This is a genomic window from Isoptericola sp. 178 (genome assembly GCF_030586525.1).
GTDB classification, from domain to species: domain Bacteria; phylum Actinomycetota; class Actinomycetes; order Actinomycetales; family Cellulomonadaceae; genus Isoptericola; species Isoptericola sediminis.
On record NZ_JAUQYN010000001.1, the window covers coordinates 57672 to 288357 of the forward strand.

The 230686-nt window shown below is 72.7% G+C and carries 211 protein-coding genes, 1 tRNA gene and 2 riboswitches (2 of these 214 only partly in view); of the genes, 58 read left to right on the forward strand and 154 right to left on the reverse strand.

Annotated elements, in window-relative coordinates; all coding sequences use genetic code 11:
- The 6 genes from cobA (Q6349_RS00210) to Q6349_RS00235 form a co-directional block, all read right to left on the reverse strand.
- Positions 1–439, reverse strand: the 5' portion of a protein-coding gene (gene cobA, locus Q6349_RS00210; protein ID WP_304602385.1) for a uroporphyrinogen-III C-methyltransferase. It extends 356 nt beyond the left edge of the window; 439 of the gene's 795 nt are visible here — the first part of the coding sequence; the start codon lies at positions 437–439; its stop codon lies off the left edge, out of view.
- Between the two features lies 1 nt (position 440).
- Positions 441–827 (reverse strand): nitrite reductase small subunit NirD, encoded by a 387-nt coding sequence (gene nirD, locus Q6349_RS00215; protein ID WP_304603066.1) that lies wholly within the window; start codon positions 825–827, stop codon positions 441–443.
- Positions 828–874: 47 nt separating this feature from the next.
- On the reverse strand, positions 875–3565 hold the full coding sequence (gene nirB, locus Q6349_RS00220; protein ID WP_304602386.1) for a nitrite reductase large subunit NirB: 2691 nt from the start codon (positions 3563–3565) through the stop codon (positions 875–877).
- 163 nt (positions 3566–3728) lie between these two features.
- On the reverse strand, positions 3729–5387 hold the full coding sequence (locus tag Q6349_RS00225) for an FAD-dependent oxidoreductase (RefSeq protein ID WP_304602387.1): 1659 nt from the start codon (positions 5385–5387) through the stop codon (positions 3729–3731).
- Positions 5384–7615: a molybdopterin oxidoreductase family protein gene (locus tag Q6349_RS00230; protein WP_304602388.1), complete on the reverse strand. Its 2232-nt coding sequence runs from the start codon at positions 7613–7615 to the stop codon at positions 5384–5386. Before Q6349_RS00230 ends, Q6349_RS00225 begins: the two co-directional genes overlap by 4 nt.
- Complete coding sequence (locus Q6349_RS00235; RefSeq protein ID WP_304602389.1) at positions 7612–8997, reverse strand: MFS transporter; 1386 nt, start codon at positions 8995–8997, stop codon at positions 7612–7614. The genes Q6349_RS00230 and Q6349_RS00235 overlap by 4 nt, the downstream gene beginning before the upstream one ends.
- A 371-nt stretch (positions 8998–9368) precedes the next feature.
- On the opposite strand from Q6349_RS00235, the gene Q6349_RS00240 reads away from it, so the two are divergent.
- The 5 genes from Q6349_RS00240 to Q6349_RS00260 are packed head-to-tail and all read left to right on the forward strand — an operon-like array spanning position 9369 to position 12941.
- Positions 9369–10730 (forward strand): molybdopterin molybdotransferase MoeA, encoded by a 1362-nt coding sequence (locus Q6349_RS00240; RefSeq protein WP_304602390.1) that lies wholly within the window; start codon positions 9369–9371, stop codon positions 10728–10730.
- On the forward strand, positions 10727–11338 hold the full coding sequence (locus tag Q6349_RS00245) for a molybdenum cofactor guanylyltransferase (protein WP_304602391.1): 612 nt from the start codon (positions 10727–10729) through the stop codon (positions 11336–11338). The genes Q6349_RS00240 and Q6349_RS00245 overlap by 4 nt, the downstream gene beginning before the upstream one ends.
- Positions 11335–11607 (forward strand): DUF6457 domain-containing protein, encoded by a 273-nt coding sequence (locus tag Q6349_RS00250; RefSeq protein WP_304602392.1) that lies wholly within the window; start codon positions 11335–11337, stop codon positions 11605–11607. The genes Q6349_RS00245 and Q6349_RS00250 overlap by 4 nt, the downstream gene beginning before the upstream one ends.
- Positions 11608–11611: 4 nt before the next feature.
- Positions 11612–12694 carry a GTP 3',8-cyclase MoaA gene (gene moaA, locus Q6349_RS00255; protein ID WP_304602393.1) on the forward strand — a complete coding sequence of 361 codons (1083 nt, stop codon included), beginning with the start codon at positions 11612–11614 and terminating at the stop codon, positions 12692–12694.
- Positions 12695–12698: 4 nt separating this feature from the next.
- A complete protein-coding gene (locus tag Q6349_RS00260; RefSeq protein WP_304602394.1) occupies positions 12699–12941 on the forward strand; it encodes a MoaD/ThiS family protein in 243 nt (80 codons plus the stop codon).
- Between the two features lie 109 nt (positions 12942–13050).
- On the opposite strand, the gene Q6349_RS00265 is transcribed toward Q6349_RS00260, so the two are convergent.
- Both Q6349_RS00265 and Q6349_RS00270 read right to left on the reverse strand, forming a co-directional pair.
- Positions 13051–14040: an electron transfer flavoprotein subunit alpha/FixB family protein gene (locus tag Q6349_RS00265; protein WP_304602395.1), complete on the reverse strand. Its 990-nt coding sequence runs from the start codon at positions 14038–14040 to the stop codon at positions 13051–13053.
- Between the two features lie 14 nt (positions 14041–14054).
- Positions 14055–14858: an electron transfer flavoprotein subunit beta/FixA family protein gene (locus Q6349_RS00270; protein ID WP_304602396.1), complete on the reverse strand. Its 804-nt coding sequence runs from the start codon at positions 14856–14858 to the stop codon at positions 14055–14057.
- Positions 14859–15011: 153 nt separating this feature from the next.
- On the opposite strand from Q6349_RS00270, the gene glgX reads away from it, so the two are divergent.
- From glgX to glgB, 7 genes are all read left to right on the forward strand, one after another.
- Positions 15012–17252 (forward strand): glycogen debranching protein GlgX, encoded by a 2241-nt coding sequence (glgX, locus tag Q6349_RS00275; RefSeq protein WP_304602397.1) that lies wholly within the window; start codon positions 15012–15014, stop codon positions 17250–17252.
- 46 nt (positions 17253–17298) lie between these two features.
- Entirely contained in the window at positions 17299–18981 is a 1683-nt protein-coding gene (locus tag Q6349_RS00280) for an FAD-binding dehydrogenase (protein WP_304602398.1), read from the forward strand.
- Positions 18982–19132: 151 nt separating this feature from the next.
- The gene (locus Q6349_RS00285) at positions 19133–20698 is read left to right on the forward strand and encodes a hypothetical protein (RefSeq protein ID WP_304602399.1); all 1566 of its coding nucleotides are present in this window, start codon (positions 19133–19135) and stop codon (positions 20696–20698) included.
- Entirely contained in the window at positions 20686–22749 is a 2064-nt protein-coding gene (locus Q6349_RS00290; protein ID WP_304602400.1) for an alpha-1,4-glucan--maltose-1-phosphate maltosyltransferase, read from the forward strand. Before Q6349_RS00285 ends, Q6349_RS00290 begins: the two co-directional genes overlap by 13 nt.
- On the forward strand, positions 22746–24530 hold the full coding sequence (gene treS / locus Q6349_RS00295; RefSeq protein WP_304602401.1) for a maltose alpha-D-glucosyltransferase: 1785 nt from the start codon (positions 22746–22748) through the stop codon (positions 24528–24530). The genes Q6349_RS00290 and treS overlap by 4 nt, the downstream gene beginning before the upstream one ends.
- Positions 24531–24535: 5 nt before the next feature.
- On the forward strand, positions 24536–25891 hold the full coding sequence (locus tag Q6349_RS00300; RefSeq protein WP_304602402.1) for a phosphotransferase: 1356 nt from the start codon (positions 24536–24538) through the stop codon (positions 25889–25891).
- 62 nt (positions 25892–25953) lie between these two features.
- Positions 25954–28173 (forward strand): 1,4-alpha-glucan branching protein GlgB, encoded by a 2220-nt coding sequence (gene glgB / locus Q6349_RS00305; RefSeq protein WP_304602403.1) that lies wholly within the window; start codon positions 25954–25956, stop codon positions 28171–28173.
- Positions 28174–28185: 12 nt separating this feature from the next.
- On the opposite strand, the gene Q6349_RS00310 is transcribed toward glgB, so the two are convergent.
- From Q6349_RS00310 to Q6349_RS00320, 3 genes are read right to left on the reverse strand one after another with little or no spacing between them, the layout of a single operon-like run.
- The gene (locus Q6349_RS00310) at positions 28186–29130 is read right to left on the reverse strand and encodes a tetratricopeptide repeat protein (RefSeq protein ID WP_304602404.1); all 945 of its coding nucleotides are present in this window, start codon (positions 29128–29130) and stop codon (positions 28186–28188) included.
- Between the two features lie 31 nt (positions 29131–29161).
- Positions 29162–30238, reverse strand: a complete 1077-nt coding sequence (locus Q6349_RS00315; protein ID WP_304602405.1) for a hypothetical protein — start codon at positions 30236–30238, stop codon at positions 29162–29164.
- The gene (locus Q6349_RS00320) at positions 30235–31713 is read right to left on the reverse strand and encodes a hypothetical protein (protein ID WP_304602406.1); all 1479 of its coding nucleotides are present in this window, start codon (positions 31711–31713) and stop codon (positions 30235–30237) included. The genes Q6349_RS00315 and Q6349_RS00320 overlap by 4 nt, the downstream gene beginning before the upstream one ends.
- A gap of 306 nt (positions 31714–32019) precedes the next feature.
- Here Q6349_RS00320 and Q6349_RS00325 point away from each other — a divergent pair, with 306 nt between their 5' ends.
- Positions 32020–33549, forward strand: a complete 1530-nt coding sequence (locus tag Q6349_RS00325) for a hypothetical protein (RefSeq protein ID WP_304602407.1) — start codon at positions 32020–32022, stop codon at positions 33547–33549.
- A 57-nt stretch (positions 33550–33606) separates the two neighbouring features.
- Here Q6349_RS00325 and Q6349_RS00330 read toward each other — a convergent pair whose 3' ends face one another.
- Genes Q6349_RS00330 through Q6349_RS00340 form a run of 3 tightly spaced genes read right to left on the reverse strand, consistent with a single transcriptional unit; the run spans position 33607 to position 35546 of the window.
- Complete coding sequence (locus tag Q6349_RS00330) at positions 33607–34401, reverse strand: alpha/beta fold hydrolase (protein ID WP_369810807.1); 795 nt, start codon at positions 34399–34401, stop codon at positions 33607–33609.
- A gap of 5 nt (positions 34402–34406) precedes the next feature.
- On the reverse strand, positions 34407–35186 hold the full coding sequence (locus Q6349_RS00335) for an alpha/beta hydrolase (protein ID WP_171245511.1): 780 nt from the start codon (positions 35184–35186) through the stop codon (positions 34407–34409).
- Between the two features lie 60 nt (positions 35187–35246).
- Entirely contained in the window at positions 35247–35546 is a 300-nt protein-coding gene (locus Q6349_RS00340; RefSeq protein ID WP_171245510.1) for a hypothetical protein, read from the reverse strand.
- A gap of 106 nt (positions 35547–35652) precedes the next feature.
- Between Q6349_RS00340 and Q6349_RS00345 the strand changes: the two genes are divergently transcribed.
- Both Q6349_RS00345 and Q6349_RS00350 read left to right on the forward strand, forming a co-directional pair.
- Positions 35653–36615: an FKBP-type peptidyl-prolyl cis-trans isomerase gene (locus Q6349_RS00345; RefSeq protein ID WP_304602409.1), complete on the forward strand. Its 963-nt coding sequence runs from the start codon at positions 35653–35655 to the stop codon at positions 36613–36615.
- Positions 36616–36696: 81 nt separating this feature from the next.
- Complete coding sequence (locus tag Q6349_RS00350) at positions 36697–37194, forward strand: phosphoribosyltransferase (protein WP_304602410.1); 498 nt, start codon at positions 36697–36699, stop codon at positions 37192–37194.
- 97 nt (positions 37195–37291) lie between these two features.
- Here the strand turns inward: Q6349_RS00350 and nrdF are convergent, their stop codons facing one another.
- From nrdF to Q6349_RS00475, 25 genes are all read right to left on the reverse strand, one after another.
- Entirely contained in the window at positions 37292–38272 is a 981-nt protein-coding gene (nrdF, locus tag Q6349_RS00355) for a class 1b ribonucleoside-diphosphate reductase subunit beta (RefSeq protein WP_304602411.1), read from the reverse strand.
- Positions 38273–38322: 50 nt separating this feature from the next.
- Positions 38323–40518 (reverse strand): class 1b ribonucleoside-diphosphate reductase subunit alpha, encoded by a 2196-nt coding sequence (gene nrdE / locus Q6349_RS00360; RefSeq protein WP_369810806.1) that lies wholly within the window; start codon positions 40516–40518, stop codon positions 38323–38325.
- Positions 40488–40919, reverse strand: coding sequence for a class Ib ribonucleoside-diphosphate reductase assembly flavoprotein NrdI (gene nrdI / locus Q6349_RS00365; protein ID WP_171245505.1), 432 nt, complete (start codon positions 40917–40919; stop codon positions 40488–40490). The genes nrdE and nrdI overlap by 31 nt, the downstream gene beginning before the upstream one ends.
- Before the next feature lie 80 nt (positions 40920–40999).
- Positions 41000–41242, reverse strand: coding sequence for a glutaredoxin-like protein NrdH (gene nrdH / locus Q6349_RS00370; RefSeq protein ID WP_171245504.1), 243 nt, complete (start codon positions 41240–41242; stop codon positions 41000–41002).
- 566 nt (positions 41243–41808) lie between these two features.
- Positions 41809–43071, reverse strand: a complete 1263-nt coding sequence (locus tag Q6349_RS00375) for an N-acetylglucosamine-6-phosphate deacetylase (protein ID WP_304602412.1) — start codon at positions 43069–43071, stop codon at positions 41809–41811.
- A 50-nt stretch (positions 43072–43121) separates the two neighbouring features.
- The gene (gene nucS / locus Q6349_RS00380; protein WP_171245502.1) at positions 43122–43817 is read right to left on the reverse strand and encodes an endonuclease NucS; all 696 of its coding nucleotides are present in this window, start codon (positions 43815–43817) and stop codon (positions 43122–43124) included.
- A gap of 21 nt (positions 43818–43838) precedes the next feature.
- On the reverse strand, positions 43839–44249 hold the full coding sequence (locus Q6349_RS00385) for a DUF2550 domain-containing protein (RefSeq protein ID WP_304602413.1): 411 nt from the start codon (positions 44247–44249) through the stop codon (positions 43839–43841).
- Positions 44250–44271: 22 nt separating this feature from the next.
- Positions 44272–44559, reverse strand: coding sequence for a F0F1 ATP synthase subunit epsilon (locus Q6349_RS00390; protein ID WP_304602414.1), 288 nt, complete (start codon positions 44557–44559; stop codon positions 44272–44274).
- A gap of 100 nt (positions 44560–44659) precedes the next feature.
- Positions 44660–46144, reverse strand: coding sequence for a F0F1 ATP synthase subunit beta (gene atpD / locus Q6349_RS00395; RefSeq protein ID WP_304602415.1), 1485 nt, complete (start codon positions 46142–46144; stop codon positions 44660–44662).
- 64 nt (positions 46145–46208) lie between these two features.
- Positions 46209–47108: a F0F1 ATP synthase subunit gamma gene (locus Q6349_RS00400; protein WP_304602416.1), complete on the reverse strand. Its 900-nt coding sequence runs from the start codon at positions 47106–47108 to the stop codon at positions 46209–46211.
- Between the two features lie 4 nt (positions 47109–47112).
- Positions 47113–48741, reverse strand: a complete 1629-nt coding sequence (gene atpA / locus Q6349_RS00405; RefSeq protein ID WP_304602417.1) for a F0F1 ATP synthase subunit alpha — start codon at positions 48739–48741, stop codon at positions 47113–47115.
- Positions 48742–48820: 79 nt separating this feature from the next.
- A complete protein-coding gene (locus Q6349_RS00410) occupies positions 48821–49636 on the reverse strand; it encodes a F0F1 ATP synthase subunit delta (RefSeq protein ID WP_171245496.1) in 816 nt (271 codons plus the stop codon).
- Complete coding sequence (locus Q6349_RS00415) at positions 49636–50223, reverse strand: F0F1 ATP synthase subunit B (protein ID WP_171245495.1); 588 nt, start codon at positions 50221–50223, stop codon at positions 49636–49638. The genes Q6349_RS00410 and Q6349_RS00415 overlap by 1 nt, the downstream gene beginning before the upstream one ends.
- Positions 50223–50459, reverse strand: coding sequence for an ATP synthase F0 subunit C (locus Q6349_RS00420; RefSeq protein WP_098464265.1), 237 nt, complete (start codon positions 50457–50459; stop codon positions 50223–50225). Before Q6349_RS00420 ends, Q6349_RS00415 begins: the two co-directional genes overlap by 1 nt.
- A 104-nt stretch (positions 50460–50563) precedes the next feature.
- Positions 50564–51358, reverse strand: a complete 795-nt coding sequence (gene atpB, locus Q6349_RS00425) for a F0F1 ATP synthase subunit A (RefSeq protein ID WP_171245494.1) — start codon at positions 51356–51358, stop codon at positions 50564–50566.
- Positions 51359–51580: 222 nt separating this feature from the next.
- Positions 51581–52057: a hypothetical protein gene (locus Q6349_RS00430; protein WP_304602418.1), complete on the reverse strand. Its 477-nt coding sequence runs from the start codon at positions 52055–52057 to the stop codon at positions 51581–51583.
- Positions 52054–53238 (reverse strand): glycosyltransferase family 4 protein, encoded by a 1185-nt coding sequence (locus tag Q6349_RS00435; RefSeq protein ID WP_304602419.1) that lies wholly within the window; start codon positions 53236–53238, stop codon positions 52054–52056. The genes Q6349_RS00430 and Q6349_RS00435 overlap by 4 nt, the downstream gene beginning before the upstream one ends.
- On the reverse strand, positions 53235–53894 hold the full coding sequence (locus Q6349_RS00440; protein WP_304603068.1) for an L-threonylcarbamoyladenylate synthase: 660 nt from the start codon (positions 53892–53894) through the stop codon (positions 53235–53237). Before Q6349_RS00440 ends, Q6349_RS00435 begins: the two co-directional genes overlap by 4 nt.
- A gap of 5 nt (positions 53895–53899) precedes the next feature.
- Complete coding sequence (gene prmC / locus Q6349_RS00445) at positions 53900–54847, reverse strand: peptide chain release factor N(5)-glutamine methyltransferase (protein WP_304602420.1); 948 nt, start codon at positions 54845–54847, stop codon at positions 53900–53902.
- The gene (gene prfA, locus Q6349_RS00450) at positions 54840–55931 is read right to left on the reverse strand and encodes a peptide chain release factor 1 (protein ID WP_304602421.1); all 1092 of its coding nucleotides are present in this window, start codon (positions 55929–55931) and stop codon (positions 54840–54842) included. The genes prmC and prfA overlap by 8 nt, the downstream gene beginning before the upstream one ends.
- A 230-nt stretch (positions 55932–56161) precedes the next feature.
- A complete protein-coding gene (rpmE, locus tag Q6349_RS00455; RefSeq protein ID WP_171245490.1) occupies positions 56162–56374 on the reverse strand; it encodes a 50S ribosomal protein L31 in 213 nt (70 codons plus the stop codon).
- 119 nt (positions 56375–56493) lie between these two features.
- Positions 56494–58374 (reverse strand): transcription termination factor Rho, encoded by a 1881-nt coding sequence (gene rho / locus Q6349_RS00460; protein WP_370375600.1) that lies wholly within the window; start codon positions 58372–58374, stop codon positions 56494–56496.
- Between the two features lie 276 nt (positions 58375–58650).
- Positions 58651–59610, reverse strand: a complete 960-nt coding sequence (gene thrB / locus Q6349_RS00465) for a homoserine kinase (RefSeq protein WP_304602423.1) — start codon at positions 59608–59610, stop codon at positions 58651–58653.
- 1 nt (position 59611) lies between these two features.
- A complete protein-coding gene (gene thrC / locus Q6349_RS00470) occupies positions 59612–60718 on the reverse strand; it encodes a threonine synthase (protein ID WP_304602424.1) in 1107 nt (368 codons plus the stop codon).
- Between the two features lie 2 nt (positions 60719–60720).
- Positions 60721–62091 (reverse strand): homoserine dehydrogenase, encoded by a 1371-nt coding sequence (locus tag Q6349_RS00475; protein ID WP_304603069.1) that lies wholly within the window; start codon positions 62089–62091, stop codon positions 60721–60723.
- Between the two features lie 260 nt (positions 62092–62351).
- Between Q6349_RS00475 and Q6349_RS00480 the strand changes: the two genes are divergently transcribed.
- Positions 62352–65042, forward strand: coding sequence for a S8 family serine peptidase (locus Q6349_RS00480; protein ID WP_304602425.1), 2691 nt, complete (start codon positions 62352–62354; stop codon positions 65040–65042).
- 170 nt (positions 65043–65212) lie between these two features.
- On the opposite strand, the gene lysA is transcribed toward Q6349_RS00480, so the two are convergent.
- Complete coding sequence (gene lysA, locus Q6349_RS00485; RefSeq protein ID WP_370375588.1) at positions 65213–66616, reverse strand: diaminopimelate decarboxylase; 1404 nt, start codon at positions 66614–66616, stop codon at positions 65213–65215.
- Positions 66613–68265 (reverse strand): arginine--tRNA ligase, encoded by a 1653-nt coding sequence (argS, locus tag Q6349_RS00490; protein WP_304602426.1) that lies wholly within the window; start codon positions 68263–68265, stop codon positions 66613–66615. Before argS ends, lysA begins: the two co-directional genes overlap by 4 nt.
- A 123-nt stretch (positions 68266–68388) precedes the next feature.
- On the opposite strand from argS, the gene Q6349_RS00495 reads away from it, so the two are divergent.
- Positions 68389–68464, forward strand: a tRNA-Arg gene (locus Q6349_RS00495).
- 68 nt (positions 68465–68532) lie between these two features.
- Here the strand turns inward: Q6349_RS00495 and Q6349_RS00500 are convergent.
- Complete coding sequence (locus Q6349_RS00500; RefSeq protein WP_304602427.1) at positions 68533–68979, reverse strand: MarR family winged helix-turn-helix transcriptional regulator; 447 nt, start codon at positions 68977–68979, stop codon at positions 68533–68535.
- A 161-nt stretch (positions 68980–69140) separates the two neighbouring features.
- On the opposite strand from Q6349_RS00500, the gene Q6349_RS00505 reads away from it, so the two are divergent.
- From Q6349_RS00505 to Q6349_RS00525, 5 genes are all read left to right on the forward strand, one after another.
- Complete coding sequence (locus Q6349_RS00505; RefSeq protein WP_304602428.1) at positions 69141–70328, forward strand: MFS transporter; 1188 nt, start codon at positions 69141–69143, stop codon at positions 70326–70328.
- Between the two features lie 167 nt (positions 70329–70495).
- Entirely contained in the window at positions 70496–71050 is a 555-nt protein-coding gene (locus tag Q6349_RS00510) for a hypothetical protein (protein ID WP_304602429.1), read from the forward strand.
- Positions 71051–71261: 211 nt separating this feature from the next.
- Positions 71262–72779, forward strand: a complete 1518-nt coding sequence (locus tag Q6349_RS00515; protein ID WP_304602430.1) for an MmgE/PrpD family protein — start codon at positions 71262–71264, stop codon at positions 72777–72779.
- On the forward strand, positions 72779–73690 hold the full coding sequence (prpB, locus tag Q6349_RS00520; RefSeq protein ID WP_304602431.1) for a methylisocitrate lyase: 912 nt from the start codon (positions 72779–72781) through the stop codon (positions 73688–73690). Before Q6349_RS00515 ends, prpB begins: the two co-directional genes overlap by 1 nt.
- Before the next feature lie 63 nt (positions 73691–73753).
- On the forward strand, positions 73754–74902 hold the full coding sequence (locus tag Q6349_RS00525) for a bifunctional 2-methylcitrate synthase/citrate synthase (RefSeq protein ID WP_304602432.1): 1149 nt from the start codon (positions 73754–73756) through the stop codon (positions 74900–74902).
- A 93-nt stretch (positions 74903–74995) separates the two neighbouring features.
- On the opposite strand, the gene Q6349_RS00530 is transcribed toward Q6349_RS00525, so the two are convergent.
- Positions 74996–75808, reverse strand: coding sequence for a general stress protein (locus tag Q6349_RS00530; RefSeq protein ID WP_304602433.1), 813 nt, complete (start codon positions 75806–75808; stop codon positions 74996–74998).
- Positions 75809–75943: 135 nt separating this feature from the next.
- On the opposite strand from Q6349_RS00530, the gene Q6349_RS00535 reads away from it, so the two are divergent.
- Together Q6349_RS00535 and galK are read left to right on the forward strand one after the other, a co-directional pair.
- Positions 75944–77095 (forward strand): Mrp/NBP35 family ATP-binding protein, encoded by a 1152-nt coding sequence (locus tag Q6349_RS00535; protein WP_304602434.1) that lies wholly within the window; start codon positions 75944–75946, stop codon positions 77093–77095.
- Positions 77096–77184: 89 nt separating this feature from the next.
- Entirely contained in the window at positions 77185–78414 is a 1230-nt protein-coding gene (galK, locus tag Q6349_RS00540) for a galactokinase (RefSeq protein ID WP_304602435.1), read from the forward strand.
- Positions 78415–78476: 62 nt separating this feature from the next.
- Here the strand turns inward: galK and Q6349_RS00545 are convergent, their stop codons facing one another.
- From Q6349_RS00545 to Q6349_RS00600, 12 genes are all read right to left on the reverse strand, one after another.
- Entirely contained in the window at positions 78477–78806 is a 330-nt protein-coding gene (locus tag Q6349_RS00545; protein WP_304602436.1) for a hypothetical protein, read from the reverse strand.
- Positions 78803–80035, reverse strand: coding sequence for a Na/Pi symporter (locus Q6349_RS00550; protein WP_304602437.1), 1233 nt, complete (start codon positions 80033–80035; stop codon positions 78803–78805). The genes Q6349_RS00545 and Q6349_RS00550 overlap by 4 nt, the downstream gene beginning before the upstream one ends.
- 136 nt (positions 80036–80171) lie before the next feature.
- On the reverse strand, positions 80172–81005 hold the full coding sequence (locus Q6349_RS00555; protein WP_304602438.1) for an exodeoxyribonuclease III: 834 nt from the start codon (positions 81003–81005) through the stop codon (positions 80172–80174).
- 45 nt (positions 81006–81050) lie between these two features.
- On the reverse strand, positions 81051–81533 hold the full coding sequence (locus tag Q6349_RS00560) for a VOC family protein (protein ID WP_304602439.1): 483 nt from the start codon (positions 81531–81533) through the stop codon (positions 81051–81053).
- 137 nt (positions 81534–81670) lie between these two features.
- Positions 81671–82561, reverse strand: a complete 891-nt coding sequence (locus Q6349_RS00565; RefSeq protein WP_304602440.1) for a bifunctional methylenetetrahydrofolate dehydrogenase/methenyltetrahydrofolate cyclohydrolase — start codon at positions 82559–82561, stop codon at positions 81671–81673.
- Positions 82558–83841, reverse strand: a complete 1284-nt coding sequence (glyA, locus tag Q6349_RS00570; RefSeq protein WP_304602441.1) for a serine hydroxymethyltransferase — start codon at positions 83839–83841, stop codon at positions 82558–82560. Before glyA ends, Q6349_RS00565 begins: the two co-directional genes overlap by 4 nt.
- A gap of 42 nt (positions 83842–83883) precedes the next feature.
- Positions 83884–83972: riboswitch (ZMP/ZTP riboswitch) on the reverse strand.
- 163 nt (positions 83973–84135) lie between these two features.
- Complete coding sequence (locus Q6349_RS00575; RefSeq protein WP_304602442.1) at positions 84136–85638, reverse strand: helix-turn-helix domain-containing protein; 1503 nt, start codon at positions 85636–85638, stop codon at positions 84136–84138.
- Positions 85639–85845: 207 nt separating this feature from the next.
- Positions 85846–87357: an L-arabinose isomerase gene (gene araA, locus Q6349_RS00580; RefSeq protein ID WP_304602443.1), complete on the reverse strand. Its 1512-nt coding sequence runs from the start codon at positions 87355–87357 to the stop codon at positions 85846–85848.
- A gap of 29 nt (positions 87358–87386) precedes the next feature.
- On the reverse strand, positions 87387–88109 hold the full coding sequence (locus Q6349_RS00585) for an L-ribulose-5-phosphate 4-epimerase (RefSeq protein ID WP_304602444.1): 723 nt from the start codon (positions 88107–88109) through the stop codon (positions 87387–87389).
- Between the two features lie 28 nt (positions 88110–88137).
- Positions 88138–89751: a xylulokinase gene (locus Q6349_RS00590; RefSeq protein ID WP_304602445.1), complete on the reverse strand. Its 1614-nt coding sequence runs from the start codon at positions 89749–89751 to the stop codon at positions 88138–88140.
- An 81-nt stretch (positions 89752–89832) separates the two neighbouring features.
- Positions 89833–90855: a LacI family DNA-binding transcriptional regulator gene (locus Q6349_RS00595; RefSeq protein WP_304602446.1), complete on the reverse strand. Its 1023-nt coding sequence runs from the start codon at positions 90853–90855 to the stop codon at positions 89833–89835.
- 38 nt (positions 90856–90893) lie between these two features.
- Positions 90894–91475, reverse strand: coding sequence for a GNAT family N-acetyltransferase (locus Q6349_RS00600; protein WP_171245467.1), 582 nt, complete (start codon positions 91473–91475; stop codon positions 90894–90896).
- Positions 91476–91503: 28 nt separating this feature from the next.
- On the opposite strand from Q6349_RS00600, the gene purU reads away from it, so the two are divergent.
- The gene (purU, locus tag Q6349_RS00605; protein ID WP_304602447.1) at positions 91504–92403 is read left to right on the forward strand and encodes a formyltetrahydrofolate deformylase; all 900 of its coding nucleotides are present in this window, start codon (positions 91504–91506) and stop codon (positions 92401–92403) included.
- Positions 92404–92526: 123 nt separating this feature from the next.
- Here purU and Q6349_RS00610 read toward each other — a convergent pair whose 3' ends face one another.
- Both Q6349_RS00610 and Q6349_RS00615 read right to left on the reverse strand, forming a co-directional pair.
- A complete protein-coding gene (locus Q6349_RS00610; protein WP_304602448.1) occupies positions 92527–93408 on the reverse strand; it encodes a VOC family protein in 882 nt (293 codons plus the stop codon).
- A gap of 38 nt (positions 93409–93446) precedes the next feature.
- Entirely contained in the window at positions 93447–94064 is a 618-nt protein-coding gene (locus tag Q6349_RS00615) for an NADPH-dependent F420 reductase (protein WP_304602449.1), read from the reverse strand.
- A gap of 104 nt (positions 94065–94168) precedes the next feature.
- Between Q6349_RS00615 and Q6349_RS00620 the strand changes: the two genes are divergently transcribed.
- Entirely contained in the window at positions 94169–94669 is a 501-nt protein-coding gene (locus Q6349_RS00620) for a MarR family winged helix-turn-helix transcriptional regulator (protein ID WP_304602450.1), read from the forward strand.
- Between the two features lie 13 nt (positions 94670–94682).
- Here the strand turns inward: Q6349_RS00620 and Q6349_RS00625 are convergent, their stop codons facing one another.
- The 5 genes from Q6349_RS00625 to chvE all read right to left on the reverse strand — a co-directional run bounded on the left by Q6349_RS00625 (position 94683) and on the right by chvE (position 100732).
- The gene (locus Q6349_RS00625; RefSeq protein WP_171245462.1) at positions 94683–95429 is read right to left on the reverse strand and encodes an ATP-binding cassette domain-containing protein; all 747 of its coding nucleotides are present in this window, start codon (positions 95427–95429) and stop codon (positions 94683–94685) included.
- A complete protein-coding gene (locus Q6349_RS00630) occupies positions 95426–96610 on the reverse strand; it encodes an ROK family protein (RefSeq protein ID WP_369810811.1) in 1185 nt (394 codons plus the stop codon). The genes Q6349_RS00625 and Q6349_RS00630 overlap by 4 nt, the downstream gene beginning before the upstream one ends.
- 91 nt (positions 96611–96701) lie before the next feature.
- Positions 96702–97880, reverse strand: a complete 1179-nt coding sequence (gene mmsB / locus Q6349_RS00635; RefSeq protein WP_304602452.1) for a multiple monosaccharide ABC transporter permease — start codon at positions 97878–97880, stop codon at positions 96702–96704.
- Positions 97877–99436 (reverse strand): multiple monosaccharide ABC transporter ATP-binding protein, encoded by a 1560-nt coding sequence (gene mmsA / locus Q6349_RS00640; RefSeq protein WP_304602453.1) that lies wholly within the window; start codon positions 99434–99436, stop codon positions 97877–97879. Before mmsA ends, mmsB begins: the two co-directional genes overlap by 4 nt.
- Before the next feature lie 138 nt (positions 99437–99574).
- Positions 99575–100732, reverse strand: coding sequence for a multiple monosaccharide ABC transporter substrate-binding protein (gene chvE / locus Q6349_RS00645; protein WP_304602454.1), 1158 nt, complete (start codon positions 100730–100732; stop codon positions 99575–99577).
- A 307-nt stretch (positions 100733–101039) separates the two neighbouring features.
- On the opposite strand from chvE, the gene Q6349_RS00650 reads away from it, so the two are divergent.
- Positions 101040–101843, forward strand: a complete 804-nt coding sequence (locus Q6349_RS00650) for an alpha/beta fold hydrolase (protein WP_304602455.1) — start codon at positions 101040–101042, stop codon at positions 101841–101843.
- A 91-nt stretch (positions 101844–101934) separates the two neighbouring features.
- Here the strand turns inward: Q6349_RS00650 and pulA are convergent, their stop codons facing one another.
- From pulA to Q6349_RS00665, 3 genes are all read right to left on the reverse strand, one after another.
- The gene (gene pulA / locus Q6349_RS00655; RefSeq protein WP_304602456.1) at positions 101935–107778 is read right to left on the reverse strand and encodes a pullulanase-type alpha-1,6-glucosidase; all 5844 of its coding nucleotides are present in this window, start codon (positions 107776–107778) and stop codon (positions 101935–101937) included.
- Positions 107779–107864: 86 nt separating this feature from the next.
- On the reverse strand, positions 107865–111431 hold the full coding sequence (locus Q6349_RS00660) for an ABC transporter ATP-binding protein (protein WP_304602457.1): 3567 nt from the start codon (positions 111429–111431) through the stop codon (positions 107865–107867).
- 137 nt (positions 111432–111568) lie between these two features.
- Positions 111569–112555: a malate dehydrogenase gene (locus Q6349_RS00665; RefSeq protein ID WP_171245455.1), complete on the reverse strand. Its 987-nt coding sequence runs from the start codon at positions 112553–112555 to the stop codon at positions 111569–111571.
- A gap of 206 nt (positions 112556–112761) precedes the next feature.
- Here Q6349_RS00665 and Q6349_RS00670 point away from each other — a divergent pair, with 206 nt between their 5' ends.
- Positions 112762–113898, forward strand: a complete 1137-nt coding sequence (locus tag Q6349_RS00670; RefSeq protein ID WP_304602458.1) for an aquaporin — start codon at positions 112762–112764, stop codon at positions 113896–113898.
- Between the two features lie 79 nt (positions 113899–113977).
- Here the strand turns inward: Q6349_RS00670 and Q6349_RS00675 are convergent, their stop codons facing one another.
- Positions 113978–114307 (reverse strand): DUF3017 domain-containing protein, encoded by a 330-nt coding sequence (locus Q6349_RS00675; RefSeq protein WP_304602459.1) that lies wholly within the window; start codon positions 114305–114307, stop codon positions 113978–113980.
- Between the two features lie 82 nt (positions 114308–114389).
- Here Q6349_RS00675 and Q6349_RS00680 point away from each other — a divergent pair, with 82 nt between their 5' ends.
- On the forward strand, positions 114390–115676 hold the full coding sequence (locus tag Q6349_RS00680) for an NAD(P)/FAD-dependent oxidoreductase (protein WP_304602460.1): 1287 nt from the start codon (positions 114390–114392) through the stop codon (positions 115674–115676).
- Between the two features lie 108 nt (positions 115677–115784).
- Here Q6349_RS00680 and purH read toward each other — a convergent pair whose 3' ends face one another.
- The 4 genes from purH to Q6349_RS00700 all read right to left on the reverse strand — a co-directional run bounded on the left by purH (position 115785) and on the right by Q6349_RS00700 (position 120227).
- Positions 115785–117416 carry a bifunctional phosphoribosylaminoimidazolecarboxamide formyltransferase/IMP cyclohydrolase gene (purH, locus tag Q6349_RS00685; RefSeq protein ID WP_304602461.1) on the reverse strand — a complete coding sequence of 544 codons (1632 nt, stop codon included), beginning with the start codon at positions 117414–117416 and terminating at the stop codon, positions 115785–115787.
- 197 nt (positions 117417–117613) lie between these two features.
- On the reverse strand, positions 117614–118201 hold the full coding sequence (locus Q6349_RS00690; RefSeq protein WP_304602462.1) for a TetR/AcrR family transcriptional regulator: 588 nt from the start codon (positions 118199–118201) through the stop codon (positions 117614–117616).
- A 177-nt stretch (positions 118202–118378) separates the two neighbouring features.
- Positions 118379–118843: a hypothetical protein gene (locus Q6349_RS00695; RefSeq protein WP_304602463.1), complete on the reverse strand. Its 465-nt coding sequence runs from the start codon at positions 118841–118843 to the stop codon at positions 118379–118381.
- 115 nt (positions 118844–118958) lie between these two features.
- Entirely contained in the window at positions 118959–120227 is a 1269-nt protein-coding gene (locus tag Q6349_RS00700) for an MFS transporter (RefSeq protein WP_304602464.1), read from the reverse strand.
- Positions 120228–120300: 73 nt separating this feature from the next.
- Between Q6349_RS00700 and Q6349_RS00705 the strand changes: the two genes are divergently transcribed.
- Positions 120301–120858 carry a helix-turn-helix transcriptional regulator gene (locus Q6349_RS00705; RefSeq protein WP_171246329.1) on the forward strand — a complete coding sequence of 186 codons (558 nt, stop codon included), beginning with the start codon at positions 120301–120303 and terminating at the stop codon, positions 120856–120858.
- Here Q6349_RS00705 and purN read toward each other — a convergent pair whose 3' ends face one another.
- From purN to pcrA, 5 genes are all read right to left on the reverse strand, one after another.
- Positions 120859–121500: a phosphoribosylglycinamide formyltransferase gene (gene purN, locus Q6349_RS00710; protein ID WP_304602465.1), complete on the reverse strand. Its 642-nt coding sequence runs from the start codon at positions 121498–121500 to the stop codon at positions 120859–120861. It abuts the gene before it with no gap.
- A 9-nt stretch (positions 121501–121509) separates the two neighbouring features.
- Positions 121510–122796 (reverse strand): DUF6350 family protein, encoded by a 1287-nt coding sequence (locus Q6349_RS00715; RefSeq protein WP_304602466.1) that lies wholly within the window; start codon positions 122794–122796, stop codon positions 121510–121512.
- 112 nt (positions 122797–122908) lie between these two features.
- Positions 122909–123805, reverse strand: coding sequence for a succinate--CoA ligase subunit alpha (gene sucD / locus Q6349_RS00720; protein ID WP_171246331.1), 897 nt, complete (start codon positions 123803–123805; stop codon positions 122909–122911).
- Positions 123806–123832: 27 nt separating this feature from the next.
- Positions 123833–125005, reverse strand: coding sequence for an ADP-forming succinate--CoA ligase subunit beta (sucC, locus tag Q6349_RS00725; protein ID WP_304602467.1), 1173 nt, complete (start codon positions 125003–125005; stop codon positions 123833–123835).
- Positions 125006–125215: 210 nt separating this feature from the next.
- Complete coding sequence (pcrA, locus tag Q6349_RS00730) at positions 125216–127858, reverse strand: DNA helicase PcrA (protein WP_304602468.1); 2643 nt, start codon at positions 127856–127858, stop codon at positions 125216–125218.
- Positions 127859–127933: 75 nt separating this feature from the next.
- Here pcrA and Q6349_RS00735 point away from each other — a divergent pair, with 75 nt between their 5' ends.
- Positions 127934–129637, forward strand: a complete 1704-nt coding sequence (locus Q6349_RS00735) for a DUF389 domain-containing protein (protein WP_304602469.1) — start codon at positions 127934–127936, stop codon at positions 129635–129637.
- A 20-nt stretch (positions 129638–129657) separates the two neighbouring features.
- On the opposite strand, the gene Q6349_RS00740 is transcribed toward Q6349_RS00735, so the two are convergent.
- From Q6349_RS00740 to Q6349_RS00750, 3 genes are read right to left on the reverse strand one after another with little or no spacing between them, the layout of a single operon-like run.
- On the reverse strand, positions 129658–130116 hold the full coding sequence (locus Q6349_RS00740) for a GNAT family N-acetyltransferase (RefSeq protein ID WP_304602470.1): 459 nt from the start codon (positions 130114–130116) through the stop codon (positions 129658–129660).
- Between the two features lie 34 nt (positions 130117–130150).
- Positions 130151–130633, reverse strand: coding sequence for a DUF456 domain-containing protein (locus Q6349_RS00745; RefSeq protein WP_304602471.1), 483 nt, complete (start codon positions 130631–130633; stop codon positions 130151–130153).
- Positions 130634–130670: 37 nt separating this feature from the next.
- A complete protein-coding gene (locus tag Q6349_RS00750; RefSeq protein WP_304602472.1) occupies positions 130671–131042 on the reverse strand; it encodes a hypothetical protein in 372 nt (123 codons plus the stop codon).
- A 362-nt stretch (positions 131043–131404) separates the two neighbouring features.
- Here Q6349_RS00750 and Q6349_RS00755 point away from each other — a divergent pair, with 362 nt between their 5' ends.
- Genes Q6349_RS00755 through Q6349_RS00770 form a run of 4 tightly spaced genes read left to right on the forward strand, consistent with a single transcriptional unit; the run spans position 131405 to position 136086 of the window.
- Positions 131405–133126, forward strand: coding sequence for a nitrite/sulfite reductase (locus Q6349_RS00755; RefSeq protein ID WP_304602473.1), 1722 nt, complete (start codon positions 131405–131407; stop codon positions 133124–133126).
- A complete protein-coding gene (locus tag Q6349_RS00760; RefSeq protein ID WP_304602474.1) occupies positions 133123–134001 on the forward strand; it encodes a phosphoadenylyl-sulfate reductase in 879 nt (292 codons plus the stop codon). Before Q6349_RS00755 ends, Q6349_RS00760 begins: the two co-directional genes overlap by 4 nt.
- A 19-nt stretch (positions 134002–134020) precedes the next feature.
- The gene (gene cobA, locus Q6349_RS00765) at positions 134021–135322 is read left to right on the forward strand and encodes a uroporphyrinogen-III C-methyltransferase (RefSeq protein ID WP_304602475.1); all 1302 of its coding nucleotides are present in this window, start codon (positions 134021–134023) and stop codon (positions 135320–135322) included.
- A gap of 56 nt (positions 135323–135378) precedes the next feature.
- On the forward strand, positions 135379–136086 hold the full coding sequence (locus Q6349_RS00770) for a sirohydrochlorin chelatase (protein ID WP_171246340.1): 708 nt from the start codon (positions 135379–135381) through the stop codon (positions 136084–136086).
- Between the two features lie 17 nt (positions 136087–136103).
- Here Q6349_RS00770 and Q6349_RS00775 read toward each other — a convergent pair whose 3' ends face one another.
- Together Q6349_RS00775 and Q6349_RS00780 are read right to left on the reverse strand one after the other, a co-directional pair.
- Positions 136104–136718, reverse strand: coding sequence for a response regulator transcription factor (locus Q6349_RS00775; RefSeq protein WP_216077385.1), 615 nt, complete (start codon positions 136716–136718; stop codon positions 136104–136106).
- Positions 136719–136759: 41 nt separating this feature from the next.
- Complete coding sequence (locus tag Q6349_RS00780; protein WP_304602476.1) at positions 136760–138058, reverse strand: ATP-binding protein; 1299 nt, start codon at positions 138056–138058, stop codon at positions 136760–136762.
- 124 nt (positions 138059–138182) lie between these two features.
- On the opposite strand from Q6349_RS00780, the gene Q6349_RS00785 reads away from it, so the two are divergent.
- On the forward strand, positions 138183–139571 hold the full coding sequence (locus tag Q6349_RS00785) for a PspC domain-containing protein (protein ID WP_304602477.1): 1389 nt from the start codon (positions 138183–138185) through the stop codon (positions 139569–139571).
- A complete protein-coding gene (locus tag Q6349_RS00790) occupies positions 139568–139996 on the forward strand; it encodes a hypothetical protein (RefSeq protein WP_304602478.1) in 429 nt (142 codons plus the stop codon). The genes Q6349_RS00785 and Q6349_RS00790 overlap by 4 nt, the downstream gene beginning before the upstream one ends.
- A 78-nt stretch (positions 139997–140074) precedes the next feature.
- On the opposite strand, the gene Q6349_RS00795 is transcribed toward Q6349_RS00790, so the two are convergent.
- From Q6349_RS00795 to thiE, 4 genes are all read right to left on the reverse strand, one after another.
- A complete protein-coding gene (locus Q6349_RS00795) occupies positions 140075–140560 on the reverse strand; it encodes an aromatic ring-opening dioxygenase LigA (RefSeq protein WP_171246344.1) in 486 nt (161 codons plus the stop codon).
- 122 nt (positions 140561–140682) lie between these two features.
- Entirely contained in the window at positions 140683–141372 is a 690-nt protein-coding gene (locus Q6349_RS00800) for a trimeric intracellular cation channel family protein (protein ID WP_304602479.1), read from the reverse strand.
- Positions 141369–142973, reverse strand: a complete 1605-nt coding sequence (guaA, locus tag Q6349_RS00805) for a glutamine-hydrolyzing GMP synthase (protein ID WP_304602480.1) — start codon at positions 142971–142973, stop codon at positions 141369–141371. The genes Q6349_RS00800 and guaA overlap by 4 nt, the downstream gene beginning before the upstream one ends.
- Before the next feature lie 49 nt (positions 142974–143022).
- A complete protein-coding gene (thiE, locus tag Q6349_RS00810) occupies positions 143023–143670 on the reverse strand; it encodes a thiamine phosphate synthase (protein WP_304602481.1) in 648 nt (215 codons plus the stop codon).
- Positions 143671–143703: 33 nt separating this feature from the next.
- A riboswitch (TPP riboswitch) is annotated at positions 143704–143806 on the forward strand.
- On the opposite strand from thiE, the gene thiO reads away from it, so the two are divergent.
- The 3 genes from thiO to Q6349_RS00825 all read left to right on the forward strand — a co-directional run bounded on the left by thiO (position 143795) and on the right by Q6349_RS00825 (position 146139).
- Entirely contained in the window at positions 143795–145051 is a 1257-nt protein-coding gene (gene thiO, locus Q6349_RS00815) for a glycine oxidase ThiO (protein ID WP_304602482.1), read from the forward strand. (Overlaps the previous riboswitch by 12 nt.)
- Positions 145048–145308, forward strand: coding sequence for a sulfur carrier protein ThiS (thiS, locus tag Q6349_RS00820; RefSeq protein WP_304602483.1), 261 nt, complete (start codon positions 145048–145050; stop codon positions 145306–145308). Before thiO ends, thiS begins: the two co-directional genes overlap by 4 nt.
- A gap of 9 nt (positions 145309–145317) precedes the next feature.
- Complete coding sequence (locus Q6349_RS00825) at positions 145318–146139, forward strand: thiazole synthase (protein ID WP_304602484.1); 822 nt, start codon at positions 145318–145320, stop codon at positions 146137–146139.
- A 9-nt stretch (positions 146140–146148) separates the two neighbouring features.
- Here Q6349_RS00825 and Q6349_RS00830 read toward each other — a convergent pair whose 3' ends face one another.
- A complete protein-coding gene (locus Q6349_RS00830; RefSeq protein ID WP_304602485.1) occupies positions 146149–147393 on the reverse strand; it encodes a ThiF family adenylyltransferase in 1245 nt (414 codons plus the stop codon).
- Positions 147390–147785, reverse strand: a complete 396-nt coding sequence (locus Q6349_RS00835) for a DUF3817 domain-containing protein (RefSeq protein WP_171246350.1) — start codon at positions 147783–147785, stop codon at positions 147390–147392. Before Q6349_RS00835 ends, Q6349_RS00830 begins: the two co-directional genes overlap by 4 nt.
- Before the next feature lie 64 nt (positions 147786–147849).
- On the opposite strand from Q6349_RS00835, the gene Q6349_RS00840 reads away from it, so the two are divergent.
- Both Q6349_RS00840 and Q6349_RS00845 read left to right on the forward strand, forming a co-directional pair.
- Complete coding sequence (locus Q6349_RS00840) at positions 147850–149664, forward strand: ABC transporter ATP-binding protein (RefSeq protein ID WP_304602486.1); 1815 nt, start codon at positions 147850–147852, stop codon at positions 149662–149664.
- Entirely contained in the window at positions 149661–151442 is a 1782-nt protein-coding gene (locus Q6349_RS00845; protein ID WP_304602487.1) for an ABC transporter ATP-binding protein, read from the forward strand. Before Q6349_RS00840 ends, Q6349_RS00845 begins: the two co-directional genes overlap by 4 nt.
- 42 nt (positions 151443–151484) lie before the next feature.
- On the opposite strand, the gene Q6349_RS00850 is transcribed toward Q6349_RS00845, so the two are convergent.
- Entirely contained in the window at positions 151485–151700 is a 216-nt protein-coding gene (locus tag Q6349_RS00850) for a hypothetical protein (RefSeq protein WP_304602488.1), read from the reverse strand.
- 767 nt (positions 151701–152467) lie between these two features.
- Positions 152468–153391 (reverse strand): SURF1 family protein, encoded by a 924-nt coding sequence (locus Q6349_RS00855; RefSeq protein WP_304602489.1) that lies wholly within the window; start codon positions 153389–153391, stop codon positions 152468–152470.
- Between the two features lie 188 nt (positions 153392–153579).
- Between Q6349_RS00855 and Q6349_RS00860 the strand changes: the two genes are divergently transcribed.
- The 3 genes from Q6349_RS00860 (at position 153580) to Q6349_RS00870 (ending at position 159585) form a co-directional block, all read left to right on the forward strand.
- On the forward strand, positions 153580–156054 hold the full coding sequence (locus tag Q6349_RS00860; protein WP_304602490.1) for a phosphoketolase: 2475 nt from the start codon (positions 153580–153582) through the stop codon (positions 156052–156054).
- A 145-nt stretch (positions 156055–156199) separates the two neighbouring features.
- Positions 156200–158317: a phosphate acetyltransferase gene (gene pta / locus Q6349_RS00865; protein WP_370375589.1), complete on the forward strand. Its 2118-nt coding sequence runs from the start codon at positions 156200–156202 to the stop codon at positions 158315–158317.
- A complete protein-coding gene (locus tag Q6349_RS00870) occupies positions 158314–159585 on the forward strand; it encodes an acetate/propionate family kinase (RefSeq protein ID WP_304602493.1) in 1272 nt (423 codons plus the stop codon). The genes pta and Q6349_RS00870 overlap by 4 nt, the downstream gene beginning before the upstream one ends.
- Positions 159586–159604: 19 nt before the next feature.
- Here Q6349_RS00870 and Q6349_RS00875 read toward each other — a convergent pair whose 3' ends face one another.
- Positions 159605–160156, reverse strand: a complete 552-nt coding sequence (locus tag Q6349_RS00875) for a gluconokinase (RefSeq protein ID WP_304603071.1) — start codon at positions 160154–160156, stop codon at positions 159605–159607.
- A 186-nt stretch (positions 160157–160342) separates the two neighbouring features.
- On the opposite strand from Q6349_RS00875, the gene Q6349_RS00880 reads away from it, so the two are divergent.
- Entirely contained in the window at positions 160343–161308 is a 966-nt protein-coding gene (locus tag Q6349_RS00880) for a DUF4031 domain-containing protein (protein WP_304602494.1), read from the forward strand.
- A gap of 21 nt (positions 161309–161329) precedes the next feature.
- Here the strand turns inward: Q6349_RS00880 and Q6349_RS00885 are convergent, their stop codons facing one another.
- Genes Q6349_RS00885 through Q6349_RS00895 form a run of 3 tightly spaced genes read right to left on the reverse strand, consistent with a single transcriptional unit; the run spans position 161330 to position 164614 of the window.
- The gene (locus Q6349_RS00885) at positions 161330–162952 is read right to left on the reverse strand and encodes a succinic semialdehyde dehydrogenase (protein WP_171246358.1); all 1623 of its coding nucleotides are present in this window, start codon (positions 162950–162952) and stop codon (positions 161330–161332) included.
- A 58-nt stretch (positions 162953–163010) separates the two neighbouring features.
- Positions 163011–163493 carry a GNAT family acetyltransferase gene (locus Q6349_RS00890; protein ID WP_304602495.1) on the reverse strand — a complete coding sequence of 161 codons (483 nt, stop codon included), beginning with the start codon at positions 163491–163493 and terminating at the stop codon, positions 163011–163013.
- Positions 163490–164614, reverse strand: a complete 1125-nt coding sequence (locus Q6349_RS00895) for a GuaB3 family IMP dehydrogenase-related protein (RefSeq protein WP_171246360.1) — start codon at positions 164612–164614, stop codon at positions 163490–163492. The genes Q6349_RS00890 and Q6349_RS00895 overlap by 4 nt, the downstream gene beginning before the upstream one ends.
- A gap of 76 nt (positions 164615–164690) precedes the next feature.
- On the opposite strand from Q6349_RS00895, the gene Q6349_RS00900 reads away from it, so the two are divergent.
- Entirely contained in the window at positions 164691–165413 is a 723-nt protein-coding gene (locus Q6349_RS00900; protein WP_304603072.1) for an exonuclease domain-containing protein, read from the forward strand.
- Positions 165414–165442: 29 nt separating this feature from the next.
- On the opposite strand, the gene guaB is transcribed toward Q6349_RS00900, so the two are convergent.
- The gene (gene guaB / locus Q6349_RS00905; protein WP_304602496.1) at positions 165443–166960 is read right to left on the reverse strand and encodes an IMP dehydrogenase; all 1518 of its coding nucleotides are present in this window, start codon (positions 166958–166960) and stop codon (positions 165443–165445) included.
- A 90-nt stretch (positions 166961–167050) separates the two neighbouring features.
- Positions 167051–168160, reverse strand: a complete 1110-nt coding sequence (locus Q6349_RS00910) for a MerR family transcriptional regulator (protein WP_304602497.1) — start codon at positions 168158–168160, stop codon at positions 167051–167053.
- Between the two features lie 202 nt (positions 168161–168362).
- Between Q6349_RS00910 and Q6349_RS00915 the strand changes: the two genes are divergently transcribed.
- Complete coding sequence (locus Q6349_RS00915; RefSeq protein WP_171246363.1) at positions 168363–168662, forward strand: WhiB family transcriptional regulator; 300 nt, start codon at positions 168363–168365, stop codon at positions 168660–168662.
- A gap of 149 nt (positions 168663–168811) precedes the next feature.
- Here the strand turns inward: Q6349_RS00915 and groES are convergent, their stop codons facing one another.
- Positions 168812–169108, reverse strand: a complete 297-nt coding sequence (groES, locus tag Q6349_RS00920) for a co-chaperone GroES (RefSeq protein ID WP_172152756.1) — start codon at positions 169106–169108, stop codon at positions 168812–168814.
- 175 nt (positions 169109–169283) lie between these two features.
- On the opposite strand from groES, the gene Q6349_RS00925 reads away from it, so the two are divergent.
- The gene (locus tag Q6349_RS00925) at positions 169284–170510 is read left to right on the forward strand and encodes a class I SAM-dependent methyltransferase (RefSeq protein ID WP_304602498.1); all 1227 of its coding nucleotides are present in this window, start codon (positions 169284–169286) and stop codon (positions 170508–170510) included.
- 46 nt (positions 170511–170556) lie between these two features.
- On the forward strand, positions 170557–171714 hold the full coding sequence (locus tag Q6349_RS00930; RefSeq protein WP_304602499.1) for a glutamate--cysteine ligase: 1158 nt from the start codon (positions 170557–170559) through the stop codon (positions 171712–171714).
- 10 nt (positions 171715–171724) lie between these two features.
- Here Q6349_RS00930 and tsaD read toward each other — a convergent pair whose 3' ends face one another.
- Positions 171725–172768 carry a tRNA (adenosine(37)-N6)-threonylcarbamoyltransferase complex transferase subunit TsaD gene (tsaD, locus tag Q6349_RS00935; protein ID WP_304602500.1) on the reverse strand — a complete coding sequence of 348 codons (1044 nt, stop codon included), beginning with the start codon at positions 172766–172768 and terminating at the stop codon, positions 171725–171727.
- 105 nt (positions 172769–172873) lie between these two features.
- Between tsaD and Q6349_RS00940 the strand changes: the two genes are divergently transcribed.
- Entirely contained in the window at positions 172874–173494 is a 621-nt protein-coding gene (locus tag Q6349_RS00940) for a malonic semialdehyde reductase (protein WP_304602501.1), read from the forward strand.
- A gap of 100 nt (positions 173495–173594) precedes the next feature.
- On the opposite strand, the gene Q6349_RS00945 is transcribed toward Q6349_RS00940, so the two are convergent.
- From Q6349_RS00945 to Q6349_RS00970, 6 genes are read right to left on the reverse strand one after another with little or no spacing between them, the layout of a single operon-like run.
- Positions 173595–174461, reverse strand: coding sequence for a sulfurtransferase (locus Q6349_RS00945; protein ID WP_304602502.1), 867 nt, complete (start codon positions 174459–174461; stop codon positions 173595–173597).
- A gap of 8 nt (positions 174462–174469) precedes the next feature.
- Positions 174470–175021, reverse strand: coding sequence for a ribosomal protein S18-alanine N-acetyltransferase (gene rimI / locus Q6349_RS00950; RefSeq protein WP_304602503.1), 552 nt, complete (start codon positions 175019–175021; stop codon positions 174470–174472).
- Positions 175018–175749: a tRNA (adenosine(37)-N6)-threonylcarbamoyltransferase complex dimerization subunit type 1 TsaB gene (tsaB, locus tag Q6349_RS00955; RefSeq protein ID WP_171246370.1), complete on the reverse strand. Its 732-nt coding sequence runs from the start codon at positions 175747–175749 to the stop codon at positions 175018–175020. The genes rimI and tsaB overlap by 4 nt, the downstream gene beginning before the upstream one ends.
- 26 nt (positions 175750–175775) lie before the next feature.
- Entirely contained in the window at positions 175776–176318 is a 543-nt protein-coding gene (gene tsaE, locus Q6349_RS00960) for a tRNA (adenosine(37)-N6)-threonylcarbamoyltransferase complex ATPase subunit type 1 TsaE (protein WP_304602504.1), read from the reverse strand.
- Positions 176311–177585: an alanine racemase gene (gene alr / locus Q6349_RS00965; protein ID WP_304602505.1), complete on the reverse strand. Its 1275-nt coding sequence runs from the start codon at positions 177583–177585 to the stop codon at positions 176311–176313. Before alr ends, tsaE begins: the two co-directional genes overlap by 8 nt.
- A 13-nt stretch (positions 177586–177598) precedes the next feature.
- The gene (locus Q6349_RS00970; RefSeq protein ID WP_304602506.1) at positions 177599–178567 is read right to left on the reverse strand and encodes a pseudouridine synthase; all 969 of its coding nucleotides are present in this window, start codon (positions 178565–178567) and stop codon (positions 177599–177601) included.
- Positions 178568–178649: 82 nt separating this feature from the next.
- Here Q6349_RS00970 and Q6349_RS00975 point away from each other — a divergent pair, with 82 nt between their 5' ends.
- From Q6349_RS00975 to Q6349_RS00985, 3 genes are read left to right on the forward strand one after another with little or no spacing between them, the layout of a single operon-like run.
- The gene (locus Q6349_RS00975; protein ID WP_304602507.1) at positions 178650–179273 is read left to right on the forward strand and encodes a redoxin family protein; all 624 of its coding nucleotides are present in this window, start codon (positions 178650–178652) and stop codon (positions 179271–179273) included.
- Positions 179274–179278: 5 nt separating this feature from the next.
- The gene (locus tag Q6349_RS00980) at positions 179279–180121 is read left to right on the forward strand and encodes a cytochrome c biogenesis CcdA family protein (RefSeq protein ID WP_304603073.1); all 843 of its coding nucleotides are present in this window, start codon (positions 179279–179281) and stop codon (positions 180119–180121) included.
- An 8-nt stretch (positions 180122–180129) separates the two neighbouring features.
- On the forward strand, positions 180130–180612 hold the full coding sequence (locus Q6349_RS00985; RefSeq protein ID WP_304602508.1) for a glutathione peroxidase: 483 nt from the start codon (positions 180130–180132) through the stop codon (positions 180610–180612).
- Here the strand turns inward: Q6349_RS00985 and Q6349_RS00990 are convergent.
- Together Q6349_RS00990 and Q6349_RS00995 are read right to left on the reverse strand one after the other, a co-directional pair.
- Positions 180587–181105 (reverse strand): GNAT family N-acetyltransferase, encoded by a 519-nt coding sequence (locus Q6349_RS00990; RefSeq protein WP_304603074.1) that lies wholly within the window; start codon positions 181103–181105, stop codon positions 180587–180589. The two genes, Q6349_RS00985 and Q6349_RS00990, sit on opposite strands and share 26 nt — an antisense overlap.
- Positions 181106–181110: 5 nt before the next feature.
- Positions 181111–182739 carry an NAD(P)H-hydrate dehydratase gene (locus Q6349_RS00995; protein ID WP_304602509.1) on the reverse strand — a complete coding sequence of 543 codons (1629 nt, stop codon included), beginning with the start codon at positions 182737–182739 and terminating at the stop codon, positions 181111–181113.
- Between the two features lie 96 nt (positions 182740–182835).
- On the opposite strand from Q6349_RS00995, the gene Q6349_RS01000 reads away from it, so the two are divergent.
- Positions 182836–183891: a TIGR03560 family F420-dependent LLM class oxidoreductase gene (locus tag Q6349_RS01000; protein ID WP_304602510.1), complete on the forward strand. Its 1056-nt coding sequence runs from the start codon at positions 182836–182838 to the stop codon at positions 183889–183891.
- A gap of 93 nt (positions 183892–183984) precedes the next feature.
- Here the strand turns inward: Q6349_RS01000 and Q6349_RS01005 are convergent, their stop codons facing one another.
- The 3 genes from Q6349_RS01005 to glmS all read right to left on the reverse strand — a co-directional run bounded on the left by Q6349_RS01005 (position 183985) and on the right by glmS (position 186681).
- Positions 183985–184335, reverse strand: coding sequence for a holo-ACP synthase (locus tag Q6349_RS01005; protein ID WP_171246377.1), 351 nt, complete (start codon positions 184333–184335; stop codon positions 183985–183987).
- Positions 184332–184685 (reverse strand): pyrophosphatase, encoded by a 354-nt coding sequence (locus Q6349_RS01010; protein ID WP_171246378.1) that lies wholly within the window; start codon positions 184683–184685, stop codon positions 184332–184334. The genes Q6349_RS01005 and Q6349_RS01010 overlap by 4 nt, the downstream gene beginning before the upstream one ends.
- Positions 184686–184782: 97 nt before the next feature.
- Positions 184783–186681 (reverse strand): glutamine--fructose-6-phosphate transaminase (isomerizing), encoded by a 1899-nt coding sequence (glmS, locus tag Q6349_RS01015; RefSeq protein ID WP_171246379.1) that lies wholly within the window; start codon positions 186679–186681, stop codon positions 184783–184785.
- Between the two features lie 179 nt (positions 186682–186860).
- On the opposite strand from glmS, the gene coaA reads away from it, so the two are divergent.
- Positions 186861–187820: a type I pantothenate kinase gene (gene coaA / locus Q6349_RS01020; RefSeq protein ID WP_304603075.1), complete on the forward strand. Its 960-nt coding sequence runs from the start codon at positions 186861–186863 to the stop codon at positions 187818–187820.
- On the opposite strand, the gene Q6349_RS01025 is transcribed toward coaA, so the two are convergent.
- The 5 genes from Q6349_RS01025 to rplM form a co-directional block, all read right to left on the reverse strand.
- On the reverse strand, positions 187806–188501 hold the full coding sequence (locus Q6349_RS01025) for a DedA family protein (RefSeq protein WP_304602511.1): 696 nt from the start codon (positions 188499–188501) through the stop codon (positions 187806–187808). The genes coaA and Q6349_RS01025 overlap by 15 nt on opposite strands.
- A gap of 195 nt (positions 188502–188696) precedes the next feature.
- Positions 188697–189392: a peptide deformylase gene (locus tag Q6349_RS01030; protein ID WP_370375590.1), complete on the reverse strand. Its 696-nt coding sequence runs from the start codon at positions 189390–189392 to the stop codon at positions 188697–188699.
- On the reverse strand, positions 189389–190753 hold the full coding sequence (gene glmM / locus Q6349_RS01035; protein ID WP_304602512.1) for a phosphoglucosamine mutase: 1365 nt from the start codon (positions 190751–190753) through the stop codon (positions 189389–189391). Before glmM ends, Q6349_RS01030 begins: the two co-directional genes overlap by 4 nt.
- Before the next feature lie 139 nt (positions 190754–190892).
- Positions 190893–191381 (reverse strand): 30S ribosomal protein S9, encoded by a 489-nt coding sequence (rpsI, locus tag Q6349_RS01040; RefSeq protein ID WP_171246383.1) that lies wholly within the window; start codon positions 191379–191381, stop codon positions 190893–190895.
- 29 nt (positions 191382–191410) lie between these two features.
- Complete coding sequence (gene rplM / locus Q6349_RS01045; protein WP_171246384.1) at positions 191411–191860, reverse strand: 50S ribosomal protein L13; 450 nt, start codon at positions 191858–191860, stop codon at positions 191411–191413.
- A 252-nt stretch (positions 191861–192112) separates the two neighbouring features.
- Here rplM and Q6349_RS01050 point away from each other — a divergent pair, with 252 nt between their 5' ends.
- Positions 192113–192526: a DUF5709 domain-containing protein gene (locus tag Q6349_RS01050; RefSeq protein ID WP_304602513.1), complete on the forward strand. Its 414-nt coding sequence runs from the start codon at positions 192113–192115 to the stop codon at positions 192524–192526.
- Positions 192527–192763: 237 nt separating this feature from the next.
- On the opposite strand, the gene truA is transcribed toward Q6349_RS01050, so the two are convergent.
- Entirely contained in the window at positions 192764–193675 is a 912-nt protein-coding gene (gene truA, locus Q6349_RS01055; RefSeq protein WP_304602514.1) for a tRNA pseudouridine(38-40) synthase TruA, read from the reverse strand.
- Here truA and Q6349_RS01060 point away from each other — a divergent pair.
- Positions 193668–194462 (forward strand): ROK family protein, encoded by a 795-nt coding sequence (locus tag Q6349_RS01060; protein WP_370375350.1) that lies wholly within the window; start codon positions 193668–193670, stop codon positions 194460–194462. The genes truA and Q6349_RS01060 overlap by 8 nt on opposite strands.
- On the opposite strand, the gene Q6349_RS01065 is transcribed toward Q6349_RS01060, so the two are convergent.
- From Q6349_RS01065 to Q6349_RS01265, 41 genes are all read right to left on the reverse strand, one after another.
- A complete protein-coding gene (locus Q6349_RS01065; protein WP_304602515.1) occupies positions 194349–195173 on the reverse strand; it encodes an alpha/beta fold hydrolase in 825 nt (274 codons plus the stop codon). The two genes, Q6349_RS01060 and Q6349_RS01065, sit on opposite strands and share 114 nt — an antisense overlap.
- Positions 195174–195311: 138 nt before the next feature.
- Positions 195312–195833, reverse strand: coding sequence for a 50S ribosomal protein L17 (gene rplQ, locus Q6349_RS01070; protein ID WP_171246388.1), 522 nt, complete (start codon positions 195831–195833; stop codon positions 195312–195314).
- A gap of 76 nt (positions 195834–195909) precedes the next feature.
- Positions 195910–196923, reverse strand: a complete 1014-nt coding sequence (locus Q6349_RS01075) for a DNA-directed RNA polymerase subunit alpha (RefSeq protein ID WP_171246389.1) — start codon at positions 196921–196923, stop codon at positions 195910–195912.
- Between the two features lie 137 nt (positions 196924–197060).
- Positions 197061–197465: a 30S ribosomal protein S11 gene (gene rpsK / locus Q6349_RS01080; protein WP_171246390.1), complete on the reverse strand. Its 405-nt coding sequence runs from the start codon at positions 197463–197465 to the stop codon at positions 197061–197063.
- Between the two features lie 80 nt (positions 197466–197545).
- Positions 197546–197920 carry a 30S ribosomal protein S13 gene (gene rpsM / locus Q6349_RS01085; protein WP_304602516.1) on the reverse strand — a complete coding sequence of 125 codons (375 nt, stop codon included), beginning with the start codon at positions 197918–197920 and terminating at the stop codon, positions 197546–197548.
- Positions 197921–198080: 160 nt separating this feature from the next.
- Positions 198081–198194 carry a 50S ribosomal protein L36 gene (gene rpmJ / locus Q6349_RS01090; RefSeq protein ID WP_171246392.1) on the reverse strand — a complete coding sequence of 38 codons (114 nt, stop codon included), beginning with the start codon at positions 198192–198194 and terminating at the stop codon, positions 198081–198083.
- 82 nt (positions 198195–198276) lie between these two features.
- Entirely contained in the window at positions 198277–198498 is a 222-nt protein-coding gene (infA, locus tag Q6349_RS01095; protein WP_020016137.1) for a translation initiation factor IF-1, read from the reverse strand.
- A gap of 224 nt (positions 198499–198722) precedes the next feature.
- Positions 198723–199613: a type I methionyl aminopeptidase gene (map, locus tag Q6349_RS01100; protein ID WP_304602517.1), complete on the reverse strand. Its 891-nt coding sequence runs from the start codon at positions 199611–199613 to the stop codon at positions 198723–198725.
- A gap of 24 nt (positions 199614–199637) precedes the next feature.
- Positions 199638–200195 carry an adenylate kinase gene (locus Q6349_RS01105; protein WP_304603078.1) on the reverse strand — a complete coding sequence of 186 codons (558 nt, stop codon included), beginning with the start codon at positions 200193–200195 and terminating at the stop codon, positions 199638–199640.
- 80 nt (positions 200196–200275) lie between these two features.
- The gene (gene secY, locus Q6349_RS01110) at positions 200276–201574 is read right to left on the reverse strand and encodes a preprotein translocase subunit SecY (RefSeq protein WP_171246394.1); all 1299 of its coding nucleotides are present in this window, start codon (positions 201572–201574) and stop codon (positions 200276–200278) included.
- Positions 201575–201913: 339 nt separating this feature from the next.
- On the reverse strand, positions 201914–202390 hold the full coding sequence (gene rplO / locus Q6349_RS01115; RefSeq protein WP_171246395.1) for a 50S ribosomal protein L15: 477 nt from the start codon (positions 202388–202390) through the stop codon (positions 201914–201916).
- A gap of 2 nt (positions 202391–202392) precedes the next feature.
- On the reverse strand, positions 202393–202575 hold the full coding sequence (gene rpmD, locus Q6349_RS01120; protein ID WP_171246446.1) for a 50S ribosomal protein L30: 183 nt from the start codon (positions 202573–202575) through the stop codon (positions 202393–202395).
- Positions 202575–203243 carry a 30S ribosomal protein S5 gene (gene rpsE, locus Q6349_RS01125; protein WP_171246396.1) on the reverse strand — a complete coding sequence of 223 codons (669 nt, stop codon included), beginning with the start codon at positions 203241–203243 and terminating at the stop codon, positions 202575–202577. Before rpsE ends, rpmD begins: the two co-directional genes overlap by 1 nt.
- Before the next feature lie 34 nt (positions 203244–203277).
- Positions 203278–203649 (reverse strand): 50S ribosomal protein L18, encoded by a 372-nt coding sequence (gene rplR, locus Q6349_RS01130; protein WP_171246397.1) that lies wholly within the window; start codon positions 203647–203649, stop codon positions 203278–203280.
- Complete coding sequence (gene rplF / locus Q6349_RS01135) at positions 203649–204185, reverse strand: 50S ribosomal protein L6 (protein WP_171246398.1); 537 nt, start codon at positions 204183–204185, stop codon at positions 203649–203651. Before rplF ends, rplR begins: the two co-directional genes overlap by 1 nt.
- Before the next feature lie 20 nt (positions 204186–204205).
- Positions 204206–204604 (reverse strand): 30S ribosomal protein S8, encoded by a 399-nt coding sequence (gene rpsH / locus Q6349_RS01140; RefSeq protein WP_171246399.1) that lies wholly within the window; start codon positions 204602–204604, stop codon positions 204206–204208.
- A gap of 77 nt (positions 204605–204681) precedes the next feature.
- A complete protein-coding gene (locus Q6349_RS01145; protein ID WP_013837851.1) occupies positions 204682–204867 on the reverse strand; it encodes a type Z 30S ribosomal protein S14 in 186 nt (61 codons plus the stop codon).
- A gap of 1 nt (position 204868) precedes the next feature.
- A complete protein-coding gene (rplE, locus tag Q6349_RS01150; protein ID WP_171246400.1) occupies positions 204869–205441 on the reverse strand; it encodes a 50S ribosomal protein L5 in 573 nt (190 codons plus the stop codon).
- Positions 205441–205782: a 50S ribosomal protein L24 gene (rplX, locus tag Q6349_RS01155; protein WP_171246401.1), complete on the reverse strand. Its 342-nt coding sequence runs from the start codon at positions 205780–205782 to the stop codon at positions 205441–205443. Before rplX ends, rplE begins: the two co-directional genes overlap by 1 nt.
- A gap of 2 nt (positions 205783–205784) precedes the next feature.
- A complete protein-coding gene (rplN, locus tag Q6349_RS01160; protein WP_171246402.1) occupies positions 205785–206153 on the reverse strand; it encodes a 50S ribosomal protein L14 in 369 nt (122 codons plus the stop codon).
- A 136-nt stretch (positions 206154–206289) separates the two neighbouring features.
- Positions 206290–206574: a 30S ribosomal protein S17 gene (gene rpsQ / locus Q6349_RS01165; protein WP_171246403.1), complete on the reverse strand. Its 285-nt coding sequence runs from the start codon at positions 206572–206574 to the stop codon at positions 206290–206292.
- Between the two features lie 7 nt (positions 206575–206581).
- On the reverse strand, positions 206582–206821 hold the full coding sequence (gene rpmC, locus Q6349_RS01170) for a 50S ribosomal protein L29 (protein ID WP_246246410.1): 240 nt from the start codon (positions 206819–206821) through the stop codon (positions 206582–206584).
- Entirely contained in the window at positions 206821–207240 is a 420-nt protein-coding gene (gene rplP / locus Q6349_RS01175; protein ID WP_171246404.1) for a 50S ribosomal protein L16, read from the reverse strand. The genes rpmC and rplP overlap by 1 nt, the downstream gene beginning before the upstream one ends.
- Positions 207241–207243: 3 nt before the next feature.
- Positions 207244–208077, reverse strand: coding sequence for a 30S ribosomal protein S3 (gene rpsC / locus Q6349_RS01180; protein ID WP_304602518.1), 834 nt, complete (start codon positions 208075–208077; stop codon positions 207244–207246).
- A complete protein-coding gene (gene rplV, locus Q6349_RS01185; protein WP_171246406.1) occupies positions 208077–208445 on the reverse strand; it encodes a 50S ribosomal protein L22 in 369 nt (122 codons plus the stop codon). Before rplV ends, rpsC begins: the two co-directional genes overlap by 1 nt.
- 54 nt (positions 208446–208499) lie before the next feature.
- Positions 208500–208781 (reverse strand): 30S ribosomal protein S19, encoded by a 282-nt coding sequence (gene rpsS, locus Q6349_RS01190; RefSeq protein ID WP_171246407.1) that lies wholly within the window; start codon positions 208779–208781, stop codon positions 208500–208502.
- 15 nt (positions 208782–208796) lie between these two features.
- Positions 208797–209633 carry a 50S ribosomal protein L2 gene (gene rplB, locus Q6349_RS01195; RefSeq protein ID WP_171246408.1) on the reverse strand — a complete coding sequence of 279 codons (837 nt, stop codon included), beginning with the start codon at positions 209631–209633 and terminating at the stop codon, positions 208797–208799.
- A gap of 31 nt (positions 209634–209664) precedes the next feature.
- The gene (rplW, locus tag Q6349_RS01200; protein WP_171246409.1) at positions 209665–209967 is read right to left on the reverse strand and encodes a 50S ribosomal protein L23; all 303 of its coding nucleotides are present in this window, start codon (positions 209965–209967) and stop codon (positions 209665–209667) included.
- Positions 209964–210662, reverse strand: coding sequence for a 50S ribosomal protein L4 (gene rplD / locus Q6349_RS01205; protein ID WP_304602519.1), 699 nt, complete (start codon positions 210660–210662; stop codon positions 209964–209966). Before rplD ends, rplW begins: the two co-directional genes overlap by 4 nt.
- A gap of 5 nt (positions 210663–210667) precedes the next feature.
- Positions 210668–211321 (reverse strand): 50S ribosomal protein L3, encoded by a 654-nt coding sequence (gene rplC, locus Q6349_RS01210; protein ID WP_171246411.1) that lies wholly within the window; start codon positions 211319–211321, stop codon positions 210668–210670.
- A gap of 14 nt (positions 211322–211335) precedes the next feature.
- Positions 211336–211644 carry a 30S ribosomal protein S10 gene (rpsJ, locus tag Q6349_RS01215; protein WP_013837837.1) on the reverse strand — a complete coding sequence of 103 codons (309 nt, stop codon included), beginning with the start codon at positions 211642–211644 and terminating at the stop codon, positions 211336–211338.
- Between the two features lie 460 nt (positions 211645–212104).
- Entirely contained in the window at positions 212105–213301 is a 1197-nt protein-coding gene (gene tuf, locus Q6349_RS01220) for an elongation factor Tu (protein WP_171246412.1), read from the reverse strand.
- 126 nt (positions 213302–213427) lie between these two features.
- On the reverse strand, positions 213428–215533 hold the full coding sequence (gene fusA, locus Q6349_RS01225) for an elongation factor G (protein ID WP_171246413.1): 2106 nt from the start codon (positions 215531–215533) through the stop codon (positions 213428–213430).
- A 116-nt stretch (positions 215534–215649) separates the two neighbouring features.
- Complete coding sequence (rpsG, locus tag Q6349_RS01230) at positions 215650–216120, reverse strand: 30S ribosomal protein S7 (RefSeq protein ID WP_171246414.1); 471 nt, start codon at positions 216118–216120, stop codon at positions 215650–215652.
- Positions 216120–216494, reverse strand: a complete 375-nt coding sequence (gene rpsL, locus Q6349_RS01235) for a 30S ribosomal protein S12 (protein ID WP_106267324.1) — start codon at positions 216492–216494, stop codon at positions 216120–216122. Before rpsL ends, rpsG begins: the two co-directional genes overlap by 1 nt.
- Before the next feature lie 596 nt (positions 216495–217090).
- Entirely contained in the window at positions 217091–220972 is a 3882-nt protein-coding gene (locus Q6349_RS01240) for a DNA-directed RNA polymerase subunit beta' (protein ID WP_171246415.1), read from the reverse strand.
- Between the two features lie 57 nt (positions 220973–221029).
- On the reverse strand, positions 221030–224542 hold the full coding sequence (gene rpoB, locus Q6349_RS01245) for a DNA-directed RNA polymerase subunit beta (RefSeq protein ID WP_304602520.1): 3513 nt from the start codon (positions 224540–224542) through the stop codon (positions 221030–221032).
- A gap of 470 nt (positions 224543–225012) precedes the next feature.
- On the reverse strand, positions 225013–225402 hold the full coding sequence (rplL, locus tag Q6349_RS01250; RefSeq protein WP_171246417.1) for a 50S ribosomal protein L7/L12: 390 nt from the start codon (positions 225400–225402) through the stop codon (positions 225013–225015).
- Between the two features lie 81 nt (positions 225403–225483).
- Positions 225484–226014: a 50S ribosomal protein L10 gene (gene rplJ / locus Q6349_RS01255; RefSeq protein ID WP_171246418.1), complete on the reverse strand. Its 531-nt coding sequence runs from the start codon at positions 226012–226014 to the stop codon at positions 225484–225486.
- A gap of 325 nt (positions 226015–226339) precedes the next feature.
- Positions 226340–228886 (reverse strand): CHAT domain-containing protein, encoded by a 2547-nt coding sequence (locus Q6349_RS01260; protein WP_304602521.1) that lies wholly within the window; start codon positions 228884–228886, stop codon positions 226340–226342.
- Between the two features lie 31 nt (positions 228887–228917).
- Positions 228918–230686 carry the 3' portion of a S8 family serine peptidase gene (locus tag Q6349_RS01265; protein WP_304602522.1) on the reverse strand. The gene runs 4 nt beyond the window's last position, so the window shows 1769 of its 1773 coding nt (coding positions 5–1773); the start codon falls outside the window, past its right edge — the gene reads right to left on this strand; the stop codon is at positions 228918–228920.

The following is a 230686-nucleotide window of genomic DNA, read 5'->3' on the forward strand; positions in this document are numbered from 1 at the left end:
TGACCACGTGGAACGCCGTCGTCGTCCCCCGGTGGGTCAGCGGGATCCCGGCCAGCGCCGGGACCGCGAGCGCCGCGGACACCCCGGGCACGACCTCGACGGCGACCCCGGCCCGTCGGCAGGCCGCGTACTCCTCTCCCCCGCGGCCGAAGACGAACGGGTCGCCGCCCTTGAGCCGCACCACCCGCCGCCCCCGGAGCGCCCGGTCGACCAGCAGCGCGTCGATCTCGGGCTGCGGGACCTTGTGCTTCCCGGGGGCCTTGCCGACGTCGATCACCTCGACGTCGTCCCCCAGGTCCTCGAGGACCTCGAGCGGCACGAGGCGGTCGTGCAGGACGACGTCGGCCCGCGCGATCGCCCGCCAGGCCCGGTAGGTCAGCAGGTCGGCGGCGCCGGGGCCGGCGCCGACGAGGGAGACGTGCCCGGGCTGCGCGGCCATCTCAGGTCACCCGCACGTGCACGACGCCGTCGCGCACCTCGGCGGGAAAGGACTCCAGGTGCACGCCGAGACCGGCCTGCGGGCTCTTGCCGCCGGATTCGAGGCACTCGCCCGTGCGCAGCGCGAAGACCTGCTTGTAGACCGGTGAGGCCACGGTGGGCTCGCCGCCGCGGGTGCCCACGATGCCGCGGGACATGACGTTCGCGCCGGAGTACGGGTCGAGCTGCTGGACGGCGTGCACGGCGTCGTCGAGCAGCCGGAACACGGCGACCTGCACGGGCGAGCCGTCGGCGCGCTCCAGCAGAGCGGCCGCGCCTCGCTCGGGCACCAGGTCGGTGAGCCCGCACACGGCCGTCCAGGTCGGCGCGGCGGTGTCGGTCGCGGTCATGGTGGCCTCCGGGTCGGTCGGTCGGTCGGTGGACAGCTCGGTCGGGTTCATGCGCGGACCTCCAACGTGGGACCGGTCACCAGGACCGGGCCGGAGAGCTCGGGGTCGACGGGGCCGGCGGGGCCGGCGGCGATCTCCTCGGGGGTGGCCGGGCGCTTCTGGCCGCGCTCGGCGACGTAGGCCAGGTCCGGGTCCGGGGTGGTCGGCGCGTTGACGAACGAGCCGAACCGGGCCAGCTTGTCCGGGTCCTCCAGGACGGCCCTCCACTCGTCCTCGTAGGCGCCGACGTGGGCGGCCATCGCCGCGTCGAGGTCGGCGGCGATGCCGAGGGAGTCCTCCAGGACGACCTCGCGGATCGCCTCCAGGCCACCCTCGTACTCCTCGACCCACGGCGCGGTGCGCTGCAGGCGGTCGGCGGTGCGGACGTAGAGCATGAGGAACCGGTCGATGGTGCGCAGCAGCGTCGCGGAGTCCAGGTCCTCGGCCAGGAGCTGGGCGTGCTTGGGCGTCTGGCCGCCGTTGCCCGCCACGTAGAGGTTCCAGCCCTTGTCGGTGGCGATGACGCCGACGTCCTTGCCGCGGGCCTCGGCGCACTCGCGGGCGCAGCCCGAGACACCGAGCTTGAGCTTGTGCGGGCTGCGCAGGCCGCGGTACCGCAGCTCGAGCTCGACGGCCATGCCGACCGAGTCCTGCACGCCGTAGCGGCACCAGGTCGACCCGACGCAGGACTTCACCGTGCGCAGCGACTTGCCGTAGGCGTGACCGGACTCGAACCCGGCCTCGACCAGCACCTTCCAGATCTCCGGGAGCTGCTCGACGCGGGCGCCGAACATGTCGATGCGCTGCCCGCCGGTGATCTTCGTGTAGAGCCCGAAGTCCTTCGCGACCTGCCCGATGACGATGAGGCCCTCGGGGGTGATCTCGCCGCCCGGCACCCGCGGGACGACGGAGTAGGTGCCGTCCTTCTGCATGTTGGCGAGCATGTGGTCGTTGGTGTCCTGCAGGGCGGACTGCTCGCCGGCCAGGATGTGCCCGTTGCCCTGGCTGGCCAGGATCGAGGCGACGACGGGCTTGCAGATGTCGCAGCCGCGCCCCGGGCTGCTCGCGCCCTGGGGGACGGTGCCGAAGCGCTCGATGATGTCGCTGAAGGAGTGCAGGTCGGCCACCCGGACGGCGTCGAAGAGCTGGGCGCGCGTCATCGCGAAGTGCTCGCACAGCGCGGTCGAGACCTCGATGCCGGCGCGCTCCATCTCGGTCTCGGTGATCTTCTTGACCAGCGGCAGGCAGGCGCCGCAGGTGGTGCCGGCCTGGGTGCAGCTCTTGACGTCCCCGACGGAGGAGCAGTCGTGCTCGGTCACCGCCCGGCGGATCGTGCCGGCCGAGACGTTGTTGCACGAGCAGACGTTGGCGTCGTCGGGCAGCTCGATGTCCGGTGCGGCGCCCGCGCCCTCGGGCAGCAGGAACGCCGCCGGGTCCCCCGGGAGCTCGGCACCGAGCATCGGGCGCAGCGAGGCGTACGGCGTGGCGTCACCGACGAACACGCCGCCGAGCAGGGTCGTGGCGTCGTCCGAGAGCACGAGCTTCTTGTAGACGCCGGCGGTCGGGTCGGCCCAGACCACCTCGACGCAGTCCTCGGTGCGACCGTGGGCGTCACCGAAGGAGGCGACGTCGACGCCGGAGAGCTTGAGCTTGGTGGCGGTGTCCGCGCCGGGGAACTCGGCCTCGCCGCCCAGCAGCCGATCGACCACGACCTCCGCCATGGTGTTGCCCGGAGCCACGAGCCCGAGGCAGCGTCCCTCGATGCAGGCGACCTCGCCGATCGCCCAGACGTGCGGGTCCTCGGTGCGGCAGGTCAGGTCGACGACGGCGCCGCCGCGCTCGCCGACCGGCAGGCCTGCGGCGCGGGCCAGCTCGTCACGGGGGCGCACGCCGGTGGCCACGACGACGACGTCGACGTCGAGGCGGCCGCCGTCGCCGAAGTCCAGCCGTCCGACGTGCCCGGTGCGGCGGTGCGGCGCCATCTTCTTCGTGGCGGTCTCCGGACGGACCGCGATGCCCTTGTCGTTGATGAGGCGCTGGAGCGCCTGGCCGCCGCCGAGGTCGCACTGCACGCCCATGAGGTGGGTGCCGAACTCGATGACGGTGGCCTGCGCGCCGAGCGCCTTGAGCGCGCCGGCGGCCTCGAGCCCGAGCAGGCCGCCGCCGATGACCGCGCCGCGCACCGGCTTCTCGACGACGCCGCCGCGGGTCTCGACCCGACCTGCCTCGCGCTTGGCCTCGACCCAGCCGCGCAGGGCGGCCACGTCGTCGATCGTGCGGTAGACGAAGACGCCGGGCAGGTCGTTGCCGGGGATCGGCGGCATCGCCGCGTTCGACCCGGTCGCCAGCACCAGCTCGTCATAGGGATGCACCCGCCCGAGCCGGTCGGTGACGGTCCGGTGCTCGCGGTCGATCGACTCGACGAGGCAGTCGCGGTGCAGCTCGACGAGCGGGTCGTCCCACAGCGCCGGGTCGCCCAGGGTGAGCTCCTCGGGGTCACGGACCTCGAAGTAGCGGGTCAGGCCGACCCGGTCGTACGGCTTGCGCGGCTCGTCGGCGAAGACGCTGACGCGCCACGCGCCGTCGGTGTCGCGCGAGCGCAGCGCCTCGACGAAACGCTGCGCGACGGGGCCGCCGCCGACGACGACCACGTGCCGGCGCCCGTCGGTCTGCTGGGAGGTGGTGGGCTCGCTGCTCATGTCGTCGACGGTAGGCAGCCACCGTGACCGCGCCGTCAGGGAGGGGTTACCTGATGCGAACATCTTGCTCACGCCGGCGGGCGGCACGGTGAGAGAAGCGGACGGACGTCCGGGGCGCCCGACGGCGAGGGGTCCGTCGGGCGCCCCGGAGCTCGGGGGCGGCTCAGACCGTGGCGAGTCCGGCCGGTGCGGGGTCCGCGTCGGGTTCGACGTCGGCGCCGCGGGTGGCGGCCAGCCAGTCGGCGAGCCCGCACACGGCCTCGGTGCAGCTGCCGCACCCCGTGGTCGCCCGGGTGGCGGCCGCGATGTCGTCCGTGCTGCGGGCCCCGTCGTCCCAGCAGGCGGTGATGTCGTGCTTGCTCACCCCGTTGCACCGGCACACGATCGCGTCGTCGGGCATGTGCTCGGGCGACGTGGCCGGCTCCGCGCTCGGCATCACGGGGGTGAGCAGGAGGAACGCCGGGTCCACCGGGACCGGCGTGCGCCGCGTGTAGGCGGCGGTGAGGTCGGCCGCCACCCGGGCGTGGCCCACGCAGGTGGCCCCGACGAGCAGTCCGCCGGCGACCACGGCCTCGACGAACCGGCCGCCGGCCGGGTCCGCCAGCCGCACGGCCCGCTCCCCCGGACGCGGCTGTCGATCCGTGCCCGCCGCCCCCATGGACACCACGCTCAACGGACCGGCTTTGACCTTGACGACGTCGGTGCCGCGGGTGTCGATGCCGTCTTCCGTCGGGGCGCGGGTCGCGAGCAGCGTGCCGAGACGCACCGCCATCGAGGGCCGCTCCCCCTCGTGCGGGAAGCGCAGGTGCTCGCGGGGCCGGTCCGCCGCCCGCCGGGAAGCGTCCTCGCGGGCCGTGACCAGGGAGGACAGGTGGTCGGCGAGGCGACGTGCGTGGTCCCAGCCCTCGGCGACCAGACCGCGCGAGCCCTGCGGCGGCTGGGCGCAGTCGCCGATCGCGAAGACCCTCCGGTCGGCCGGGCTCGCCAGGTCGTGCCCGACGACGATCCCGCGGTCCGTCGGCAGACCCGCGTCCGCGGCGATCCCGGTCTCCGGGACCGTGCCGGTGGTCAGCACCACGAGCCCGGCGGCGAGCACCTCGCCGTCGCCGTCGGCGCCCGTGTCGATCCGCACCCCGACGGCCCGGCCGCCGGCCACGAGCACCTCGCTGGGCCGCACCCCGGACCGGACCGTCACACCGTGGGCCTCCAGCCCCGCGGCCAGCACCGCGCCGGCGTCCGTGTCGAGCTGGCGGTGCATCGGCGCCTCCCCGGTGTCCACCAGGGTCACCGCCAGCCCGCGAGCGGCCAGCCCGTAGGCGGACTCCACCCCGAGCACGCCCCCGCCGACCACGACGGCGCGCGTGCTGTGGAGGCTGCCCGCCACGATGTCGCGGGCGTCGTCGAGAGTGCGCAGCGCGTGCACACCGCCGGGCAGGTACGGGTCGCCGTCGGCCGAGCGCAGACCCGGCAGCGGCAGGACGCGGGCCCGGGAGCCGGTGGCCAGCACCAGGTGGTCGTAGGGATGCACCGCACCGGCGTCGTCGGTGACCGTGCGCCGGATCCGGTCGATCGACACCGCCGTGACCTCCCGCAGGGTGGTCACGTGCTCGCCGCCGACCTGCGGCATCGAGATCGCGGCCACGTCGGTGCGCCCCGCCACGACGTCGCTGAGCAGCACCCGGTTGTACGGCTCGTACGGCTCCGCGCCGAGCACCGTGATGTCGAAGGCGCCCGTGCTGCGGCGCACCAGCTCGTCGACCAGCCGGGAGCCGACCATGCCGTTCCCGACGACGACGATCTTCGTCGGTACGTGGAGCGTCATACCGGCACCTCCTGGGTGTCGTGGTCGTCCTGCGCGGACGCGGTAGCGGGCCCGGCAGGGGTCACCGCCACCGCGCACACCTTGAACTCGGGCATGGAGCTGATCGGGTCGACGGCGTCGCTGGTGATCCGGTTGACGCCGCCGAGGCCGCCCCAGTGGAACGGCATGAACACGACCTCCGGACGCACCGCGTCGGTCCAGCGGGCGACCGCCTCGACCACGCCGCGGGCCGAGGTCAGCCGGACCCGGTCGCCGTCGGCCACCCCGACGCGCAGGCCGAGCTGCGGGTGCAGCTCGACGTACGGCTCGGGGACCAGCCGGTCCAGGTCGGGCACCCGGCGCGTCTGGGCGCCGGACTGGTAGTGCTGCAGGACGCGGCCCGTGACCAGGTAGGTCGGGGCGTCGCCGCGCACGTCGTCGGCCGGGCCGCCGTGGTCGACCGGGACCATGCGTGCCCGCCCGTCCGGAGTACCGAAGGAGTCCAGGAACATCCGCGGGGTGCCCGGGTGCTCGGCCCCGTCCGCCGGGGCCGGGCAGGGCCAGTACAGCCCCGCGCCGCCGCTGTTCTCGTGGGCATCCAGCCGGGCGTGCGACAGCCCGGAGTAGTCCGCCGGTCCCCCGGCTGAGGCGCGCGCGAGCTCGTCGAAGACCTCGGCCGGGTCCGTGCCGAAGTGCACGTCCGAGCCGAGGCGCCGCGCCAGCTCGGCCAGCAGCCACAGCTCCGAACGCGCCTCGCCCGGCGCGTCCACGGCCTGCCGCCGCCGGATGACGCGCCCCTCCAGGGACGTCATCGTGCCCTCCTCCTCGGCCCACTGCGTCACCGGGAGGACGACGTCGGCGATCCGGGCGGTCTCGGAGGGGACGAAGTCGCACACCACCAGCAGGTCCAGGGCCTCCAGGCGCTCGCGGACGCGGTCGGCGTTCGGCGCCGAGACGAGCACGTTCGAGCCGTGCACGAACAGCGCCTGCGGCCCGCCGGGGGTGGCCAGCGAGCTGAGCAGCGCCACGGCGGGCTTGCCCGGCCCGGGGATCGTCGCGGGGTCCACGCCCCACACGGAGGCGACGTGCTCACGCGCGACCGGGTCGTCGATCTTGCGGTATCCGGGCAGCTGGTCCGACTTCTGCCCGTGCTCACGCCCGCCCTGGCCGTTGCCCTGCCCCGTCAGGCAGCCGTAGCCGGAGCCCTCGCGGCCGATCAGGCCGAGCGCGAGCGACAGGTTGATCGCCGCGGTCACCGTCGCGGTGCCCTGGGTGGACTGCTCCACCCCGCGGCCGGTGAGGACGTAGGCACCGCGCCCACCGCGTGCCGGGGAGGCGGCCGCGAGCCGCCGCGCCAGTCCACGCAGCTCCTCGGCGGGGACGCCGCAGACGGTCTCGGCACGCTCCGGCCACCAGGCGGCCACGGACCGCACGACGTCGTCGTATCCGATGGTCCGCTCGGCGAGGTAAGCGCTGTCGACGAGCTGCTCGGCGACGACGACGTGCAGCAGGGCCAGCAGCACCACCAGGTCGGTACCGGGGACCGGCTGGACGTGCGCTCCCTGGCCGTCCTCGGCGAGCCGGGCGGTGGCCGACCGGCGCGGGTCGACGACGACGAGACCGCCGGCCCCGCGGGCACCGGCCAGGTGCTGGACGAACGGGGGCATCGTCTCGGCCGGGTTGGAGCCGAGCAGCAGGATCGCCTCGGCACCGCCCAGGTCGGTGAGGGGGAACGGCAGGCCCCGGTCCACGCCGAACGCCCGGTTGCCGGCGGCCGCCGCGGACGACATGCAGAACCGCCCGTTGTAGTCGATGTTCGGCGTGCGCAGCACCGTGCGCGCGAACTTGCCGAGCGCGTACGCCTTCTCGTTGGTGAGCCCGCCGCCCCCGAAGATCGCCACGCCCTCGGGGCCGTGCTCGGCCTGGATCGCGCGGACCCGGGCGGTGACGAGCTCGAGCGCCTCGTCCCAGGTGGACGGGGCGAGCTCCCCGTCGGCGCCCCGGACCAGCGGGGTCGTGATGCGGTCCGCGACGTCCAGCACCGTGGCGCTGGTCCAGCCCTTCTGGCACAGCCGTCCCGCGTTGGTGGGGAAGTCGCGCGGGTTCACGGCCACGGGCAGGGGCGCACGCCCGCCGGGGGCCGGCGTCGACGACGCCGTTCCCTCGACGGGCGTGAGCTCCATGCCGCACTGCAGGGCGCAGTAGGGGCAGTGCGTCGCCGCGGACGCTGTCGGAGCGGCGCTGCTCATACCCGAGCAGCCCCCATCGTGCTGCCGCGGCGGCCGTAGACGGTCCAGGTGACCAGCGCCATCACCACGTAGACCCCGATGATCGCCCACAGGGCCGGGACGAGGGAGCCGGTCGCCGTCGTCGACATCGCGAAGCCGCGGGGGATGAGGAACCCGCCGAAGGCGCCGACCGCGCCGGCGATGCCGATGCAGCCCGCTGCGGCCTTCGCCGTCCCGGCCCCGCCGCCCGCGACGTCGGCGATCCGGAACGTGGCCGGGATCATCCGGTAGACCGAGCCGTTGCCGACGCCGGTGGCGACGAACAGCAGCATGAACGAGCCGAAGAAGAGCCCGAAGGAGCCGGAGCCGAGCGCCTGGATGGCACCGAAGGCGCCGACCATCATCACCACGAAGCTGGCCACCGTGATGACCGCACCGCCGGTGCGGTCGGCGATCCAGCCGCCGAGCGGGCGGGTGACGGACCCGACGAGGGCACCCATGAAGGCCAGCGAGAGCGTGACCTCGGGGAACTCCCGGGCCAGCAGGGTGGGGAAGGCACCGGCGAAGCCGACGAAGCTGCCGAAGGTGCCGATGTAGATGAAGGAGATCAGCCAGGTGTGCTTCTCCCGCGCCGCGACGCCGAAGGAGCGGGGGTCGGCCTTGGCGGTGGACAGGTTGTCCATGAACCGCCACGCGAGCAGCACCGCCAGCAGGATGAACGGGATGAAGACCCAGCCGGCCCTCGGCAGGGAGACGCCGGCCGCGGTGACGATCACCAGCGGGACGACGAACTGCACGGCCGCGGTGCCGATGTTGCCGCCGGCCGCGTTCCAGCCGAGCGCCGCACCCTTCTCCTTCTCGGGGAAGAAGAACGAGATGTTCGCCATCGACGAGGCGAAGTTGCCGCCGCCGAAGCCCGCGAGCGCCGCGACGGCCAGCAGGAGCCCGAAGGACGTCTCGGGTCGCTGCACCACCCACACCAGGGACAGGGTCGGGATCAGCAGCAGCGCCGCGGAGATCATGGTCCAGTTGCGTCCGCCGAAGACGGGGACGGCCAGGGTGTACGGGATGCGGAGCGTCGCGCCGACGAGCGCCGGCAGACCGACGAGCCAGAACATCTGGTCGGCGGTGAGGGCGAAGCCTGCCGCGGGAAGCTGCGGGACCACGATCGACCAGATCGCCCAGACGCAGAACCCGAGGAACTCCGCGAAGACCGAGATCCACAGGTTGCGCCGCGCGATGGCGCGTCCTCCGTCGCGCCAGAAGACGGGGTCCTCGGGGTCCCAGTGGTCGATCCACCGCCCGGAGCGGTGGACCGGGCGGGCCGGGGCCTCGCCGGTGTCGATCCCCGGGCCGGCGGTCGCCGGCTCGGACTCGGTGGTGCCACTCGTCGGTGCAACCATCGACGTTCTCCCATCCGTGGTCGTACCCGGCGGCGCCGGGCGTGAGGGTCACGGTCCCCGGCGGGTGCCGGGGTCCGGACCGGCTCGACGTCGGGCCGGTGGGACGACCGTAGGAAGCGGGTGTTTCACGTCACGGTCTCGGGCCGTGAACTTCCCATGAGCCAAAACTCTCAGGGGTTCCCGGGGTGCTGTGAGAAGTCCGCCCACCATGCGGACAGCGGTGCCGCGGTCCCGCGCCGACCGGATCGGCGCTCCCGCAGGTGGCGGGCGTCGGGATGGCCGCCGGAGCACCGAGCGTCTCACAGCGGCCCCGATCGTGCTGTGAGATCGGTGCTGCACCCGCGACACACGGCGTCCCTACAGTGACGGACATGACCACCGGACGCCCGCGCACGATCGCCGAGCACACCCGCGCGGCGCTCGCGCGCGTGCAGCCGCTGCCGGTGACTCCCGTGCGCCTGGACGACCCGACGGTCGTGGGCCTCGTCCTCGCCGACGACGTCGCGGCGGCGGCCCCGGTCCCGGCGTTCGACCACGCGGCCATGGACGGGTACGCCGTCCGGCTCGACGACCTGCCGGCCGACGGGTCGGCCGTCACCCTGCCGGTGCTCGCCGACCGCCGGCCCGGCCGACCCTCCCCCACTCCCACCCCCACCGACGTTGTGGGCATGAAATCTGCAACTCCGGACCCACCCGGAGTTGCAGATTTCCCGCCCACAACGGCCGACGGCGGAGCGGTCCGGATCATGACCGGAGCACCCGTGCCCGACGGGTTCGACGCCGTCGTGCCGGTCGAGCGGACCTCCACCGGGCACTTCGTGGCCGGGGGGCCGACGACGGAGCGCACCGTGACCCTCTCCCGACAGGCCCGCGACCACGTACGTCGCGCGGGCACGGACCTGCGCCGGGGCGACCCGATCGCCCGCGCCGGGGACGTCGTCGGCCCGGGTCTGGTCGCCACCGCGGCCGCCGCCGGGCTCGTCGAGCTACCGGTGCGCCGCCGTCCCCGGGTCGCCGTGCTGTCCACGGGCTCCGAGCTCGCCCCGCTCGGGACCACCGAGACCGGCACGATCGCCGACTCCAACTCCCTCATGCTCGCCGCGCTCGTGCGCGCCGCCGGCGCCGACGTCGTACGCATCGGCGCGGTCCCCGACGACGCGGACGCCCTGCGCGCCGCCCTGGACCACGTTGTGGGCATGAAAAACGCGGGTCCGGACCGGCCCGAGGCTGCAGATTTCATGCCCACAACGGGAGTGGTGGACCTGATCGTCACGTCCGGCGGGGTGTCGGCAGGGGCCAGCGACGTCGTGCGCGAGCTCCTCGACTCCCCTGATGTCGCGGACGTCGACGTCGCCACCGTCGCCGTGCGCCCCGGCAAACCGCAGGCCCTGGCCACCTGGCGCGGCACACCGTGGATCGCCGTGCCCGGCAACCCGGTCAGCGCCTTCGTCTCGACCGTGCTCTACGCGCTGCCCGCGGTCCGGCGCCTGGCCGGGCTCGACGTCCCGCCCGCGGCCACCGCCCGCGCCGCCGTCGGGTGGCCCAGCCCGTCCGGCACGGAGCAGGTGGTCCCCGTCGTGACCGGACCCGACGGCGTCGCCCCGGCCGGGCCGGACGTGCACCGGCTGTCCGCCCTGACCGCCGCGGACGCGCTGGTGGTCGTCCCCGCCGACGTCGAGCACGTCGCCCCGGGCGACCGGCTCCCCCTGGTCCCGATCCCGGGGGCGCGATGAGGTACGACGCCGTGGTGCTCGCCGGCGGCCGCGCCTCCCGGCTGGGCGGTGCCGCCAAGCCCGGGGTCGTGGTGCGGGGACGACCCCTGTTCGACCACGTCCTGGCGGCGACCACGGCCGCCGAGCGCACCGCCGTCGTCGGGCCGGAATCCCTGCGCCACGCCACCGACCGCACGGGCGTCGTCCTGACCCGGGAGGACCCGCCCTTCGGCGGTCCGGTGGCGGGTCTGGCGGCGGGTCTCGCCGCGCTGGACCGGCCGGACGCCCCTGCCTGGCTCCTCGTGCTCGCCGTCGACGTCCCCGGCGCGCCGGACGCCGTCGGTCCGCTCGTCGCGGCGGCCTCCGCCGCCGCCGATGTCGACGGCGTGCACCTGCACCGTGGCGGTCGGGCGCAGTGGCTGACCGGGCTGTACCGGCGTGCGGCCCTGACCCGCACCCTGGCGGGGACGGACCCGCACGGCGCTCCCGTCCGCCGGCTGGTCGCCGACCTCCGGCTGCTCGCGCTGCCCGACGAGACAGGGGTGAGCGACGACGTGGATACCTGGGACGATGTACGCAGGCTCTCCGGGCGCCCGGCGGGGAGCGGCAGCGAGGAGGAGACGCCATGACCGACGAGATCCCCGCCGTGCTCGCGGGCTGGGTGACCGCCGTCGAGCAGGAGCTCGGTCTGCCCGCGGACAGCATCGACGTCGGCGAGGTGCTCGACCTCGCCCGCGACGCCGCCCACCACGTGGCGCGGCCCGCCGCGCCGGTGACGACCTATCTCGTCGGGTACGCCCGGGGGCTCGCCGCCGCGGCCGGCCGGGCCACCCCCGACGACGACACCGCCGAACGCGCCGCCCGCCTGGCCCTGGGCTGGCGGCCCGAGGGGACGTGAGGCCATGACGCTCGTCGACCTGGGCATCCCCCGCCTGCCGACGTCCCGGCGGGACACCTCCCTGCCCGGCGACCGGCCGAGGACCCCGCAGCTCGTGGACTCCTTCGGCCGGGTCGCCACGGACCTGCGGGTCTCGCTCACCGACCGGTGCAACCTGCGCTGCACCTACTGCATGCCCGCCGAGGGGCTGCCGGCCCTGGCGCGGGAGAAGGTGATGACGCGCGCGGAGATCGCCCGGCTGGTCGGCATCGCCGTGCGCGACCTCGGGGTCCGGCAGGTGCGGTTCACCGGCGGCGAGCCGCTGCTGCGCCGAGACCTCACCGAGATCGTGGCCGACGTCGCGGCGCTCGACCCCCGTCCGGAGATCAGCCTGACCACGAACGCCGTCGGCCTCGACTCCCGCGCCGAGGCGCTGCGCGACGCCGGGCTGGACCGCGTCAACGTCTCCCTGGACACGCTCGACCCCGACACCTTCGCCCGCCTGGCCCGGCGCCCGTTCCTGGAGCGCACCCTGGCCGGGATCGAGGCGGCGGCGCGGGTGTTCGACCTGGTCAAGATCAACGCCGTGCTCGTGCGGGGGGTCAACCTCGACCACGCCGCCGACCTGCTGTCCTGGTGCCTGGAGCGCGGTTTCGAGCTGCGGTTCATCGAGCAGATGCCGTTGGACGCCGACCACGCGTGGGACCGCACCGCGATGGTGACCGCGGCCGAGGTGCGCGAGCTGCTCAGGGAGCGGTTCACCCTGGCACCGGACGCCGAGCCCCGCGACGGAGCCCCGGCGGAACGGTTCGTCGTGCGGTCCCGCGACACCGGCGAGCGGCTCGGCCGCGTCGGCATCATCGCCTCGGTGACCGAGCCGTTCTGCGGCGACTGCCGCCGCACCCGGCTCACCGCCGAGGGCGGGATCCGCGACTGCCTGTTCGCGCACACCGAGACCGACCTGCTCGGGCCGCTGCGCGAGGGCGCACCGGACGACGTCGTCGCGGACCTGTGGCGCACGGCCATGTGGGGCAAGCGGGCCGGTCACGGCATGGACGACGCGTCGTTCGTCCAGCCGGAGCGGACCATGAGCGCGATCGGAGGCTGAGGACGTGCTGGAGCTGCGCTACTTCGCGGCGGCCCGGGCCGCGCTGGGACTCTCGGGCGAGTCCCTCACGATGCCCGACGGGGCCACCGTCGGCGACGTCGTCGGGCGCCTCGGCACCCGCACGCCCGGGGCCACGCCGGTGCTGGCCCGCTGCTCGGTGCTGGTCGACGGCCGCCGGGCGGCACCGGACGACGTCGTGCCCGACGGCGCGACGGTCGACCTGCTGCCGCCCTTCGCCGGCGGCTGAGCCCGGGGCGCCGGGCGCTCCGCGCCCGGACAGCGCTGTGGGCATGAATTCTGCGGTCGCGGATCGCTCCGCGGCCGCAGAATTCATGCCCACAGCGGGAGAGACGGGGCTACCGGGCGGCCTTGTGCTCCCGGATGACCTCGGCGGCCTGGGTCAGCACGTCGGACAGCTCCCCGACGACGGCGAAGTCGCAGATCTCGAAGATCGGCGCCTCGGGGTCGTTGTTCACCGCGACGATGACCTGCGAGGCCTGCATGCCGCCGCGGTGGTGCGGCGCACCGGAGATCCCCGCACCGACGTAGAGGCGCGGGGCGACGGTGACGCCCGTCTGGCCGATGTACCGGTCGTACCAGCCCTCGAACACGGCGTCGCGGGTCGCGCCCACGGCCGCGCCGACGGCGTCGGCGAACTCGTGCACGGGCCCGAAGTCGCCGTCGGTGCCCCGCCCGCCGGCGACGACGATCGCCGCCTCCTCGAGCGTGGGACGGTCCGTGTCCCGCACGGTCTCGGTGCGGGAGGTGACCGTCGGCAGGTTTCCGGCGACGTTGACGACGAACCCCTCGACCTCGGTGGCCACGGCGGTCTCCGCCGGCTGCGGGACGACGGCGTTGGCCCGGACGGTCAGCGCGGCGACGTCGGTCGTGACGCGGCTCGCCGTGTCCCAGGACCCGGCGAAGACCCGCTTGGTGCCGACGATGTGCCCCTGGTCGTCCTCGGAGACACCCGCGGCGTCGATGATGACGCCGGCCCCGAGCTCGCGCCCGGCCAGGGCCACCGCCTCCTTCGCGCCGAACGTCGCCGGCGCGAGCACGACGTCGGCGTCGGTCAGACGCACGGCGGCCGCCAGCACGGCGGCGACGACGGCGGACAGGTGACGGGAGTCGCCCCGCAGGTCGGCGGGCAGCTCGGCCTGGTGGACGGTCTCGACCCCGTACGCCCCGAGCTGGGCGAGCGCCTCGACGCTCGGCGCCTCCAGGGTCACGGCCTCGACGCGGCCCAGGGTGCGGCCGATGGTGAGCAGCTCCAGGACGCTCGAGCGGACCTCGCCGGCCGGGTCGAGCAGGACCAGAACGGTGCGGTTGTGGGTGGGTTCAGCCATGTCGTCGACTCCGTTCAGACCAGCTCGTGGCGGATGAGGTACTCGGCCAGGGCCTTGCCGCCCTCGCCCTTGTCCTGGACGAGCTCGACGGCGGGCTTCTCCGGGCGGGGCGCGGCGTGCGTCGTCTCGGTGCGGGCACCGGCCGTGCCCACCTGGCCGGGGTCCAGGCCCAGGTCGGCCGCGGTCCACGCCTCGATCTCCTTGGAGCGGGCGGCCATGATGAGCTTGAAGTTGGGGAAGCGCGGCCGGTTCGCGGTGTCCGCGACCGACAGCACGGCCGGCAGCGGGGCCAGCAGCGACTCGGCGGCCTCGTCGGTCTCGCGGGTGACCTCCACGGACCCGTCGAGCAGGGCGATCTGCTTGGCGAAGGTGACCGCCGGGCGGTCCAGCTCGGCGGCCAGCAGTGCCGGGACCACGGAACCCAGGCCGTCCAGGGCGGCCATGCCGGTGATGACCAGGTCCACCGGTCCCTCGGTCTCCAGGCGGCGGACCGCGGCGGAGAGCGCCGTGGCGGTGCCGAAGTAGTCCGACCCGGCGAGCGCGTCGTCGGAGACCCGCACGCCGCGGTCGACACCCATCTGGAAGGCCTTGCGCAGCGCCATGTCACCCTCGGGCGGGGCCACGGTCACGGCCACGATCTCGCTGGACGCCTGCTCGGCCTCGTCCAGGGACTCGACGAGGCGCAGCGCCGCCTCGAGCGCGTTCTCGTCGAGCTCGTTGAGCGTCCCCACGCCCGGGTCACGATCGACCCGACAGTCCACGAACTTCCGCTCGGCGTTGATGTCCGGCACGTACTTCACGGGAACGGCGATGCGCACGAGGAACCCTTCCGACGGTCTCGAGGATCAGGGTCGGGGTGGCGGACACCACCCTCGGCCCGAGCCTACTCGTCGCCGCGCGACCCTCCGACACGAGTCCACGTCGGGCGACGTCGACGTGACCATCGGCCTCCCACGGTCCACCATGGGTCCATGGAGGCCGCCAGACCGAAGGTCACACCCCTCACCCGTCCCACCCGGACCCGGAGCCACGTCCCCCCGCTCGGGGTCCGTCCCACACCCGACGGCGGCATCGACGTCGCCGTGCTCGCCTCGCACGCCCACGGCGTCGAGCTGTGCCTGGTCGACGTCGTCGACCCGGACAAGGACCAGCACGACCCCGAGCGGTACACCGAACGTCGCATCACCCTCGACGGGCCGACGTACGGCGTCTGGCACGGCCATGTGGCGAACGTCTCACCCGGCCAGCGGTACGGGTTCCGCGTGCACGGTCCCTGGGACCCGGGCGCCGGGATGCGGCACAACCCCGCCAAGCTGCTGCTGGACCCGTACGCGCGGGGCATCGAGGGCGAGGTCGCCTACGTCCCGGCGACGCTGGGCGGCGGCGCGGGCGACGACGGCGGCCCGGACGAGCAGGACTCCCTGCCGTACGTGCCGCACGCGGTGGTCATGCCCGCCGAGCAGGGACCCCGGTCCTCGCAGCGTCCCCGTGTGCCGTGGGCGGACACCGTCGTGTACGAGGCGCACGTACGGGGCCTGACGCTGCTGCACCCGGAGGTCCCCGAGGAGCTGCGCGGCACCTACGCGGGGCTGGCGCACCCGGCCGTGATCGAGCACCTGACCTCGCTGGGCGTGACGACGTTGGAGCTGCTGCCCATCCACGCCTCGACCGCCGAGCCCTGGCTCGCCGGCCGCGGGCTGACGAACTACTGGGGCTACTCCACGATGGGGTTCTTCGCCCCGCACCCCGCCTACGCCACGGCGGCGGCCCGCGAGGCGGGTCCCGCCGCCGTCCTGGACGAGGTCCGGGGCATGGTGCACCTGCTGCACGAGGCCGGGATCGAGGTGATCCTCGACGTCGTCTACAACCACACCTGCGAGGGCGGCGACGACGCCCTGCACCTGTCCTGGCGCGGCCTGGACAACACGCTCTACTACCTGCACGACGGCGGCACGCCGGCCCGGCTCGCCGACGTCACCGGCACGGGCAACACCCTGGACTTCCGGCGCACCCGGGTGGTGCAGATGGCCCTGGACTCCCTGCGGTACTGGGCGGAGGTCGTCGGGGTGGACGGCTACCGGTTCGACCTCGCCGTCACCCTCGGGCGCGACCACGACGGCTACAACCCGGACCACCCGTTCCTGTCCGCGCTGCGCACCGACCCGGTGCTGTCGGGGCTCAAGCTGGTCGCCGAGCCCTGGGACGTCGGACCGGGCGGCTGGCGGACCGGCCGGTTCCCCGCCCCGATGGCGGAGTGGAACGACCGGTTCCGCAACGCCGCCCGGTCGTTCTGGCTGGAGGCCGCCCGGGCCGGGTCGCACGGCGCCCCCATGCACGGGCTGCGCGAGCTCACCACGCGCCTGGCGGGTTCCGCCGACCTGTTCGGGCACTCCGACCCGCCGCTGATGCGGGGGCCCGTGGCGTCGGTCAACTACGTCACGGCGCACGACGGCTTCACCCTCGCCGACCTCGTGGCGTTCGACCACAAGCACAACGAGGCCAACGGCGAGGACAACCGCGACGGCACCGACGACAACCGGTCCTGGAACCACGGTGTCGAGGGGCACACGCCCGAGGGCGACGACGCCACGACCGAGCCGTGGTCCGCGGTCGTCCCGCTGCGCCGGCGCTCGCAGCGCAACCTGCTGGCCACCCTCCTGCTCGCCGCCGGTACCCCGATGATCACCGCCGGTGACGAGATGGGTCGCTCGCAGGGCGGGAACAACAACGCCTACGCCCAGGACACCGCGATCTCCTGGGTGGACTGGGACCTAAACGCCGCCGACCGGGAGCTGCTGGCCACGGCCCGCTACCTGGTCGGCCTGCGCAGCGAGCACGCGGCGCTGCGCGCGGAGTCGTTCTTCCTCGGCACCCCGCGGCCGGGCGAGGACCACCCGGACCTGTTGTGGTTCGGCACCGACGGCATTCTGATGGACGCCGAGGCCTGGGCGGTGGACGGGCGGCGCCTCATCCAGATGCTGCGTCCCGGCCCCGGCGACGACGAGGCCGACGTGCTGTGCGTCCTGCACGGCGGGCTGGAGGACGTCGTGCTGACGCTCCCGGAGCCGCTCGAGGGCGCCGGACCGTGGCAGCGCGTCTGGAGCTCGACCTGGGACACCCCCGACGGACCGGAGCAGGCCGACGAGGAGGAGACCCCGGGCACGGCGCTGGTGGAGTCGCTGAGCGTGGAGGTGTTCGTGGCGCGCCGCTGACGGCACGACCCTGGGCGAGCCGTCCCGGCTCTGCCAGACTGCGCGCATGACAGACGCCGAGGTGATCGTCATCGGGGCCGGGCTGTCCGGCCTGGTCACCGCCACCGAGCTCACCGCCGCCGGGCGGCGCGTGGTGCTGCTCGACCAGGAGCCGGAGGCCTCCCTGGGCGGGCAGGCCTGGTGGTCCTTCGGGGGGCTGTTCCTCGTGGACTCCCCCGAGCAGCGGCGGCTCGGGGTCCGCGACTCGGCCGAGCTCGCCTGGGCGGACTGGCTGGGTTCGGCCCGCTTCGCCCCGGGCGCCGAGGACGGCGAGGGGCCCGACCGGCACGGGTACGCCTGGGCCAAGCACTTCGTCGAGGCCGCCTCGGGGGACCTGCGCTCCTGGCTGCACGCCAAGGGGGTGCGCTGGTTCCCGCTGGTGCAGTGGGCCGAGCGCGGCGGGTATCCCGCCGGCGGGCACGGCAACACGGTGCCGCGGTTCCACGTCACCTGGGGCACCGGGCCGGCGATCGTCGAACCGTTCGTCGCCGCCGCCCGCGAGGCCCGCTCCGCCGGGCTGCTGGACCTGCGCCTCCGCCGTCGGGTCACGGAGCTGGTCGTCACCGACGGCCGGGTCACCGGGGTGCGTGCGGAGATCCTGGCCGACGACGAGGCGGTCCGTGGGGCGCCGTCGTCGCGCGAGGTGGTGGGCACCGAGGAGCTCTCCGCCGCCGCCGTCGTCGTCGCCTCCGGCGGCATCGGTGCGAACCACGACCTGGCGAGGGCCCGCTGGAACCCGCGGCACGGCGAGCTGCCCGCCCGGATGCTGTCCGGCGTCCCCGACTCCACCGACGGGCTCATGCTCGGTCACGCCGCCGACGCCGGGGCTGCCCTCGTGCACGAGGACCGCATGTGGCACTACCCCGAGGGCATCGCCAACCACTCCCCCGTCTGGACGAACCACGGCATCCGCATCCTGCCGGGACCGTCCTCGCTCTGGCTGGACGCCGACGGCGGACGGCTCCCGGCGCCCCTGTTCCCCGGGTTCGACGCGCTCGGCGCGCTGCAGCACGTGACCGCCCGCGGGGACGACCACTCGTGGTTCGTGCTCAACAAGGCGATCATGGAGTCCGAGTTCGCCCTGTCCGGGTCCGAGCAGAACCCCGACCTCACCGGCAAGGACCTGCGGCTGCTCGCCCAGCGGGTGCTGCCCGGCGCCGTCGGGCCGGTCGCGCGGTTCGCCGCCGAGTCGCCGGAGTTCCTCTGGGCCGACACCCCCGAGGAGCTCGCCGGGCGGATGAACGCGCTGACCGCGGCGACTCCCGGGTCGCGCGGGCACGTCGACCCGGCAGCGTTGGCCGCCGTCGTCCGTGCCCGCGACGCCCAGGTCGCCTCCGGGCTCGGCAAGGACCCCCAGGTCGTGGCCACGCGGGCCGCCCGCGACTTCCGGGTGGACCGGATGATCCGCGTCTCGCCGCCGCGGCCCCTGACCACGCCGAAGGACGGCCCGCTGCTCGCGGTGCGGCTGTCGGTGCTGACCCGCAAGACCCTCGGCGGGCTCTGGTGCGACCCGTCGGGCCGGGTCCTGCGCGACGACGGCTCCGTCGTCGACGGGTTGTGGGCCGTCGGCGAGGCCGCGGGCTTCGGCGGCGGCGGCGTCCACGGGCACCGGGCGCTGGAGGGGACGTTCCTGGGCGGGTGCCTGCACACCGGCCGCGTCACCGGCCGGGCGCTGGCCGCCGACGGCTGAGACTCCCTGACCCCCACCTCCACCGGCCGCGGTCACCGCGCCGCCTCGGGCTCTCGCCGGTTCCCGCCCGCGCACGCGTCGAGCACTGCCGGGCGTTGCGGGCGTCGGAGGCCTGCCGGACGATTGACGAGGCGGCGGGAGGTGCAGTCTCATGGGCGACGAGCGCGCCGATACCCACGACCGTGGAAGTGATCACGACGCCTGGTCTCGGGCCGCAAAGGTAGCAGCCGTCGTCGTCCCGGCCCTGAGCGTTCTCATCGCGGCGCTGGGCCTGTCGCTGGACTGGTGGACCTCCCGTTCGCAGTCCGAGCCGTCGGCGTCTTCGGCACCGACGGTCAGCCGCACCGGGGCCGACGTCGTGGTCCGAAATCTGTCGGTCGGGATCGGCACGGTCGACAGCAGCCTGGGCGCGGACGAGTGGACGGACGAAGGCGTCGAGGTCACGGTGACCTTCGAGAATCTCGGCGACCGGTCCGCTCTCGTCACGAGCGTCTCCGGGGACGTCCTGTACAGCGAGGCGCTCTACGTGTGCCTGGGCCAGGGAGGACGCGTCTTCGCATCCGAGTTCCCGGACCTCCCGCTGGACCCCGGCACGTTGAAGGAACCGCCCGACGACGAGGGGCGGGTGATCGGCGTCGCACGCCAGCCGCGAGACTTCGAGATCCCGGCCGGGCAGATCGAGGCGATGGGCCTGACGCTGGGCAACGGCACCAAGACCGTGCCGTACGTCTCCGTGGTCGAGCTGCGGGCGACCATCGCAGGCGACGAGGAGACGGAGGTCGACCTCGGCACTGTCGCACTCGTCTCGCCGCTGTCGCTGCTGGGCGACTACCGAGGCATGCCGTTCTGGTCGAGCTCTGCGCGTCCGTTCTGGACGCTGGACGGACCGTCCGAGATCGACGACGTCGACTGCACCTCGACGCTGCAGCAGCATGTCGACGTGCTGGAGCGCGCGGCGGCGACCCACGCGGCGAGTGTCGCCGATGCAGGCTGGCCCGAGTCGCTGGCGGAGAACTCGGTCGCCGAGGACTTCGCGGAGCTCCTCGAACGATACCGGGCCCGTTCGCAGGCCGGCATGGCGGATGCTGATGCCTCGAAGACATCGACCGCGTTCCCGGTGGCGAGCAGCGAGCGGGACGAGTGCCCGGACCCCACCAGACCGCCCGAGCTCCGGGAACAACACCGCGTGGGTTGGGACGGAGACACGGCGATCGGAATCGTCACCGGCGGATGTCGCCCTGCCTCCGACGGTCCGGGATGGGCAGAAGTCATCGAGTTCGACACCGGGCGGACGCTCCAGCGCCTGGTACCCGATCCGGAACGCCCCCTCACCGAGGCCATCGGGACGGGTCTCGCTGCTCATGGACGAGACCGACCTCTATGTCCGCGGAACGGTCCCCGCCGAGGGTTCGACCACCACCGTGTACTTTCCCTTGACGCGCGAAGAGGGCGGGTACCTGCTCGGCGACGCAGTGTGCTGGGGGTCAGCCGGCACGGTGCCGTGCGGCGAGGTGGCGACGGACTAGGACGCGTGCGAGGTCGCGGTGCAGAACGGTCGGGGGCGGGTGGGCATGCCCGTCACTCCGCCCCTCGTGCCCGATCCCTGGCGAGCGGCGGCCGTCGAGCTGCCTGGTGGTCCTCGGGAGGGCCGACTGACCGGGGTCCGGGCATGTTGGCGCGCACTCCCTTGCGTGCCTGGCTAGCGTGGGGGGCGTGACGTCGCCGAAGCCCGCCCCGCCCCAGCCCATCGGTCGCATCCCCGTGCTCGAGGTCTCCCCCGTCGTCGAGGGTGGGCGCTGGCCCGCCAAGGCGACGCCCGGTGAGGTCGTCCCGGTCGAGGCCACCGTGTTCCGCGAGGGCCACGACGCCGTCAACGCCACGGCCGTGCTGTTCACGCCGGACCGACGGCTGCACTCCTGGGCACCGATGGAGGACATCGCCCCCGGTCTGGACCGGTTCCAAGGGTTCCTGCAGCCCGACGCCACCGGGGACTGGTCCTTCCGCGTCGAGGCCTGGTCCGACCCGTACGCCACCTGGGCGCACGACGCGACCATCAAGATCCACGCCGGCCAGGACGTCGAGCTCATGCTCACCGAGGGCGCCCTGCTGTTCGAGCAGATCATCACCCCACGCCTGCAGCGCCGGCGGACCCCCGAGGAGGCGGAGCTCCTCGAGCGGGCGGCCCGCGAGCTGGCGAACACCGCACGGCCGGCCGAGGCACGGCTGGCGATGGCGACCACCCACGCGGTCCGCGACGCGCTGCGCCGGATCCCGCTGCGGAAGCTGGTGACGCCCAGCGCCACCTACCCCCTGCGGGTGGACCGCCGCCTGGCGCAGACCGGCGCCTGGTACGAGATCTTCCCCCGCTCGGAGGGTGCCACCCGGTCCCATGACGGCACCTGGCGGTCAGGCACGTTCGGCACCGCGGCCCGACGCCTGCCGGCCATCGCGGACATGGGGTTCGACGTCGTGTACCTCACGCCGATCCACCCGATCGGCACGACGTTCCGCAAGGGCCGCAACAACACCCTCGAGGCCGAGGCCGGCGACCCCGGCAGCCCGTACGCCATCGGCTCCCCCGACGGCGGCCACGACGCCATCCACCCGGACCTCGGCGACGAGCAGGACTTCAAGGCGTTCGTCGACGCGGCGCGCGGCAACGGCCTGGAGGTCGCTCTCGACCTGGCGCTGCAGTGCTCGCCGGACCACCCCTGGGTCACCGAGCACCCCGAGTGGTTCACCGTCCGGGCGGACGGCTCCATCGCCTACGCGGAGAACCCGCCGAAGAAGTACCAGGACATCTACCCGCTGAACTTCGACAACGACCCGACGGGCCTGTCCCACGAGGTCCTGCGCATCGTGCGACTGTGGATCGACCGCGGGGTGACGCTGTTCCGGGTGGACAACCCGCACACCAAGCCGCTGGACTTCTGGGAGTGGCTGCTGGCGGAGGTCCGGGCGACCGACCCGGACGTGATCTTCCTGTCGGAGGCGTTCACCAAGCCCGCGATGATGCAGACCCTGGGCCGGATCGGCTTCCACCAGTCGTACACGTACTTCACCTGGCGGAACACGGGCGAGGAGGTCACCGAGTACCTCGCCGAGGTCGCCGGTGAGCAGGGCGCCGTGATGCGCCCGGCGTTCTGGCCCACGACGCACGACATCCTGCCGCCGTACCTGCAGCACGGCGGGGTCGCCGGGTTCGCCGTCCGCGCGCTGCTCGCCGCGACGGGCAGCCCGACCTGGGGCATCTACTCCGGCTACGAGCTGGTGGAGAACGTGCCCCGCCCGGGGGTCGAGGAGCAGATCGACAACGAGAAGTACGAGTACCGGCCCCGGGACTGGTCGCAGGGCGACGACATCGGCATCGCCACCCTGCTGCGGCGGCTCAACGAGATCCGTCGCGACCACCCCGCGCTGCAGCAGCTCCGCAACGTCACGATCCACCCGACCACGAACGACCAGGTGATCGCCTACTCCCGGCGCGTGCGCGCCGAACACCTGCCGGCCGCCGGCCGGCCCGGAGCCACCCAGGACGACATCGTCCTGATGGTGGTCAACCTCGACCCCCACCACACCCAGGAGTCGACCGTGCTGCTCGACCTCGAGGCCCTCGGTCTCCGCAAGCCCGACGACGTGGAGGACCAGCCGTTCTTCACGGCCCACGACGAGCTGTCCGAGACGAGCTATCCCTGGGGCGCGCATCCGTACGTCCGTCTCGATCCCCAGGTCCAGGTCGGTCACGTGCTGAAGGTGGTGCCGGCATGAGCTCCTCGACGAGCACCGGCGGCGTGGACGTCCCTCGCCCCATCACCCGGCAGATCCCCGTCCAGGCGCTCCCGCCGCGCCGCCAGCCCGAGCCGCCGCCGCTGCCGAAGCCCGGCCTCACCGAGGACCCGGAGTGGTACCGCAAGGCGGTCTTCTACGAGGTGATGGTCCGTAGCTTCACCGACTCCGAGGGCGCCGGCTCCGGTGACCTGCGCGGCGTGATGGACCGGCTCGACTACCTGCAGTGGCTGGGCGTCGACTGCCTGTGGCTGCCGCCGTTCTACCCCTCGCCCCAGCGGGACGGCGGCTACGACGTCGCGGACTTCACCGCGATCGCCCCGCAGTACGGCACGCTGCAGGACTTCAGCCGGCTCATCGAGGCGGCCCACGCCCGGGGCATCCGGATCATCATCGACCTGGTCATGAACCACACCAGCGACCAGCACCCGTGGTTCCAGTCCTCCCGCTCGGACCCGGCGGGGCCGTACGGCGACTTCTACGTGTGGTCGGACGACGACACCGCGTACGAGGACGCCCGGATCATCTTCGTCGACACCGAGACGTCGAACTGGACGTTCGACCCGGTACGCCGGCAGTACTTCTGGCACCGGTTCTTCAGCCACCAGCCGGACCTCAACTACGAGAACCCGAAGGTCGCCGAGGCGATGTTCGACGTCGTCCGGTTCTGGCTGCGCTCGGGGGTCGACGGCTTCCGGCTCGACGCCGTGCCCTACCTGTACGAGGAGGAGGGCACCAACTGCGAGAACCTGCCGCGCACGCACGAGTTCCTGCAGCAGGTGCGCCGGATGATCGACGAGGAGTTCCCCGGGCGCATCATGCTGGCCGAGGCGAACCAGTGGCCGCAGGACGTCGTGGACTACTTCGGGACGAGCGAGGACCCCGAGTGCCACATGTGCTTCCACTTCCCGGTGATGCCGCGCATCTTCTACGCGCTGCGCGACCAGCGGGCCACCCAGCTGCTCGACATCCTGGCCGACACCCCGGAGATCCCGGCCGTCGGGGGGCAGTGGAGCACGTTCCTGCGCAACCACGACGAGCTCACCCTGGAGATGGTCTCCACCGAGGAGCGCGCCGCGATGTACGGGTGGTACGCCCAGGACCCGCGCATGCGCGCCAACGTGGGGATCCGCCGTCGGCTCGCGACGCTGCTGGACAACTCCCGCAAGGAGATCGAGCTCGCGCACGCCCTGCTGCTGTCGCTGCCGGGCAGCCCGTGCCTGTACTACGGCGACGAGATCGGCATGGGCGACAACATCTGGCTGCCGGACCGTGACGCCGTGCGCACCCCCATGCAGTGGACGCCGGACCGCAACGCCGGCTTCTCGACGGCCGACCCCGGCAAGCTGTACCTGCCGCTGAACCAGTCGCTCGTGAACCACTACCACCACATCAACGTCGAGGCCCAGCTGCACCAGCCCACGTCGTTGCTGCACTGGGTGCACGGCATGCTCGGCGTGCGCCGCCTGCACCCCACCTTCGGCACGGGGACGTTCACCGCCTGCGAGGTCGACGACGAGGCGATCCTCGCCTTCGTCCGCTCCGACGACGAACAGCTCGTCGTGGCGGCCAACCTGTCCACGACCGCCCGCTCGGCCACGATCTCACTGCCGGGGATGGAGGGCTGGTCGCTGACCGACCTGTTCGGCGGCGGACGCTTCCCCGAGGTGTCGGACGACGGCACGGTGCGGCTCTCCTGGGGCTCGCGCGACTTCTACTGGCTCATCGCCACACCACCGGACCAGCACGACGACGAGGGGTAGACCAGATGATCGACGTCTCCGTCCAGCACGCAGCACCCGACCCGAGCGTCGGCGACCTGCTCGCGGCCTGGCTCCCGACGCAACGCTGGTTCCCCGGCGGGGCGTCGGTCCAGGCCGAGCCCTGGTTGGCGGTGACGTTCGACCAGGAGGAGGTCGACCTCGCACCCCCGGAGGGTGCGCACGGCGACGTCGTGCTGCTGCTCACGCGGCTCCGCGGCCCGGAGCTGCCCGGCGGGGAGGTCGTGGCGCAGGTCCCGCTCGTGCTCAGCGACCCGGAGGACGTCAGTCTCGGCCACATCGGGACCGTGGAGACCGCCACGGGCGAGGTGGCGGTGCACGACGGCGGGGCGAACCCGGCGTGCTGGGTCGCGCTGCTGCGCGCGATGGGCGTGGCGGGCGACCCCACCACCCTCACCGAGCGCGGCCGGGTGCTGGCCGGCGAGCAGTCGAACACCTCGGTGATCCTGCCCGGCGTGCCGTCGCCCTCGGGCGCCGGCGGGATGCTGAAGATCCTGCGCACCATCGCCGACGGCCCGCACCCGGACGTCGTCGTCCCCCAGGCCCTGACGGCCGACGGCTGGGAGGGCGTGCCGCGGTTCCTCGGCGCCCTCGAGATCGACACCGACGACGGCGCCGTGCACCTGGCGATCCTGTCCGAGCTGGTGCCCCACGCCGAGGACGGTTTCGAGATGGCGTGCGACGTCGCCAGCCGCGGTGAGCCGTTCGTCGAGCAGGCCGACGCGCTGGGCCGGCTGGTGGCGGAGCTGCACCAGCGCATGGCGACGCTGCTGCCGACCGGGCCGCCGCTGGACGCCGCACGGTTCGTGGCCGGGCTGCGCCGCCGCGCGGACCGCGCCGTCGCCGAGGCCGAGGTGCTCGCGCCGCGGGCGGCCGAGGTGACGGGTCTGCTGGACGATCTCGAGCGTCGGCTCGCCGCTCTGCCGGAACCCGTGACGACCCAGCGGATCCACGGTGACCTGCACCTCGGCCAGACCCTGTTCAGCGAGGGCTGGAAGGTGCTCGACTTCGAGGGCGAGCCCCAGCGCTCGGTCGACGAGCGCACGGCGCCCGACCTGCCGCTGCGCGACGTGGCGGGGATGCTGCGCTCCTTCGACTACGCCGCCGCGGTGGGCGAGGCCCCCGAACCCGCGAGCTGGCAGGCCGAGGCGGCGGACGCCTTCCTGGCCGGCTACCGCAAGACCGTGGTGGACCACGCGGGCATGGACGAGGACACCGCGGCGGTCGTGCTCGACGCCCTGGTGCTCGACAAGGCCCTGTACGAGGTGGTGTACGAGTCGCACCACCGCCCGACGTGGCTGCCCATCCCCCTCGGCGCCGTCGACCGGCTGCTGCGGGACTGACCGCCGGTGACGCGTGCGTGTTGCGGACGCGGCCCGGAGAAGGACGTGGAAAGGTGGACGACATGACGCCCGTGCCAGCAGCTGTCGACCCGGAACTCCTCACCGCCGTCGCGCGCGGCACGACCCACGACCCGCACTCCGTGCTGGGCGCGCATCTGCTGCCCGCCGAGGCGGGCGGTGCCCCCGCCGCCGTCGTGCGCGTGCTGCGACCCCTCGCCGACGAGGTCGTGGTGCTCACGGTGGGCCCCGACGGGGAGGAGGAGCACCCGGCGACGCACGAGGCGGGCGGCGTGTGGAGCGCCGTGGTGCCGGCACCGACCGACGACGACGGGACCCGGCACGCCCCCGACTACCGGGTGCGCACCCGCTACGCCGACGACGTGCACACGGCCGACGACCCGTACCGGTTCCTGCCCTCCCTCGGCGAGGTCGACCTGCACCTCGTCGGCGAGGGCCGGCACGAGGAGCTGTGGAAGGTCCTCGGGGCGAACCGTCACGTCTACCCGAGCGCGCGCGGTGACGTCGTCGGGACGTCCTTCGCCGTGTGGGCGCCGAACGCCCGGGGTGTCCGCCTCGTCGGGGACCACAACCGCTGGACGGGCATCCACCCGATGCGCTCCCTCGGCTCCAGCGGCGTGTGGGAGATCTTCGTGCCCGACGTCGGGCCGGGGACGCGGTACAAGTACGAGATCTGCGGCCCGGACGGGATCTGGCGGGCCAAGGCCGACCCGCTGGCCAAGGGCACCGAGGTGCCGCCCGCCACCGCCTCGGTCGTCGTGCACAGCGACCACACCTGGCAGGACGACGCCTGGATGGAGCAGCGTGCGTCCCGGGACCAGCACGGCGGACCGATCAGCGTCTACGAGGTCCATCTCGGCTCCTGGCGTCCCGGCCTGGGGTACCGCGAGCTGGCCGAGCAGCTCACCGACTACGTCGTCGAGCAGGGGTTCACGCACGTGGAGCTGATGCCGGTCGCCGAGCACCCCTTCGGCGGGTCGTGGGGCTACCAGGTCACCAGCTACTACGCACCGACGTCCCGGTTCGGCAGCCCCGACGACTTCCGGTATCTGGTCGACCGGCTGCACCAGGCCGGCGTGGGCGTCATCCTCGACTGGGTGCCCGCCCACTTCCCCCGGGACGAGTTCGCCCTGGCGCGGTTCGACGGCACCCCGCTGTACGAGCACGCCGACCCCCGCCGCGGCGAGCAGCCGGACTGGGGCACCTACGTGTTCGACTTCGGCCGCCGGGAGGTGCGCAACTTCCTCGTCGCGAACGCCACCTACTGGTTCGAGGAGTTTCACGCCGACGGCCTGCGCGTCGACGCCGTCGCGTCGATGCTCTACCTCGACTACTCCCGCAACGAGGGCGAGTGGACCCCCAACGTCCACGGCGGACGGGAGAACCTCGAGGCCATCAGCTTCCTGCAGGAGGCCAACGCCACGGCCTACCGGCGCTCCCCCGGCGTGCTGATGATCGCCGAGGAGTCCACCGCCTTCCCGGGGGTCACCCGACCGACGGACGCGGGCGGCCTCGGGTTCGGCCTGAAGTGGAACATGGGCTGGATGAACGACACCCTGCAGTACGTCTCCAAGGACCCGATGTACCGCAGCCACCACCACGGCGAGCTGACCTTCTCGCTGGTCTACGCGTTCTCGGAGCAGTACGTCCTGCCGATCAGCCACGACGAGGTCGTGCACGGCAAGGGCTCGCTGCTGCGCAAGATGCCCGGCGACCGGTGGCAGCAGCTGGCCGGCGTGCGCTCGTTCCTCGCCTACCAGTGGACCCACCCGGGCAAGCAGCTGCTCTTCATGGGCTGCGAGTTCGCCCAGGAGGCCGAGTGGAGCGAGGGAGCCGGTCTGGACTGGTGGAGCCTGGAGGACGCCGGCAACGCGGGCGTGCAGCACCTCGTCCGCGACCTCAACGGGCTGTACCGGGCGACGCCGGCCCTGTGGGAACGTGACTTCGACGGTTCCGGGTTCGAGTGGATCGAGGGCGGGGACGCCGCCCGCAACCTGGTCGCCTACGTCCGCCGTGCGGCGGACGGCTCGCCGGTGGTCGTGGTGGTCAACTTCGCGGGCGTGCCGCACGAGGACTACCGGCTGGGGCTCCCCCACGGTGGTGCCTGGTCCGAGGCCCTCAACACCGACGCTCCCCGCTACGGCGGTTCCGGCGTCGTCAACGAGGGTGACGTCGTGGCCGAGGACGTCCCGTGGCAGGGGCGCGAGCACTCGGCGACGGTGCGGGTCCCCCCGCTCGGCGCCCTGGTGCTCACGCCCCGCTGACCACGGCGGGCGTCAGTACAGGTACATCATCATCTTCTTGCGGGCCTTGACCACGCGGGAGTCGGACGTGCCCACGACCTCGAACAGGTCGACGAGCCGCGCCCGCAGCTTCTCCTTGCCCTCGGCGTCGGCCGTCGGCATGAGCTGCAGGAGGCGGTCGAACGCGTCGTCCACCTTGCCGCCGAGCATGTCCATGTCGGCCACGGCCAGCTGGGCCTCGACGTCCGCCGGGGCGTCCGCCGCCGCGGTGCGCACCTGCTGCAGGTCGGCACCGCGGGTGCGCTGCATCAGACGCACCTGGGCCAGGCCGGCCACGGCCTGGGCGTCGGTGGGGTCCTGCGTGATCGCGCGGGAGTAGGCGGTCTCCGCCGCCTCGAGGTCGTCACGCTCGATGGCGTCGTACGCCTCCTGGTGCAGCGGGGGCAACGGCTCCTCCGGCTCCTCGGCCGGCTCGTCGGACTCCTCGGCCCCGCCCGGGGCGGGAACCCGGCCCGTCACGCCGTTCTGCTCGGCGGCCGCCAGGACCTGGTCCAGCACGCCGCGGATCTGCTCCTCCGAGGCCGTCCCCGCGAACAGCGGGAGCGGCTGACCCTGCAGCACGGCGACGACGGTGGGAACGCCCTGCGGCTGGAACGCCGAGGCGATCTGCGGGTACGCGTTGGCGTCGACGCGACCCAGCAGGAACCGGCCGGCGTACTCGTCGGCGAGCCGGCCCAAGGTGGCGCCGAGGTCCGCGTTGGCCTGGTCCGTGGGCATCCACAGCAGGATCACGACCGGGTACGTCGTCGAGTCCTGCACGACCTGCTGGAAGTTCGCGTCCGTCACGTCGACGACGTACCCGCCGGCCGTCGGGGCGCCTCCCGGCTCCCCCGGAGGCGGGGACTGGGGCCGGTTGAGGGCCGACAGGTCGACGGCGCCGCGCGGGCTGAAGCTCGGCTCGGGCGTGGGAGTGCTCATGGGCACATCCTACGAAGTCTGCGCCGACGTCTCAGCCGTCGTCCTTCTTCCGGTCGGTGTTGCGTTCGCCCGGGATGTCGTTGGCGGCAGCCGTGGACACGTGCGAGTACCCCAGCGGGCGGATCGGCTCCTCGGACCCGGCCGGCGGCACGTAGAGGGCGACCTGGTCGGTGTACTCCACGTAGAGCTGGTCGGTGTTGTCGGCGTCGCCCATCAGCGTCTTCTGGGAGGGCGTCAGCGGACCGATCTCGCCGTCCTCCTCGACCGTGACCCGGATGTTGCCGTCGAGCGCACCCATGACCACCGCACCGCCGTCGGACGTGCGCACCGCGACGACCTGGTCGTCCCGGGAGGCGAACGCGATCTTGTACTCGCCGTCCGCCTCCTTGAAGGCGTCCGCACCGCGCACGCTGCTGGCGTCCTTCTGGACCCGCTTGACGAGGTCCGTGCTCTCGCCCGGCAGCTCGAACGCGCCGGCGTGCTCGGAGTCGTCCGGCCCCTTGGCCACGAGGTCCGCGTACTGCGAGAGCGCCTGTCGCGGGGTGGCCCGCAGCGAGTCGTCGTCCGCCGCCACGGCGTCGGAGCCGATCGCCTCGGGGTCGGCGAAGTTCGGCAGCGTCGTGCCGGGGATGAGCTGCACCCACGACCACAGCTTGTAGTTGTCGCGGGCCGAGTCCTGCTGGTAGGCGACCAGGCGCGGCACCTCGAGGTTCTCGGTCGGCTGCGTGATGGTGAAGCTCACCCGGGGCCACGACTCGGTCGTGGGCAGGATCATCGCCTCGAGCTCGGTCGGGATCCTCGTGACGAGCGAGTCGTCACCGCTCTTCTTCGCGACCTCGATCTGGGTGCGGCGCACCTCCAGCGCCGGGCCCTCCACGCGGGGGCGCAGCTGGTCGGGCTTCTCGTTCTCGCTGGCCTTCGTCAGCGACCCGGCGACCTCCTCGACCACGCGGGTCTGCTGCGCCGCGGTCAGCGCCGGTCCGGCGACGGGCTCGTCCGGCTCCGGGGTCGGCAGCTCCTCGGCGCATCCGGCCAGCAGGACGACGGTGGTCGCCACACCGGCGACGGTCGCGCGCCGGCGCCCCGGCCGGCGGGTGGAGTCCTTCATCGCTTGTCCTCGTCACTCGTGTCGTCGTCGCTCGTCGGCGTGCCGGCGGCGGTCGTCCCGCCGAAACCCCAGGTCTCCCGCCAGGCGGAGGCCCTGCGGTCCGCGGCGGACTGCGCGGCGCCGGGGTCCGCGGCCGACGGCGAGGAGGTTCCTCCGGGGCGCGGCACCACGGGGGTCTGGCCCGTCAGGGCGCGCAGGGCGCGGCCCATGCCGCCCATGCCGGACTGCTCGGCGGCCTTGCGCTCCTCCTCGCGACGGCGCAGCTCACGTCGCGTGAGCGGCCGCGCGGCCGTGTCGTCCGACCCGGCGGTGTCCGCCGACGACGCGGGAGCGGTGGGAAGCGCCGGCGCGGGAGCGGGCACCGGCGCGCCGCCGGCGGACGGCTCCGGTGCCGGGACGGGGGCGTCCCGGGCGTCGGCCGGGTCGGCGTCGCGACGCAGGCGCGTGCGGCGCCGGAAGCGCCCGGCGACCGGCACCTGGTCGGTGCCGCCGGCCGCGTCCCGCGGGTCGGTGCCCTGCGTCGGCGCGTCCTCCGCGGCCGCGGTCGTGCCGTCGTCGTGCGGGGCGTTCGGTGACGCGGCCGCCGCGCCGGGCCAGGTCCCGCCGGAGCGGGCCGTCGCCGCGCCCGCGCCCGCGCCGACGGCCGGCCCGAACGGGGAGGCGCCGGACGGGGAGGTGCCGGACGGCGTGCCGGTCCCGGGGGACGTCGTGCCGCTCGAGGAGACCGTGGTCGACGCCGCGCCGGCGGTGCGGCGCTTGCGGCTCCGGGTCGTGCGCCGCGACATGGCCAGCAGCACCAGGCCGATGATCAGGAGCACACCACCGACACCGACGGCGGGCCACAGCAGCGGTGTCGAGACGTCGCGGTCCCAGGTCAGCTCGAGCGTCGGTGCCTCGGCCGGAGCCGCCTCGTCGGCTTCCGCCGCCTCGGCGTCCTCACCCTCGGACTCCTCGGCGGGGGCGGCACCGGTCGCCGCGGCAAGCAGGACCCAGCGGCCCGGACGGTCGGTCCAGCGCAGGCTCACCTGCTCGGCGTCGACGAGCTCGGTGTCCCACATGTCGGAACCTGCGGGGTTCGGCGGCGGTTCGGCCTCCGCACCCTCCTCGCCGTCCTCCGAGGACTCGGCCTCCTCGTCCGCGGCACCGGCGACCTGCTCGGTGGAGAGGGTCTCCCAGTCGCTCAGCCCGGTGACCCGGGTGTACGCGTCCTCACCGAGCCACCCCGCGACGTCGACCTCGCGGCCCACCACCACGGCGACCTCCTGCCCCTCGGGCACGGAGGCCGTGACGGTGACCTCGGAGTCGACCAACCCGAGCACACCCGGGTCGGTGACGACGAGCGTGCCGTCACCGGCGGGTCGAGCCGTGGCGACGACGGAGTCGGACTCGCGCAGGACGGTCGCGGTCGCGACCCCGAACGCGATGGCTCCCAGTCCGGCAAGGACCAGGACGACACCCAGAATGCGTTGCAGCACCGAGCTTCCCTTTCGACGTGGACACCTCAGGATAAGGACGCGCGAGCAGCGGCCGGACGCCGGGTGGCGTTCGGCCGCATCGGTTCACGAACCCTTCACGAGTCCGGTACCAGCATCCTCGACCCTCCCACGCCTCGACCACCGACAACACCCGGACGGGGCCGCGCAGGTGCCGGGGCGGCACGTCCCAGCGCCGTACCTCACCCGCCCACGGGTGTCGGTGGGCCTCCCGGGCCACTATTCTGATCGGTGCCTTCCCCTACTCTCAGCGGTGCCGGGGCACCCACGACGTCCGGAGGTCCTCCCGTGTCCGACGAGCGCACGCTCTTCCCGATCACCATGCGTGGATACGACCGCGCGGCCGTGGAGAGCCAGATCTCCCGTCTCGAGCAGGCCCTGGAGGAGGCACGCCGCAACGTCGAGGCCACCGACTCGCGGGCGATGCAGCTGTCCTCCGAGCTGGCCGACGCCCACCGGCAGCTCCGCGAGAGCGACAAACCGTCGTACGCGGGCCTCGGCGCCCGTGCCGAACGGCTGCTCCGCTCGGCGGACGAGCAGGCGGCCGAGGTGCTGACGCAGGCGAACCAGCAGGCCTCCGACATCATGGCCCGCGCGAAGCTCGCCGCGGGCCAGGTGCGCCAGCGGGCGGAGTCCGAGGCCTCCGAGCTGCTGTCCAGCGCGCGCCGCGAGGCCGAGGAGATCCGCTCGACGACGGCCGCGGAGGCCGAGGGCGCGCTGCAGGGGGCCCAGCGTCGCGCGGAGGAGCTCGTCGGGTCGGCCGAACGCGAGGCCGCGCTGATCACCAGCAGCCTGACCACCGAGGAGAACGAGCGCCGCGCCGGCCTCGAGCACGAGATCGGCACGCTGCGCACGACGGCGGAGCGGGAGGTCACCGAGGCGCGCGTGCAGGCGGACCGGGAGATCGCTCAGCTCCGGGCCTCCGCCGCCGCCGAGTCGGCCGCCCTGCGCGAGGAGGCCGAGCGCGAGGCCAACGACCTCATGGAACGCACCCGCAACGAGGCCGCCCGCATCGTGGCCGAGGCCAAGCACCAGGCGGCCGAGTCCGCCAACTCCGTCACCTCCGAGCTCGAGGACCTGCGCGAGCAGGCGCGGACGACGCTCGCCGACGCCGAGCTGCAGGCCGCGCAGACCCGCGAGCGCGTCGAGACCGAGGCGGCGCAGCGGCACGACGCCGCACGCACCGAGATCGAGCGCATCGTGCGCGAGGCGGAGGAGCACGCGGCGGAGGCGGAGAAGCGGGTGGCCGCGGCCCTGCAGCAGGCCGACAAGGTCCGGTCCGAGTCGGACGCCTACGTCAAGGAGCTGGTGGCGGACGCCCGCCGGACGGCCGACTCGATCGTGTCCGAGGCGCGGACCTTCGCCGAGCAGACGATGTCCGACGCCCAGGCGGAGGCCGACCAGAACCGGACCGCCGCCGAGCGCCAGCTCGAGGACCTCACCCGCCGCCACGACTCGATCAACTCCTACCTCGAGGAGCTGCGGGGCCTGCTCGGCACGGAGAAGGCCCGGGAGGTCGCCGCCGAGGCACCGGCCGACGAGCCCGTCGAGGAGCCCGTCGAGGAGCCCGTCGTGTCTCCTGCCGCCTCCTCCGCGGAGTCCCCCGCGGAGCCCGCGGCGGAGGAGCCCGCAGCCCCTGTCGTGGAGGCCGAGGAGGACGAGGAGCCGGCCGAGGAGGACAGCTACTCCCGGGACCTGACCCCGGCCCAGCGCGCCCGCTTCGCGTCCACGCAGTCGGCCGACCCGGGCAGCGCATCGTCGGCTCCCGCGCCCGGCGACTCCCCCGCCGCCGAGAGCTCCGCGCCGTCCCGGAACTGACCGGACCGTCGAGGGGCCGTCGCCGTGGCGACGGCCCCTCGGTGTCTCCGGGGCGGCTCAGAGCTGGGCGACGACCCGCTCCTGCAGCGCGGCGAGAGCGCGCGCCACGGCGGCGGGCTCCTCGATCGTGCTCAGGTGCGCGGCGTTCGCCACCACGTGCAGCGTCGCGTCCGACGCCGCGTCCACCATGTGCTTGGCCTCGTCGATCGGCGTGATCGAGTCCTCGGCACCGACGACGACGGCGACGGGACCGGGGAACCGGTGCAGCACGTCCGTCCGGTCCGGCCGGGCCGCCATCGCCCGCTGCGCCCACGCGACCGCGGACGGGGACTGGGAGCGGATCCAGTCGTAGACCGTCGGGTAGAGGCTGCGCCGCTCCATCTGGCTGGTCGGCCCGAGCAGCTTGTCCGGCATCCCCATGACCGCGTCCAGCGTCTGGGAGTCGGCCACCGTCCGCGCGGCGGCCAGCCGTCCGGCCCGCGCCTCGTCGGTGTCGGCCGTGGACTTGGTGTCCACCAGCCCGAGCCCCTGGACGATCTCCGGGTGGCGCTCGGCGAGCGCGAGGGCGACGTAGCCGCCCATCGACATGCCGACCACGGCGCCGTTGCCCTCCCCCGCCGCGCGCAGCGCCGCGTGCACGGCGTCCGCGGCCGCCTCGAGCGTGGGCGGGAGCTGACCCAGGTCGCTGTGGCCGAAGCCGGGAAGGTCCACGGCGACCACCCGCAGGCCGGGCGGCAGCTCCGCGACGACCGGGTTCCACATCCGGTGGTCCAGGGGGAAGCCGTGGAGGAGTACCAGCGGGACGCCCGCCCCGTCGTGCAGGACGTGCGTCGCCAGGGTCGAGGGCGTCATGGTCGTCATCCTCTCGTCGGAGCGTTGCGGAGGTCCGAGGCGTGCTCGACCTCTCCGTCGTAGTGGGTCGGCAGCGGCGCGTGCCCGGGCAGCACGTGCTGGACGATCTCGTCGAGCACCCGGCGGACGGCGGGCTCGCCCACCCACAGGTGCTTGGCGCCGTCGACGCCGATCACCTCGGCCTGCGGCACCCGGGCGAAACGCTCGCGCGCCTCGGCGGGCTGCAGGTAGTCGTCGTGCTCGGGCACCAGCACGACGAGCGGCTTGCCGAACTCGGCCCAGCGGTCCAGGTCCTCGTCCGTGGCGCGGTGCAGCGGGGGCGAGAGCAGGACGGCCCCCTCGATGCTCGGGTCGGCCCCGTGCCGCAGGACGAGCTCGGTCCCGAAGCTCCAGCCGACCAGCCAGGGGCGGGGCAGCTCGCGGAACTCGGCGAGCTCGAGGGCCGCCGCCACGTCGTACCGCTCGGCGTCGCCGCCGTCGAAGGCGCCCTCGGACGTACCCCGCGGCGACGAGGTGCCCCGGGTGTTGAACCGGAGCACCGCGAGGTCGGCCAGCTCGGGCAGGCGCCACGCGGCCTTGCGGTACACGTGGGAGTCCATGTATCCGCCGTGGGTGGGCAGCGGGTGGAAGGTCAGCAGCGTCGCCACCGGGTCGCGGCCCTGCGGCTGGGCGAGCTCACCGACGAGCGTCAGCCCGTCCGCGGTGTGCAGGTCGACGTCCTCCCGACGGGCGGGCAGGACGGTCATCGAGCGGATCTGGTGGCCGGTGGCGGTGTCCTCGTTCATCACTGACCAGCCTAGTTCGCGCCCGATCTCCTGCCCGCCGGACGCGCGCGTCCTGCGACGTCAGAGCAGACGTCGGCGCCGCTGCCAGCAGGACGCGTGCCAGTGCCGGCGGTCCTCGAGGCCGGCCGCCTCACCACCCCACGCGTCACGCTGCCACGCGACCACGTGGGGCGTCCCGGGCGGGATGGTCTGGCGGCAGGCGGGACACGTGTAGGCCTTGTCGCCGCCCGTCACCCGCCGTACCGTCCACTCGCCGTCGTCGGCGCTCTCGTGCCGGATGCCGCCGAGCGCTCGGTCCATGTCGAGGGGCTGGTGCTCGGCACCCCAGGGACGCTTGCGGGAGGGTCGACGTGACGGCATGTCCCCATTGTGGCGTGCGGGGGGAGGAACCACCGGCCGGGCCGGGCCGTTAGAGTGTTCGGGGTCCGTCGACCGGACGAACCACCCCGCGACCGAAGGACTACTCGTGAAGCTCCGTACCCCCGCAGCCCTCGGCGTCGCGCTCGCCGCCGCCCTCGTGCTGGGTGGCTGCAGCGACGACGCCGACGCCCCCGACAGCACGGAGCCGTCGGCACCCTCGTCGGCCTCCGCCGACTCCACCGCGCAGGCCGAGCCGACCGAGGAGGACATCGCCGCCGTCGAGTCGATCGAGGTCACGGGCGAGCCGGGCTCCGAACCGGAGCTCTCCTTCGACGACATCGAGGTCTCCGTCCCGACGCACCGCGTGGTGGACGAGGGTGACGGGACCGAGATCAGCGAGGGCATGAAGCTCACCATCCACTACGTGACCTACGACGCCACGGGCCAGAAGATGAACTCGACCTGGGAGGTCGACTCCCCGCAGAGCATCGTCCTCGGCGAGCAGTCCGACCTGCTCATCTCGCCGCTCGAGGGCCAGTCGGTCGGCACCCGCTTCCTGCTGGCGAACCCGATCGCCGACCAGCAGGGCGAGCCGACGACCGCGGTGAACCTCATCGAGGTCGTCGACGCCTACGAGATCCCGGAGCGCGCCGAGGGAGAGGCCGTCGAGCCCGAGGAGGGTCTGCCCACCGTCACGCTGGGCGAGGACGGCGCCCCGTCCGTCGAGATCCCGGACGGCTACGAGGCCCCGGACGAGCTCGTCGCCCAGACCCTCATCCGCGGGGACGGCGAGGAGGTCTCGCCCGAGCAGACCGTGACCGCGCACTACACCGGCTGGACCCTGGACGGCGAGGTCTTCGACTCGTCCTGGGAGCGGGGCGAGCCCTCGGCGTTCTCGCTGCAGCAGGTGATCCCGGGCTGGACGGACGGCATCTCCGGCCAGACCGTCGGCAGCCAGGTGCTCCTCGTCATCCCGGCCGACCAGGCCTACGGCGCCGAGGCCGTCGAGGGCAACCCGCTGGCGGGCGAGGACCTGGTCTTCGTCGTCGACATCCTCGACGTGGAGTGATGCGGGCTCCGCACCGGACCTGACCCCCGCGACGGCGGGCCACCTGCACGGGTGGCCCGCCGTCGTCGTAGTGTCGGAGCCATGGACACCACCGACCGCGAGGTGCTGACCTGGTCCGACTTCGGCGACGGGGTGCGCCGGCTCGCCGAGCAGGTGGTGGCGAGCGGTTTCCGTCCCGAGGTCGTCGTCGCGATCGCCCGCGGTGGGTTGATCCCCGGCGGAGCCGTGGCCTACGCCCTCGGGACGAAGGGCGTCGGGACGATGAACGTCGAGTTCTACACCGACGTCGGGCGGACCCTCGACGACCCACGCGTCCTGCCGCCGCTCATGGACACCGCGGAGCTGCCGGGTTCGCGGGTGCTCGTCGTGGACGACGTCGCGGACTCCGGCCGGACGCTGGACCTCGTGATGCGTCTGGTCCGGGAGAAGGGCGCCGAGGCGCGTGCTGCCGTGCTCTACACGAAGCCGCGGTCGGTGTACCGGCCGGAGTACACCTGGCGCGAGACCGACCGCTGGATCACGTTCCCCTGGTCGGCCGAACCTCCGGTGGCCGGCGCGGACGACCGGGGGCACGCCTGACACCGGAGGGGTCACCGGCGGGGCACCCCGGACGCGCGAGGGCCCGGCGACGGCCGATGCCGTCGCCGGGCCCTCGTCACGAGCACCTCGGAGCGGGTCAGAAGTCCCAGTCGTCGTCGGTGGTCTCGACCGCCTTGCCGATCACGTACGACGAGCCGGAACCCGAGAAGAAGTCGTGGTTCTCGTCCGCGTTCGGGCTCAGCGCCGCGAGGATCGCCGGGTTGACGTCGGTCTCGTCCTTCGGGAAGAGCCCCTCGTAGCCGAGGTTCATCAGCGCCTTGTTGGCGTTGTACCGCAGGAACTTCTTGACGTCCTCGGTCAGCCCCAGCTCCCCGTAGAGCGACTCGGTGTACGCGACCTCGTTCTCGTACAGCTCGAAGAGCAGGTCGAAGGTGTAGGCCTTCATCTCGTCCTGCTCGGCCGGCGAGAGCTTCGCCAGCCCCTTCTGGAACTTGTAGCCGATGTAGTACCCGTGCACGGCCTCGTCGCGGATGATGAGGCGGATGAGGTCGGCCGTGTTCGTCAGCTTGGCCCGGCTCGACCAGTACATCGGGGCGTAGAAGCCGGAGTAGAACAGGAACGACTCGAGCATCGTCGAGGCGACCTTGCGCTTGAGCGGGTCGTCGCCCCGGTAGTACTCCAGGACGATCTCGGCCTTGCGCTGCAGGTGCGGGTTCTGCTCGGACCAGGCGAACGCGTCGTCGATCTCCTTGGTGGAGATCAGCGTGGAGAAGATCGACGAGTAGCTCTTGGCGTGCACCGACTCCATGAACGCGATGTTGGTGTACACCGCCTCCTCGTGCGGCGTCAGCGCGTCCGGGATGAGCGAGACCGCACCGACGGTGCCCTGGATGGTGTCGAGCAGCGTCAGCCCGGTGAACACCCGGGTCGTCATGAGCTTCTCGGCCTCGGACAGGGTGTGCCACGACTGGATGTCGTTGGACACCGGCACCTTCTCCGGCAGCCAGAAGTTGCCGACCAGGCGGTCCCAGACCTCGAGGTCCTTCTCGTCCTGCAGACGGTTCCAGTTGATCGCGGTGACGCGGTCGATGAGCTTGAGCTGACCGGTGGGTGACATGGCGGGTTCCTTCGGGGCGTGGGTCGACGACGAGGGCGAGCGGCGGCGGGTCAGAGCATGCAGCTCACGCAGTTCTCCACCTCGGTGCCCTCGAGCGCCAGCTGCCGCAGCCGGATGTAGTACAGCGTCTTGATGCCCTTGCGCCAGGCGTAGATCTGCGCCTTGTTGACGTCACGGGTGGTCACGGTGTCCGGGAAGAACAGCGTCAGGCTCAGCCCCTGGTCGACGTGCTGCGTCGCCGCGGCGTAGGTGTCGATGATCTTCTCGTACCCGATCTCGTACGCGTCCTGGTAGTACTCCAGGTTGTCGTTCGTCATGTACGGCGCCGGGTAGTACGCGCGACCGAGCTTGCCCTCCTTGCGGATCTCGATCTTGGCGGCCACCGGGTGGATCGACGACGTCGAGTAGTTGATGTAGCTGATCGACCCGGTCGGCGGCACCGCCTGGAGGTTCTGGTTGTAGATCCCGTGCGCCATCACGGACGCCTTGAGCTCGCGCCAGTCGTCCTGGGTCGGGATGTGCACGCCGGCGCCCGCGAAGAGCTCGGCGACCCGCTCGGTGGCCGGCTCCCACACGGCGTCGGTGTACTTGTCGAAGTACTCCCCCGAGGCGTAGGCGGACTCCTCGAACCCGCCGAAGGCCCGGCCACGCTCGATCGCGAGACGGTTCGACGCCGCGATCGCGTGGTAGGCGACCGTGTAGAAGTACATGTTCGTGAAGTCGACGCCCTCGGCGGAGCCGTAGTGGATCCGCTCGCGCGCGAGGTACCCGTGCAGGTTCATCTGACCGAGCCCGATGGCGTGCCCGAGCTCGTTCGCCTTCTTCACCGACGGCACCGACTCGATGCTCGTCTGGTCCGAGACCGCGGTCAGCGCCCGGATCGCCGTGTCGATGGTCCGGCCCAGGTCGGGCGAGTCCATCGCCTTGGCGATGTTCAGCGAGCCCAGGTTGCAGGAGATGTCCCGGCCGACCTCGTCGTAGGACAGGTCCTCGTGGAACGTGGAGGCCGTGGAGACCTGCAGGATCTCCGAGCACAGGTTGGAGTGCGTGATCCGCCCGGCGATCGGGTTGGCGCGGTTCACCGTGTCCTCGAACATGACGTACGGGTAGCCCGACTCGAACTGCAGCTCGGCGATCGTCTGGAAGAAGTCCCGCGCACGGATGGTCTTCTTCGTGATCCGGTCGTCCGCCACCAGCTCGTCGTACTTCTCGGTGATCGAGATGTCGGCGAACGGCTTGCCGTAGATGCGCTCGACGTCGTACGGGCTGAACAGGTGCATGTCCTCGTTGCGCTTGGCCAGCTCGAACGTGATGTCCGGGATGACCACGCCTAGCGACAGCGTCTTGATGCGGATCTTCTCGTCGGCGTTCTCGCGCTTGGTGTCGAGGAACCGCAGGATGTCCGGGTGGTGGGCGTGCAGGTAGACCGCGCCGGCGCCCTGGCGTGCGCCGAGCTGGTTCGCGTACGAGAAGGAGTCCTCGAGCAGCTTCATGACCGGGATGACACCGGAGGACTGGTTCTGGATGTGCTTGATCGGCGCACCGTGCTCGCGCACGTTGCTGAGCAGCAGCGCGACGCCTCCGCCGCGCTTCGAGAGCTGCAGCGCCGAGTTGATGCTGCGCGCGATCGACTCCATGTTGTCCTCGATGCGCAGCAGGAAGCAGGAGACGGGCTCGCCGCGCTGCGCCTTGCCGACGTTGAGGAACGTGGGCGTGGCCGGCTGGAACCGCCCGGAGATGACCTCGTCGACGATGTCGCGCGCCCGCTGCTCGTCGCCGGCCGCCAGCCCGAGGGCCACCATCGAGACCCGGTCCTCGAAGCGCTCGAGGTACTTCGTGCCGTCGAACGTCTTCAGCGTGTACGAGGTGTAGTACTTGAAGGCACCGAGGAACGACTCGAAGCGGAACCCGGCGGCGTACGCCCGCTGGAACAGCTCCTTGACGAACGAGCGGGAGTACTTCTCGAGGACGGCCGGGTCGTAGTACTCGTTCTCGAGGAGGTAGTCGAGCTTGGCGTCGAGGGTGTCGAACGCGATCGTGTTCGGCAGCACGTGCTGGCGGAAGTACGCCGACGCGGCCTCGCGGTCCTTCTCGAACTGGATCTTCCCGTCCGGCCCGTACAGGTTCAGCATGGCGTTGAGCGCGTGGTAGTCCATGTCGCTCTGCTGCAGAGAGGCGCCCGTCGTGGTCGGCGACGCCTCGGACGTCGTGGCGCTCACGCCGAGATCAGTGACTGTCGTTGCCAAAATCGTCCCAATCCGTCACGGACGCGTTGGGCGTCCTCGGTGGTGCCGAGCAGCTCGAAGGCGTACAGGTACGGGACCTGGCACTTCGCCGCGATGATGTCACCGGCGATGCAGTAGGCAGCGCCGAAGTTGGTGTTGCCCGCCGCGATCACGCCGCGGATCAACGACCGGTTGCCCTCGTCCCCGAGGAACTTGCGCACCTGCCGAGGCACCGCACCGCCCTCGTTGCCCCCGCCGTAGGTGGGGGCCAGGAGGACGTAGGGCTCGTCGACGGTCAGGAAGCCGTCGGCGGGCCGCAGCGGGATGCGGTGCACCGACATGCCGCGCTCCTCGAGACCGAGGCGCCTCACGAAGCGGTGCGTGTTCTCCGAGACGCTGGAGAAGTACACGAGCGAGCCCATGTCGCTCTCCCCCCGTCGGACGTGCTGCGGTGGTACCGGCCCGGTCGCGCGGGTCGAGTGCGCGACCGGGCCGGAGATCGTCAGGCCGTGACGGCCTGCTGCGCCGCGAGGGCGCTGATCTGGTCGGGGCGGAAGCCCGACCAGTGCGTGTCACCCGCGACGACGACCGGCGCCTGCAGGTAACCGAGCTCACGGACCATCTCGAGCGCCTGGGCATCCTCGGTGATGTCCACGACGGAGTACTCGACGCCCTTGCGGTCCAGTGCCCGGTAGGTCGCGTCGCACTGCACGCAGGACGGCTTGCTGTAGACCGTGACGCTCATCTCGCACTCCCTGTCTCTGCCGCCACCGGGGCGGCCGGTCGATGTCCCCTGACAACCTGGCCTCGACGTCCGAACCGGACGGTCGCGGCTGGCTCTGCGGCCCCGAGGGGGCCCTCACCAGGAACGACACCGGTGGAACTACGTCGATGTGATTCACGTCGGAGCCTGCGGCCCCGACGTGCTCTCAACACTACACCTAGTGTTCGCCGCGCACCTGCCCACGACATGTTGTGTTTGTCATCGCTGTGATTTCACCCGTGTAGTTCTCCGCGGAGGCCGTGGACGACGCGCCGCGAGCCTGTGGACCCAGCATCCCAGGAGCCTCCGACACGGCCGCGCGGCGCCGTCCTCCGACCGGCCGTCCCCGCCGGTCCGCCGTGTCCGCAGGCCGCCCACCGACGGTCCACACGGTGTGGACGGCCGGTGTCCACACCATGTGGACGACCCGGGACCGCGGATGCCCCTCGGGTTCGTCGAGACGGGGTGCGGACCGCCCGCACCGGCGTGTCGTCCGCGGCGCGTCGGTCGCTCCGGCTCCCTGCCGTGGCGCGACTCACCCTCGACGGTCAGACGGGGCGGCCGCCACGGCACACGTGCTGCACCCGCAGGTCCCGGTCGACCACGAGGACGTCGGCCCGGCGCCCGGCGACCAGTCCCCCGACGTCGGTCGCCCCGAGCACCCCTGCCGGCACCCACGAGGCGCTCCGGACGGCGGCGACGAGCGGGACACCGGCCTCGACCGCGCAGCGGACCACGTCGATCAGGTGCGCGGTGCTGCCGGCGATCGCCCCGCCCTGAGGATCCTCGGGGTCGGCGAGCCGCGCCACACCGTCGCGGACGACCACGGACATCGGGCCGAGCTCGTAGTCCCCGTCGTCCATCCCGGCCGCCGCCATCGCGTCGGTGACGAGCGCGACCTGGTCCACGCCGACCGTCTGCATCACGGTGCGGACGGTGGCGGGGTCCAGGTGCACGCCGTCGCCCACCAGCTCGACCACGAGGTCGCCCCGCGACGCCGCCGCCAGGCAGGCGGCGACCGGCCCCGGGTGACGGTGGTGCAGCGGACGCATGCCGTTGAACAGGTGCGTGGCGGTCATCCGCGACGAGCCACCGGCCTCGGCCAGGTCCGCGGCCACCTGCCGCAGCAGCGCCTCCGACTGCTCGGTCGTGGCGTCGGTGTGCCCCAGCGACGGCACGACGCCGGCGCGCACCAGCGCCGTCGCGACGCCGCCCGGTCCGGTCACGCCGTCGACCTCGGGCGCGACGGTCATGGTGCGCAGATGGCCCCCGGACGCCTCGCGCAGGTCGCGCACGAGCCGGACGTCGCCGGGGACGAGGCGGCTGGGGTCCTGGGCGCCGCAGCGGGCCGCGGACAGGAACGGTCCCTCGGCGTGGATCCCCGCGATCTCCCCCGCGTCCGCGAGATCCGCCAGCAGGGCGGCCCGCGCGAGGAGCGTCTCCCGGTCGGCCGTCACGAGCGAGGCCAGCAGCGTCGTCGTGCCGTGGCGCCGGTGCTCCAGCACGGCCGTCATCGCCTCGTCGACGGAGGTGGCGTCCGGGAACCCCGCCCCGCCGCCGCCGTGGTTGTGCAGGTCGACCAGGCCGGGCAGCACGTAGGTGCCGGGCGGGGGTTCCTCGGCACGGGCCACCTCGTCACCCACTCCGGCGGCCGCGGCCTCCTCGAGCGGGCCCGCCCACACGATCCGGTCGTCGGCGACCACGACCGCGCCGTCACGGACCAGTCGGTCGGGCGTAACCACGTCCCCGCGCAGCGCGAAGACGGACGGAGGGCGAGGGCTGTCCTGAGCATCGGAGGGATCGGTGACCATGCACCCATCCTGCCGCACCGCGCTGACCTGGGCCGCGCTGTCTCGTCCGGCTAGAAGAGGCGCGAGTCCGGGTCGTCGACCCCGCGCATGGCGTCGTAGTCCAGGACCAGGCAGTCGATCCCCCGGTCGCCGGCCAGCACCCGGGCCTGCGGCTTGATCTCCTGCGCCGCGAACACGCCCCGGACCGGGGACAGCAACGGGTCCCGGTTCAGCAGCTCCAGGTACCGGGTGAGCTGCTCGACCCCGTCGATCTCGCCGCGCCGCTTGATCTCGACGGCGACGGTCCCGCCGTCGGCGTCACGGGCCAGGATGTCCACCGGGCCGATGGCGGTCATGTACTCGCGCCGGACCAGCGAGTGGCCGGTCCCGAGGAGCTCGATCTGCGCGGCCAGCAGCTCCTGCAGATGCGCCTCGACGCCGTCCTTGACCAGCCCCGGGTCCACGCCCAGGTCGTGGTCGGAGTCGTGCACGACGTCGTACAGGTCGATCTCCAGGCGGTCGTCCGACTTCTGGTGCTGGACGGTCCACACCGCCGTCACGCCCCGGGCAGCCGACTCCTCGTCGGGCTCGGCGGCGGACATCGTGCACGGCGGGCTCATCCAGTTCAGCGGCTTGTAGGAGCCGCCGTCGGAGTGCAGCAGCACGCTCCCGTCCGCCTTGACCACCAGCAACCGGGTGGCCAGCGGCAGGTGGGCGGTCAGGCGACCCGTGTAGCGGGCCGAGCAGCGGGCGACGACCAGTCTCACGCTCTCCCCTTCGTGGCTCGGTCAGACGACGAGGTCGCGTCGTCCGGGCGGGGCGGACTCCAGCCAGGAGGCGAGTCCGGCATAGGCACCCGCTGACATCGTCAGCTCGAAATCGGTCCCGTCGTACCGACAGCGCACCAGGTACTGGTCGACCTGGCCAGCCAGGTCGAGAGGTGCCCGGCCCGTCACCTCGAGCCGGTCACGACGCCAGCTCCGTGCCGGGCGCGGGGCCAGGGACCAGCACCGGAACCAGTCGATCCGGCCCACGCCGTAGTGTGCGATGCCGGCCGACCACGCGCCGGACGGGTTGTCGCCGGGCCGGGCACCGCACTGGAACGACCCGACCCGGCGTGACAGCCGGCGGAGACGCGAGCCCCCGACGACGAGCACGAGGGCGAGCACGAGCACGACGGCGAGGACCGTCCAGAGCACGTACCCCACCGTCGCCGCCCCCTCAGGCCAGCGCCGACTCGCGTCCGGAGACCTCGGTGACCTCGTCGACGACGATCGTGACGACGTCGTCGTCCACCGAGAGGAACCCGCCGTCGACGTGGACCTCGACGGCGACCTGTCCGGCTGCGGTCGAGACCTTGACCGTTCCCGGCCGCAGCACCGCCAGCATCGGGGTGTGGCCGGCGAGGATGCCCACCTGGCCTTCGGCGGACGGGGCGCTGACCTCGCGGGCCGCTCCGGACCAGACCTTGCGGTCCGCCGCGACCAGGTCGACGTTCAGCTCTGCCATGTCGGGCTCCAGGGTTCTTCAGTCGAGAGTGGTGCGGCGTCGCCCCGCCGCCACCGTGGTGCACGGCAGGGCGACGCCGTCGGGATGCGCGACGTGGCCGTCAGGCCCCGTACTCCTTCTGGATCTTCGCCCAGTTGCGCTCGAGGTCCTCGAGACCACCGATGTTGTAGAAGGCCTGCTCGGCCACGTGGTCGTACTCGCCCTCGGTGATCTTCTTGAAGGCCTCGACCGTCTCGCTCAGCGGGACCGTCGAACCCTCGACACCCGTGAACTTCTTGGCCATGTACGTGTTCTGCGAGAGGAACTGCTGGATGCGGCGGGCGCGCGCCACCAGCGTCTTGTCCTCCTCCGAGAGCTCGTCGACACCGAGGATCGCGATGATGTCCTGCAGCTCCTTGTTGCGCTGCAGGATCGACTTCACCGCGGTGGCGACGTCGTAGTGCTCCTGGCCCACGTAGCGCGGGTCGAGGATGCGCGACGTCGAGGTCAGCGGGTCGATCGCCGGGTACAGACCCTGCGAGGCGATCTCACGGGAGAGCTCCGTGGTCGCGTCGAGGTGGGCGAACGTCGTCGCCGGCGCCGGGTCGGTGTAGTCGTCCGCGGGCACGTAGATCGCCTGCAGCGAGGTGATCGAGTGGCCACGGGTCGAGGTGATGCGCTCCTGGAGCAGACCCATCTCGTCCGCGAGGTTCGGCTGGTAGCCCACGGCGGACGGCATGCGGCCGAGCAGCGTGGAGACCTCGGAACCCGCCTGCGTGAAGCGGAAGATGTTGTCGATGAACAGCAGCACGTCCTGCTTCTTCACGTCGCGGAAGTACTCCGCCATCGTGAGCGCGGACAGGGCGACGCGCAGACGCGTGCCCGGCGGCTCGTCCATCTGGCCGAAGACCAGGGCGGTCTTGTCGAAGACGCCGGCCTCGTCCATCTCGTGGATCAGGTCGTTGCCCTCACGCGTGCGCTCACCGACACCGGCGAACACGGAGACACCGCCGTGGTCCTGGGCGACACGCTGGATCATCTCCTGGATGAGGACCGTCTTGCCGACGCCCGCACCACCGAAGAGACCGATCTTGCCACCCTGCACGTACGGGGTCAGCAGGTCGATCGACTTGATGCCCGTCTCGAACATCTGGGTCTTCGACTCGAGCTGGTCGAACGCCGGCGGCTTGCGGTGGATCGGCCACCGCTCGGTGACCTCGAGCGTCTCGCCCTCGGGGAGGTTGAGCACGTCACCGGTGACGTTGAAGACCTTGCCCTTGGTGACGTCACCGACGGGCACGGAGATCGGGGCGCCCGTGTCGGTGACGACGGCCCCGCGGACCAGACCGTCGGTCGGCTTCAGGGCGATCGCCCGCACCAGCGAGTCGCCCAGGTGCTGGGCGGTCTCGAGCGTCAGGGTGAAGGTGTTCTCCTCCTCCCCCAGGCCCGACAGGTCGATGTCGACCTGGAGGGCGTTGTAGATCTCGGGGATCGAGTCCTCGGGGAACTCGATGTCGACGACAGGGCCGATCACCCGCGCGACACGGCCGGTCCCCGGCTCGGTCGCGGCGGCGCCGTGCGCTGCTTCCGCGGTGGTGGCGGTCATTGCTTGCCTCGCTTCGAAAGGTTCGGGTGTGAGTTCGTCGATCGACGGCGTCGGACGTGGTGCGTCACGACGCCGCGAGGGCGTCAGCACCCGAGACGATCTCGCTGATCTCCTGGGTGATGTCCGCCTGGCGAGCCTGGTTCGCCAGGCGCGTGTAGGTACGGATCAGGTCCTGGGCGTTGTCCGTCGCGGTGTGCATCGCGCGCTGGCGGGAGGCCAGCTCGGAGGCCGCGGCCTCCAGCATGAAGCTGAAGATGCGGCTGCGCACGTACCGCGGCAGCAGGGAGTCGAGGACGGCTTCGGGCGACGGCTCGAAGTCGTACAGCGGCAGGGCGTCGTTCTCCCCGGGCACGGCCACTCCCTCGACGACCTCGAGCGGGAGCATCCGCACGCGCCGGGGACGCTGGCTGACCATGTTGACGAACTGCGTGTAGACCACGTGCAGCTCGCCGACGCCGCCCTCGGCCTCCGGGGCGAGGAACGCGCCGAGCAGGGTGTCGGCGATCTCCCCGGCCACGTCGGCCTGCGGGCTGTCCGAGCCGTACGACCACTGGCCCGCCATCTCGCGCTCCCGGTAACGGAAGTACGAGATCGCCCGACGGCCGGTCGCGTAGAGGGCGACCTCCTTGCCCTCGGCCTGCAGCCGGGCCACGACGCGCTCGGTCTCGCGGATGATCGAGGCCGAGTAGGAGCCCGCCATCCCGCGGTCCGAGGCGATGACGAGGACCGCGGCCCGGTTCGTGTCGGTGCGTTCCGTGGTCAGCGGGTGGTCGGTCGCCGTGTGTGTCGCGACGGCCGACACGGCACGGGTGATCGCCCGCTCGTACGGCGCGGCGGCGGCCGTCCGGCCACGAGCCTTGCCGATGCGCGAGGCAGCGATCAGCTCCTGCGCGCGGAACACCTTCTTCAGCGACTGCGTCGACTTGATCCGCTGCTTGTAGACGCGCTGGGATCCTCCGGCCATACGATCAGCCCTTCTTCTGCACGACGAGCTGCTCCTGCTCGGCGTCCGCGGCGTCGGTGTCGGGCTCGCCGCCGACCAGCGGGGAACCGTCGCCCTTGAGGAAGCCGTCGCGGAAGTCCTCGACGGCCGCGGTGAGCGCGTCCTCGGTGTCCTGCTCCAGCTTGCCGGTCTCCACGATGGTGGTGAAGACGTCGGTGTTGCGGCGCAGGTGCTCGATGAACTCGGACTCGAAGCGCTTGACGTCGTCCACCGGGACGTCGTCCAGCTTGCCACGGGTACCGGCCCAGATGGAGGCGACCTGCTCCTCGACCGGGTACGGCGTGTACTGCGGCTGCTTGAGCAGCTCCATCAGCACCGCACCGCGGGCGAGCTGACCGCGCGAGGCGGCGTCGAGGTCGGAGGCGAACATGGCGAACGCCTCGAGCGCGCGGTACTGGGCCAGCTCCAGCTTCAGCGTGCCGGAGACCTTCTTCATGGCCTTGACCTGGGCGTCACCGCCGACGCGGGAGACCGAGATACCGACGTCGACCGCCGGGCGCTGGTCCGCGTTGAACAGGTCGGACTGCAGGAAGATCTGACCGTCGGTGATGGAGATGACGTTCGTCGGGATGTACGCCGAGACGTCGTTCGCCTTGGTCTCGATGATCGGCAGACCGGTCATCGATCCGGCGCCCATCTCGTCCGAGAGCTTCGCGCAACGCTCGAGCAGCCGGGAGTGCAGGTAGAAGACGTCACCGGGGTACGCCTCGCGGCCCGGCGGGCGGCGCAGCAGCAGCGACGTGGCGCGGTAGGCCTCGGCCTGCTTCGACAGGTCGTCGAAGATCACCAGCACGTGCTTGCCGGCGTACATCCAGTGCTGGCCGATGGCCGAACCGGTGTAGGGCGCGAGGTACTTGAAGCCGGCCGGGTCGGAGGCCGGGGCCGCCACGATCGTGGTGTACTCCAGCGCGCCGGCCTCCTCGAGGGCGCCGCGCACCGAGGCGATCGTGGAGCCCTTCTGACCGACCGCGACGTAGATGCAGCGCACCTGCTTGTCGGGGTCGCCGGAGTCCCAGTTCGCCTTCTGGTTGATGATCGTGTCGATCGCGATCGCCGTCTTGCCGGTCTGGCGGTCACCGATGATCAGCTGACGCTGACCGCGGCCGATCGGGATCATCGAGTCGATGGCCTTGATGCCGGTCTGCAGCGGCTCGTGGACCGACTTGCGCTGCATGACGCCGGGGGCCTGGAGCTCCAGGGCGCGGCGGCCGTCGGTGTCGATGTCGCCGAGACCGTCGACCGGGTTGCCCAGCGGGTCCACGACGCGGCCGAGGTAGCCCTCGCCGACGGGGACCGACAGGACCTCACCGGTGCGGCGGACCTCCTGGCCCTCCTCGATACCGGTGAACTCGCCGAGGACGACGACACCGATCTCGCGGACGTCCAGGTTCAGCGCCAGGCCGAGCGTGCCGTCCTCGAAACGCAGCAGCTCGTTGGCCATGGCGCCGGGCAGGCCTTCGACGTTGGCGATGCCGTCGGCGGCGAAGGTCACGCGGCCGACCTCTTCGGTCGCCGCTCCTTCGGGCTCGTAGGACTTCACGAAGCTGTCCAGCGCGGCGCGGATCTCTTCCGGCCGGATCGTCAGCTCAGCCATTGCTCTTCTCCTGTCGTGGCCGCAGTCTGCGACCGAACGTTCGTCTGCGCCGACCCACGGCCGGCTGGGCGTCAAGTTGTCAGCCGGCCAGCCGGCGACGGGCGTCAGCCAGGCGGGACAGCACGGTGGAGTCGACGACGTCGGCGCCGACCTGGATACGCAGCCCACCGACCACGGCCGGGTCGACCGTGACGTTGAGCTGGACGGCACGCCCGTAGGCACGTTCGAGGATCTCGCCGAGGCGCTCCTCCTGTGCCGCGGAGAGCACCGAGCCGCTCGTCACCGACGCCACGAGACGGTTGCGGCGCTCGGCCGCGACGTCGCCGTACCAGACCAGCGTGGGGACGAACCGACGTCCGCGCAACGAGGTCGTCGCGCGGCGCGCCAGCGCCACCGTGATCTCGTCGGCCTTGCCGGCCAGCAGCGCCTCGACCAGCCCGACCCGCTGCTCGCGGGCCGAGGTCTCGTCCGAGAGGGCCTGGCGGGCAGCACGCTGCCCGACCAGGGCGCGGGTCAGGACGAAGAGCTCGTCCTCGACGGTCTCCAGCGCGCCCCGCGACTCCGCCGCGGCGAGCATGGCGTCGACCGCCAGGCGCTCCACGGCGTCACCGAGATCGGCGTCGCTCGACCACCGCGACCGGACCAGGCCGGAGACGAGGTCGACGACACGCTCGTCGAACCCGTCGGCCAGCACGGCCGTGACGAGGCGCGCCTTGTCCTCGCCGTCCCGCGAGGGGTCCGCGAGCGAGCGGCGCAGCGGGGCCGACCCGTCGAGCGCGCTCACGACGGCGAACAGCTGCTCGCCCAGCGTGGCGGCTTCGGTCCCTGCGGACCGCAGCACCGGCTCGAACCGCTCCTGGGCGGCGGCCAGGGATGCTCCGCTCGTGCCTCGCATCAGCCCTCCTCGCTCCTCGTGGTCGCGACCTGCTCGGCCTCGAGCTCGTCGAGGAACCGGTCGACGACGCGCGACTGGCGCGCGCTGTCCTCCAGCGACTCACCGACGATCTTCGACGCGAGCTCGGTCGCCAGGGTGCCGACCTCGGTCCGCAGCGAGACCGCCGCGGCCTGACGCTCGGCCTCGATCTGACGGTGTGCCGTCTCGACGATGCGTGCCGCCTCGTCGTTGGCCTTGGCCTTCAGCTCGGCGACGATGGCCGTGCCCTCGGCACGGGCCTCCTCGCGCGTCTTCGAGGCCTCGGCACGGGCCTCGGCGAGCTGCTGGTGGTACTCCGCCAGCGCTGCCGCAGCCTCCTGCTGCGCCTTCTCGGCCTTGGCCAGACCGCCCTCGATCTTCGCCGTGCGCTCGTCCAGGACCGCCTGGAACCGAGGCAGGACGTACCGGTAGAAGACGACCGCGATGACGGCGAGGACGACCGACGACCAGATGATGTCGTACCAGGCGGGGATGAAGAGGTCGATCCCCTCCGCTGCCGTTTCTTCCGCCGCCACGATGACCGGGGCGGCGGTGTGCGCCGCCGCCATCACGCGGCCGGGAACAGGAAGCCGGCGACGAGGCCGAGGAGGGCGAGCAGCTCGACGAAGGCGACACCGAGGAACATGGTGGCGCGCAGCTGACCGGCGACCTCGGGCTGGCGGGCCATGCCCTCGATCGTCTTGCCGATGAGGATGCCGAGACCGATGCCCGGGCCGACCGCGGCGAGGCCGTAGCCGACAGCGTTGAGGTTACCGGTGACCTCGGCGAGGGTGGTGACGTCCACTGGGTTTCCTTCCGTTGGGCGTCGGGCCGGTCGGCCCGACGTCGCTGACTTGCGTCTGGGTGGGTAGGTGGGCGTGCCGTGTCAGGAAGCCTGATCCTCCAGGATCAGTGCTCCTCCTCCAGCGACAGGCTGATGTAGACCGCGGCGAGCAGGGCGAAGATGTACGCCTGCAGCAGCGCGACCAGGATCTCGAACAGGGTGACGGCGAAGCCACCCGCGAGGGTCAGTGCGGCGATGCCCTTCAGCGCCGGCGCCGCCTCGAGGAGGAAGAACTGGGTCGCCGCGAAGCAGAGCACCAGCATGATGTGCCCGGCGATCATGTTGGCCGCGAGTCGCAGCGCGAGCGAGAGCGGCCGGACCACGAGGATCTGCACCAGCTCGATCGGCGTGACGATGAAGTAGATCGGCCACGGGATCCCGGGCGGGAAGAGGTTGTTCTTCAGGTAGCCGCCGAGGCCGTGCTTGGCGATGCCGACCCACCAGTAGGTCACGAAGACCCACAGCGCCAGCACCAGCGGCAGGCCGATCCGGGCGGTACCGGCCATGTTGAGGAACGGGATGATGCCCGTGATGTTGAACGCGAGGATCGACAGGAAGATCGTCGTCAGCATCGGGACGAAGCGACGGGCGTTCGTCTTGCCGAGGATCTCCTCAGCGATCTGCACGCGCACGAAGTCGAGGATGATCTCGATCGCGCCCTGGAACCGTCCGGGCACGAGCTTCGCGCGCCGCGCGGCCACCACGAAGACGGTCAGCAGCACCGCCATCGCGATGATGCGGATGATCCAGATCCGGTCGATCTGGAAGATCGTGTCCTCAAAGAGGATCGCCGGCGGGAAGAATTCGTCGATGGACGGCACATGGAAGCCGCCCTCCCCTTCGGAGGCGGCGAACAGCATGGGGGTCGCTGACGTGAACAGGAGGACTCCCGGGTGGTCGAAGGTCTTTCGGCACTCCACGCTGAAGCGGGCACGCCATCGGACCTGGCCGTCATGGATTCGCGGACAGCCTACTAGATGAACTCGGATGGTCCGACACCGAAGGGCCACTTCGGCAGCGGAATCGTGCGGCTTGTGAACAATGGCACGTGCAGCCGTCCCACCTGGGGGCTTCGTCGCAGGTCAGGGCTGCACGTAGGGCATCCGCGCCCCGCGCACGGCCTGGTAGTCGAGCAGCGCCGACCCGACCGCTCCGAGTGCCAGCACGACGAACAGCACGTAGGGGTCGTAGAAGTCCGCTCCGCGCAGCAGCACCAGCACGACGACGAGCACCACGATCTTCGCCAGCCAGGCGCCCATGACACCGGCCGCCATGGCGGTCGGCGACGCGCCGACGGTGCGCTGCATCGACCAGATCGTGGTGGCACAGAAGAACGCTGCCAGCCCCGCACCGACGAGGGCGCCCCAGACGCCCGCCGTCCCGGCCACGAACCAGCCGACGAGGCCGCCCCCGACCACCAGCCCCCCGACCAGCAGCAGCGTCGACCGCATGGCGCGACGCAGCATCGCGCGCTCGGAGGACTGGACCTCCTCGTGCGTGCGCCCCTCGACGCCCTCGGGCTCCTCGGGGCGGTCCGGGGTGGCGTTCTGCTCGGTCATGGTCGGTCTCCTTCTCCGGAGGGCGTCGGGGTGGACGACGCCGCCACCGGGTTCGCCCCCGAGGCCACGTCGTCGTCGAGGAAGCGCCCGCGCGTGCGCAGCGGGCCGAGCGTGAGCACCAGGGCCACGACGACCGCCACGACGAGCCAGGCGAGCACCACCTGCCAGCGCCACGCCACCAGTGCCGCCGTGCCGAAGGCGAAGACCGCCGTCCAGACGTACAGGATGAGCACGGCGCGGCGGTGCGAGTGCCCCAGGGCGAGCATGCGGTGGTGCAGGTGCATCCGGTCGGGGGCCATCGGCGACTTGCCGGCGGCCAGCCGGCGGACGACCGCCATCGTCATGTCGAGCAGCGGCAGGAGCGTCACGGCCAGCGGCAGCAGCAGCGGGATGAAGATCGTGGCCCGCTGCGCGCCCGACAGGGCGTCGGTGACGGTCGGGTCGAAGCTGCTGGTGATCGAGATCGCCGCACCGGCGAAGACCAGCCCCAGGATCATCGACCCCGAGTCGCCCATGAAGATGTGCGACGGGTAGAAGTTGTGCGGCAGGAACCCGAGGCACACGCCGACCAGCACCGCGGTCATCATCGTCGCGAAGCTCGAGTAGTCGGCCGGGCTCGCCTGCTGGGTGAGGAAGTACGTGTAGAGGAAGAACGCCGACCCGCCGATCGCGACGATGCCGGCGGCGAGGCCGTCGAGCCCGTCCACGAAGTTCACGGCGTTCATCGCGACCACGATGACGAGGATCGTGACGAACAGCGACAGCCGGGCCGACGGGATCGTCAGGCCACCGGGCATCGGCAGCGCGGTCAGCTGGACCTGGTTCACGACGAGGAACCCCGCGGCGAGGATCTGCCCCGCGAGCTTCGTCATCCAGTCCAGGTCCCAGATGTCGTCGGCCCACCCGAGCAGGCAGACGATCACCGCTCCGCCGACGACGCCGAACACCTGGGGTTCGGCGAAGACCCCCGCGAGGAACGGCATGCGGGAGGCCAGCAGCACGGCGACGACGATCCCGAGCAGCATCGCCAGACCGCCCAGCCGTGGTGTCGGCTGGACGTGCACGTCGCGGGCCCGGACCGCGGAGATGGCGTTGGTCCGCCGGGCGACCCAGCGGGCACCGGGTGTCGCCAGGTACGTCACCGCCGCGGCGATGAGCATGACCAGCAGATATGCCCTCACCCGGGGTTCCCCTCGCAGGTCTCGTCGAGGCCCAGCACGGGCGCGATCTCGCGCAGCGCCGCGAGCGTCACCGCGCCCTGGCGCACCACGCGCAGCTCCGGGCCGGTCGCGTCGACGATCGTCGAGGCGACACCGCCCGGGGCGGTGCCCCCGTCGAGGTAGCAGCCCACCGCGTCACCGAGCTGGTCGACGGCCTCGGCGGCCTCGGTGGCCGCGGGCCCCCCGGTGCGGTTGGCGCTGGAGACGGCCAACGGCCCCGTGCGGCGCAGCAGCGCGAGCGCCGCCGGGTGGTCGGGCATCCGCAGCGCGACCGTGCCGTGGGTCTCGCCCAGGTCCCACTGCAGGGACGGCTGGGACCGCAGGATGATGGTGAAGCCCCCCGGCCAGAACGCCTCGACCAGCGCACGTGCCGAGGCGGGCACGTCGACGGCGAGCCCGTCCAGCGTGCGGGTGTCCGGCACGAGGACGGGCGGGGGCATCTGCCGCCCCCGTCCCTTCGCCGCGAGCAGCGCGGCGACGGCGTCCGCGTCGAACGCGTCCGCACCGATCCCGTAGACCGTGTCGGTCGGGAGGACGACGAGTCCGCCCCGGGAGATCGTGTTGACGGCCTCGTCGATCGCGGGGCCCCAGGAGTTCTCGTCGGTGACATCGTGCACGGTGCTCACTCGCCCCAGTCTGTCACGGTTCGTCGTCCGGACGGTGCGTCGACCGGCTGCCGGGCGACCACCATGCGGGGTCGGCCGGTGAGGTCCTCGGCGGTGCGCACGTCGACCAGACCGGCCGCCGCGGCCAGCTCCCGCGCACCGGCGGCCTGCACCTCGGCGTGCTCCATGACGAACAGCCCGCCCGGCCGCAGCAGCCGGGCCGCCGCCCTGGCGACGCCCCGGGGCACCTCCAGCCCGTCGGCGCCGAGGCCGTACAGGGCCACCCCGGGATCGTGGCCTGCGACCTCCGGGTCCCGGGGCACGGCCGTCGGCGGCACGTACGGCGGGTTGGACACCACGACGTCGACCGTGCCGTCCCACGCGGTGAGAGCCGTGCGGGCGTCCCCCCGGACCGGCCGGACGTCGGCACCGGCGGCACCGGCCACCGCCGCGACGTTGCGCTCGGTCCACCGGTACGCCTCGCGGTCCAGCTCCACCGCGTGGACGACGGCGCCCGGCACCTCCGTGGCCACCGCCAGCGCGATGGCCCCGGACCCGGTGCACAGGTCGACGACGACGACGCTCCCCCGGTCGGCGACGACGGCCGTGGCCTCGTCGACCGCGACCTGGGCGACCTGCTCGGTCTCCGGGCGCGGCACGAACACCCCGGGCCCGACGGCCAGCTCGAGGTGCCGGAACGGCGCCGTGCCCGTCAGGTGCTGCAGGGGCTCCCGGCGTGCCCGGCGCTCGACGAGCCCCGCGAACCGCTCCCCCGGGCCGGGGCCGGCCGGGGCGCCGCCGTCGGGCAGCGGGGCGTCGAGCACGGAGAGCCGCCGGACCTCGCCCCGCGGCACGTCCAGGACGTGGGCCAGGAGCAGCTCGGCGTCGGTGCGCGGCGACGGGACGCCGGCGGCGGCCAGCCGTCGCGACGCCTCGTGCAGCAGGGCGCCGACCGTGTCAGGCATCGCCGGCGGCCGCGAGCCGGGCGGCCTCGTCGGCGTCGACGGCCGACCGGATGAGGGCGTCCAGGTCCCCGGCCAGCACGTGGTCGAGGTTGTAGGCCTTGAAGCCCGTACGGTGGTCCGCGATGCGGTTCTCCGGGAAGTTGTACGTCCGGATCCGTTCGCTGCGGTCGACGGTGCGCACCTGCGACCGGCGCAGGTCCGCGGCCTCGGCGGCGGCGGCCTCCTGCCGGGCGGCCAGCAGCCGCGCCCGGAGCACGCGCATCGCCTGCTCCTTGTTCTGCAGCTGCGACTTCTCGTTCTGCATCGACACGACGATGCCGGTGGGCTCGTGCGTGATGCGCACGGCGGAGTCGGTCGTGTTCACCGACTGCCCGCCGGGCCCGGAGGACCGGTAGACGTCGATGCGCAGGTCGTTCGGGTCGATCTCGACCTCGCCGGGGTCGTCGACCTCGGGCAGCACCAGCACCCCGGCGGCCGACGTGTGGATCCGTCCCTGGGACTCGGTGACCGGCACCCGCTGGACGCGGTGCACCCCGCCCTCGTACTTGAGGTTCGCCCAGACACCGTCCGCGGGGTCGTCCGGGGTGCCGCGGGACTTCACCGCGAGCTGGACGTCCTTGAACCCGCCGAGCTCGGTCTCGGTGGACTCCAGCACCTGCGTCGCCCACCCCCGGCGTTCCGCGTAGCGCAGGTACATGCGCAGCAGGTCACCGGCGAACAGCGCGGACTCGTCGCCGCCCTCGCCGGCCTTGATCTCCAGGATCACGTCGCGGCCGTCGTCGGGGTCGCGCGGCACGAGGACGCGGCGCAGGTGCTCGGCGGCCTCGGCCTCGGCCTCCTGCAGCGCGGGGACCTCCGCGGCGAACGACTCGTCCTCGTCGGCGAGCTCGGCCGCCGCGGCGGCGTCGTCCCGGGCGGTGCGCCAGGACCGGTAGGCGCCGACGACCCGGTTGAGCTCGGCGTACCGCCGTCCCAGGGTGCGGGCACGACCGGGGTCGGCGTGGACGGCCGGATCGGCGAGCTCGCGCTCGATCTCGGCATGCTCCGCCAGCAGCGGCTCGGCCACCGCGAAGTCCTCGGTCACGTCGTCTCCGTCCGGTCGTTCCTCGGCGCAGCGCCGCGGCGCCGCCGGGTCGCGTGTCGGGGGGCGACCCGCGGATCAGCCTAGAACCTGCCGGCCGGGGCGGGTTTCGGAGCCGATCCACCGGGCGGTGCACCCTGCGGCACCGCCCGGACATGCGACAGCGCCGGTGGTCCCGCGGCCGACTGCCCCTGGAGAGGTTGTCGGGCGGACCACCGGCGCTGCCGGAGGTGCTACTTGTCCTTCTTGCCGTAGCGCGCCTGGAACCGGGCCACGCGGCCACCGGTGTCGAGGATCTTCTGCTTGCCCGTGTAGAACGGGTGGCAGGCGCTGCAGACGTCGGCGTTGATCTTGCCGGAGGTCTCCGTGCTGCGGGTCACGAAGGTGTTGCCGCAGGTGCAGGTGACCTCGGTGAGGACGTACTCGGGGTGGATACCGCTCTTCATGATGCTCCTTGGTGTGATGCCTCCGGGTCGCCTCGCAGGACCGCGAGCCGTGAACCGGCAGGCCGACGAACCATTGTGCCAGAACACCTGTCCTGGCGGGGATGTTCCCGGGTGTGACCTCAGACGGTCTCGCCGGGACGGTCGTCCGTGAGGCCGGACGGCGTGGTCTTCTGGACCTGGAGCAGGAACTCGACGTTGCTCTTGGTGTCCTTGAGCTTGCCGAGCAGCAGCTCGATGGCCTGCTGCTGGTCCAGTGCGCCCATGACGCGACGCAGCTTGTAGACGATGCCGAGCTCCTCCTTGGACATGAGGATCTCCTCGCGGCGGGTGCCGGACGCGTTGACGTCCACCGCCGGGAAGATCCGCCGGTCCGCGAGGTTGCGCGACAGCCGCAGCTCCATGTTGCCGGTGCCCTTGAACTCCTCGAAGATCACCTCGTCCATCTTCGAGCCCGTCTCGACCAGCGCCGAGCCCAGGATGGTCAGCGAACCGCCCTCCTCGATGTTGCGCGCGGCACCGAAGAACTTCTTCGGCGGGTAGAGCGCCGCGGCGTCCACACCGCCGGAGAGGATCCGGCCCGAGGCCGGGGCCGCCAGGTTGTAGGCGCGCGACAGGCGGGTGATGGAGTCGAGCAGCACCACGACGTCCTGGCCGAGCTCGACCAGGCGCTTGGCACGCTCGATCGCGAGCTCGGCGACGATCGTGTGGTCCGAGGCGGGGCGGTCGAACGTCGAGGCGATGACCTCGCCCTTGACGGTCCGCTCCATGTCGGTGACCTCTTCGGGCCGCTCGTCCACGAGCACCACCATCAGGTGGACCTCGGGGTTGTTGGCCGTGATGGCGTTGGCGATCTGCTGCATGATGATCGTCTTGCCGGCCTTGGGGGGCGAGACGATCAGACCACGCTGGCCCTTGCCGACCGGGGCGACGATGTCGATCACCCGCGGGGTCAGGCGGGTCGCCTCGGGGTTCTCCAGGCGCAGGCGCTCCTGCGGGTACAGCGGGGTCAGCTTCGTGAACTCGGGACGCTGACGCGCCTCCTCCGGCGTCATCCCGTTGACGGTGTCGAGACGCACCAGCGCGGAGAACTTGTTGCGCGCGTTCTTGCCGCCCCCGCCGCCGCCGCTGGGCGGCTCCTCGCCGTCACGGGGCTGCCGGATGGCGCCCACGACGGCGTCGCCGCGGCGCAGCCCCGACTTGCGGACCTGGTTCATCGAGACGTAGACGTCCTTCGGCCCGGGCAGGTAGCCGCTGGTCCGCACGAACGCGTAGTTGTCGCGGATGTCGAGGATGCCCGCGACGGGGAGCAGCACGTCGTCCTCGCGGACCTCCGGCTCCTCCAGGGGCATGTCCGGCCCGTTGCCACCGCGGCCCCCGCGGTTGCGGCGCCGGTCGCGACCGCGGTCGCGGCCGCGACGACGGCGCGAGCCGGACTTCTCCTGCTGGTCGCCCTGCTGGCGGCCCTGGCCGCCGCCCTGGCCGCCCTGCTGACGACCCTGGTCGCCGCGGTCTGCGGACCGGTCGTCCTGACGGTCCTGACCGCCGCGGCCGCGGCCGCCCTCGCCGTCGCCCTTCGGGCCGGAGCCCGACTCCTGGCGGTCCGGCCGGGACTGGCGCTCCTTCGGCGCGGCGACGGCGTCGGCGAGCTCGGCGAGCCGCGCCTCACGGTCGTTCGTCGGGCCGGCGCCCTCCTGCGGGCCGCCGTCGACCCGCTGCTCCTGCCCGGTGGCGGCGCCGGAGCTGCGCACCGCGCGGCGGCGGCGCGGGGCGTCCTCCGCGGGCGCCTCGCTGCGGACCGAGGGAGCCGCGGTCGACGCGGCCGCGACGGGCTCGGCGGAGACGGGCTTGCCCGCTCCGGCCCCGCGACCGGCGTCGTCCTGGCGGTTGCCGCCGGAGGAGCGACGGGAGCGGATGGCGTCGGCCAGGTCGCTCTTGCGCATCCGGCTGGTTCCCTTGACGCCCAGCTGGGACGCCATCGCCTGGAGCTCGGCAAGCTTCATCGAGCTCAGGTTGTCGGTGGTGTTCGTCACGAAGGACCCTTCCCCCTCGTATGCGGTCCTGCGGGGCGTCCGCTCGGACCGGGGTGGCGGGCGACCGGGTGCAGGGGGCACCCGGACGCGAAACCTCGCATCAGTGGTACGACGACGTCGGCTGACGGGGTTGCTGACGGCCTCCGGCGCAGGACCCGACGAGCGGGCTGCGGTGGGGCAACGGACGGACGCATCGTGCAAACCATCATCACGTGACGATGCCGACGTGGGTCAGGAACGACAACCTCATGCTCGTCCTGCCACCGTCCCGAAGGCTTGGTCCATGCTACCACTCCTGCACACCGCTCCCGTGACGTCGATGCCGGGCCGCCAGGCACGCCAGCCCGCCATCCCGTCGACGAGGTCGGCGAGCAGACGGTCGAGACCGGCCGTCTGCCGCTCGGCCGCCAGCACCAGCACCGTCGGCCCCGCGCCGGAGACGGTCGCGGCGAACCCCTCGGCGCGCAGCGCACGCACGAGCTCCGCGGTCCCCGCCATCACCTCGGCCCGGTAGTCCTGGTGGATCCGGTCCTCCGTGGCGTCCAGCAGCAGCTCGGGACGGCGCGCCAGCGCCTCGACCAGGAGCGCCGCGCGGCCGGCCGTGAAGGCGGCGTCGGCGTGCGGCACCTGGGCGGGCAGGACGCCCCGCGCCCGGCTCGTCGAGAGCCGGGTGTCGGGCACCAGGACCGTGGCGGTGACCCGGGGGTCCACCTCGAGGTCGACGGCCCGCGGTCCCTGCGGTCCGGACCAGGCCACGGTGGCTCCGCCGCGCAGCGCCGGCGCGGCGTTGTCCGGGTGTCCCTCGAACTCCGTCGCGATGCCGAGCATGGCCGTCACGTCCAGGGCCTGCGGGTCCGCGAGCAGACCGCGCGCCGCGACGATCCCCGAGACCACGGCCGCGGCGGACGACCCCAGACCGCGGCCGTGCGGGATGCGGTTCGTGCACCGCATGCGCAGCCCGGTCAGCGGAGCGCCGGCGAGCTCGAGCGTGTGCCGCAGGGCCCGCACCACCAGGTGCTCCTCGCCGTCGGGCACCTGGCCAGCGCCCTCCCCGACGACCTCCACGCTGATCTCGTCGCTGGCGAGCAGGTCCACCTCGATCTCGTCGTGCAGGCCCAGCGCCAGGCCGAGGGCGTCGAACCCCGGACCGAGGTTGGCGCTGGTGGCCGGCACCCTCACGACCACGCGATCCGCACCGAGCTGCATCTCAGCCCAGCCCGAGGGCGTCGGCGACCGCCACGACGTCGGCCCCCACCCGGGTCGGGGTCACGTCGCCGCCGTCGGGCGTGCGCAGGGCCCACTGCGGGTCCTTCAGCCCGTGCCCGGTGACGGTGACCACCACCCGCGCACCGGCCGGCACCAGGCCGCGCTCGGCGCGGGAGAGCAGCCCGGCGACGCCCGCGGCCGAGGCCGGTTCGACGAAGACGCCCACGTCGGCGGACAGCACCCGGTGCGCGGCGAGGATCTCGGCGTCGGAGACCGCCTCGATGAACCCCCCGGAGTCGTCCCGGGCCGCCTCGGCCTGCGCCCAGGAGGCGGGGTTCCCGATGCGGATCGCGGTGGCGATCGTCTCGGGGTCGACGGGGTGGCCCGCGACGATGGGTGCGGCGCCGGCCGCCTGGAAACCCCACATCGCGGGGGTGCGCGTCGCCACCGCGACCGGCGCGGCACCCGGGCCGTCCTCGCTCGTCGGGATACCGGCGTACTCGCGGTACCCCTTCCAGTAGGCCGTGATGTTCCCGGCGTTGCCGACCGGCAGCGCGTGGATGTCGGGAGCGTCGCCCAGGGCGTCGACCACCTCGAAGGCCGCGGTCTTCTGCCCCTCGATGCGGTCCGGGTTGACCGAGTTGACGAGCTCGACCGGGTAGGCCTCGGCCAGCTTGCGCGCCACCACGAGGCAGTCGTCGAAGTTGCCGTCGATCTGCAGCAGCTGGGCACCGTGCGCGACCGCCTGGCTCAGCTTGCCCATCGCGATCTTGCCCTCCGGCACCAGCACGGCGCAGACCATGCCGGCGCGGGTGGCGTACGCGGCGGCCGACGCCGAGGTGTTCCCGGTGGAGGCGCACACGACGGCCTGCGCGCCGCGTGCGGCAGCCGTGGAGATCGCCGTCGTCATCCCCCGGTCCTTGAACGAGGCGGTCGGGTTCATGCCCTCGACCTTGACGAACACCTCCGCGCCGGTGCGCTGAGAGAGCGCGGGCGCCTCGACGAGGGGGGTGCCGCCCTCGCCGAGGGTCACGATCTTCTCGGCGACGTGGGCCGGCAACCGGTCGGCGTACTCGGTGATGACACCCCGCCACTGATGGGCCGGCATGCTCAGACTCCCTCGACTCGCAGGACGGACGTGATCTGACGGACGGGCTCCAGGTCGCGCAGGGCGGACACCGTCGCGGCGAGCGACGCCTCCCGGGCGGCGTGGGTGGTGATGACGAGGCGGGCCACGGGCTCGCCCTCGTCCCGCACCGCACCCGGCGCGGGCTCCGAGGCGGGCTCGGCCTCGAACGGTGCGGTGAGGGCCTCGCTCTGGCGCACGGTGTCGATGGACACGCCGTGGTCCGCCAGCACGCCGGCGACCTGGGCGAGCACACCGGTGCGGTCCGCCACCTCGAGCCGCACCTGGTAGCGCGTGATCGCCGCGTCGGCCGCCAGGACCGGCAGCGAGGCGTACGCCGACTCGTGCGGGCCCTTGCCGCCGATCAGCCGGTCGCGGGCTGCCGAGACGACGTCGCCCAGCACCGCCGAGGCCGTGGGACGCCCACCGGCGCCCTGGCCGTAGAACATCAGCGGACCGGCACCCTCCGCCTCCACGAAGACGGCGTTGAACGCCCCGCGCACGGCGGCCAGCGGGTGGTCGGTCGGCACCAGCGCCGGGTGGACCCGCGCTGCGACGCCCTCGTCGGTGCGCTCGGCGATGGCGAGCAGCTTGAGCACGTACCCCGTGCGGCGGGCCCACTCGACGTCGTCCCGGGTGATGTGGCGGATGCCCTCGCGGGCCACCTGGTGGATCGACACGCGGGTGTGGAACGCGAGCGAGGCGAGGATGGCCGCCTTGGCCGCGGCGTCGTAGCCGTCGACGTCGGCCGTGGGGTCGGCCTCGGCGTACCCGAGCTCCTGGGCGCGCTTGACGACGTCCTCGAGGTCGAGCCCCTGCGTGGTCATCTCGTCCAGCACGTAGTTCGTGGTGCCGTTGACGATGCCGAGCACCCGCTGGACCTGGTCCCCGGCCAGCGACTCTCGCACGGGTCGGACGATCGGGATGGCACCCGCGACGGCGGCCTCGAAGGAGAGGTCGGCGCGGGCGGTGTCCGCCGCCTCGAACAGCACCGGCCCCTGCTCGGCGAGCAGCTGCTTGTTGGCGGTGACGACGCTGGCGCCCCGCTCGAGAGCCCGCAGGATCAGGGTGCGGGCCGGCTCGATGCCGCCCATCAGCTCGACCACGACGTCGGCCGCGTCGACGAGCGCCTCGGCGTCCTCGGTCAGCAGCGCCGCCGGGACGCCCTCGCGCTCCCGCGAGGCGTCCCGCACGGCGATGCCCACCACTTCGAGCGGCGCACCGGCCCGGGCCGCCAGCTCGGCGGAGTTCTCCAGCAGGCCGTGGGCGACCTCGGTGCCGACCACGCCGCACCCGAGCAGAGCGACGCGCAGGGGGCGTCGCTCACGGCGGTCAGGGTCCGACGGCGCCGTCACGGCGGGCCGGTGGTCTGCAGCGGGCACGGGGCCACCTTCACTTCGAACGTGCGGGATCGAGGCTCAGGATAGCCGCGCACGGATCCCGGCCGGACACGCCGTCCGCATCGTGACGCCGATCGTTGGAACGGCGGTCCCGGACATCACGATCCGGTCACAGTGTGATGCCATGCACACTTGCCCGATACACCTGTGTCACACATCACGCTTAGTGTGTGCGCCACATCAACCCAATCTGGGAGGACACTGTGCGCATCACCATGCGACGACGCCCGGTCGTGGGCGCGCTCGCCGCGTTCGGCCTCGCTGCCACCACCGTGGCGCTGCCGAGCATCGCGACCGCAAACGACCCCGACGGCCCGGAAGCCCTGGCCCCGGTGCACACCGCCCCGGCCGGCGACGAGGACACGCTGGTCAACGAGACGCCCGGCGCCTGGTTCGTCGAGCTGGAGAGCCCGCCGACCGCCCAGGGCAGCTCGCGCGCCCAGGTGGGCCGCGAGCACTCCGCGTTCAAGGACGCGGCCGGCGCGGCCGGCGTCGACTACACCGAGCGCGAGGAGTTCACGAGCCTGTTCAACGGGTTCTCCATCGACATGGACAGCTCGCAGCTCGGCCGCCTCCAGGCGACCAAGGGCGTCAAGGCCATCTACCCGATGGTCCAGCTCTCCGTGCCGGAGCCGCAGACCGCGGCGATCCCCGACATGGCGACGGCTCTCGCGATGACCGGCAGCGACGTGGCGCAGAACGAGCTGGGCCTCACCGGCGCCGGCGTCAAGGTCGCCGTGATGGACACCGGCATCGACTACGCCCACCCCGACTTCGGCGGCGGCGAGTTCCCGACCGAGCGCGTGGCCTACGGGTACGACTTCGTCGGTGACGCCTACGACGCCGGGTCCCCCGACGCCGACGCGCGTGTCCCCCAGCCCGACGGCGACCCGATGGACTGCCAGGGTCACGGCACCCACGTGGCCGGCATCGTCGGTGCCGACGGCGACGTCGTCGGCGTGGCCCCCGAGGTCACCTTCGGCGCCTACCGGGTGTTCGGCTGCGAAGGCTCCACCGAGGCCGACATCATGATCTCCGCCATGGAGATGGCCCTCGAGGACGACATGGACATCCTCAACATGTCCATCGGCTCGGCCTTCACCTGGCCCAGCTACCCGACGGCGAGCGCCTCGAACGCCATGGTGGACGCGGGCATGATCGTCGCCGCCTCCATCGGCAACTCCGGCCGCTCCGGCGTCTACTCGGCCGGCGCCCCGGGCGTCGGCGAGAAGGTCATCGGCGTCGCGTCGGTCGACAACACCAACACCGACGCCGCCAAGGCGGTCGCGAACCCCTCGGGCGAGCCGGTGGCCTACACGGTGCTCTCCACCGTGGCCGCTCCGACGGCCGGTGAGACCACCGACGCGATGGTCCACGTCGGTCGCGGCTGCGTCGACACCCTCGGCGACACCCTGCTCGCCGACCCCACGGGCATGACCGCCCTGGTCGACCGCGGCAGCTGCACGTTCGAGGAGAAGTACGCCTCCGCGGTGGCCGCCGGTGCGACCGCCGTCGTCATCGCGAACAACATTCCCGGCCTGTTCAACGGCGGCGGGGTCACCGACCAGGGTGTCCCCGGCGTCGGCATCAGCCTCGCCGACGGCGACATGCTCAAGGCGCAGATGGACGCGGGCGAGACCGTCACGCTCACCTGGACCGACGAGACGGTCTCGGTCGTCAGCCCCACGGGTGGCGAGAAGAGCGACTTCAGCTCCTACGGCCTGGCTCCGGACCTGTCCCTCAAGCCGGACCTGGCCGCGCCGGGTGGCAACATCCGCTCGACGTACCCGCTGGCCAAGGGCGGCTACGCCACGCTGTCGGGCACCTCGATGGCCGCTCCGCACGTCGCCGGCGCCGCCGCGCTGCTGCTCGAGGCGGACCCGGAGATCGCCGCCACCGAGATGCGGGACCTGCTGCAGAACACGGCCGAGCCGATCCTGTACGCCGGTGCCTACGTCGAGACCGTGCACGGCCAGGGTGCCGGCCTGATCGACGTCCCGGCCGCCTACGCCGCGACGACCTCGGTCACCCCGGCGAAGATCTCGCTCGGTGAGTCCGTCGTCGACCGGGTCGACGGCGAGCCGGTCTTCGAGCCGGTCACCACGACGCTGACCGTCGCGAACGACTCCGACGCCGAGGTGACCTACACCATGGGCCACACCACGGCGCTGGCGACCTACGGCGACACCTTCGCCCCGACGCTCTCGACCATCGCCGGCACGGCGGAGTTCTCGGACACCGAGGTCACCGTGCCTGCCGGGGAGTCGGCCGAGGTCGACGTCACGATCACCTCGCCGGGCTTCGACGGCTACCAGGTGCTCTACGGCGGGTTCATCGAGATCACCGGTGACGACGGCTCGGAGACCTCGGTCCCCTACGCCGGCTTCGACGGCGACTACCAGGACATCGAGGCGATCACCCCGATCGACCTCGGCGACGGCGAGATGGTCGACGTCCCGTGGATCTCGCGGATCTCGGAGTGCGCCGAGTTCGTCGAGTTCGACTGCATCGACCCGATGGGCTCGTACAGCGAGGCCGGCGGCGAGACCTTCTCCCTCGAGTGGGTCGACGGTCTGCCGGACTACCCGTACGTGCTGGCCCACTTCGACCACCAGGTCGAGGACTTCACGCTGACGGTCATCGACTCGAAGGACCGCGTCAAGGGCTCCTTCACGGTCGCCGCGGACCTGGGGCCGCTCGGTCGCAACGAGTCGTCCACCGGTGTCCAGGCGTTCGTCTGGGACGGCACCGTGACGAAGGCCAGGGGCAACACCACCGTCACCAAGGATCTGAAGGACGGCGAGTACAGCCTGAAGATCGACGCCCTCAAGGCGAACGGTGACCGGTCGAACCCCGACCACTGGGAGACCTGGACGTCCCCCGAGTTCACCATCGACCGTCCCTGACGGTCCGCACGACGAACGGCCCCGTCCCCTGCTGCAGGGGGGCGGGGCCGTTCCGCGTCGGTGGGAGCTCGTCCGGAGGCTGTCCTGACTCGGCGCGCTTCGTCCTGACTCGCCGAAAGGCGGCCTGACTCGCGGCGGAGTGTCCTGAGTCGCGGGAGGGGGTGACCGGGTCAGCCGAGGTCGAGCGCCAGCAGGTCCTCGACCGTCTCGCGCCGTACGAGGACCCGCGAGGCGCCGTCCGCCACGGCGACGACCGGGGGGCGGGTCAGCGCGTTGTAGTTGGACGCCATCGACCGGCCGTAGGCACCCGTCGCCGCCACCGCCAGCAGGTCGCCGGCGCGGACGTCGGCGGGCAGCAGGACCTCGTGCACCACGATGTCGCCGCTCTCGCAGTGCTTTCCCACCACCCGGGACAGGACCTTCGCGGCGTCGGAGACGCGCCCGACGAGCTCCGCGTGGTAGTCCGCGCCGTACAGGGCCGGGCGGATGTTGTCGCTCATCCCGCCGTCGACGGACACGTAGAGCCGCGAGAAGGTCTCGTCGTCCGCGCCGCTGCCGGAGACCGTCACCGGTTTGACCGTCCCGACGGTGTAGAGCGTCAGCCCCGCGGGTCCGACGACGGCCCGCCCGGGCTCGATGGAGAACCGCGGCAGCGGCGTGCCGAGCTCGGTGCACACGGCGGCGACCGCCGCGGCCACGTCCTGCGCCACCGGTGCGGGTTCCAGCGCCTCGTCGGCGGGCAGGTAGGCGATGCCGTACCCGCCGCCCAGGTCGACCTCCTCGACGAGCACACCCGTGCGACCAGCCAGGTCGGCGCGCAGCTGCAGCACGACCCGCGCCGCGGCCTCGAAGCCCGAGGGGTCGAGGATCTGGGACCCGATGTGCGAGTGGATGCCGAGCAGCTCGAGCTCGGGCCGCGCCACGATCGCCTCGAGGGCCGCGAGCGCCGGGGAGGTCTCGTCGTCGTCGCCCGCCGTGACCGACAGGCCGAACTTCTGGTCCTCGTGGGCGGTGGAGATGTACTCGTGCCCACCGGCGTGCACGCCGGTGGTGACGCGGAGCATCACGGGTGCGACCACGCCCCGGGCGGCGGCCAGGTCGGCGACCCGGTCGATCTCCACCCGGGAGTCGACGATGATGCGGCCGACCCCGGCCTCCAGGGCGGCGAGGATCTCGTCGTCCGACTTGTTGTTGCCGTGCAGCCCGATCGCCGCCCCGGGCACACCGGCCCGCAGCGCCACGGCGAGCTCGCCGCCCGAGGCCGTGTCGACACGCAGCCCCTCCTGGGTGGCCCAGCGCGCGACGGCGACGGTCAGCAGCGCCTTGCCGGCGTAGTAGACGTCGATGCCGGCACCGATGCGCTCGAACGCCGCCTCGAAGGCCTCGCGGTAGGCGCGGGCCCGGGCGCGGAAGTCGGCCTCGTCGAGGACGTAGGCCGGGGTGCCGTGCTCGGCGGCCAGGGCGCGGACACCGACGCCGCCCACCTCCAGCTCGCCGTCGGCACGGCGGCGGGCGGTCGAGGGCCACGGCGCACCGGCCGCGTCCGGGCCGCCGGTGGGCAGCGCCCCCGTCACATCCGCTCCGGCGCGCTGACGCCCAGCAGGTCGAGGCCGTTGGCCAGGACCTGACGCACGGCGTCGTTGAGCCACAGCCGGGTCCGGTGCACGTCCTCGACGGCCTCGTCGGGGTAGGGCAGGACGCGGCACTCGGCGTACCACTTGTGGTAGTCCGCGGCGAGGCCCTCGAGGTACCGGGCGATGCGGTGCGGTTCGCGCAGCTCGGCCGCCTGGGCGACGATCCGCGGGAACTCGGTGAGGCGGCCGATGAGGACGGCCTCGGTCGGGTGGTCCAGCAGCGACGGGTCGAAGCCGTCCTCGCGGCGCACGGCGCGGTCGGCCGCGTTGCGGTCCACGGCGCAGGTGCGCGAGTGGGCGTACTGGACGTAGAAGACCGGGTTGTCGTTGGACTGCTTGAGCATCTCCTCGCCGGCCAGCTCGAGCGGGGTGTCCGCCGGGTACCGCGACAGCGAGTACCGCACGGCGTCGGCCCCGATCCACTCGACGAGGTCGCGCAGCTCGATGATGTTGCCCGCCCGCTTGGACAGCTTGGCGCCCTGGACGGACACGAGCTGGCCGATGAGGATCTCGATGTTCTCCGCGGGGTCGTCCCCGGCGGCGGCCGAGATCGCCTTGAGCCGGTGGATGTACCCGTGGTGGTCGGCGCCCAGCAGGTAGATCTTGCCGGGGAAGCCCCGGTCCTTCTTGGACAGGTAGTACGCGGCGTCGGCGGCGAAGTAGGTGGGCTCGCCGTTGGCCCGGATCAGCACGCGGTCCTTGTCGTCCGTGAAGTCGGTCGTGCGCAGCCAGACCGCCCCGCCGTCGTCGTACACGTGACCCTGCTCGCGCAGCCGCTCGACGGCCTGCGTGACGGCGCCCGACTCGTGCAGGCTCCGCTCGGAGAACCACACGTCGATGTGCACGCCGAAGGAGCCCAGCACGTCGCGGATCTCGGCGAGCTGGAGCCGGTACGCCTCCTCGCGGGCCAGCGCCACCGCCTCGTCGTCGGGCAGGTCGACGATCCCCGGCTGGGCGGCCAGCACCTGACGGCCGAGCTCGGCGACGTACTCGCCGCGGTAACCGCCCTCGGGCACCTCGGTGCCGCGGATCTGGGCCAGGACGGACTCGCCGAACCGGTCCATCTGGGCACCGGCGTCGTTGATGTAGTACTCCGCCGTGACGTCGGCACCGGCGGCGCGCAGGATGCGCACGAGCGCGTCGCCCAGCGCGGCCCAGCGGGTGTGCCCGATGTGCAGCGGACCGGTCGGGTTGGCGGAGATGTACTCGAGGTCGATGACCCGGCCGCTCAGCGCGTCGGACCGGCCGTACGCGGCGCCCGACTCGACGATCGTGCGCGCGAGCTCACCGGCCGCGCCCGCCTCGAGCGTGATGTTGAGGAACCCGGGTCCGGCCACGTCGACGGCCTTGATCCCCGGGGTCGAGCCCAGGCGCCCGGCGAGGTCCTCGGCGAGCGCCCGCGGCGTCGTGCCGGCCTTCTTGGCGAGCTGGAGCGCCACGTTGGTCGCCCAGTCCCCGTGCTCCCGCTGCTTGGGTCGCTCGACGTGGACGGTCGACGGCAGGGCGTCGGCGTCGAGGGCGAGGGTGCCGTCGGCCACGGCCGCGGCGAGGGCAGCGCTGAGTGCTTCGGAGAGCTCGTCGGGTGTCACCGGGCGATTCTATCGGCCTCGCGCGGCGGGGCCCGGCACGGTTTTCCGACCTGGCGACTCGCGGTGGTAGTCTCGTGCACCGTGCCGGGCGGTCGTCGCCCACGACGGTGATGCCCGGTACCCGCGCCTGTAGCTCAGTGGATAGAGCGTCTGCCTCCGGAGCAGAAGGTCGGGGGTTCGAGTCCCTCCAGGCGCACCAGTTCACGAGGCCCGGACCTCGGCCCCACGGCGGGTCGACGTCCGGGCCTTCGTCGTCCCGCGGAACCGTCAGACCCGCACGTCGGCGTACAGCGCGTCGACCAGCGAGGACAGCTCCGGGACGTCCCTCGCCTCGGCCAGCGACTCCTCGAGCACCCGGTCGTGGGTGGGCCGCGCCCGTGCGAGCAGGTGCTGCCCGGCCGGCGTGAGCTCGGTGTAGATGCCGCGCCGGTCCTCCGCGCAGAGGATGCGGGTGAGCAGGCCTCGGTCCTCGAGACGGTTGACCAGACGCGTGGTGGCGCTGCTCGACAGGGCGGCGGCGCGGGCGAGCTGCTGCATGCGCATGTGCCAGCCGTCCTGACGGCTCAGCGCGTCGAGCACCGTGTACTCGACCACGGACAGCTCGTGCTCGCGCTGCAGCGACCGCTCCAGGCCGGCCTCGATCAGCCCGTGCAGCGCGGCCAGCGTCCGCCAACCCCGGGCGCGGATCTCGACGGCGTCGTCGGCGATACCCATGTGCTCACCTCCTGAGTCTCCGCGGCCAGCATAGCCCCCTTGCGCCGACAGAGCGCGCGTGCAACTATTTTTATCCGGCGCATGCAACTACTGCACACGCCGTGTATCGCGGCACGCACACATCTGGTCCGCGAGCCCACCCCTCCTCCGGAAGGATTCCCATGCCTCTCGCGCTGCTCGCGCTCGCCGTCGGCGGGTTCGGGATCGGCCTGGCCGAGTTCGTCATCATGGGCCTGCTGCCCGAGGTCGCCGCCGACTTCGCGGTGACCGAGACCCAGGCCGGCTACCTGATCTCCGGCTACGCGCTCGCCGTCGCGATCGGTGCCGTCGTCCTCACGGTCGCGATGAACCGTGTCGACCGGAAGCGAGCCCTGATCGTGCTGATGGTGCTGTTCATCGCCGGCCACCTGGTCTCCGCCCTCGCCCCCACCTACGCCGTCATGATGACGGGCCGGGTCGTCGCCGCGCTCTGCCACGGTGCGTTCTTCGGCATCGGCGCCGTCGTCGCCGCGAACCTTGTCCCCGAGGGGCGCAAGGCGGCCGCCATCTCGCTCATGTTCGCGGGGCTCACCACCGCCAACGTCCTCGGCGTCCCGCTGGGGACCCTGCTCGGCCAGGCGGCGGGCTGGCGCGCGACGTTCTGGGCCATCACGGCCATCGGTGTCGTCGCCCTGGTCAGCATCGCCGTCCTCGTCCCCCCGATCGCGGCGGACCGGGGCGGTGCCGGCGTGCTGAGCGAGCTGCGCATCTTCCGCTCCGGGCAGGTGTGGGCCTCGATGGCCCTCACGATCCTCGGCTACGGCGGCATGTTCGGCGCCTTCACCTACATCGCCTTCACCCTCACCGGGGTCTCGGGCTTCGCGCCGGGAGCCGTGCCCTGGCTGCTCGTCCTGTTCGGCGTCGGGCTGTTCGTGGGCAACATCCTCGGCGGGCGCGCCGCCGACAGAGCGCTCGGCGGAACCCTCCTGACGCTGCTGGTCAGCCTGGTCGTCATCCTGACGGCCTTCTCCCTCGTGGCGGAGAGCAAGGCCGCCACGGTCGTCGCGCTGGTGCTGATGGGCGGGTTCGGCTTCGCCACCGTCCCGGCCCTGCAGATGCGGATCATGACCCACGCGGGCGACGCCCCGACCCTTGCCTCCGGCGCGAACATCGCGGCCTTCAACGTCGGCAACGCCCTCGGTGCCTGGATCGGCGGAGTCACCATCGCCGCGGGGCTGGGGTACACCTCGCCCCTGTGGGCAGGGGCACTCGTCACCCTGGCGGGCCTCGCGGTGCTCCTCGTCGCCGGCCGCGCACCCGGCGGCGAGCTCCGTCGTCGGACGGCGGAGCGGACCGTCGACGCGCGGTAGGTCCCCGGCCCGCCCGGCTCCCCGTGCCCGCCGGCCAGGTGTCCGTCGACGACGTCCCGGAGCGCTCGCGGCCCCGGGACGTCGTCGTTCTTGACCAGCGCAGACGCACTCCCCTACCTTCGGGCCACCCTCGCCGTGACCGACGGCGGCAGACCGGAGGACGAACCATGCGCACCGCGGACCGACCCACGGCGCTCGGCGTCCTGCTCGGAGCGGCCGCCGCGGTCACAGGCGTGGCGGTGTACGTCACGGCGATCGGGTACCTCGACCTGCGGGCCTCGAGCATTGGCACCGGAGCCCTCCTCGGCTGGGACAGCGCAGTGGTCGCGATCGTGCCGCCGCGAGCGCCGGTGTGGGAGGGGCTCGCCATCGCCGCCGTGACGACCCTGGCCTTCTGGCCGTTCTGGTGGCGCCACCGCACCGCGTCGTCCCGGTGGCACCAGCTGCCCGTGTGGACTGCTCTCGTGACGCTCCTCGCCCTGACGGCCTGGGCCGCGGCGACCACCGAGTTCCCGTACAGCCCCATCGCGGCGTTGTCCGGCGGCCCCTCCGCCGTGACCGGCGGGGTGGCCGACCCGCTCGCCGTGGCCTGGCTGCGCCAGGGCGCGTTGAGCCCGGTGACACCGGTCTTCGTCGGCGTCCTCGCGGTGCTCTCGCTCGCCCGTCCGGGGGCCCGCCGCGCCACGGAGGTCGCGATCGAGGACGAGCCGGCGAGCCGCTGACGCGGTCGCCGGGTCCGCACCCGCGCGGGGGTGGTGCCGACCGCCGTCGCTGTCGTCGGCCCGCCCTGCGGCGCGTCGTCGGGCACCGCCACGACGGCCGCGCTACCCGATACCCACGTGGACGCGGGGGCCGGTCCGCGTTAGGTTCACCTCCGTGGCAGGCGTCGACGCCGACGTCGTGCCCCCGACGTCCCCGCGATCCGGAGGATCCATGCTCGACCACACCGTCCGCACGTACCGCGCCGACGAGCCGCTCGCCCGCACCGACCAGCTCGCCTGGAAGATCGCCGACGTGGCGGCGGAGCAGCTCGAGCCGACACCCGAGGTCACCGACATGGTGATCAACCGGATCATCGACAACGCCGCGGTCGCCACCGCGTCGCTCGGTCGCGCGCCGATCCTCGCCGCACGCTCCCAGGCGGAGGCGCACCCGGTCTCGCGCGGCGGGTCGGGCGCCACGATCTTCGCCTCCGAGCACCGCACCAGCCCCGAGTGGGCCGCCTGGGCCAACGGAGTTGCCGTGCGCGAGCTGGACTACCACGACACGTTCCTCGCGGCGGACTACTCCCACCCGGGCGACAACATCCCGCCGGTCCTCGCCGTCGCCCAGCACCTGGGCCGCACCGGCGCGGAGCTGCTGCGCGGCATCGTCACGGGGTACGAGATCCAGGTGAACCTCGTCAAGGGCATCTGCCTGCACGAGCACAAGATCGACCACGTCGCGCACCTCGGTCCGAGCGCCGCGGCCGGCATCGGCACGCTGCTGGGCCTGCCGAACGAGACGATCTACCAGGCCATCGGCCAGGCCCTGCACACCACGACGGCCACGCGGCAGTCGCGCAAGGGCGAGATCTCCACCTGGAAGGCGCACGCCCCGGCCTTCGCCGGCAAGATGGCGATCGAGGCCGTGGACCGGGCCATGCGCGGCCAGACCTCGCCCAGCCCGATCTACGAGGGCACCGACGGGTTCATTGCGTGGATGCTCTCCGGCCCGGAGGCCCGGTACACGGTGCCGCTGCCCACCCGGGGCGAGGACCGCACCGCGATCCTGGACACCTACACCAAGGAGCACTCGGCCGAGTACCAGGCGCAGGCGTGGATCGACCTCGCGCGCCGGCTCGGCACCGAGCGGCCCGAGCTGCGCGAGCCCAAGGCGGTGCGCTCGATCGTGCTGCACACCTCGCACCACACCCACTACGTCATCGGCTCCGGCTCCGGGGACCCCCAGAAGTACGACCCCACCGCCAGCCGGGAGACGCTGGACCACTCCATCCCGTACATCTTCACCGTCGCGCTGCAGGACGGCGCCTGGGACCACGCGGCCAGCTACGCCCCCGAGCGGGCCGCCCGCCCGGACACCGTCGAGCTGTGGCGCAAGGTGACCACCGCCGAGGACCCGGAGTGGACGCGCCGCTACCACTCCTCCGACCCCGACGAGAAGTCGTTCGGCGGCCGCGTGGAGATCGAGCTGTCCGACGGCGACACGATCGTCGAGGAGATCGCCGTCGCCGACGCGCACCCCTACGGCGCCCGGCCGTTCGGCCGCGAGCAGTACGTCGCCAAGTTCCGGTCCCTCGCCGACGGCGTCCTCGCCCCCGAGGAGATCGACCGGTTCCTCGACGTCGCGCAGCGACTGCCGGAGCTGGGCGCCGACGAGCTGTCCGGGCTCACCGTCACGCCGCTCACCGACCCGGCGGCCGGCGCCGACCTCCCGGGCGGGATCTTCTGATGCTGTACTCGACGCTCACCCCCGCCGCCAAGCGCGCCGCGCTGCGCGAGCGCCTGCGCTCGGACGAGCTGCTGCAGCTCCCCGGGGCGTTCAACCCGCTGTCGGCGCGTCTCGTCGAGCGGCACGGGTTCGACGGCGTGTACGTCTCCGGCGCGGTCGTCTCGGCCGACCTCGGACTGCCCGACGTCGGGCTGACCACGCTGAGCGAGGTCGCCGGCCGCGCCGGGCAGATCGCCCGGATGACCGACCTGCCGACGCTCGTCGACGCCGACACCGGGTTCGGGGAGGCGATGAACGTCGCCCGCACGGTCCAGGCGATGGAGGACGCCGGCGTCGCCGGGCTGCACATCGAGGACCAGGTCAACCCCAAGCGCTGCGGACACCTCGACGGCAAGCAGGTCGTCGACGAGGCCACCGCCCTGCAGCGCATCCGGGCCGCCGTCACCGCTCGCCGCGACGAGAACCTGCTCGTGATGGCCCGCACCGACATCCGTGCCGGTGCCGGCCTGGAGGCTGCCGTCGAGCGGGCGCAGGCGCTCGTCGACGCCGGTGCGGACGCCGTCTTCCCCGAGGCCATGCGCGACCTCGACGAGTTCGCCGCGATGGCCGACGCGCTCGACGTCCCGGTGCTGGCGAACATGACCGAGTTCGGCAAGTCCGACCTGTTCACCGCGACCCAGCTCCGCGACGCCGGGGTCTCGATGGTCATCTACCCCGTCTCGCTGCTGCGCCTGGCCATGGGTGCCGCCGACCGCGGCCTGGCGGCGCTGCGGGACGAGGGGTCGCTCGACTCCCAGGTGCCGCACATGCAGACCCGCGCCGAGCTGTACGACCTGCTGGACTACCCGGCGTACAACACCTTCGACGCCGGGGTGTACGACTTCTCCCTCGAGGGTCACCGACACCTCTGACCGTCGAGCCCGACACCCACGTCGTCGCGCACGCCGCGCCGTCATCCGAGCAAAGGAGCACCGATGACCGAGTCCCGCCCCACCGACGAGCCCGAGATCCACAAGGGGCTGGCGGGCGTCTACGCCGACACCACCGCCGTGTCCAAGGTCGACCCCGCGTCGAACTCGCTGCTGTACCGCGGCTACCCCGTGCAGGACCTGGCCGACACCCAGCCGTTCGAGGCCGTCGCCCACCTGCTGTGGCACGGTGAGCTGCCCACCGACGCCGAGCTCGAGACGCTGCGCAAGACCGAGCGCTCGCACCGCGCCCTCGGGGACGACGTGCGCCGCGCGATCGACCTGCTGCCCACCGACGCTCACCCGATGGACGACGTGCGCACCGCCCTCAGCGTCATCGGCGCCCGGGAGACCGCCGGCACGGACCTGATGTCGCTGGCCGACGCGCAGACGACGGCGGACCACGCCGTCCGGCTGTTCGCCGAGCTGCCCGCGGTCGTGGCCTACACCCAGCGCCGCCGCCACGGCCTGGACCCGGTCGATCCCCGCGAGGACCTCGACCACGCGGCGAACACGTTGTGGATGACCTTCGGCGAGGAGCCGGACGCCACGGTCGTCGACGCGTTCAACCGCTCGATGATCCTGTACGCCGAGCACTCCTTCAACGCCTCGACGTTCACCGCCCGCGTGGTGGCCTCGACGCTGAGCGACGTGCACTCCGCCGTGGTCGCGGCCGTCGGCGCCCTCAAGGGTCCGCTGCACGGCGGGGCCAACGAGGCCGTCATGCACGCGTTCACCGAGATCGGCACCGCCGACCGGGCCGAGTCCTGGCTGGACGAGGCCCTGGCCGCCAAGCGCAAGGTCATGGGGTTCGGGCACCGGGTCTACAAGCACGGCGACTCGCGGGTGCCCACCATGAAGGCCGCTCTGGACGACCTCGTGGCGCACTTCGACCGCCAGGACCTGGGCGACCTGTACGCGGCGCTGGAGTCGGCGTTCGTGGAGCGCAAGGGCATCTACCCGAACCTCGACTACCCGGCGGGCCCCGCCTACCACCTCATGGGGTTCGACACCGAGACGTTCACCCCGCTGTTCGTCGCCGCGCGCATCACCGGCTGGACGGCGCACATCGCCGAGCAGCAGGCGGCCAACTCGCTCATCCGCCCGCTCTCGGCGTACGTCGGCCACGAGCGGCGCGAGGTCCCTCGGTCCTGACCCACCGGCCGGCGGAGCACGGTCCGTCGTGCCGGGGCGTCCGCCCGGCACGACGGACCCGAGGACCCCGCGGGGAGGCGCGAGCCGCCGGCCTCAGCGCTCGGGCGGCGGGGCGTACGGGTCGTCGACGTCCCCACCGGACGCCGGCGGGGGCGTGGGCGTGGACGCCGACGGAGAGGGCGGCTCCTCGCCCCGGGTCGGCACCGCGGGCGGCTGCTCCCCCGCCGCCGGCTGCGGCTGCGCCGGACCCTCGCCGCCGGCCACGGCGGAGGTCGACGAGCCGGCCCCGCCGCCGGACGTGTCCGGCGACCCGCCGGGCCGCATCGCCCCGTAGCGCGGGGCGCCGTCGGGCATGGTCCAGCGCGGGTCCGGCGCCGAGGACGCCGACGGTGTCGTTCCCGCCGGCCGCTCGGGGCGACGCGGCTTGCCGAGCCCGCCCGGGGAGCTCTCCAGCATCGACCGCGCCTCGGCCGCGTGCTCCGTGGCGCACAGCACCGCGTAGGTCGAGGCCACGATCTGCGACTGCGACGTGAAGTCACGGCGTCCGCCGGTGAACGAGTAGGACAGCACCGAGAACATCACGCCGAACCCGGCGCCCAGAGCCAGCGCGACCAGCAGGACGCCGGTCTGCCCGTTCGCGAACAGCATCATGAGCAGACCCACGAAGAACCCGAACCAGGCGCCGGACAGGGCCCCGGCCAGCGCCACCCGGCCGTACGTGAGCCGGCCCGTGACCCGCTCGACCATCCGCAGGTCGGTGCCCACGATGGTGACGTGCTGGACGGGGAACTTCTCGTCCGAGAGGAAGTCGACGGCCTTCTGCGCCTCGAGGTACGAGTCGTACGCGGCGACCTCGTCCCCCTGGGGCGGCGTCGGGACCCGAGGAAGGGGATTCGAACGGCTCATGCTCATTCGCCCAGTATTTCGCACCGGGCGCCCCGAGGCCACATGCCCGCACCGGCCGTGGCTCCTCCCCCCGCACCGCGGTCGCGCCGGCGCCGGGCTGCACGACCCCCGGCCGGCGCCACCTAGGATCGAGGCATGAGCACCACCGATCTCGAGGCCCGCGTCCGCGACGCCCTGTCCGGGGTCATCGACCCCGAGATCCGCCGCCCCCTGACCGAGCTGGACATGATCCGCTCGATCCAGGTCGAGGCGCCGCAGGACGCCTCCGACGGCGCCCACGTCACCGTGGGGGTGGACCTCACGATCGCCGGGTGCCCGATGAAGAACACGCTGGTCTCCGACGTGACGGCGGCGACCGCGGCCGTCGAGGGTGTCGGCCGCGTCGACGTCGACCTGGGCGTCATGACCCCGGAGCAGCGCCAGTCGCTGCGCTCCCGGCTGCGGGGCGGCAGCGGGGACCCGAGCATCCCGTTCGCCCAGCCGGACAGCCTGACGAAGGTCTACGCCGTGGCCTCCGGCAAGGGGGGCGTCGGCAAGTCGAGCGTCACGGCCAACCTCGCCGCGGCCATGGCCGCCGACGGCCTGACCGTCGGCGTCGTCGACGCCGACATCTACGGTTTCTCGATCCCCCGCATGCTCGGTGTCGACCGCCAGCCCACCCGGGTCGACTCGATGCTGCTCCCCCCGATCGCCCACGGCGTCAAGGTGGTCTCCATCGGGATGTTCGTCCCCGAGGGCCAGCCGGTCGTGTGGCGGGGTCCGATGCTGCACCGGGCCCTCGAGCAGTTCCTCGCCGACGTGTTCTGGGGAGATCTGGACGTGCTGCTCCTCGACCTCCCGCCCGGGACCGGGGACATCGCCATCTCCGTCGCCCAGCTGCTGCCCGGCAGCGAGATCCTCGTGGTCACCACCCCGCAGACGGCGGCCGCGGAGGTGGCCGAGCGTGCCGGGTCCGTGGCCACGCAGACCTCGCAGGGCGTGATCGGCGTCGTGGAGAACATGTCCTGGCTGGAGCAGCCCGACGGCTCGCGTCTGGAGGTGTTCGGCGCCGGTGGTGGCCAGACCGTGGCGCGGCGCCTCAGCGACGCCACCGGGACGGACGTCCCGCTGCTGGGTCAGGTTCCGCTCGACCTGGCGGTGCGCGAGGGCGGGGACGGCGGGACGCCGGTCGTGCTGACCGCCCCGGAGTCCCCCGGCGCCCAGGTGCTCCGGGACGTCGCCCGGCGGCTGGCGGGGCGGGAGCGGGGCCTGGCGGGCCGCCGGCTCGGCGTCACCCCCGTGGGCTGAGCCCGCCGGTCCGCCGGGCCGTCCGACGCGCGGACCGCTCTCCGGACACCCCGTCGAGCGGCCACCGCCGGTCCCTCATACTGAGGGCCATGACGTCTCCCGAGTGGCTCGAGTCCTGGTCCGCCGACGACGGCGCCGCACGTGTCCGCACCCTGTTCGCCGAGGTCTTCGACGGCGACGGGACGCCCGACGGCGTCTGGTCCGCACCCGGGCGCGTGAACCTCATCGGTGAGCACACCGACTACAACGCCGGTCTCGCGCTGCCCGTGGCGCTCCCCCACCGCACGTACGTGGCGCTGCGCAGCCGGACCGACGACCTGGTCCGGCTCTCCTCCGCCCAGGCGCCCGGCCGGACCTGGGAGACCCGGCTGACAGACGTCGCCCCCGGGCAGACGTCGGGATGGGGCGCCTACGTCGCGGGCGTCGCCTGGGCGCTGCGCGACGCCGGCCACGAGGTCACGGGCTTCGACGCCGTCGTCGACTCGTGCGTGCCCTTCGGGGCGGGGCTGTCGTCGTCGGCGGCCCTCGAGTGCGCCGTCGCCGTGGCGCTCGACGCCGTGCACGGTCTGGGCCGGGCCGCCGACGACGCCGGCCGTGCCGAGCTCGCGGCCGCCTGCGTGCGCGCCGAGAACGAGATCGCCGGGGCGCCGACGGGCGGCATGGACCAGGCGGCCTCGCTGCGGTGCTCGGCGGGGCACGCCCTCCTGCTCGACTGCCGACCGGGCCTCTCGGCCCTCGACTCGGCCACCGCCGTGCCGTTCGACCCGGCCGGCGCCGGGCTCGCCCTCCTGGTGGTCGACACCCGTGCCGAGCACGCCCTCGTCGACGGCCAGTACGCCGAGCGTCGCGCCTCCTGCGAACGCGCCGCCGAGATGCTCCGTGTGGCGTCCCTGCGCGAGGTCTCGCCGGACGCCCTGGAGGACGCGCTGCGGCGGCTCGGTGGTGCCGAGGACGCCGAGGTGCTCCGTCGGCGCGTGCGCCACGTGGTCACCGAGATCGCTCGGACCGAGGAGTTCGCGGCGCGGGTGCGCGCCGGCCGCGTGGACGAGGTCGGGCCGCTCATGACCGCGTCGCACGTGTCGCTGCGCGACGACTACGAGGTGTCGGCCCGCGAGCTGGACCTCGTGGTCGACGCCGCGCTGGCCGCGGGTGCGCTCGGGGCCCGGATGACCGGTGGCGGGTTCGGCGGGTCGGCCATCGCCCTGGTGCCCGTCGGGCAGGTCGACACCGTGGTGACCGCCGTCCACGAGGCCTTCGCCGACGCAGGCCTGCCGGCCCCGGGGTTCCTCCTCGCCCCGCCGTCGGCGCCCGCTGCATGACACAGGGCCCGGACCCCGGCGGAACGCGGGGTCCGGGCCCTGAGGAGCCGCAGGGTCGGGGATCAGGCCGGCGAGCCGGTCCCCAGGTCGTCGGCGGGCGTGGACGGCTCCGCCCCGGCGTCCTCCCGGTCGCCGCGGAGCTGCTGCAGCGCCTCCTCGAAGAACTCCCCGACCTCGCGCCACTGCACGGTGGCGTTCGCGAGGTGCTCCTCCAGCCGGTCGATCTCGGCGTGCTGCGCCTCCTGCTGACGCCGCTCGGCCAGCTCGCGGCGGACCTCGGCGAGCCGTGCCTCCGCCTCCTCGACGACGCGCGCGAGCTCCTGCTCGAGCGCAGCGATGTCCTGGCTGCGCTCCGTCGATGACCGGTCGCGCCGGTCGTGGGACGCCGTCACAGCAGCACGGTCAGCCCGATGAGCGCCATCGGCACGCCGACGAACACGCCGAGGACCCAGGCCGCCGCCCAGAGCTTGTTGGCCGCCGCCACGTTGCCGAGCCAGACGGCTCCGCGCAGCGGCACCTGCCGCAGCAGCGGCATGCCGAAGATCACCAGGGCGGCGAAGACGTTGAACATCACGTGCACGAACGCCGCCTGCAGGGCGACCTCGCCCTCCGCCCCCGTGAAGGCGAAGGCCGCGATCAGTGCCGTGACCGTGGTGCCGATGTTGGCACCCACCGTGAAGGGGTAGACCTGCTTGAGGGAGAACGTGCCGGACCCGGCCAGCGGGATCATGAGGCTGGTCGTGGTCGAGGAGGACTGGACCATCATGGTCACGGCCGCACCGCTGGCGACGCCGCTGATCGGCCCACGGCCGACGGACGAGTGCAGCATCTGGGCCGCCTTGCCCACCATGAGCACCTTGAGCAGGCGACCGAGCCAGTTGATGACGCCGAGGATCAGGCCGATGCCCAGCACGATCATGAGCACGCCGTGCCACGGGTCGGGCAGGAACGAGGTCCCGGCCTCGAGGAGGTTCGCCAGCGGCTCGGTGACCGTGTCCACCACGGTGCCGATCGCGGCGAAGAGGGTGGCGACGATGCCGCCGTCGGCTCCCGAGCTCGCGCCGGCCAGCCAGCCGGAGACCCGCTCCAGCAGGCCGAAGGCCAGCTCCAGCGGAAGGAAGATCGCGACGGCGAGGAGGTTGAAGAAGTCGTGGACCGTCGCGGCGGAGAACGCCCGACGGAAGCTCTCCCGGTCGCGGACCATCCCGAGGCTCACCAGGGTGTTGGTCAGCGTGGTCCCGATGTTCGCCCCCATCAGCATGGGGATCGCGATCTGGATCGGCAGACCGCCGGCCACCAGACCGACCGTGACCGACGTCGTGGTCGAGCTCGACTGCGTGGCGGCGGTGAACAGCACGCCGACCATCAGCGCGACGAAGGGGTTGGACGCGAACGCGAACAGCGACTCGGCCGTGTCACCCGTCGCCGCCTTGAACCCGGAGCCGATGAGCTCCACGGCGGTGATCAGCACGTAGACACCGGCGACGACCCCGAGCCAGTTGACGGTCCGCAGCGGCCGGCCGGTCAGGCCGAACCGCTCGAAGGGGCTACGCAGCCGCTTGGGCTCGACCTGCGACGTGTTCGCGGTGGTCACGGACGCCTGCGGGACGACGTCGGTCATGAAGTGGCTCCCATCGGGGTCGAGACGGCGCCAGGTCAGGCCGTCTCAGGGCACGGTGATACCGAGCCAACCAGTGCTGGATGACGACATCTCAGCCTGAAGGTGAACAGCAGATGAACACGCGCCGCGGCGTGCATCACACGTTCATCTTGCCGCGGTGATCTGGGAGGTCGTAGGTCGCGACGACCGGCGCGTGATCGCTCCAGCGGGCGTCGTAGGAGGCGGCGCGGTCCACCTCGACCTTCAGGGCGCGGTCCGCCAGCACCGGGTTCGCGAGCTGGTAGTCGATCCGCCAGCCGCGGTCGTTGTCGAACGCCTGGCCCCGCCAGGTCCACCACGTGTACGGCCCCGGGCCGTCGCCACCGAGCGCGCGGCCGAGGTCGCGCCAGCCGGCCTCGAACCACCGGTCCAGGTAGGCCCGCTCGGCGGGCAGGAACCCGGAGCTCTTGAGGTTACCCTTCCAGTTGGCGATGTCGACCTCCCGGTGGGCGATGTTGACGTCACCGGCCACGAGCACCGGGTGCTCCTCCGCGACGAGCGCGTCCAGGCGCCGCGACACCTGGTCCAGGTGGTCGTACTTGGCCGCCAATGTGTGCTCCTGCCCCGGCTTCGCCGACCCCGAGTGCAGGTAGGCCGAGACGACCGTGAGCCGGTCACCGCCGGGCAGCTCCAGATCCGCCTCGAGCCACCGACCGGAGTCGACGTCCGGCTCGTCCTCGCCGGACCCGACGCCGTCACGGACCGCGGCGAGCGGGAGGCGGGAGACCACGGCGACACCGGCCCGCCCCTTGATCCGGCTGGGCAGGTGAGCGACATGGTGGTCGGCGAAGTGGGCACGGACGAGCTCGTCGGGGGCGCGCACCTCCTGCAGCAGCAGGACGTCCGGCTCCCGGCGGGCGATCCAGTCGTCGATGCCGCGGCGGACGGCGGCACGGATCCCGTTGACGTTGGCGGTGGCGACGGTCAGCACGCGGGCCATCCCACCACACGCCGCCGACGGCGTCAGCGACGCACCTCACGCACCGCGGTGGGCGGCCTCCAGCGTCGCCACGTCGATCTTGCCCATCTGCAGCATCGCCTGCATCGCGCGCTGGTTCGCCGGCGTGGTGTAGTCGCCGCACAGCTCCTCGAGCTGCCGGGGGATCACCTGCCAGCTCACCCCGAACCGGTCGGTGCACCAGCCGCAGGGACCCGGCTTGCCGCCGTCGGCCGTCAGCAGGTCCCAGTAGTGGTCGACCTCCTCCTGCCCGTCGCACCGCAGGTAGAAGCTGAACGCCTCGTCGAGGCGCAGCGCAGGCCCGGCGTTCAGGCCGACGACCTCGACGCCGCAGACGGTGAACTCCACGACGAAGGGCGCGCCGGCCGTCGCGCCGGGGATGCCCTCCGCGGCGGTGAGCACTCGTTGCACGCTCGAGTCGGGCAGGTGGTCGGCGTAGAACGCGGCGGCCTCGTGGGCCCGGTCGTTCCCGAACCAGAGGTGCGGTCGCACGGTCACCATGGCGGTCCTCCTCGCGTGACGGCCCCGCCGGTCGGGGCCCTGCAGGAGGGACGTCGCACCGCGTCACGACTCATCGGTGCCGCACCGGGGCGACGGTGGCGCCGGCCCCTTCCGGTCGGCGCCACCCTGCCGCGCGGTCAGGCCGCGGGGCCCGCCTGCCGCTCGGCGGTGTCGACGACGTTGGCGAGCAGCATCGCGCGCGTCATCGGCCCCACGCCGCCGGGGTTCGGCGAGTACCAGGCCGCCTGCTCGCGCGCCTCGGGGGCGATGTCGCCCACCACGCGGGACCTCCCCGTCTCCGGGTCGGTGCGGCGCGAGACGCCGACGTCGATCAGCACGGCGCCGGGCTTGACCATGTCGCCCGTGACGATGCCCTCCACACCGGCCGCCGCGACGACGACGTCGGCCCGTCGCACCAGCTCCGGCAGGTCGCGCGTCCCGGTGTGGGTGAGCGTGACGGTGGCGTTGACGGCCTTGCGCGTGAGCAGCAGGCCGATCGGGCGCCCCACGGTGACGCCGCGGCCGAGCACGACGACCTCCTTGCCGGCCCAGTCGACGCCGTGCCGCTCGACCAGCTCGACGATGCCGCGCGGGGTGCACGGCAGCGGGGAGGTGATCTCCCCGCCCACCCGGAGCACGAGGCGCCCCAGGTTGGTGGGGTGCAGGCCGTCCGCGTCCTTGGCGGGGTCGACGAGCTCGAGGATGCGGTTGGTGTCGATGCCGGCGGGCAGCGGGAGCTGCACGATGAACCCGGTGCAGGCCGGGTCCTCGTTCAGCCGGGTGACGGCGGCCTCGATCTCGGCCTGGGTCGCGTCGGCGGGCAGGTCCTCGCGCAGGGACTCGATCCCGACCTCGGCGCAGTCGCGGTGCTTGCCGGCGACGTACCACTGCGAGCCGGGGTCGTCCCCGACGAGCAGCGTCCCGAGCCCGGGCACGACGCCCCGTGCGCGCAGGGCGTCCACCCGTCCGCGCAGCTCGTCCTTGATGGCGGCGGCGGTGGCCTTCCCGTCGAGCTTCTCCGCCGTCACTGGTGCAGACCCGGGTACAGCGGGAAGTCGGCGGTGAGCTTCGCGACCCGCGCGCGCAGGGCCTCGGCGTCGGCGGCGGTGCCGTCGCGCAGCGCCGCGGCGATGATGTCGGCGACCTCGGTGAACTCCTCGTCGCCGAACCCGCGGGTCGCGAGCGCCGGCGTGCCGATCCGCAGGCCGGAGGTCACGCGCGGCGGACGCGGGTCGAACGGGACGGCGTTGCGGTTGACGGTGATGCCGACGGAGTGCAGCAGGTCCTCGGCCTGCTGACCGTCCATCGCCGAGTTCCGCAGGTCGACGAGCACGAGGTGGACGTCCGTGCCACCGGTCAGCACGGAGACGCCGGTCCCGGCGACGTCCGCCTGGTTCAGTCGGTCGGCGATGATCCGCGCCCCGCGCCGGGTGCGCTCCTGGCGCTCGACGAACGCCTCGGTGCCGGCGATCTTGAACGCCACCGCCTTGCCGGCGATGACGTGCATGAGGGGGCCGCCCTGCTGGCCGGGGAAGACCGCGGAGTTGAGCTTCTTGGCGTGCTCGTCCGAGGACAGGATGAACCCGGAGCGGGGTCCGCCGATGGTCTTGTGCACGGTGGAGGAGACCACGTCGGCGTGCGGCACCGGGGACGGGTGCAGACCCGCCGCCACCAGGCCGGCGAAGTGCGCCATGTCCACCCACAGCTTGGCACCGACCTCGTCGGCGATCTCCCGGAAGGCTGCGAAGTCGAGCTCGCGCGGGTAGGCGGACCAGCCGGCGATGATGACGTCCGGCCGGTGCTCGATCGCGCGCTTGCGCACCTCGTCCATCTCGATCCGGTACGACTCGGGGTCGACGCCGTAGCCGGCCACCTCGTAGAGCTTGCCGGAGAAGTTGATCTTCATGCCGTGGGTGAGGTGACCGCCGTGGGCCAGCTCCAGGCCCATGATCTTGTCGCCGGGCTTGATGAGCGCGTGCAGGACCGCGGCGTTGGCCTGGGCGCCCGAGTGCGGCTGGACGTTGGCGTACTCGGCACCGAACAGCGCCTTCGCCCGCTCGATCGCCAGGTTCTCGGCGATGTCGACCTGCTCGCACCCGCCGTAGTAGCGGCGGCCGGGGTAGCCCTCGGCGTACTTGTTCGTCAGGACCGAGCCCTGTGCCTGCAGCACGGCGCGCGGGACGAAGTTCTCCGACGCGATCATCTCGAGGGTGTCGCGCTGCCGGGCGAGCTCACCGTCGAGGACGGCGGCGATCTCCGGGTCGACCTCGGCGAGAGGGGCGTCGAACGTGGGGTCGGGAGTGCTCATGGGGGCGTTCTCCTGCTGTGTCGGCGGTCCACGGATGTCGTCCGACCGGGCCCAGGCGACCGACCCGTCGTCAGCACAGCGTTGTCGCTTCCCGGTGGTGATCCACCTGCACGCCAGTCACGACCAGACGATCGTAGCAGCGTCGGTGCGGTCGGGATCGGACGACGAGAGCACGACGACCCGCGGACCGTCGAACACGACACACGGACGCCTCCGTCGGGGAACCGGGTGCCGGTTCCGGACGGAGGCGCCCGTGGGTCGTTCTGCGGTCCCGGGCACGCCCGGGACCCGGGGTCAGACGGTGGCCAGCTCGAGGTCGTCCGCGGACCGCGAGCGCTCGGCCTTCTGGTCCTCGTAGCGGCGCACGACACGGGAGACCGTGGATCGCGATGCGGAGACCTCGTCGGCGATCTCCCGCTGGGTCAGTCCCTGACGGGCGAGCTCGACGATGCGACGGTCACGGCCCGAGGCCGGCAGGTCGGACGCGTCGGTGCGCGACTCCTGCTCCGCGGCGCGGTCCGACGCCGGGTCACCGGCGGCCGGGGCCGGCGTCTCCTCCGCCGTGTCGGTGTCCACCTGCGGGGAGTCCGCGCCCTCGCTCACGGCGGACCAGGCCGGCCCGTCGGCCTGTGCGGCGCGCTCGGCACGCGCGCGGTCGACCAGGTCGAACATCTCGACCCGGCGTGTGTGCCCGGTCTCCGGCAGCGGTTCCCGGGGCTGCGGCGCCTCGGACGGCGTCGTCTCGGACGGCGTGGTCTCGTCGGTGTGCCGGACCGGCTCGGACTCGGATGCCGGCTCGGCCGTCCCGTGCGTCTCGGCGGCCGCGGCGTCCTCCACCGGTGCCGACCGCTCGTCGTCGACGTCCTGCCGGTCGGAGGACACGGTCGGGGCGGGCGCGGGCGTCTCCTCGACGGTCAGCGCCGCACGAAAGGTGTCGGCGAAGGTCTCGGCCTGCTCGTCCTGCACCTCGGCCGTCGCCGGCTCCCGGGTGGCCGCGGGGGCGAGGACCTCACGCCGCGCGGGCGGCAGGGTGACGGCGGTCGCCTCGCGTGCCGACCCCGGGGTCCTGCCCCGCTTCACCGAGCTGGCGCCGATCGTGTCGAGGCGGTTGCCGTGCCGTTCGGCGGCCTCGAGCCGCTCGACCCAGACCTGCATCCGACGCTCGAAGTCCTCGACCGTCAGGAGCTTCAGCGCACGGTCCCGTGCGGCGCGCTGGCGCTCGTGCAGGGCCCGGACCCGTCGCATGCTGTTGCGGGTGCCGGTGCTGTCGAGGCGAGCGTCCCGCCACAGCTCCAGGGCGGTGACGTACTGGTGCACGCGGTGCTCGCGGCGGCGTTCGTCGAGCGTGTGGCCCGTGACGAGGTGCCGCTCGCCGACGAGCGCGAGGTGCCACATCAGGGCGGCGACCAGCGGCGGCACGAACCGGAAGACCACCATGTAGGGCGTCGACTCGTTCGGGACGGCGATCTCGTGCAGCGCCGCGAACACGCCGGAGGTGCCGGACAGGACCCACGTCAGGGTCAGGAGCACCCCGTACGGACGCCCCTCGAGGGCCGCGTTGCGCGCCATGAGCGCGACGGCCACCAGGCTGACCTCGAGGAACCCGGCGAGCGCGTAGGCCTCGACCGGCGCCATGTTCGCGACCTCGAGCCCGAACAGGACCATGCCGCTGTAGGCCAGCGCCGTGGCGATGAACGCGGCGATGACGACGGCCACCATCGGCAGGTGCCGACCGCGGTACCGGGGCCTCGGTGCGGCGCCGCTCGAGGTGGTCGCCGAGACGTCCTGCTGAGTCACGTATTCCTCCGAAAAATGGTGATGACGCCATATATCAACAGGTGCACGTTCGAGAAGTCAACGCTTCACAGGGCATCGGAGGCCGATCGTGACCAGGCCGGAACACTCGAGGCGCCACCGGGAGCACGCGCACGAGCGTCCCGGTCCCGGCGGGTCAGCGGGTGACCGCAGGGACAGGGACGCTCGACGCCTCACGGGTGGGGCGGGTCAGAGCCCCTGGGCGAGCTTGTAGTAGACCTGGTTCCAGCGCACCTGGTCGGCGAACCCGCGGCGCGTCGTGTCCTCGTCGATGACCAGCAGCTCGGTCCCGCTGATCTGCGCGAACATCTCGAACGCCTCGATGCCGACGGCCGTGGACATCACCGTGTGGTGCGCGCCGCCGGCGGTCAGCCAGGCCTCGGCCGACGTGGGGAAGTCCGGCCGCGGCCTCCACACGGCCCGGGCCACCGGCAGGTTCGGCAGCTCCTGCGCGGGCGGCACGACGTCGACGACGTTCGCGGTGAGGCGGAACCTGTCGCGCATGTCGGCCAGCGACACGACGACCGCGCCCTCGGTGGCGTCGGTGTCGAACACCATGCGCACCGGGTCCTCCTTGCCGCCGATGCCGAGCGGGTGGATCTCGACCCGGGGCCTCGACGTCGTCAGGGACGGGCAGATCTCGAGCATGTGCGCCCCGAGGATCAGCTCCGACCCGGGCGTGAGGTCGTAGGTGTAGTCCTCCATGAGGGAGGCGCCGCCGGGCAGACCTTCGCCCATCACCTTGGCGGCGCGCACGAGCACGGCCGTCTTCCAGTCGCCCTCGGCGCCGAAGCCGTAGCCCTTGCTCATGAGGCGCTGCACCGCGAGGCCCGGGAGCTGGCGCAGCGCGCCGAGGTCCTCGAAGTTCGTGGTGAACGCCTTGGCGCCGCGCTCGACCAGGAAGGCCTCCATCGCGAGCTCCTGGCGGGCCGCGTACCGCAGCGACTCGTGGCGCTCTCCCCCGGCGCGCAGCTCGGGAGCGACGTCGTAGCGCTCCTCGTACTCGGCGACCAGCGTGTCGACCTCGGTCGCGGCGACCGCCTCGACGCCCCCGACGAGGTCGTTCACGCCCCAGGTGCTCACGCTGACGCCGAACTGCAGCTCGGCCTCGGTCTTGTCACCCTCGGTGACACCGACGTTGCGCATGTTGTCGCCGAAGCGGACCAGCTTCAGCTCCTGGGTGGCCAGGCGGCCGGCCGCGGCGCGGACCCAGGTGCCGACGCGCCGCTGCACCGCGGGGTCGGACACGTGGCCCACCACGGTGGTGCGGGCGACGCCGAGGCGGGTCAGCATGTAGCCGTACTCCCGGTCGCCGTGCGCGGCCTGGTTGAGGTTCATGAAGTCCATGTCGATCTCCGACCACGGGAGCTCGACGTTCGCCTGCGTGTGCAGGTGCAGCAACGGCTTGCGCAGGGCGTCCAGGCCGGCGATCCACATCTTGGCCGGGCTGAACGTGTGCATCCAGGTCACGACACCGAGGACGTCGTCGTCGCTGTTCGCCTCGAGCATCGCGCGACGGATGGCGGCGGAGTCCTTCAGGACCGGCTTCCACACCACCTTCGCGGGCACGTCGCCGGATGCGTCGAGCGCGGCGGCGACCTCCTGGGACTGCCGGGCGACCTGCTCCAGCGTCTCGGGACCGTACAGGTCCTGGCTGCCGGTGAGAAACCAGACCTCGCGGTCACCGTAGGGCTTGCTCATCATCTGTCCTTTCGAGTCCGACGGCGCCGTCAGCGCTGGCCGTAGACGTTCTGGTAGCGGTCGTAGAGGGCGTCGACGTGCTGCTGCGCGATCGGCACGGGCTCGCCGACCTGCCGGGCGACGTGCACCGCCCGGGCGACCTCCTCGCACAGCACCGCCGCCTTGACCGCCGCCCGGGCGTCCCCGCCGATGGTGAAGGGGCCGTGGTTCGCCATCAGCACCGCCGGGGAGCGGGACCCGCGCAGGGTCTCGACGATGCCGCGGCCGATGGAGTCGTCCCCGATGACCGCGAACGGTCCGACGGGGATCGGCCCGCCGAACTCGTCGGCCATCATCGTCAGCACGCAGGGGATCTCCTCACCCCGCGCGGCCCACGCCGTGGCGTAGGTCGAGTGGGTGTGCACCACGCCACCGACCTCGGGCATGTGCGCGTAGACGTAGGCGTGCGCCGCGGTGTCGGACGAGGGCGAACGGTCCCCCTCGACGAGACGGCCCTGCAGGTCGCACACGACCATGGCCTCGGGGGTGATGTCGTCGTAGGAGACCCCGGACGGCTTGATGACGAGGAGGTCGCTCGCGCCGTCAGGCCCTCCCTGATCGTCCCGGACCCGCTCGGAGACGTTGCCGGCGGTCCACACCACGAGCTCCCAGCGGGGCAGCTCGGCGTGCAGGGCGGCGACCTTCTGCTTGGCGGCGTCGACGGCGGCGCGCAGGTGCGCCGGCACCTCGGTCGGGCGGGCGGCGTTCGGCATGGGGTCTCCCGTTCGGTTCCGGTGGTCGTCAGAGGGCTTCGGTGGCGGCACGTTCGACGGCGAGACCGGCGGAGTACCGCTCGAGGTAGGCCGCGAAGCCGGCGACGTCGTCGGCGTCGGGCCGGGCGACGTCCAGCTCGGCGTCGGCGAAGACGCGGTCGGCGAGGTACCCGTCCAGGGTCAGACCGGGCTCCGCGGCGGCCGCGCGGGTGAAGGCGGCGAGGACCGCGATCCCCCAGGCGCCGCCCTCCGAGGCGGTCCGTCCGACGGCGACGGGCGCGTCGACGGCGGCCGCGAGCAGACGCTGGGCGACGCCGGCCGTCCGGAACATGCCTCCGTGGGCGAACATCGTGTCGACGGCGACGCCCTCGCCGTGCAGCACCTTCATGCCCAGCGCCAGGGTGCCGAAGGCGCCGTAGATCTGGGTGCGCATCAGGTTGGCCAGCGTCAGGCGGCTGTCCGGGGTGCGCACGACGAGCGGACGCCCCTGGTCGAGCCCGGTGATCGGTTCCCCGGCGAGGTAGTTGTAGGCCAGCAGCCCACCGCCGTCGGTCTCGCCGTCGAGAGCGGCCCCGAACAGGGCCTCGAAGACGGCGTCGGCCGGGCTGGGGTGCCCGAGCGCCGTCGCGAACTCGGCGAAGACCCCGGCCCACGCGTCGAGCTCGCTCGCGCCGTTGTTGCAGTGGACCATCGCCACGAGGTCGCCGGCGGGTGTGGTCACCAGGTCCAGCTCGTGGTGGACGCCGGTCAGCGGCTTCTCGAGCACGACCATGGCGAAGATCGAGGTGCCGGCGCTGATGTTGCCCGTGCGCGGCGCGACGGCGTTCGTGGCGACCATCCCGGTGCCGGCGTCGCCCTCGGGCGGGCACAGCACCGGACCGGCCCGCAGCTCGCCGGTGGGATCCAGCAGGGCGGCGCCCTCGGCGGTCAGGTGACCGGCGTCGGCGCCGGCGGGCAGCACCTCGGGCAGCAGACCCTCGACCTGGAGACCGGGCCGTTCGGCGGCGACGAGGTGGCGGAACTGGTCGAGCAGCCGCCGGTCGTAGTCCCGGGTGACCGGGTCGATCGGGAACATGCCGGAGGCGTCACCGACACCGAGGACGTGCCGGCCCGTCAGCATCCGGTGGACGTAGCCGGCGAGCGTGGTGAAGGACGCGATCTGCGGGACGTGCGGCTCGTCGTCGAGGATCGCCTGGTACAGGTGCGCGATCGACCAGCGCAGCGGGATGTTGTGGCCGAACAGGTCGGACAGCTTCGCGGCGGCGGGGCCCGTGCTGGTGTTGCGCCAGGTCCGGAACGGGACGAGCAGCTCGCCGTCCGCGTCGAACGCGAGATAGCCGTGCATCATCGCCGAGACGCCCAGCGCGCCGTACGTGGTGGGGCGCACGCCGTACCGCTGCTCGACGTCCGCCACGAGCGCCGCGTAGGCGTCCTGCAGCCCGGCGTGCACGGCCTCCAGGGAGTAGGTCCACCGCCCGTCGGAGAGCTCGTTCTCCCAGCCGTGCGTCCCGCTGGCCAGCACCTCGTGCTCCGGGCCGACCAGGCACGCCTTGATGTTCGTCGAGCCGAGCTCGATCCCGAGCGTGGTCCGCCCGGCGGTGATGGCGTCCCGGCTGCCGGTCGCCTCGTCGTGCCGCGTCATCCCAGGTTCCTCCTCGCGTGGTCCGCCTATGTTAACGCTCACATCGTGGATGCCCAAACCTCGGCGTCCGGGCACGTCCGGTTACCTCGCCGTCGGCCGCGGCGGCGCCGTCGAGGACCGCACGACCAGCTCCGGCGCGATGCGCCGGGTCGCCACCGTGTCCCCCGCCAGCGAGCCCAGCACCATCGCCACCGCGTGCGCCCCGACCTCGCCGAACGGCTGACGCACCGTCGTCAGCGGCGGCACGAAGTACGCCGCCCCGGCGACGTCGTCGAACCCCACCACCGACACGTCCTCGGGCACCCGCAGGCCGCGTTCCCACACGGCGCGCAGGACGCCGAGGGCGAGCTGGTCGTTCCCCGCGAAGACCGCCGTCGGCCCCTCCCCCGCGGCCACGGCCTCGGCGAGGTCCCGCCCCGCCGCGTAGCCGTCACCGGCGGACCAGGAGCACTCGCGGGGCCGGGCGGGACGCACCCCGTGCGCGTCGAGCGCCTCGCGCCAGCCGGCCAGGCGCTCGCGCGCGTCGAACCAGTCCTGCGGGCCGGCGACGTGCACGACGTCGGCGTGCCCCAGGTCGAGCAGCAGCTCGGTCGCGAGCCGGGCACCGGCCCGTTGGTCCACGGCGACCGACAGGGTGGACGGCCCGGAGGCGTCCGCCGACGACGGTTCCAGGGCCGCCACCAGCACGACGGGGACCGGGGAGCGGAACGACTCGACCGCGGCGGCCACCGCGTCGTGCGGCGCGATGACGACGATCCCGTCGACGCCCTGCGCCATGAAGTGCTCGAGGACCTGGTTGATCGACGCCGTGTCGTAGCTGCGCAACGTGGCGACCGAGACGAAGTAGCCCTGGTCCCGTGCCGCCTCCTCGACCGCGATGAGCGTGCTCGTCGGACCGAACAACGCCGACCCGGTGGTCACCACGCCGAGCGTCGCGGAGCGGGACGTCACCAGGGCCCGGGCGGCGCTGTTGCGGCGGTACCCGAGCTCCTCGATGGCGGCCAGGACCTTGTCACGGGTCGCCTCCCGGACGCTCGGGTGGGCGTTGAGCACGCGGGAGACGGTCTGGTGGGACACCCCCGCGAGCGCCGCGACGTCCGCCATGGACGGCCGGCGCACCGTGCGCGCCGCCGCCGGACCGGTCACGGGCGGTCGGCGGGCGAACCGGCCGGACGCTCGCCGGCGTTACGCGCGTTCACCTCGTGCAGCACCCGGCGCAGGTAGGTGTAGGTGAGCTCACCCGCCGCCTCGTCGTACTGGGCCTCGTAACCGTGCTTGGTGTACATCGCCAGGTTCTGCTGCGAGTCCTTGCCGGTGAAGGCCCAGATCTCGGACACGTCATCGGGCAGGTGGTCGAGGATCGCGAAGAGGAGCGTCGTCCCCAGGCCACGGCCCTGCTGGTCGGGTGCGACCGCCAGCCGCCCCAGGGTGGCCCGGCCGTCCTGCAGCTCGACCCGGATCGAACCCACGAGACGCTCCCCGGTCCAGGCGCCGATCGTGACGACGTCGTCCCGCGCCATGTCCTCGCGCAGCTCGTGCAGGGTCTGCGTCAGCGGCGGGATGTTCGGGTCGCCGTAGACCTGGGCCTCGGAGACGAACGCCGCGCGGCGCAGCGTCAGCAGCTCGCCGGCGTGGGCGTCGTCGACGAGGGCGATGCGGGTCGGCGCCTCCGAACGGGCAGGCACCTCGTCGGGCCGGCCGGACGTGGCGGTGGTGTCGCTCATGGGTCCATCGTGGCAGAACTGGGCGACAATGGCGTGCGTGACCACGCAGCCGACCTCCGCACCTGCCGAGCCCCCCACCGGACCGCCCACCGAGTGGGTGCTGACGCTGTCCTGCCCCGACCGGCCGGGCATCGTCCACGCCGTCAGCGGGATGCTCGCCCAGCACGACGGGAACATCACCGAGTCCCAGCAGTTCGGCGATCCGAGCTCCGGGCTGTTCTTCATGCGCGTCCAGGTCGAGTCCCACGCCTCGCGCGACGAGCTGGAGCCGGCCGTCGCGGACGTCGCGGACCGGTTCGGCATGACCTGGGCCCTGGACGTCGTCGGACGGCCGATGCGCACGCTGGTCATGGTGTCCAAGGCGGCGCACTGCCTGGTCGACCTCCTCTACCGCGAGCGCGACCAGGGGATGCCGATCGACGTCGTCGGCGTGGTGGGGAACCACCCCGACCTGGCGGACATCGCCGACTTCTACGGCAAGCCGTTCCACCACGTGCCGGTCACGTCCGCGACCAAGGCGGAGGCGGAGGACCGGTTGCGGTCCCTGGTGGACGAGCTGGACGTCGAGCTGGTCGTGCTCGCCCGGTACATGCAGATCCTGTCCGACGAGCTGTGCCGCGACCTCAACGGCCGCGTGATCAACATCCACCACTCGTTCCTGCCCTCGTTCAAGGGCGCCCGCCCCTACGCGCAGGCCCACGACCGCGGGGTCAAGCTCATCGGGGCGACGTCCCACTACGTCACCGGCGACCTCGACGAGGGGCCGATCATCGAGCAGGACGTCGAACGGGTCGACCACTCCCGGGCCGTCCGTCAGCTCGTGGCGCTGGGCGAGGACGTCGAGCGGCGCACGCTGGCCCGCGCGGTGCGGTGGCACGCCGAGCACCGCGTGCTCCTCAACGGTCACCGCACCGTCGTCTTCCACTGAGCCGGAGGTCAGGGAGCAGGGGGAAGCAGGGGCACGGTCGCGTTCACGGTCGCTGCGCGACCTGCACTTCGCGATGGACGACCGCGCCCCGGGCTTCCCCCTGCTCCCCGCTCTCGCCGCCGATCAGCCGACCGACACCTCGACGAGCGTGTTCCAGGGGTCGTCGAAGCGCAGGGTCCGGCCGTCGTCGCGCACCGGCACGCGCGCGTGGCGCAGCCGGTCGCGCAGGGCGTCGACGTCGTCCTGGCCGGGGACGGTGAGCGCCACCTGCCCCAGGCCGAGCGACGCGGCCCGCGGCCCCGCCCCGGCGCTGTTCCAGGTGTTCACCGCCAGGTGGTGGTGGTACCCGCCCGCCGCGACGAACAGCGCGCCGGGCAGGTCCGCCATGACCTCGAAGCCGAGGGTGTCGACGTAGAACCGCTGTGCGGTGGGGATGTCGCCGACCTGCAGGTGGACGTGGCCCACCTGGGCACCCTGTCCGGAGGCGCCGGTCAGCGCCGACTCGTCCAGGTGCTGCTGGAGCCAGGCCTGCGGGTCGAACCAGTCCGTCCCCATCGCGACCCGTCCCCCGGACCGCTGCCAGGTGTCCCGCGGCCGGTCCCAGTAGAGCTCGATGCCGTTGTCCTCGGGGTCGGTGAAGTAGAACGCCCGGGAGACCCAGTGGTCGGCGTTCCCCACGAACCGGGACAGCGGGTGCCGGGCGGCGTGCACCACGGCGGCGGCCAGCGCCTCCTCGGTGTCGAACAGGACGGCTGTGTGGAAGAGCCCGGCCTGGTGCCGTGACGTCGCCGGCAGTCCCGGCGTGTGCCGGAGCACGACGACGGGGGTCCGCCCCCGGCCCAGGACGACCCGGTCGGGGGCGCCGAGGTCCGGCAGCTCCACCAGGGCGATCGCCTCGCGGTAGTAGGCGCTCATCGCGGCGAGGTCGCCGACGTGGAGCGTGACGGCTCCCATCGTGGTCTCGGCCGCGAGGAGGTCGTCGGTGCGCGGGGTCGCGGTGTTCATGGGTCGGCTCCTGGGCGGGGTGGACGGGGTGGGACGGGTCAGAGCAGCGCGAACCCGGTGGTCCACGCGGTCTTGTCGCCGGCGGCGAGGGTGAGCTGGAGGAAGCCCAGCGCCTCGAGCTCGCGGGCGCGCTGCAGCGACCCGGCGTCGACGACGCGGATGGCGGACCCGTCGAGGGCGGCGGCGAGGGCGGCCTTGGCGTCGGCGTCGTCACCGGCCACGAGGACGGTGGTGGGCACGTCGCCGACGGTGCCGGTGGCGAGGGTGGCGGCGAAGTTGGTGTTGAACGCCTTGAGCACCGAGGCGCCGGGGACGGCGGCGGCGAGCTCGGCGGCGGCGGACGAGTCCGCGGGCACGACGAGGGCGTCGAAGGTCTCGACGTCGAGCGGGTTGGTGATGTCGACGACGGTGCGCCCGGCGAGCTGGTCGCCGTAGGTGGCGACGACGTCGTCGAGGGCGGGGTACGGCAGGGCGAGCACGACGACGTCACCGGTGAGCGGCTTGCCGAACTCCGCGGCGTCCACGGCGGGGTCGACGGCCTCGGCGGCGGTGACGTCGCGGGCCACGACCTGGACCTCGGAGCCCGCGGCGAGGGCGAGGCCGGCGATCGCGGTGCCCATGTTCCCGGCGCCGATGATGCTGATGCTGCTGGTCATGAGTGTTCCTCCTCGGTGGGGGCGCCCGCCATTTGGTTGACGCTACAACCAAGGTAGGACGGTACAGTTGTCGTGTCAACCAATCAGGACGAGGAGACCTTCCCATGGACGAGGGCGAACCCCCGCGCTGGCTCGACGACGAGCAGATGCGCAGCTGGCTCCGCCTGCAGGCCGTCATCAGCCTGCTACCCGCGCTGCTCGACCAGCAGCTCCGCCGTGACGCCCACCTGACGCACTTCGAGTACCTGACGCTGGCGATGCTGTCCGAGGCCCCGGACCGGTCGCTGCGCATGAGCGACCTCGCCCGGCTCACCAGCGCCACGCTGCCGCGGCTCTCCCACGTCGCGCGCCGGCTCGAGGAGCGCGGCTACCTCACGCGCGGCCCCGCGCCCGACGACCGCCGCGCCACCGTCGCCCGGCTCACCGACGCCGGCTGGGAGAAGGTCGTGGCGAGCGCACCGGGGCACGCCCGCACGGTGCTGGAGAACGTCTACGACGACCTCGAACCCGCCGACGTGCGGTCGTTGACGCGGGTGCTGGACGCGATCCTCGCGCACGTCGACCCGCACGACACGTTCGGGCTCGCCGACCACGAACGCCGCTGAGGCGACCCGGGACTCAGGCCGCCCCGGTGATGGCGGCCAGGATCGACTCGTGCGAGGCGGTGGCGCGGAAGGACCCGTTGTTGCGCCCGTGGCGCAGCACCTCGATGCGGTCGGCGACCGCGCGGACGTCGTTGAGGTTGTGGCTGATGAGGATCACGCCCAGACCCAGGTCGCGCAGCCGCTGGATGTGCGTGAGCACCTCGCCGGTCTGGGCCACCGACAGCGCGGCCGTCGGCTCGTCGAGGACGACGATGCGCGGGTCGCCGATGAGCGTGCGCGCGATCGCCACCGCCTGGCGCTGACCGGCCGAGAGCTGGCGCAGCGTGGTCCGCACCGACGGGATGCGCACGGTGAGCCGCTCGAGCAGGCGCCGCGTCTCGACCTCCATCGCGCCGTCGTGCATCAGCCCGAACCGGTTGCGCTGCTCCCGCCCGAGGAACACGTTCGCCGTGACGTCGAGGTTCTCGCACACCGCCAGGTCCTGGAACACGCTGGCCACGCCGAGCTCGTTGGCCGCCGACGGCGAGGAGATCGTCACCGGCTTGCCGGCGATCTCGATCTGGCCGGCGTCCGGGGACAGCACCCCGGCCACGATCTGCGCCAGGGTCGACTTGCCGGCGCCGTTGTCCCCCACGAGCGCGACGACCTCGTGCGAGTGCACCTCGAGGTCGACGCCCACCAGCGCCTCGACGGCGCCGAAGTACTTGCTCACCTCGTGCAGGGCGAGCAGGGGTGTGCGGTGCGGTGCCGGCGGCCTCATCGTCCAGCCATCTCCTCGTCGGTACGGTCGGGGCGCTCGAACACGTCGGTGTGCTGGAGCGCGAGGGCGACGGCACCCACCAGCTCGGCACGCAGACCCAGCGCGGCGGGCACCACCTCGGGGCCGCCGGCCTGGTTGAGCACCGTGCGGCGTTCGAGCGCCGCACGCAAGGGTGCCAGAAACGTCTCGCCCGTCTCGGCGAGCTCCCCGCCGACGACGACGCCCTGGGGCCCGAGCCCCGTCGCGAGCGCGGCGATGACGGCGCCGACCCGCTCCCCGGCGTCGGCCACGATCTCCCGGCAGCCGGGGTCGTCGTCCCCGGCCAGCCGCACGACGTCGCGCAGGGAGAGGTTGCCGTGGCTGGTCTGCAGCGGTTCGAGCAGCGCGGGCAGCCCCACCACGGTGTTCAGGCAGCCGCGGCTGCCGCACAGGCAGATGCGTCCGGCCGGGTCGACCTGGACGTGGCCGATCTCCCCCGCCGTGCCGTCGACGCCGCGGTGCACCGTCCCGCCGATGACGATCCCGGCCCCGACGCCGTGGGAGACGCTGACGTAGACCATGTCCCGCCACGGGCGCCCGACGCCCATCGTCGACTCGGCGAGCGCCCCGAGGTTGGCGTCGTTGTCGACGAACACCGGGCGGGCCAGCCGCTTCTCCAGCACCTGGGCGATCTGCACGGAGTCCCAGCCGCGCAGCACGCCGCGGACGCTGATCATCCCGGTGGTGGGGTGCACGGGCGCGGGGACCCCGAGCCCGATGCCGAGCAGGTCGTCGAGGGTCGAGCCGACCCGCTCGAGCAGGTCCACGACGAGCAGCGCTGCCCGGTCGAGGCTGGTGTCGGACCGGTGGTCGGCCGGCAGCGGGAGCGTCTGCTCGGCGAGGACCTCGTGGGCGACGTCGGCGAGCGCCACCCGCATCGTGCGGTACCCGACGACGACGCCGGCCACCAGGCCGACGCGGTGCGAGAGCGTGACGAGCTGGGCCCGCCGCCCGGAGCGGACGGTGTTGCGGACCTCGACCACCTCGGAGGCGACGAGCTCCTTGACGATGGTCGAGACGGTGGCGGCGGACAGGCCGGTGGCACCGGCCAGCTCCACCTGGGTCAGGCTGCCGTACTTCTTGACGGCGTCGACCACGCGGGAGCGGTTGGCCTCCCGCAACGACGACTGCGTGCGCGCCATCGACTGCCGTCCCTTCACGACCTGGAGTGTAGAGGGGATGCCGACGGGCGGGTGGGACCTCCCACCCGCCCGTCGGCATCGAGCTCCGGACTCAGCGGGCGGCCGCAGCCCGCTTCTTGTTCCAGATGTCGAAGGCGACCGCCAGCAGCAGCACCAGGCCCTTGACGACCTGCTGCATCGACTGCGGCACACCCATGAGCTGCATGCCGTTGGACATGACCGCCATGATCAGACCACCGATCATGGCGCCGCCGACCCGGCCCACGCCGCCGGTCGTCGAGGCACCGCCGATGAAGCAGGCGGCGATCGCGTCGAGCTCGAACATGTTGCCGGCGCCCGGCTGGGCACCGTTCATGCGCGAGGAGTAGACGATGCCGGCGACCGAGGCCAGCACGCCCATGTTGACGAAGATCCAGAAGTTGATCTTCTTGACGGCGACGCCGGACAGCTCCGCGGCGTGCCGGTTGCCGCCGACGGCGTAGACGTGGCGGCCGAACACCGACTTCTGGGTGACCAGCGTGTAGGCGATGATCAGCACGGACAGGATGATCAGCACGACCGGCAGACCGCGCGAGGACGCGAGCTGGTAGCCGAACCACATGACGACCGCCGCGACGAGCACGAGCTTCAGCACGAACAGCGGCATGGACTCGACCGACTGCTGGTAGGCGATCTTGCCCTGACGGGTCCGCCACTGGGAGACGGCGAAGCCGACGACGGCGATGCCGAAGATCACCAGGGTGAAGACGTCGTACCCGTACCCGCCGAGCAACCCGTTGAGGAACCCGTTGGCGATGTCGTAGTAGGTGCCGCCGAACGGCGACAGCGAGGCGTTGTCGAGCACCAGGAAGGTCAGGCCGCGGAACAGCAGCATGCCCGCCAGGGTCACGATGAAGCCGGGGATGCCGACGTAGGCGACCCAGAAGCCCTGCCAGATGCCGACCATGAGGCCGACGATCAGCGCGGCGAGCACACCGGCCCACCAGGGCATCCCGTTGCGGACGACGACGACCGCCGAGACGGCTCCTGTCAGCGCGACCACCGACCCGACGGACAGGTCGATCTGGCCGGCGACGATGATCATCACCATCCCGATCGCGAGGATCAGGATGTAGGAGTACTGCAGGACGATGTTCGTCAGGTTCGTCGGGGACAGGAAGGCGGGGTGCAGGGCGGCGAACAGCGCGACGATCGCGACGAACGCGATGAGGATGCCGCTCTGGCGCATGTTCCGGGTCAGCGCGTCCCGGACCGAGGCGATGGCGTTCATGAGGTGAGTTCCTTCGTGGGCAGGGGCTGGTCGCGCTCGAGGGTCATGAGCTCCATGAGGCGTTCCTGCGTCGCCTCGGCGACGGGGAGCTCACCGGTGATGCGACCGAAGGCGAGGGTGTACACGCGGTCGCAGATGCCGAGCAGCTCGGGCAGCTCGGAGGAGATGACGACGACCGCCTTCCCCGCCGCGACCATCTTGTTGATGATCGTGTAGATCTCGTACTTCGCACCGACGTCGATGCCGCGGGTCGGCTCGTCGAGGATGAGGACGTCCGGGTCGGTGTAGAGCCACTTGGACAGCACGACCTTCTGCTGGTTGCCGCCCGAGAGCTTGCCGACCTCCGCCACGACGTTGGGGGTCTTGATGTTGAGCGAGTCGCGGTACTCCTCGGCGACCTTCAGCTCCTCGTTGCTGTTGACCCAGCCACCGGGGGCGAGCTTGGACAGGCCGGCGGCGGAGATGTTGTGCCGGATGTCGTCGATGAGGTTGAGACCGTACTGCTTGCGGTCCTCCGTGGCGTAGGCGATGTTGTGCCCGATCGCCTCCGCGACGGTCCGGACCTGGATCCGCTTGCCGTCCTTGTAGACGGAGCCGCGGATGTTGCGTCCCCAGGACCGGCCGAAGATGCTCATGGCCAGCTCGGTGCGGCCGGCGCCCATGAGCCCGGCGATCCCGACGACCTCGCCGGCGCGGACCGTGAACGAGGCATCGGTGATGACCCGGCGCCCGGCCTGAGTGGGGTGGTCGACGTTCCAGTCCTCGACCCGCAGCACCTCGTCGCCGATGTCCGGCGTGCGGTGCGGATAGCGGTTCTCGATGTCGCGTCCCACCATGCCGCGGATGATCCGGTCCTGCGTGGACTCCGTCTCGGACATGTCGATCGTCTCGATCGTCTGCCCGTCGCGGATGATCGTCGTGCGGTCGGCGATCTCCTCGATCTCGTTGAGCTTGTGCGAGATGATGATGCAGGTGATGCCCTCGGCGCGCAGCGCGCGCAGGAGCTCGAGCAGGTGCTCGGAGTCCGTGTCGTTCAGGGCGGCGGTCGGCTCGTCGAGGATGAGCAGGCGCACTTCCTTCGAGAGCGCCTTGGCGATCTCGATGAGCTGCTGCTTGCCGACGCCGAGCTGGCCGATCGGAGTGGTCGGATTCTCGTGCAGGCCGACGCGCTCGAGCAGGGCGGACGCCTGGTGGTTGGCCGCGTTCCAGTCGACCAGGCCGAAGCGTCCCCGGGTCTCGTTGCCGAGGAAGATGTTCTCGGCGACGGACAGGTACGGCACCAGGGCGAGCTCCTGGTGGATGATGACGATGCCCTCGCGCTCGGAGTCCGAGATGGACCCGAACTCGGCCGTGGACCCGTCGAAGACGATCTCGCCGTCGTAGGTGCCGTGCGGGTAGACGCCCGACAGCACCTTCATCAGCGTCGACTTGCCGGCGCCGTTCTCACCGCAGATGGCGTGGATCTCGCCCTGCTCGACGGTGAGGGTGACGTCCGACAGCGCCTTGACGCCGGGAAACTCCTTGGTGATGGAGCGCATCTCCAGGATGGTGCTCATCTACGCTCTCGTCCCTCCTTGGGTGGGGGTACGACCGCGGCGGCTGGCCGGCGGCGGACCCGGGGCGGGCCGTCCGTCGTGGCGGGGTGGCGCACGACGGACGGCCCGGCCGTGATGAGGTGGGTCAGACCCGCGGGATCACTCCGCGGTCTGGCCGGACTCGACCTCGTCCATCGTGTAGTAGCCGGAGTCCACGAGGACCGGCTCGATGTCCTCGGCGAAGACGGTCTCGACCTCCAGCAGGTAGGACGGGACGACCTTCACGCCGTTGTCGTAGGTCTCGGTGTCGTTCGCCTCGGGCTCCTCGCCCTCGACGAAGGACTGCGTCGCGGCCACGGCCTGGTCGGCGAGCTTGCGGGTGTCCTTGAAGATCGTCGAGGACTGGACGCCGTCGTTGATCAGGTTGACGTTGGCGATCTCGGCGTCCTGACCGGTGACGATCGGCAGGCCCTCCTCGATCGTCGGGCCCATGCCCGAGCCCTGCAGGGCGTTGATGATGCCGCGCGAGAGCACGTCCGCCGGGGCGAGCACGCCGTCCAGCTTCTTGTCGTTGCCGGTGTAGGTGGAGGTCAGCAGGTCCTCCATGCGGCTCTGGGCGGTCTCGAGCTCCCAACGCTGCGTGCTGACCTGGCCGAAGTCGGTCTGGCCGGACGGGACCTCGACGACGCCCTCGTCCATCAGCGGCTGCAGGACCGACATCGCACCGTCGAAGAAGAAGTGCGAGTTGTTGTCGTCGGGCGAACCGGCAAAGAGCTCGATGTTGTACGGGCCCTCCTCACCGGTCGGCTCGCCGTTCTCGTCCAGGTAGCCGAGGCCGCGCAGCAGGGCGTTGGCCTGGGCGACGCCGACCGCGAAGTTGTCGAACGTGGTGTAGAAGTCCACGTTCTCGCTGTCGCGGATGAGGCGGTCGTAGGCGATGACCGGGATGTTCGCGGCCGCGGCGGCCTCGAGCTGGCTGGTCAGCGCCGTGCCGTCGATCGAGGCGATGATCAGGACGTCGACGCCCTCGGTGATCATCGAGTCGATCTGCTGGGTCTGGGTGGGGATGTCGTCGTTCGCGAACTGCAGGTCGACGTCGTACCCGAGCTCCTCGAGCCCGGCCTCGACGTTGCCGCCGTCCTGGATCCAGCGCTCGTAGGTCTGCGTCGGCATCGCGACGCCGACCTTGACGTTCTCGTCGCCGTCGCCCGCGGCACCGTCCGTGCCGGAGCCCGCGCCCTCGCCACCGCAGGCGGCCAGGGAGAGCGTCAGCGCCGCACCCGCGGCCACCGCGCCCATCTTGTTGCCGAGTCGCATCCTCGCGCTCCTTCTCGTCGTCGAGGGTCCCGCCGGCGGCGACCTTCACCGCCGGTGCCCACCGAGGGCCGGACCAAGGCCGCCGTCATGACGACCGAGGAACACTCTGCTGAGTTCGGGACTCGAAGTCAACGCTCTGAACGGACAAGATCATCACGATCCGGTTACAGGTGAACGTTAACAACCATCTCTCGGGGCCCGGATTGACCGAAAGAGGAACTTCCTGCGTTTGACTCTCGAACCTATGCGCACCTCGGTCGCCGAGACCGGGGAGCGCAGCAGGCCCCCACGATGCCATGCTCGGAGCATGGACGCGGTCACCGTCTCGGGCCGGCGGATCACCTACCGACGGACGGGCCGAGGCGATCCCCTGGTGCTGCTCCACGGCGGCTTCGGGTTCGACAGCCGGGCGTGGGAGCCGCAGTTCGACGCGCTCGCCGACCGGTTCGATGTCGTCGCCTGGGACGCACCGGGCGCCGGCGGCTCCGACGACCCGCCGGAGGACTTCACGCTCGACGCCTACGCCGACACCCTCGCGGGGTTCGTCGCCGCCCTCGGCCTCGACCGGCCGCACGTCCTCGGGCTCTCGTTCGGCGGCGGGGTGGCGCTCGCCCTGGCGACCCGGCACCCGAAGGTTCCCCGAAGCCTCGTCCTCTGCGGCGCCTACGCCGGCTGGGCCGGGTCGCTCCGGCCGGACGAGGTCGGCCGCCGGCTCCGGCGCGCTGCCGACGACGTCACCCGCGACCCGGACGAGTGGCTGCCGGAGTACCTGCCCGGCCTGCTGACCCCGTCGGCACCGGCCTCTCTGCGGGCGCGGACGCTCGACCTGATGTCCGGCGTCCACCCGCGCGCGAGCCTGACCATGCTCCATGCCATGGCGGCCGCGGACCTGCGCGACGCCCTCGGCGACCTCCGCGTGCCCACGCTCGTGCTGCACGGCGAGCTCGACGTCCGTGCCCCGCTGCCGGTCGCTGCGGCCCTCCACGAGGCGATCCCGGGCTCCCGGCTCGTCGTGCTGCCCGGCGTCGGGCACCTGAGCAACGTCGAGACCCCCGACGCCTTCACCCGGGAGGTGCGGACCTTCTTGGCGGACGCGGGCTCACCGGCGTGAGGACGAGGCGAGGAACGGCGCAGACATGCGCAGGCCGGGAGGCCGACCCTGAGCTCCGCCTCCCGGCCTGCACGTTGCTGTGGACCCCCTGTCAGCCCTGGGGCTCGACCAGCACCGCGACGGTCCGCGCCGGCACCGTCACGCTCCCGGCGTCACCGTCCCAGGAGGTCTCCTGGACGACGGGGTCGACGCCGCCGGCCTGCACCGGCGAGAGCTCGAAGCCCCGTCCGGCGAGGTCGGGCAGGTCGATCGTCGCCGCCTCGGGCGAGGCGTTGAAGACCACGAGTGCCCCGTCGAGCGCCGGGTCGACGTCGGTACCGACCGTGTCGTCGATCGCCATGACGATGACGCCCGGAACGGCGTCCGGACCCGAGCCGGGGAAGGAGACCTTCTCCTGGATGAGCTCGGCCGACCCCAGCCGGAACAGCCGGGTCGACGAGCGCAGCTCCAGCAGCTCCCGCGCCTGCGCGGAGGCCGTGGCGATGTGGTCCGGCGTCGGCTTGAGCGCCGGGTCGGCCAGCAGCGGCGCCATGAGCGGCCACTTCTCCTCGTTGTCCGCGGCCATCGGCAGACCGCGGGCGAACCCGTTGTCCTGACCGGACCAGTCGATGGCGTTGAACCAGTCGCCGGAGTCGTAGGAGTTGCGGTCCAGCGACTTCGAGCGGAGCAGGTCCGTGCCCGCGTGCCAGAACGACGGCGTCTGGGCCAGTGCCGCCGTGCCGAGCGACACGGTGTTCATCCGGACGCGGTCGTCCATCGACGTCGCCTGCGGCAGCTTGAGCGTGAGCAGGTCGAACAGCGTCTCGTTGTCGTGGGCGTCGACGTAGGTCACGACCTCCTCCGGGGACTCGGCGTACCCGGCCGGGGAGCCGCGGTAGTCGAGGTCCTCGCCCCGGGTCATCTCGCCGTCCGAGGTGAGGAACGTGTAGTCCCGCAGGTTGCCGGCCAGACCCAGGCGGACCAGGTCCGTCTGGTGGGCGAGGTCGGCCGCCTCGTCGTCCCCGCCGTCGTTGACCGTGTCGGCTTCGCCCGTGCGGGCCTCGCGCCCGTTCGGGTCGGTGAACAGCCCGGTGCCGAAGCCCTGGGTGAACGTCGACGGACCGTCGACGGGCGACCCGCCGTGCACGGCGTCGCGGAGCCGGTCGCTGAACGTCCCGATCCCCGTGCCGCCGAGCTGGCCCTGCGTGGCCTGCGTGAACAGGGCGTTGTTGGCCACCTCGCCGAAGTTCCAGCCCTCGCCGTACAGGTAGACCGCCGAGCCGTCCACGCCGTCCTCGTCGACCGTCAGCGCGTCGAGCGCCTCGCGGACGGCGAGCATGTTGTCGCGCGAGTGGTGACCCATGAGGTCGAACCGGAACCCGTCGACCTTGTAGTCGCGGGCCCACGTGACGACCGAGTCGACCATGAGCTGCTCGGCCATCGCGTGCTCGGTGGCGACGTTCTGGCAGCAGGTGCTGGTCTCGACGGCACCCGTGGTCGGGTTCAGCCGGTGGTAGTAGCCCGGCACGACCTTGTCCAGCACCGACTTCTCGGCCTGGCCGCTCTGGGCGGTGTGGTTGAACACCTGGTCGAGGACGACCTGGAGCCCGGCCTCGTGCAGCGAGCCCACCATCGTGCGGAACTCGGCCACGCGGGCCCCGCCCTCGCGGTCGACGGCGTACGAGCCCTCCGGCGTCGTGAAGTGGTACGGGTCGTAACCCCAGTTGAAGGCGTCCTGACCCTGCACCTCCGCGACGGCGGCCTGCTGCTTGGTGGAGTCCGGGGCGAAACCGGACAGGTCGCCGGTGGTCTCCTGGTCGGCCGGGTCCTCGGTGATCGAGGCGATGTCGAACGTCGGCAGCAGGTGCACCGTCGTCAGGCCGGCCTCGGCCAGCTCACGCAGGTGCGTCATGCCGTCCGAGCCGGACTCGGCGAAGGCCAGGTAGGAGCCCCGCACCTTCTCGGGGACCGTGGAGTCCTCGACGGAGAAGTCCCGCACGTGCAGCTCGTAGATCGTCTGGTCGACGGGCCGCTCCACGACGGGCTGGGCGCTGGTGCGCCAGACCTTCGGCCGGAACTGCTTGTCGTCCAGGGACACGACCACGGAGTGCGTCGAGTCGGTGGTCAGTGCGACCGAGTACGGGTCGGTGACGACGTTCGTCTCCACCTGACCGGTGCTGGGGACGTACACCTCGACGGCGAACCGGTAGCGCGCGCCGTACCAGGGGTACTCCTTGTCCTCGGCCTTGCCGTCCAGCGTCCACGAACCGTCCGCGGTGCGGGCGGTGTCGAAGCGGTCGGGCTCCTCACCCAGGTCGCGACCCGCGGGCCAGACCAGCAGGTCGACGTCCTTCGCCGTCGGCGCCCAGAGCCCGAACAGGGCCCACTTGAGGTTCGGGTGCACCGTGACGCCGAACGGCCGGCTCGCCGCCTCCTTGGCGTACAGGTCGTCCAGCACACCCGGCACCTGCACGCCGGTGGCGGCCGTGAGGGTGTCGCCGTCGGTGCGGGTCACCAGGAGCTGGCCGGTGAGCAGGTCCTCGACCGTCGCGCGGTCCAGGGCCTCGCCGTCCGACGTCGGCACCAGCGCCGTGTGGTCGGCCAGCGCCGGGAAGTCCTCGGCCACGCCGTCCGGCAGGTCGCCGGGCTCGAGCGTGTAGGAGGCCGCACCCTCGGGCAGCTCGCCGCCGTCGGGTCCGGTCACGGTGGTGCCGCCGTCGTCGCCACCGTCGGGCATGGTGGCCTCGAGGCCGCCCTCGGGGGCGGTCCACAGGGTCCAGGTGTCGCCGGTCCCGAGGTCGCCCGGGGCCAGCAGGAGGTCCTCGCGCACCCAGTGCGCGGCCTGCTGCCCGCTGCCCGCCAGCGGCGGGTTCTCGGTCCCGATGGTGAGCAGGTGCGTCGCGATGTCGTAGGAGAACGTCACGGTGTCACTCTCCCCCACGGAGAAGGAGTAGTTCGCGCCGTTGCGCGCCCCGTCCACGCCGTAGTTCTCGTCCCAGCTCATGCCGTGGGCCACCTTGACCTCGTAGGCACCGCCCGGCAGGGCGTCGGTGGACCAGGTGTAGACGCCGTCGCCGTCCGGGTCCTTGGCCCAGGTCGCGAGGCACTCGGGCTGCCAGTCGCCGGGGCAGCCGGCCTCGTCCTGGTAGGAACCGGGCAGCGTGACGATCGGGCCCTGGGCGGTCGAGGAGAAGTCCTTGCTCACCGGGTCCCAGTAGAAGGTGATCTCGCCGCCGTCGTGGCTGTACGTGGCGTTGGCGCCGTTCTGCTCGCCCCCGGCACCGTAGTTGAGGTCCCACGACCCGTTGATCGCGACCTTGTACTCGTAGTCGCCGGCCGGCAGGTCGAACGTGCCCTCGAACACGCCGTCGGCGCGCTCGGTGAGGCGGGCGTTCTCGCAGTCCGGCGTCCAGTCCCCGGCGCAGCCCATCTCGCTGTTGTGGTTGCCGGGCACCGTCACCATGTCGATGTCGCTCGGAGGCTCCTCCTCGCCGGCGGTACCGGAGACGTCGACACCCACGGAGGCGAACGTCGAGGCCGCGGCACGGTCGCCGTCGGCGTCGACGGTCACCGCGCGGTACTCGACCAGAGTGCCCTCGGGCAGCCCGGCCGTGGTGTGGAAGACCCGCGGGGTCGTGTCCTCGGCGGTGCCGAGCGGCTGCCAGTCGGTGGTACCGACCTCGCGCCACGCGAAGGAGGTCTCCGCCCAGGCGTCGTCGATCGCGGCCCGCACCGGGGCGTCACCGGACACGGCGGCGCCGGCGGCCGGGACCTCAAGGGTGATGTCGCCCGAGGTGTCCGCACCGACCGTACGGTCGGCGACGAGCACGACGGCGGAGGTCGCCGGGACCGTCACCGTGACCTCGCCGGAGGCGTCGGCCGTGACCTCACCGGTCTCCCCGTACAGCGCGCTGTACGTGGCACCCGGGGTGAGGGTGGCGAAGGTGGCCGTGCGCTCCTCGGAGGCGTTGTTCAGCGCCACGAGGTGCTCGACCTTCTCGTCCCGGTCGACGCGGCTGACGGCGTAGATCCCGGCGCCGTCGGCGACGTGACGCTCGATCTGCGCACCCCGCCCCAGCGCCGGCGTGCCGCCGCGCAGCGCCGAGAGGTCGGCGATGAGCGAGTACAGCGGGGCGTCGGTGTCGTACCGGTCCTGGCTGCCGGCGGTCTCGCCGGTGACCAGCTCCTGGTCGGCGTAGGAGTCCACCTGGGTGGCGAACAGCGTCTGGCGGGCGTCCTTGTCACCGCCGGTGCCGGCGAAGCCCTGCTCGTCGCCGTAGTAGACGACGGGCTGTCCCCGCGTGAGGTACATCAGCTCGTGGGCGAGCTCGTCACGTGCCAGCGGGTCGTCGGTGCTGTTCAGCAGGTAGCCGACGCGGCCCATGTCGTGGTTGCCGAGGAAGGTCGGCAGCGCGGCCGCGGAGGTGTCCGGCGTCGTGTAGCGGTCGTCACCGGCGAACATCCCGGCGAGTCCCTTCGCGCTGTTGCCGCTGGCGTAGCTGGTGGCCGAGGCCTGGAAGGCGAAGTCGAGCACGGAGCTCATGTCGGTCTCGCGCACGTACGGCGAGAGCAGCTTCGGGTCGGCGTCGTACACCTCGCCGAACATGAAGAACTCGTCCTTGCCGGCGGCGTGGGCGTAGTCGAGGACCTCGGTGGTCCAGGTGTCCCAGAACTCGCGGTTGACGTGCTTGACGGTGTCGATGCGGAACCCGTCGATGCCGAGGTCGACCCAGTCCTGGTACACCTCGACGAACCCGTTCACCACGGTCGGGTGCTCGGTCATGAGGTCGTCCAGGCCGGCGAAGTCGCCGTAGGTGACGGACTCCCCGCTCCAGGTCGAGTTGCCGCGGTTGTGGTAGAGCGTCGAGTCGTTGAGCCAGGCCGGCACCTTGACCTCGGCGTCGGCGTCGGCGACCACCGGGGTGTAGGGGAACGACGTCGCGGCGTCGAGCTCGGGGAAGTCGCCCGTGCCGGCGTAGTCGGCCGGGTCGAAGGTGTTCCCCGCGGCGTCGGTGTACGGCGAGGTGGCCTGGTCGATGTAGGAGTACTCGCCCTCGGCGTAGTCGATGACGTCGGCCGTGTGGTTGGTGATGATGTCGAAGTACACCTTGATGCCACGGGAGTGGGCGTCGGCGATGAGCGCCTCGAGCTCCGCGTTGGTGCCCAGGTGCGGGTCGATCTGGGTGAAGTCGGTGATCCAGTACCCGTGGTACCCGGCGCTGACGTCGTCGCCGCTGCCCTGGACGGGGCGGTTCTTGAACGACGGCGTGAGCCAGATGGCGGTGGTGCCGAGCCCCTCGATGTAGTCGAGGTTGTCGTGCAGGCCGGCCAGGTCGCCGCCCTGGTAGAAGCCCTTGTTCGTCGGGTCGAACCCGGACACCAGCGGGTCGTCGCCGAGCCCGGCGGTGTCGTTGGAGGTGTCGCCGTTGGCGAACCGGTCGGTCATGACGAAGTAGAACTGCTCGTCGCCGCCGGCCTGCCGCGCGGGCGCCGCGACGACCGCGTCGTCGGTGGCGGCGTCGTACTCGCCCGCGAGGCCGAGCGGGGTCAGCGCGGTCAGGTGCGTGGCGTCGTCGTAGGTGACGCGCAGGCGGGTGTCGCCGCCGAGCACGAGGGGGGCGTTGTCACCGCCGCCGTCGCGCCCGTAGGCCTCGTCCCAGGAGTCGTCGATCGCGACCTTGTACTCGTAGGTGCCGGCGGGGACGTCGAACTCGGCCGCATAGGTGCCGTCGCCGACGGGCGCGAGCTCGGTGGCGTCGCACGCCGGGTCCCAGTCGCCGCCGCAGCCCAGCTCGGACTGCAGGTCACCGACGAGAGCGACGGACCGGTCGGCGGCGCTGGCCGCGGGAACACCCGCGAGCGCCAGCCCGCCGGCCACGGCGGGGACGGCCACGGCGAGCGCCGCCAGCGTGGCGACGGCGCGTCGTGGCGCTGGTGGGCGGGGGGCACGGGCCATGGAGGACTCCTTCGTCGACCGGGCGCGTCGATCGCGACCTGCGGAGGACTGTACCGTTGCTGCAACTTTGCAGCAACGGTCGGCCCTCACCCCGCCAGGTGTCCCCAGCGCCGCTCCAGCGCCGACCAGGGCCCCACCTCGGCGACCCGTCCCTCGACCAGCACCACGACCCGGTCCGCCCGCGCCAGCGCCGCTCTCTTCGACGTCGAACCGATCACCGTCAGACCCTGCGCGCGCAGCGCCGCCCACAGCTCGACCTCCGTCGCCGCGTCGAGGGCGCTCGAGACGTCGTCGGCCAGCAGCACCTCGGACCCGGTGGCCAGCGCCCGTGCCAGGGCCAGGCGCTGCACCTGCCCGCCCGAGAGCCGCACCCCGCGGTGCCCGACCACCGCGTCCGCGCCGCCGGCATCGGCGACGTCCGGCGCCAGCCGGGCGACGTCCACCGGCCCCACGACGTCGCGCGCGTGGTCCAGCGTGACGTTCTCGGCGAACGTCCCCGACAGCACCCGCGGCACCTGCGCCACGTGCGCCACCCGGGCCGGACGCAGGAACGTCTCGGCGTCGGTGACGACCTCCCCGTTCCACCGCACGTCGCCGCGGTGCGCCATGAGCCCCGCCGCGGCGGACAGCAGGCTGGACTTGCCCGACCCGACCTGCCCGAGCAGCAGCACCAGCTCGCCCCGCTCGACCTGCAGGTCCACGCCCGTCACGCCGATCGTGCCGTCGTCGTGCACCGCCTCCAGCCCACTCAGCTCCAGCCGGTCGAACGGCGCCGTCGGCGGCGACGCGGGAACGGGCGACGGCGCGGTGCCGTCGAACAGGTCGACGCCCTCGGGCAGCCGGGTGAGGTCCGCGCCGCCCGCGAACGCCTGGGTCGCCCGGAGCCAGGCCCGGGTGCCGGGCGCCTCGGTGATCACCGCGCCGGCGACCACGCCGAAGTACTGGAACCCGCTCACGGCAGCGGTGACGAGCAACGTCGTCGCCAGGTCCCAGGTGCCGGTGAGCAGCAGCACCCACGCCGTCACGACGCCCGCCTGCACCATGACCGTCGGGATGCCGTCCAGCACGGCCTGCACCCGGTGCTCGCGGATCGCCGCCCCGACCCGGCCGGCGTCGACCTGGTCCAGGTGACGGTGCACCTGGGGGGTCCGCGCCGCGAGCTTCACGGTGCGCGCCGCGTCCAGCGCCGAGACCAGGGCGCGGCCGAAGCCCGCCCGCGCCTCCGCGGACCGCGTCGCCGTCCGCCCCGCCACCGGCCGCCCCGCGAGTGCGCAGGCGGCGGTCGTCACCATGACGGCGAGCAGCACCAGGCCGGCCAGCGGCTCGCGGCTGACGGCCCAGGTGACCAGCACGACGACCAGGCCGTTGAGGAAGTCCACCCAGCGGTCGACGTAGAGCACGAACCGGTCGGCGTCGAGCGCGCGGGCGACCACCTCGCCCGCCGGGGAACGACGCAGCCGGTGCCGCCGCGTCTGCCCCACCAGCACCGCGACGCGCACCCGCAGCATGATCTCGATCCACCACGACGGGTACAGCCGGACGGCCGCCGCCAGGCACAGGGGCGCGGCGAGGAGCATCGCCACGAGACCCGCCGTCTGGGCCACGGGCGTCCCGCCCGCGGCCACCGTCTCCACCGCGCGGCCCCACAGGAACCCGGCGAGCGCGCCCTGCGCCGCGAACAGCACGCTCAGCAGGAACAGGCCGGTCGCCGCGAGACCCCAGCGGGGCCGGGTCACCAGCGCGTGCAGCACGCTGCGGGCCAGGCCGGGCCCACGACCGGGCTCGGCGAGGGTCGGCGGTTCCCCGACGCGGCGCCGACCTCCGACACTGCCGGACGTCGCGCCGGCGGACCGGTCGGCCGACGGGACGTCGTCGCCGGCGTGCGGCACGGGCTCGCCGGGGTCGCCGTCGATGAGCACGTCGTCCCCGGTCCCACCTCCGGCGGCGAGCAGGTCGCGGAACGGCCCCTCCTGGCGCACCAGGTCGGCGCGCAGCCCCTGCTGGACGACCCGTCCGTGGTCGAGCACCACGACGCGATGGGCGCGGCGCACCGTCCCGAGCCGGTGCGCGACCACCACACCCGTCCGCCCGGCGAGCAGCCGGTGGGAGGCCGCGACGACGCGCTCCTCCGTGTGCGGGTCCATCCGGGCGGTCGCCTCGTCGAGCACCACGAGTCGCACGTCCCGCACGAGCAGCCGGGCGAACGCGACGAGCTGCTCCTCCCCCGCCGACAGGGACGTCCCGCCGGGACCGAGCAGGGTGTCCAGCCCGTCGGGCAACCCCGCCACCCAGTCGTCCAGCCCGAGCTCGTGCACGGCGGCCTCGACGTCCGTGCGGGGCAGGTCGGCGAACAGGGTGATGTTCTGCGCCAGCGTCCCGGCGAGGATCTCCGTGCGCTGGGTCACCACGCCGACGGCGCCGCGCAGGTGCTGCAGGTCGGCGTCGCGCACGTCGACACCGCCGAGGAACACGGTGCCCGGGGGCGGCTCGACCGCCCGGGACAGCAACGAGGCCAGGGTCGTCTTGCCCGAGCCGGTCCGCCCCACGAACGCGACCGTCTGCCCGGCCGCCACGGACAGCGAGACGTCACGCAGCGCGAACGTGCCCTCGTCGTAGGCGAACCGCAGCCCCCGCACCTCGATGTCGAGCGGGCGGTCCGGCAGCGTCGCGCCGCCGACGGGCTCCGGCTCGCTGTCCAGGAGCTGGCGGATGCGCACGACCGCGCCGAGCCCCTCCTGCAGGTCGGGCAGGTGCTGGGCGAGACGGTCGACCTGCCCGACGAACAGCGAGGTGGCCAGGAACAGCGTGACCAGGCGGTCCACGGGCATGCTGCCGGCGACCGCCAGGGCGACCCCCGCCACGACGACACCGGCCAGCAGGGCGTGCAGCAGCACGCCCGCCCGGGCCATGAGCCGGATCTCGACCCGGACCACCGCGAGCAGCGCGCGGTGCACCCGGGCGGACATCTCCGCCAGGCGCCGCAGCGCGAAGCCCTGCCCGCCGGCGGTCCGCAGGTCGTCCCGGGCCGCCACGCCCTCCTCGAGGACGGCCGCCTGGTCCGTCCAGGCCCGTTCCTCGACGACCTTGCGCCGTGCGATCTCGCCCAGCAGCGGTCGGACGGTCCACCACGTCACGGCTCCGAGCAGCGGGAACAGCACGCCCGCCGGCCACCAGGTGAGGGTCGCCACGACCCAGATGGGCCCGACGCCGACGACGGTGCGCCCCATCCCCCACAGCTGGCGGCGGGCGAGACCTCCGACCGAGTGGGTGTCGTCGTCGACCCGGTCGAGGATCTCCCCGACGGCCTGCTCGGTGAGGACGCCGAGCGGCTGGTGCAGGGCGGCGGTGAGCAGGTCGCGACGCAGCCGGCCCTCGGCCCGGTCGACGACGCCGGCCCACGCGACCTGGCCGGCCGCGTCGAGCAGGGCTCCGCCCATCAGGCAGAGCGCGAGCAGCAGGACGCCCGTCGTGGTCGGGTCCTCGGCGAGACCGCCGGCGACGACGGTCCCGAACGCCGTGCCGACCGTGCCGACGGCCAGCGCACCGAGGGCCACCGCGCTCACGGGGCCGCGCAGGCGTCGCCAGTCGAGGCGTCGCGCCGGGTCCTGGGCGACGGTCGTGGGACGCGCCGGCGGCGCGGAGAGCTCGATCACTCCTCGAGGCTAGGCCGCGGTCGGGCGCCGCTCGACTCCTTTTCCGCCGGCACCGGCGCGGACGCGCCGCCGGGCCCCGGCCCACCGCGGGAGGGGACGAGGCCGGGTCCCGGCGGGCCGACCGACGGGACGACCCGTCAGACGAGTCCGAGCGACCGCACCGTGTCCCGCTCGGCGGCCAGCTCGGCCACGCTGGCGTCGATCCGCTCGCGGGAGAAGTCGTCGATCTCGAGGTCCTCGACGACGTGCCAGGCGCCGTCCGACGCCGTGACCGGGTAGGAGCACACGAGCCCCTCCGGCACGCCGTACTCACCGCGGGACACGATCCCGGCGCTGGTCCAGTCGCCCGCCGGGGTGCCGTGCACCCAGTCGTGGACGTGGTCGATGGCGGCGTTGGCGGCCGACGCCGCCGACGAGGCACCGCGGGCGTCGATGATCGCCGCGCCGCGCTTGGCCACCGTCGGGATGAAGTCGTCGGTCAGCCAGGCCTTGTCGGCCGTCAGCGTGCCGCCGGGGGTGCCGGCGACGTCGGCGTGGAACAGGTCGGGGTACTGCGTGGCCGAGTGGTTGCCCCAGATGGTCAGGCGGCGCACCTCCGCGACCGGGACCCCGGCCTTGTGCGCGACCTGCGACAGCGCACGGTTGTGGTCCAGCCGGGTCATCGCGGTGAACCGGTCGGCGGGCACGTCGGGGGCGTGCGCGGCGGCGATGAGCGCGTTGGTGTTGGCCGGGTTGCCGACCACGAGGACCCGCACGTCGTCGGCGGCGCCGTCGTTGATGGCCTTGCCCTGCGGACCGAAGATCCCGCCGTTGGCCTCGAGCAGGTCGGCCCGCTCCATGCCGGCGCCCCGGGGACGGGCCCCGACCAGCAGCGCGACGTTCGCACCGTCGAACGCCCGCCCGGCGTCGTCGTCGATGTCGATCCCGGCGAGCAGGGGGAAGGCGCAGTCGTCGAGCTCCATCGCGGTGCCCTCCGCCGCCTTGACACCCTGGGGGATCTCGAGAAGCTTCAGCCGCACGGGGGTGTCCGGGCCGAGCATCGCGCCCGAGGCGATGCGGAACAGCAGCGCGTACCCGATCTGACCGGCGGCTCCGGTCACGGTGACGTTCACAGGAGTCCTCATGGCCCCACTCTGGCCTACCCGGGGGCGCACGTCATCCCTTGCGCGCCGGTGTCCCGGAGACCGGCCGACGAGGCGCGGTACGGTGCACCCCGGTGGCAGCGTTCGCCCGCGCGGCGTTCAGGTCGCGCTCAGGGACCGCTGCCAGCATCGCCGCGGCGCCCCGGGCGGCGCCCGCACACTTCTCGACACGAGCAAAGGACACCTCCATGGCCGCGCAGACCGTGACAGCACCGGACGTCGGGACGACGCCACGGGCCCGACTCTTCACCCGCATGACCGCGGAGGCCTTCGGCACCTTCGTCCTGGTCCTCGCGATCCTCGGCACGGCGACCTTCAACTTCGTGAACCAGGGATCGATCATCCCGATCGCCCTCGCCGCCGGCATCTCCCTCATGGCGGTCATCGCCGCCGTCGGCCACCTGTCCGGCGGGCACTTCAACCCGGCCGTGACCTTCGGTCTCACCCTGGCCGGACGGTCCCGGTGGGTCGACCTGCTGCCGTACTGGGTGGCCCAGCTCGTCGGCGGCGCAGCCGCCGGTGCGCTGATGCTGCTCATCGTCCCGAGCACCTTCCCGGCGGCGATCGGCGCGGCGAACGTCGGTGCCGTCCTCGCCGACACCGCCAACGGATACGGCGACCAGTCGCCGCTGGCGCAGCTGTCCCAGGGCCAGGTGACCTTCGACCTGGGCACCGCCGCGATCGTCGAGGTGGTCATCGCCGCGATCTTCGTCGGCGTGATCCTCGGCGTGACGAACGTGCGCGCCAACATCACCTACCCGGCGGTGGTCATCGGCCTCACCCTCACCGCGCTGCACATCGTGTCCTGGCTGGTCACGAACACCGGGCTGAACCCGGCCCGGTCCCTGGCCTCGGTGATCTCCCCCGACGCCTGGACCGCGAGCGGCGGCTTCGGCCAGCTGTGGCTGTTCCTGGTGGCCCCGCTCGTCGGCGCGGCCCTCGCGGCGCTCTTCGCGCGGGCGTTCGCCCCGATGGGCACGACGACGCCGGTCGAGGGCTGGGGCGAGCAGCCCGGCACCGCCGCGGGCACCACCGAGGCCGCGACCGCCGCGGCGGTCGCCTCCGCCACGGCGGCAGCGGTGACGACCGAGGACGCCGTGACCCCCGAGCGGCCCACCGCCGGCGCGGACGTCCCGTCGGACGAGACCACGTCGGATGAGACCACGTCGGATGAGACCACGACCGACGAGAAGGCGACCGGCACGGACACCACCGACAAGGACGCGACCGACGAGAAGGCGACCGACAAGGACGCCACCGACGAGAAGGCGACCGAGAAGGACGCCACCGACGACGACGGCACGGACTCCTCGAAGACGTCCTGAGCCGACGTCCCCCGGCACGACGAACGCCGGGTGGTGGTCCCGCGGGACCACCACCCGGCGTTTCGTCGTGCGGGAGGTGCTAGACGCCCGGCGCGCTGAGGGCCAGCACGGCGACGACGGTCGCGGCGGACCAGCACAGGAAGACGTCGAAGCCGCGGCTGCGGATCGCCAGACCCGCGGGCCCGCCCGGCGCGACGGCCCGCCAGGTGCCGGCCACCGCCAGGGTGCCGGCGATCGTCAGGGAGCCCACGCGGGCACCGACGAGCAGCCCGAGCAGGACGGCCAGCAGGATCCCGGCGAGCACCACCAGGATCGCCGGCACCGGGCTGCGCGCGTCACGATGCTGCCGAGGACCGGCGTCGAGGGCGTGCCAGGGCGGCCGCGCGGGGTGCGGGGTGTCGGGAACCACGGCCTCGAGACTACCTGGCCGACCAGGCACAACCGTCGCCCGCGACGCGAGGACGCCGTCGCAGCCCGGATAGGTTGGTCGGGTGCCATCCAGCCACGACTCCCCCGCCGCGACCTCCCGGCCCCGGACCTCCCGGCCACCGCGCTCCGTCGTCGTCGTCGGAGCCGGTCTGGCCGGCGCCCAGACGGCCACGGCCCTGCGCACCCACGGCTTCGACGGGCGCCTGACCGTCCTCGGGGAGGAGGGGCTGCCGCCGTACGACCGGCCTCCGCTGTCGAAGGAGCTGCTGTCCCGGCCGCAACCGCTGTGGCTGCGCGACGACCTCGGCATCGACCTCGACGCCCTGGCCGACGAGGTCCGGCTCGCCGACCCGGCGGTCTCCGTCGCACCCGGCCCGGTCCTGACGACACGGTCCGGCGACCGGTTCGCCCCCGACGCCGTGGTGCTGGCCTGCGGGTCGCGGCCGGTGCTGCCGCCGGGCTGGGACGCGGACGTGCTGCACACCGCCGCCGACGCGGACCGGCTCCGGCGCGACCTGCGTCCCGGCGCCCGGCTCGTGATCGTCGGCGCGGGCTGGATCGGCGCGGAGATCGCCGGCGTGGCCGCCGGCGCCGGCGTGGACGTCACGGTCGTCGAGGCGGACGAGGCGCCGCTGGCGCGCCAGCTCGGCACGGAGGTCGGCGACCACCTGGCGCCGTGGTACGCCGCGGCGGGCGTCCGGCTGCGCGTCGGGTCGCGGGCCGCCGCCGTCCGCCGTGACGGCGTCATCCTCGCCTCCGGCGAGGAGGTCACGGCCGACGTCGTGCTGGTCGCCGTCGGCGCGCGCCCCGCGACCGCCTGGCTGCGCGAGACCTTCCCCGAGACGGTCTTCGACCCGACCGGCGGGCTGCTCGTCGACGCCGGGGGTGCGGTGCCGGGCGTCGACGGCGTGTGGGCCGTGGGCGACGTGGCCTCGCGCCCGCACCCGGAGCTCGGTGTGGTCCCCGGCGGTCACTGGTCGGCCGCGTTGCACGACCCGGACGCCACGGCCCGGGCGATGCTGGGGCTGCCCGTCGAGCCGCCGCACGCGCCCTACGTGTTCTCCCGACAGCTCGGGCACGACCTGGCACTGTTCGGCCTGCCCGAGGGTGCGCCGGCGGCGTGGCGGGGCACCCCCGGCGAGGGCCCGTGGGCGGCGTTCTGGACCGACCCGCACCCGGACGACGGCACGTCGACGCACGACGCCGCCGTCCGGGCGGTGCTGCTCGTGGACTCCCCGAAGGAGGTCGGGGCGGTCCGCCGGGCGATGAACCGCCCCGGACCCCTGCACCTCGACCTGGAGCGGGCCGCCGACCCGGCCGTCAAGCTGCGCACCGCCGTCGTGACCTGACCCCCTGAGGGCCCCCCTCACCACCCCCTGCGGCCGTCGTGCGTGCTGGAACGGTCCCCCATCAGCGGTGATGAGGGACCGTTCCAGCACGCTCGATGCGGCGACGGGTCAGTGGGCGAAGTGCCGCGTCCCCGTCAGGTACATCGTGACGCCCGCGGCCTTCGCCGCCTCGACGACCTCCTCGTCCCGGATCGACCCGCCGGGCTGGACGACGGCGCGCACGCCGGCGTCGAGCAGCACCTGCAGCCCGTCGGCGAACGGGAAGAAGGCGTCGCTCGCCGCGACGGCGCCGCGTGCGCGCTCGGCACCCTCGGCGAGGGAGTTGGCCCGCTCCACCGACAGCCGGCAGGAGTCCACCCGGTTGACCTGCCCCATGCCGATCCCGACGGCGGCACCGTCGGCGGCGAGCAGGATCGCGTTGGACTTCGCGGCACGCACGGCACGCCACGCGAAGGCGAGGTCGGCCAGCGTCGCCTCGTCGGCGGGCTCGCCGGAGGCCAGCGTCCAGGACGCCGGGTCGTCGCCGGCGGCCTGGAACCGGTCGACCGCCTGGACGAGCAGGCCGCCGGAGATCGGCCGCGTCTCGGCAGGTGCCTCCGGGGCGCCCTCGACCACGAGCAGGCGGATGTTCTTCTTGGCCTGCAGCACCTCGAGCGCCTCGGGCTCGAAGCCCGGCGCCACGACGACCTCGGTGAAGACCGGGGCGATCTGCTCGGCGGCGGCCTTCGTGACCGTCCGGTTGGCCGCGATGACGCCGCCGAACGCGGACACCGGGTCGGTGGCGTGGGCGCGGGCGTGCGCCTGGGCGACGTCCGCCCCGACGGCGATGCCGCAGGGGTTGGCGTGCTTGATGATCGCCACGGCCGGGTCGGCGTGGTCGTGGGCGGCCCGCCACGCGGCGTCGGCGTCGACGTAGTTGTTGTAGCTCATCGCCTTGCCGTGCAGCTGGGTGGCCTGGGCCAGACCCGTCGCACCGTCGGTGCGGGTGTACAGCGCGGCACCCTGGTGCGGGTTCTCGCCGTAGCGCAGCACGTCGGAGCGCTCGTAGGTCGCACCGACGACGTCGGGCATGCCGGACGTGGTCGCGGCCTCGTCGGGAGCGTAGGCGCCGGCGAACCACGCCGAGACGGCGACGTCGTAGGTCGCGGTGTGCGCGAAGGCCGCGGCGGCGAGGCGCTTGCGCTCGGCGAACGTGAACCCGCCCGCCCGCGCGGCGGCGGTGACGTCGTCGTACCGGGCCGGGTCGACGACGACGGCGACGCTCGGGTGGTTCTTCGCGGCGGCGCGGACCATCGAGGGGCCGCCGATGTCGATCTGCTCGACGACGGCGTCGGGAGCGGCTCCCGACGCGACGGTGTCGGCGAACGGGTACAGGTTCACCACGACGAGGTCGAAGGGCTCGATCTCGAGGTCGCGGAGCTGGTCCAGGTGGTCCTGCTTGCGGGTGTCGGCGAGGATGCCGGCGTGCACCCGCGGGTGCAGGGTCTTGACGCGACCCTCGAGGCACTCGGGGAACCCGGTGAGCTCCTCGACGCGGGTGACGGGCACTCCCGCGTCGGCGATCCGCGCCGCGGTCGAGCCGGTGGACACCAGCTCGACGCCGGCGCCGTGCAGGGCGGTGGCGAGCTCGGCGAGGCCGGTCTTGTCGTAGACGCTCAGCAGCGCCCGACGGATCGGGCGGCGGGCGTCGTCGGCGAGCTGGACGTCGGGGGTCGAGGGTGCGGGGTGGGCACCGGACATCATGGTCTCCTCGGGGTCGGACCTTCGCGGAAACCCTGGCACCCAGGCGGGCGGCGCGCACGGTGTGGCTCGACGGGGGCCGAGTCGGCCGCTCCCCGGTGGTGGCTCCACCCTCGCCAGTCACGACCGGGGCCGATCCTACCGGCGCGGCCGCGCCGACGGGGAACCGGTGCGGCACCCGGCCGGGACCCGCGCGGTCAGCGCGGCGCCGGCACGACCTCGAACCCCAGCAGGCGCCAGGCGCGCACGGCGTACTGCTCGCGCTCCCAGGACGGGCACCGGGTCAGCGCGGAGGCGACCATCTCGATGCCGAGCAGGACGTCCTCGACCTCTGTCCCAGGAGGCACGTCACCGCGCTCCTGGGCGGTGTCCAGCCGGGCTTCCACGACGACGGCGAGCCGCGCCGTCAGGCCCAGGAGCCGGGGGTCCGGACCGGCCTCCGGGTCGCTCGTCGCCAGGTCGATGCTCACCACAGAGTCGATGGCGTGCCGCGTGATCAGCCCCAGCAGGTCCGGCAGGGTCGCGTCGGGGTCCGCGGCCCGCTCCTCCACGGTCGAGACCTGCTCCTCGAACAGCGCGAGGACCAGCGCCAGACGGTCAGGGAAGTGCCGGTACAGGCTCCCCTGGCCGACCCCTGCCCTCCGGGCGACCGAGTTCAGGGGGGCGTCGGCCCCGTACTGGGCGAAGATCTCGCGTGCTGCCGCCAGCAGCGCCGCGCGGTTGCGCGCGGCGACCCTCGGCCCCTGGTTGGACCGCCTGCCGTCCTTGCTCACCGACGTGGCCACGGTGCCACTCTAGACACAGCAGACCGGACGCCGTCGTCCGGTGACCTCGCGGCCGCGCAGCCGCGCAGCCGGCACATGATCACGCCGCCGGCCCCCTGGAAGGTGCCGACGGCGTGGTGCGTCGCTCCGTGCTGGACGTCTCACGAACCCGTCGGAGCGCAGCGCTCCGGAGCATCGTCAGTTGACACCCAGCTCCACCTTGTCGCTCATCTCCCACGTCGCCCTCTTGTCAGGGTCGTGGACGACCAGGAACTGGGGTGGGTCCGCATCCGCGAACGCGACCACCGTGACCTTCTCGTCCCGTGTCCCGTTCTCCAGGCGGCTCGCGACAGGATGCTTGAAGGTCACCATGTGCAAACGGCCGTTGGCGGTCTTCTCGGCCGATGTCGCCATGCCGCGGGCCATGACGTCAGCCGCGGTGATCACGGCCCAGAAGGCGATGACGGCGATGATGATCGCCGCGACCTGCCCCGGGCTGAAGCTCACCAGCTCGAGCTGGTTCACCGCCCAGGTGCCCGCTGCCGTGATGACCGGCGCCAACACACCGACCACCTTGGTGAGGCTGAAAGCCTTGGCCTGCACCACATCGGCCTGTTGGGCCTCCTCGTCCGTGTTCGTGAAGAACTGCCACAGGTTCGTCATGATCACACCTCCGTCCGGTGACCGAAGCCACCGAGGCTTCCTCTTCATTCTCGGCCGGGGCCGGGCCTCCTGCACGGCGTCCGCCCCCGGCCAGACCGGCCCCGGGCGGGGGACGTCAGACCTCGATCGCGTCGTCGGCCCAGCTCGCGGGCAGCCCGATCCGACGCACGGGCCGGGCGCACCACACGCCCACCACCGCGACGCCGAGCACCCCGGCGAGGACGACGAGCGTCGTCGGCAACCCGGCCGAGGCCAGCAGCCCCGCACCGACCAGGGGCGCCGACGGCAGCGCGACGACCCCGGACAGCTCCAGGACCGAGGAGAGCCGGCCCTGCATCTGCGGCGGGGTGATGGCGGCGACGTACCCGGCCAGGCCGGCGTTCGCCGCCGGCACCCCGAGCACGCCGAGGCCGAGCGCCACCACGAGGACCACGAAGTCCTGGGTCGCGGCCATGACGACGGCGGACACGGCCACCATCGCCAGCGAGAGCGGCGTGACCACACCCACGCGCACCCTCGCGACCACGGCCGGCGCGAGGAGCGCACCGACCAGCATCGACGCCCCGGCGGTGCCGGACAGCAGGCCGATCTGCGCCGCCGGCGTGCCGGCGGCGGTCAGGTCGAGCGTGATCGCCACCAGCAGCGCGTTGATGGCCACGTTGATGACCGCGAACAGCCCCAGGCAGATCCGGAACAGCGGGACCGACCACACGTACCGCAGCCCCTCGCGCAACGCGGCGAGGGGTCGGGTGCCCCGCGCCTCGGCGAGGTCGGTGTGCAGCGGCTCGCGCACCAGCCAGGTGCAGAGCGCGGTCATCAGGTGCCCGACGGCCCCGGCGACCAGCGGCACGGCGTGCGCGATGCCGTAGAGCAGCCCGCCGATCGGCCCGGCGGCGAGGCCGGCCGCCGCGTCCCGGCCCTGGGCCGCGGCATAGGCGGTCGCGAGCTGGTCCTGCGGCACGACGGAGCGGAAGGCACCGGCCACCGCCGGGTCGACGAAGGACCCGGCGACGGAGGAGACGAGCAGCAACGCCATCAGGTGCCACGCCCCGAGCGTCCCGGCCAGCACCGCGACGGCGCCGCTCGCCCACGCCAGGGCCGCCACCGTCGCCGCCACGACGACGAGGCGACGGCGGTCCACCCGGTCCGCGACGACACCCGCGGGCAGGGTGGCGAGAAGGGCTCCGGCGTGCCCGACGGCGGAGATCACCCCTGCCTGCCAGACGGAGCCGGTCACGGCGTAGGCCAGCAGCGGCACGGCGAACGCCGCCATGCCCGCCCCGAAGGCCTGCGCCGTGAGGCCGGACATCACGAGCAGGTAGGAACGGTTGGCCAGGAGGCTGCGCGGCGGGTGTCCCGAGGTCGGGTCGGCGAGGGTGGTCACCTGCGCAACAGTACGTGCGCACCTGTTATTGCGCAATAGTTCTTGCGCAATAGTCGTTGATAAACTCCGCGGCATGGAGGACACGTTCCTGGTGCAGACCCCGGAGGCGCTGAAGGCGATCGCCCACCCGCTGCGTCAGCGCATCCTCATGGACCTCGTCGTGGCAGGGCACGCCCGGGCGGCCGACCTCGCGCGGTCCGTCGACGCCCCGGCCAACTCGGTCAGCTTCCACCTGCGCACGCTCGCGAAGGCCGGGATGGTCGTGGAGGCGCCGGAGCTGGCGCGCGACGGGCGCGACCGCGTCTGGCGGCCCGTCGCCGAGAACTTCCGGGTCGAGCCGGGGACCGCCGGCACCGCCACGGAGATCCTGCGACCCGCGCTGGCCTGGGTCGAGCGGCTCTTCACGACGGCGAACGACGGCGGGCCCGCCGACGAGGGCACCAAGCGCCGTGCGCTCGTGATCAACAACGTGTCGCTGACCCCCGACGAGGCCCGTGCGTTCCGGGACGAGCTCGTCGCGTTCCACGAGAAGTGGGCCGACCGCGCGTTCTCGCGAGCACGGCAGGACCCGGACGCCCCCCGCGACGCCTACCAGGTCCTCCTGGCGCTCGGTCCTCGCGACGAGGGCTGATCAGCCGATGGCGGCGCGGCGGCCCTCGACGCGCAGCCCCTCCCGGGCCACGCGCCCGACGGTCTCCACGAGCAGCGACCGCTCGGCGACCTTGATCCGCTCGTGCAGCGCCGACTCCTCGTCGTCGTCCAGGACGGGCACGGCCGCCTGGGCGATGATCGGCCCGGTGTCCACGCCGTCGTCGACCACGTGCACCGTGCAGCCGGTCATCTTCACGCCGTAGGCGAGCGCGTCGCGCACGCCGTGCGCCCCGGGGAACGACGGCAGCAGCGCCGGGTGCGTGTTGACGACCCGGCCCGGGAAGCGGGCCAGGAAGTCCGGGGACAGGATCCGCATGAAGCCGGCCAGCACGACCCAGTCGGGCCGGAAGACGTCCACCGCCTCCGTGATCCCCCGGTCCCAGGCGGCGCGGTCGGCGAAGTCGGCCGGCGAGACCGCCACCGACGCCACCCCGGCGTCCCGGGCCAGGTCCAGGGCCCCGGCGTCGGGCCGGTCGGAGACGACCCCGACCACCCGGGCGCCGTACGCCTCGTCCTCGTGCGCGGCCAGCAGCGCCGCGAGGTTCGACCCACCGCCCGAGGCGAGCACGACGAGGCGCGCGCCGGACGTGGGGGGTACAGGATGGCCGGACGGTGTCTGCACGCGCCCACCCTACGTCCCCGGCGGGGTGCTCCCGTCGTCCGGCGCGGCCGGTGATCTCCGGGCGGCCAGCCACCGGCGCGCGACGGCCCCGAGCAGCACCAGCACCGCCCCGCCGCCGATCTCGGCCGCGACGACCCCGCCCGTCACCCAGGCGTCGGCGCCCACGACCGCGAACCGCTCCGCGCCGGCGGACCCGCCGGCGACCTCCTGGAGCACGACGGTCACCGCGCCGGCGGCGACGGCCACGCCGCCGGCGATCCAGGCCAGGTCGGGCACCCGGACGAGGTTCGGCTCGAGCCGGCGCCAGGCGAACCACCCCGCCGCCGCACCGCAGCCGACGACCAGCACCGGCGTCCACTGCGCGACCGGTGTCGACCAGGCCGGGCCCGGCAGCACGCCGAGCAGCGGCAGCCCCGGCAGGGGGCCGGCGTCGGTCGCCGCCGCCGAGAAGGTGCTGTCCGCACCGACCGCGAACCCCGGGCCGGCGAGCCACGCCGTCGACCAGAGCACCAGGTTCGGGACCAGGGCCGCCTGGGTGAGCAGCAGCACGACGACGGCGAACCAGCTCCCGCCCAGACCCGCCGCGACCTCGGCGGCGGTCCCTCGCCCGAGGACGATCCAGACCGTCGTCAGCACCCCGCCCAGCGCGGTCAGCAGGCCGAGCCCCACCAGTCCCGCCCGCAGCCCGAGCCGCGCCGTGTCCGGCAGGACGGGGTCCAGCCGCGGTGTCAGCCCGGCGAGCAGCGGGCCGTCCGGCGCCGAGAACATGCCGAGGGCGAACCCGCCCCCGCCCAGCACGACACCGCCCAGGACGGCGGCGCCGACCTGGACCGCAACCTCACCGACCGCCGGCGACGGGGAGGCACCGGCCGCCAGCACGACCGTCGCCGCCACGAGGGCCAGCGTGTAGGTGATCGTGCCCCCGAGCCACGCGGCCAGCGTCGGCACCGCCGACCGCTTGGCGGTGACGTGCGTGACGAACAGCGCCAGGGCGGTCAGCCCGAGCGGCACGACGGTCACCGTCGCACCGGCCGCCGCGAGGGGCACACCGTGCCCCAGCAGCCACAGGCCGGTCGCCGCCGTCCCGCCGGCCCCCAGGCCGCCGTCGGACCCGGACGCGCTCGGGGAGTCCAGCACCGCCGCCACCGCCAGCAGCGCGACGACCGCGTAGGACAGCCCGGCGGCCTGCAGCGCCGCCCACACCCCCGAGGAGGCCAGGGTGAACCGGTCCCGGAAGGTGCGGGTCGGTTCCGGCTCGACGACGGGGGCGTTGCGGCTGCTGGCGGTGGTGCTCACCGGCCCATCGTCACCCGGGGCCGACGGGCGCCGGTCCCTGCCACGCCGAGGACGACGACGCCCGCCCGGCCCGGCAGGCGCGGGCGGGGCGGGCGTCGGGTGCGTCGGACGCTCAGCGGCTCTGCAGCAGCTCGCGCATGAGACGGGCGGTCTCGGACGGCGTCTTGCCGACCTTGACGCCGACGGCCTCGAGGGCCTCCTTCTTCGCCTGGGCGGTGCCGGAGGAGCCGGAGACGATCGCGCCGGCGTGGCCCATCGTCTTGCCCTCCGGGGCGGTGAAGCCCGCGACGTAGCCCACGACCGGCTTCGTCACGTGCTCGGCGATGTAGGCCGCGGCACGCTCCTCGGCGTCGCCGCCGATCTCGCCGATCATCACGATCGCCTCGGTGGCCGGGTCGTTCTCGAACGCCTCGAGCGCGTCGATGTGCGTCGTCCCGATGACCGGGTCGCCGCCGATGCCGATCGCGGTGGAGAAGCCCAGGTCACGCAGCTCGTACATCATCTGGTACGTCAGCGTGCCGGACTTCGAGACCAGACCGATCGGGCCGGAGCCGGTGATGGTGTGGGGGGTGATGCCGGCCAGCGACTCGCCCGGGGTGATGATGCCGGGGCAGTTCGGACCGATCATCCGGGTGTCCTTGCCGTCGAGGTAGGCGAAGACCTCGGCGGTGTCCTGGACGGGCACGCCCTCCGTGATGACCACGAGGAGGCCGATGCCGGCGTCGATGGCCTCCACGCAGGCGTCCTTGGTGAACGCCGGCGGCACGAAGACGACCGAGACGTCGGCGCCGGTCTCGGCCATGGCCTCCTTGACCGAGCCGAAGACCGGCAGCGTGACCGGGTTGCCCTCGTGGTCGGTGTGCTCGACCGTCTGGCCGGCCTTGCGGGCGTTGACGCCGCCGACGATGTTGGCGCCGGAGGAGAGCATCAGGGCGGTGTGCTTGGCACCCATGCCGCCGGTGATGCCCTGGACGATGATCTTGGAGTCGGAGTTCAGGTAGATCGACATGTCAGTGAATCTTCGCTTTCCGGCGTCTCAGGCGGTCGCGGCGGCCTTGGCTGCTGCCGTCTCAGCGCCGCCGTCCATGGTCTCGGCAAGGGTCACGAGGGGGTGGTTAGCCTCGGTGAGGATCGCGCGCCCCTTCTCGACGTTGTTGCCGTCGAGACGGACGACCAGCGGCTTGGACGCCTCGTCGCCGAGGATCTCCAGCGCGCCGACGATGCCCTTGGCGACCTCGTCGCAGGCGGTGATGCCGCCGAAGACGTTCACGAACACGGACTTGACCTGCTCGTCGTGCAGGATGACGTCGAGGCCGGCCGCCATGACCTGCGCGTTGGCGCCGCCGCCGATGTCGAGGAAGTTCGCGGGCTTGACGCCGCCGTGCGCCTCACCGGCGTAGGCGACGACGTCGAGGGTCGACATGACCAGCCCCGCGCCGTTGCCGATGATGCCGACCTCGCCGTCGAGCTTGACGTAGTTGAGGTCGTGCTCCTTCGCCTTCGCCTCCAGGGGGTCCGTGGTGGCGGAGTCCTCGAGCTCGGCGTGGTCCGGGTGCCGGAAGTCGGCGTTGGCGTCGAGCGTGACCTTGCCGTCCAGGGCGATGATGTCGCCCTGGGAGGTCTTGACCAGCGGGTTGACCTCGACGAGGGTCGCGTCCTCCTCGGAGAACACGGTCCACAGCTGCTGGATCGCCGCGGCGACCTTGTCCTTGACGTCGGCGTCGAAGCCGGCGGCCTCGACGATCTCGGCCGCCTTGGCGGCGTCGATGCCCACGGCCGGGTCGACCGCGACACGGGCCAGCGCCTCGGGCCGCTCGACGGCGAGCTCCTCGATCTCCACGCCGCCCTCGACGGAGCACATGGCGAGGTAGTTGCGGTTGGCGCGGTCCAGGAGCACCGAGAAGTAGTACTCCTCGGCGATCTGCGCACCGGCGGCGATCATGACGCGGTGGACCGTGTGGCCCTTGATGTCCATGCCGAGGATCTCCTCGGCCTTCTGGGCGGCCTCCTCGGGGGAGTGCGCCAGCTTCACACCGCCGGCCTTGCCACGGCCGCCGATCTTGACCTGGGCCTTGACGACGACAGTGCCGCCGCCGAGCTTCTCTGCGCCCGCACGAGCCTCTTCCGGCGTCGTCGCGACGACGCCGCCGAGCACGGGCACGCCGTGCTTCTCGAAGATGTCGCGAGCCTGGTATTCGAACAGGTCCACCCTGCTGCGTCCTTCCATCGGTTGTGCCCCTGGGTCGGCAGAGGCCGGCCTGAGCGATGTCTCGACGTCAAGACATCTGCGCTCCAGAGTAGTGCGCCGCCGTCCGGCCACGGCACCCACAGCGCATTCTGCCCCCTCGACGTGATCGATTCCACAGGCCCCGGGGGGACGCCCTCGCCCGCCGCGGCAGGCATCTCGGACGTTTCGCGCCTACAGCTTGGTGACGGGGCTGAAACGCAGCAGCAGGCGCTTCGTGCCGTCGGCACCGAAGTCGATCTTCGCCACGGCGTTCTGACCGGTCCCCTCCAGGCCGACCACCGTGCCCGCCCCGTACGCGTCGTGGGTGACCTTGTCCCCCACCGCCAGCGACGGGATGTCGGTGTCCTGGCGCGGTGTCGCCGACCCGAACCGCGGCCCGCCGGACCCGCCGCCCGTCCGGCCGATCGGCCGCGGCGGACCGCTCGACGGCGCTTTCCCCGCCGCCGCCCGCGACCCGGCACCGGACCCGGCGCGTGCCGGTGCGCGGCCGGCACCGTAGGCGCCGCCGCCCCAGGTCGAGCCGCCGCGCCGCAACGTCTGCGTGGCCGACTCCGCCCGCCGCCAGTCGACGAGCTCGGCCGGGATCTCGTCGAGGAACCGGCTGGGCGGGAACTCGTTGGCCATCCCGAACGCCGAGCGGGTGCCCGCCCGCGACAGGTAGAGCCGTTCGCGCGCCCGGGTGATGCCCACGTAGGCGAGCCGCCGCTCCTCGGCCAGCTCGGCGTCGTCGTGCAGCGAGCGCATGTGCGGGAAGGTGCCGTCCTCCATGCCGGTGAGGAACACGACGGGGAACTCCAGGCCCTTGGCCGTGTGCAGCGTCATCAGGGTGACCACGCCCGGGTCCTCGACCGGCTCCTCGTCGTGCGCGTGCTCGGCGCCCCCGTCGGCGACGTCCTCGTCGGGGATCTGGTCGGCGTCGGCCACCAGCGAGACGCGCTCGAGGAAGTCAGCCAGGTCGCCCTCGGGGTCCATCTCGGTGAACTCGGCGGCCACGGCGTGCAGCTCGGCGAGGTTCTCGACACGGGTGGCGTCCTGCGGGTCGTCGCTGGCCCGCAGCTCGGCGAGGTACCCCGTCCGGTCCAGGACCGCGCCGAGGACCTCCGCCGGGGTGGCGTCGTCCTCGACCATCGCCCGCAGGTCGGCCATCATCGTGGCGAACGCCCGCAGCGGCTTCAGCGTGCGGGTGGTGACGGCGGGGATCTCGTCGACGCGCTGCAGGGCGGCGCCGAAGGAGATGCGCTCCGCCGCGGCGAACCCGGCCACGAGCGACTCGGCCTTGTCCCCGAGTCCCCGCTTGGGCACGTTGAGCACCCGGCGCACCGAGACGTCGTCGTCCGGGTTGGCCAGCGCCCGCAGGTAGGCGACGGCGTCCTTGACCTCCCGGCGCTCGTAGAACCGGGTCCCGCCGACCACCTTGTACGGCAGCCCGACGCGGATCAGCACCTCCTCCAGCGCCCGCGACTGGGCGTTCGTGCGGTAGAAGATCGCCACGTCGCCGGGACGCACGCCCGCGGTGTCCCCGAGCCGGTCGATCTCCTCGGCGACGAACCGGGCCTCGTGGTGCTCGTCGTCGGCGACGTAGCCGACGATCTTCGCCCCGTCCCCGGCGTCGGTCCACAGCCGCTTCGGACGACGACCCGTGTTGCGCGCGATGACGGCGTTCGCGGCCGACAGGATGCTCTGCGTGGAGCGGTAGTTCTGCTCGAGCAGGATCGTCCTCGCGTCCGGGTAGTCCTGCTCGAACTCGACGATGTTGCGGATCGTGGCCCCGCGGAAGGCGTAGATCGACTGGTCGGCGTCACCCACCACCGTCAGCTCGGCCGGGACCGCGTCCTGCTGGCCGGGCTCGTCCCCCGGCGTGCCGCCGACGAGCTCGCGCACCAGGACGTACTGCGCGTGGTTGGTGTCCTGGTACTCGTCGACCAGCACGTGCCGGAACCGGCGTCGGTAGTGCTCGGCGACGTTCGGGAACGCCTGGAGCAGGTTGACCGTCGTCATGATGATGTCGTCGAAGTCCAGCGCGTTGGCCTGTGCCAGCCGCGCCTGGTAGCGCCGGTAGACGTCGGCGAGCACCGTGTCGAACGCCGGCACCGAGGCGTCGGCGATCCCGCCGCCGGCCACCGCCCGCTCGCGCCACCCCTCCTCGGTCGCGTCGGTACCGGCCTGCTGCGCGTAGGCGTCCGGGTCGACCAGCTCGTTCTTCAGGTCGCTGATCTTCCGCGCCAGCGAGCGCGGCGGGTACTTCTTGACGTCGAGGTCCAGCTCCCGGCACACGAGGGTGATCAGCCGCTGGGAGTCGGCCGCGTCGTAGATGGAGAAGCTGGAGCGCAGCCCCAGGGTCGTGGCCTCACGGCGCAGGATGCGCACGCAGGCGGAGTGGAACGTGGACACCCACATCCGCCGGGCCGCCGGCCCCACGAGCTGCTCGACCCGCTCGCGCATCTCGGCCGCGGCCTTGTTCGTGAAGGTGATCGCCAGGATCTCCCCCGGCCGCGCGCGCCGGGTCGCCAGCAGGTGCGCGATGCGATGGGTCAGCACGCGCGTCTTGCCCGAGCCCGCACCGGCGACGATGAGCAGGGGCGCCCCGGCGTGCACGACGGCCTCGCGCTGCGGCTCGTTCAGGCCCTCCAGCAGCGCCTCGGCCTCCTCGGTGTCGGCGCTGGCACCCGCCCCCGGCTCCGTAGGCGGCTCGGGCACCCAGTCCGGAGCGCCGCCGTCGTCCCACCGCGGTGCGGTCGTGGGCAGGCGTGCGGTGTCGCCGGCGGGCGCCGGATCCAGTCCGGGGAGCGAGAGGCTGTCGAAGAGCGAAGTCATGGCGCACCCAGCCTAGGCGGTGCGGCCGACACCCGACGCCGCGCCGGGCGGTCCTACCCTCGCTATCGTCTCCGCATGGAGAGCCCCGCACGAGGCGGCACCGAGAGCACCGAGAGCACCGGGACGACCGCCGGCGCTCCACCCGTCCTGAGCCTCCAGGAGCTGCTGGCCCACCCGAGACGCCTGGTCAACCCCTCGACCGTGGGTGGGGCCATCGCGCTGGCCGTCGGCCTGGTGCTGGTGCTGGTGCCGGCCCTGTCCCACGAGCTGACGGAGGCGGTCGTCGGCATCGGCCTGCTGGTCTCGGGCGCGAACGACCTGTGGACGACCGTGCGGCGCCGGCAGGTCCGCGCGACGGTCCGGATGACGTCCGCCGTCCGCGGTCTCGCCTCCGTCCTGCTCGCGCTGGTCTTCCTGCTGTCGGCCCGCGCCGCGCTGGCCGCCACCATCCTGCTCGGAGCGATCTACCTGCTCTTCCGCAGCGTGCTCACGCTGCTGCTGGCCGCGTTCAGCAGGTCCCGCGACAAGCGGGCCCCGCGATTCGCCGCCGGCGGCGTCGGGCTCGCCCTGTCCGTGCTGATCCTCGCCGTCCCCGGCGCGTACGTCGACTGGATCGCGGCGATGGTCGGCGTCGTCGCCGTCCTCGGGGGCTCGATCACCCTCGCCTACGGGTACCGCGTCGCCGCCGGCCGGCTCCCGGCGCCCGACGGGCTGTACCCCTCGTTCACCGAGATCATCTGGACCTGGGTCGAGCACGTGGACGTCGGGACGACGCGGCGGGTGCAGATCGCCGACCAGCTCTACCTCGAACGTCCCGAGATGGCCGCCAAGCAGATCGCCTGGTGGACGATGCTCGTGCTCAGCGTGTGCATCGCCACCCTCGCCGTCCTGCAGGACTCGACGGCGGTGGTCATCGGGGCGATGCTCGTCGCGCCGCTCATGACGCCCATCCTGGGGCTCGCGGCCGCCCTGGTCAGCGGCTGGGCGTTCCGTGCCGTGCGCTCCCTGGCCCTGATCCTGGCCGGGACGGCGGTGGCGATCCTCCTCGCCTTCGTCATCGCCGCCTGGGTGCCGATCGTGGTGCCGTTCGACACGAACAGCCAGATCACCTCCCGCGTGGAACCGACCCTGCTCGACATGCTCGTCGCGATCGCCGCCGGGGCCGCGGGCGCCTTCGCCACGGTCGACCGGCGGGTCGCCGCCTCCCTCGGCGGTGTCGCCATCGCCGTGGCGCTGGTCCCGCCGCTGTCCGTGGTCGGCGTCGCGCTCAGCGACGGCCGCCTGGGTGACGCGGGCGGGGCCCTGCTGCTGTTCGGCACCAACTTCGTCTCGATCGTGCTGGCGGCGGCCGTGGTGTTCGTCCTCACCGGGGTGGCCGACCCGCGTCAGCTGCGGCGCGGCGGCCGCAAGATCCTGCTCACGATGGCACCGTTCGTCACCGCGGCGCTGGTGATCCTGCTACCGCTGCTGCTGACCACGGACGGCCTGCTCGAGACGTCGTCCCAGCAGCGCACGGCCCAGGGGGTCGTCGACGACTGGTTGCCCGACTCCTCGCGGCTCACCCTGACCTCCGTCTCGGTCTCCGACGGCACCGTCCAGGTCGACCTGGCCGGTGCCGCGGACGACCTGCCCGAGCTCGCCGACCTGCGGACCGCGCTGGACGAGCAGCTCGACGGCTCCTACGCCGTCGACGTGGCCGTCACGCCGGTCGAGATCGAGAGCGTCCCGGCCGTGTCGCCCTCGCCGTCGCCCTCACGGCTGAACATCGACCTCGGCTGACGCCGGCTGGTCGCACCCCGCTAGCTCGTCGAGGCGCCCGCCCCGACCCGCCGCATGGGCGTGTGCGGGATCCCGTCCTCGAGGTACTCGGGGCCGTCCGGCACGAACCCGAAGGTGGCGTACCAGCCGACCAGCGGGGACTGGGCGCCGAGCACGACGTCCTGGCCCGGCGAGGCGGTCGTGGCGGCCTCCACCGCAGCCCGCATGAGCACGGCGGAGGCGCCGGTCCCGCGCACGTCCGGGTGGCAGACGACGCGTCCGACGCGCTGCTCGCCGCCGTCGTCGAGCACGCGGGCGGTCCCCACGAGCCGCCCCGCGTCGAGCAGCAGGACGTGCCGCGTCGCGGGCTCGAGGTCGCGGTCGTCGAGGTCCGGGTAGGCGCACGCCTGCTCGACGACGAAGACGTCCTGCCGCAACCGGCACAGGTCGAAGACGGTCCGGGGGCCGAGGTCGTCGAGTCGACGGGTGAGGATCTCCACGGCGTCATCGTCACACGCCCGTGCGTCCCGCGGCTCAGGTGAGGACGAGCCCGACGATCCAGACGCCGGTCGCCAGCAGCCCGCCGAGGAGCTGGATGCCGATGGTGATCGCGGTCGCCTGGAGCGCGGCGACGGTCGCCTGCCAGGCGGCCGCTCGGTCGCGGCGCCGCACGAGCTCGACGAGCATCACCGCGAGGGTGAAGAACAGGAAGAGCCCGACCACGGGCACCAGGAAGAACCCGACGATCCCCGCGATGCCCCCGACGGCGAGCGTGAACCACGGCACCTCGGCACGCCGCATGTGCCGGCCGGCCACGAGCCAGTTGCCCGTCTCGGCCGCGACGATCAGCAGGGCGGCGACGGCGAAGACCACCCACGCCGTCGTCCCGCCCGTGGCCCAGGCCCACAGCAGCAGGGCGCCGCCGACCAGGGCGTTGCCCGGCAGCACCTGGACGACGATGCCGACGAGGCCGACGGCGATCGCGAGGCCGACGAGGACCTCGCCGAGCACGCTCACGCGCCGCCCCCGGAGGGTGCGGCGGGAGGAAGGTGGGTCACCAGAAGACGGCGACGACGATGTTGACCAGCGTCAGGGCGCCGATCGTGTGCTTGAGGCCGGGGGTGACGGCACCCGTGCCGTTGTCCCCCTTGCGGCCCTGCCGCTTGGCGACGAAGGCGAGCACCGTGATGACCAGGGCGACCGCGAGCTTCACGCCGATCTTCGCCATGGAGGGGCCGCCGTCGTCCCACAGACCGCCGACCTCGGCGACGCCCACCATGAGGATGCCTGCCACCAGGGCGGTCGCGGCGCCGTGGAACACGCCGCGGTACAGGCCCGGGGTGCGCAGCGAGGCGAGGTAGCCACCCAGGACGATGGCCCACCCGACGAAGTGCAGCACCGTGAAGATGTTGTAGAGGAACTCCATGGGGGCCAGCCTAGCGACGGGACGGTGGCGCCCGGACCACCGCAGCCGTGGGACGCCTCACGTGCCGCGCGCACGTCCCATGATGCGGACCGCTGCTTTCGCGGGCCGACCGCCTCGGGTTACATTCGTCGCCATGACCACGGCCACGCCCCGGATGCGCACGACGAACCGTCGTGCCATGTCGGCGTGCCCGCTGCACCTGTGCATGTGCAGCTGTCAGTGCTGCTGTCGCTGATCGCGCCCCTCTCAGCACCTCCGCACCGCGGACCTGAGCACCGGCGCGCGCCGTCGGTCCTCACCCACCCCCGCTGAGTCCCGTCGTCGCGCGCGTCCCACCCCGAGGACCCGAGGACTCTCCCCCGATGACGACGCAGACCACCACGCCGCAGGACGCCGCCGGCCGCCCGGCACGCCCCGCCCGGACACCGAAGCCGAACGGCCAGTGGAAGATCGACGGCACCACGCCGCTGAACCACAACGAGGAGTTCAAGCAGGAGGGGCCGCCGCTCGAGGTGCGGGAGCGCATCGAGTCGACGTACGCCCACGAGGGCTTCGACTCCATCGCCGACGACGACCTGCACGGCCGGTTCCGCTGGTGGGGCCTCTACACCCAGCGCAAGCCCGGCATCGACGGCGGCCGCACCGCCACGCTCGAGCCGCACGAGCTCGAGGACCGCTACTTCATGCTGCGCGTGCGGACCGACGGCGCGGAGCTGACCCCGGACGCCCTGCGCGTCCTCGGCGGCATCTCGGACGAGTTCGGCCGCGGCACCGCGGACGTCACCGACCGGCAGAACATCCAGTACCACTGGATCGAGATCGAGAGCATGCCGGAGATCTGGCGCCGCCTCGACACCGTCGGGCTCGAGACCACGACCGCCTGCGGCGACTCGCCCCGCGCCTTCCTCGGCAGCCCCGTCGCCGGCATCGCCTCCGACGAGATCATCGACGCCACGCCGGTCATCGACGAGATCAAGCGCCGCTTCATCGGCGACCCCGCCCTCGCGAACCTGCCCCGCAAGTTCAAGACCGCCATCTCCGGCCACCCCAGCCTCGACGTCGTGCACGAGATCAACGACATCTCGCTGGTCGGGGTGGAGCACCCCGAGCGGGGTGCCGGCTTCGACCTGTGGGTCGGCGGGGGGCTGTCCACCGCCCCGCGCCTGGGCGAGCGCCTCGGCGTGTTCGTCACGGCGGACCAGGCTCCCGACGTCTGGCACGGCGTGATCCGGATCTTCCGTGACTACGGCTACCGCCGGCTGCGCAACAAGGCCCGGCTGAAGTTCCTGCTCAAGGACTGGGGCCCGGAGAAGTTCCGCGAGGTCCTCGAGACCGAGTACCTCGGGTACGCCCTGCCCGACGGTCCTCCCCCGGCGCCGGCGACCAGGCCCGGCGACCACGTCGGGGTCCACGAGCAGAAGGACGGGGACCTCTACGTCGGGGCGGCACCGGTCGTGGGCCGCGTGGGCGGCGGGACCCTGACCGGCCTCGCCGACCTGCTCGAGTCGGTGGGGGCCCGCTCCGCCCGGCTCACCGCCCACCAGAAGGTCGTCGTGCTGGGGGTGCCGGCCGACCGCGTCGACGAGCTGGTCGACGGTCTGGAACCGCTGGGCCTGACCGCGCGGCCCTCCCTGTTCCGACGCAACACGATCGCGTGCACGGGCATCGAGTTCTGCAAGCTCGCCATCGTGGACACCAAGGACACCGCGGCACGGGTCATCGCCGAGCTGGAGCAGCGGCTGGACGAGCAGGCCGAGCAGCTGGACCGCCCGATCTCGCTGAACGTCAACGGCTGCCCCAACTCCTGCGCCCGCATCCAGACGGCGGACATCGGGCTCAAGGGCCAGATCATCACCGTCGACGGCGAGCAGATGCCGGGCTTCCAGGTCCACCTGGGCGGCAGCCTCGCCGGTCAGGGCCACGACGCCGGGGGGCTCGGGCGCACGGTGCGCGGGCTCAAGGTCCCCGCCACCGAGATCGCGGACTACGTCGAACGCGTCGTCCGCCGCTACGCGGCGGACCGCACCGACGGCGAGTCGTTCGCCGAGTGGGCCCATCGCGCCGACGAGGCGGTGCTGCAGTGACGGCGGTCCAGGTCGGTCTCGGCGTCGGCCCCACCGCCGGGACGCGATCCGGCACGTCCTCGCTGGCCGGGGCCGCCGCAGCCGCACGGCGTCGGTCCGCCGAGCGGGAGATGTCGCGCGCCCGCCGCAACGCCCGGGTGGACGGCCGCGAGCGCCGACGGCGCTCCGACGTCGAGCTGTCGCAGATCGCGGAGCGCGGCCGTCGGGAGCTCGGCGGGTCCGGGCCCGGGTCGGCGGACGAGGCCTCGGCCGAGGAGGTCGTCGCCTGGGCGGTGGCGGAGTTCGGCGACTCCCTCGCCGTGGCCTCGTCCATGACCGACTCGGTCCTGGCCGCCCTCGTCAGCGCCCAGCTCCCCTGGGTGGACGTGCTGTTCGGCGAGACCGGCTACCACTTCGCCGAGACGCTCGGCACGCGGGACGCCGTCGCGCACTCCCTCGACGTCACCGTCGTGGACGTGCGCCCGCTGCTCAGCGTCACGGAGCAGGACGACGCCTACGGCCCCGACCTGTTCGCCCGCGACCCGGAGGCCTGCTGCCGCATGCGCAAGGTCGAGCCGATGCGCCGCGTGCTCGCGGGCTACGAGGCCTGGGCCACGGGTGTGCGCCGGGCGGACTCCGGATCCCGCGCCAGGGCCGAGCTCGTCGCGTGGGACGCGTCCAACAACCTGGTCAAGATCAACCCGATCGCGGCGTGGAGCGACGACGAGCTGGTGGGCTACGCCCTGCGGCACGGACTGACGGTCAACCCGCTGCTGCAGGACGGCTACCCGTCGATCGGCTGCGAACCGTGCACCCGGCGCGTCGCTCCCGGCGAGGACGCCCGGGCCGGCCGCTGGGCGGGGGCGGACAAGTCCGAGTGCGGCCTGCACATCTGAGACCGACGAGGAACACCCTGTGAACGACATCTACCCCCTGGGTCTGCGCGTGCGGGACCGGCTCGTCGTCGTGGTCGGCGGCGGGCCCGTCGCCGCGCGTCGTACCCGCGGCCTGCTGGACGCCGGCGCGCGCGTGCGCGTCGTGTCCCCGGTCGTGGTCGACGAGCTGGCCGACGCGGCCGCCGCCGGCACGATCGAGCACACCGCTCGTGCGTACCGCGCGGGCGACCTCGACGGCGCCTGGCTCGTGCACACCGCCACCGGCGTGCCCGCCGTCGACCGCGCGGTGGCCGCCGAGGCCGAGCGGACGCAGACCTTCTGCGTCGTGGCGGCCGACGCGGACGCCGCCACGGCCTGGGTCCCCGCCTCCACCTGCCTGCCCGCGGCGGATGCCCGGGCGTCGGACGACACCGGGCCGGACCCCTCCGCGGCGGACGTCGTCGTGTCCGTGCACGCCGGTCGTGACCCCCGGCGCGCGGCCCGGCTGCGCGACGCCGTCGCGGCGGCGCTGACCTCCGGCGAGCTGCCCCTGCGTCGCGTCCGCGAGGTCCGGGGCGACGGGTCCGACGGCGGCCGCACCGGACGCGTCGCTCTCGTCGGCGGCGGGCCGGGCGACCCCGGACTGCTCACCGGACGCGGGCGACGTCTCCTGGCGAGCGCCGACGTGGTCGTCGTGGACCGTCTCGCCCCCCGGGGCGTCCTGACGGCGCTCGCGGACGACGTCGAGGTCATCGACGTGGGCAAGACCGCCGGCAACCATCCCGTGCCGCAGGAGCGCATCAACGAGCTCCTCGTCGAGCACGCGCGCGCCGGACGCGACGTCGTGCGGCTCAAGGGCGGGGACCCGTACGTCTTCGGCCGAGGCGGCGAGGAGCTGACGGCCTGCCGGGCCGCGGGTCTCGACGTCGAGGTGGTGCCCGGCGTGACGTCGGCGGTGTCCGTGCCGGCCGCCGTCGGGATCCCGGTCACGCACCGCGGGGTGGCGGCCGGGTTCAGCGTCCTCACCGCGCACGAGGCGCTCGACGCCGTGCCCGGCGGGCCGGAGCACACGCTGGTCCTGCTGATGGGCGTCACCCGCCTCGCCGCGACGGCCACGGCGCTGGTCGCCGCCGGCCGCCCGGCCGACACCCCCGTCGCGGTGGTCGAGGACGGGTACGGACCCCGTCAGCGCGCCACGGTGGGCACCCTGGCCGACATCGCCGCCCGGGCCGCCGCGGCCGACGTGCAGCCGCCCGCGGTCACGGTGATCGGTGACGTCGTGCGGCTGTCACCCGCCTGGGCGGCTCACACCGCCGCGACCGAGGGTGTGAGCCCCTCGTGACACGGCGTGACACGGCCGACACCGGACCGCACGATCCGTCGCGTAGCGTGCCCGTCATGACCGTCCCGACTCTCCTCGCGATCTCCCACGGCACGTCCTCCGCGACCGGAGCGGCCGCCGTCGCCGGGCTGGTCGACGCCGTCACGGACCGGCTCGCCGGCACGGTGCCGGTCCGGGCCGGGTTCGTCGACGTCCAGGAGCCCGACGTGCCCACCTGCCTGGCCGCGCTGCGCGAGACCTCCACCGTGCTCGTCCCGCTCCTGCTGTCCGCCGGGTTCCACGTGCACGTCGACCTGCGCGAGGACGTCGAGGGCGCCGTCGCCGCCGGGCAGCAGGTCGCGCTCGCCGGGGCCCTCGGGCCGGACGACCGGCTGGTGGACCTCCTGGAGCGTCGGCTGGCGGACGCGGGGCTGGCCGCGGGCGACGTCGTCGTGCTGGCCGCGGCGGGGTCCTCCGACGCGCGGGCCGTGGCCGACTGCGAACGCACCGGCGAGCTGCTCGCCGCACGCACCGGGCACCCGGTCCGTGTCGGCTACCTCGCCAACGCCACGCCGACCCTGCGGGACGTCGTCGCGGCCGTGCGCGAGGAGCACCCGGGGGCGCGGGTGGCCACGGCGAGCTACCTCATCGCCCCCGGCTACTTCCAGACCCTGGCGGAGCGGGCCGGCGGCGACACGACCTCCGCCCCGCTGCTGCTGCCGGAGGGCCCCGCTCCCGAGGAGCTCGTCGAAATCGTCGTCGACCGCTACCGGGCCGCCCGCTGAGCCGACCGCGACGACCGTCAGAGCAGACGCCGCGCGGCCGCCCACCGGGTCAGCTCGTTGCGGTTGGACAGCTGCAGCTTGCGCAGCACCGCCGACACGTGGGTCTCGACGGTCTTGACCGAGATGAACAGGTCCGAGGCGACCTCCCGGTAGGTGTAGCCGCGGGCGATGAGCCGCATCACCTGCTGCTCGCGCCGGGAGAGGCGGTCGAGCTCGTCGTCGGCCACCGCGACGTCGCCCGCCGAGGTGCCGAACGCGTCGAGCACGAAACCGGCCAGCCGCGGGGAGAACACCGCGTCCCCGCCGGCGACACGGACGACCGCGGCGGACAGGTCGGACGCCGAGATGTTCTTCGTGACGTAGCCGCGCGCCCCCGCCCGGATCACCGCGACCACGTCCTCCGCGGCGTCGGACACCGACAGCGCCAGGAACCGCGTCCCGGTGAGCAGGTCGGTGCAACGACGCACCACCTCGGCCCCGCCACCGCCGTCGCCGCCGGGCAGGTGGACGTCGAGGAGCACCACCGGCGGCCGGTGCTCGTGCACGACGGCCACCGCCTCCTCGACGTCGGCGGCCTCCCCGACGACCCTGACCCGTTCGTCCAGGCTGGCCCGCACGCCGGTACGGAACATGTGGTGGTCGTCGACGAGCACGACGGGCACCGGGGTGTCGGTCACGGGCGGACTCCTTCGGTCTCGGGGGCGGACGACGCCGAGTCGGCGGACGGTGCGGTACGGACGTCGGCCGACCGAGGCACCAGCAGGTGCACCTCGGTGCCCCAGCCGGGGCGGCTGGTCACCTCGGCGGTGCCGCCACGCCGCCGCACCCGACCCAGGATGGACTCGCGCACGCCGAACCGGTCCGGCGCGACGTCGTCGACGTCGAAGCCGTCGCCGCGGTCCCGCACGAACACCTCGACCGCGGTGTCGGTCACCTCGAGGTAGACGGTCACCGGCGCGGCACCGTGCACGGCGGCGTTGACCAACGCCTCGCGGGTGGCCTGCAGCAGCGCGGTGGTCGCCTCGGTCGGCGGGCAGTCGCCGACGGCGACCGTCTCGATCTCGGCCGCGCGGCCGTCCTCGACCTCGCCCACCAGGGCGCGCAGCTCGGCCGCGAGCGACGTGCCCTCCGCGGGTCGGTCGTCGTACAGCCACTCGCGCAGCTCGCGCTCCTGCGCGCGGGCCATACGGGCCACCTCCTCGGGATCCGTCGCGCGGGCCCGGATGAGGGACAGCGTCTGCAGCACCGAGTCGTGCAGGTGGGCGGCGATGTCGGCCCGCTCGGCCTCGCGGGCGCGTGCCGCCCGCTCGTCCCCCAGCTCCCGCACCAGCCGGAGCCACCACGGGGCGAGCACCAGCGCCACGCCGACGAGCACCGCCAGGGAGGCGAGCGTGACCGTGAGCAGCTCTCCCGGCGGGGTGCCCTGGACGAACAGCAGCAGCACGCCCGCGGTCACGAGGACCAGGCCCCCCGCCAGGCGCAGCAGCATCCCGGACCGTGAGGCCGGGGCCTCCCCGGCCCGCGCGCGCTGCACGGCGTCCAGCTGGCTCCAGGCCAGGGCGGCGCCCCCGCCCACGATGAGCAGCGGCAACCAGGCCGAGGGGAGGTCCCAGCCGGCACGCACGGCGACCAGGACCAGGGCGCCGACGAGCAGGCCGACACCGATCATCACGTCGCGGCGGGACATCGCCTGCACGGTGCCCGCGCGGCGCAGCCGGGGGGCCAGTCGGGCGGCGGCGGCGGGCCGCGCGGCGACGGCCGTGTCCTGAGGGTCGCCGGCCGGCACCGTGACCCACCAGAAGACGTACACCGCGAGTCCCATCCCGCCGGCGAGGGTCAGCAGGACCAGGGCCAGCCGGACCAGCCCGACCGGCACGTCGAGGTGCGCCGCGAGCCCGGCGCACACGCCGCCGACCCACCGGCCCTGGCGGGGCCGGCGCAGCGGCAGCCGGGTGGGGATCGGGGACGTCACCCCCTGATCGTGGCACGTCAGGGTGCCGCCGCGCCCCGGATCCGGGGTCGTGACCGCCGGAATCAGGGTCGGTTCAGGGCGTCCCCCGATGCCTTCCGGCACGCGCGCGGAGCACGATGAGGACATGACCACGAACGACACCCCGCCACCGAGCGGCGGCCCCGGCCCCGGCGACACCGGTCCCGGGACCCCGCCCCCACCGCCACGTCCTGCCGGCGACGGCTTCTTCGACTCGTTGCGCCGCACGGGTGTCACCCGTGCCGAGGACCGCTGGGTCGGCGGCGTCGCCGCCGGAGTCGCCCACCGGTTCGGCCTCGACCCGCTGCTGGTGCGGGGCCTGCTGATCCTCAGCTTCTTCGTCACCGGCGCGGGCCTGGTGCTGTACGGCGCCGCCTGGCTGCTGCTCCCCGAGGCGTCCGACGGCCGGATCCACCTGCAGGAGGCGATCCGCGGGAGGTTCGACGTGGCGGTCCTCGGCGCCGGCCTGACGATCGTCGCGGGCATCGGCTGGGGCGGCGGGATCTGGCCCTGGTGGGACGGGTTCCCCGAGTGGATCGCGGTCCTGTTCTGGATCGGGTTCTGGGTGGCCGTGGTCTGGCTGATCGTCAAGCTCGTCCGCTCCCGGCAGCAGGGCGGGGCAGCGCCGCCCGCCGCGCCGGCGGCACCGGCGGCACCGGCCGAGGCCGCCCCGAGGCCCTCGGCCGCCCCGGGGCCGTCGCCCGCCCCGTTCGAACCCGCGCCGCGGGTCAGCTACGCCTCGGCACCGCCCGCCGCACCGGCCCCCCGGACGCCGGCGCCGACCACGCCGGCCGTCCGCGCCGCAGGCGGCGGGACGATCGGCGTCGTGGTCGGCCTCGCGCTGCTGGCCGGAGCGGCGCTGCTGGCCGCCGACATCGTCCTGGGACTGACGATGCCGGTGTGGGGCCTGTGGCTCGGGACCACGGTCGCGATCGTCGGCGCGGCCCTCGTGGTCACCGGCCTGCGCGGACGCCGCGGCGGGTGGCTCACCGCCTTCGCCGTGCTCGGCCTCGTCGCGACGCTGGTGACGTGGCCGTTCGCCGACCGGCACACCTGGTGGGACGAGTGGCCCTGGGACGACGGGCGCGGTGTCACGACCTCGTCGGGCACCACCGTCAGCTCCGGCATGGTCACACCGCGGTCCGTGGCGGCCGCCGAGGAGGGCGTGCGGGTCCAGTTCGGCGAGGCGTGGGTGGACCTCACCGAGCTCGACCTCACCGACGTCGAGCCGGGGTCGCCCGTCGAGGTCCCGATCGAGATGACCGCCGGGCGCACGGTCGTGGAGATCCCCGCCGACGCGGCCGTGGTGGCCTCCGTCGACGTCAGCGCCGGGAGGTTCGTCTGGGACGTGGACGGCGAGTACCGCACCGTCGACGGGTTCAGCGGCGGCCCCACCACCTACACCAGCGACGAGGCCAGCGAGGCGGGAGGGCCCGTGCTGCTGCTCGACGTCGACGCCCGCGCCGGAGAGATCGTCATCCAGGAGGACCGATGAGCACCGACCCGTACCGCACACCGGGCGCCGAGCCCGAGCCCTCTCCCGACCACCCGACCGTGGAGATCCCCCGGGAGGCCGCGAGCACCGCCGGGGACACCGCGGGCTCCCCCGCGGACACCGCGGGCTCCCGCGGGGACGTCCCGCAGGAGTCGACGTCCACGACCGCCGACGCCGCCACGAGCGCGACGGCTCCCGGCCCCGACCCGGACGTGTCGCCCCCGGGGCGCGCCCGACCGCGGACCGGCACCGTCGTCTGGGGCATCGTCGTGGTGGCCGTCGCGGTCGGCCTGCTCGCCCGCACCGCCGGGGCGAGCATCGACGCCGAGCTGGCCGCCATCCTCGTGCTCGGCACCGCCGGCCTGCTCCTCGTGGTGGGCTCCGTCGTCGGGGCCGCCCGGCGGCGCCGACGCACCGGTCGCTGACCCCGCACGCACGTCGGGGCGAGCACACCGGCAGTGGTGTGCTCGCCCCGACGTCCGTGCTGGTCCGGGAGCTGCGACTCAGGCGGTCCTGGCCGGCGCGGGCCCGCCCGGCGGAGCGGCCGCCGCGGCGACCTTCGGGCCCCCGAGCCGGACGAGGGCGAAGCCGATGAGCACGAACATCACGCCCAGGCCGATCACCAGGGCGGAGACGCCGAACGAGACCACCGAGGTGAACAGCGAGGCCCGCAGGAACGAGGCGTTCATGACCGTGTCACGACGCGGGTCCTCGCGGTCGAGCTCCGCGTACGTCATGCCCTCCGAGGCCTCCAGCGCGTGCTGGTTGATGACGTCGGCCTGCGCGTAGGCGGTGAAGGGCCCGGCGACCTCCTGGCCGGCCATCATGCTGGCGTCGTCGGAGACCGTGATCTGCTCGTCGGACAGCGTGGACGAGACCACGAACCAGACGACGGCACCGGCGATGATCATCAGGATGCCGGCGATGATGGTGAAGACGCCGATCCCGCGGACACCCTTGGCGGATTGGACGGTTACAGAGCTGGACATGAGTCTGCCTCTCGTAGCGCTTCTGCGGTTGTTGACCGGTAGTTGACGCCCCTGGCCGCCAACTTACCGCTCCCGACCTGCCCCGTCACGACGAACCCGAAGGTCAGAGCAGGAATCCGGCGTCATTCACCCGGTACCGAGAACGTCGGCATGCCCCAGCCGAGCCGGACGGCGAGCAGACGCACCGTGAGGATGAGCACCAGCGGCACCCAGAACACGATCGCCGGATCGGCCCCCAGCTGACGCAGGCCGAGCTGGACCGCCGCCCCGAGCAGCGCCGCCGTGGCGTAGAACTGCGCGTTGCTCAGCACCTCCGGCACCTCGTTCGCCAGCACGTCGCGGATCACGCCCCCGCCGACCCCGGCCATCACCCCGACGACGGCCGCCGAGACCTCGTTCGCCCCGGCGGACAGCGCGACGTTCGTGCCGATGACGACGAACAGCGCCATGCCGGCCGCGTCGGAGATCTCGATGATCTGCAGCCGGCGCAGCAGGTCGAGGGTGCGCGTGCGCGCCAGCGGCACCACCAGGAGCGACGCGACCACGCCGACCAGCAGGAACGTCGGCTCGGTCACCCAGAACACCGGCGTCCGGCCGATGAGCAGGTCGCGCAGCGTCCCGCCGCCGATGGCCACGGCGCTGCCGAGGACGACGACGCCGACCAGGTCCATGCGCTTGCGCCCGGCGGCGAAGGCCCCGGAGATCGCGAACGCGACCGTGCCGAGGTACTCCAGCACCCGCTGCACGACGCCGAGGGTCGTGGTGACGGCGTCCGGCTCCGTCGCCAGCGCCGCGGCGAGCTCCCCGGTCACTCCCACTCGATGGTGCCCGGGGGCTTGCTCGTGACGTCGAGCACGACCCGGTTCACCTCGCTGACCTCGTTGGTGATGCGGGTGGAGATGACCGAGAGCACGTCGTAGGGCATCCGGGTCCAGTCCGCCGTCATCGCGTCCTCGCTGGAGACGGGACGCAGCACGACGGGGTGGCCGTAGGTGCGGCCGTCGCCCTGGACGCCCACCGACCGCACGTCGGCCAGCAGCACGACCGGGCACTGCCAGATCTCCGCGTCGAGGCCGGCTTTCGTCAGCTCCTCGCGGGCGATGGCGTCCGCGCGGCGCAGGACCTCGAGCCGCTCGGCCGTGACCTCGCCGATGATCCGGATACCCAGTCCGGGGCCCGGGAAGGGCTGACGGGCGACGATCGGCTCCGGCACGCCCAGCTCGCGGCCGACGGCCCGCACCTCGTCCTTGAACAGGGTGCGCAGCGGCTCGACCAGCTCGAACTGCAGGTCGTCGGGCAGGCCGCCGACGTTGTGGTGGCTCTTGATGTTCGCCGCGCCCTCGCCGCCGCCGGACTCCACGACGTCCGGGTACAGGGTGCCCTGGACCAGGAACTTCACCTCGGAACCCTCGCCGTGCACGGCGTGCTCGTGCCCCTCGGCGACGATGTCGCGGGCGGCGTCCTCGAAGACGCGGATGAACTCGCGGCCGATGATCTTGCGCTTCGTCTCCGGGTCGCTGTGCCCCTCGAGGGCGTCCAGGAACCGCTTGCGCTCGTCGCGGACCACCAGGTTGACGCCGGTGGCGGCGACGAAGTCGCGCTCGACCTGCTCCACCTCACCCTCCCGCAGCAGACCGTGGTCGACGAACACGCAGGTCAGCTGGTCCCCGACGGCACGCTGCACCAGGGCGGCGGCCACCGAGGAGTCGACGCCCCCGGACAGCCCGCAGATCACGCGCGCGTCGCCGACCTGCGCGCGGATCGCGGCGACCTGGTCGGCGATGACGTTGTCCGGCGTCCAGTCGGGCCGCAGGCCGGCACCCTCGTAGAGGAAGTGCTCCAGCACCGTCTGCCCGTGGGCGGAGTGCTTGACCTCCGGGTGCCACTGGACGCCGTACAGTCGACGGCCGCGGTCCTCGAAGGCCGCCACCGGCGACCCGGACGACGTCGCCAGCACCTCGAACCCCTCCGGTGCGGCGTGCACGGAGTCGCCGTGGCTCATCCAGGTGGTCTGGGTCGTCGGGGTGTCCGCCAGCAGCACGCCGGCCGAGCACACCTCGACCTCGGTGCCGCCGTACTCGCGGGTCCCGGTCTGGGCGACCTTGCCACCCAGAGCCTGCGCCATCGCCTGGAAGCCGTAGCAGATGCCCAGCACGGGCACGCCGGCGTCGAAGAGCGCGGCGTCCACGAAGGGCGCGCCGGTGGCGTAGACGGAGGACGGACCGCCCGAGAGGATGATCGCCGCGGGGTCGCGGGCGAGCATCTGCTCCGGCGTCCACGTGTGCGGGACGATCTCGGAGTAGACGTTCGCCTCGCGCACGCGGCGGGCGATGAGCTGGGCGTACTGGGCGCCGAAGTCGACCACGAGGACGGGTCGGGGCGTGCTGTCGGGAGCGGTGGCGGGAGACGTCACCGCCTCATCCTATCCGCCGTCGCGCGCCGGTCCGGGGTGCTCGCCGGCCTCAGGCCCCGAGCCGCTGCCGCAGGGTCCGCGCGGCCCGCTCGGGGTCCGCGGACTCCGTGATCGCGCGGACGACGACGACCCGTCGCGCCCCGGCGTCGAGGACCGCGTCGAGCCGGTCGGCGTCGATCCCCCCGATGGCGAACCAGGGCGTGGTCGGCGCGGTGCGGGCCACCTCGCGCAGCAGGTCGATGCCGACGGCGGTCCGGCCCGGCTTGGTGGGCGTCGCCCAGAGGGGGCCCACGCAGAAGTAGTCGACGTCCCCGTCGGCCTCCGCCGCGGCCGCCTGCGCGGCCGAGTGGGTGGACCGGCCCAGGACCGGGGCCGGGCCGAGCAGGGTCCGCACCGCCGGCACCGGGAGGTCCCCCTGCCCCATGTGCACCACGGGTGCACCGGTGAGCCCGGCCACGTCCGCCCGGTCGTTGACCGCCCACAGCGCGCCGTGTTCGGTCGCGACCCGCGCCACCAGCGCCTGCAGCTCGAGCTCGCGGGCGACGTCGAGGGTCTTGTCGCGGAGCTGGACGACGTCCACGCCGCCCCGCAGCGCGGCGTGCAGGAACTCCTCCAGGTCGCCGCGCTCCTCGCGGGCGTCGGTGCACAGGTAGAGGCGGGCGTCGGCGAGGCGTGCGCGCAGGTCGGAGGTCTCCATCGGGGCCGAGTCTAGGGACCGGCGGGAGTAGGGTGGGCGCAGCACGGGAGCCTCGCGGAGGCTGAGAGGGCGCCGGGCGCCGACCGTCGAACCTGATCTGGATCATGCCAGCGAAGGGAGCACCGTGGACCGACCCCTGTCCACGCCGCCGGACGGCGTGCGTGACCTCCTCGTCGTGGGCGGCGGCATCATCGGCCTCGCCGTGGCGTGGCGCGCGCTCGAGGCCGGGCTCAGCGTCACCGTCCTGGACCCCGACGCGGGCGACGGGGCGACCCGGGCGGCAGCGGGCATGCTCGCCCCGGCCACCGAGGCCGAGTTCACCGAGGACGCCGCGCTGGCCCTGCACCTGGCCGCCGCCGGCCGCTGGTTGACGTTCGCCGCCGACCTGGAGGCCGCCGCCGGCACCGGGGTCGGGCTGCGGGAGTCCGGCACGCTCACCCTCGCCTACGACGACACCGACGCCGCGCTGCTGCGACGGCTCCTCGCGCTGCAGGCCCGGCACGCGGTGAGCTCGCGGGTGCTGACCATCGCCGAGGCGCGCCGGCACGAACCGCTGCTCGGACCGCGGCTCAGCGGTGCCGCCTGGGTCCCGGGCGACCACGCCGTCGACCCCCGCGCCGTGCACGCCGCCCTGCAGCGGGCGATCGCCGACGGGCACGGCGCGGTCGTCCCGCGGGCCGCGGTCCGGCTCGTGCGGCACGACGGACGCGTCGTCGGCGCGCTCGACGACGCGGGCCGGGTGCACCGCGCCGGCTCGACCGTCGTGGCCGCCGGCTGGGCGTCCGCGCCGCTCCTGGCGGACCTGCCTGACGTCACGGTCCCGGTCCGCCCCGTCAAGGGCCAGACCCTGCGGCTCCAGGCCGACCCGGACCTGACGCCGCGGCACGTCGTGCGCGGCCTCGTCCAGGGCCGGCCCGTCTACGTCGTGGGCCGGACACCGGCGACCGAGGGGCCGTGGGCCGGGCACTGCGAGATCGTGGTCGGGGCCACGACGGAGGAGAACCCCGACGACCGCCGCGCCACCGCCGGCGGGGTGTTCGCGCTGCTGCGGGACGCCCGCGTTCTCCTGCCGGCGATCGACGAGGCGGCGCTCGTCGAGGTCACGCCCCGGGCCCGGCCGGCGACGCCGGACAACCTGCCGCTGGTCGGTCCGACCCACGTGCCCGGTCTCCACCTGGCCACCGGCCATCACCGCAACGGCATCCTGCTCGCCCCCCTCACGGCCGAGATCGTCGTGGCGGGCCTGACGGGTTCGTGGTTCGACGTCGACGTCACCCGCGCCGACCCGCCGACCCTGCTCGCCGCCCTCCGGGCGTCGGACCCGCGCCGGTTCCCGCCGCCCGGCCCCGACACCCGCCGCACCGACGGAGGACCCCGATGACCAGCACCGACCGGCACACCGCCCCCGCCCGCAGCCGGGCCCTGGTGAACGGCGCTCCCTACGACCTCGGGCCGACCGGCACGGTGCCGCTCACCGCGCTGGTGGCGCGCCTGGCTCCCGGGCACGTCACCGACGGGGAGGTCCGCGGCGTGGCCGTCGCCGTGGACGACGTCGTCGTGCCGCGCGGCGCCTGGGAGTCCACCGCGGTGCGCGCCGGCGACCGCGTCGAGATCGTCACCGCCGTCCAGGGCGGCTGAGGAGGAACCATGACCACGACCGACCCGACCGCCCACGGCACCGCACCGCTCGTCGTCGCGGGGACCGAGATCGCCTCCCCGCTGGTGATGGGCACCGGGGGCGCCGCCAACCTGCTCACGCTGGAGGAGGCCCTGGTCGCCTCCGGCACGGGGCTGACCACGGTGGCGATGCGCCGCGTGGCCCCGCGGGCCGGCGGCGAGGCGACCCGGGACGCGGGGATCTGGGGGCTGCTGGAACGCCTCGGCATCCGCGCCCTGCCGAACACGGCCGGGTGCTTCTCCGTGCGCGAGGCGGTGCTCACCGCCCGGCTCGCCCGTGAGGCGTGCGGGACGGACTGGGTCAAGCTCGAGGTGATCGCCGACGACGTCACGCTGCTGCCCGACCCGGTGGGCCTGGTCGAGGCCGCCGACGAGCTCGTCCGCGACGGGTTCGTCGTGCTGCCCTACACGAACGACGACCCGATCCTCGCCCGGCGCCTCGAGGACGTCGGCTGCGCGGCGGTGATGCCGCTCGGCGCACCGATCGGCTCCGGGCTCGGGATCCTCAACCCGCGCAACATCGCGGCGATCGCGGAGGCCGCCCGCGTCCCGGTGATCCTGGACGCGGGGATCGGGACGGCGTCCGACGCCGCGCTGGCGATGGAGCTCGGCTGCTCCGGGGTGCTGCTCGCCACCGCGGTCACGCGGGCCGAGGACCCCGTGCGCATGGCCCGCGCGATGCGGCTGGCCACCGAGGCGGGGCGGCTCGCGGCCGGGGCCGGCCGCATCCCGCGGCGCGAGGGTGCGCTCGCCAGCTCGCCGCCCGAGGGTCGGCTCGACCTCGCCCTGTAGGCGGGGCGCTCAGCCGAGCAGCGCGGGGACGCCGCCGACGACGGACCGCGCGTCGAGGCCCGCCGCCCGGGCCACCCGGGCGACCTTGGTCGACCGCGGCCCGGCCGCGCACACGAGCAGCACCGGCCGGTCGGTGGGCAGGGTGTCGAGCGCGGACCGGGCCGCCGCGTCCGGGGCTCCCGCGGCGGTGCCGAGGAACGTCCCGCTGGGCACGAGCCGGGCGCCGGCCACGGGGCGCGCCCGGGCCTCCCACTCCTCACGCACGTCCACCAGGACGGCGGGGCGCTCGGCCGCGAGCAGCGCCCGGGCGTCGGCGACGGTGACCTCCGGCGACCCGGGGCCCGGGTCCCCGGCCGGCGCCAGCCCGCAGAAGGCCACGTACGCGTCGTCACCCGGCAGCATCGCCGTGACGGGTTCGCGCGCCGGGTCGGGCCGGACGGTGAGCGAGCGCCAGTCCGCGGCGAGGGCGTCGTGCACGGCGAGCCGCCCGTGCAGGACGTCGCCGACTCCCGTGATCAGCTTGAGGGCCTCGGTGGCCATCGCGGAGCCGACCGTGCCGCACATCGCGCCGAGCACGCCGCCGGTGGCGCAGTCCGGGACGACGCCGGGCGGCGGCGGGTCGGGGAAGACGTCGCGGTAGGTGACGCCCCGGCGGGACGTGGTCCCGCCGTCCGCCGCCGTGTACCGCGGGGCGCCCCAGAAGACGCTGACCTGGCCGTCGAAGCGGTCGATCGACCCCCACACCACGGGGAGCCCGAGGACCTCGGCGGCGTCGGAGACGAGATAGCGGGTCGGGAAGTTGTCGGCCCCGTCGAGCACGACGTCGTAGCCGCCCAGCACGTCCAGGACGTTGCCGGGGTCCAGGCGCACCGGGTGCTCGACCACCTCGACGTGGGGGTTGACCTCCGCGATCGCCGCGGCCGCCGACGTCGTCTTGGGCCGACCCAGGTCCGCCTGGCCGTGCAGCACCTGGCGCTGGAGGTTCGTGACGTCCACGACGTCGTCGTCGACGACCCCGATCACGCCGACGCCGGCGGCCGCCAGGTACAGCAGGGCCGGGCTGCCGAGCCCACCGGCACCGACCACGAGCACCCGGGCGGCCGCGAGCCGCCGCTGCCCGTCGAGGCCCAGCCCGGGCAGCGCGAGATGCCGTGCGTACCGGTCCAGCTCGGCGTCGGTCAGCCCGGGCGCCGGGTCGACCAGGGGCGCCAGCCGGTCGGTCGTCCGGTCCGGGGCGTCGGCGTGCACCGTCACACCCCGTACCGGTCGGCGAGCGCCACGAGCTTGGCGTCGGCGTCGGCGTGCACCCGCTTCTCCAGCACGAACGACATCACCGGGACCACACCCGCCAGCACCATCGTGGTCAGCCGGCCGAAGCTCCAGCGCATCTTGGCCCACAGGTCGAGCACCGTGACCAGGTAGACGACGTAGATCCACCCGTGGGCGAAGGGCACCCAGCCCATGTAGTCGATGACGGCCTGGACCGGGACCAGGTACTTGAAGACCATCTCCACGCAGAGCACGAGCAGCATGACGCCGGTGACGATCGCCAGCACCCGGTAGCGGGTCAGGGCGCCGCGTGCCTTGCGGATGGCGGTCGCCGCCTGGTCGGTGGTGGCCGTCGGGGTGTTCTGCTCGGTGCTCACGGCACCAGGATAGGCGGGGAAATTCCGGTGCCTGACGGGTCCGGCCCGCCCTACTCTGACGACCGTGCTCCCGCTCCCCCTGCCCGACCCGGGCTCCCCGCCGCTGTCCTCGCCCGCCCGCCTGCTGGGCTGGCAGGCGTGGCGTCAGCGCTCCGTGATCGTCAGGGCGGTCTCGGCGGGCAGCGTCTCCCTGCTCGCCGCCGCCGCCGCACCCCTCCTGCTCGGCCGCGCGGTCGACTCGGGTCTGGCCGCGGGGTTCGGGACCGAGCTGCTCCTGTGGTGCGGCCTGATGCTCGTGTCGGGTGCCGCGATCGTCGTCGCCGGCGTCCTCAGCCACACCTTCGACGTGGAGAACTGGCTGCGGGCCTCCTTCTCGTTCACCACCCTCGTCGGGGAGAAGGCGACCCGCGCCGGCCACGCCGTCACGCAGAAGCTGCCCACCGGTGAGGTCGTGGCGGCCGTCGCGAACGACGCCCTGCGAGCCGGCGACATGTTCGCCATGTCCGGCCGGTTCGTCGGCGGCGTGCTCGCGTACGTCGCCGCAGCCGGCTACCTCGTCTCCCAGGACGTGGTGCTCGGCCTCGTGGTGGCTCTGGGGATACCGCTCGTGGCCGCCGCGCTCGCGCTGCTGGTCCGCCCGTTGCAGCGTCGCCAGCAGGACCATCGCGAGTCGGTGGGCCGGCTCACCGCGCTCGGCGCCGACACCGTGTCCGGCCTGCGGATCCTGCGCGGCATCGGTGGCGAGGACGTCTTCTCCGCACGCTACGCACGCCAGTCGCAGGAGGTGCGACGCCGTGGCGTACGGGTCGCCGGCGTCCAGTCCGTCCTCGACGGTCTGCAGGTGCTGCTGCCCGGGCTGCTCGGCGCGCTCGTCCTGTGGCTGGGTGCCCGTGCCGTCGTGCGCGGCGACCTGAGCGCCGGCGAGCTCGTGACCTTCTACGGGTACACCGCGTTCCTCGCCTGGCCGGTGCAGATGGCCACGCAGATGCTGCAGGCGTCCACCAACGCGGTGGTCTCCGCGCGCAAGATCCTCGGGGTGCTGCGGATCACCGAGGCGACACCCCCGTCCGCCGCTCCCACGGAGGCGCCGCCGTCGGGCAGCGAGCTGGTCGACCGCGCCTCGGGACTCGTGGTCCCCGCGGGGCGGGTGCTGGCGCTGGTGTGCGCCGACCCCGACGTGTCGGCCGCCGTGGCCACACGGCTGGGCCGGTTCGACGACGACGCCGAGGCCGTCACACCCGTCACGCTCGGCGGCGTGCCGCTCGCCGAGCTCGACAAGGAGACGCTGCGCCACCGTGTGGTCGTCTCCGAGGCGACGCCGCACCTCTTCTCCGGGATCCTCGGTGAGGAGCTCGACGCCCGTGGCCGGGCGAGCGAGGCCGAGCTGACGGCCGCGATCCTGGCCGCGGACGCCCAGGACGTGCTCGACTCCGTCCCCGGTGGTCTCAGCGGGGAGCTGCCGGAGAAGGGCCGGTCGCTGTCCGGCGGCCAGCGTCAGCGCGTCGCGCTGGCCCGTGCCCTGCTCACCGACCCCGAGATCCTCGTGCTCGTCGAGCCGACCAGCGCCGTGGACGCGCACACCGAGGCACGGATCGCGGAACGCGTCGCCGAGGTCCGGCGTGGACGGACCACGCTGGTCGTCACCGCCAGCCCGCTGGTCCTCGACCACGTCGACGAGGCCGTTCTGCTGTCCGTGGACGGCCGCGTCGTCGCCCGCGGGACGCACGCCGAGCTGCTCGGCCGCCCGGACGAGCACGGCGTCCGGTACCGCGCCGTCGTCGGGCGGTCCATGGCCGAACCCGCACCGGACGCCGCGGCGGATGCCGAGGCACCGGCCGCCGGCGGGGCCGGACCCGCCCTGGAAGGAGCCACCCGATGAGCCCGACCACGTCCGCACCGCCGTCCACGCCGACGGAGTCCTCGAACCGGCTGCCGATCGCCGACCGGCACGCGGTCCGCCGCACCGTGGGCCGGCTGTTCCGCAGCCACCGCGGCGAGCTCGCCGGCATCGCGACGCTGCACGCCCTCGCCGCGGTGGCGGGGCTGACCGGGCCGTTCCTCATGGGCCGGTTCATCGACGAGGTCACCACCGGCACCACCGTGGCGCGGGTCGACCGGATCGCACTGATCCTGGTGGGCGCCGTCGTCGTGCAGGCCGTCGTGACGCGGTTCGCGCAACGCCTCTCCATGGTGTTCGGCGAGCAGGTGTTCGCCGAGCTGCGCGAGCAGTTCATGACCACGGCCACGCGACTGCCCCTGTCGATCGTCGAGAAGGCGGGGACCGGCGACCTCGTCGCCCGTACCACCAACGACGTCAACAAGCTGCAGCACGCGGTCCGCTTCGGCGTGCCGCGGGTGCTGGTGTGCGTCGTGACGATCGGGCTGACGCTGGTGGCGGCCTTCCTCACCGACCCGCTGGTCGCCCTCGGCCTGCTGGTCGGCGTGCCGGTCATCGTGGTCGCCGTCCGCTGGTACCTGCGCCGGGCGACACCGGGCTACCTGCGCGAGTCGGCCGCGTACGCGACCGTCAACGGCACGATCACCGAGGCCGTCGAAGGGGCACGCACCGCGGACGCCCTCTGGCTCGGATCCCGGATGCGCCGTCGGCTGCGCCGGAACCTGTCGGAGGCCTTCGCCGCCGAGAGCTACACCCTCGGGCTGCGCCAGCGGCTGATCCCCGCCCTCGACACCGCGGTGGCGGTCGCCCCCGTCGCCGCGATCGTCTGGGGCGCCTGGCTGGTCTCGCAGGACCTGACCACCATCGGTGCCGTGGCGACCATCGCCTTCTACGCGCACCAGATGGGCGGACCGGTCTTCGACCTGGTGTTCTGGCTCGACGAGCTGCAGGTCGCCGCCGTGGCGCTGGCCCGCGTGGTCGGCGTCGGGCTCGTGGGACCGGACCGGACCACCTCCGGTGAGGTGCCGACGTCGGACGAGGTGCGGGCCCACGAGGTCCGCTACGCCTACCGGGAGGGGCAGGACGTCCTGCACGGGGTGTCCGTGGACCTGCGGCCCGGTGAGCGGCTCGCCGTCGTCGGTCCGTCGGGTGCGGGCAAGTCGACGCTGGGCCGGATGCTCGCGGGGATCCACCCGCCGACCGGTGGGTCGGTGACCGTCGGCGGCGTCCCGCTGGTGGACCTGCCCCTGGAGGACCTGCGGGGCCAGGTCGCCCTGGTGACCCAGGAGCACCACGTGTTCGTCGGGACCCTGGCCGAGAACCTGCGGCTGGCCGACACCACGGCGTCGGAGGTGGAGCTCTGGGAGGCGCTGGGGGCCGTCGACGCCCGGGAGTGGGCCGCGGCGCTGCCGGACGGGCTCGAGACGGAGGTCGGCTCCGGCGGGCACCCGCTCTCGCCGGCACAGGCGCAGCAGGTGGCGCTGGCCCGGCTGGTGCTGCTCGACCCGCACACGCTCGTGCTCGACGAGGCGACGTCGTTGCTCGACCCCCGGGCTGCCCGGCACCTGGAGCGCTCCCTGAACGCCGTGCTCAGCGGGCGGACGGTGGTGGCGATCGCGCACCGGCTGCACACCGCGCACGACGCCGACCGGGTGGCCGTGGTCGACGGTGGTCGGATCACCGAGATCGGCCCGCACGAGGAGCTCGTGGAGGCCGACGGCGAGTACGCGAACCTGTGGAGGTCCTGGCAGCACGGGTGACGCCCCGCCCCCCTGAGGCATCGAGCGTGCCGGCTTCGCCCCTCATCGCCAGGAGTCCGGGACCAATCCAGCACGCTCGATGCAGGAGGAGTGTCCCGGCGGCACGGGGGTCGGCACCCACCCCGCCCCGTCGAGCTCACGGGCGAGCTCCCGGGCCGCCGTCCCGTCGCGCGCCTCGGCTCCGGTGAAGCGCCGGACGACGCGGAGCTGGACGGCGTCCGGCGGCACCCCGGCGTCCCAGCAGGGCTCCGGGCCCACGACTCGGCCGGCGACTCGGCCCGCGCGTCGGAGAGCGCCCACCACGCGTGGCTGCGACGAGCCCCGCGCCGACCGGTCGCCAGGGTGCGTGCGCGCCGCACCCCGGCGTCGTCGACCAGTCCCTGGTGTCGTGCCGAGTCGATCATGGCGACGGCTTCGAGACGGGTCAGGGCCGGCACGGCGAGCGCCAGGGAGTCGACGACCGGTGCCACGAGGATGCCGTCCACCTCCTCGGGTGACGGGACCAGCACGCGCCGCACCCGGACCCTCTCGTCACCGCGGCGCGGAGCCGCCTTCACCGCAGCGACCTCCGCGACGAAACGCGTCGGAGCCCCGTGGACGCCGTGCAGCACCAGGGCGCCCACACCGACGGCCGCCGTGCCCGGGTGGCGGAGCGGACCGAGACAGGCGGTGCGTCGCCGGGCCAGGTCGAACCCCTCACCGACGGTGCCGGGCCGCACGACGCCGGCGTCGCAGACCCCCCGAGCCACCCGTTCCCATTCCTTGCGCCGCACCCGTCCGTCGACCTGACGCCTCGTCATCCCGTGCTCGAGGCACTGGCGGACGGCGACGAGTCCCGCCTGACGACGGGCGACGGCGAGCAGGGCGGGAGGGACGGGACAGGGAGGCTTCGACACCTGCTGAGGGGACCAGACCTCCGGGCCGGACCGCCGACGGCATCCACACCCTCGCCGACGTGCGTGCGCCTTCAGTCCCTCATCCACAGCTTTCGGGTACCGAGTGAGCACGCTCGCTGCACGAAGGGGTCAGGACGACGGCAGCCCGGCGATCCCGGTGCCGACCGGGTCGTCGTCCCGCCGTCCGCCCTCCCGGGGGTGCCGGTCCCGTCGTCGTTCTCGACGCCCGCCGGCCATCTCGTCCCGCACGAGCCGGACCCACAGGGCCACGGCGAACAGCCCGAACACCCACCACTGCAGGGCGTAGAAGAAGTTCTGCAGGTTCACGTCGGTCCCGCCGTCGAGCACGGGGCGGGGCAGGGGCGCCGGACCGCCCGACGCGGCTGCGGGCTGCGCCGGGTCGGACGACGTCAGCACGGCGTACGCGGAGTAGATCGGCCCGTCCCACGTGTTCGCGAGCGCCGACGCGGCGATGTCCTGCGTCAGCGGCGGACCGTCCGGGTTGTCGGGGACGGTCCCGGTGCGCGCGGTGGACTCGGAGGCCTGCAGCCAGCCCGTCACGTCGACCTCACCGGCGGGCACCTCGAGGGCCGCGGGCCCCGGGGCCGGCGAGTCGACCCAGCCGCGGACCACCGGCAGCACGGGCGGCCCGGACAGCTCGGCCCACGACGCCCCGCCGGTCCCGTCGTCGGACACGCGCAGCGGCGTGAGCACGAGGTACCCCTCGACGCCGTCCAGGGACCGGCCGGCGACGAGCATCTGGCCGTCCGGCTCGTAGGTCCCGGTGACCCGGGCCTCGCGTCCGACGAGCTCCCCGGGGAACGCCTCCTGCGGCGCCAGCAGCTCGCCGAGCTCGGCCGGTCCGGAGGCCTCCTGCTCGGCCGCCTCCTGCTGGGCGGCGAGGTTCGCCCGCTCGTAGGCACGGTCGATCTGCCAGACGCCGAGGCGTCCGCACACGGCGGCGGCGAGCAGGAGCAGCAGCAGGACGACGAGCATGCGCGGCTGGCGGGCGACCGCCCAGAACGAGCGTCGTGCGGGCGGGGCGTCGGACACGGCCCCACGGTATCCGCGTCGACGCCACCGACGGGAATCCGATATGGTCTGACCACAGGGCCGGGACACCGGCGGGCAGCAGGAACCAGGCACGCCCGCCATCCTGTCCTCCCCCTGCACTCGGGCCCCGGGTGCGGTGGAATGAGGTCACGAGCACGGCCCTGACGTCCCGAGCGGAGGAGTGGCAGATGAGCACGACGACCCCGAGCACCACGACCTGGCCGGCCACCGGTGTCACCGAGCTGTCGGACACCGACGTCGACCGGCTCGACCAGTGGTGGCGCGCGGCCAACTACCTCTCGGTCGGCCAGATCTACCTGCTGAGCAACCCGCTGCTGCGTGAGGAGCTGACGCGCGACGACGTCAAGCCCCGCCTCCTCGGGCACTGGGGCACCACGCCGGGTCTGAACTTCCTCTATGCGCACCTCAACCGGACGATCCGCGAGCGCGAGCAGTCGACGGTCTACGTGGCGGGCCCCGGCCACGGCGGACCCGGCCTGGTGGCGAACACCTACCTCGAGGGCACCTACACCGAGACCTACAGCGACATCACCCAGGACGCCGAGGGCATGCGCCGGCTGTTCCGGCAGTTCTCGTTCCCCGGCGGGATCCCCAGCCACGTCGCCCCGGAGACCCCGGGATCGATCCACGAGGGCGGCGAGCTCGGCTACGCGCTCTCGCACGCCTACGGCGCGGCGTTCGACAACCCCGACCTGCTGGTCGCCGCCGTCGTCGGCGACGGCGAGGCCGAGACCGGGCCGCTGGCGACCAGCTGGCACTCCAACAAGTTCGTCAACCCCCGCACCGACGGTGTCGTCCTGCCGATCCTGCACCTCAACGGGTACAAGATCGCCAACCCCACGGTGCTGAGCCGCATCAGCGACGACGAGCTGCGCGCTCTGATGGTCGGCTACGGGCACACCCCGTACTTCTTCACGGGCGGTTTCGACGGGGAGGACCACGCGGCCGTGCACCGGCGCTTCGCCCAGCTGCTCGACGAGGTGATGGACCACATCGCCCGCATCAAGGCCGACGCCGCCGCCGGGAACGACGAGCGACCGGCCTGGCCGATGATCGTCTTCCGCACCCCCAAGGGCTGGACCTGCCCGCCGGAGATCGACGGTCACAAGACCGAGGACTCCTGGCGCTCCCACCAGGTCCCGCTGTCCAGCGCCCGCGACACGACCGAACACCTCGACGTGCTCCGCGACTGGCTGCAGTCCTACCGCCCCGAGGAGCTGTTCGACGACGCGGGCCGGCTGCGCGAGGAGATCGCGGCCCAGGCCCCGACCGGCGACCTGCGGATGAGCGCGACCCCGTACGCCAACGGCGGGCGGCTGCTCAAGGACCTGCGCATGCCCGACTTCCGCCGCTTCGCCGTCGACGTGCCCGAGCCGGGCGGTGCCGTGGCGGAGTCGACCCGCGTCCTCGGTTCGTGGCTGAACGAGGTGGTGCGCCGCAACCCGGACAACTTCCGCATCTTCGGACCCGACGAGACGGCGTCGAACCGGCTGCAGGCGGTCTACGAGACGACGGACAAGCAGTGGAACGCCGACTTCTACGGCCCGGACGTCGACGAGCACATGGCACGCGCCGGCCGGGTCATGGAGATGCTGTCCGAGCACCAGTGCCAGGGCTGGCTGGAGGGCTACCTGCTCACCGGCCGCCACGGCCTGTTCACCAGCTACGAGGCGTTCATCCACATCGTCGACTCGATGTTCAACCAGCACGCCAAGTGGCTCAAGGTGACCAACCACATCCCGTGGCGGCGGCCGATCGCGAGCCTCAACTACCTGCTGTCCAGCCACGTGTGGCGTCAGGACCACAACGGCTTCAGCCACCAGGACCCGGGCTTCATCGACCACGTGGTCAACAAGAAGGCCGAGATCGTGCGGGTGTACCTGCCGCCGGACGCCAACACGCTGCTCAGCACGTACGACCATTGCCTGCGCAGCCGCCAGTACGTCAACGTCGTCGTGGCCGGCAAGCAGCCGGCCCCGCAGTTCCTGTCCATGGACGACGCGATCGCGCACTGCACCCGCGGGCTCGGCATCTGGGAGTGGGCCGGCACCGAGGTGCACGGCGAGGACCCGGACGTCGTGCTCGGCTGCGCCGGCGACGTGCCCACCCTCGAGGTGCTGGCCGCCGCGGACATCCTGCGCACCGAGCTGCCGGACCTCAAGGTGCGCGTGGTCAACGTCGTCGACCTCATGCGGCTCCAGGACGAGCACGAGCACCCGCACGGGCTCTCGGACAAGGACTTCGACGGGCTGTTCACGCCCGACCGGCCGGTGGTCTTCAACTACCACGGCTACCCCTGGCTCATCCACCGGCTCACGTACCGCCGGCGCAACCACGGCAACATCCACGTGCGCGGGTACAAGGAGGAGGGCACCACGACCACCCCCTTCGACATGGCGATGCTCAACGACATCGACCGGTACCACCTGGTGATCGACGTGATCGACCGGGTGCCGGGACTGGGCTCGAAGGTCGCTGGCCTGCGCCAGCGGATGGTCGACCAGCGCCTGGCCGCCCGCCAGTACACCCGTGAGCACGGCGAGGACATCCCCGAGGTGCGCGACTGGGTGTGGCCCGGGGCCCGCCGGGTGGTCGGCGAGGGGGCTGCCGGCATGCAGGACACCGGCGGCGACAACGAGTGACCGCGTGCGCGGCGGCGGGCCCGTGCCCACCGCCGCGCACGCCGTCCTGGGCGTGACGCACCCGACGTCCGGAATCGGTGCACCGTCCGTCCCGATGCGGTGGAATGGGGTTGACCACCGCCCAGCACAGAGAAGCAGGCAGGCAGTGAGCACTCGCAGCATCTACATCGCCTCCCCCGAGGGGGACACCGGCAAGTCCACCGTCGCGCTGGGGGTGCTCGACCTCCTGGTCCGCCAGGTGCAGCGTGTCGGCGTCTTCCGCGCCGTCTCCCGCGTCCCCGAGCGCCCGTCGCCCGACGGCGGCACGTCGCTGCGCGACCACGTCCTGGAGCTGATGCTCGAGCACGACGGCGTGGACCTCACCTACGCGGAGACCGTCGGTGTGACCTACGACGACGTCCACGCGGACCCCGAGGCCGCGCTGGCGCGGATCGTCGAGCGGTACCACCGGGTGGCCGCGCAGTGCGACGCCGTCGTCATCCTCGGGACCGACTACACCGACGTCTCGGGCGCCACCGAGCTGTCGTTCAACGCCCGCGTGGCCGCCAACCTCGACTCCCCCGTGCTGCTCGTCGTCTCCGGGCGCGACCGCGGGATCGACGAGGTCACGACCCTGACCCGGCTCAGCCTGGCCGAGCTGCGCGCCAACCACGCCCAACCCGTCGGCGTCGTCGTCAACCGGGCCGAGGGCGCGGTGCGCGACGCCGACGCGGCGACGGTCGCCCGGTTCCCGGGCGAGGACCTGCCCGCCTGGGTGATCGGCGAGGAGCCCTTCCTCGGAGCGCCGACGGTCGCGCAGCTCGCCGAGGCGGTCGACGGCACGCTGCTGCTGGGCGACCGGGACCTGATGTCCCGCGAGGCCCTCGACCTCATCGTCGGGGCCATGACCTTCGAGCACATGCTCGGCCGCCTCGCCGACGGCACCGTGGTGATCACCCCGGGCGACCGGACGGACATCCTGCTCGGCCTGCTGGCCGTGCAGGCGGCCGACCGTTTCCCCTCGCTGGCGGGGATCATCCTCACCGGGGGGCACCGGCCGACGGGACGCACCGGTCAGCTCGCCGCCGCGCTGCAGCCCCACGTGCCGATCATCGCGACCGCGCACGACACCTACGAGGTCGCGCGGACGGCGTCGCGCACCCGGGGCCGGATGTCCCCCGACGCCCAGCGCAAGCACGACGTGGCCCGCGCGATGTTCGAGCAGAGCATCGACGGCGACGAGCTGCTGGAACGGCTGGCCGTGGAGCGGACGCCCGTCGTCACCCCGCTGATGTTCGAGCACGAGCTCATCGAGAGGGCCCGCGCCGACCGCCGCCGTGTCGTCCTGCCCGAGGGCGACGACGACCGGATCCTGCGCGCGGCCTCGACCGTGCTCGCCCGCGGCATCGCGGACCTCACGATCCTGGGCGACGAGGCCGCGATCCGGAAGCGTGCCGCCGAGCTGGGGCTGGACATCACCGACGCGCAGGTGCTCTCCCCGACCGACCCGGAGCACGTGGAGACGTTCGCCGCCGAGTACGCCCACCTGCGCGCCCGTAAGGGCATGACGGTCGAGCGGGCACGCGAGATCGTCACGGACGTCTCCTACTTCGGCACGATGATGGTGCACCTGGGCCTGGCCGACGGCATGGTCTCCGGCGCGGCGCACACGACGGCGCACACGATCCGCCCGTCGTTCGAGATCATCAAGACCCAGCCCGGCGTCTCCGTCGTGTCCTCGGTGTTCCTCATGTGCCTGCCGGACCGGGTGCTCGCCTACGGCGACTGTGCCGTGAACCCCGACCCGACGGCCGAGCAGCTCGCCGACATCGCGGCCTCCTCGGCCGCCACGGCCGAGCAGTTCGGCGTCGACCCGCGGGTGGCCATGCTGTCCTACTCCACCGGGACCTCCGGGTCCGGCGCGGACGTCGACAAGGTGCGCGCGGCGACCGCGCTCGTCCAGGAGCGGCACCCCGAGCTGTCCGTGGAGGGCCCGATCCAGTACGACGCCGCCGTGGACGCCTCCGTGGCCGCCTCGAAGCTGCCGGACTCCTCGGTGGCCGGCAAGGCGAGCGTCTTCATCTTCCCGGACCTGAACACCGGCAACAACACCTACAAGGCCGTGCAGCGCTCCGCCGGCGCCGTGGCGATCGGCCCGGTCCTGCAGGGGCTCAACAAGCCGGTCAACGACCTCTCGCGCGGGGCGCTCGTGGCCGACATCGTGAACACGGTCGCGATCACCGCGATCCAGGCCCAGTCGACGTCGAACGGAGAGACCGCATGAGCATCCTGCCCGCCTCGGAGCGACCGAACCCGTACAGCGCCTACGGGGCGCACGGTTCGGTGCTGGTGCTGAACTCGGGGTCGTCCTCGTTGAAGTACCAGCTGGTCAACCCGGTGGGCGGCGAGGCGATCGCGGCAGGGACGGTCGAGCGGATCGGCGAGCCGAGCGGGATCGTCACCCACACCTACGCCGGGAACCGTACGCGCCGGGAGCTGGAGGTCGCCGACCACGGCGACGCGCTGAAGCTCGCGCTGGGCATGTTCGACGAGGCCGGCCCCCCGCTGAGCGAGGCGGGGATCCACGCCGTCGGGCACCGCGTGGTGCACGGCGGGGCGGAGTTCTCCGGCCCGGCCGTGGTCGACGACGGCGTCATCGAACGCATCGAGGCCCTGGTCCCGCTGGCCCCGCTGCACAACCCGGCGAACCTCCAGGGCATCCGGGTGGCGCGTGACCTGCTCGGTGACGTGCCGCACGTGGCGGTGTTCGACACGGCCTTCTTCCAGGCGCTGCCCGCGGAGGCCTACACCTACGCCATCGACCGTGAGGTCGCGCGCGAGCACGCCGTGCGGCGCTACGGCTTCCACGGCACGAGCCACCAGTACGTGGCCGGCAAGGTGGCCCGGGTGCTGGGCCGGCGGGTCGAGGACCTCAACACGATCGTGCTCCACCTGGGCAACGGGGCGTCGGCATCGGCCGTGCGCGGGGGCGTCCCGATCGACACCTCGATGGGCCTCACACCGCTGGAGGGCCTCGTCATGGGCACCCGCTCCGGCGACATCGACCCGGCGGTGGTGTTCCACCTGGCACGCAACGCCGGGATGAGCGTCGACGAGCTCGACACCCTGCTCAACAAGCGCTCGGGGGTGCTGGGACTGTCCGGCGTCAACGACTTCCGCGAGCTGCACCGGCTCGTCGACGAGGGTGACGAGGACGCCGCCCTGGCCTTCGACGTGTACATCCACCGGCTGCGCAAGTACGTGGGCGCCTACACGGCGCTGCTGGGCCGCGTGGACGTCATCGCGTTCACCGCGGGGGTCGGCGAGAACGACGCCGCGGTGCGGGCCGCGGTCTGCGCGGACCTGGAGGCGCTCGGAATCGCCGTCGACGACGACCGCAACGCCGCTCGTGGCGGGGAACGCATCATCTCCCCCGACTGGGCCCGGACGCTGGTCATGGTGGTCCCGACGATGGAGGAGCTGGCGATCGCGCGGCAGAGCGTCGAGGCGGTCGACGGGCTGGACCCGTCGTCGGCGGTCACGGCCGGCTGACGGCGGCGCGTCGGCCGGCTCAGGCGAGGTCGAGCCGGTCGACGACGGTGTCGACGATGTCGGCGGGTTCCGCGGCGACGCCGACGACGATCCCGTCCTCGTCGGCCTGGAGCGGTTCGAGCGTGGCGAGCTGCGAGGACAGCAGGGTCGCGGGCATGAAGTGCCCCGTCCGTCCTCCCATCCGCTCGGCGAGGAGCTCGGGCGGGCCGTCCAGGTGCACGAACCGCACCTGCCCGCGAGCGTCGCGCAGCACGTCACGGTAGGCACGGCGCAGGGCGGAGCAGGTGACGATGCCGGGACGGCCCGCGTCGGCCTCGGCGCTGAGCCAGTCGCGGATCGTGGCGAGCCACGGGGCACGGTCCGTGTCGGTGAGCGGTGTCCCGGCGGCCATCTTCGCGAGGTTCGCCGCGGGATGGAACTCGTCGCCCTCCGCGGAGGTGACACCGAGGCGGTCGGCCAGGTGCGTGGCGACCGTGGTCTTGCCCGAGCCGGAGACGCCCATGACGACGACGTGCCCGACGGTGTCGGGATCGGCAGGACGCTCGTCCAGGGTGGTGGCGTCGGGGTCCATCGGTTCGACTTCCGGGTCGGGGGTGCGTGCCCCGAGCATCGCCCATGGGTGACGCCTTCGACAAGGCACCGGCAGCACCCGTTGCGTCCGACGGCGACGTCGATAGGCTCACCGCATGCCGACGTCCGCCCTGCACAGCACCGTGCTCCACGCGGTCGGGCGGTCGATCACCAGCGGCGAGACGTCGTGACGGTCCTCGTCGACCCGCCGCTCTGGCCCGCGCACGGCCGCCACTGGTCCCACCTGGTCTCGGACCGGTCCCTGCACGAGCTGCGGACCTTCGCCCGCGCCGCCGGCATCCCGGACCGCGGCTTCGACCTCGACCACTACGACGTACCCGCCGACCGGTACGACGACCTGGTCGCCGCCGGCGCCGTGCCCGTCGTGGGACGCGAGCTGTCGTCGGCGCTCGCCGCCTCCGGCCTGCGGGTCCCCGGGTGGGAGCGGGCCCGCGCCAGGCCGGCGGCGTTGCGAGCCCGGTGGGCGCGGCTGTGGGTGGACCAGGGAGCGACGCCGGCCGGGGCGACCGCCGCCGTCGGCGAGGAGCTCGTCGAGCGTTGGGGCGAACCGCACCGCGTCTACCACTCGCGGCTGCACCTGGCCGACACCCTCGACGCCCTGGACGGGCTGCTGGCCGCCGGGACCGCGGAGACCACGGACGGGGCCGGGCGGCTCGCGGCGCTCGCCCTGTGGTTCCACGACGCCGTGCACGACGGCGCCACCCCGGCCGACGAGGAGGAGTCGGCAGCGCTCGCGCGCACCCTGCTGCCGCCGTGCCGCGACGAACGCGAGGCGTCCCGCACGCCGGGACCCACGGGTGACGGGCAGGCGGAGGAGGTCGCACGGCTCGTCCGGGTGACCGTCGACCACGACCCGGCTCCCACCGACCACGTCGGCGCGCTCGTCAGCGACGCCGACCTGGCGGTCCTCGGCGCCACACCGGCGCGCTACGCGCGGTACACCGCCCAGGTGCGCGCCGAGTACGGCCACGTCGACGACGGCGCCTTCCGGGCCGGGCGCGCCGCGGTGCTGGAGGGGCTGCTCGCCCTGCACACCGGACGCGGGTTGTTCCGCACGGAGGCCGGCCGCCGGCGATGGGCCGCCCGTGCCGCGGAGAACCTGCGCGCCGAGCTGGCCGCACTCACCGGGTGAGACGGCGGGTCAGGGCGTCCGTCAGGGCATCCGGAGGCGCCGCATCGCCCGCAGCGCACCCGTGAGCACCCGGCTGGGCACGTCCCCGCCGAGCTCGTACAGGGCATCCACCGAGATCCCGAGGCCGTGCCCGCGCTGCGCGACGACGCTCTGGGTCTCGGTCACCGCCTCGATCGCCTCCCTGCCGTGCCGCCGGCCCAGGCCGGAGGCCTTCATCCCGCCCATGGGCGCCGCGGCCGAGCCCCAGGCGTGCAGGTAGCCGTCGTTGACGACGACCGTGCCGGTCTCGACCCGGGCCGCGAGGCGCCGGGCACGGGCGACGTCGGTCGACCAGATCGAGGCGTGCAGGCCGAAGTGCGTGTCGTTCATGACGCGCACCGCCTCGTCGTCGCCACCGACCCGGGTCACGGCCACGACCGGGCCGAACGTCTCCTCGTGCCGGCACGCGGCGTCGTCCGGGACGTCGTCGAGCACGGTCGGGGCGTAGAAGTACGGACCGACGTCGCTGCGGTGGACCGCACCGACCAGGGCCCGGGCGCCCTTGGCCAGGGCGTCGTCGACGTGCCCCGCCACCCGCTCGAGCTGGTCGGCCGAGACGAGCGAGCCGACGTCGGCCGTGTAGTCCAGGCCGGTGCCCAGGGTCAGTGCCCGCACCGCCGGCACGAACCGCTCGAGGAACCTCTCGGCGATCCGTTCGTGCAGCACGAGGCGCTCGCTCGACATGCACAGCTGGCCGGCGTTCGTGAAGCAGGCGCGCAGCACGCCGGGCACGGCACGGTCCAGGTCGGCGTCGGCCGCGACGTACAGCGGATTCTTGCCACCGAGCTCGAGGGTCGCCCCGATCAGCCGCTCCCCCGCCCGGGCCGCGATCTTCCGCCCGGTCTCGGTGGAGCCGGTGAACGCGACGTGGTCGACGTGGTCCACCAGCTCCGCCCCGATGTCCGCGCCGCCCGCGACCACGGCGAAGAGGTCGTCCGGCAGCCCCGCCTCGGCCAGGAGCTCGGACGCCCACAGCGCCGACAGGGTGGTCTGCGGGTCCGGCTTGAGCACGACGGCGTTGCCCGCCAGCAGGGCGGGGACGGTCTCGGACAGGGCCAGGGTCAGCGGGAAGTTCCACGGGGCGATGATCCCCACGACGCCCACCGGCCGGCGGTGCACGCGCACCCCGGTGAGGACCGACAGGGCCCCGGGTTCGCGCCGGTCGGCGAGGTAGCGCTCCGCACGGCGCACGAAGTGCCGGCAGGTCTGCGCGATGTCGGCGACCTCCTCGAAGGCGTTGCGGCGCGACTTGCCCGACTCCATCTGGATCAGGTCGAGGATCTCGGACTGCCGCTCGAGCACGAGCACCCCGAGCCGGTCGAGCACGCGGGCGCGCTCGCGCAGCGGCAGGGCGGCCCAGTCGTGCTGAGCGGCCCGCGCCGCCCGGGTCGCTCCGACGACGTCCTGCGGGCTCGACAGCGGGACGGCCGCCAGCGGCGCACCGGTGAACGGCAGCTCGCTGCGGTGGGTCCCCGCGCCGTGGGAGGTCACGACGCGGCGGACCAGCGGGGCCACGATCTCGGGCTCCAGGACGTAGGTGGAGGCGGGCAGCTCCGGGTCGATGACGTCCCCCAGAGCACCGTCGCCCTCGTGCGCAGTTGCCATGGGCGACAGCCTACGCGGACCAGGTGACATCCGTGTCACCGCAGGTCGGCGGGGGTCTTCACCCCGCTCGGCGCGGGTCGTCGAGCGTCCGCCCGAGCACGCGCGTCTCCTGGTCGACGTACCCGAGGTGCTCGTAGAACCCCAGCACCGCGGTGTTGGCGCTGCGCACCATGAGGCGGACCTTGCGCGCGCCCGCCCGTCGCAGCCACGTCTCGGCCGCCTCGACCACGGTCCGACCGAGCCCCGTCGTCCGCCGGTCGGGATCCACGGCCACGTAGTAGAGCCAGCCGCGGTGCCCCTCGTACCCGGCCAGCACGGAGCCGACGACGACGTCCCCGTCCCGTGCGACGAGCACCGTCGCGGCGGGGTGGGCCCGCGCGTCGGCGATGTCCCGGTACGGGTCGTTCCAGGGCCGGGTCAGGTCGCAGGCCCGCCACAGGCCGACGACGCCCTCGACGTCGTCGTCACCGATCTCCGTGACCCGCACCCGCGACGGCGGTCCCTGCCTGACCGGTGGCCCGGCCGGCACGGGTCCGCTCACCGCGGCTGGTACGGCGAGACGACGACCTCGACGCGCTGGAACTCCTTGAGGTCGGAGTAGCCCGTGGTGGCCATCGCGCGGCGCAGCGCGCCGACGAGGTTCGTCGTGCCGTCGGCGGTGTGCCCGGGGCCGAAGAGGATCTCCTCCAGCGTCCCGGCGGTGCCGACCTCGACCCGCTCGCCGCGCGGGAGCTGGGCGTGGTGGGCCTCGGGGCCCCAGTGCCACCCCTCGCCGGGCGCCTCGGAGGCGCGTGCCAGCGCGGCACCGAGCATCACGGCGTCGGCCCCGCAGGCGATGGCCCGGACGATGTCTCCCGAGTGACCCACGCCGCCGTCGGCGATCACGTGCACGTACCGACCGCCGGACTCGTCGAGGTAGTCGCGGCGGGCCGCCGCGACGTCCGAGACCGCGGTGGCCATCGGCGCGTGGATGCCGAGGCCGACGCGGGTGGTGTGCGCGGCACCGCCGCCGAACCCGACGAGCACGCCGGCCGCCCCGGTGCGCATCAGGTGCAGGGCGGCGGTGTAGCTGGCCGCGCCGCCGACCACGACGGGCACGTCGAGCTCGTAGATGAACCGCTTGAGGTTGAGCGGCTCGGCGCTGGTCGAGACGTGCTCGGCCGAGACGGTGGTGCCCCGGATGACGAACAGGTCCACCCCGGCGTCGAGCACGGTCTGGTAGTGCTCCTGGATCCGCTGCGGCGACAGCGCGCCGGCCACGGTGACCCCCGCGGCGCGGATCTCCTTGAGCCGCTGGGTGATGAGCTCCGACTTGATCGGCTCGGCGTAGATCTCCTGCATGCGCCGCGTCGCCTCCGCGGCGGGCAGCGCACGGATCTCCGCCAGGAGCGGGGCCGGGTCGTCGTAGCGGGTCCACAGGCCCTCGAGGTCGAGCACCCCCAGACCACCCAGGTTGCCCAGCGCGACCGCGGTGGCCGGGCTCATCACCGAGTCCATCGGCGCCGCCACGATCGGCAGGTCGAAGTGGTAGGCGTCGATCTGCCACCCGGTGGAGACGTCCCGCGGGTCGCGCGTCCGGCGCGAGGGGACCACCGCCACGTCGTCGAAGGAGAAGGCGCGACGCCCGCGCTTGCCACGTCCGATCTCGATCTCGTTGCTCACACGGGTCAGCCTACCGGCCGCCGTGTCGGTGGCCCGTGGCATCGTCACCGACGTGAGGACACGAGAGGGGATCGACATGGACGACGCCGGCTGGACCGTCGGGCCGCTGCTCGGGTTCGACACCGAGACGACCGGCGTCGACGTGCACCAGGACCGCGTCGTCACGGCGGCCGTCGTGCTCCGCACGCCGCTGACGACCGAGGTCCGCACCTGGCTGATCGACCCCGGGGTCGAGATCCCCGAGGAGGCGGCGGCGATCCACGGGGTGACGACCGAGCACGCCCGCGCGCACGGCGTCGCCCCGGCCGAGGCGCTCGAGGAGATCGCCGCGCTGCTCACCACGCACCTGCGCGAGGACGTCCCGGTCGTGGCCTACAACGCCGCGTTCGACCTGACGCTGCTCGACGCCGAGCTGGCGCGCCACGGCCTGCCGACCCTGCCGGAGCGGCTCGGACGGCCCGTCGCCCCCGTGCTGGACCCGCTCGTGATCGACCGGTGGCAGGACCGGTACCGCCGGGGGAAGCGTCGGCTGGGCGACCTGTGCGAGCTCTACGGCGTGGTCGGCGACGGCGAGCTGCACAGCGCCGACGTGGACGTGCTGGCCACCCTCGACGTGCTGGACGCGCAGGTGCTGCGGTTCCCCGACCTGCGCTCGGTGGCGCTCGACGCCCTGCACGCGGCGCAGCGCGACGCCCACCGCTCGTGGGCGGAGAACTTCAACGCCTGGCGCGACCGCAAGGGTCTGCCGGGACCCGGCGCGTCCACGTCCTGGCCCACCACACCGCGCGCCGCCGGCTGACCGGACGGCGGCCGCGCCGCCGGGCGAGGTCAGCCGACCTTGTAGTTCGGCGCCTCGACGGTCATCTTGATGTCGTGCGGGTGGGACTCCGCCAGCGAGGCCGAGGTGATCCGCACGAACTTGCCCTTCTCCTGCAGCTCCGGCACGGTGCGCGCACCGACGTAGAACATCGTCTGGTGCAGCCCGCCGACGAGCTGGTGGGCCACGGTCCCGAGCGTGCCCTTGTAGGGCACCTGGCCCTCGACACCCTCGGGCACGATCATGTCGTCGCTCGTGACCTCCGCCTGGAAGTAGCGGTCCTTCGAGTAGGACTTCTTGCCGCGCGAGGACATCGCGCCCATCGAGCCCATGCCCCGGTAGGCCTTGAACTGCTTGCCGTTGATGAGGATGGTCTCGCCGGGCGACTCCTCCGTGCCGGCGAGCATCGACCCGAGCATGACCGTCTCGGCGCCGGCCACGAGGGCCTTGCCGATCTCGCCCGAGTGACGCATGCCGCCGTCGGCGATGACCGGGACCCCGGCCGGGCGCGCGGCCCGCGACGCCTCGTGGATCGCCGTGATCTGCGGGACGCCGACGCCGGTCACCACGCGGGTGGTGCAGATCGACCCGGGGCCGACGCCGACCTTGACGGCGTCCGCGCCGGCGTCGACGAACGCCTGGGCCCCGTCCTGGGTGGCCACGTTCCCGCCGATGACCTGGACGTGGCGCGTCGCCGGGTCGGACTTCAGCGCGCGCACCATGTCGATGAGCATGCGGACGTTGCCGTGGGCCGTGTCCGCGACGAGCACGTCGACACCGGCGTCGATGAGCGTCGTGGCCCGCTGCCACGCGTCACCGAAGTAGCCGATGGCGGCACCGACGAGGAGCCGGCCCTGGGAGTCCTTGGAGGCGTTGGGGAACTGCTCGGACTTGACGAAGTCCTTGACCGTGATGAGGCCGGCGAGGCGTCCGTCGTCGTCGACCAGCGGGAGCCGCTCGAGCTTGTGCTTGCGCAGCAGGGCGGTGGCGTCCTCGCGGGAGATGCCGGCGTCGCCGGTGATCAACGGCTGCCGGGTCATGACGTCGGCGACGGTCGTCTCCGCCCACTCGGCCACCGGGGTGAAGCGCAGGTCGCGGTTCGTGACGATGCCGACGAGACGGCCGGCCTCGTCCAGCACGGGGAACCCGGAGACCCGGTACTCCCCCGCCCGCTGGTCGAGCTGCTCCAGGGTGGCGTCCGGACCGATCGTCACGGGGTTCGAGATGATCCCCGTCTGCGTCCGCTTGACCAGGTCCACCTGGTACGCCTGGTCCTCGATCGAGAGGTTGCGGTGCAGCACGCCCAGACCGCCCTGCCGGGCCATCGCGATGGCCATCCGGGACTCGGTCACCGTGTCCATCGCGGCGGAGACGAGCGGGGTCCGTAGCGAGATCTCCCGCGTCAGGCGCGAGGTGGTGTCGATGTCCGAGGGCGCCAGGTCCGAGTAGCCGGGCAGCAGGAGGACGTCGTCATAGGTCAGCCCCAGGAAGCCGAACGGATCGTGGGCGGGCGAGGTCGTCTCCGTCATGTCCCGAGTCTACGGCGCGCACGGAGGGGTCAGCCGCGGTCTCCGTCACACCGCGGCGCCTCCCGCCGACGCCCCGGCCGGCCGGCCGGGTCAGGCGCCGATGACCGCCAGGACCTCGTGCAGCAGGCCGGTGAAGGAGCGCACGCGCTGGACCTGGGCGGCCAGCGGCAGCTCGCTGGCGGCGTCGTCCCGTCGCAGCCCGACGAAGATCGGCAGCTCGGGGAACCCGTCGTGCACGGCGTGCACGACGTCGAGGTCCGGTCGACGCTGCCCGGTGGCCAGGACCAGCGCGGCGGGCCGCACCATCGTGACCAGCTCCAGGGACCGCCGGGCACTGGCCGGCCCGGTGACGATCCGCGCCGTCTTGCCCTTGGCCGTCAGCGCGGCGGCGAGGGCGTGCGCGGACAGCGGCACGGTCTCGTCGGGACCCGCGAAGATGAGCACGATGTTGCGCATCCGGCTGGGGTGGTTGGCCGGCGGCCCGCCGTTCTGGACCACGGACTGCTCGAAGGCCTCGGTGAAGGATCGCAGCGCCTGCAGCGCGGCCGTCGCGAGGACGATCTCGGGGACGGCGCCGGGCCCGGCCAGCACGGTCCGCTCGGCCACGCGGCTCCACGCCGGTTCGAGCAGCTGCGCCCACCAGGCGGCGGGGTCGCCGTGCGGCGGGATGCGCACCAGGTCGTCGCACCGCGCCTGGTCGTAGGCGAGCGCCGCGTCCACCACGGCGGAGACCCTGCCGGACGCCTGCTGCCCCTGCTGCGCGCCGGCGCCGCGGCCTCCCTGGCCGCCACCGGGCAGCGCCCGCAGGTGGGCCCGCCCTGCTCGGGCGGCGGAGTCCGCCGAGTCCGCGGACTCCTCGGCCTCGTCGGCGGCCGCGTCCTCGGGCGGGCTCGGCGGCGCGGACCGACGGGCCTCCTCGAGCTCGTCGACGTCCGCCTCGAGGGCGGCCTGGGCGGCGTCGACCGGGGCGACGCCCTCGAGCGTGAGCCGTCGCATGACGAGCAGCCGGGCGACGTCCTCGGGGGTGTAGCGCCGGTGGGAGCCGGCCGTGCGGTCCGAGGGGCCGAGACCGTAACGGCGGTCCCACGTGCGCAGCGTGGCGGGGGCCACGCCGAGGCGCCGCGCGACGGCCGCGACCGCGAGCCCGGGGCCGGACGGACGCGTAGCCCCGGCATCCTGGACGGGTCGCGAACGGGTCATGCGTCGATTCTGCCCAGGGGTTCCCGGGACCGCCACCGCGCCGGGTGGCCCGTCTCACCTTGAGTCCGAATCGATCATCGAACCTGGTCATGAAGCGATAGCAAGCGGTTCAGGCCCTGGTCACCCCTTTTCACCCACACCCACTTCAATCGGGTCGACCTGCTACTTGAACAACTTCTGCACAACTTGTAGGTTGTTCGCCATGACGGAGATCTCGCGGTTGCCAGGACCGGTTATGGAGTTGTGGGAGTGGCAGTACCAGGGGTCGTGCCGTGACGCGGACGACACCCTCTTCTTCCACCCCGAGGGTGAGCGCGGATCCACCCGCCGACGACGCGCGGAGGCCGCCAAGGCGATCTGCCGCAGCTGCCCGGTGATGATGGAGTGCCGCGAGCAGTCGCTGCGGGTCCGGGAGCCGTACGGCGTCTGGGGCGGCCTGAGCGAGGACGAGCGGTCGGCGATCCTCAGCGGTCGCGACCGCGAGCACAAGAAGGCGAGCTGAACCGACCTCGGTCGACGGCCGGTCGCACCCCCTCGCCCGCGCCCCCGTCCGAGCAGACGACGAGAGCCCCGCACCGGATCGGTGCGGGGCTCTCGTGCGGGGAGGGGGACCTGGCCGTCAGGCCAGGGCTCCCGCCCGGCGTCGCGGCGTCAGCCGACGACGACGGCGAGGATGTCGCGCGCGGACAGGACCAGGTAGTCCTCCCCGGCGTACTTGACCTCGGTGCCGCCGAACTTGCTGTAGATGACCTTGTCGCCGACCTTCACGTCGACCGGGACGCGCTCGCCCTTGTCGTTGAAGCGGCCGTCACCCACGGCCAGGACCTCGCCCTCCTGGGGCTTCTCCTTGGCGGTGTCCGGGATGACCAGGCCGGAAGCGGTCGTGGTCTCGGCCTCGACGGCCTTGACGACGATCCGGTCCTCGAGCGGCTTGATGGGGACCGACACGTCGGACCTCCTTGTTCGCGATGACTAGCGTTGACTGGGTCGCGCCCGGCCGCTGTCCGTCGTCGCGGGTGCCGGCACAGCGCGTGCGCTGGGACCAAATCTAGGCAGCCCTTAGCACTCTGACAAGTCGAGTGCCAGAAGCGGTCCCGTCGGGACGGCCTGAGAGCATGGACAGATGGACGTGGCCTCGCTCAGCAAGCTTCTCAGCCCCGAGGGCTGGACCCTGCTCAACGACCTCCCCCCGTACGAGGAGTCGCAGGCCATGGCCCTGGCGACGCGGATGCGCGCCGAGGGTGTCGATCCGGACCTCGCGGCCGCGGCCCTCACGCAGTCCCGGCTCCGCGCCCGTGCCCGGGCCAAGCTCGGCCCGTTCGCCGACGGGATGCTGTTCACGCCGGACGGGCTGGAGCAGGCGACCCGGCTGACCGTCGCCGCCGTGCACGCCCGCCGGTACCTGGCCGCGGAGGTGCACAAGGTCGCCGACCTGACCTGCGGTCTCGGCGCCGACGCCCTCGCCTTCGCGGGCGTGGGCCTGCAGGTGCTGGCCACCGACGTCGACGAGGTCACCGCCGCGCTGGCGACCGTGAACCTGCGAGCCTTTCCCGAGGCCGAGGTCCGCCACGGGGACGGGCTGGCGCTGGACCTGGTCGCCGAGGGCGTCGACGGGGTGTACGCCGACCCGGCCCGCCGGACGCGCGGCGGCCGGCGCGTGTTCGACCCGTCGGCCTGGGCCCCGCCGCTGGACGCCGTGTGGGGGCTGCGGGACCAGGTCCCCGCCGTCGGCATCAAGGTCGGCCCCGGCATCGGCCATCAGGGCCTGCCCGAGGACGCCGAGACCCAGTGGGTCTCCGTGGACGGCGACGTCGTCGAGGCCGGCCTGTGGTTCGGGCCGCTCGCGCCCGACGGCCCCGGACGCTCGGCCCTGATCCTGCGCACCGAGGACGGCGGCACCGTCTCGCGGCTCGTGCGTCCCGGCGCCGAGGGCGTCGACCTCGCCCCCGACGTCGGGGCGGTCGGCTCGTACCTGTACGAGCCGGACGGGGCCGTGGTCCGCGCCGGGCTCGTCGCGCACGCCGCCGCCGAGCTCGACGGCCGGCTGGTGGACCGGACCATCGCCTACGTCACCACCGACGCCCCGGCGGCGGCGCCTCCCCCGGGCACCGCGCCGCTGGCCACCGGCTACCGGGTGCTGGACGTCATGCCGTTCAACCTCAAACGGCTCAAGGCCTACCTGCGCGAACGGGGCGTCGGCCGGCTGACCGTGAAGAAACGCGGCACCGCCGTGACCCCCGAGCAGCTGCGGGCCCAGCTCTCCCTCCGGGGGGACGCCGAGGCCACGCTGGTGCTGACCCGCGTCGCCGGGCGTCAGCACGTCCTCGTGGTGGAGCCGCTGGGGGGCTGATCCCGGCCCCGTGGTGCACCGCCACCACGCGTGGAAGCATGGCTGCATGGTCCTGGAGTTCCAGCCCTCCCGGCGATCGAGCGTCGGCCTCGAGTGGGAGCTGGCGCTCGTCGACGCCGACTCCGGCATCCTGCGCCAGGTGGCCCCTGCCGTCATGGCCGAGCTCGGCCCCGACGCGCGGGCCCGGCACGTCAAGCCCGAGTTCCTGCGCAACACCGTGGAGATCGTCTCGGACGTGTGCGCCACCGTCCCCGGGGCGATCGCCGACCTCGAGAACGGGCTCGCCCGGGTCCAGGAGGTCATCCGCCCCATGCGGGCCGAGCTCATGGGTGCCGGCACCCACCCCTTCGCGCCCTGGTCGCAGCAGCAGGTGACCGACAAGGAGCGGTACGCCACCGTGGTCGACCGCGCCCAGGTCTGGGGCCGCCAGCAGGTGGTCTACGGCGTGCACATGCACGTCGGCGTCGAGGACCGGGCCAAGGTGCTGCCCATCCTGCGCTCGCTGCTGGTCCACGTCGCGCACCTGCAGGCGCTCTCGGCGTCGTCGCCGTACTGGGACGCCGCCGACACCGGCTACGCCTCGATGCGTGCGCTGCTGTTCCAGCAGCTGCCGACGGCGGGGCTGCCCTACCAGTTCACCGAGTGGAGCGAGCTGGAGCGGTACACCGCCGACATGCTCAAGACCGGCGTCATCGACGACTTCACCGAGGTCCGGTGGGACGTGCGGCCCGCCCCGCACTTCGGCACCGTCGAGGTCCGCATCTGCGACGGCACGTCCAACGTGACCGAGCTGGCCTCGCTCGCGGCCCTGGTGCACTGCCTGGTCGAGCACTTCTCCACGCTGCTCGACGAGGGCCGGCCGCTGCCCACGATGCCCCGCTGGTACGTGCACGAGAACAAGTGGCGCGCGGCCCGGTACGGCATGGACGCCATCATCATCCTGGACGCCGACGGGAACGAGGAGCTCCTCACCGACGCGCTGCCCCGGCTGCTCGAGGAGCTGGCCCCCGTGGCCGAACGTCTCGGCTGCGCCCCGGAGCTCGACCGGATCCGGGACATCGTCCGCCACGGCGCCTCCTACCAGCGCCAGCGCGCCGTGGCCGCGGCGCACGGCGGTGGCCAGACCGGGCTCGAGGCCGTGGTGCGCTCCCTGGTGGCCGAGCTGCACGCCGGCCACCCGCTGACGCCGTCCGCCGCGGAGTGACCCGCGGCCGCTAGACCGTGATGGTCGTCAGCGGCATCGAGGAGTCCACCCCGATGTCCAGGTCCGACGGCGGCAGCCCCGCCCGCACGACGGCGGAGCCCAGCGCGGCGATCATCGCCCCGTTGTCGGTGCAGTAGCGGATCGGGGGGATGCGCAGGTCGATCCCCGCCGCGGCGCATCGCTCGGCCGCCATGTCCCGCAGCTGGCTGTTGGCAGAGAACCCGCCGCCGATGATGAGGGTCCCGACGTCGTGGGCACGGCAGGCCGCGATGGTCTTGGCGGTGAGCACGTCCGCGACGGCGGCGGCGAAGGAGGCCGCGACGTCGGCCACGGGGACCTCCTTGCCGGCGTCCTGCCGGGCCTCGACCCAGCGGGCGACGGCCGTCTTGAGGCCGGAGAAGCTGAAGTCGTAGGCGTGCTTGGCCTGGTCCTTCGGCGCCGTCAGGCCGCGGGGGAACCGGATCGCCTCCGGGTCGCCCTCGCGCGCGAGCCGGTCGATGTGCGGGCCGCCCGGGTAGGGCAGCCCGAGCAGCCGCCCGACCTTGTCGAAGGCCTCCCCCGCGGCATCGTCGAGCGTCGAGCCGAGCTCGGTGACGTCCGTGGCGATGTCGTCGACGAGCAGCAGCGAGCTGTGGCCGCCGGAGACGACGAGCGCCATCGACCGCTCGGTGAACGGCCCGTCGACGAGCTGGTTCACCGCGGCGTGCCCGATGACGTGGTTGACGCCGTACAGCGGCTTGCCGAGACCGATCGAGAGCGCCTTGGCCGCGCTGGCACCGATCGTCAGCGGGCCCACCAGGCCCGGGCCGGCGGTGACCGCGACGGCGTCGATCTCCGACAGGTCGACGTCGGCCTCGCCGAGCGCCCGCCGGATCGTGGGGGTCATCGCCTCGAGGTGGGCACGGCTGGCCACCTCCGGGATGATGCCGCCGTAGCGGGCGTGCTCGTCCATGGAGCTCGCCACGGCGTCGAACAGGAGCTCGTCTCCGCGCACCAGAGCGACACCGGTCTCGTCGCAGGACGTCTCGATGCCGAGGACCAGGGGATCAGCCATGGCCCACATTCTGTCACCACCGCCGGCCCCTCTCCGGAACCGTCGTGACCAACGCCACGCCGGCCGCCAGGAATCATGCGAACGCATGGACGGTTCCCCACGGACATGACCGACACCCTGCTCGAGACCGCCCCCCTCGCCGTCGACGAGGCGTCCGCCGACCGCCTCTTCCGTCACGCCCGCTCCACCTCGCAGTGGACCGGCGCCGAGGTCACCGACGCTCAGCTGCAGGCCGCCTGGGACCTGGCCAAGCTCGGTCCGACCGCGATGAACACCCTGCCCCTGCGCCTGCTGGTCGTGCGCAGCCCCGAGGCGAAGCAGCGGCTGGTCGAGCACATGGGCGGCGGCAACAAGGCGAAGGTCGAGGCCGCGCCGGTCTCCCTCGTCCTGGCCGCCGACCCGGCGTTCCACGAGCACCTCGACGAGCTCTTCCCGGTCTACCCCGGGATCCGCGAGCAGCTCGCCCCCGCGGCAGAGGTCCGCGAGCAGATGGCGCGCAAGAACGCCCTGCTGCAGGCCGGGTACCTGATCGTCGCGCTGCGCGCCGCCGGTCTCGCGGCCGGGCCCATGGACGGCATGGACGCCGACGGCATCGACCGGGAGTTCTTCGCGGAGTCCGGCTGGCGGTCGCTGATGGTCGTCAACGTCGGCGAGGCCGACGGCGAGGGCTCGCCGCACCCCCGCGGGCCGCGCCTCGACCTGGGGCAGGTCTCCCGCACCCTCTGAGACCGCCCTCTGCTGTGGGTATGAGATCGGCAGCCCCGGACAGGTTCGGGGCTGCCGATCTCATACCCACAGCGTTGTCGCGGGTGCTGGGAGCCCTGCGTCAGGAGACGGCGACCGGGCGGCCCGGGTCGTTCGACCACTGGGACCAGGACCCCGGGTAGAGGGCCGCCGGCACGCCGATCGACGCCAGGGCGGCGATCTCGTGCGCCGCGGTCACCCCGGACCCGCAGTAGACGCCCACCGTCGCGTCCGGCCTCACCCCGAGGGAGGTGAACCGGGCACGCAGCTCCGCCTCGCTGCGGAAGGCGCCCTCGTCGTCCAGGTTCTCCGTCGTCGGCGCCGAGACGGCGCCCGGGACGTGGCCCGCCTGCGGGTCGACGGGTTCGACCTCGCCGCGGTACCGCTCGGCGGCCCGGGCGTCGAGGAGCACACCCGAGGTCGCCAGGTCCGCCGCGTCGTCGGCGTCCAGCACCGGCATGCCCCCGGGGTGCGCCACCATGTCGCCGGGCACCCGGCGGGTGATCCCGACCTCGAGGGGGTGGCCCGCCCGGCGCCACGCCTCGAGCCCGCCGTCGAGGATGCGCACGGCGTCGTGACCGAACCAGCGCAGCAGCCACCACGCCCGGGCGGCGGAGGTGCCGCCCACCTCGTCGTACACCACGACGCGGGAGTCGGAGCAGACACCCCACCCCCGGGCGGACTCCTGGAACTCCGCGGCGGACGGCAGCGGGTGCCGTCCGGCCTCCGGCGACGGCACCGCGGCGAGCTCGGCCTCGAGGTCCACGTAGACCGCACCCGGCAGGTGACCGGCCTCGTAGCGGTCCAGACCGTCGGTCCGGCCCAGCGCCCAACGCACGTCCAGCAGCAACGGCGCACCGCCGAACGGGTCCTGCAGGCCGCCGAGCTGCAGGTCGGCGGCGACCGTGTCCGCGTCGACGAGCACCCGGTCACGTGCCGGGGACGTCACCCGGCGCGTCACGCGGCACCGCCGGCACCGGTCGTCGCCCGCGTGCCCGGCGAGGGGTCCTCGGGGACCGACAGGTCCAGACGCATCGTGTAGGCGTCCGTGCCCTCCGGCTGGTAGTAGCGCTTGCGGAGGCCGAGCTGCTCGAACCCGAACTGCCCGTAGAGCGCGAGCGCGCTGTCGTTGTCCACGGCGACCTCGAGCAGCAGCGCCTCGGCACGCAGCTGTCGCGACCGGTCCACGAGAGCCTGCAGGAGTCGCCGGCCCACGCCGCGCCCCTGGTACTCACGGGCCGTGCCGATGGTCATCACCTGGGCGACGTCACCGTCGAACCACAACCCGGCGTACCCGACCACGGGACGTCGACCCGGCCCGAGCCCCACGGCGTCCGGACCGTCGAGCTCCGCCACGACGTACCAGCGCCCGAGCCCGGCCAGCTCGTCGGCCAGCATGCCGTACGTCCACGCCCCCGGTCCGAACAGCTCGTGCTCGAGCTGGAGGACCCGGTCGAAGTCGCTGCTCACCAGCGGCCGCAGCCGCACCGACACGGGACGGTCCGTCATGCCGCTCCCCCGGTGGCGCGCTTGGCCCCGGCCGGCTCCTGCACGTCCGGACGGCGCAGGTACAGCGGCTCGGTCGGCTGGTCGACGCCCTCGGCCCGACGGGCCAGGGCCAGCCGGGCGAGCACGGTCGCGTCCGGCAGGACGGGGGCGTCCTCGTCGGCCACCAGGTGGTCCGGGTAGAGACCCGCACCCTCGCCCACGACGGCGAGCCGGGCGCCGTCCGCCGTCGGCGGGTCGAGCTGGGAGGCCGCCACGTCGGCCGCCCGGCCGACCTCCGGACCGCGCTCCACCGCGACGACCGGCACACCGTGCGGACCTTCGTGCGCCACGACGCGGTACCGGGCCCAGTAGACCTCCTTGCGCCGCGCGTCGGTGGCCACGAGCACCTCGTCGCCGGGGTCGAGGCCGAGGTCGGCGACGGCCTCCACCGCGAGCGCGTCGATGCTCGGCACGCCGAGGACGTCGATCCCCAGGCTCAGCGCCAGCGTGCGGGCCGTGACCAGCCCGACGCGCAGACCGGTGAACGGTGCGGGTCCGGTGCCACCGACGACGGCCGTCAGGTCGGTGCGCTCGAGCCCCGCCGCGGCCAGGGCGTCGGCGATGAGGGGGGCGAGGGACTCGGCGTGCCGTCGGCGCTCGTCGGCGTTGCGGACGGCGAGGCGGCCACCGTCGTCGTCGACCACGGCGACGGAGACGGCGGCGGAGGTGTCGATCGCGAGAACAGCCACGGGACCAGCCTACGGCGAGCGGGGGGTCAGCTCGGGCGCGGGCGCGGCACCAGGCGGGTGAGGTCGACGCCGGCCCAGCGGGGGCCCACGGCGCGCACCGTCGCGCGCCGGACACCGGCCTCGGGGTGCTCCGGGTCCACCTCGCCGCCGCGAGGCCGCTGCAGGTCGACCTCGAGACGGTCCTCGGTGAGGGTCTCGGCCAGCCCGCGGCCCCACTCGACGACGGTCACCGACTCGTCGAGGGAGGAGTCCAGGTCCAGGGCGTCCAGCTCGTCCAACCCGCTCAGCCGGTAGGCGTCCACGTGCACCAGCGCCGGACCGGTCGTGCCGTCCTGGCGCCGCAGCGGCGGGTGCTCCCGGGCGACGATGAACGTCGGGGACGCGATCTGCCCCCGCACGTTCAGCGCCCGGCCCAGGCCCTGGGTGAGGGTGGTCTTGCCCGCTCCGAGGTCACCGGTGAGGATCACCAGGTCCCCGGCGCGGAGCAGGCCGGACAGGGCTCCGCCCAGCGCCCGGGCGTCCGCGGCACCCGGCAGCTCCAGCTCCACCTGCGCGACGACGTCACTCACGGCTCTGCCTCTCTCCTTCGGGGTCGTCTCCGGTCGGGGCCGGCGCGGGCGTGCCGATCGCGCCCGTCCCGGCCGCGGGGACGTACACGCGGGGCACGCGCGGCGCCAGCCGCGTCACGATCTCATAGCTGATGGTCCCGGCGGCCTCGGCCCAGTCCTGGGCGTTCGGCAGCGGCGACCCGTGCGCCACCCCGTCCGAGGCGCCGAACAGGGTCACCAGGTCGCCGGCGCGTTCGGTGGCACCGGGCCCGAGGTCCAGGACGAACTGGTCCATGCAGACCCGCCCCGCCACCCGCAGCACGCGGGCGGTGGCCCCGTCGCCGACGGCCACGGGCGCTCCCGGGCTGCCGGCACCGCCGGAGCCGTGCCGGGGGACGCCGTCACCGTACCCCAGCGGGACGAGCCCGACGGTCGTGTCCTGCGTCGTGGTGTAGGTGTGACCGTAGGAGACGCCCTCGCCGGCGGCCACCTGCTTGACGTTGGCCAGCCGCGACTCGAGAGTCATCGCCGGCCGCAGCCCGAACCGTCCCGGCGGGCCGACGCCCGGGCCGGGCGAGTTGCCGTACACGGAGATCCCGGGGCGGACGAGGTCGTGATGCAGGTCCGGGCGGGTCAGGGTCGCCGCGGAGTTCGCCAGGTGCCGCACCTCGGGGCGCAGCCCGGCCCGTGCGACCTGCGCCAGCGCTCCGTCGAACGCCGCGCCCTGGCGGTCGATCGACGGGTGTCCGGGTTCGTCCGCGCAGGCCAGGTGGGAGAACACACCGACGACCCGCAGCTCGCCCGACGCCTCGAGCTCGGCGGCCCGGCGGACCACCGCCGGCAGGTCGCGCATCGCGACACCGTTGCGGGACAGCCCCGTGTCGACCTTGACGTGCACCCGGGCGGTCCGCCCGGCCGCGCGCGCCCCGGCCGCGACCTCCTCGAGCGCCCACGGCGCCGCCACGGTCACGTCCACGTCCGCGGTGATCAGCTCGGCGAACGGCGCCCCGGGCACGAGCAGCCAGACCAGCACGCGAACGTCGGTGTCGAGCCCCGCCCGCAGGGCGATCGCCTCCTCGGCGGTCGCCACACCCAGCCACGTCGCCCCGCCGGCCAGCGCGGCGCGGGCCGCCGGGAGCATCCCGTGTCCGTAGCCGTCGGCCTTGACGACCGCCATGAGGTCCGCCGACGGCGCGTGGCCGCGCAGCGCGCGGACGTTGTCGCGGATCGCGTCGAGGTCGACGATCGCGCGGGCAGGGGTGCCGTCGGCGAAGGCGGGAGTCGTCACGGTGGCGATTCTCTCACTGGCCCGTGGGCCAGTCGCCCAGCCGACGGCGGGAGGTGAACGTGCGCCGCTCCCCGGTCAGCGGGTCGTCGAACCTCAGCGAGCGGGCCAGCAGCTGCAAGGGTTCACCGCGGTCGTCCGCGCCGTCGTCGGCCCCGGCCCGCAGCACGGGCCAGAACGGGTCGTGCCGGATCGGCAGCCCCAGACCGGCCATGTGCAGCCGGAGCTGGTGCGTCTTGCCGGTGTGCGGCTCGAGGCGGTACAGCCCCAGCCCTCGCCGCTCGTCGCGGTCCACCAGGTCGATCCACGACTCGGCGTTGGGCTCGCCGGGCACCTCCTCGGCGCGCACGACGCCGCGGCGCTTGACGATGCGCGAGCGGACCGTGCGCGGGAACCCGGTGCCGTCGGACCCGTCCGGCAGCGGGGCGACGGCCTCGTACACCTTGCGGGCGCGCCGCTCCTGGAAGACGAGCTGGTAGGGCCCGCGGACCTCGGGCCGGACCGTCAGCACCAGCACACCCGCTGTCGGGCGGTCGAGGCGGTGGGCGGGGACGAGGTCCGGCAGGTCCAGCTCGCGCCGCAGCCGCGTCAGCACCGTCTGGGTGACCCAGCGGCCGCGCGGCATGGTGGCGACCCGGTGCGGCTTGTCGACCACCAGCAGGTTCTCGTCCCGGTGGAGCACCTCGAGGTCCGCGAGCGCCGGCACGGCGGGTTCGTCGGCCGGCGGGTCCCGGTACAGGTAGAGGAACCCCCGCGGTTCGTAGGGGGTGTCCCGCGTGACGGGTGTGCCGTCCCCCGTGACGACCTCGCCCGCGGCCAGCTTGTCCCGCAGCCGGTCGGCGTCGTCGGGGAACCGCGCCAGCAGGTACCCGGCGGCCGTGGCGTACCGCGCCACGGCGGCGGCGTCGTGCGGCAGCACGAGCCGGGTGGGGTTCAGGCCGTCCCGCACCGGCAGGGGCGGGACGTGCTTGCGCGGGGACGGCATGGCACCCATTCTCGCGCGCCGTCATGACCCCGTAAGGCGCCGGACCCTGGGCAGGGGCACGGCCCCGGCACAGACTGGGGGCATGCGAACGACACGAGGTGCGGCGACGGCCGCCGTGACCCTGACCCTCCTGCTCGCGGCGGGGTGCGCCGCCGAGGAGGACACCTCGGCGGGCGGGGCGTCGACCACCACCGAGATGTCGGAGGGGTCGGCAGACGCGGAGATGTCCGGTCCCGAGGACGACGCAGCGGCCGAGGAGGAGATGTCGGAGGGCGAGGACGCCGGCGACATGGCGTCGGGCGATGCCGCGCCGGTGTACGACTTCTCGGCCACCACGCTCGAGGGCGGGACGTTCGAGGGCAGCGAGCTGGCCGGGGCGCCGGCGGTGCTGTGGTTCTGGGCACCGTGGTGCCCGACCTGCATCGGCCAGATCCCCACCGTCACCGGCCTCGCCGAGGAGTACGACGGCGAGGTCGCGGTGGTCGGCGTGGGCGGCCTGGACGACGCCGAGACGATCCGTGAGATGGCCGAGAACGACATCGCCGGGCCGACCCACCTCGTCGACGACGCCGGTGAGGTCTGGCAGCACTTCGGCATGACCCAGCAGTCGACGTTCGTCGTCCTGGACGCCGAGGGCGAGGTCGTCCTCGAGGGTCAGGTGCCGGGCTCCGAGCTCGAGTCCGTCGTCGCCGAGCTCGCGGGTTGAGCGTCGTGCTCGACGGGGCGTTCGCGCTCGCGCTCGGGGCCGGGCTGGTCGCGGCCGTGAACCCGTGCGGGTTCGCGCTGCTGCCCGCCTATCTCGCGACGCTGGTCCGGCCCGACGACGGCCGGGCCGCCGCCGTCGGCCGTGCGCTGCGCTCGACCGCGGCGCTCACCCTCGGGTTCGTCGCGGTGTTCGGCGCCTTCGGGCTGGTCGTCGCCCCGGTCGCCAGCTCGGTCCAGCGCTGGCTGCCCGTGTTCACCCTGGTGCTCGGGGTCGTGCTCGCCGCGGCGGGGGTCTGGGTCCTGACGGGGCGCGGGCTGCCGGGTCTGCGACTGCTGCGCACCGGGTCCGGGCGGCCGCTCACGGACCGGTGGTGGTCCGTCGTCGGGTTCGGGGCCTCCTACGCCCTGGCGTCGCTCACCTGCACGATCGCCCCGTTCCTCGCCGTGGTCGTGACGGCCTTCCGCGCCGGGTCGGTGGCAGAGGGTGTGGCCCTGTTCGCCACCTATGCGGCCGGCATGGCCCTGCTCGTCGGCACGGCCGCCGTCGTCGTCGCCGTGGCCGGTGCCGGAGTGGTCTCCCGCGCCCGGGGGGCGGGACCGGTGCTCGCCCGGGTCGGGGGCGGGATCCTCGTCGTCGCGGGGCTGTACGTCGCCTGGTACGGGTTCTGGGAGCTGCGCGTGCTGCACGCCGGGGCCGGCACGGACCCGGTGGTCGAGGGTGCCGCCGCCGTCCAGCGGTGGCTGGCCTCGGCGGCGGAGGGGCTCGGCTGGGTCGGGCTGCTCGTCGTCCTCCTCGTGGTGCTGGCCTCGGTGGGGGGCCTGACCTGGTGGCGCCGGCACCGGGCATGATGGGGCCCATGGACCTCTACGACATCCCCTTCGACCGGATGGACGGCAGCACCGCGACCCTGGCCGAGCACCGCGAGGACGTGGTGATGGTCGTCAACGTCGCCTCGCGCTGCGGCCTGACCCCCCAGTACACGGCCCTGGAGCAGCTGCAGCAGAAGTACGCCGACCGCGGCTTCACGGTCGTCGGGTTCCCCAGCAACCAGTTCTTCCAGGAGCTGTCCAGCGACGAGAAGATCGCCGCGTTCTGCTCCGCCACCTACGGGGTGACGTTCCCGGTGGTCTCCAAGGTCAAGGTCAACGGCCGGAAGGCCCACCCCCTGTACCAGGAGCTGACGAAGACCCCGGACGTGGGCGGCCACGACGGCCGCATCCGCTGGAACTTCGAGAAGTTCCTCGTGCTGCCCGGGGGCGAGGTGCGCCGCTACGCCCCCCAGACCGTGCCGGACGACCCCGAGATCGTCGAGGTCATCGAGGCCCACCTCCCGCGCTGATCCCGCAGGGGCCGGGCAGGTCGGCCGCCAGCAGCACGCCGACACCGCCGGCGAACCGCACGCCGTGCAGCACCGGGGCGCGCACCACCTCGTGGAAACCCCAGCGCCGGTGCAGCGCGAGCGACGCGGTGTTGCGGGCGTTGGCCAGGTAGAACACCCGGGCGGCCCGGCCCGCGAGCCAGTCCATCCGGGTGGCGGTCAACGCCGTCCCGACGCCGCGGCGCCGCCAGGCCGGGGTCACGGTCACCCCGCCCAGGTAGTGCCCGGCCGGCGCGACGCCGTCCGTCCAGCGGAACAGGTGGGTCTTGGCCCAGCCGATCACGGCCCCCTCCGCCTCGGCGACCAGGACGAGACGTTCCGGGTCGGGCACCGCCGCGCGGACGCCGTCGAGCAGCTCGGCACGACCGGCCGCCTCCTGGACCTCCTCGATCGCCGGCACGTCGCCCTCGTGGGCCGGGCGGACGGTCACCGCTGCGACCGAGTCCGCGGTCATCTCGGTCACCGGAGCCCGAGCAGCGTGGACACCGTGCCCGGCACGGCCTCGGCGACGTCCAGGGCGGCGACGGGGCCGCCGGGGTTGGCGCGTTCGGCGGCGAACCCGTGGACCAGCGCGGCCGCAGCCGCGACCTCGGCGGCGAGCGCCGGCCCCTCGACGACGTCGGTCGCGCGCGCGGCGAGCATCGTGCCCAGGATCCCCGCGAGCACGTCCCCGGCACCGGCCGTGGCGAGCCATCCCGGGGCGTCCGCCTGGGCCCAGGCGCCCTCGGTGCCGGCGACGACCGTCACCCCGCCCTTGAGCAGCACCGTGGCCCCGGTGAGCTCGTGGGCGCGTCGCGCCCAGCGCAGCGGCGCCGCCTCGACGTCGTCCCGGTGGACGTCCTCCCCCCGGGACCGCAGCAGACCCGCGAGCTCACCGGCGTGCGGGGTGAGGACGAACCACGGCGGGCTGGACTCCCCCAGCAGCGGCAGACCGCCCGCGTCGACGACGGCGGGCACCGGTCCGTACGGCATCCCCGGCAGGTCGCCCCGTGCCACCGCGAGGGCGCCCCGGCCGCGGTCGTGCTGCCCGTCGTCCGCCGGGTCGTCGCGGTCGCGCGTGGTGGGGACACCGGGCCCGACCACCCACGCCTGGACACGCCCCGTGGCGGTGACGACCTCGGGACGCGCCGCGAGGACCGCCCGGGCCACGGCGTCGGAGCCGCGGTAGCGCACCATCCCCGTGCCGGTGCGCACCGCGGCGGAGGCCGCGAGCACCGCGGCACCCGGGTACGTGGCGGTGCCGGCGACGAGCCCGACGAGCCCGCGGGTGTACTTGTGGTCGGACGGGCCGGGGACCGGCCAGGAGACGGCGACGTCGGCGGCCTCCAGGCGGCGCACCGCCGGCGGACCGACGGGCTCGAGGCCGATGTCGACCACGGTGACCTCGCCGACCACCCGGGCGGCGGGTGGCAGCAGCAGACCGGGTTTGGCGACGCCGAAGGTGACCGTGCGGTCCGCCGCCAGCACCGGTCCGGGCAGCGTGCCGTCGTCCACCCCGATCCCGGAGGGGAGGTCGACCGCGACCACCCACGGCCGCCGCTCCCGCTCTCGACCAGCCCCTGGTGCTGTGGGTATGAGATCTGCAGGATCGGAACGTTCCGATCCTGCAGATCTCATACCCACAGCGAGGCGGGAGACGAGAGCCGTGACGAGGTCGGCAGCCGTCCCGCGCAGGGCCCCGCGGGCACCGATGCCGAGCAGCCCGTCGAGCACGACGTCGGCGGCCGACACCTCGGCCGCCACCGCCGGGGCGCGGTCGGGTGCCGCGGCCAGCTCGACGACGCGTCCCCCGGCGCCGCGCAGCGCGGCGAGCCCCTCGCTGTGGACCCGCTCGGCGGTCAGCACCGCCGTCACCGCGACGCCTCGCCGGGCCAGCACGGCGCCCGCGTGCAGCGTGTCGCCACCGTTGTTCCCGGCACCGACCAACAGGGCGGCCCGCGCCCCGCGGACGTGCCGCCGTCGGGCCCGCAGGTCCGCAAGGACCTGCGTCGCCAGGGCGAAGGAGGCGCGCTCCATCAGGGGCGTACCCGCCGCGAGGAGCGGCTCCTCGGCGGCACGGACGTCGTCGGCGGACCACGCGGAGATCATGCCGTCGATCATGCCGTCTCCCCCGGTCGACTCGCAGCGGCGCCACGCGACGGTGCCGGACGGCGCCCGGCTCGGTGGAGGAATAGGCTCGGCGGCATGCGATTCGGACTCTTCATCCCGCAGGGCTGGCGGATGTCGCTCACGGACGTCCCGCCGGAGCAGCACTGGGAGACGATGCTCTCCCTCCTCCACTACGCCGACAACGCCGCCGCGGGCGAGGCGGTCCCGGGGGGTGAGTTCGCCTGGGAGTCGGTCTGGGTCTACGACCACTTCCACACGGTGCCGGTGCCCAGCACGGAGGCCACCCACGAGGCCTGGTCGCTGATGTCGGCCTTCGCGGCGGCCTCCCAGCGGGTGCGCCTGGGCCAGATGTGCACCTGCATGGCCTATCGCGAGCCCACCTACCTGGCGAAGGTCGCCTCCACCGTGGACGCGATCTCGGGCGGCCGGGTCGAGATGGGCATCGGCGCCGGCTGGTACGAGCACGAGTGGCGGGCCTACGGCTACGGCTTCCCGTCGGCCGGCGAGCGCCTGCGCGCGCTCGACGAGGGCGTGCAGATCATGGCGAACATGTGGCGCACCGGCTCCTCCGGCACCTTCGAGGGCGAGCGCTACCAGGTCGACGGCGCCCTGTGCTACCCGCAGCCGCTGCAGAAGCTGCCCGTCGGTGACGGCGGCGCCGAGGTCCCGAGCATCCCGTTGTGGATCGCGGGCGGCGGGGAGAAGAAGACGCTGCGCACCGCCGCGAAGTACGCGCAGTACACGAACTTCTCGGGCGAGCCGGAGGCCTTCGACCACAAGTCCCGGATCCTGGAGCAGCACTGCGCCGACGTCGGCACCGACTTCGGGGCGATCACCCTCTCGGCCAACTACAACGTGGTGATCGGCGAGAACCAGGCCGAGATCGACGACAAGCTGGCCTGGGTCGAGTCCCACTTCTCGCGGTACGCCCCCGGCGAGCCCGGGGAGCGGGAGATCGCCAACTGGCGCAACGGCCCGCTGGTCGGCACCCCGGAGCAGATCGTCGAGACGCTCCAGGACCTGAAGTCGCGCGGCATGACGTACGCGATCACGTACTTCGCCAACGCCGTCGGGGACCGCGACCAGATCGAGCTGTTCCAGCGGCAGGTCGTCCCGGCGCTCCAGGACTGATCCCCCGCCCTCGCCCTCTCCGCCGAACATGCCCGGGCCGCCCGTCGGCTTCGCCGGACGGACACCGGCGGCATGGTCGGCGGGGCGGGGAGGTCAGTCCTCGGCGACCACCATCGCCGAGGAGATCCCGGCGTCGTGCGAGATCGACAGGTGCCAGCGCCGGATCCCCAGCTCGTCGGCCCGGGCCTGCACCGAGCCGCGCAGCTCGACCTGCGGCGGCCCGCCGACCACCCGGTGCACGGTCGCGTCGTGCCAGTGCATGGTGCCCGGGGCGCCGAGGGCCTTGGCGATGGCCTCCTTGGCCGCGAACCGCGCCGCCAGGGACGACGCCGGCAGGTCGCGCTCGGCCTCCGTGAACAGCTTCTCCCGCAGCCGCGGGGTCCGCTCCAACGTGGCCATGAACCTCTCGACGTCCACGACGTCGATCCCCACCCCGATGATCACCGGCGCACACCCTCCTCGTCCTGCGGCTCCACCAGGTGCCGCCAGCGGAACCACTTGCGCTGCACCTCGGCGTCGAGGTCGACGTCGAACCGGCGCGCCACGAGCAGCAGCATCCCGAGGACGTCGGCCAGCTCCGCGCGGAAGGCCGCGTCGACCGCGGCCGCGTCCTCGCCCCGGTCGCGCGAGCGCCCCGAACGCGCCAGGTAGGCCTGGGTCAGCTCCCCGACCTCCTCGTGGAGCTTGAGGACGAGCCAGTCGTCCGAGCGCGGCACGTCGAACACGCGCTCGTAGACCCGCGAGATGATCTCGATCTCGTCCGCGAGCCCTGCGAGGGTCCGTGCGTCGCCCATGGTGCCGATCATGCCCTCCCGGCGGCCGGTCCGGCGAGAGCAGGCCGGACGGCGCGGTGCTCGGCGGGACGGCGCGTCCGCCCCGCCGGCACCCGCGTCACTCGACCGTGACCGACTTGGCCAGGTTGCGGGGCTGGTCCACGTCCAGGCCCTTGGCGCCGGCGAGCGCCATCGCGAAGATCTGCAGCGGCACCACGGCCAGCAGCGGCTGCAGCAGCGACGGGGCCTGCGGGATCCAGAAGATCTCGTCGGCGTACTTGCGCACCTCGTCGTCGCCGTCCTCGGCGATCACCAGCGTGCGCGCGCCGCGCGCCCGGATCTCCTGGATGTTGGAGACCACCTTGGAGTGCAGCTGGTCGCGGCCCCGCGGCGACGGCACGACGACGAAGACCGGCTGACCCTCGTCGATGAGCGCGATGGGGCCGTGCTTGAGCTCGCCGGCCGCGAACCCCTCGGCGTGGATGTAGGCGAGCTCCTTGAGCTTGAGCGCCCCCTCCATCGCCACGGGGTAGCCGACGTGCCGGCCGAGGAACAGGACCTTGTCGGCGGCCTCCATCGAGCGTGCGGTGGCCCGCACGTACTCGCCGCGCTCGATGACCGTCTGCACCTTGCGGGACATGTCGCGCAGCTCGTCGAAGAGCTGGGCGACCTCGTCGGGGAACTTGTTGCCGCGCAGCTGGGCCAGGTACAGCCCGAGGATGTAGGCCGCGGTGATCTGCGCCAGGAACGCCTTGGTCGAGGCGACGGCGATCTCCGGGCCGGCGTGCGTGTACAGCACGGCGTCGGACTCGCGCGGGATCGTCGAGCCGTTCGTGTTGACGATGGCGAGCACCTTGGCACCCTGCTCGCGGGCGTGCCGGACGGCCATCAGGGTGTCCATCGTCTCGCCGGACTGCGAGATCGCGACCACCAGGGTGCGCTCGTCGACGATCGGGTCGCGGTAGCGGAACTCGTGGGCGAGCTCGACCTCCACCGGGATGCGGCACCAGTGCTCGATGGCGTACTTGGCGACGTGGCCGGCGTACGCGGCCGTCCCGCAGGCGATGACGATGATCTTGTCGACGCTGCGCAGCACGGCCTCGTCGATGCGCAGGTCGTCGAGGATGATGCGGCCCGCCGCGTCCGTGCGGCCGAGCAGCGTGTCGGCGACGGCGTGCGGCTGGTCGTGGATCTCCTTGTCCATGAAGGAGTCGAAGCCGCCCTTCTCGGCGGCGGCCGCGTCCCAGTCGACGGTGAACCGCTTGCCCTCGGCGGGGTTCCCCGCGAAGTCGGTGACGGTCACCGCGTCCGGGGTGATCGTGACGATCTGGTCCTGCCCCAGCTCGAGGGCCTCCTTGGTGTGCTCCACGAACGCGGCGACGTCGGAGCCGAGGAAGTTCTCGCCCTCCCCGAGCCCGACCACGAGCGGCGAGTCGTGCCGCGCCCCAACGACCGTCGTGGGGTCGTCGGCGTGCACGGCGAGCAGCGTGAAGGTGCCGTCGAGCTGCCGGGCCGTGGCCGCCATCGCGGCGGTGAGGTCCCCGGTCGTGCGGTACTCGCGGGCCAGGAGCTGCGCGGCGACCTCGGTGTCGGTCTCGGAGAGGAACTCGACGCCGCTCGCCGTGAGCGCCTGCCGCAGGGCGCTGAAGTTCTCGATGATGCCGTTGTGGATGACGGCGAGCCGGTCGCCGTCGGCCAGGTGCGGGTGGGCGTTGGTGTCGGTGGGGCCACCGTGCGTGGCCCACCGCGTGTGCCCGATCGCGGCGGTCGCGGGGGGCAGGGGGTGCAGGGCGATCTCGCCGACCAGGTTGTCGAGCTTGCCGGACTTCTTGGCGAAAGCCGCCACGTCCCGCCCGGGGCCCACCAGCGCGACCCCGGCGGAGTCGTAGCCCCGGTACTCGAGCCGCTTCAGCCCGGCGAGGGCGACTTCCAGCGGGCGCTCGTTCGCGCCCAGGTCTCCGGCGACGGCGTCCGCTCCTGCAGAGCGCGCCCCGGCGTATCCGACGATGCCACACATGCCGCGGAGTCTACCCGCGCACCCGGTCCGCGCCGGTGCCCGCGGGACCCGGACGAGACCCGGCGGCGGCACCTGCCGGGGGCCGGATTGTCGGCATCGCCCCCGTCTCGGGCAGAATCGTTCCTGTGACCTTCGCGAGCCAGTCCAGCCCGGCGGGCGCCCCGGTTCCGCCGCACCCGCTGAGCGAGCACCTGTCCCGGTTCGCCCCCGTCTCGCCGTACGTCGACTTCGACCGGGCGGCGTGGAGCCGGCTGTCCGAGCAGACGCCGCTGCCGCTCACCGACGAGGACGTCGAGCGGTTGCGGGGCCTCGACGACCCGATCGACCTGGCCGAGGTCGACGCCATCTACCGGCCGCTGTCCCGGCTGCTCAACCTGTACGTCACGGCGACCGGCGGGCTGCACCGGGCGACGTCGACCTTCCTCGGCGAGGACCCGCCCCGTACCCCGTACGTGATCGGTGTCGCGGGGTCGGTCGCGGTGGGCAAGTCGACGACGGCACGCGTGCTGCGCGAGATGATGGCGCGCTGGCCCGAGACGCCGCACGTCGAGCTGATCACCACCGACGGGTTCCTCTACCCGAACGCCGAGCTGGAGCGGCGCGGTCTCATGACCCGCAAGGGGTTCCCCGAGTCCTACGACCGCCGTGCGCTCATCCGGTTCCTGTCCCGGATCAAGGCGGGGCAGGCCGAGGTGCGCGCCCCGGTGTACTCCCACGTGACCTACGACATCGTGCCGGGCGAGCGGACCGTCGTGCGCCGCCCCGACGTGCTCATCGTCGAGGGCCTCAACGTGCTGCAGCCGGCACGGTACTCCTCGATCGACGAGTCGACCGTCGCGGTCAGCGACTTCTTCGACTTCTCGATCTACGTCGACGCCCGCACCCGCACGATCCGCCAGTGGTACGTGGACCGCTTCCTCAAGCTGCGCCGCACGGCGTTCAGCCGACCCGAGTCCTACTTCCGCCGCTACGCCGAGCTGTCGGACGCCGAGGCGACGCAGCGGGCGCTGCACATCTGGGAGACGATCAACGCCGTCAACCTCGAGCAGAACGTCCTGCCGACCCGCAGCCGCGCCACGCTCGTCATGAGCAAGGGTGCGGACCACTCGGTCCAGCGGGTCCGGCTACGCAAGCTCTGAGTCGTCGGCGCCGACGCCGACCTCCTGCGGCAGCGGCGCCTGCTCGCGCATCTCCTCCAGCACCTCTTCGCGCGGGGTGAAGAGCTGGACGACCCGGTCGACGAGGAGGCCGAGCAGCCCGCCGCCGACGACCCCGACCGCCATGGCCAGCAGCGGGTCGTGCCCGAGCACGCCCGCCGCGGCGACGCCGATGAGGGTCGAGTAGGCCGACCAGAGCACCGCGGCGATGCCGGAGAAGGTCATGAACCGGCGCTGCGGGTAGCCGACGGCGCCGGCCGTCATGTTGACCGCGACGCGGCCCACGGGGATGTAGCGGGCGGCGATGATGAACACCGCGCCCCGACGGGCCAGCGCCCGGCGCGCCCACGAGACGGCCTTCCGTCCGCGGCGGGAACGCAGCATGCCGATCCGGTCGGTGCCGACCCGTCGGCCGAGGACGTAGGCGAGGTTGTCGCCGCACCAGGCGCCGATGCCGGCGATGGGGATGATCAGCCACAGCCAGGGCAGGCCGGTGGCCTGGGCGGAGATCACGAGGGTGACGAGGACCGACTCGCTGGGCACCGGGGGGAAGAAGCCGTCGATGAAGGCCGACGCGAACATGGCCGGGTAGATCCACACCGACGCGGCGATCTCGAGGATCCATCCCTCGATCTGCCCCAGCAGCGTCGTCAGTCCTGGCACGCGATCCCTCGGTTCGTCGGCCGGGCGGCCCCGGTGTCCCGTGGCACCGTCCGGTGCCCGGGAACCAGCGTAGGGGGCCCGGCGGGCCGGGGCCGTCCCCCGACGCCCTCGGGAGCGCTCGCGCCACGAACGTTCACAGGGGATTCACGGACCCGTCCCGCGACCTCGACGAGCAGCCCCGCGGGGCGGGCCCCCTCACCGGTCGGGCAGCTCGAACCCGAGCGCCCGCGCGGCGCGACCGGGGTCCGGGTCCGCGCCGAAGTGCCGCAGCAGGTTCTCGGTCGTGGCCAGCGACCGCGTCTCGGCCCGGTCGAGGTAGAGCCGGCCGGCGAGGTGGTCGGTCTCGTGCTGCACGATGCGCGCCGGCCAGCCGGACAGGACCTCCTGCACGGGTGCGCCGTGCTCGTCGCGGCACGTCAGCCGGACGTGCCGGGGCCGCGCCACGACCGCCTGCCAGCCGTCCACGGACAGGCATCCCTCGTAGAACGCGGCGTCCCCGGCGTCGGTGCCGTCCGGCGCCGGGGCGTCCTCGCCCACGGGCTCGTAGCGCGGGTTCACCAGCACGCGGTACGGCAGCGGCCCCCGGTCGCGCGGGTCGTCGGGGACCCCGGCGTCCTCGCAGACCGCGATCGCCAGCCCGATGCCGATCTGCGGGGCGGCGAGGCCGACGCCCGGTGCGGCGTGCATGGTGCGGCGCATCGCCTCCAGCAGCCGCGGCAGGACGTCGCCGAGCTGACCGGTGTAGGGCGCCGCCGTGCGGCGCAGCACCGGGTCCCCGGCCTGGACGACCGGCAGCACGCCGGGCCGCTCGGGCTGCCGGTCGGCCACGTCGAGCAGGTCGGCGACGGCCGCGGCGAGCTCCGGCACGACGGGGCCCGGCCAGCCGGTCACAGGGCGAGCTGCTCCCGCACCACGGCGGCGAGCCGTTCCGCGACGCCGTCCGCCTGCGCCTGGCTGGCGGCCTCGACCATGACCCGGACGACCGGCTCGGTGCCCGAGGGGCGCAGCAGGACACGGCCCGTCTCGCCGAGGACCGCCTCGGAGGCCGCCACGGCCTCGACCACGCGCTCGTCGGTGCTCGCGCGGGTCTTGTCGACGTCCTTGACGTTGATCAGCGTCTGCGGCAGCCGCGGGATCTCGCCCGCGAGGTCGGCCAGGCGCTTGCCGGAGGCCTTGACGCGTGCGGCCAGGTGCAGGGCGGTGAGCACGCCGTCACCGGTCGTGGCGTGCTCGGCCAGGATAATGTGCCCCGACTGCTCACCACCGAGGCCGAAACCGCCCGCGCGCATGTCCTCCAGCACGTAGCGGTCGCCGACGGCGGTCTGGCGCGTGGTGATCCCGGCGTCACGCATGGCCAGCAGCAGGCCGAGGTTGCTCATCACGGTGACCACGAGGGTGTCGTGCGGCAGATGCCCGTCCTCGCGCAGCGACTTGGCCAGGATGCCGAGGATCTGGTCCCCGTCGACGAGCACACCGCCGTGGTCGACGGCCAGGCAGCGGTCGGCGTCGCCGTCGAAGGCCACGCCGAAGTCGGCCTCGGCGGCCACGACCACGGCCTGCAGCTGCTCGGGGTGCGTCGAGCCGGCCTTCTCGTTGATGTTGCGGCCGTCGGGGCTGGCGTTGATGACCACGACGTCGGCCCCGGCCTCGCGCAGGGCCTCGGGGCCGACCTGGCTGGCGGCGCCGTTGGCGGCGTCCACGGCGATGCGCAGGCCGTCCAGCGGCCGGTGGTCGGGCGTCGTGCCGATGCTGGCCGTCACGTGGTCGACGTACTCGCGGGTCGCCAGGCCGGCGTCGGTCCGCATCCGGCCGACGTCGGCTCCGGTGGGCCGCACCCGGCTGGTGCCCAGGAGCGCCTCGATCTCGTCCTCGACGCCGTCGTCCAGCTTCCGTCCCCCGCGGGCGAAGAACTTGATGCCGTTGTCCGGCATCGGGTTGTGGGAGGCGGAGACCATGACGCCGAGGTCGGCCTGCATGGCGCTGACGAGGTAGGCGAGCGCGGGGGTCGGGACCACGCCGAGGTCGACGACGTCGACGCCCGACCCGGCGAGCCCGGCCGAGACCGCGGCCGACAGGAACTCGCCCGAGGCGCGCGGGTCCCGCCCGACGACCGCCTTGGGGCGGTGCCCGACGGTGTCGGTGCGCCGGCCGAGCACGTCGGCGGCCGCGCTGCCCAGGTCGAGCGCGAGCTCGACGGTCACGTCACGGTTGGCCAGGCCACGGACACCGTCCGTGCCGAAAAGTCGTCCCATCAGTCCTCCTTGGACACCCGGTCGATCCTAGTCGGCGTGGCGGGGTCCGCCGCGCCGGTCCCGGTGACGAGGGGTCGCCGGGCACGCGAACGGCCCCGTCGGGCGGACCGACGGGGCCGTACGGGTGAAGCGTCGGCGATCAGCGCTTCGAGTACTGCGGGGCCTTGCGGGCCTTCTTGAGACCAGCCTTCTTGCTCTCCACCGCGCGGTCGTCGCGGGTGAGGAAGCCGGCCTTCTTGAGGGCGGCACGGTTGGCCTCGCGGTCGATCTCGTTCAGGGCGCGGGCGATCGCGAGACGCAGCGCACCGGCCTGGCCCGAGGGGCCACCGCCGCCGATGCGGGCGATGACGTCGAAGCGGCCCTCGACCTCGACCAGCTTCAGCGGGTCGTTGACGAGCTGCTGGTGCACCTTGTTCGGGAAGTACTGCTCGAGGGTGCGACCGTTGATCTTCCACTCACCGGAACCCGGCACGAGGCGGACGCGCGCGACGGCCTCCTTGCGGCGGCCGAGGGCCTGGCCCGGGGCGGTGATGGACTGACCGCTGTTGGCCACGGGGGCCTCGGTCTCGGTGGTGTAGTTGCTGGGCGTGTTCTCGTCCAGCTCGGTGTCGACGGTGGTGTCAGCCACAGGTATTCCTTCGCTCAACGGGCAGCGGCTCAGGCCTGCTGCGACAGCTGGGTGATCTCGAACGGCTTCGGCTGCTGCGCCGCGTGCGGGTGCTCCGCGCCGCGGTAGACCTTCAGCTTCTTGAGCTGCTCGCGGGCGAGCTTGGTCTTCGGCAGCATGCCGCGCACGGCCTTCTCGACGGCCCGCTCGGGGTCCTTCTCGAGCAGCTCGCCGTACGAGATGGAGCTCAGGCCACCCGGGTAGCCGGAGTGGCGGTAGGCCCGCTTCTTCTCGTGCTTGTTGCCGGAGAGCGCCACCTTGTCCGCGTTGATGACGACGACGAAGTCGCCGCCGTCCACGTGCGGGGCGAAGGTCGGCTTGTGCTTCCCGCGCAGGAGCGTGGCGACCTGGCTGGCCAGACGGCCCAGCACGACGTCAGAGGCGTCGACGACGTACCAGTCACGCTGGATGTCGCCGGGCTTCGGGGTGTAAGTACGCACGGTTGCGTCACCTTTTCATGTTCGGTGTCGTCGGGCGAGAAGCGCCGCCCGATGAAGACAGCTGTTGTGCGCGGGTGCCCCGGAGGCGTCCTGGCCGTGCGCGGTCTGGCGGTGGGATCGCCGACCACGCGGACGCTGGGGCATAGCACAACGACTGTTCAGTTTAGCGGTGCGTTCTAGCGAGGGCAAAGCGACCTCGGTCACGTCCGGTCCGGGCTGCAGACTTCGGTGCGGGGGTGCACGGTAGAAGGCATGAGCGAGGACACGACGGGCACCAGACCTGACCCGGAGACCCTGGCCGAGGGCGACAACGACCAGCTGTCGGCGGAGGACACCCTGCTCGACCGGGGCACCGAGAACATCCTCGACGAGGGGTACTCCCCGCCGGAACGACCGCGGGCGAACCACTGGGGCGAGACGGCCTGGGAGGAGATCACGGGTGAGCCGCTGGACCAGCGGCTGGCGGAGGAGCAGCCCGACGACTGGGAGCGCGACCCGCTGACCCACCCCGACACCACGCGGGCCGGGCGGCTCGTGGCCGACGACGACGCCGACCCCAGCCAGGACGGCTACCGGTCCAACGACCTGTACGGCACCGACGCCGGCGTCGACGGGGCGGGTGCGAGCGCCGAGGAGGCCGCCGTGCACTGGGTCGAGGAGCCGTAGGCCCGGACCGCGAGCCACGCCGCACGACGCCGTGAGGGAACAGCGCGACCCCGGCACGCCGGTGCGCGCAGCCGGGGTCGCGATGCCCCCGGAGGACGGGCTCCCCCAGTCGACCATCCCCGGAGCTCTGGCCGGACGGAGTCTCCTCGGTCGCGGCGTCGAGTCCGCTTCCAGCCTACGCAGCGCGGGACCACGGAGGTCGCGTCCGTCGGGTGAAGGCGGGGGTGAAAAGGTCGCTCAGCGCGGCCCGACCTCGTCCGGTCGACGACGGGCCCGGATCCGTCGCGCGCGCAGGCCGAGCTCGGCGGTGACCGGGTAGGCGACGTGCTCCAGGGTCAGCCCGCGCGCCGGGGCGACGGCACCGGCGGCGGCCCGGTCGCCGGCGGCGAGCACGGACGCGGCGTCGGCCGCGGGCCGCCGTCCCTCCCCCACCGCGAGCGACATGCCCACCAGCGCCCGGACCATCGAGTGGCAGAACGCGTCCGCCACGACCTCGGCGACGACCAGTCCGGCGTCGGGGCCGTCCTCGGGACGGGACCAGGCGAACCGCGTCAGCTCCCGGATCGTGGTCGCGCCCTCGCGCGGCTTGCAGAATGCCGCGAAGTCGTGCAGGCCGGTCAGGGGCCGCGCCGCCTCGTCCATGGCCGCCACGTCCAGCGGTCGCCGGTGCCACAGCACGGACTCGCGCCGCAGGGGATCGCGCAGCACGTGCTCGTCGGCGATGCGGTAGCGGTAGGTCCGTGACAGGGCGGAGAAGCGGGCGTCGAAGCCGGGCGGGGCGACCTCGGCCTCCCGCACGACGACGTCGGCCGGCAGGACCCCGGCGAGGCGGTCGACCAGCGCCCGCCCCGGGTCCCGGTCCGACCGTCCCGGCATGGCGTCCCACCGGTCGCGCGGCACGTCCACGTGCGCCACCTGACCGCGGGCGTGCACGCCCGCGTCCGTCCGGCCGGCGACGGTGAGGCGCGGCCACGGCAGCTCCAGCGGGCCCGTGCGCAGGATCGTCGCGAGCGCCTCCTCCAGGACGCCCTGGACGGTCCGCAGGCCGGGCTGGGTGGCCCAGCCGGCGAAGTGCGTGCCGGCGTAGGCGAGGTCGAGGCGGACCCGCACGGTCCCGACCTCGACCTCCGGCGCGTTCGTGATGCTCACCCGGCCATTGTGCCCGGATGATGGTCCCGTGCCCGACCTCATGACTCTCGCCGTGGACTGCGGCGGCGGCGGCATCAAGGCCACCGTGCTCGACGACGCCGGCACCGCGCACGCCGACCCCGTGCGCGTGCCGACGCCCTACCCGCTGCCGCCCGACCTGCTGGTCGACACCGTCGCGGACATCGCGGCCGCCCTCCCCCCGGCCGAGCGGGCCACCGTGGGCCTGCCGGGGATGATCCGTCACGGCGTGGTGGTGCACACCCCGCACTACGTGACCCGGTCCGGACCCCGGTCCCGGGTGGACCCCGACCTCGTGGACCGGTGGCGCAACGTCGACCTGCGGGCCGCCCTGCACGCCCGCCTCGACGTGCCCACGCTGGTCCTCAACGACGCCGAGCTGCACGGCGCCGGCGTGGTGGCCGGCAGCGGCGTGGAGCTCGTGCTCACCCTCGGCACCGGCCTCGGGTCCGCCCTCTTCGACGGCGGCCGGCTGGCGCCGCACCTGGAGTGGTCCCGCGCGCCCCTGCGCCGGGGCACCACGTACGACCAGTACGTGGGTGAGCCGGAGCGACGACGGCTCGGCAACGGCCTGTGGTCGCGCCGGGTGGTCACCGTCGTCGAGGGGCTGCGCCCCGTGTTCTGGTGGGACCGCCTGTACCTCGGCGGCGGCAACTCACGGTGCCTGGGCCCGGCGGCGCTCGCGCGGCTGGGCGACGACGTCGTCGTGGTCCCGAACACGGCCGCCCTCGTCGGCGGTGTCCGGGCCTGGGACCTCGCCGAGGGCTGAGCGCGCCGCGACGTGCGCCTCGAGCAGCACCCGGGAGAAGGCCACCGGGGCGTCCAGGCTCACCAGGTGCTTCGCACGCGGCACGACCACCAGCCGGGCGTCCGCCCCGGTCGACCGCGCCGCGGCGAGCAGCGAGCGCTCCTGACCGCGGAAGTGGTCCCACTGCCCGTTGACGAGGAGGACGGGGCTGTCGGCCCGCCGCAGCGCCTCCCGGACGTCGATGCGGCCGACCTCCTCGAGCACGTCCCCCATGACGTCGAGCGCGAAGCCTCCCGCCGCGAGGTCGACGGCGGACTCCGGGTCGACCAGGGCGCGCACGAAGGTGTCGTTCAGGTGCGCGCCGCTGTCCCCCCACCGTTCGATCCGGCGGGCCAGCACGAGCCACCCGGCGCGCAACGGAGAGGCGGGGTCCGTCGAGCACGACGCCGCGACGAGTCCGGCGACCTGCTCGGGGTGCCGGGCACGGTGCTCGATCCCGACGTACCCGCCGAGGGACAGGCCCACCACGAGGGCCCGACCGCCGACGTCGTCGACGGCGTCGCGCACGGTGGCGATCGCACCGTCCAGGGTGAACCGTGTCCCCCGCCGCGCGCCGTGGCCCGGCAGGTCCGGCGCGACGGCGGGGATACCGGCCGCGGCGAGCGTCGCCAGCTGCCGGCGCCACATCGTGCGCGACGTGCGCGAGCCGTGCAGGAGGACCACCGGGAGCATGTCCCCACCGTAACCAGGCGCCGCCGGGCGCACGCGGCGGGCGTCGCTGTCGACGGGTGGCACCGTGAGCACGACGAGGGCCCCGCACCATCGGTGCGGGGCCCTCATGCGTGCAGCCGGCCGGGAAGCCGGAGGACGTCAGTCCTCCTTCTTCTCCTCGGTCGTCGCCTCGGTGGACTCGGTCGCCTCGGCGGCCTTCGTCTCCTCCGTGGTGTCGGCAGGCTTGTCGTCGGCCTTCTTCGAGGCGGCCGACTTCTCGGCGGCCTTCGTGGCCTCCTTGACGACGGCCTGCTTCGGGCTCACGGGCTCGGTGATGAGCTCGATGACCGCCATCGGGGCGTTGTCGCCCTTGCGGTTGCCGACCTTCGTGATGCGCGTGTAGCCACCGTTGCGCTCGGCCATGGCCGGAGCGATCTCGGTGAACAGCGTGTGCACGACGGACTTGTCGCGCACGACCCGCTGGACGCGGCGACGGGCGTGCAGGTCACCGCGCTTGGCGAAGGTGATCAGACGCTCGGCGACCGGGCGCAGGCGCTTGGCCTTCGTCTCGGTGGTCGTGATGCGGCCGTGCTCGAAGAGGGCGGTCGCCAGGTTCGCGAGCATCAGCCGCTCGTGCGCCGGGCTCCCGCCGAGCCGCGGACCCTTGGTGGGGGTAGGCATAACTGGTTCTCCTTGGGTGTCGTTCCACGCCGCGCGGCCCCGTCATGTCGAGCGGTGCCGCTGCGGGCGCGGTGCGTCAGTACGGCTGCTCGTCGGTGTACGAGGTCTCGTCGTCCCCGCCGGCGAAGTACTGCGCCGAGGGGTCGAAGTCGAGCGGCGAGTCCTTGAGAGCAAGGCCCAGCTCCGCGAGCTTCTCCTTGACCTCGTTGATCGACTTGGCACCGAAGTTGCGGATGTCGAGCAGGTCCGCCTCGCTGCGCGCCACGAGCTCACCGACCTGGTGGATGCCCTCGCGCTTGAGGCAGTTGTACGAACGGATCGTGAGGTTGAGCTCCTCGATCGGCAGCGCCAGGTCCGCGGCCAGCGCGGAGTCCGTGGGCGACGGGCCGATCTCGATGCCCTCGGCCTCGACGTTCAGCTCGCGGGCCAGGCCGAACAGCTCGACGAGCGTCTTGCCGGCCGAGGCGAGCGCGTCGCGCGGGGCGATCGCGTTCTTCGTCTCGACGTCGACGATCAGCTTGTCGAAGTCCGTGCGCTGCTCGACACGGGTCGCCTCGACCTTGTACGTGACCTTGAGGACGGGCGAGTAGATCGAGTCCACGGGGATCCGACCGATCTCGGCGTCCAGGGTCTTGTTCTGCGCGGCGGACACGTAGCCACGACCCCGCTCGACGGTCAGCTCGATCTCGAGCCGGCCCTCGTCGTTGAGCGTGGCGATGTGCAGGTCGGGGTTGTGCACCTCGACGCCCGCGGGCGGGACGATGTCCGCCGCGGTCGCCGCACCGGCGCCCTGCTTGCGCAGGTACATCACGACCGGCTCGTCGTTCTCGGACGAGACGACGAGGTTCTTGATGTTGAGGATGATCTCGGTGACGTCCTCCTTGACACCCGGCACGGTGGTGAACTCGTGGAGCACACCGTCGATGCGGATGGAGGTGACCGCCGCGCCCGGGATGGACGACAGCAGCGTGCGACGCAGCGAGTTGCCGAGCGTGTAGCCGAAGCCGGGCTCGAGCGGCTCGATGGAGAAGCGCGAACGGTACTCCGAGATGACCTCTTCGGTCAGCGAGGGGCGCTGTGCGATGAGCACTGTGATGGTCCTTTCAGTGTGCGTCCGCCATATGACGCATCACGGATCCGCGGTCTACGCGGTCCGGACGGGACTCGGTCCACCCGCCCGGGCAGGGCTGGAACCGACCGGGCACGAGGCCCGGTCGGTTCGAGGGGTCAGACGCGGCGGCGCTTCGGGGGACGGCAGCCGTTGTGCGCCTGGGGCGTGACGTCCTGGATCGAGCCGACCTCGATACCGGTCGCCTGCAGCGAACGGATCGCGGTCTCACGACCGGAGCCCGGGCCCTTGACGAAGACGTCGACCTTCTTGACGCCGTGGTCCTGGGCACGGCGCGCAGCGGACTCGGCGGCCAGCTGGGCGGCGTACGGCGTGGACTTGCGGGAGCCCTTGAAGCCGACGTGGCCGGCGGAGGCCCACGAGATCACGGCGCCCGAGGGGTCGGTGATCGACACGATCGTGTTGTTGAAGGTGCTCTTGATGTGCGCCTGGCCGTGCGGGACGTTCTTCTTGTCCTTGCGACGCGGCTTGCGCGCGGCGGTCGAGCGGGACTTGGGAGGCATATGCGTTGATACTCCTGGTCTGAGGTCGTCGGACCGGGGCGAGGGTCAGCGGTGCTGACCCGCTCCACGGACTGCTGACGTCAGCGGGACTTCTTCTTGCCCGCGACGGTGCGCTTCTTGCCCTTGCGGGTACGCGCGTTGGTCTTGGTGCGCTGACCACGCACCGGCAGTCCGCGACGGTGACGCAGACCCTGGTAGGTACCGATCTCCACCTTGCGGCGGATGTCGGCCGCGACCTCGCGGCGGAGGTCACCCTCGAGCTGGTAGCTGCCCTCGAGGTGGTCGCGCAGCGCGACGAGCTCGGCGTCGCCGAGGTCCTTCACGCGCGTGTCCGGGGAGATCCCGGCGGCCGCGACGGTCTGCTCGGCGCGGGTGCGCCCGACGCCGTAGATGTAAGTGAGTGCGACGACGACCCGCTTCTCGCGCGGGAGGTCGACGCCGATCAGACGTGCCATTCCTGGCGACTCCTGTCCTTCGTCCAGAGGTCTGCCGCACCACCCTCCCGCGAGGACCGCGGGCCCCGGCCCCTGGACCGGAGGTTCGGCCGCTCGATGAGCGGCTCCGTGATGGTGCGCTGAGCCACGGCGTCCGAGGACGGCGCGGCGACGGGCGTGATCAGCCCTGGCGCTGCTTGTGGCGCTGGTTCGAGCAGATCACCATGACGCGACCGTGCCGGCGGATCACCTTGCACTGGTCGCAGATCTTCTTGACGCTCGGCTTGACCTTCATCAGTGTTCCTCTGCCGCCGGACGCCCGGGCCACCAGGGCCGGACGCTCGCGCGGCGATGTCGATCGGGTGGGGGGATGACGACTACTTGTAGCGGTAGACGATCCGGCCACGGGACAGGTCGTACGGGCTGAGCTCCACCACGACCCGGTCCTCGGGGAGGATCCGGATGTAGTGCTGCCGCATCTTGCCCGAGATGTGGGCGAGGACCTTGTGACCGTTGCTCAGCTCCACGCGGAACATCGCGTTCGGCAGCGCCTCGATCACGCTGCCCTCGATCTCGATGACACCGTCCTTCTTTGCCATGTCCTCCGCTAACTCTCGTCTGTGTCTTTCGACGGACTGCAGCCACGCCCCGCCCGACCGCGGTCGGGGCACGAGACGGATCTCGCGAGGACGTGGATCGCGTGCTTCCGTTGGCCAGGGCCGCGCCCCGTCGCTCTCCACGAGCGGGGGACGGGGCACACGAACGGACTACACCCGACTAAATATCGTACCCCATCGATGCGACCTGGCAAGCCTGGCGTACGTCACACCGGGGCCGGGCCGTCGAGGTCGACGGGGACGACCTCGAACGGCGCCAGACCGGCACGGCCGAGGTCCGGGGCCGTGAGCACGGCGATCCCGTCCTCGAGCACCGCGACCGTGTGCTCCCAGTGCGCGGCCCGCGAGCCGTCGCCGGTCACGACGGTCCAGTCGTCACCCAGCACGCGGGTGACCTCCGACCCCCGGGTCAGCATCGGCTCGACCGCCAGGCACAGGCCGGGGCGCACGCGGGGGCCGCGGTCCGTCGCCCGGAAGTTGAGGACCTCGGGCGGCTGGTGCATCGCGGTACCGATCCCGTGGCCCGTGTACTCCTCGACGATGCCGTAGGACGTGCCCGCGAGGTCGCCCGCCGTCTCGGCGGCCATCTCGACGGCGTCGCCGACCTCCCCCACACGCCGTGCGGAGGCCAGGGCGGCGATACCCGCCCACATGGCGCTGCGCGTCGCCCGCACGAGCGCGGCGTCGTCGGCGTCGAGCTCCACCGCACCGGCCTCGTCGGGGCCGAGCGCCCCGTCCGGGCCGACCTGGAAGGAGATGGCGGAGTCACCGTGCCAGCCGTCGACGATCGCGCCGCAGTCGACGGACACCAGGTCCCCGACCGCCAGCACGCGCGGGCCAGGGATCCCGTGGACGACCTCGTCGTTCACCGACGTGCAGATCGTCGCGGGGAAGCCGTGGTACCCGAGGAACGACGGCGACGCCCCGGCCGCCGCGATCGCGTCGGCGGCCACACGGTCGAGGTCAGCCGTCGACGCCCCGGGGCGGGCGGCGGCGCGCACCTGCGCCAGCGTGTCGGCGACGACCAGGCCGGCGCGACGCATCCTGAGGATGTCGTCGCGCGACTTCAGCTCGATCCGGGGACGGGAACGGAACACCTCGTTCAGCCTGCTCGCTGCCCGTCAGCCGAACTGCTGCTCGAGCGAGGTGACGATCCGGTCGGTGACCTCCGAGATCTCACCGATGCCGTCCACCTGCACCAGCAGGCCGCGCTCGGCGTAGGCAGCGGTCAGCGGGGCGGTCTCGGCCTCGTAGATGTCCAGCCGGCGGGCGATCGCCTCCGGCGTGTCGTCCTCGCGACCCTCGACCTCGGCGCGCTTCGAGATGCGCTGGAGCAGCTCCTCGCGCTCGGCCGTCAGCTCGATGACCCCGTCCAGCTCCCAGTCGAGCTCGCCGAGGATCGCGTCGAGAGCCTCCACCTGGTGCGCGTTGCGGGGGTAGCCGTCGAGCAGGAACCCGCCCTTGACGTCCTCCTCCCCGAGCCGGTCGCGGACCATCGAGTCCGTGACCTCGTCCGGGACGAGCTCGCCCTTCGAGGAGTACTCCTGGGCGAGCCGGCCGAGCTCGGTGCCGCCCTTGATGTTCGCCCGGAAGATGTCACCGGTCGAGATGGCGGGGATCCCGAAGACCTCGGCGAGCCGAGCGGCCTGGGTGCCCTTGCCCGCGCCCTGCGGTCCCATGATCACCAGGCGGGTCACCCGTGCCTCGGGACGCTGGGAGCCGTGCAGCTCGCGACGGGTGGTCGGGGTGGTCGTCTCGGTCAACGGAGGAACCCTTCGTAGTGGCGCTGCTGGAGCTGGGAGTTCACCTGCTTCACGAACTCCAGCCCAACACCGACGATGATGAGGATCGACGTCCCGCCGAACGGGATGTTCGTGGTCACGCCGAGGAACACCAGCACCAACGTCGGGATGAGGGCGACGATGGCGAGATACAGCGAGCCGGCCGACGTGATGCGGGTGATCACGTAGTCGAGGTACTCGGCCGTGGGGCGCCCGGCACGGATGCCGGGGATGAAGCCCCCGTACTTCTTCATGTTGTCCGCGACCTCGTCCGGGTTGAACGTGATCGACGTGTAGAAGAAGGCGAAGAAGATGATCATCGCGATGTACAGCGCGACGTAGAGCGGCTGGTCCTGCTGCGCCAGGTTGTTCGAGACCCACACGACCCAGTCCGCCGTCTGGTCGCCGAACTGGGCGATCAGTGCGGGGATCGCGAGGATCGACGCCGCGAAGATGACCGGGATGACGCCCGCCATGTTGATCTTGATCGGGATGTAGGTGCTCGTGCCGCCGTACATCCGGCGCCCGACCATCCGCTTGGCGTACTGCACCGGGATGCGGCGCTGGGACTGCTCGACGAACACGACCATGCCGATGACCAGCACGATCACGGCGATCATGATGATGAAGTTCAGCGCGCCGTTGGCACCGCCGGCGATCGACCAGAGGGCCGTCGGGAAGCTCGCCACGATCGAGGTGAAGATCAGCAGGGACATGCCGTTGCCGATGCCCTTCTCGGTGATGAGCTCGCCGAGCCACATCACGAGACCGGTGCCGGCCGTCATGGTGATCACCATGAGGGCGGCGGTGACGAACCGGTCGTCGACCACGACGTCGAGGTTGCAGCCCGGGAACAGCAGCCCGGTGCGGGCCGTGGTGACGATGGTGGTCGACTGCAGGATGGCCAGGGCGATCGTCAGGTAGCGGGTGTACTGCGTCAGCTTCGCCTGACCCGACTGCCCCTCCTTGTGGAGTGCCTCGAACCGCGGGATGACCACGCGCAGGAGCTGCGTGATGATGCTGGCGGTGATGTAGGGCATGATCCCCAGCGCGAACACCGACAGCTGCAGGAGTGCGCCACCACTGAACGTGTTGACGAGACCGAGCAGCGAGGTGCTGTCCTCGAGGGAGGCCACGCACTGCTGGACGTTGCCGTAGTCGACGCCCGGCGTCGGGACGAACGACCCCACGCGGAACAGCGCCATGATCGCGATCGTGAACAGCAGCTTGCGCCGCAGGTCCGGTGTCCGGAAAGCCCGGCCGAATGCGCTGAGCACCTATCCTCCTGACCCGCCGGGGCGGGATGTCGTGTCGCCGGTCGCCCGACGAGGTGTGGCGCGCGACGCCCGCGGGACGGCCCCGCGACGTCGAGACGCCGACTCGGTCGTGGTCCGGCCGGGATGCTCCGACACCTCGGCACGCGGGGCGTGCAGAAACGGACCGTGACGGATTCTACGTGTCCCGGTGAGTGATCTGGACCACTGATCCCGGTCGAAGGTAGCAGACCAGGACAATCCGACTCCCGGGACGTCGCTCCTCGAGGTGATCGTCACCCCCACCCCGAGGAACGCGCAAGGGCCGGTGGCGCGACTGCGCCACCGGCCCTGCGACGGACCTCAGTCCTCCGAGACCGAGCCGCCGGCCGCCAGGACCTTGTCCTTGGCGGAGCCGGAGATCGCGTCGACCGCGACGTCCAGCTTGACGGTGATCTCGCCCGTACCGAGAACCTTCACCGGCTGTCCGGAGCGGACCGCGCCCTTGGCGACGAGATCGTCGACCGTGACGGAGCCCCCCTCCGGGTACAGCGCGGCGAGCTTGTCCAGGTTGACGACCTGGTACTCGACGCGGAACGGGTTCTTGAAGCCACGCAGCTTCGGCAGCCGCATGTGGAGCGGGATCTGCCCGCCCTCGAAGCCCGCGGGCACCTGGTAACGAGCCTTCGTCCCCTTGGTACCGCGACCCGCCGTCTTACCCTTCGACGCCTCACCGCGACCCACACGGGTCTTGGCGGTCTTGGCGCCGGGGGCCGGACGCAGGTGGTGGACCTTGAGCGGCTTCGACTGCGCGCCGTTGTCCTTGGTGCTGTCGGCCATGATCAGTCGACCTCCTCGACGGTGACGAGATGCGCCACCGTGGTGACCATGCCACGGATCTCCGGACGGTCCTCCTTCACGGCGATGTCGCCGATCCGCTTGAGGCCGAGGGACCGCAGCGTGTCACGCTGGTTCTGCTTGCCGCCGATGGCGGACTTGACCTGGGTGACCTTGAGACGGGCCATCACGCACCCACCTTCTCGTCGGACTTCTTCTCCGCCTGCTCGGCCCGGCCGGCGGCCTGGGCGCGCAGCAGCGGAGCCGGTGCGACGTCCTCGAGCGGCAGACCGCGGCGAGCCGCCACGGCCGCCGGCTCCTCGAGACCCTTCAGGGCCGCGACGGTGGCGCGCACGATGTTGATGGCGTTCGACGAACCGAGCGACTTGCTCAGCACGTCGTGGATGCCGGCGCACTCCAGCACGGCACGCACCGGACCACCGGCGATCACACCGGTACCCGGGGAGGCCGGACGCAGGAAGACGACACCGGCCGCCTCCTCGCCCTGGACCTGGTGCGGGATGGTGCCCTGGATGCGCGGGACGCGGAAGAAGTTCTTCTTCGCCTCCTCGACACCCTTGGCGATCGCCGAGGGCACCTCCTTCGCCTTGCCGTAGCCGACACCGACGGTGCCGTCGCCGTCGCCCACCACGACCAGCGCGGTGAAGCTGAAGCGGCGGCCGCCCTTGACGACCTTGGCGACGCGGTTGATCGTCACCACGCGCTCGACGAAGGCGTTCCGGTCGTCACCGCGGTTGTTGCTGCGGCGGTCGTCGCGCCGGTTGGAGCGGCGACCGTCGTTCTTGGACTCGTTGGCGCCCTGGGGGGCGCCGGTGTTGCGCTGCCCTGCAGCCATCAGAGGATCCTCATCTTCCGTGCGAACGTGGTCATCACAGCGCCAGACCGCCTTCGCGCGCGCCGTCGGCGACCGCAGCCACCCGACCGTGGTACTTGTTGCCGCCACGGTCGAAGACCACGGCGTCGACACCGGCAGACTTCGCACGCTCGGCGACGAGCTCGCCGACCTTGCGGGCCTTGGCGGTCTTGTCGGCGTCCATCGCACGCAGGTCGGCCTCGAGCGTCGAGGCGGAGGCCACGGTCTTGCCGACCGTGTCGTCCACGACCTGCGCCACCATGTGACGCGACGAACGGGTCACGACGAGGCGGGGACGCTCCGCGGTGCCCTTGATCTTCTTGCGCAGGCGAAGGTGACGACGCTGACGAGCGACGCTCTTGCCCTTGCCGAGAACCTTGAGAGCCATCACTTACCAGCCTTTCCGACCTTGCGACGGACGACCTCGTCGGCGTACCGCACACCCTTGCCCTTGTAGGGCTCGGGGCGGCGGATCTTGCGGATGTTCGCGGCGACCTCGCCGACCTGCTGCTTGTCGATGCCGGAGACCGAGAACTTCGTGGGGCTCTCCACCGCGAAGGTGATGCCCTCCGGCGGCGTGACCTTGACGGGGTGCGAGAACCCGAGCGCGAACTCGAGGTCCTGCCCCTTGGCCACGACGCGGTAACCGGTGCCGACGATCTCGAGCTTGCGCTCGTAGCCGTTGGTCACACCGGTGACCATGTTCGACAGCAGGGTGCGGGTCAGGCCGTGCAGCGAGCGCGACTCGCGCTCCTCGTCGGGACGCGAGACCTTGAGGCCGTCCTCGGTCTGCTCGACGGTGATCGGTGCGGCGACCGTGTGCTCCAGGGTGCCCTTCGGGCCCTTGACGGTCACGAGCGCACCGCTGATGGTGATCTCCACGCCGGACGGGACCGGAACGGGGAGCTTGCCGATTCGAGACATGGGCGTCTCTCCTTTCCGGATTACCAGACGTAGGCGAGGACTTCGCCGCCCACACCCTTGTCCTGCGCCTGACGGTCGGTCAGGAGGCCGGAGGAGGTGGACAGGATGGCCACGCCGAGGCCACCGAGGACCTTCGGGAGGTTGGTGGACTTCGCGTAGACGCGCAGGCCGGGCTTGGACACACGGCGCACGCCCGTGAGCGCGCGCTCACGGCTCGGGCCGTACTTGAGGGTCAGGGTGAGGTCCTTGCCCACCCGGGCGTCCTCGACGGTCCAGCCGCTGATGTAACCCTCGGCCTGCAGGATCTCCGCGATGCGCGACTTCAGCTTCGAGAACGGCATGGTGACCGTGTCGTGGTGCGCCGAGTTCGCGTTCCGCAGACGCGTCAGCATGTCTGCGATCGGGTCGGTCATAGTCATCGGGCTCTAGCCCTTCCTCGCCGGGGTATCCGTGCGGCGCCGCGGTGGGCGCCGCACGGACCTACGGCGTAGTTGTTTTACCAGCTGCTCTTGGTGACGCCGGGGAGCTCGCCGCGGTGGGCCATCTCCCGCAGGCAGATCCGGCACAGGCCGAACTTGCGGTAGACCGAGTGCGGACGCCCGCACCGCTGGCACCGGGTGTAGGCACGCACGGCGAACTTCGGCTTGGCGTTCGCCTTGTTGATCAGGGCCTTCTTCGCCATATCAGTTCTCCTTGAAGGGGAAACCGAGACGGCGCAGCAGGGAGCGGCCCTCGTCGTCGGTCGTCGCCGTCGTCACGATCGTGATGTCCATGCCCCGGACACGGTCGATCTTGTCCTGGTTGATCTCGTGGAACATCGACTGCTCCGTGAGACCGAACGTGTAATTGCCGTGGCCGTCGAACTGCTTCGGGCTCAGACCGCGGAAGTCGCGGATGCGCGGCAGCGCGATCGAGAGCAGGCGGTCGAGGAACTCCCACATGCGGTCACCGCGGAGGGTGACGTGCGCGCCGATCGGCATGCCCTCACGCAGCTTGAACTGCGCGATGGACTTCTTGGCACGGTTGATCGCCGGCTTCTGGCCGGTGATCGCCGTCAGGTCGCGGATGGCGCCCTCGATGAGCTTGGAGTCGCGCGCGGCGTCCCCGACACCCATGTTGACGACGACCTTCGTGAGGCCGGCGACCTGCTGGACGTTCTGGTGGTCGAACTCGTCCTTGAGGGCGGAGAGGATCTCCTCGCGGTACTTCTGCTTGAGGCGCGGCAGGGCCGGGGCCTCGAGAGTCGTCTCGGTCATCAGATGTCCTTCCCGGAGCGCTTGGCGTAGCGGACGCGCACCGTGCGGGTACGGCCGTCCTGCTCCACCTCCTCGAGACGGAAGCCCACACGGGTCGGCTTCTTCGTCTCGGGGTCGACCAGCATCACGTTCGACACGTGGATCGGTGCCTCGACGGTCTCGAGGCCACCCGTGCGGGTGCCGCGAGCCGACTGGCCGGCCTTCACGTGCTTGGTCACGCGCTGGATGCCCTCGACCACGATGCGGTCGGAGTCCTTGAGCACCTCGAGCACGCGGCCCGTCTTGCCCTTGTCGCGACCTGCGGTGACGATCACCTGGTCGCCCTTCTTGATCTTCGCCATGGTCAGAGCACCTCCGGAGCCAGCGAGATGATCTTCATGAACTTCTTGTCACGCAGCTCACGCCCGACCGGGCCGAAGATGCGGGTTCCACGGGGGTCGCTGTCGCCCTTGAGGATGACAGCGGCGTTCTCGTCGAACTTGATGTAGGAACCGTCGGGACGACGGCGCTCCTTGGCGGTCCGGACGATGACGGCCTTGACGACGTCGCCCTTCTTCACGTTGCCGCCCGGGATCGCGTCCTTGACGGTGGCGACGATGGTGTCGCCGATACCGGCGTAGCGACGGCCGGAGCCTCCGAGAACACGGATGGTGAGAATCTCCTTCGCACCCGTGTTGTCGGCGACTCGCAGTCGCGACTCCTGCTGGATCATCGATTGATCTCCTGTCGTCGAGCTGGTTCTCTGCCCGGGAGGTCCCGGACGAGCCTGGCCGAACGGATAGTTGCTGTGGTGGGGACCCGGCGCATACGTGTGTCACACCGCGGCCCCCACCGAGGAAGGTCTGTGCTTACTTGGCCTTCTCGAGGATCTCCACCAGGCGCCACCGCTTGGTCGCGGACAGCGGGCGGGTCTCCATGATGACGACGAGGTCGCCGCGGCCCGCGGTGTTCTCCTCGTCGTGCACCTTCACCTTGTTCGTGCGGCGCATGACCTTGCCGTAGAGCGGGTGCTTCTTGCGGTCCTCGACCTCGACGACGATGGTCTTCTCCATCTTGTCGCTGACGACGTAGCCGCGGCGCACCTTGCGGCTGGACCGCTCCTCGGTGGTCACCGTCTCGGTGTTCTCGCTCATCAGTGCCTCACTCACTCACGCTCGGGGCCGTACGGATGCCGAGCTCGCGCTCCCGCAGGACCGTGTAGATCCGCGAGATGTCGCGCTTGACCGCCTTGAGGCGGCCGTGCGACTCGAGCTGGCCGGTGGCGGCCTGGAAGCGAAGGTTGAAGAGCTCTTCCTTCTGCTCCTTGAGCTTCGCGACGAGGGTCTCGTCGTCGAAGCCGTCGAGGTCGGCGGGGGCCAGGCCCTGGGTACCGATAGCCATCAGTTCGCACCACCTTCGCGCACCACGAAACGGCACTTCATCGGAAGCTTGTGCATCGCGCGGCGCAGGGCCTCGCGTGCCAAGTCCTCGGGGACGCCGGCCAGCTCGAAGACGATGCGGCCGGGCTTGACGTTGGCGACCCACCACTCGGGCGAGCCCTTGCCGGAACCCATGCGGGTCTCAGCCGGCTTCTTGGTCAGCGGGCGGTCCGGGAAGACGTTGATCCAGACCTTGCCGCCTCGCTTGATGTGGCGGGTCATCGCGATACGAGCAGCCTCGATCTGGCGGTTCGTGACGTAGGCGGGCTCGAGAGCCTGGATGCCGTAGTCGCCGAAGGAGATCGTGGTGCCACCCTTGGCCACGCCGGAGCGCTTCGGGTGGTGCTGCTTGCGGTGCTTGAGCCTGCGCGGGATCAGCATGACTCAGGCCTCCGTTCCGGACTCGGGGGCCGCGGCCTGGTCGGCCGGGGCCGGCGCGTCGGACGCCTCGGCAGCGTTCTGCTGCTTCGGCTGCGACGGACGCTCGTTGCGGTCGTTGCGACGACCACCACGACGCTCGCCACCACGGCCACGGCCCTGGCGGGGCGCGGCGGCCGCCTGCTGTGCGGCGAACTCCTTCTCGGTGAGGTCGCCCTTGTAGATCCAGACCTTCACGCCGATGCGACCGAAGGTGGTGCGGGCCTCGAAGAAGCCGTAGTCGATGTTCGCGCGCAGGGTGTGCAGCGGCACGCGCCCCTCGCGGTAGAACTCCGACCGGCTCATCTCGGCGCCGCCGAGACGGCCCGAGACCTGGACCCGGATGCCCTTCGCGCCGGCACGCTGCGCGGACTGGATGCCCTTGCGCATGGCGCGACGGAAGGAGACGCGGCTCGCCAGCTGCTCGGCGATGCCCTGCGCGACGAGCTGCGCGTCGATCTCGGCGTTCTTGACCTCGAGGATGTTGAGCTGGACCTGCTTGCCCGTGAGCTTCTCGAGCTCGCCGCGGATGCGGTCGGCCTCGGCGCCGCGACGGCCGATGACGATGCCCGGACGCGCCGTGTGGATGTCCACACGGACGCGGTCCCGCGTGCGCTCGATCTCGACCTTGGCGATACCGGCCCGCTCGAGACCGGTGCTCATGAGCTTGCGGATCTCGACGTCCTCGCGGACGTAGTCGCGGTACCGCTGACCAGGCTTGGTGCTGTCGGCGAACCAGCGCGACCGGTGGTCGGTGGTGATGCCGAGGCGGTACCCGTGCGGGTGAATCTTCTGCCCCACTATCGGGCCCCTTCCTTCTGCTCGCGCGGTGCGACGACCACGGTGATGTGGCTGGTGCGCTTGAGGATGCGGCTGGCACGCCCCTGCGCACGGGGGCGGAACCGCTTGAGGGTCGGGCCCTCGTCCACGTACGCCATCGAGACCACGTAGTCGGCCTCGTCGAAGCGCTCGTTCGCGCGGTCGGCCTTCACCCGTGCGTTGGCCACAGCGGACTCGACCACCTTGCGGACGGGCTCGCTCGCCGCCTGCGGCGCGAACTTCAGCACCGCGACGGCCTCAGCGGCCTGCTTGCCACGGATGAGGTCGACGACGCGCCGGGCCTTCATGGGCGTGACACGGACGAACCGCGCCTGCGCCTTGGCTTCCATTGCTGTCCTGCTTCCTTTTCTCAGACAGTCCGAGTCGCTACCGACTGACCGGGGTCAGCGGCGGCGACCCTTCCTGTCGTCCTTCACGTGGCCGCGGAACATCCGCGTGGGGGCGAACTCGCCCAGCTTGTGACCCACCATGGCCTCGGTCACGAAGACCGGGACGTGCTTGCGACCGTCGTGGACGGCGAAGGTGTGGCCGAGGAAGTCGGGCGTGATGACCGACCGGCGGGACCACGTCTTGATGACGTTCTTGGTCCCCTTCTCGTTCTGAGCGTCCACCTTCTTCTGCAGGTGGTCGTCGACGAAGGGGCCCTTCTTCAGGCTACGAGGCATCTGTCAGGCTCCTTTTCAGCGCTTCTTGCCGGTGCGACGACGGCGGACGATCAGCTTGTCGCTGGGCTTGTTCGGACGACGGGTCCGGCCCTCGGGCTGGCCCCAGGGGCTCACCGGGTGGCGGCCACCGGAGGTGCGGCCCTCGCCACCACCGTGCGGGTGGTCGACGGGGTTCATCACGACACCGCGGACGGTCGGGCGGACGCCCTTCCAGCGCATGCGGCCGGCCTTGCCCCAGTTGATGTTCGACTGCTCGGCGTTGCCGACCCAGCCGATCGTGGCGCGGCAGCGCAGGTCCACGTTCCGGATCTCGCCGGACGGCATGCGCAGCTGGCCGTAGGGGCCGTCCTTCGCGACGAGCTGGACCGAAGCGCCCGCGGAGCGGGCGATCTTCGCGCCGCCACCGGGGCGGAGCTCGACGGCGTGGATGACGGTACCCGTCGGGATGTTGCGCAGCGGCAGGTTGTTGCCGGGCTTGATGTCTGCGCCGGGGCCGGCCTCGACGGTGTCACCCTGCGCGAGCTTGTTCGGCGCGATGATGTAGCGCTTCGTGCCGTCCGCGTAGTGCAGGAGCGCGATGCGCGCCGTGCGGTTCGGGTCGTACTCGATGTGCGCGACCTTCGCCGGCACGCCGTCCTTGTCGTGACGACGGAAGTCGATCACGCGGTAGGCGCGCTTGTGGCCACCGCCCTTGTGCCGGGTGGTGATCCGGCCGGAGCTGTTGCGGCCGCCGGTCTTGGACAGCGGACGAACCAGCGACTTCTCCGGCTCCGAACGGGTGACCTCGACGAAGTCGGCGACGCTCGAGCCGCGGCGGCCGGGCGTCGTCGGCTTGTGCTTACGGATTCCCATGGAAGTAGTCCTCGATCTGCTCTCGTGCGGCTCAGCCGACCGGACCGCCGAAGATGTCGATCGACCCCTCGCGGAGGGTGACGATCGCACGCTTCGTGTCCTTGCGCTTGCCCAGGCCGAAGCGCGTACGACGCGCCTTGCCCTTGCGGTTGATCGTGTTCACCGAGGCGACCTTCACGCCGAAGACCTTCTCGACCGCGATCTTGATCTCGGTCTTGTTGGCGTCCGGGTCCACGACGAAGGTGTACTTGCCCTCGTCGAGGAGGTTGTAGGACTTCTCGGAGACGACCGGCGCGATCAGGATGTCGCGCGGGTCCTTCGTCACGGCGGTCACTTGGTGGCCTCCTTCTCGGACGCGGCCTCGGTCTCGGTCGCGACGGCCTTGGCCGACTTGCCCGTCGCCGGGCCGGCCAGGAACGCCTCGAGCGCACCGGAGGTGAAGACGACGTCGTCGGAGACGAGGACGTCGTAGGTGTTGAGCTGGTCCGCGGTCAGCAGGTGGACCTGCTCCAGGTTCCGCAGCGACTTGATCGTCAGCTCGTCCGAACGCTCCGTGACGACCAGCACGTGCGTGCGGTCGGTGAGCGCCGAGATGGTGCCGAGCGCGGCCTTGGTCGACGGCTTGTCGTCGATGCCGAACCCGGAGACCACGTGGACGCGGCCGGCGCGGGCACGGTCGGAGAGGGCACCGCGCAGGGCGGCGGCCTTCATCTTCTTCGGCGTGCGCTGGTCGTACTTGCGCGGCTGCGGGCCGTGGACGGTGCCACCACCGGCGAACTGCGGGGCGCGGATCGAACCCTGGCGGGCGCGACCGGTGCCCTTCTGCTTGTAGGGCTTCTTGCCACCGCCGCGCACCTCGGCGCGGGTCTTGGTGGCGGCCGTCCCCTGGCGGGAGGCCGCGCGCTGCGCGACGACCACCTGGTGGATCAGCGGGACGTTCGTGGCGACGTCGAACACCTCGGCGGGGAGCTCGGCGGTGCCGGCCTTCTTGCCCGTGGCGTCGAGCACGTCGACGGTCAGGTTAGCCATCGGTCTCAGGCTCCCTTCGCGGCGGTACGGACGAGGACGATGCCGCCCTTGGGACCCGGGACCGCGCCCGTGACGAGCAGCAGACCCTTCTCCGCGTCGACCGCGTGGACGGTCAGGTTCTGGACGGTCTTGCGGGCGTTGCCCATGCGACCGGCCATCCGCATGCCGCGGAAGACGCGCGAGGGCGTGGCGGCGCCACCGATCGAACCCGGCTTGCGGTGGTTGCGGTGCGCACCGTGGGAGGCACCCACACCGGAGAAGCCGTGGCGCTTCATGACACCGGCGGTGCCCTTGCCCTTGGTGGTGCCGACGACGTCGACCAGCACGCCGGCCTCGAAGGCCTCGGCGGTGATCTCCTGGCCGAGCGTGTACTCGGCGGAGTCGTCGGTACGGATCTCGGCCACGTGACGGCGCGGCGTGACGCCGGCCTTCTCGAAGTGGCCCTTGAGCGGCTTGGTGACCTTGCGCGGGTCGATCTGGCCGGCGGCGAGCTGGACGGCCGCGTAGCCGTCGGAGTCCGCGTTGCGGACCTGCGTCACCACGTTGGTGGGGACGGCCACGACGGTGACCGGGACGAGCTTGCCGTCCTCGTTCCACGTCTGCGTCATGCCGAGCTTGGTGCCGAGCACCGCGGTCACGTTCTTCTGCTGGTTGGTCATGATCTCTTCCAGCCTCAGAGCTTGATCTCGATGTTCACGTCGGCCGGCAGGTCGATGCGCATCAGCGAGTCGACAGCCTTCGGCGTGGGGTCGATGATGTCGATCAGCCGCTTGTGAGTACGCATCTCGAAGTGCTCACGGCTGTCCTTGTACTTGTGAGGCGACCGGATGACGGTGAAGACGTTCTTCTCCGTCGGCAGCGGCACCGGGCCCACGACCGTCGCACCAGCGCGAGTGACCGTGTCGACGATCTTGCGCGCCGAGCTGTCGATCACCTCGTGGTCGTAGGACTTGAGCCGGATGCGGATCTTCTGTCCCGCCATGGCGTCGTCTGACTCTCTCTCTCGAACCGCTACTGTCCGACCCCCGCGCTCGGGCGTGTCGCTTTGTGCGACAGAACCGTGCGCATACCTGTCCGGCATGGGGGCCGTGGGTGTGGCCCGCGGTGCGGGCCACGACGTATGCCAAGCCTGTCGAAGACATGTGTCCGTGGGGCGCTCGTGCGCGTCGACAGCCGGCATCCCACGACTCCCCCGGGGGGAGGTCGCGCCCGACGCCACCGCAGACCAGAGGTCCCGGCGGCACCGTGGTGCTACACACTGTTCGACACGAGAAAGAACGCGCCCGTGACAGGCAACTTGTACATCTTGCCATACGAGGAGCCGGGAAACCAACCCCTCGTACTGTGACGCCGGACGCATCCGAGGCCCGGACCCGCGCGGGGCCCGGGCCTCGGAGGACCGGCGGAGCCTAGGGCTCCGGGATCACCAGGTGATCAGCAGATCACTTGAGGATCTTGGTGACACGGCCGGAACCGACCGTGCGGCCACCCTCGCGGATGGCGAAGCCGAGGCCCTCCTCCATGGCGATCGGCTGGATCAGCTCGACCGTCATGTCGGTGTTGTCGCCCGGCATGACCATCTCGGTGCCCTCGGGCAGCTCGATGACACCGGTGACGTCCGTGGTCCGGAAGTAGAACTGCGGACGGTAGTTCGAGTAGAACGGGTTGTGACGGCCGCCCTCGTCCTTGGCCAGGATGTAGACCTGGGCCTCGAAGTTGGTGTGCGGGGTGATCGAACCCGGCTTCACGACGACCTGACCGCGCTCGACGTCCTCACGCTTGAGACCGCGCAGCAGCAGACCGGTGTTGTCGCCCGCCTGGGCCTGGTCCATCTGCTTGTGGAAGGTCTCGATACCGGTGACGGTCGTCTTCTGCGGCGAACGGATGCCGACGATCTCGACCTCGGAGTTGATGTCGAGCGAGCCGCGCTCCACCTTGCCGGTGACGACGGTGCCGCGACCGGTGATGGTGAAGACGTCCTCGATCGGCATGAGGAACGGCTTGTCGAGGTCACGCTGCGGCTCGGGGACGTTCTCGTCCACGGCCTCCATGAGCTCGAGGACCTTCTTGGTCCACTCGGGGTCGCCCTCGAGGGCCTTGAGGCCGGAGACGCGGATGACCGGGGCGTTGTCGCCGTCGAAGTCCTGCGACGACAGCAGCTCGCGGACCTCCATCTCGACGAGCTCGAGGAGCTCCTCGTCCTCGACCATGTCGGACTTGTTCAGCGCGACGAGCAGGTACGGGACGCCGACCTGGCGGGCCAGGAGGACGTGCTCGCGGGTCTGCGCCATCGGACCGTCGGTCGCGGCGACCACGAGGATCGCGCCGTCCATCTGGGCGGCACCGGTGATCATGTTCTTGATGTAGTCGGCGTGACCCGGCGCGTCGACGTGCGCGTAGTGACGGTTCGGCGTCTCGTACTCGATGTGCGCGATGTTGATCGTGATACCGCGCTGCTTCTCCTCCGGCGCGGCGTCGATCTCGTCGAAGGCGCGGAGCTGGTTCGCCGGCAGGTCCGGGTACGTCTCCGCGAGGGTCTTCGAGATCGCGGCGGTCAGCGTCGTCTTACCGTGGTCGACGTGACCGATCGTGCCGATGTTGACGTGCGGCTTGGTCCGCTCGAACTTGGCCTTAGCCACTGGGTCCTCCTGGGACTTGGGTAGATGTTCCGAACGATTGCGAGTGTCGGCCGATCAAGCCTAACCCTCGGGGCGTTGCGGTTTCCTACAGGTTGATGGTTGTGCAGGTGTTCGACCTGTGGGGACTCACTCGCCCCGGGTCTTCTTGATGATCTCGTCAGCCACGGCCTTGGGGACCTCGGCGTAGCTGTCGAACTGCATCGAGTACACGGCGCGGCCCTGCGTCTTGGAACGCAGGTCACCGATGTACCCGAACATCTCGCTCAACGGTACCTGGGCGCGCACGACCTTGACGCCGGTCGCGTCCTCCATGGACTGGATCAGTCCACGCCGCGAGTTGATGTCGCCGATGACGTCGCCCATGTACTCCTCGGGCGTACGGACCTCGACGGCCATGACGGGCTCGAGCAGGACCGGGTCGGCCCGCTTGACGCCCTCCTTGAACACCATGGAGCCGGCGATCTTGAACGCCATCTCCGAGGAGTCGACGTCGTGGTACGCACCGTCGAGGAGCGTGGCCTTGACGCCGACGACCGGGAAGCCGGCCAGGACACCCTGCTGCATGGCCGCCTGGATACCGGCGTCCACCGACGGGATGTACTCGCGCGGCACACGACCACCGGTGACCTCGTTGGCGAACTCGTACAGCTCGCCCTCGGCGGTGGTCTCCAGCGGCTCGAAGTTCACGATGACCTTCGCGAACTGACCAGAACCACCGGTCTGCTTCTTGTGCGTGTAGTCGATCTTCTCCGCCTTGCGACGGATCGTCTCGCGGTACGCGACCTGCGGCTTGCCGACGTTGGCCTCGACCTTGAACTCGCGCTTCATGCGGTCCACGAGGATGTCCAGGTGGAGCTCGCCCATACCGCCGATGACGGTCTGGCCGGTCTCCTCGTCCAGCTTGACGCGGAACGTCGGGTCCTCGTCGGCGAGCTTCTGGATCGCCGTCGAGAGCTTCTCCTGGTCGGCCTTCGTCTTCGGCTCGATCGCGACGTCGATGACCGGCTCGGGGAAGGTCATCGACTCGAGGATGACCGGCGCCTCGGGCGCGCTCAGGGTGTCACCGGTGGTGACGTCCTTGAGCCCGATGAAGGCGTAGATGTGACCGGCCTGCGCCTCGGGGACGGGGTTCTCCTTGTTGGAGTGCATCTGGAAGAGCTTCCCGATGCGCTCCTTCTTCCCCTTGGTGGTGTTGAGCACCTGGGCGCCCTGCTCCACCTTGCCCGAGTACACGCGGACGTAGGTCAGCTTGCCGAAGAACGGGTGCACGGCGACCTTGAACGCCAGGGCCGAGAACGGCTCCGTGGCGTCCGCGTGACGCTCGATGACCTTCTCCTCGTCCTTGACGTCGTGGCCCTGGACGGCCGGGACGTCGAACGGGGAGGGCAGGTAGTCGATCACGGCGTCGAGCATGGGCTGCACGCCCTTGTTCTTGAACGCCGAGCCGCACAGCACCGGGAAGGCCTCGGAGTTGACCGTCATCTTGCGGATGCCGGACTTGATCTCGTCGACCGTCAGCTCTTCGCCGCCGAGGTACTTCTCGAGGAGGTCCTCGTCGGACTCCGCGACGGACTCGATGAGCTCGTTGCGGTACTCCTCGGCCTTGGCCTGGAGGTCCGCCGGGATCTCCTCGACCTCGTAGGTCTCGCCCAGCTGGGTCTCGCCGTGCCAGACCAGCGCCTTCATGGTCAGCAGGTCGACGACGCCGATGAAGTCGTTCTCGGCGCCGATCGGGAGCTGGAGCACGAGCGGCTTGGCCTTGAGGCGCTCGACGATCGTCTTCACCGTGAAGTAGAAGTCGGCACCCAGCTTGTCCATCTTGTTGACGAAGCAGATGCGCGGCACGTCGTACTTGTCGGCCTGGCGCCAGACGGTCTCCGACTGGGGCTCGACGCCCTCCTTGCCGTCGAAGACGGCGACGGCGCCGTCCAGGACGCGCAGCGAGCGCTCCACCTCGACCGTGAAGTCGACGTGGCCCGGGGTGTCGATGATGTTGATCTGGTTGTCGTTCCAGTAGCACGACGTCGCGGCGGACGTGATCGTGATGCCGCGCTCCTGCTCCTGCTCCATCCAGTCCATCGTCGACGCACCGTCGTGCGTCTCACCGATCTTGTAGTTCACACCCGTGTAGTACAGGATGCGCTCGGTGGTGGTGGTCTTGCCGGCATCGATGTGAGCCATGATGCCGATGTTGCGGACCTTCTTCAGGTCGGTCAGCACGTCGAGTGCCACGGTGTCTTACCCCTCGGGTCAGTGGGACGTCGGAAACCGGTGCCGGAGGCCGGCCGGCAGCCGGATCCGGGTGCGGCTGACGACCCCGGGGAACTCCCCGAGGTCGTCAGCACGCATCACCAACGGTAGTGCGCGAAGGCCTTGTTGGACTCGGCCATCTTGTGCATGTCCTCGCGACGCTTGACCGCGGCACCCAGGCCGTTCGACGCGTCGAGGATCTCGTTCATGAGTCGCTCGGTCATCGTCTTCTCGCGGCGGGCCCGCGAGAAGTCGGTGAGCCACCGCAGGGCGAGCGTCGTGGAGCGCGAGGGGCGCACCTCGACCGGCACCTGGTAGGTCGCACCGCCGACACGGCGGGAGCGGACCTCGAGAGCCGGGCGGACGTTCTCCAGCGCGCGCTTGAGAACGACGACCGGGTCCTGGTCGGTCTTGGTACGCACACCCTCGAGGGCGCCGTACACGATCGCCTCGGCGGTGGACTTCTTGCCGTCGAGCAGGACCTTGTTGATCAGCTGCGTGACGATGGGCGACCCGTAGACGGGGTCGACGATGAGCGGCCGCTTGGGGGCCGGACCCTTGCGGGGCATCAGGCCTTCTCCTTCTTCGCGCCGTACCGGGAACGTGCCTGCTGGCGGCCCTTGACACCCTGGGTGTCGAGCGCGCCACGCACGATCTTGTAGCGGACACCGGGGAGGTCCTTCACACGACCACCGCGGACGAGCACGATGGAGTGCTCCTGGAGGTTGTGGCCGACACCGGGGATGTAGGCGGTGACCTCGATGCCGGAGGAGAGCTTCACACGCGCAACCTTGCGGAGCGCCGAGTTCGGCTTCTTGGGGGTGGTGGTGTACACACGGGTGCACACGCCGCGCCGCTGCGGGGAACCCTTGAGCGCCGGAGTCTTCGACTTCCCGGCCTTCGAGGTCCGGCCCTTGCGGACGAGCTGCTGGATCGTAGGCACTACGTCTCCGTCGTCTCTCGAGCTCTCGAGGACCGTCGTCCGGCCCTCGACTGGTGGTCTGTACTGGCTTGTGCGCGCCGATCGCATGCGGCACCCGCGGCCCTCACGGACCGCCACGCCACGTACCACCGGCTCGATGGCCCGGGGTGCGCCCACGATCCCCACGGAGGAGCGGGCGTTCTTCCCGGGATGCTCGTGCGATCGTCGGCGGCGTGTTCGTCGGGTCGTCCGGACAGAAGCTCGGATGACCCTCGGGATGCACGGCGCGACGGCACGGGCACGGCTTCCAAGATTACCCGCGGAAGCAAGCGGGGTCAAAGGATGAGACGAGGGCGGCACTGTGACCTCCGTCGCCCACCCGCACGCCGCGCCGCCGGCCCGGCACCCGCGGGACGCCGGCCCACGGTCGCCGGGTCGTACCCCGCGTCGCCCCGTCGTACCCGGCGGGTACGACGGGGCGACGGCCGGTAGGACCGCGCGGGCCGAGGTGGCCGGTCGGGTCGGGTGGTCGATCGGGACGGGGCCGGCCCAGGACGCGGGAAGGCCCCGCCGTCGCGCCTCGCGGCACGACGACGGGGCCTCTCCGTCGAACAGGATCAGCGGAAGTCGCCGAAGTCCAGGTCCTCCAGCGGGATCGCCTCGCCCGAGCCCATGCCGAGCGTCGGGAAGTCGATCTCGTCGTAGCCGAAGCTCGGGTAGAGCTCCGCCTTGGCCTGCTCGGTCGGCTCGACCTCGATGTTCCGGTAGCGGGACAGCCCCGTACCGGCCGGGATGAGCTTACCGATGATGACGTTCTCCTTGAGGCCCAGCAGCGGGTCACGACGCCCGCTCATCGCCGCCTCGGTGAGCACCCGGGTGGTCTCCTGGAAGGAGGCCGCCGAGAGCCACGAGTCGGTGGCGAGCGAAGCCTTCGTGATACCCATCAGCTCCGGACGGCCGGCGGCCGGCTGGCCACCCTCCGCCACGGCCGCACGGTTGGCGTCCTCGAAGCGGACCCGCTCCGCGAGCTCACCGGGCAGCAGGTCGGAGTCACCGGCGTCCAGCACGGTCACGCGACGCAGCATCTGGCGCACGATGACCTCGATGTGCTTGTCGTGGATGTCCACGCCCTGCGACCGGTAGGTCTCCTGGACCGCGTCCACGAGCTGCTTCTGCGCGGCGCGCGGGCCGAGGATGCGCAGCACCTTCTTCGGGTCCACGGCGCCCTGCACCAGCTGGGTACCGACCGCGACGTGGTCGCCGTCGGCGATCAGCAGGCGCGCACGCTTGGTGACCGGGTACCGGATCTCCTCGCCGCCGTCGTCCGGGGTGAGGACCAGGTGCCGCGTCCGCTCGGTGTCCTCGATGGCCACCCGACCGGTGTACTCGGCGATCGGCGCCTCACCCTTCGGGGTACGGGCCTCGAAGAGCTCGGTCACACGGGGCAGACCCTGCGTGATGTCGTCCGCGGAGGCGACACCACCGGTGTGGAAGGTACGCATCGTCAGCTGCGTGCCCGGCTCACCGATCGACTGCGCCGCGATGATGCCGACGGCCTCGCCGATGTCCACGAGCTTGCCCGTGGCCAGGGAGCGGCCGTAGCACTTGGCGCAGGTGCCGACGCGCGACTCGCAGGTCAGGACCGACCGGACCTTGACCTCCTCGATGCCGGCGGCGATCACCTGGTCGATGATCACGTCGCCCGCGTCGCTGCCCGGCTCCGCGAGGACCGTGCCGTCGGGGGCGACGACCTGCGTGGCGAAGGTGCGCGAGTAGATCGAGGTCTCCACGCGACCGTCCGGCACGAGCTGGTCGCCGATGCGCTCGGCGACCGGCAGCATCAGACCACGCTCGGTCCCGCAGTCCTCCTCGCGGATGATGACGTCCTGGGAGACGTCCACGAGACGACGGGTGAGGTAGCCGGAGTCCGCGGTACGCAGCGCCGTGTCGGCCAGACCCTTGCGGGCACCGTGCGAGGCGATGAAGTACTCGAGGACGGACAGACCCTCGCGGTAGTTGGACTTGATCGGGCGCGGGATGATCTCGCCCTTCGGGTTGGCCACCAGACCGCGCATACCGGCGATCTGACGCACCTGCATCCAGTTACCGCGCGCCCCGGAGGAGACCATCCGGTAGAGCGTGTTGCGGGTGTCGTTCTCGAGGTTGTCCCGCATGACGGCGGCGATCTTGTCGGTCGCCTGCGTCCAGATCTCGATGAGCTCCTGGCGACGCTCGTCGTCGGTGATGAGGCCCTTCTCGTACTGGCCCTGCACCTTCAGCGCACGCGCCTCGTGCTCGTCGAGGATCTCGTTCTTCTCCACGGGCATCGCCACGTCGGAGATCGAGATCGTCACGCCCGAACGCGTGGCCCACTTGTAGCCGGCGTCCTTGAGCGCGTCCAGCGACGTCGCGACGTCGACCTTCGGGTAGCGCTCGGCGAGGTCGTTGACGATCGCCGAGAGCTCCTTCTTGCCGACGACCTCGTTCTGGAACGGGTAGTCGGTCGGCAGCGCCTCGTTGAACAGCGTCCGGCCGAGGGTGGTCTCGAACAGCAGCTGCTGGCCGGGCTCCCAGCCCTCGGGGGCCTCGAAGCCGTGGCGCGGCGGCACCAGGTCGGACATGCGCATCTTGATCGACGCGTTGATGTCCAGCTCGCCGCGGTCGAAGGCCATGATGGCCTCCGCCTGGGTGCCGAAGACGCGACCCTCACCGACGGCACCGGGCCGCTCGGCCGTCAGGTGGTGCAGACCGATGATCATGTCCTGCGACGGCATGGTCACCGGACGGCCGTCCGACGGCTTGAGGATGTTGTTGCTCGAGAGCATGAGGATGCGGGCCTCGGCCTGCGCCTCCGCGCTCAGCGGCAGGTGGACCGCCATCTGGTCACCGTCGAAGTCGGCGTTGAACGCGCCGCACACGAGCGGGTGCAGGTGGATGGCCTTGCCCTCGACGAGCTGCGGCTCGAACGCCTGGATGCCCAGACGGTGCAGCGTGGGCGCACGGTTGAGCAGCACCGGGTGCTCGGTGATGACCTCTTCGAGGACGTCCCACACCACGGGGCGGGTGCGCTCGACCATGCGCTTGGCCGACTTGATGTTCTGGGCGTGGTTGAGCTCGACCAGACGCTTCATGACGAACGGCTTGAACAGCTCGAGCGCCATCTGCTTCGGCAGACCGCACTGGTGCAGCTTGAGCTGCGGGCCGACCACGATGACCGAACGGCCCGAGTAGTCGACGCGCTTGCCGAGCAGGTTCTGACGGAACCGGCCCTGCTTGCCCTTGAGCATGTCGGAGATCGACTTCAGCGGTCGGTTGCCCGGCCCGGTGACCGGACGGCCACGGCGGCCGTTGTCGAACAGCGAGTCGACGGCCTCCTGCAGCATCCGCTTCTCGTTGTTGACGATGATCTCCGGCGCGCCCAGGTCCAGGAGCCGCTTGAGGCGGTTGTTCCGGTTGATGACGCGGCGGTACAGGTCGTTCAGGTCCGACGTCGCGAAGCGGCCACCGTCGAGCTGCACCATCGGGCGCAGGTCCGGCGGGATGACCGGCACCGCGTCGAGCACCATGGCCGTCGGCGAGTTCGTCGTCGTCAGGAACGCGTTGACGACCTTGAGCCGCTTCAGGGCACGCGTCTTGCGCTGGCCCTTGCCGCTGCGGATGGTCTCGCGCAGCGACTCGGCCTCGGCGTCCAGGTCGAAGCTCTCCAGACGCTTCTGGATCGCCTGGGCACCCATGGCGCCCTCGAAGTACGTGCCGTAGCGGTCCACGAGCTGCCGGTACAGCATCTCGTCGCCCTCGAGGTCGGCGACCTTGAGGTTCTTGAACCGGTCCCAGACCTGCTCGAGGCGGTCCAGCTCCTGGTCGGCACGCTTGCGCAGCTGCGCCATCTCGCGCTCGGCGGCGTCGCGGACCTTGCGGCGCGCGTCCGCCTTGGCCCCCTCGGCCTCGAGCTCGGCGAGCTCGCTCTCGAGCTTGGTGGCACGGATGTTGATGTCGTTGTCGCGCCGGTCGGTGATCTCCTTCTTCTCCAGGTCGATCTCATTCTGGAGGTTCGGGAGGTCTTCCTGGCGGGCCTCGTCGTCGACCCACGTGATCATGTAGGCCGCGAAGTAGATGACCTTCTCCAGGTCCTTCGGGGCGAGGTCGAGCAGGTAGCCCAGGCGGGACGGCACACCCTTGAAGAACCAGATGTGCGTGACCGGGGCGGCCAGCTCGATGTGCCCCATGCGCTCACGGCGCACCTTGGAGCGGGTGACCTCCACGCCGCAGCGCTCGCAGATGATCCCCTTGAAGCGCACGCGCTTGTACTTGCCGCAGTAGCACTCCCAGTCCCGGGTGGGGCCGAAGATCTTCTCGCAGAAGAGCCCGTCCTTCTCCGGCTTCAGGGTGCGGTAGTTGATGGTCTCGGGCTTCTTCACCTCACCGTGCGACCAGGAACGGATGTCGTCGACCGTGGCCAGGCCGATACGCAGCTCGTCGAAGACGTTGACGTCGAGCAAGATGTCCTACTTCCTCAAAGCTTTTCGGATGATTCCGTGGATCAGCTGGTCGCTGGATCAGATCTCGTCGACGGTGGTCGCCGAGTTCGGGCGGCGGGAGAGGTCGATGCCGAGCTCCTCCGCGGCGCGGTACACCTCGTCGTCGGACTCCTTCATCTCGATCGAGGAGCCGTCGCTGGACAGCACCTCGACGTTCAGGCAGAGCGACTGCATCTCCTTGAGGAGGACCTTGAAGGACTCCGGGATGCCCGAGTCGGGGATGTTCTCGCCCTTGACGATCGCCTCGTAGACCTTGACGCGGCCCGGGATGTCGTCGGACTTGATCGTGAGCAGCTCCTGGAGGGTGTACGCGGCGCCGTACGCCTCGAGCGCCCACACCTCCATCTCGCCGAAGCGCTGACCGCCGAACTGCGCCTTACCACCGAGCGGCTGCTGGGTGATCATCGAGTACGGGCCGGTCGAGCGCGCGTGGATCTTGTCGTCGACCAGGTGGTGGAGCTTCAGGATGTACATGTAGCCCACCGCGACCGGGTCCGGGAACGGCTCGCCGGAACGACCGTCGAACAGCGGCGCCTTGCCGTCCAGGCCGACCATGCGGTCGCCGTCGCGGTTCGGCAGCGTGGTCGAGATCAGCCCGCGGAGCTCGTGCTCCTCGAGACCGTCGAACACCGGCGTCGCCACCGGGCGGCCGGGCTCGGAGGTGCGCGCGTGCTCGGGCAGCTCGTCGCGCCACTCGAGGTCGTCGCCCTCGGCCAGCTCGACGTCCCAGCCACGGCTGGCGACCCAGCCGAGGTGCGTCTCGAGGACCTGGCCGACGTTCATGCGGCCGGGCACACCGAGCGGGTTCAGCACGATGTCCACCGGGGTGCCGTCCGGCAGGAACGGCATGTCCTCCTGCGGCAGGATCTTCGCGATGACGCCCTTGTTGCCGTGACGGCCGGCGAGCTTGTCACCGACGGTGATCTTGCGGCGCTGGGCGATGTAGACCCGCACGAGCTGGTTCACGCCGGCGGGCAGCTCGTCGCCGTCCTCCCGGTTGAACTCGCGCACGCCGATGACCGTGCCGGACTCGCCGTGCGGCACCTTCAGGGAGGTGTCGCGCACCTCGCGCGCCTTCTCGCCGAAGATCGCGCGCAGCAGGCGCTCCTCGGGGGTCAGCTCGGTCTCGCCCTTGGGGGTGACCTTGCCGACCAGCACGTCGCCGGCGCCGACCTCGGCACCGATGCGGATGATGCCGCGCTCGTCGAGGTCGGCCAGGACGTCCTCGGAGACGTTCGGGATGTCCCGGGTGATCTCCTCGGGCCCGAGCTTGGTGTCGCGGGCGTCGACCTCGTGCTCCTCGATGTGGATCGAGGACAGCACGTCGTCCTCCACGAGGCGCTGCGACAGGATGATCGCGTCCTCGTAGTTGTGGCCCTCCCACGACATGAACGCCACGAGCAGGTTGCGGCCGAGCGCGAGGTCGCCCTCGTCGGTGGCCGGGCCGTCGGCCAGCACGGAGCCGACCTCGACCCGCTGGCCGGCGTCGACCAGCACGCGCTGGTTGTAGTTCGTGCCCTGGTTCGAGCGGCGGAACTTGGCCACCCGGTAGGTGGTCGTCGTCGCGTCGTCGTTCTCGACCGTGATGAGGTCCGCCGACACCTGGGTGACGACACCGGGCTTGGTCGCGACGATGACGTCGCCGGCGTCGATCGCGGCGCGACGCTCCATGCCGGTGCCGACCAGCGGCGCCTCGGAGCGCACGAGCGGCACGGCCTGACGCTGCATGTTGGCGCCCATGAGCGCACGGTTGGCGTCGTCGTGCTCGAGGAACGGGATGAGCGCGGTGGCGACCGAGACCATCTGCCGCGGCGAGACGTCCATGTAGTCGACCTCGGACGCCGGGACGTCGTCGGTCTCGCCGCCCTTGGTGCGGACCAGGACGCGGTCGAACGCGAAGGAGCCGTCCTCGTTCAGCGTCGTGTTCGCCTGGGCGATGACGTAGCTGTCCTCGTCGTCCGCGGTGAGGTAGACGACCTCGTCGGTGACCTTGCCGGCCAGGACCTTGCGGTACGGCGTCTCGATGAAGCCGAAGGCGTTGATCCGGCCGAACGAGGCCAGCGAGCCGATCAGACCGATGTTCGGGCCTTCCGGCGTCTCGATCGGGCACATGCGGCCGTAGTGCGACGGGTGGACGTCGCGGACCTCCATGCCGGCGCGGTCACGGGACAGACCGCCCGGACCCAGCGCCGACAGACGCCGCTTGTGCGTCAGACCGGCGAGGGGGTTGTTCTGGTCCATGAACTGCGACAGCTGGGAGGTGCCGAAGAACTCGCGGATCGAGGCCACGACGGGACGGATGTTGATCAGGGTCTGCGGCGTGATCGCCTCGACGTCCTGGGTCGTCATCCGCTCGCGGACCACGCGCTCCATGCGGGACAGGCCCGTGCGGACCTGGTTCTGGATGAGCTCGCCGACCGCGCGGATGCGGCGGTTGCCGAAGTGGTCGATGTCGTCGGTCTCGACGCGCACGTCGTGCGGCTGCCCGTCCCGCGTGCCCGGGATCGAGGTCTTGTCGGCGTGCAGCGCGGCGAGGTACTTGATGGTCGCGACGACGTCGGCCAGGGACAGCGTGCTCTCGTCCAGCTCGGCCGTGACGCCGACCTTCTTGTTCAGCTTGTACCGGCCGACCTTCGCGAGGTCGTAGCGCTTCGGGTTGAAGTAGAAGTTCTCGACCAGCGCACGACCGGCCTCGACCGTCGGCGGCTCACCCGGACGGATCTTGCGGTACAGGTCCACCAGGGCCTCGTCCTGGGTGTGGACGTGGTCCTTCTCCAGGGTGTCGAGGATCGTCGGGAAGTCGCCGAACTCCTCGCGGATCTCGGACTCGGTCATCCCGAGCGCCTTGAGCAGCACGGTCACGGGCTGCTTGCGCTTGCGGTCGACGCGCACGCCGACGGCGTCGCGCTTGTCGATCTCGAACTCGAGCCAGGCACCGCGCGACGGGATGATCTTCGCGGAGAAGACGTCCTTGTCGCTGGTCTTGTCCGGCGTGCGCTCGAAGTAGACGCCCGGCGAGCGGACGAGCTGCGACACCACGACACGCTCGGTGCCGTTGATGACGAAGGTGCCGCGGTCGGTCATGAGCGGGAAGTCACCCATGAACACCGTCTGGCTCTTGATCTCACCCGTCGTGTAGTTGACGAACTCGGCCGTCACGAACAGCGGCGCCGAGTAGGTGAAGTCCTTCTCCTTGCACTCCTCCACCGTGTACTTCGGCGGCTCGAAGCGGTGGTTGGCGAAGGACAGGGACATCGACTGACCGAAGTCCTCGATCGGGGAGATCTCCTCGAAGATCTCCTCCAGACCGGAGGTACCAGGGACGTCGTGGCGTCCGGCCTCGATCGCGGCCTCGACCCGAGCTCGCCAGGACTCGTTGCCCAGCAGCCAGTCGAAGCTGTCGAGCTGGAGGCCGAGCAGGTCCGGCGCCTGAAGGGGCTCGTGGATCCGGCCGAACGAAAGTCGGCGGGAGGCGGTACGGTTCGCGATAGCGTCGGCGGACGGAGCAGAAGGGGTGCGCGAGGCAGCCAAGAGGGGTCCTTCCCTGCAGTTCGATGGCACGCTGTACGCTCAGTCGTGCCGCGGACGTCCGAACCGCGGGCGAGGAGACCGTCCCAGGGGTCACGACAGGTGATTCGGGAGGCGGGGTGTCATCGGCGGGGGGAACGTCTGGGCACAGGCGAGCGCAAAGCGCTAGCGTAGCCGAAACCTTCGGACTTGTCCACCCCGCGCCGGCACGCGAGCAGGACGTCCTCGGGTTCCGTCGGTTCTGAGGACGTTGTCTCGGTGGCCGCCATATGCCGCCCAAGAAACGGTGCCTCATCACGTTACTCCGCCGGGCACGAAGTCGCCAGACCCCTCGGACGAGCCGTGCGTCACACCGGGGTGGCACCGCCGGCCCACCCCGTGCACGACGAAGGCCCGCACCCCCGGGGGGTACGGGCCTTCGTGCGACGTCCGGCGGACCGGATCATCGGTGGGTGCGGCTCATGCCGCGAGCCTCACTTGAGGGAGACGGTGGCGCCGGCGCCCTCGAGCTGCTCCTTGGCCTTCTCGGCGGCGTCCTTGTCGACACCCTCCAGAACCGGCTTCGGCACGCCGTCGACCAGGTCCTTGGCCTCCTTCAGGCCGAGGGACGTGAGCGCGCGCACCTCCTTGATGACCTGGATCTTCTTGTCGCCGGCACCCTCGAGGATGACGTCGAACTCGGACTGCTCCTCCTCGGCGGGGCCCTCGTCGCCACCGGCGGGGGCGCCGGCCACGACCGCGGCGGCCGGAGCGGCAGCGGTGACGTCGAACTTCTCCTCGAAGGCCTTCACGAACTCGGAGAGCTCGATGAGGGTCAGCTCCTCGAAGACGGACAGGAGCTCTTCGGTGCTGAGCTTCGCCATGATGGCGTTCCTTTCATTCAGCGCTTCGCGGGCCGGTCGGCCCACCAGAAGCAGGGGTTATGTTCCAGCGCGTCCGCCTGATCAGGCGGCAGCGCCCGCCGATTCCTGCTTCTGACGCAGGGCATCGATGACTCGGGCGACCTGGGTCGGCTTGGCGTTGAAGGCGTAGGCAGCCTGGCTGATCTTCGCCTTCATCGCGCCGGCCGCCTTGGCCAGCAGAACCTCGCGGGACTCGAGGTCCGCGAGCTTCGTGATCTCCGCAGCGGTCAGGGCGTTCCCCTCGAGGACACCGCCCTTGATGACCAGTGCGGGGTTCGCCTTGGCGAAGTCACGCAGACCCTTCGCGGCCTCGACCGGGTCACCGGTCACGAACGCGATCGCGGAGGGACCCTGGAGGTCGGCGTCGAGACCCTCGACACCGGCTTCCTTGGCCGCGATGCTGGTCAGCGTGTTCTTCACCACGGCGTAGGTTGCGTTGCCGCTGAGCGACCGACGCAGCTCCTGGAGCTGGGCGACGGAGAGCCCGCGGTACTCGGTCAGCACGGCCGCGTTGGAGTCGCGAAGCCTGTTCGCGATCGCTGCGACAGCGGCTGCCTTGTCCGGCCTCGCCATGGCAATCCTTCCGGTGGTGGAGCCACCGGTCACCCCGGAAACGAGAAAGAGCCCCGGCGCAGGCGCACGGGGCTCGGATGCTCACGGCCGGAACCGGGAGATCGTCGTCGTGTCACCTGCGCAGGCCTCCGCACGTTGGCGGGACTTCGGTCTTCGGCGTCTCGGAGCGAGCTCCGGGCAGCCTGGGACGACCGGCGGTCTTGGGTTACCCGAGCACTCTACACGACGCGCCACGAGGCGTCGTCCGTCCCCGACGAGGCGCTGGTCACACCCCGCCGCACCGGCCGGACCCGGTCGGGACGCCCCCCGCGGGCCGGGCGGGGGGTCAGCCCACGTCGAGCGGGCCGAAGCAGACGAGGGGGATCGGCTCCTCCTCGCCGGCCACCGCCGTGGCGAGAGCCGTCGCGGGTGACGCACCGCCGCACAGCTCGCGGTGCAGCACCGGCATGACCCGACGAGCCACGTCGTCCCGCAACGGGGCGACCGAGGCGATGACGGCCCGCGCCCCGAGCCGCAGCAGGACGCTCGTCAGGCCGAGCGGCTCTCCCCCGACGTGGGTGCTGCCGACGCCGACGTCGCAGGACGAGAGCACCACGACCATCCCGCCGAGGTCGGTGCCGTCCAGCTCGTGGGCGAACAGCGGGCCGTCGGCGAGCCGGACGCTCGAGAAGACCGGGTTGTCCTGCTCGTGCGTACCGTGGGTGGCGAGGTGCACGATCGAGGCGTCCGCCATCCCCGCGCGGACGGCGTCGCACGTCGCCTCCGCACCCACCAGCACCGTGGCGTCGTGCCACACGTCCGCCACCGCCCACGCCTCCCGGTCGGCGTCCGCCAGGTCCGGGCCGGCCACGACCAGCGCGGGGCCGGACCGCCGCCCCTGCCGTGCCGGCGCCACCCACGAGTTGACGAGCGTGGCCGCCCCCCGGCGCGACGGCAGGGCACCCCAGGGCAGCGAGGCCAGGCGGTCCCGCGCCGCCACGTACAGCGGCCGACCCGCCAGGTCGAGCTCTCCGAGCAGCGTGCGGTCGAGCCAGTCGAGATCCGTCGCGAGCGAGCCGAGAGCCGCCTCCCGCAAGGGCTCCGGGATCAGCCGGTTCGCGAGGATCCGCTGGTCCGCCTGGACCCGCCGGCACCGCTCGCGTACCTCGTCGACGTCGACGACGTCGTGGAGCGACGTCCCGCTCGCGTCCACCCGGGCCGCGAGCACCCGGCCGCGGTACAGCGCCAGGTCGACGACGGCCCCCTCGGACCCGGCGTCGCGCAGGGCGCCCCGCAACCGGCGCACCGTCGTCGGGAGCGGCACCTCGGCGTCGCCGCTCGCGTGCCACGCGCGGTGGCGGGCACGGTCCTGCAGGCGTCGGGCGTCCCGCAGCAGTCCGGCCTCCTCGTCCGTGTCGTCGGCACCGACGACCCGGGCCCTCTCCAGGAGCCGGCGTGCCTCGACGACGAGGGCCGCGGTCTCCTCGTCGGCCGACGGGCGCACCCGGCCGGCACCCGCGAAGGTCGCCCGGCCCCGTTCCACCGCGTCGAAGACGGCGTCCGCACGCCCGGTGCGCAGGGCCGCCTCGACGTCCACGGCCTGCAGCCGCACACCGTGCGCGGCCGCCGCCGTGACGGCCTCCACCGCCCCGAGCCGGAGCCGCTGGCTGGCGAGCAGCCGCTGGCCACGTCGCACGGCGGCCAGACCGGCGCGGCGGTCGCCCGCGCCGAACGCCTCCCGGGCCCGCACGACCTCGACGCTGACGCGTGTGCCGAGGGGCAGCTCCGCAGCACGGGGCAGTCGTGCCAGCCACGCGTCCGCCTCGGCGGGCCGCCCGGTACGGACCAGCACGTCGGCCGCGATCAGCGCCACGTCGACCCGCGCACGCTCCGTCCCGGGGACCCGGCACGCGGCGTCGTGGAGCTCGACCGCGTCGGCCGCCAGCCGATCGAGGTCCCGGTGCTCCCCTGACTCCAGCAGCAGCCCGTGCCGCGCCTCGAGCACTGCCACGGCGGCCACGATCTCGAGCACCTGGTGCCCGGCCCGGCGTGCTCTCCCCCGCGCATCGCGGGCCAGCTCGAGCGCCTCGTCGTGCCTTCCGAGGCCCACGAGGCAGCGCGACCGCGCGAGCAGGGCGTCGAGCAGGTCCCGGGAGGCACCGTCCACGGTGAGGAGGTCGACGGCGCGCCGCAGCGTGTCCTCCGCGTCGGTGAGGAGCCCCGCCTCGAAGAGCACGACCGCCTTGTCCATGAGACCGACGCCCGCGTGCTCGGGCGGAGCCACCTGTGCCGCGTCGTCCATCGAGCGCAGTGCGGCGGGCAGGTCACCGCGCAGGTACCGGGCGTAGCCCAGGTTGTGCTCGGCCATCGGACGGAACACGGCCTCGGCGGCGTTCGTGGCGAGGTCCCGGCAGCGCTCGAGGTCGGCGACCGCCTCGTCCAACGCGCCGGTCTCGAGGTGGAGCGTGCCCCGGTTGAGCAGCACGGGCACCAGCTCGCGCGGGTCGTCGAGGCCGGCGACGGCGGCGTCGAACTCACGGCGGGCCGCCACGACGTCGCCGGTGCGCAGGAGCAGGAGACCCCGGTTGCCGCGCACCGTCGCCACCATCGCGGTGTCGCCCCCCTGCGACGCGCAGCGCTGCGCCTCGTCCAGGAGCGCCAGCGTCCGGGACGGTTCGGTACCCCGCTCCGTCTCGCACGACGCGAGTCCGATCAGGGCGCGCGCCCGGACCGCGCGGACGTCGTCCGCCCCGGCCCTCGCCGCCCCGAGCCCGTCGAGCCGCTGCAGCGCCGCCCGGTACTGACGGGCCGCCCGGACGAAGCGGCGGCGGCTGCGCGCCTGCTCGCGCGCGGCCTCGACCTCGCTCCGGATCGATGCCAGCTCGCCGTCCACGTCCACATCCCCTGGTTCGAGGGCGGACCGCCTAACGTGCGCCGGCAGGCCCGCCCGTGACCTGCGCGATCGCCCCCCATACATCTTCGCGTCGACGGGCCCGGTCGTCCAGTCGTCTCCCGGCACGCCCCCGGCGACCTCCGGCACCCGATCGGGCGTCGAGCAGATGCTGCGCGATCTCGGCCGCGACCACCGGCGCGGCGAACGAGGTGCCGCTCCAGGAGGCGAACCCGCCGTCGAAACCCTCGGGGTCGATGGTGGCCCGGTGCCCGTCGCCGAGCCGCTCCTTGAGCCGGACGGACGGGGTCAGCGGTCCGTCGAGGGTCGTCGGAACGGTGCTGACGACCGCCGCCCCGGGTCGCATGTGGGTCACCCACTCGCCGTCGTTGCTGAAGAGGGCGGTGGTCCCGTCCGGGTTGAGCGCGCCGACGGCCAGCACCGCCGGCAACGGGGTGCTCCGCCGCTCACGCTCCTCCGGGACGGTGACGGGCGGCTGGGCGCGCCGGTCCCCGGCAGGCGCGAACGCCGCGGGGTACTCGGGACGGGTCGACCCGTCGTTGCCCGAGGCGGCCACGACGGCAGCACCCGACTCTCCGAGGGCGTCGAGGACGCGACGGAGCGGATGGTCGATCTCGAGGTCCTCGGGACGCTCGTGGTAGTAGCCCATGGAGATCACGACGACGTCGACGGGCTCGCCGTCGCCCTCGAGCGCCGCACGCTGGTAGGCCACGAGCCGCTCCAGGGACTCGATGACCTCGGACTCGATGCCCACGCCCGTCCCGCCGACGGCCCGGACCGGCAGGATCCGCGCGTCGGGACAGATCTGGTGGACGATCCCGGCGATGAAGGTGCCGTGCCCCGCGACCGGGTCGAGGGGCCCCGTCAGGGGCGCCGCGGACGTGCCCCCGATCTCGGCGTCGTCCTGCCCCTGGCCGGGCACCGGATAGGTGCCGATCGGTCGACCGTCGGGATGGAGCACGTCGCGCAGGACGACCCCGTTCCCGGTGCTCCCGCCCGGCTGGAGGCTGTAGGTGCCGAACCAGGGGTGGCTCCCCAGGCCGGTGTCGACGACGGCCACCACCGGCCGAGGGGTGCCGTCGGGCATCCGGCGCTCGTCGTCGTGCGGCGTCCGGGCGGGGCGTCCCCCCTGCCAGGCGACCGGCGTGCGGCCGCCCCGGCCCGGCACGGCGTACTCGGCCATGCCGCTGAACGGGTGCGACGTGAAGGGATGGGAGGTGAAGGGGTGCGACGTGAACGGGTGCGACGTGAAGGGATGGGAGGTGAACGGGTGCGACGTGAACGGGTGGGAGGTGAACGGGTGCGACGTGAACGGGTGCGACGTGAAGGGATGGGAGGTGAACGGCTGGGTGGTCATGACGTGGTCGAGGCTGAGCCGCCACGCCGTGGACTCGTCGTCGAGGTCCGCCTCCCGCAGCTCCCAGGCGTCCGGCTGGACGTCCGGCCTCTCGGTGAGCAGGTAGAGGCTCTGCACGGTCTCGTCGGCGCCCTCGCGGACGCCGAGACGGATCCGGCACCCCTGACGACGGGACTCGGCCTCGACACGGGTGGCGGGAGACTCCGCCGGCTCGACCTCGTACAGGGTGATGCCGGGCGCCCCGGGATCGGGGATCCGGCGGCTCCGGGCCCACATCTCCGGCGGGACCTCGCCGTGCACGATCAGCCGGTCGGCGACGTACCAGGTCGACTCCACACCGCCACGCCCCGGTCGGCGGCGGACGGTGCTCGGGTCGAGGTACCTGATCGGCGGGTCGACGGGTGCGGTGGGACCAGGGGTCTCCG

Excerpts from the sequence above, each read along its gene's own strand:
- Q6349_RS00230 (WP_304602388.1), bottom strand. The coding sequence starts at position 7,615 with ATGAGCAGCGCCGCTCCGACAGCGTCCGCGGCGACGCACTGCCCCTAC.
- Q6349_RS00265 (WP_304602395.1), bottom strand. The coding sequence starts at position 14,040 with ATGGCTGAACCCACCCACAACCGCACCGTTCTGGTCCTGCTCGACCCG.
- rpsS (WP_171246407.1), bottom strand. The coding sequence starts at position 208,781 with ATGCCTCGTAGCCTGAAGAAGGGCCCCTTCGTCGACGACCACCTGCAG.
- nrdH (WP_171245504.1), bottom strand. The coding sequence starts at position 41,242 with ATGAGCGTCACGGTCTACAGCAAGCCGTCCTGCGTGCAGTGCGACGCG.
- Q6349_RS00515 (WP_304602430.1), top strand. The coding sequence starts at position 71,262 with ATGCTCGACCACACCGTCCGCACGTACCGCGCCGACGAGCCGCTCGCC.
- pcrA (WP_304602468.1), bottom strand. The coding sequence starts at position 127,858 with ATGACTTCGCTCTTCGACAGCCTCTCGCTCCCCGGACTGGATCCGGCG.
- Q6349_RS00410 (WP_171245496.1), bottom strand. The coding sequence starts at position 49,636 with ATGCGAGGCACGAGCGGAGCATCCCTGGCCGCCGCCCAGGAGCGGTTC.
- Q6349_RS00245 (WP_304602391.1), top strand. The coding sequence starts at position 10,727 with ATGAGGTACGACGCCGTGGTGCTCGCCGGCGGCCGCGCCTCCCGGCTG.
- Q6349_RS00795 (WP_171246344.1), bottom strand. The coding sequence starts at position 140,560 with ATGTCCAGCTCTGTAACCGTCCAATCCGCCAAGGGTGTCCGCGGGATC.
- Q6349_RS00500 (WP_304602427.1), bottom strand. The coding sequence starts at position 68,979 with ATGGGTATCGCCGACGACGCCGTCGAGATCCGCGCCCGGGGTTGGCGG.
- Q6349_RS00285 (WP_304602399.1), top strand. The coding sequence starts at position 19,133 with ATGGGCGACGAGCGCGCCGATACCCACGACCGTGGAAGTGATCACGAC.
- Q6349_RS00630 (WP_369810811.1), bottom strand. The coding sequence starts at position 96,610 with ATGGCGCGCACGCAGTCGTCGTTGCGGGAGGCCAACCGCTCCCGCGTG.
- Q6349_RS00775 (WP_216077385.1), bottom strand. The coding sequence starts at position 136,718 with ATGTTCCGTACCGGCGTGCGGGCCAGCCTGGACGAACGGGTCAGGGTC.
- Q6349_RS00530 (WP_304602433.1), bottom strand. The coding sequence starts at position 75,808 with ATGAGCCGTTCGAATCCCCTTCCTCGGGTCCCGACGCCGCCCCAGGGG.
- rplO (WP_171246395.1), bottom strand. The coding sequence starts at position 202,390 with ATGGCCGACAGCACCAAGGACAACGGCGCGCAGTCGAAGCCGCTCAAG.
- rplN (WP_171246402.1), bottom strand. The coding sequence starts at position 206,153 with ATGATCCAGCAGGAGTCGCGACTGCGAGTCGCCGACAACACGGGTGCG.
- Q6349_RS01000 (WP_304602510.1), top strand. The coding sequence starts at position 182,836 with ATGCGATTCGGACTCTTCATCCCGCAGGGCTGGCGGATGTCGCTCACG.
- Q6349_RS00755 (WP_304602473.1), top strand. The coding sequence starts at position 131,405 with ATGACGACGCAGACCACCACGCCGCAGGACGCCGCCGGCCGCCCGGCA.
- nirB (WP_304602386.1), bottom strand. The coding sequence starts at position 3,565 with ATGAGCAGCGAGCCCACCACCTCCCAGCAGACCGACGGGCGCCGGCAC.
- Q6349_RS00315 (WP_304602405.1), bottom strand. The coding sequence starts at position 30,238 with ATGAAGGACTCCACCCGCCGGCCGGGGCGCCGGCGCGCGACCGTCGCC.
- Q6349_RS00505 (WP_304602428.1), top strand. The coding sequence starts at position 69,141 with ATGCCTCTCGCGCTGCTCGCGCTCGCCGTCGGCGGGTTCGGGATCGGC.
- chvE (WP_304602454.1), bottom strand. The coding sequence starts at position 100,732 with ATGCGACTCGGCAACAAGATGGGCGCGGTGGCCGCGGGTGCGGCGCTG.
- glyA (WP_304602441.1), bottom strand. The coding sequence starts at position 83,841 with ATGAGCACTCCCGACCCCACGTTCGACGCCCCTCTCGCCGAGGTCGAC.
- atpA (WP_304602417.1), bottom strand. The coding sequence starts at position 48,741 with ATGGCTGAGCTGACGATCCGGCCGGAAGAGATCCGCGCCGCGCTGGAC.
- glmS (WP_171246379.1), bottom strand. The coding sequence starts at position 186,681 with ATGTGTGGCATCGTCGGATACGCCGGGGCGCGCTCTGCAGGAGCGGAC.
- Q6349_RS00870 (WP_304602493.1), top strand. The coding sequence starts at position 158,314 with ATGAGCATCCTGCCCGCCTCGGAGCGACCGAACCCGTACAGCGCCTAC.
- rpsH (WP_171246399.1), bottom strand. The coding sequence starts at position 204,604 with ATGACTATGACCGACCCGATCGCAGACATGCTGACGCGTCTGCGGAAC.
- Q6349_RS00590 (WP_304602445.1), bottom strand. The coding sequence starts at position 89,751 with ATGACGCGGCACGACGAGGCGACCGGCAGCCGGGACGCCATCACCGCC.
- Q6349_RS00985 (WP_304602508.1), top strand. The coding sequence starts at position 180,130 with ATGGACCTCTACGACATCCCCTTCGACCGGATGGACGGCAGCACCGCG.
- Q6349_RS00600 (WP_171245467.1), bottom strand. The coding sequence starts at position 91,475 with ATGAGCGACACCACCGCCACGTCCGGCCGGCCCGACGAGGTGCCTGCC.
- rplJ (WP_171246418.1), bottom strand. The coding sequence starts at position 226,014 with ATGGCGAGGCCGGACAAGGCAGCCGCTGTCGCAGCGATCGCGAACAGG.
- rimI (WP_304602503.1), bottom strand. The coding sequence starts at position 175,021 with ATGACGGACCGTCCCGTGTCGGTGCGGCTGCGGCCGCTGGTGAGCAGC.
- thrB (WP_304602423.1), bottom strand. The coding sequence starts at position 59,610 with ATGCAGCTCGGTGCGGATCGCGTGGTCGTGAGGGTGCCGGCCACCAGC.
- Q6349_RS00705 (WP_171246329.1), top strand. The coding sequence starts at position 120,301 with ATGGAGGACACGTTCCTGGTGCAGACCCCGGAGGCGCTGAAGGCGATC.
- rpmD (WP_171246446.1), bottom strand. The coding sequence starts at position 202,575 with ATGGCCCGTCTCAAGGTCACCCAGGTCAAGTCCGCCATCGGCGGCAAG.
- rpsE (WP_171246396.1), bottom strand. The coding sequence starts at position 203,243 with ATGGCTGCAGGGCAGCGCAACACCGGCGCCCCCCAGGGCGCCAACGAG.
- nrdF (WP_304602411.1), bottom strand. The coding sequence starts at position 38,272 with ATGTCACCCACCGGTCAGCTCAAGCTCATCGACCGCGTCACCGCGATC.
- glgB (WP_304602403.1), top strand. The coding sequence starts at position 25,954 with ATGACGCCCGTGCCAGCAGCTGTCGACCCGGAACTCCTCACCGCCGTC.
- rpsG (WP_171246414.1), bottom strand. The coding sequence starts at position 216,120 with ATGCCCCGCAAGGGTCCGGCCCCCAAGCGGCCGCTCATCGTCGACCCC.
- rplD (WP_304602519.1), bottom strand. The coding sequence starts at position 210,662 with ATGGCTAACCTGACCGTCGACGTGCTCGACGCCACGGGCAAGAAGGCC.
- mmsB (WP_304602452.1), bottom strand. The coding sequence starts at position 97,880 with ATGAACGCCATCGCCTCGGTCCGGGACGCGCTGACCCGGAACATGCGC.
- atpD (WP_304602415.1), bottom strand. The coding sequence starts at position 46,144 with ATGACCGCCACCACCGCGGAAGCAGCGCACGGCGCCGCCGCGACCGAG.
- Q6349_RS00785 (WP_304602477.1), top strand. The coding sequence starts at position 138,183 with ATGACCACGAACGACACCCCGCCACCGAGCGGCGGCCCCGGCCCCGGC.
- Q6349_RS00750 (WP_304602472.1), bottom strand. The coding sequence starts at position 131,042 with ATGGAGTTCCTCTACAACATCTTCACGGTGCTGCACTTCGTCGGGTGG.
- Q6349_RS00860 (WP_304602490.1), top strand. The coding sequence starts at position 153,580 with ATGAGCACGACGACCCCGAGCACCACGACCTGGCCGGCCACCGGTGTC.
- treS (WP_304602401.1), top strand. The coding sequence starts at position 22,746 with ATGAGCTCCTCGACGAGCACCGGCGGCGTGGACGTCCCTCGCCCCATC.
- Q6349_RS00620 (WP_304602450.1), top strand. The coding sequence starts at position 94,169 with ATGGACGAGGGCGAACCCCCGCGCTGGCTCGACGACGAGCAGATGCGC.
- Q6349_RS01010 (WP_171246378.1), bottom strand. The coding sequence starts at position 184,685 with ATGGGCGACGCACGGACCCTCGCAGGGCTCGCGGACGAGATCGAGATC.
- Q6349_RS00990 (WP_304603074.1), bottom strand. The coding sequence starts at position 181,105 with ATGACCGCGGACTCGGTCGCAGCGGTGACCGTCCGCCCGGCCCACGAG.
- Q6349_RS00415 (WP_171245495.1), bottom strand. The coding sequence starts at position 50,223 with ATGGCGGCGGCGCACACCGCCGCCCCGGTCATCGTGGCGGCGGAAGAA.
- rplF (WP_171246398.1), bottom strand. The coding sequence starts at position 204,185 with ATGTCTCGAATCGGCAAGCTCCCCGTTCCGGTCCCGTCCGGCGTGGAG.
- pulA (WP_304602456.1), bottom strand. The coding sequence starts at position 107,778 with ATGGCCCGTGCCCCCCGCCCACCAGCGCCACGACGCGCCGTCGCCACG.
- rplQ (WP_171246388.1), bottom strand. The coding sequence starts at position 195,833 with ATGCCTACCCCCACCAAGGGTCCGCGGCTCGGCGGGAGCCCGGCGCAC.
- Q6349_RS00650 (WP_304602455.1), top strand. The coding sequence starts at position 101,040 with ATGGACGCGGTCACCGTCTCGGGCCGGCGGATCACCTACCGACGGACG.
- rpsQ (WP_171246403.1), bottom strand. The coding sequence starts at position 206,574 with ATGAGCGAGAACACCGAGACGGTGACCACCGAGGAGCGGTCCAGCCGC.
- Q6349_RS00930 (WP_304602499.1), top strand. The coding sequence starts at position 170,557 with ATGGTCCTGGAGTTCCAGCCCTCCCGGCGATCGAGCGTCGGCCTCGAG.
- nrdI (WP_171245505.1), bottom strand. The coding sequence starts at position 40,919 with ATGGGCTCGCTCGTGTACTTCTCCAGCGTCTCGGAGAACACGCACCGC.
- thiE (WP_304602481.1), bottom strand. The coding sequence starts at position 143,670 with ATGGAGACCTCCGACCTGCGCGCACGCCTCGCCGACGCCCGCCTCTAC.
- Q6349_RS00970 (WP_304602506.1), bottom strand. The coding sequence starts at position 178,567 with ATGCCGTCCCCGCGCAAGCACGTCCCGCCCCTGCCGGTGCGGGACGGC.
- rplX (WP_171246401.1), bottom strand. The coding sequence starts at position 205,782 with ATGGCGAAGATCAAGAAGGGCGACCAGGTGATCGTCACCGCAGGTCGC.
- Q6349_RS00375 (WP_304602412.1), bottom strand. The coding sequence starts at position 43,071 with ATGGTCACCGATCCCTCCGATGCTCAGGACAGCCCTCGCCCTCCGTCC.
- Q6349_RS00250 (WP_304602392.1), top strand. The coding sequence starts at position 11,335 with ATGACCGACGAGATCCCCGCCGTGCTCGCGGGCTGGGTGACCGCCGTC.
- Q6349_RS00340 (WP_171245510.1), bottom strand. The coding sequence starts at position 35,546 with ATGCCGTCACGTCGACCCTCCCGCAAGCGTCCCTGGGGTGCCGAGCAC.
- guaB (WP_304602496.1), bottom strand. The coding sequence starts at position 166,960 with ATGACGGAGACGACCTCGCCCGCCCACGATCCGTTCGGCTTCCTGGGG.
- purU (WP_304602447.1), top strand. The coding sequence starts at position 91,504 with ATGGCGTGCGTGACCACGCAGCCGACCTCCGCACCTGCCGAGCCCCCC.
- Q6349_RS00390 (WP_304602414.1), bottom strand. The coding sequence starts at position 44,559 with ATGGCAGAGCTGAACGTCGACCTGGTCGCGGCGGACCGCAAGGTCTGG.
- Q6349_RS00670 (WP_304602458.1), top strand. The coding sequence starts at position 112,762 with ATGGCCGCGCAGACCGTGACAGCACCGGACGTCGGGACGACGCCACGG.
- Q6349_RS00915 (WP_171246363.1), top strand. The coding sequence starts at position 168,363 with ATGACGGAGATCTCGCGGTTGCCAGGACCGGTTATGGAGTTGTGGGAG.
- Q6349_RS00235 (WP_304602389.1), bottom strand. The coding sequence starts at position 8,997 with ATGGTTGCACCGACGAGTGGCACCACCGAGTCCGAGCCGGCGACCGCC.
- moaA (WP_304602393.1), top strand. The coding sequence starts at position 11,612 with ATGACGCTCGTCGACCTGGGCATCCCCCGCCTGCCGACGTCCCGGCGG.
- rplP (WP_171246404.1), bottom strand. The coding sequence starts at position 207,240 with ATGCTGATCCCGCGCAGGCTCAAGCACCGCAAGCAGCACCACCCGAAG.
- Q6349_RS01145 (WP_013837851.1), bottom strand. The coding sequence starts at position 204,867 with ATGGCGAAGAAGGCCCTGATCAACAAGGCGAACGCCAAGCCGAAGTTC.
- Q6349_RS00995 (WP_304602509.1), bottom strand. The coding sequence starts at position 182,739 with ATGATCTCCGCGTGGTCCGCCGACGACGTCCGTGCCGCCGAGGAGCCG.
- thiS (WP_304602483.1), top strand. The coding sequence starts at position 145,048 with ATGACCAGCACCGACCGGCACACCGCCCCCGCCCGCAGCCGGGCCCTG.
- mmsA (WP_304602453.1), bottom strand. The coding sequence starts at position 99,436 with ATGAGCACCATCCTGGAGATGCGCTCCATCACCAAGGAGTTTCCCGGC.
- Q6349_RS00300 (WP_304602402.1), top strand. The coding sequence starts at position 24,536 with ATGATCGACGTCTCCGTCCAGCACGCAGCACCCGACCCGAGCGTCGGC.
- prmC (WP_304602420.1), bottom strand. The coding sequence starts at position 54,847 with ATGCCTGACACGGTCGGCGCCCTGCTGCACGAGGCGTCGCGACGGCTG.
- Q6349_RS00595 (WP_304602446.1), bottom strand. The coding sequence starts at position 90,855 with ATGGCGGACGTCGCGGCGCTCGCGGGGGTGTCCCACCAGACCGTCTCC.
- rho (WP_370375600.1), bottom strand. The coding sequence starts at position 58,374 with ATGAAGCTTGCCGAGCTCCAGGCGATGGCGTCCCAGCTGGGCGTCAAG.
- rplB (WP_171246408.1), bottom strand. The coding sequence starts at position 209,633 with ATGGGAATCCGTAAGCACAAGCCGACGACGCCCGGCCGCCGCGGCTCG.
- Q6349_RS00845 (WP_304602487.1), top strand. The coding sequence starts at position 149,661 with ATGAGCCCGACCACGTCCGCACCGCCGTCCACGCCGACGGAGTCCTCG.
- Q6349_RS00735 (WP_304602469.1), top strand. The coding sequence starts at position 127,934 with ATGGAGAGCCCCGCACGAGGCGGCACCGAGAGCACCGAGAGCACCGGG.
- rplC (WP_171246411.1), bottom strand. The coding sequence starts at position 211,321 with ATGACCAACCAGCAGAAGAACGTGACCGCGGTGCTCGGCACCAAGCTC.
- glgX (WP_304602397.1), top strand. The coding sequence starts at position 15,012 with ATGGAGGCCGCCAGACCGAAGGTCACACCCCTCACCCGTCCCACCCGG.
- rplV (WP_171246406.1), bottom strand. The coding sequence starts at position 208,445 with ATGGAAGCCAAGGCGCAGGCGCGGTTCGTCCGTGTCACGCCCATGAAG.
- Q6349_RS00790 (WP_304602478.1), top strand. The coding sequence starts at position 139,568 with ATGAGCACCGACCCGTACCGCACACCGGGCGCCGAGCCCGAGCCCTCT.
- thrC (WP_304602424.1), bottom strand. The coding sequence starts at position 60,718 with ATGCCGGCCCATCAGTGGCGGGGTGTCATCACCGAGTACGCCGACCGG.
- araA (WP_304602443.1), bottom strand. The coding sequence starts at position 87,357 with ATGAGCAAGCCCTACGGTGACCGCGAGGTCTGGTTTCTCACCGGCAGC.
- Q6349_RS00240 (WP_304602390.1), top strand. The coding sequence starts at position 9,369 with ATGACCACCGGACGCCCGCGCACGATCGCCGAGCACACCCGCGCGGCG.
- Q6349_RS00430 (WP_304602418.1), bottom strand. The coding sequence starts at position 52,057 with ATGACCGAGCAGAACGCCACCCCGGACCGCCCCGAGGAGCCCGAGGGC.
- Q6349_RS00825 (WP_304602484.1), top strand. The coding sequence starts at position 145,318 with ATGACCACGACCGACCCGACCGCCCACGGCACCGCACCGCTCGTCGTC.
- Q6349_RS00350 (WP_304602410.1), top strand. The coding sequence starts at position 36,697 with ATGGACACCACCGACCGCGAGGTGCTGACCTGGTCCGACTTCGGCGAC.
- Q6349_RS00335 (WP_171245511.1), bottom strand. The coding sequence starts at position 35,186 with ATGAACGAGGACACCGCCACCGGCCACCAGATCCGCTCGATGACCGTC.
- Q6349_RS00770 (WP_171246340.1), top strand. The coding sequence starts at position 135,379 with ATGACCGTCCCGACTCTCCTCGCGATCTCCCACGGCACGTCCTCCGCG.
- Q6349_RS00910 (WP_304602497.1), bottom strand. The coding sequence starts at position 168,160 with ATGACCCGTTCGCGACCCGTCCAGGATGCCGGGGCTACGCGTCCGTCC.
- Q6349_RS00975 (WP_304602507.1), top strand. The coding sequence starts at position 178,650 with ATGCGAACGACACGAGGTGCGGCGACGGCCGCCGTGACCCTGACCCTC.
- Q6349_RS01105 (WP_304603078.1), bottom strand. The coding sequence starts at position 200,195 with ATGGGACCGCAGGGCGCGGGCAAGGGCACCCAGGCCGCTCGGCTCGCC.
- Q6349_RS00535 (WP_304602434.1), top strand. The coding sequence starts at position 75,944 with ATGAGCACCACCGATCTCGAGGCCCGCGTCCGCGACGCCCTGTCCGGG.
- glmM (WP_304602512.1), bottom strand. The coding sequence starts at position 190,753 with ATGGGACGACTTTTCGGCACGGACGGTGTCCGTGGCCTGGCCAACCGT.
- prpB (WP_304602431.1), top strand. The coding sequence starts at position 72,779 with ATGCTGTACTCGACGCTCACCCCCGCCGCCAAGCGCGCCGCGCTGCGC.
- Q6349_RS01065 (WP_304602515.1), bottom strand. The coding sequence starts at position 195,173 with ATGCTCCCGGTGGTCCTCCTGCACGGCTCGCGCACGTCGCGCACGATG.
- Q6349_RS00695 (WP_304602463.1), bottom strand. The coding sequence starts at position 118,843 with ATGACGAACCTGTGGCAGTTCTTCACGAACACGGACGAGGAGGCCCAA.
- tsaD (WP_304602500.1), bottom strand. The coding sequence starts at position 172,768 with ATGGCTGATCCCCTGGTCCTCGGCATCGAGACGTCCTGCGACGAGACC.
- rpmC (WP_246246410.1), bottom strand. The coding sequence starts at position 206,821 with ATGGCTATCGGTACCCAGGGCCTGGCCCCCGCCGACCTCGACGGCTTC.
- Q6349_RS00900 (WP_304603072.1), top strand. The coding sequence starts at position 164,691 with ATGGACGACGCCGGCTGGACCGTCGGGCCGCTGCTCGGGTTCGACACC.
- rpmJ (WP_171246392.1), bottom strand. The coding sequence starts at position 198,194 with ATGAAGGTCAAGCCGAGCGTCAAGAAGATCTGCGACCAGTGCAAGGTG.
- rplR (WP_171246397.1), bottom strand. The coding sequence starts at position 203,649 with ATGGCTCTCAAGGTTCTCGGCAAGGGCAAGAGCGTCGCTCGTCAGCGT.
- Q6349_RS00875 (WP_304603071.1), bottom strand. The coding sequence starts at position 160,156 with ATGGACCCCGACGCCACCACCCTGGACGAGCGTCCTGCCGATCCCGAC.
- Q6349_RS00480 (WP_304602425.1), top strand. The coding sequence starts at position 62,352 with ATGCGACGACGCCCGGTCGTGGGCGCGCTCGCCGCGTTCGGCCTCGCT.
- rpsM (WP_304602516.1), bottom strand. The coding sequence starts at position 197,920 with ATGGCACGTCTGATCGGCGTCGACCTCCCGCGCGAGAAGCGGGTCGTC.
- Q6349_RS00665 (WP_171245455.1), bottom strand. The coding sequence starts at position 112,555 with ATGAGGACTCCTGTGAACGTCACCGTGACCGGAGCCGCCGGTCAGATC.
- Q6349_RS00510 (WP_304602429.1), top strand. The coding sequence starts at position 70,496 with ATGCGCACCGCGGACCGACCCACGGCGCTCGGCGTCCTGCTCGGAGCG.
- Q6349_RS00310 (WP_304602404.1), bottom strand. The coding sequence starts at position 29,130 with ATGAGCACTCCCACGCCCGAGCCGAGCTTCAGCCCGCGCGGCGCCGTC.
- infA (WP_020016137.1), bottom strand. The coding sequence starts at position 198,498 with ATGGCAAAGAAGGACGGTGTCATCGAGATCGAGGGCAGCGTGATCGAG.
- Q6349_RS01060 (WP_370375350.1), top strand. The coding sequence starts at position 193,668 with ATGCTCACCCGGCCATTGTGCCCGGATGATGGTCCCGTGCCCGACCTC.
- galK (WP_304602435.1), top strand. The coding sequence starts at position 77,185 with ATGACGTCTCCCGAGTGGCTCGAGTCCTGGTCCGCCGACGACGGCGCC.
- Q6349_RS00925 (WP_304602498.1), top strand. The coding sequence starts at position 169,284 with ATGGACGTGGCCTCGCTCAGCAAGCTTCTCAGCCCCGAGGGCTGGACC.
- Q6349_RS00400 (WP_304602416.1), bottom strand. The coding sequence starts at position 47,108 with ATGGCCGGAGGATCCCAGCGCGTCTACAAGCAGCGGATCAAGTCGACG.
- rpsK (WP_171246390.1), bottom strand. The coding sequence starts at position 197,465 with ATGCCTCCCAAGTCCCGCTCGACCGCCGCGCGCAAGCCGCGTCGCAAG.
- Q6349_RS00585 (WP_304602444.1), bottom strand. The coding sequence starts at position 88,109 with ATGCCGAACGCCGCCCGCCCGACCGAGGTGCCGGCGCACCTGCGCGCC.
- nirD (WP_304603066.1), bottom strand. The coding sequence starts at position 827 with ATGACCGCGACCGACACCGCCGCGCCGACCTGGACGGCCGTGTGCGGG.
- Q6349_RS01050 (WP_304602513.1), top strand. The coding sequence starts at position 192,113 with ATGAGCGAGGACACGACGGGCACCAGACCTGACCCGGAGACCCTGGCC.
- Q6349_RS00625 (WP_171245462.1), bottom strand. The coding sequence starts at position 95,429 with ATGAGGCCGCCGGCACCGCACCGCACACCCCTGCTCGCCCTGCACGAG.
- atpB (WP_171245494.1), bottom strand. The coding sequence starts at position 51,358 with ATGCTGTTCGCCGCCTCCGAAGGGGAGGGCGGCTTCCATGTGCCGTCC.
- rplL (WP_171246417.1), bottom strand. The coding sequence starts at position 225,402 with ATGGCGAAGCTCAGCACCGAAGAGCTCCTGTCCGTCTTCGAGGAGCTG.
- purH (WP_304602461.1), bottom strand. The coding sequence starts at position 117,416 with ATGTCCGGTGCCCACCCCGCACCCTCGACCCCCGACGTCCAGCTCGCC.
- Q6349_RS00610 (WP_304602448.1), bottom strand. The coding sequence starts at position 93,408 with ATGAACACCGCGACCCCGCGCACCGACGACCTCCTCGCGGCCGAGACC.
- Q6349_RS00225 (WP_304602387.1), bottom strand. The coding sequence starts at position 5,387 with ATGACGCTCCACGTACCGACGAAGATCGTCGTCGTCGGGAACGGCATG.
- Q6349_RS00560 (WP_304602439.1), bottom strand. The coding sequence starts at position 81,533 with ATGGTGACCGTGCGACCGCACCTCTGGTTCGGGAACGACCGGGCCCAC.
- rpsJ (WP_013837837.1), bottom strand. The coding sequence starts at position 211,644 with ATGGCGGGACAGAAGATCCGCATCCGGCTCAAGTCCTACGACCACGAG.
- Q6349_RS00525 (WP_304602432.1), top strand. The coding sequence starts at position 73,754 with ATGACCGAGTCCCGCCCCACCGACGAGCCCGAGATCCACAAGGGGCTG.
- Q6349_RS00940 (WP_304602501.1), top strand. The coding sequence starts at position 172,874 with ATGACCGACACCCTGCTCGAGACCGCCCCCCTCGCCGTCGACGAGGCG.
- Q6349_RS00330 (WP_369810807.1), bottom strand. The coding sequence starts at position 34,401 with ATGACGCCCTCGACCCTGGCGACGCACGTCCTGCACGACGGGGCGGGC.
- rpmE (WP_171245490.1), bottom strand. The coding sequence starts at position 56,374 with ATGAAGAGCGGTATCCACCCCGAGTACGTCCTCACCGAGGTCACCTGC.
- Q6349_RS00280 (WP_304602398.1), top strand. The coding sequence starts at position 17,299 with ATGACAGACGCCGAGGTGATCGTCATCGGGGCCGGGCTGTCCGGCCTG.
- Q6349_RS00615 (WP_304602449.1), bottom strand. The coding sequence starts at position 94,064 with ATGACCAGCAGCATCAGCATCATCGGCGCCGGGAACATGGGCACCGCG.
- rplE (WP_171246400.1), bottom strand. The coding sequence starts at position 205,441 with ATGACCGAGACGACTCTCGAGGCCCCGGCCCTGCCGCGCCTCAAGCAG.
- Q6349_RS00550 (WP_304602437.1), bottom strand. The coding sequence starts at position 80,035 with ATGACCGACGTCGTCCCGCAGGCGTCCGTGACCACCGCGAACACGTCG.
- Q6349_RS00885 (WP_171246358.1), bottom strand. The coding sequence starts at position 162,952 with ATGGCAACTGCGCACGAGGGCGACGGTGCTCTGGGGGACGTCATCGAC.
- sucD (WP_171246331.1), bottom strand. The coding sequence starts at position 123,805 with ATGTCGATCTACCTGAACTCCGACTCCAAGATCATCGTCCAGGGCATC.